Origin of the sequence: Streptomyces sp. NPDC017448 (genome assembly GCF_044330565.1) — a bacterium.
Taxonomy (GTDB): domain Bacteria; phylum Actinomycetota; class Actinomycetes; order Streptomycetales; family Streptomycetaceae; genus Streptomyces.
Genome location: NZ_JBIRLM010000001.1, coordinates 395,750 through 576,983 on the forward strand (window position 1 = coordinate 395,750; position 181,234 = coordinate 576,983).

The 181,234-nt window shown below is 72.3% G+C and carries 171 protein-coding genes, 4 tRNA genes, 1 pseudogene and 1 riboswitch (1 of these 177 only partly in view); of the genes and pseudogenes, 115 read left to right on the top strand and 61 right to left on the bottom strand.

Going from position 1 to position 181,234, the window contains the following annotated elements; all coding sequences use genetic code 11:
• The 3 genes from ACH4K1_RS01740 to ACH4K1_RS01750 all read right to left on the bottom strand — a co-directional run.
• Nucleotides 1-359 carry the 5' portion of a methylated-DNA--[protein]-cysteine S-methyltransferase gene (locus tag ACH4K1_RS01740; RefSeq protein WP_398085438.1) on the bottom strand. It extends 232 nt beyond the left edge of the window, so only the first 359 of its 591 coding nucleotides appear in the window; its start codon is at nt 357-359; its stop codon lies beyond the left edge, outside the window.
• A gap of 174 nt (nt 360-533) precedes the next feature.
• On the bottom strand, nt 534-1,286 hold the full coding sequence (locus tag ACH4K1_RS01745; protein ID WP_398085440.1) for an HNH endonuclease: 753 nt from the start codon (nt 1,284-1,286) through the stop codon (nt 534-536).
• 147 nt (nt 1,287-1,433) lie between these two features.
• Complete coding sequence (locus ACH4K1_RS01750; protein ID WP_030112856.1) at nt 1,434-1,922, bottom strand: YajQ family cyclic di-GMP-binding protein; 489 nt, start codon at nt 1,920-1,922, stop codon at nt 1,434-1,436.
• Nucleotides 1,923-2,085: 163 nt separating this feature from the next.
• On the opposite strand from ACH4K1_RS01750, the gene ACH4K1_RS01755 reads away from it, so the two are divergent.
• Nucleotides 2,086-2,167 (top strand) — tRNA-Tyr (locus ACH4K1_RS01755).
• A 137-nt stretch (nt 2,168-2,304) separates the two neighbouring features.
• Here ACH4K1_RS01755 and ACH4K1_RS01760 read toward each other — a convergent pair.
• Complete coding sequence (locus ACH4K1_RS01760; protein ID WP_398085442.1) at nt 2,305-2,961, bottom strand: SDR family oxidoreductase; 657 nt, start codon at nt 2,959-2,961, stop codon at nt 2,305-2,307.
• A gap of 34 nt (nt 2,962-2,995) precedes the next feature.
• Nucleotides 2,996-4,291 carry an amidohydrolase family protein gene (locus ACH4K1_RS01765; RefSeq protein WP_398085445.1) on the bottom strand — a complete coding sequence of 432 codons (1,296 nt, stop codon included), beginning with the start codon at nt 4,289-4,291 and terminating at the stop codon, nt 2,996-2,998.
• 253 nt (nt 4,292-4,544) lie between these two features.
• Between ACH4K1_RS01765 and ACH4K1_RS01770 the strand changes: the two genes are divergently transcribed.
• The 8 genes from ACH4K1_RS01770 to ACH4K1_RS01805 all read left to right on the top strand — a co-directional run bounded on the left by ACH4K1_RS01770 (nt 4,545) and on the right by ACH4K1_RS01805 (nt 9,359).
• Nucleotides 4,545-4,617, top strand: a tRNA-Thr gene (locus ACH4K1_RS01770).
• Nucleotides 4,618-4,663: 46 nt separating this feature from the next.
• Nucleotides 4,664-4,736 (top strand) — tRNA-Met (locus tag ACH4K1_RS01775).
• Nucleotides 4,737-4,824: 88 nt separating this feature from the next.
• On the top strand, nt 4,825-4,989 hold the full coding sequence (gene rpmG / locus ACH4K1_RS01780; RefSeq protein WP_003956487.1) for a 50S ribosomal protein L33: 165 nt from the start codon (nt 4,825-4,827) through the stop codon (nt 4,987-4,989).
• Nucleotides 4,990-5,111: 122 nt separating this feature from the next.
• On the top strand, nt 5,112-5,564 hold the full coding sequence (locus ACH4K1_RS01785; protein WP_228989828.1) for a MaoC family dehydratase N-terminal domain-containing protein: 453 nt from the start codon (nt 5,112-5,114) through the stop codon (nt 5,562-5,564).
• On the top strand, nt 5,564-5,992 hold the full coding sequence (locus tag ACH4K1_RS01790) for a MaoC family dehydratase (protein ID WP_398085448.1): 429 nt from the start codon (nt 5,564-5,566) through the stop codon (nt 5,990-5,992). The genes ACH4K1_RS01785 and ACH4K1_RS01790 overlap by 1 nt, the downstream gene beginning before the upstream one ends.
• A gap of 138 nt (nt 5,993-6,130) precedes the next feature.
• Nucleotides 6,131-6,679, top strand: a complete 549-nt coding sequence (locus tag ACH4K1_RS01795) for a TetR/AcrR family transcriptional regulator (RefSeq protein ID WP_398086556.1) — start codon at nt 6,131-6,133, stop codon at nt 6,677-6,679.
• Nucleotides 6,680-6,753: 74 nt separating this feature from the next.
• Entirely contained in the window at nt 6,754-8,232 is a 1,479-nt protein-coding gene (locus ACH4K1_RS01800) for a DHA2 family efflux MFS transporter permease subunit (RefSeq protein WP_398085451.1), read from the top strand.
• A 71-nt stretch (nt 8,233-8,303) separates the two neighbouring features.
• Nucleotides 8,304-9,359, top strand: a complete 1,056-nt coding sequence (locus ACH4K1_RS01805) for a UDP-N-acetylmuramate dehydrogenase (protein ID WP_398085454.1) — start codon at nt 8,304-8,306, stop codon at nt 9,357-9,359.
• Here ACH4K1_RS01805 and ACH4K1_RS01810 read toward each other — a convergent pair.
• A pseudogene (locus tag ACH4K1_RS01810) lies at nt 9,345-9,718 on the bottom strand (NAD(P)H-binding protein); the annotation flags it as partial. The gene ACH4K1_RS01805 and the pseudogene ACH4K1_RS01810 sit on opposite strands and share 15 nt — an antisense overlap.
• 98 nt (nt 9,719-9,816) lie before the next feature.
• Here ACH4K1_RS01810 and ACH4K1_RS01815 point away from each other — a divergent pair.
• Entirely contained in the window at nt 9,817-10,428 is a 612-nt protein-coding gene (locus ACH4K1_RS01815) for a TetR/AcrR family transcriptional regulator (protein ID WP_398085457.1), read from the top strand.
• Here ACH4K1_RS01815 and ACH4K1_RS01820 read toward each other — a convergent pair.
• Together ACH4K1_RS01820 and ACH4K1_RS01825 are read right to left on the bottom strand one after the other, a co-directional pair.
• A complete protein-coding gene (locus ACH4K1_RS01820; RefSeq protein WP_398085460.1) occupies nt 10,421-11,434 on the bottom strand; it encodes an adenosine deaminase in 1,014 nt (337 codons plus the stop codon). The genes ACH4K1_RS01815 and ACH4K1_RS01820 overlap by 8 nt on opposite strands.
• A 140-nt stretch (nt 11,435-11,574) precedes the next feature.
• Nucleotides 11,575-12,801 carry a pyridoxal phosphate-dependent aminotransferase gene (locus tag ACH4K1_RS01825; RefSeq protein WP_398085463.1) on the bottom strand — a complete coding sequence of 409 codons (1,227 nt, stop codon included), beginning with the start codon at nt 12,799-12,801 and terminating at the stop codon, nt 11,575-11,577.
• A 212-nt stretch (nt 12,802-13,013) separates the two neighbouring features.
• Between ACH4K1_RS01825 and ACH4K1_RS01830 the strand changes: the two genes are divergently transcribed.
• The 10 genes from ACH4K1_RS01830 (at nt 13,014) to ACH4K1_RS01875 (ending at nt 26,424) form a co-directional block, all read left to right on the top strand.
• Nucleotides 13,014-13,086 (top strand) — tRNA-Trp (locus ACH4K1_RS01830).
• A 106-nt stretch (nt 13,087-13,192) separates the two neighbouring features.
• Nucleotides 13,193-13,480, top strand: coding sequence for a preprotein translocase subunit SecE (gene secE / locus ACH4K1_RS01835; protein WP_398085465.1), 288 nt, complete (start codon nt 13,193-13,195; stop codon nt 13,478-13,480).
• Nucleotides 13,481-13,553: 73 nt separating this feature from the next.
• Nucleotides 13,554-14,459 carry a transcription termination/antitermination protein NusG gene (gene nusG, locus ACH4K1_RS01840; RefSeq protein ID WP_398085468.1) on the top strand — a complete coding sequence of 302 codons (906 nt, stop codon included), beginning with the start codon at nt 13,554-13,556 and terminating at the stop codon, nt 14,457-14,459.
• Nucleotides 14,460-14,635: 176 nt separating this feature from the next.
• Complete coding sequence (gene rplK / locus ACH4K1_RS01845) at nt 14,636-15,070, top strand: 50S ribosomal protein L11 (protein ID WP_014154605.1); 435 nt, start codon at nt 14,636-14,638, stop codon at nt 15,068-15,070.
• 80 nt (nt 15,071-15,150) lie between these two features.
• Nucleotides 15,151-15,873 carry a 50S ribosomal protein L1 gene (gene rplA, locus ACH4K1_RS01850; RefSeq protein ID WP_398085471.1) on the top strand — a complete coding sequence of 241 codons (723 nt, stop codon included), beginning with the start codon at nt 15,151-15,153 and terminating at the stop codon, nt 15,871-15,873.
• 206 nt (nt 15,874-16,079) lie between these two features.
• Nucleotides 16,080-16,997 (top strand): hypothetical protein, encoded by a 918-nt coding sequence (locus tag ACH4K1_RS01855; protein WP_398085473.1) that lies wholly within the window; start codon nt 16,080-16,082, stop codon nt 16,995-16,997.
• Nucleotides 16,998-17,269: 272 nt separating this feature from the next.
• A complete protein-coding gene (rplJ, locus tag ACH4K1_RS01860) occupies nt 17,270-17,827 on the top strand; it encodes a 50S ribosomal protein L10 (RefSeq protein WP_073764908.1) in 558 nt (185 codons plus the stop codon).
• Nucleotides 17,828-17,911: 84 nt separating this feature from the next.
• Complete coding sequence (gene rplL, locus ACH4K1_RS01865; RefSeq protein ID WP_003966996.1) at nt 17,912-18,295, top strand: 50S ribosomal protein L7/L12; 384 nt, start codon at nt 17,912-17,914, stop codon at nt 18,293-18,295.
• A gap of 645 nt (nt 18,296-18,940) precedes the next feature.
• On the top strand, nt 18,941-22,426 hold the full coding sequence (rpoB, locus tag ACH4K1_RS01870; protein ID WP_073764906.1) for a DNA-directed RNA polymerase subunit beta: 3,486 nt from the start codon (nt 18,941-18,943) through the stop codon (nt 22,424-22,426).
• 98 nt (nt 22,427-22,524) lie between these two features.
• Nucleotides 22,525-26,424: a DNA-directed RNA polymerase subunit beta' gene (locus ACH4K1_RS01875; protein WP_398085478.1), complete on the top strand. Its 3,900-nt coding sequence runs from the start codon at nt 22,525-22,527 to the stop codon at nt 26,422-26,424.
• A gap of 118 nt (nt 26,425-26,542) precedes the next feature.
• Here ACH4K1_RS01875 and ACH4K1_RS01880 read toward each other — a convergent pair whose 3' ends face one another.
• From ACH4K1_RS01880 to ACH4K1_RS01950, 15 genes are all read right to left on the bottom strand, one after another.
• Nucleotides 26,543-27,625, bottom strand: a complete 1,083-nt coding sequence (locus ACH4K1_RS01880; protein ID WP_398085479.1) for a tetrahydrofolate dehydrogenase/cyclohydrolase catalytic domain-containing protein — start codon at nt 27,623-27,625, stop codon at nt 26,543-26,545.
• A complete protein-coding gene (locus ACH4K1_RS01885; protein WP_398085482.1) occupies nt 27,622-28,062 on the bottom strand; it encodes a hypothetical protein in 441 nt (146 codons plus the stop codon). Before ACH4K1_RS01885 ends, ACH4K1_RS01880 begins: the two co-directional genes overlap by 4 nt.
• Before the next feature lie 22 nt (nt 28,063-28,084).
• Entirely contained in the window at nt 28,085-29,479 is a 1,395-nt protein-coding gene (locus tag ACH4K1_RS01890; protein WP_398085484.1) for a hypothetical protein, read from the bottom strand.
• A gap of 11 nt (nt 29,480-29,490) precedes the next feature.
• A complete protein-coding gene (locus ACH4K1_RS01895) occupies nt 29,491-29,898 on the bottom strand; it encodes a DUF4913 domain-containing protein (protein ID WP_398085487.1) in 408 nt (135 codons plus the stop codon).
• A complete protein-coding gene (locus tag ACH4K1_RS01900; RefSeq protein ID WP_398085490.1) occupies nt 29,895-31,658 on the bottom strand; it encodes a TraM recognition domain-containing protein in 1,764 nt (587 codons plus the stop codon). Before ACH4K1_RS01900 ends, ACH4K1_RS01895 begins: the two co-directional genes overlap by 4 nt.
• Before the next feature lie 37 nt (nt 31,659-31,695).
• A complete protein-coding gene (locus tag ACH4K1_RS01905; RefSeq protein ID WP_398086557.1) occupies nt 31,696-33,105 on the bottom strand; it encodes an ATP/GTP-binding protein in 1,410 nt (469 codons plus the stop codon).
• A 137-nt stretch (nt 33,106-33,242) separates the two neighbouring features.
• Nucleotides 33,243-34,721: an SCO6880 family protein gene (locus ACH4K1_RS01910; RefSeq protein ID WP_398086559.1), complete on the bottom strand. Its 1,479-nt coding sequence runs from the start codon at nt 34,719-34,721 to the stop codon at nt 33,243-33,245.
• Nucleotides 34,722-34,789: 68 nt separating this feature from the next.
• Nucleotides 34,790-35,863, bottom strand: a complete 1,074-nt coding sequence (locus ACH4K1_RS01915) for a zeta toxin family protein (protein ID WP_398085493.1) — start codon at nt 35,861-35,863, stop codon at nt 34,790-34,792.
• Nucleotides 35,864-35,901: 38 nt separating this feature from the next.
• On the bottom strand, nt 35,902-36,144 hold the full coding sequence (locus ACH4K1_RS01920; RefSeq protein WP_398085496.1) for a hypothetical protein: 243 nt from the start codon (nt 36,142-36,144) through the stop codon (nt 35,902-35,904).
• A 147-nt stretch (nt 36,145-36,291) separates the two neighbouring features.
• Nucleotides 36,292-36,534 carry a hypothetical protein gene (locus ACH4K1_RS01925; protein ID WP_398085498.1) on the bottom strand — a complete coding sequence of 81 codons (243 nt, stop codon included), beginning with the start codon at nt 36,532-36,534 and terminating at the stop codon, nt 36,292-36,294.
• Nucleotides 36,535-36,609: 75 nt separating this feature from the next.
• Complete coding sequence (locus tag ACH4K1_RS01930; RefSeq protein ID WP_398086561.1) at nt 36,610-37,845, bottom strand: hypothetical protein; 1,236 nt, start codon at nt 37,843-37,845, stop codon at nt 36,610-36,612.
• A complete protein-coding gene (locus ACH4K1_RS01935; RefSeq protein ID WP_398085501.1) occupies nt 37,835-38,623 on the bottom strand; it encodes a hypothetical protein in 789 nt (262 codons plus the stop codon). The genes ACH4K1_RS01930 and ACH4K1_RS01935 overlap by 11 nt, the downstream gene beginning before the upstream one ends.
• Nucleotides 38,624-38,641: 18 nt before the next feature.
• The gene (locus ACH4K1_RS01940) at nt 38,642-38,923 is read right to left on the bottom strand and encodes a hypothetical protein (RefSeq protein ID WP_398085504.1); all 282 of its coding nucleotides are present in this window, start codon (nt 38,921-38,923) and stop codon (nt 38,642-38,644) included.
• Between the two features lie 168 nt (nt 38,924-39,091).
• A complete protein-coding gene (locus ACH4K1_RS01945; protein ID WP_398085507.1) occupies nt 39,092-39,334 on the bottom strand; it encodes a hypothetical protein in 243 nt (80 codons plus the stop codon).
• A 23-nt stretch (nt 39,335-39,357) separates the two neighbouring features.
• Nucleotides 39,358-39,906 carry a DUF6668 family protein gene (locus tag ACH4K1_RS01950; RefSeq protein WP_398085510.1) on the bottom strand — a complete coding sequence of 183 codons (549 nt, stop codon included), beginning with the start codon at nt 39,904-39,906 and terminating at the stop codon, nt 39,358-39,360.
• 218 nt (nt 39,907-40,124) lie between these two features.
• Between ACH4K1_RS01950 and ACH4K1_RS01955 the strand changes: the two genes are divergently transcribed.
• The 7 genes from ACH4K1_RS01955 (at nt 40,125) to tuf (ending at nt 47,627) form a co-directional block, all read left to right on the top strand.
• Nucleotides 40,125-41,114, top strand: a complete 990-nt coding sequence (locus tag ACH4K1_RS01955; protein WP_398085512.1) for a peptidoglycan DD-metalloendopeptidase family protein — start codon at nt 40,125-40,127, stop codon at nt 41,112-41,114.
• 41 nt (nt 41,115-41,155) lie between these two features.
• On the top strand, nt 41,156-41,851 hold the full coding sequence (locus ACH4K1_RS01960; RefSeq protein WP_398085515.1) for a hypothetical protein: 696 nt from the start codon (nt 41,156-41,158) through the stop codon (nt 41,849-41,851).
• A gap of 11 nt (nt 41,852-41,862) precedes the next feature.
• Nucleotides 41,863-42,951 (top strand): tetratricopeptide repeat protein, encoded by a 1,089-nt coding sequence (locus ACH4K1_RS01965; RefSeq protein ID WP_398085518.1) that lies wholly within the window; start codon nt 41,863-41,865, stop codon nt 42,949-42,951.
• 312 nt (nt 42,952-43,263) lie between these two features.
• On the top strand, nt 43,264-43,635 hold the full coding sequence (gene rpsL / locus ACH4K1_RS01970) for a 30S ribosomal protein S12 (protein ID WP_003948652.1): 372 nt from the start codon (nt 43,264-43,266) through the stop codon (nt 43,633-43,635).
• Nucleotides 43,636-43,637: 2 nt separating this feature from the next.
• Entirely contained in the window at nt 43,638-44,108 is a 471-nt protein-coding gene (gene rpsG / locus ACH4K1_RS01975) for a 30S ribosomal protein S7 (protein WP_003966970.1), read from the top strand.
• Between the two features lie 38 nt (nt 44,109-44,146).
• Nucleotides 44,147-46,276, top strand: a complete 2,130-nt coding sequence (fusA, locus tag ACH4K1_RS01980) for an elongation factor G (RefSeq protein ID WP_398085521.1) — start codon at nt 44,147-44,149, stop codon at nt 46,274-46,276.
• Between the two features lie 157 nt (nt 46,277-46,433).
• On the top strand, nt 46,434-47,627 hold the full coding sequence (gene tuf / locus ACH4K1_RS01985; protein WP_030112819.1) for an elongation factor Tu: 1,194 nt from the start codon (nt 46,434-46,436) through the stop codon (nt 47,625-47,627).
• 119 nt (nt 47,628-47,746) lie between these two features.
• Here the strand turns inward: tuf and ACH4K1_RS01990 are convergent, their stop codons facing one another.
• Nucleotides 47,747-48,949, bottom strand: a complete 1,203-nt coding sequence (locus ACH4K1_RS01990; protein WP_398085525.1) for a sensor histidine kinase — start codon at nt 48,947-48,949, stop codon at nt 47,747-47,749.
• Nucleotides 48,950-49,193: 244 nt separating this feature from the next.
• On the opposite strand from ACH4K1_RS01990, the gene ACH4K1_RS01995 reads away from it, so the two are divergent.
• The 4 genes from ACH4K1_RS01995 (at nt 49,194) to ACH4K1_RS02010 (ending at nt 56,929) form a co-directional block, all read left to right on the top strand.
• Nucleotides 49,194-55,355 carry a DNRLRE domain-containing protein gene (locus ACH4K1_RS01995; protein ID WP_398086563.1) on the top strand — a complete coding sequence of 2,054 codons (6,162 nt, stop codon included), beginning with the start codon at nt 49,194-49,196 and terminating at the stop codon, nt 55,353-55,355.
• Between the two features lie 86 nt (nt 55,356-55,441).
• Nucleotides 55,442-55,954, top strand: a complete 513-nt coding sequence (locus ACH4K1_RS02000) for a hypothetical protein (RefSeq protein WP_398085528.1) — start codon at nt 55,442-55,444, stop codon at nt 55,952-55,954.
• Between the two features lie 152 nt (nt 55,955-56,106).
• Nucleotides 56,107-56,358 carry a hypothetical protein gene (locus tag ACH4K1_RS02005; RefSeq protein WP_398085530.1) on the top strand — a complete coding sequence of 84 codons (252 nt, stop codon included), beginning with the start codon at nt 56,107-56,109 and terminating at the stop codon, nt 56,356-56,358.
• On the top strand, nt 56,327-56,929 hold the full coding sequence (locus ACH4K1_RS02010; protein ID WP_398085533.1) for a DNA-binding response regulator: 603 nt from the start codon (nt 56,327-56,329) through the stop codon (nt 56,927-56,929). The genes ACH4K1_RS02005 and ACH4K1_RS02010 overlap by 32 nt, the downstream gene beginning before the upstream one ends.
• 96 nt (nt 56,930-57,025) lie before the next feature.
• Here the strand turns inward: ACH4K1_RS02010 and ACH4K1_RS02015 are convergent, their stop codons facing one another.
• Both ACH4K1_RS02015 and ACH4K1_RS02020 read right to left on the bottom strand, forming a co-directional pair.
• The gene (locus ACH4K1_RS02015) at nt 57,026-57,751 is read right to left on the bottom strand and encodes a trypsin-like serine protease (RefSeq protein ID WP_228993331.1); all 726 of its coding nucleotides are present in this window, start codon (nt 57,749-57,751) and stop codon (nt 57,026-57,028) included.
• 148 nt (nt 57,752-57,899) lie between these two features.
• Nucleotides 57,900-59,918 carry a PIG-L family deacetylase gene (locus ACH4K1_RS02020; protein WP_398086565.1) on the bottom strand — a complete coding sequence of 673 codons (2,019 nt, stop codon included), beginning with the start codon at nt 59,916-59,918 and terminating at the stop codon, nt 57,900-57,902.
• Nucleotides 59,919-60,738: 820 nt separating this feature from the next.
• Here ACH4K1_RS02020 and rpsJ point away from each other — a divergent pair.
• The 31 genes from rpsJ (at nt 60,739) to truA (ending at nt 78,203) form a co-directional block, all read left to right on the top strand.
• Nucleotides 60,739-61,047: a 30S ribosomal protein S10 gene (rpsJ, locus tag ACH4K1_RS02025; protein WP_003948644.1), complete on the top strand. Its 309-nt coding sequence runs from the start codon at nt 60,739-60,741 to the stop codon at nt 61,045-61,047.
• A 14-nt stretch (nt 61,048-61,061) separates the two neighbouring features.
• The gene (gene rplC / locus ACH4K1_RS02030; protein ID WP_030112814.1) at nt 61,062-61,706 is read left to right on the top strand and encodes a 50S ribosomal protein L3; all 645 of its coding nucleotides are present in this window, start codon (nt 61,062-61,064) and stop codon (nt 61,704-61,706) included.
• Nucleotides 61,707-61,710: 4 nt separating this feature from the next.
• Nucleotides 61,711-62,361 (top strand): 50S ribosomal protein L4, encoded by a 651-nt coding sequence (rplD, locus tag ACH4K1_RS02035; protein ID WP_073764884.1) that lies wholly within the window; start codon nt 61,711-61,713, stop codon nt 62,359-62,361.
• A complete protein-coding gene (rplW, locus tag ACH4K1_RS02040; RefSeq protein ID WP_007446738.1) occupies nt 62,361-62,684 on the top strand; it encodes a 50S ribosomal protein L23 in 324 nt (107 codons plus the stop codon). Before rplD ends, rplW begins: the two co-directional genes overlap by 1 nt.
• A 49-nt stretch (nt 62,685-62,733) precedes the next feature.
• Nucleotides 62,734-63,570 (top strand): 50S ribosomal protein L2, encoded by an 837-nt coding sequence (gene rplB, locus ACH4K1_RS02045; RefSeq protein ID WP_030112812.1) that lies wholly within the window; start codon nt 62,734-62,736, stop codon nt 63,568-63,570.
• A gap of 12 nt (nt 63,571-63,582) precedes the next feature.
• Nucleotides 63,583-63,864 carry a 30S ribosomal protein S19 gene (gene rpsS, locus ACH4K1_RS02050; protein ID WP_003966956.1) on the top strand — a complete coding sequence of 94 codons (282 nt, stop codon included), beginning with the start codon at nt 63,583-63,585 and terminating at the stop codon, nt 63,862-63,864.
• Between the two features lie 43 nt (nt 63,865-63,907).
• Nucleotides 63,908-64,255 (top strand): 50S ribosomal protein L22, encoded by a 348-nt coding sequence (gene rplV / locus ACH4K1_RS02055; protein ID WP_004571827.1) that lies wholly within the window; start codon nt 63,908-63,910, stop codon nt 64,253-64,255.
• Entirely contained in the window at nt 64,255-65,085 is an 831-nt protein-coding gene (gene rpsC / locus ACH4K1_RS02060) for a 30S ribosomal protein S3 (protein WP_228993330.1), read from the top strand. Before rplV ends, rpsC begins: the two co-directional genes overlap by 1 nt.
• 5 nt (nt 65,086-65,090) lie before the next feature.
• Nucleotides 65,091-65,510 (top strand): 50S ribosomal protein L16, encoded by a 420-nt coding sequence (gene rplP, locus ACH4K1_RS02065; protein WP_003966953.1) that lies wholly within the window; start codon nt 65,091-65,093, stop codon nt 65,508-65,510.
• Nucleotides 65,510-65,734, top strand: coding sequence for a 50S ribosomal protein L29 (gene rpmC / locus ACH4K1_RS02070; RefSeq protein WP_003966952.1), 225 nt, complete (start codon nt 65,510-65,512; stop codon nt 65,732-65,734). Before rplP ends, rpmC begins: the two co-directional genes overlap by 1 nt.
• Entirely contained in the window at nt 65,734-66,018 is a 285-nt protein-coding gene (gene rpsQ / locus ACH4K1_RS02075; RefSeq protein WP_018490820.1) for a 30S ribosomal protein S17, read from the top strand. The genes rpmC and rpsQ overlap by 1 nt, the downstream gene beginning before the upstream one ends.
• Nucleotides 66,019-66,126: 108 nt before the next feature.
• Nucleotides 66,127-66,495: a 50S ribosomal protein L14 gene (rplN, locus tag ACH4K1_RS02080; protein WP_003966950.1), complete on the top strand. Its 369-nt coding sequence runs from the start codon at nt 66,127-66,129 to the stop codon at nt 66,493-66,495.
• 2 nt (nt 66,496-66,497) lie between these two features.
• A complete protein-coding gene (rplX, locus tag ACH4K1_RS02085) occupies nt 66,498-66,821 on the top strand; it encodes a 50S ribosomal protein L24 (RefSeq protein WP_003966949.1) in 324 nt (107 codons plus the stop codon).
• Complete coding sequence (gene rplE / locus ACH4K1_RS02090; protein WP_006126888.1) at nt 66,821-67,378, top strand: 50S ribosomal protein L5; 558 nt, start codon at nt 66,821-66,823, stop codon at nt 67,376-67,378. The genes rplX and rplE overlap by 1 nt, the downstream gene beginning before the upstream one ends.
• Nucleotides 67,379-67,380: 2 nt before the next feature.
• Nucleotides 67,381-67,566: a type Z 30S ribosomal protein S14 gene (locus tag ACH4K1_RS02095; RefSeq protein ID WP_003948630.1), complete on the top strand. Its 186-nt coding sequence runs from the start codon at nt 67,381-67,383 to the stop codon at nt 67,564-67,566.
• A 224-nt stretch (nt 67,567-67,790) separates the two neighbouring features.
• Entirely contained in the window at nt 67,791-68,189 is a 399-nt protein-coding gene (gene rpsH / locus ACH4K1_RS02100; RefSeq protein WP_003966947.1) for a 30S ribosomal protein S8, read from the top strand.
• A 21-nt stretch (nt 68,190-68,210) separates the two neighbouring features.
• Complete coding sequence (rplF, locus tag ACH4K1_RS02105) at nt 68,211-68,750, top strand: 50S ribosomal protein L6 (RefSeq protein ID WP_003966946.1); 540 nt, start codon at nt 68,211-68,213, stop codon at nt 68,748-68,750.
• Nucleotides 68,751-68,752: 2 nt separating this feature from the next.
• The gene (gene rplR / locus ACH4K1_RS02110; protein ID WP_228993329.1) at nt 68,753-69,136 is read left to right on the top strand and encodes a 50S ribosomal protein L18; all 384 of its coding nucleotides are present in this window, start codon (nt 68,753-68,755) and stop codon (nt 69,134-69,136) included.
• Between the two features lie 47 nt (nt 69,137-69,183).
• Nucleotides 69,184-69,786, top strand: coding sequence for a 30S ribosomal protein S5 (rpsE, locus tag ACH4K1_RS02115; protein ID WP_006126891.1), 603 nt, complete (start codon nt 69,184-69,186; stop codon nt 69,784-69,786).
• Entirely contained in the window at nt 69,786-69,968 is a 183-nt protein-coding gene (rpmD, locus tag ACH4K1_RS02120) for a 50S ribosomal protein L30 (RefSeq protein WP_003966943.1), read from the top strand. The genes rpsE and rpmD overlap by 1 nt, the downstream gene beginning before the upstream one ends.
• A 1-nt stretch (nt 69,969) precedes the next feature.
• Complete coding sequence (rplO, locus tag ACH4K1_RS02125) at nt 69,970-70,425, top strand: 50S ribosomal protein L15 (RefSeq protein WP_003966942.1); 456 nt, start codon at nt 69,970-69,972, stop codon at nt 70,423-70,425.
• 381 nt (nt 70,426-70,806) lie between these two features.
• On the top strand, nt 70,807-72,120 hold the full coding sequence (gene secY, locus ACH4K1_RS02130; RefSeq protein WP_398085545.1) for a preprotein translocase subunit SecY: 1,314 nt from the start codon (nt 70,807-70,809) through the stop codon (nt 72,118-72,120).
• Nucleotides 72,120-72,779 (top strand): adenylate kinase, encoded by a 660-nt coding sequence (locus tag ACH4K1_RS02135; RefSeq protein ID WP_073764874.1) that lies wholly within the window; start codon nt 72,120-72,122, stop codon nt 72,777-72,779. Before secY ends, ACH4K1_RS02135 begins: the two co-directional genes overlap by 1 nt.
• Before the next feature lie 129 nt (nt 72,780-72,908).
• A complete protein-coding gene (gene map, locus ACH4K1_RS02140) occupies nt 72,909-73,745 on the top strand; it encodes a type I methionyl aminopeptidase (protein ID WP_030709160.1) in 837 nt (278 codons plus the stop codon).
• Nucleotides 73,746-73,996: 251 nt separating this feature from the next.
• Nucleotides 73,997-74,218 (top strand): translation initiation factor IF-1, encoded by a 222-nt coding sequence (infA, locus tag ACH4K1_RS02145; RefSeq protein ID WP_003956442.1) that lies wholly within the window; start codon nt 73,997-73,999, stop codon nt 74,216-74,218.
• 59 nt (nt 74,219-74,277) lie between these two features.
• Complete coding sequence (gene rpmJ, locus ACH4K1_RS02150) at nt 74,278-74,391, top strand: 50S ribosomal protein L36 (protein WP_003956441.1); 114 nt, start codon at nt 74,278-74,280, stop codon at nt 74,389-74,391.
• A 194-nt stretch (nt 74,392-74,585) separates the two neighbouring features.
• A complete protein-coding gene (rpsM, locus tag ACH4K1_RS02155) occupies nt 74,586-74,966 on the top strand; it encodes a 30S ribosomal protein S13 (protein WP_007446719.1) in 381 nt (126 codons plus the stop codon).
• A gap of 104 nt (nt 74,967-75,070) precedes the next feature.
• Entirely contained in the window at nt 75,071-75,475 is a 405-nt protein-coding gene (rpsK, locus tag ACH4K1_RS02160) for a 30S ribosomal protein S11 (protein WP_003956432.1), read from the top strand.
• 137 nt (nt 75,476-75,612) lie between these two features.
• Nucleotides 75,613-76,635, top strand: a complete 1,023-nt coding sequence (locus ACH4K1_RS02165) for a DNA-directed RNA polymerase subunit alpha (RefSeq protein ID WP_228993327.1) — start codon at nt 75,613-75,615, stop codon at nt 76,633-76,635.
• A 92-nt stretch (nt 76,636-76,727) separates the two neighbouring features.
• Entirely contained in the window at nt 76,728-77,255 is a 528-nt protein-coding gene (rplQ, locus tag ACH4K1_RS02170; RefSeq protein WP_073764872.1) for a 50S ribosomal protein L17, read from the top strand.
• Nucleotides 77,256-77,348: 93 nt separating this feature from the next.
• Nucleotides 77,349-78,203: a tRNA pseudouridine(38-40) synthase TruA gene (gene truA / locus ACH4K1_RS02175; protein WP_398085550.1), complete on the top strand. Its 855-nt coding sequence runs from the start codon at nt 77,349-77,351 to the stop codon at nt 78,201-78,203.
• 81 nt (nt 78,204-78,284) lie between these two features.
• On the opposite strand, the gene ACH4K1_RS02180 is transcribed toward truA, so the two are convergent.
• The gene (locus tag ACH4K1_RS02180; RefSeq protein WP_398085553.1) at nt 78,285-79,133 is read right to left on the bottom strand and encodes a hypothetical protein; all 849 of its coding nucleotides are present in this window, start codon (nt 79,131-79,133) and stop codon (nt 78,285-78,287) included.
• 67 nt (nt 79,134-79,200) lie between these two features.
• On the opposite strand from ACH4K1_RS02180, the gene ACH4K1_RS02185 reads away from it, so the two are divergent.
• The 4 genes from ACH4K1_RS02185 to glmM all read left to right on the top strand — a co-directional run bounded on the left by ACH4K1_RS02185 (nt 79,201) and on the right by glmM (nt 83,815).
• Entirely contained in the window at nt 79,201-80,820 is a 1,620-nt protein-coding gene (locus ACH4K1_RS02185) for an ABC-F family ATP-binding cassette domain-containing protein (RefSeq protein WP_398085555.1), read from the top strand.
• 302 nt (nt 80,821-81,122) lie between these two features.
• Nucleotides 81,123-81,566: a 50S ribosomal protein L13 gene (rplM, locus tag ACH4K1_RS02190; RefSeq protein ID WP_003966932.1), complete on the top strand. Its 444-nt coding sequence runs from the start codon at nt 81,123-81,125 to the stop codon at nt 81,564-81,566.
• A gap of 44 nt (nt 81,567-81,610) precedes the next feature.
• Nucleotides 81,611-82,147 carry a 30S ribosomal protein S9 gene (gene rpsI, locus ACH4K1_RS02195; protein ID WP_373465128.1) on the top strand — a complete coding sequence of 179 codons (537 nt, stop codon included), beginning with the start codon at nt 81,611-81,613 and terminating at the stop codon, nt 82,145-82,147.
• A gap of 309 nt (nt 82,148-82,456) precedes the next feature.
• Entirely contained in the window at nt 82,457-83,815 is a 1,359-nt protein-coding gene (gene glmM, locus ACH4K1_RS02200) for a phosphoglucosamine mutase (protein WP_398085558.1), read from the top strand.
• Between the two features lie 138 nt (nt 83,816-83,953).
• Here the strand turns inward: glmM and ACH4K1_RS02205 are convergent, their stop codons facing one another.
• The 9 genes from ACH4K1_RS02205 to ACH4K1_RS02245 all read right to left on the bottom strand — a co-directional run bounded on the left by ACH4K1_RS02205 (nt 83,954) and on the right by ACH4K1_RS02245 (nt 91,645).
• On the bottom strand, nt 83,954-84,919 hold the full coding sequence (locus ACH4K1_RS02205) for a DUF389 domain-containing protein (RefSeq protein ID WP_398085561.1): 966 nt from the start codon (nt 84,917-84,919) through the stop codon (nt 83,954-83,956).
• Nucleotides 84,920-84,947: 28 nt separating this feature from the next.
• Nucleotides 84,948-85,943 (bottom strand): type I pantothenate kinase, encoded by a 996-nt coding sequence (gene coaA, locus ACH4K1_RS02210; protein WP_398085564.1) that lies wholly within the window; start codon nt 85,941-85,943, stop codon nt 84,948-84,950.
• Nucleotides 85,944-86,050: 107 nt separating this feature from the next.
• The gene (locus ACH4K1_RS02215; protein WP_398085567.1) at nt 86,051-87,016 is read right to left on the bottom strand and encodes a CU044_5270 family protein; all 966 of its coding nucleotides are present in this window, start codon (nt 87,014-87,016) and stop codon (nt 86,051-86,053) included.
• Entirely contained in the window at nt 87,004-87,633 is a 630-nt protein-coding gene (locus ACH4K1_RS02220; RefSeq protein WP_398085569.1) for an RNA polymerase sigma factor, read from the bottom strand. Before ACH4K1_RS02220 ends, ACH4K1_RS02215 begins: the two co-directional genes overlap by 13 nt.
• Nucleotides 87,634-87,781: 148 nt before the next feature.
• The gene (locus tag ACH4K1_RS02225; protein WP_398085572.1) at nt 87,782-89,401 is read right to left on the bottom strand and encodes a M16 family metallopeptidase; all 1,620 of its coding nucleotides are present in this window, start codon (nt 89,399-89,401) and stop codon (nt 87,782-87,784) included.
• 6 nt (nt 89,402-89,407) lie between these two features.
• Nucleotides 89,408-90,358 (bottom strand): hypothetical protein, encoded by a 951-nt coding sequence (locus tag ACH4K1_RS02230; RefSeq protein WP_398085575.1) that lies wholly within the window; start codon nt 90,356-90,358, stop codon nt 89,408-89,410.
• Between the two features lie 314 nt (nt 90,359-90,672).
• Nucleotides 90,673-91,056 (bottom strand): VOC family protein, encoded by a 384-nt coding sequence (locus ACH4K1_RS02235; RefSeq protein WP_398086567.1) that lies wholly within the window; start codon nt 91,054-91,056, stop codon nt 90,673-90,675.
• Nucleotides 91,057-91,073: 17 nt separating this feature from the next.
• A complete protein-coding gene (locus ACH4K1_RS02240; RefSeq protein WP_398085578.1) occupies nt 91,074-91,265 on the bottom strand; it encodes a DUF397 domain-containing protein in 192 nt (63 codons plus the stop codon).
• Complete coding sequence (locus ACH4K1_RS02245) at nt 91,262-91,645, bottom strand: Scr1 family TA system antitoxin-like transcriptional regulator (RefSeq protein WP_398085580.1); 384 nt, start codon at nt 91,643-91,645, stop codon at nt 91,262-91,264. The genes ACH4K1_RS02240 and ACH4K1_RS02245 overlap by 4 nt, the downstream gene beginning before the upstream one ends.
• Nucleotides 91,646-91,852: 207 nt before the next feature.
• Between ACH4K1_RS02245 and ACH4K1_RS02250 the strand changes: the two genes are divergently transcribed.
• The gene (locus ACH4K1_RS02250) at nt 91,853-92,842 is read left to right on the top strand and encodes a hypothetical protein (protein WP_398085582.1); all 990 of its coding nucleotides are present in this window, start codon (nt 91,853-91,855) and stop codon (nt 92,840-92,842) included.
• A 136-nt stretch (nt 92,843-92,978) separates the two neighbouring features.
• On the opposite strand, the gene ACH4K1_RS02255 is transcribed toward ACH4K1_RS02250, so the two are convergent.
• Entirely contained in the window at nt 92,979-93,437 is a 459-nt protein-coding gene (locus ACH4K1_RS02255; protein ID WP_398085585.1) for a MarR family winged helix-turn-helix transcriptional regulator, read from the bottom strand.
• 98 nt (nt 93,438-93,535) lie between these two features.
• On the opposite strand from ACH4K1_RS02255, the gene ACH4K1_RS02260 reads away from it, so the two are divergent.
• Complete coding sequence (locus tag ACH4K1_RS02260; RefSeq protein ID WP_398085587.1) at nt 93,536-94,621, top strand: epoxide hydrolase family protein; 1,086 nt, start codon at nt 93,536-93,538, stop codon at nt 94,619-94,621.
• A 248-nt stretch (nt 94,622-94,869) separates the two neighbouring features.
• Here ACH4K1_RS02260 and ACH4K1_RS02265 read toward each other — a convergent pair whose 3' ends face one another.
• The 3 genes from ACH4K1_RS02265 to ACH4K1_RS02275 all read right to left on the bottom strand — a co-directional run bounded on the left by ACH4K1_RS02265 (nt 94,870) and on the right by ACH4K1_RS02275 (nt 97,002).
• Nucleotides 94,870-95,589 carry an SGNH/GDSL hydrolase family protein gene (locus ACH4K1_RS02265; protein ID WP_398085588.1) on the bottom strand — a complete coding sequence of 240 codons (720 nt, stop codon included), beginning with the start codon at nt 95,587-95,589 and terminating at the stop codon, nt 94,870-94,872.
• On the bottom strand, nt 95,586-96,074 hold the full coding sequence (locus ACH4K1_RS02270) for a cupin domain-containing protein (RefSeq protein ID WP_398085591.1): 489 nt from the start codon (nt 96,072-96,074) through the stop codon (nt 95,586-95,588). Before ACH4K1_RS02270 ends, ACH4K1_RS02265 begins: the two co-directional genes overlap by 4 nt.
• 91 nt (nt 96,075-96,165) lie before the next feature.
• Nucleotides 96,166-97,002: a helix-turn-helix domain-containing protein gene (locus ACH4K1_RS02275; protein WP_398085594.1), complete on the bottom strand. Its 837-nt coding sequence runs from the start codon at nt 97,000-97,002 to the stop codon at nt 96,166-96,168.
• A gap of 265 nt (nt 97,003-97,267) precedes the next feature.
• Between ACH4K1_RS02275 and ACH4K1_RS02280 the strand changes: the two genes are divergently transcribed.
• Nucleotides 97,268-98,635, top strand: coding sequence for a M14 family metallopeptidase (locus tag ACH4K1_RS02280; RefSeq protein WP_398085597.1), 1,368 nt, complete (start codon nt 97,268-97,270; stop codon nt 98,633-98,635).
• A gap of 118 nt (nt 98,636-98,753) precedes the next feature.
• Here the strand turns inward: ACH4K1_RS02280 and ACH4K1_RS02285 are convergent, their stop codons facing one another.
• Entirely contained in the window at nt 98,754-99,164 is a 411-nt protein-coding gene (locus ACH4K1_RS02285) for a PIN domain-containing protein (RefSeq protein WP_398085599.1), read from the bottom strand.
• The gene (locus tag ACH4K1_RS02290) at nt 99,161-99,382 is read right to left on the bottom strand and encodes a type II toxin-antitoxin system VapB family antitoxin (protein WP_398085602.1); all 222 of its coding nucleotides are present in this window, start codon (nt 99,380-99,382) and stop codon (nt 99,161-99,163) included. Before ACH4K1_RS02290 ends, ACH4K1_RS02285 begins: the two co-directional genes overlap by 4 nt.
• A gap of 105 nt (nt 99,383-99,487) precedes the next feature.
• Here ACH4K1_RS02290 and glmS point away from each other — a divergent pair, with 105 nt between their 5' ends.
• The 8 genes from glmS to ACH4K1_RS02330 all read left to right on the top strand — a co-directional run bounded on the left by glmS (nt 99,488) and on the right by ACH4K1_RS02330 (nt 107,371).
• Nucleotides 99,488-101,335: a glutamine--fructose-6-phosphate transaminase (isomerizing) gene (gene glmS, locus ACH4K1_RS02295; protein WP_398085605.1), complete on the top strand. Its 1,848-nt coding sequence runs from the start codon at nt 99,488-99,490 to the stop codon at nt 101,333-101,335.
• Nucleotides 101,336-101,378: 43 nt separating this feature from the next.
• The gene (locus ACH4K1_RS02300) at nt 101,379-101,747 is read left to right on the top strand and encodes a holo-ACP synthase (protein WP_398085608.1); all 369 of its coding nucleotides are present in this window, start codon (nt 101,379-101,381) and stop codon (nt 101,745-101,747) included.
• Nucleotides 101,748-101,981: 234 nt separating this feature from the next.
• Complete coding sequence (locus tag ACH4K1_RS02305) at nt 101,982-103,430, top strand: NAD(P)H-hydrate dehydratase (RefSeq protein ID WP_398085611.1); 1,449 nt, start codon at nt 101,982-101,984, stop codon at nt 103,428-103,430.
• 75 nt (nt 103,431-103,505) lie between these two features.
• Nucleotides 103,506-103,892: a DUF488 domain-containing protein gene (locus ACH4K1_RS02310; protein WP_398085613.1), complete on the top strand. Its 387-nt coding sequence runs from the start codon at nt 103,506-103,508 to the stop codon at nt 103,890-103,892.
• Between the two features lie 60 nt (nt 103,893-103,952).
• Entirely contained in the window at nt 103,953-105,176 is a 1,224-nt protein-coding gene (alr, locus tag ACH4K1_RS02315) for an alanine racemase (protein WP_398085616.1), read from the top strand.
• Nucleotides 105,173-106,435 (top strand): alpha/beta fold hydrolase, encoded by a 1,263-nt coding sequence (locus ACH4K1_RS02320; protein ID WP_398085619.1) that lies wholly within the window; start codon nt 105,173-105,175, stop codon nt 106,433-106,435. Before alr ends, ACH4K1_RS02320 begins: the two co-directional genes overlap by 4 nt.
• Complete coding sequence (gene tsaE, locus ACH4K1_RS02325) at nt 106,404-107,048, top strand: tRNA (adenosine(37)-N6)-threonylcarbamoyltransferase complex ATPase subunit type 1 TsaE (RefSeq protein WP_398085621.1); 645 nt, start codon at nt 106,404-106,406, stop codon at nt 107,046-107,048. The genes ACH4K1_RS02320 and tsaE overlap by 32 nt, the downstream gene beginning before the upstream one ends.
• 134 nt (nt 107,049-107,182) lie before the next feature.
• Nucleotides 107,183-107,371 (top strand): hypothetical protein, encoded by a 189-nt coding sequence (locus ACH4K1_RS02330; RefSeq protein WP_398085624.1) that lies wholly within the window; start codon nt 107,183-107,185, stop codon nt 107,369-107,371.
• Nucleotides 107,372-107,478: 107 nt separating this feature from the next.
• On the opposite strand, the gene ACH4K1_RS02335 is transcribed toward ACH4K1_RS02330, so the two are convergent.
• A complete protein-coding gene (locus tag ACH4K1_RS02335) occupies nt 107,479-108,075 on the bottom strand; it encodes a hypothetical protein (protein WP_398085625.1) in 597 nt (198 codons plus the stop codon).
• 135 nt (nt 108,076-108,210) lie between these two features.
• Between ACH4K1_RS02335 and tsaB the strand changes: the two genes are divergently transcribed.
• Genes tsaB through ACH4K1_RS02355 form a run of 4 tightly spaced genes read left to right on the top strand, consistent with a single transcriptional unit; the run spans nt 108,211 to nt 110,745 of the window.
• On the top strand, nt 108,211-108,858 hold the full coding sequence (gene tsaB / locus ACH4K1_RS02340; RefSeq protein ID WP_398086569.1) for a tRNA (adenosine(37)-N6)-threonylcarbamoyltransferase complex dimerization subunit type 1 TsaB: 648 nt from the start codon (nt 108,211-108,213) through the stop codon (nt 108,856-108,858).
• Nucleotides 108,855-109,361 carry a ribosomal protein S18-alanine N-acetyltransferase gene (gene rimI, locus ACH4K1_RS02345; RefSeq protein WP_228993297.1) on the top strand — a complete coding sequence of 169 codons (507 nt, stop codon included), beginning with the start codon at nt 108,855-108,857 and terminating at the stop codon, nt 109,359-109,361. The genes tsaB and rimI overlap by 4 nt, the downstream gene beginning before the upstream one ends.
• Nucleotides 109,361-110,479, top strand: coding sequence for a tRNA (adenosine(37)-N6)-threonylcarbamoyltransferase complex transferase subunit TsaD (tsaD, locus tag ACH4K1_RS02350; RefSeq protein WP_398085628.1), 1,119 nt, complete (start codon nt 109,361-109,363; stop codon nt 110,477-110,479). Before rimI ends, tsaD begins: the two co-directional genes overlap by 1 nt.
• Entirely contained in the window at nt 110,476-110,745 is a 270-nt protein-coding gene (locus ACH4K1_RS02355; RefSeq protein ID WP_398085629.1) for a hypothetical protein, read from the top strand. The genes tsaD and ACH4K1_RS02355 overlap by 4 nt, the downstream gene beginning before the upstream one ends.
• Nucleotides 110,746-110,857: 112 nt before the next feature.
• On the opposite strand, the gene ACH4K1_RS02360 is transcribed toward ACH4K1_RS02355, so the two are convergent.
• The gene (locus ACH4K1_RS02360; protein WP_398085632.1) at nt 110,858-111,634 is read right to left on the bottom strand and encodes a TetR/AcrR family transcriptional regulator; all 777 of its coding nucleotides are present in this window, start codon (nt 111,632-111,634) and stop codon (nt 110,858-110,860) included.
• Nucleotides 111,635-111,740: 106 nt separating this feature from the next.
• Between ACH4K1_RS02360 and ACH4K1_RS02365 the strand changes: the two genes are divergently transcribed.
• From ACH4K1_RS02365 to ACH4K1_RS02375, 3 genes are all read left to right on the top strand, one after another.
• The gene (locus ACH4K1_RS02365) at nt 111,741-113,228 is read left to right on the top strand and encodes an MFS transporter (protein WP_398085635.1); all 1,488 of its coding nucleotides are present in this window, start codon (nt 111,741-111,743) and stop codon (nt 113,226-113,228) included.
• A 198-nt stretch (nt 113,229-113,426) separates the two neighbouring features.
• On the top strand, nt 113,427-113,891 hold the full coding sequence (locus ACH4K1_RS02370) for a VOC family protein (protein WP_398085638.1): 465 nt from the start codon (nt 113,427-113,429) through the stop codon (nt 113,889-113,891).
• A 159-nt stretch (nt 113,892-114,050) separates the two neighbouring features.
• Nucleotides 114,051-114,791, top strand: a complete 741-nt coding sequence (locus ACH4K1_RS02375; protein ID WP_398085641.1) for a hypothetical protein — start codon at nt 114,051-114,053, stop codon at nt 114,789-114,791.
• A gap of 206 nt (nt 114,792-114,997) precedes the next feature.
• Here the strand turns inward: ACH4K1_RS02375 and ACH4K1_RS02380 are convergent, their stop codons facing one another.
• The gene (locus ACH4K1_RS02380) at nt 114,998-116,260 is read right to left on the bottom strand and encodes a methyltransferase domain-containing protein (protein ID WP_398085644.1); all 1,263 of its coding nucleotides are present in this window, start codon (nt 116,258-116,260) and stop codon (nt 114,998-115,000) included.
• A gap of 167 nt (nt 116,261-116,427) precedes the next feature.
• Here ACH4K1_RS02380 and ACH4K1_RS02385 point away from each other — a divergent pair, with 167 nt between their 5' ends.
• From ACH4K1_RS02385 to groL, 3 genes are all read left to right on the top strand, one after another.
• Entirely contained in the window at nt 116,428-117,354 is a 927-nt protein-coding gene (locus ACH4K1_RS02385; protein WP_398085646.1) for a polysaccharide deacetylase family protein, read from the top strand.
• Between the two features lie 344 nt (nt 117,355-117,698).
• Nucleotides 117,699-118,007 carry a co-chaperone GroES gene (gene groES, locus ACH4K1_RS02390; protein WP_028439209.1) on the top strand — a complete coding sequence of 103 codons (309 nt, stop codon included), beginning with the start codon at nt 117,699-117,701 and terminating at the stop codon, nt 118,005-118,007.
• A 97-nt stretch (nt 118,008-118,104) separates the two neighbouring features.
• On the top strand, nt 118,105-119,730 hold the full coding sequence (gene groL / locus ACH4K1_RS02395; protein ID WP_398085649.1) for a chaperonin GroEL: 1,626 nt from the start codon (nt 118,105-118,107) through the stop codon (nt 119,728-119,730).
• 123 nt (nt 119,731-119,853) lie between these two features.
• Here groL and ACH4K1_RS02400 read toward each other — a convergent pair whose 3' ends face one another.
• The 3 genes from ACH4K1_RS02400 to ACH4K1_RS02410 form a co-directional block, all read right to left on the bottom strand.
• Nucleotides 119,854-120,627, bottom strand: coding sequence for an SDR family NAD(P)-dependent oxidoreductase (locus tag ACH4K1_RS02400; protein ID WP_398085651.1), 774 nt, complete (start codon nt 120,625-120,627; stop codon nt 119,854-119,856).
• A gap of 88 nt (nt 120,628-120,715) precedes the next feature.
• Complete coding sequence (locus ACH4K1_RS02405; RefSeq protein WP_398085653.1) at nt 120,716-122,326, bottom strand: PQQ-binding-like beta-propeller repeat protein; 1,611 nt, start codon at nt 122,324-122,326, stop codon at nt 120,716-120,718.
• A gap of 182 nt (nt 122,327-122,508) precedes the next feature.
• Nucleotides 122,509-123,177, bottom strand: a complete 669-nt coding sequence (locus tag ACH4K1_RS02410) for an MOSC domain-containing protein (RefSeq protein WP_398085655.1) — start codon at nt 123,175-123,177, stop codon at nt 122,509-122,511.
• Between the two features lie 81 nt (nt 123,178-123,258).
• Between ACH4K1_RS02410 and ACH4K1_RS02415 the strand changes: the two genes are divergently transcribed.
• Complete coding sequence (locus tag ACH4K1_RS02415; protein ID WP_398085657.1) at nt 123,259-124,149, top strand: LysR family transcriptional regulator; 891 nt, start codon at nt 123,259-123,261, stop codon at nt 124,147-124,149.
• Nucleotides 124,150-124,320: 171 nt separating this feature from the next.
• On the opposite strand, the gene ACH4K1_RS02420 is transcribed toward ACH4K1_RS02415, so the two are convergent.
• Nucleotides 124,321-124,656, bottom strand: coding sequence for a WhiB family transcriptional regulator (locus ACH4K1_RS02420; protein ID WP_398085658.1), 336 nt, complete (start codon nt 124,654-124,656; stop codon nt 124,321-124,323).
• 451 nt (nt 124,657-125,107) lie between these two features.
• On the opposite strand from ACH4K1_RS02420, the gene ACH4K1_RS02425 reads away from it, so the two are divergent.
• From ACH4K1_RS02425 to ACH4K1_RS02440, 4 genes are all read left to right on the top strand, one after another.
• Nucleotides 125,108-125,719: a response regulator transcription factor gene (locus tag ACH4K1_RS02425; protein ID WP_003948568.1), complete on the top strand. Its 612-nt coding sequence runs from the start codon at nt 125,108-125,110 to the stop codon at nt 125,717-125,719.
• Nucleotides 125,720-125,996: 277 nt separating this feature from the next.
• Complete coding sequence (locus ACH4K1_RS02430) at nt 125,997-126,572, top strand: sigma-70 family RNA polymerase sigma factor (protein ID WP_006126954.1); 576 nt, start codon at nt 125,997-125,999, stop codon at nt 126,570-126,572.
• 184 nt (nt 126,573-126,756) lie between these two features.
• Nucleotides 126,757-128,259, top strand: a complete 1,503-nt coding sequence (guaB, locus tag ACH4K1_RS02435) for an IMP dehydrogenase (protein ID WP_398085660.1) — start codon at nt 126,757-126,759, stop codon at nt 128,257-128,259.
• Nucleotides 128,260-128,363: 104 nt separating this feature from the next.
• Nucleotides 128,364-129,488: a GuaB3 family IMP dehydrogenase-related protein gene (locus ACH4K1_RS02440; protein ID WP_398085663.1), complete on the top strand. Its 1,125-nt coding sequence runs from the start codon at nt 128,364-128,366 to the stop codon at nt 129,486-129,488.
• 91 nt (nt 129,489-129,579) lie between these two features.
• On the opposite strand, the gene ACH4K1_RS02445 is transcribed toward ACH4K1_RS02440, so the two are convergent.
• On the bottom strand, nt 129,580-130,242 hold the full coding sequence (locus ACH4K1_RS02445) for a hypothetical protein (protein ID WP_398085666.1): 663 nt from the start codon (nt 130,240-130,242) through the stop codon (nt 129,580-129,582).
• A 201-nt stretch (nt 130,243-130,443) separates the two neighbouring features.
• Nucleotides 130,444-131,706: a nucleotide sugar dehydrogenase gene (locus ACH4K1_RS02450; protein ID WP_398085668.1), complete on the bottom strand. Its 1,263-nt coding sequence runs from the start codon at nt 131,704-131,706 to the stop codon at nt 130,444-130,446.
• Nucleotides 131,707-131,948: 242 nt separating this feature from the next.
• On the opposite strand from ACH4K1_RS02450, the gene ACH4K1_RS02455 reads away from it, so the two are divergent.
• From ACH4K1_RS02455 to ACH4K1_RS02490, 8 genes are all read left to right on the top strand, one after another.
• Nucleotides 131,949-133,655, top strand: coding sequence for a glycerol-3-phosphate dehydrogenase/oxidase (locus tag ACH4K1_RS02455; RefSeq protein ID WP_228993279.1), 1,707 nt, complete (start codon nt 131,949-131,951; stop codon nt 133,653-133,655).
• 364 nt (nt 133,656-134,019) lie between these two features.
• Nucleotides 134,020-136,125, top strand: coding sequence for a serine/threonine-protein kinase (locus ACH4K1_RS02460; RefSeq protein ID WP_398085671.1), 2,106 nt, complete (start codon nt 134,020-134,022; stop codon nt 136,123-136,125).
• A 208-nt stretch (nt 136,126-136,333) separates the two neighbouring features.
• Nucleotides 136,334-139,663, top strand: a complete 3,330-nt coding sequence (locus tag ACH4K1_RS02465; protein ID WP_398085674.1) for a protein kinase — start codon at nt 136,334-136,336, stop codon at nt 139,661-139,663.
• Between the two features lie 145 nt (nt 139,664-139,808).
• Complete coding sequence (locus tag ACH4K1_RS02470; protein WP_398085676.1) at nt 139,809-141,536, top strand: protein kinase; 1,728 nt, start codon at nt 139,809-139,811, stop codon at nt 141,534-141,536.
• Between the two features lie 140 nt (nt 141,537-141,676).
• Nucleotides 141,677-143,317: a serine/threonine-protein kinase gene (locus ACH4K1_RS02475; protein WP_398085679.1), complete on the top strand. Its 1,641-nt coding sequence runs from the start codon at nt 141,677-141,679 to the stop codon at nt 143,315-143,317.
• Nucleotides 143,318-143,490: 173 nt separating this feature from the next.
• Complete coding sequence (locus tag ACH4K1_RS02480; RefSeq protein WP_398085681.1) at nt 143,491-145,107, top strand: succinic semialdehyde dehydrogenase; 1,617 nt, start codon at nt 143,491-143,493, stop codon at nt 145,105-145,107.
• A 162-nt stretch (nt 145,108-145,269) separates the two neighbouring features.
• Nucleotides 145,270-147,150 carry a GMC oxidoreductase gene (locus ACH4K1_RS02485; RefSeq protein WP_398085684.1) on the top strand — a complete coding sequence of 627 codons (1,881 nt, stop codon included), beginning with the start codon at nt 145,270-145,272 and terminating at the stop codon, nt 147,148-147,150.
• 192 nt (nt 147,151-147,342) lie between these two features.
• Nucleotides 147,343-149,073 (top strand): peptidase, encoded by a 1,731-nt coding sequence (locus ACH4K1_RS02490; protein WP_398085686.1) that lies wholly within the window; start codon nt 147,343-147,345, stop codon nt 149,071-149,073.
• Nucleotides 149,074-149,577: 504 nt separating this feature from the next.
• Here the strand turns inward: ACH4K1_RS02490 and ACH4K1_RS02495 are convergent.
• On the bottom strand, nt 149,578-149,913 hold the full coding sequence (locus ACH4K1_RS02495; protein ID WP_398085687.1) for a chorismate mutase: 336 nt from the start codon (nt 149,911-149,913) through the stop codon (nt 149,578-149,580).
• A gap of 352 nt (nt 149,914-150,265) precedes the next feature.
• On the opposite strand from ACH4K1_RS02495, the gene guaA reads away from it, so the two are divergent.
• From guaA to ACH4K1_RS02515, 4 genes are all read left to right on the top strand, one after another.
• Nucleotides 150,266-151,852 carry a glutamine-hydrolyzing GMP synthase gene (guaA, locus tag ACH4K1_RS02500; RefSeq protein ID WP_398085689.1) on the top strand — a complete coding sequence of 529 codons (1,587 nt, stop codon included), beginning with the start codon at nt 150,266-150,268 and terminating at the stop codon, nt 151,850-151,852.
• Between the two features lie 171 nt (nt 151,853-152,023).
• On the top strand, nt 152,024-152,794 hold the full coding sequence (locus tag ACH4K1_RS02505; RefSeq protein WP_398085692.1) for an SAM-dependent methyltransferase: 771 nt from the start codon (nt 152,024-152,026) through the stop codon (nt 152,792-152,794).
• A gap of 302 nt (nt 152,795-153,096) precedes the next feature.
• The gene (locus ACH4K1_RS02510) at nt 153,097-154,365 is read left to right on the top strand and encodes a hypothetical protein (RefSeq protein ID WP_398085695.1); all 1,269 of its coding nucleotides are present in this window, start codon (nt 153,097-153,099) and stop codon (nt 154,363-154,365) included.
• A gap of 117 nt (nt 154,366-154,482) precedes the next feature.
• A complete protein-coding gene (locus ACH4K1_RS02515; protein ID WP_398085698.1) occupies nt 154,483-154,992 on the top strand; it encodes a DoxX family protein in 510 nt (169 codons plus the stop codon).
• On the opposite strand, the gene ACH4K1_RS02520 is transcribed toward ACH4K1_RS02515, so the two are convergent.
• Both ACH4K1_RS02520 and ACH4K1_RS02525 read right to left on the bottom strand, forming a co-directional pair.
• Entirely contained in the window at nt 154,899-155,162 is a 264-nt protein-coding gene (locus ACH4K1_RS02520) for a hypothetical protein (RefSeq protein ID WP_398085700.1), read from the bottom strand. The genes ACH4K1_RS02515 and ACH4K1_RS02520 overlap by 94 nt on opposite strands.
• A complete protein-coding gene (locus tag ACH4K1_RS02525) occupies nt 155,149-156,498 on the bottom strand; it encodes a PspC domain-containing protein (RefSeq protein WP_398085703.1) in 1,350 nt (449 codons plus the stop codon). Before ACH4K1_RS02525 ends, ACH4K1_RS02520 begins: the two co-directional genes overlap by 14 nt.
• 355 nt (nt 156,499-156,853) lie before the next feature.
• Between ACH4K1_RS02525 and ACH4K1_RS02530 the strand changes: the two genes are divergently transcribed.
• Nucleotides 156,854-158,140, top strand: coding sequence for a PspC domain-containing protein (locus tag ACH4K1_RS02530; protein ID WP_398085705.1), 1,287 nt, complete (start codon nt 156,854-156,856; stop codon nt 158,138-158,140).
• Nucleotides 158,137-158,832, top strand: a complete 696-nt coding sequence (locus ACH4K1_RS02535) for a response regulator transcription factor (RefSeq protein ID WP_228993263.1) — start codon at nt 158,137-158,139, stop codon at nt 158,830-158,832. Before ACH4K1_RS02530 ends, ACH4K1_RS02535 begins: the two co-directional genes overlap by 4 nt.
• Nucleotides 158,833-158,904: 72 nt before the next feature.
• Here ACH4K1_RS02535 and ACH4K1_RS02540 read toward each other — a convergent pair whose 3' ends face one another.
• Entirely contained in the window at nt 158,905-159,678 is a 774-nt protein-coding gene (locus ACH4K1_RS02540; RefSeq protein WP_398085708.1) for a GNAT family N-acetyltransferase, read from the bottom strand.
• Nucleotides 159,679-159,720: 42 nt separating this feature from the next.
• Nucleotides 159,721-160,800, bottom strand: a complete 1,080-nt coding sequence (locus ACH4K1_RS02545) for an NlpC/P60 family protein (RefSeq protein WP_398085711.1) — start codon at nt 160,798-160,800, stop codon at nt 159,721-159,723.
• 240 nt (nt 160,801-161,040) lie between these two features.
• On the opposite strand from ACH4K1_RS02545, the gene ACH4K1_RS02550 reads away from it, so the two are divergent.
• Nucleotides 161,041-161,394 carry a hypothetical protein gene (locus ACH4K1_RS02550; protein WP_398085713.1) on the top strand — a complete coding sequence of 118 codons (354 nt, stop codon included), beginning with the start codon at nt 161,041-161,043 and terminating at the stop codon, nt 161,392-161,394.
• Nucleotides 161,395-161,485: 91 nt separating this feature from the next.
• On the opposite strand, the gene ACH4K1_RS02555 is transcribed toward ACH4K1_RS02550, so the two are convergent.
• Entirely contained in the window at nt 161,486-162,682 is a 1,197-nt protein-coding gene (locus ACH4K1_RS02555) for an NlpC/P60 family protein (protein WP_398085715.1), read from the bottom strand.
• Nucleotides 162,681-162,847: riboswitch (cyclic di-AMP (ydaO/yuaA leader) on the bottom strand. Its footprint overlaps the gene before it by 2 nt.
• A gap of 258 nt (nt 162,848-163,105) precedes the next feature.
• Between ACH4K1_RS02555 and pcrA the strand changes: the two genes are divergently transcribed.
• The gene (gene pcrA, locus ACH4K1_RS02560; protein WP_398085718.1) at nt 163,106-165,544 is read left to right on the top strand and encodes a DNA helicase PcrA; all 2,439 of its coding nucleotides are present in this window, start codon (nt 163,106-163,108) and stop codon (nt 165,542-165,544) included.
• A gap of 73 nt (nt 165,545-165,617) precedes the next feature.
• Here pcrA and ACH4K1_RS02565 read toward each other — a convergent pair whose 3' ends face one another.
• Both ACH4K1_RS02565 and ACH4K1_RS02570 read right to left on the bottom strand, forming a co-directional pair.
• Nucleotides 165,618-167,375: a peptidoglycan DD-metalloendopeptidase family protein gene (locus ACH4K1_RS02565; protein WP_398085720.1), complete on the bottom strand. Its 1,758-nt coding sequence runs from the start codon at nt 167,373-167,375 to the stop codon at nt 165,618-165,620.
• A 205-nt stretch (nt 167,376-167,580) separates the two neighbouring features.
• Nucleotides 167,581-168,621: an esterase/lipase family protein gene (locus tag ACH4K1_RS02570; protein ID WP_398085723.1), complete on the bottom strand. Its 1,041-nt coding sequence runs from the start codon at nt 168,619-168,621 to the stop codon at nt 167,581-167,583.
• Between the two features lie 373 nt (nt 168,622-168,994).
• Between ACH4K1_RS02570 and ACH4K1_RS02575 the strand changes: the two genes are divergently transcribed.
• Nucleotides 168,995-169,408 (top strand): cobalamin B12-binding domain-containing protein, encoded by a 414-nt coding sequence (locus tag ACH4K1_RS02575; RefSeq protein WP_073764752.1) that lies wholly within the window; start codon nt 168,995-168,997, stop codon nt 169,406-169,408.
• A 236-nt stretch (nt 169,409-169,644) separates the two neighbouring features.
• Here the strand turns inward: ACH4K1_RS02575 and ACH4K1_RS02580 are convergent, their stop codons facing one another.
• Nucleotides 169,645-171,339 carry a DUF5691 domain-containing protein gene (locus ACH4K1_RS02580; RefSeq protein WP_398085727.1) on the bottom strand — a complete coding sequence of 565 codons (1,695 nt, stop codon included), beginning with the start codon at nt 171,337-171,339 and terminating at the stop codon, nt 169,645-169,647.
• 241 nt (nt 171,340-171,580) lie between these two features.
• Entirely contained in the window at nt 171,581-172,993 is a 1,413-nt protein-coding gene (locus tag ACH4K1_RS02585) for an SWIM zinc finger family protein (protein ID WP_398085730.1), read from the bottom strand.
• Between the two features lie 151 nt (nt 172,994-173,144).
• Between ACH4K1_RS02585 and ACH4K1_RS02590 the strand changes: the two genes are divergently transcribed.
• From ACH4K1_RS02590 to sucD, 6 genes are all read left to right on the top strand, one after another.
• The gene (locus tag ACH4K1_RS02590; RefSeq protein WP_398085732.1) at nt 173,145-173,570 is read left to right on the top strand and encodes an MmpS family transport accessory protein; all 426 of its coding nucleotides are present in this window, start codon (nt 173,145-173,147) and stop codon (nt 173,568-173,570) included.
• A gap of 178 nt (nt 173,571-173,748) precedes the next feature.
• Nucleotides 173,749-174,918, top strand: coding sequence for an AAA family ATPase (locus tag ACH4K1_RS02595; protein WP_398085735.1), 1,170 nt, complete (start codon nt 173,749-173,751; stop codon nt 174,916-174,918).
• Nucleotides 174,915-177,401 (top strand): DUF5682 family protein, encoded by a 2,487-nt coding sequence (locus ACH4K1_RS02600; RefSeq protein WP_398085738.1) that lies wholly within the window; start codon nt 174,915-174,917, stop codon nt 177,399-177,401. Before ACH4K1_RS02595 ends, ACH4K1_RS02600 begins: the two co-directional genes overlap by 4 nt.
• Nucleotides 177,398-178,708: a VWA domain-containing protein gene (locus tag ACH4K1_RS02605; protein ID WP_398085740.1), complete on the top strand. Its 1,311-nt coding sequence runs from the start codon at nt 177,398-177,400 to the stop codon at nt 178,706-178,708. The genes ACH4K1_RS02600 and ACH4K1_RS02605 overlap by 4 nt, the downstream gene beginning before the upstream one ends.
• Nucleotides 178,709-178,981: 273 nt before the next feature.
• Complete coding sequence (sucC, locus tag ACH4K1_RS02610) at nt 178,982-180,163, top strand: ADP-forming succinate--CoA ligase subunit beta (protein ID WP_398085742.1); 1,182 nt, start codon at nt 178,982-178,984, stop codon at nt 180,161-180,163.
• Between the two features lie 21 nt (nt 180,164-180,184).
• Complete coding sequence (gene sucD, locus ACH4K1_RS02615; protein ID WP_073764740.1) at nt 180,185-181,069, top strand: succinate--CoA ligase subunit alpha; 885 nt, start codon at nt 180,185-180,187, stop codon at nt 181,067-181,069.
• Nucleotides 181,070-181,234: the final 165 nt, after the last annotated feature.

Below are 181,234 nucleotides of genomic sequence, written 5' to 3' on the forward strand. Positions count from 1 at the left end.
GCCCAGACCCGCCGCTGGAACTCCGTGCCGGCGCCCTCGGCCAACGGCACGTCGAACCGCGTCGAGCGCCCCGCGAAGTACGCCTCCAACTGCCGGACGACCTCCGCGAACGCATCGGGGGCGTGGTGCCAGCCGTCCTGGACGACCGCACCGCCCTTCTGATCGGGCACCGACAACGAGAGCAGCCGGAGCGATCCGGCCCCGGCGGTCCCGTCCGCCGCCCGCACACCCGCGGCGGACCCGCCGACGAGGGGTCCGCCCACCGCCGACGCGGCCTCCGCCGTTCCGCCCGGCACCTCGCCGACCAGCAGCAACTCACCCAGCGGGCTCTCCACCCGCGCGTACACCGTCGTCGTCATCGTCTGCTCACTTCCCCGGTCCGTACGGCCAGTGTGCGTCCGCCCCCCGCACCTCACCGGCGGTATTCGGACATCGCGCCCGGCCCGTGGAGACGGGGGGAACACGAAGAGGCACGTGGTCGAGGCCGGCCTCGGACACGGCTCCGGGGCCCGGGACCGAGGCGTGCCGCGCGGTCACCCGCCCGTCTTCCAGAGCCCGCGGGTGCCGAGGGGGACTGCGGGCAGCTCCCGGCCGTTCCTCCTGGCCTCGAAGAAATCCAGCTCCGCGGGGTCCAGGTCCAGCGCCGCGCAGACCTCCTCATGGAGGGCGACGAATTCCATGAACCTCTCCCGCTTCTCGTCCTCGTCCCCGCTGCTCCTGTTGAAGACGGAAGGCTTGAGGTCGAACACGTCGTCCGCCCAGCTCCGGTACCGGTCGAAGACGTGGTTCGCCGCCTCGGTGACGTCCTCGTCCCCCAGCTCTGCCAGCTTGTCGGCGGCCGCGCGGGCGACGGACGCGGCGCGGAGACACCTCTCCGCAGTGTGGATCGGAAAGCCGGCGGAGGAGAGGGCGACGGCCAGGACCAGCTGGGTGATGGACTTGTGCCACCTGACCATCTCGTTCTGGAACAGCCGGTAGGCCCGGATGAGACCGGCTCTCGGGGAAGAGTCCTCGGGCGCCACGTGGTTGGCGTCCGAGAGCCGTAGCAGCTCCTTGTAGCGGAACATCGCCTGGCGGTCGATGTCTCCGCGATCGAAGCGGGTGTGGCAGTTCGGGCACAGGACGATCATGTTGGGGAGGTCATGCCTCCGGACACGGTGCCAGGGCACGATGTGCGCGATCTCCAGAGGGGTCGCGCGGCACGTCGGTATCGCGCACCGGTGACCGGCCTCGACGAGGAGCTGTCGGGCCAACGGGCGAGGCACCTTGGGGCGGTTCGCGGCCATGCGGAAAGCGTAGGGGGCGCTACTGACAGTGCGCCCCGCCGGCGAGGGCGCAACGCGGGCAGCCCCGCTGAGGGGATCCTCGGCGTTGTGCCCCCGATGCGCCCTGTCCACCTCACCGGCCACGTTTCAGCAGGCCCAAGGCGTTTCTCAGCGGTAGTTCACGAACTGGATCGCGAACTCGAAGTCCTTGCCCTTCAGCAGCGCCTGAACGGCCTGGAGGTCGTCCCGGCTCTTCGAGCTGACCCGCAGCTCGTCACCCTGGACCTGCGCCTTGACGCCCTTGGGGCCCTCGTCGCGGATCGTCTTCGCCACCTTCTTGGCGTTCTCCTGGGAGATGCCCTCCTCAATGGAGGCGAAGATCTTGTACTCCTTGCCGGAGAGCTGCGGCTCGCCGGCGTCCAGCGACTTCAGCGAGATGCCGCGCTTGATCAGCTTGGACTGGAAGATGTCGAGGATGGCCTTGACGCGCTCCTCCCCGTTCGCCTCCATCAGGATCTTCTCGCCCGACCACGAGATCGAGGCGCCCGTGCCCTTGAAGTCGTAACGCTGGGAGATCTCCTTGGCGGCCTGGTTGAGGGCGTTGTCGACCTCCTGCCGCTCGACCTTCGAGACGATGTCGAAACTGGAGTCGGCCATGACGTGTGGCTCCTTGCGTCGTACGTGCGGGGATACAGCGCAAGCCTAGCCACCGCCACCCCCGGCGGCTGCGGATCAATGAGGTGGCGGAGCACCCCTGGCCATCAGGTATTGTTTACGTCGTCGCCAAGGAGATCACCACGAGATCCGACGCGTCGTTCGAGGCGGTGTGCCCGAGTGGCCAAAGGGAGCAGACTGTAAATCTGCCGGCTCAGCCTACCCAGGTTCGAACCCTGGCGCCGCCACGCGAACGAAGCCCCCGACCGGTTGAACCGGTCGGGGGCTTCCTCGTTGTCCGGAGGAGCCGAGGAGCCGAGGGCCGGGCGGCGGACGCCCGTGCGGGACGCCCGCCCATCAGGTTTCCGGCCCGGGGCCGCTGCGGTCAGTTGCCCGCGATGTCCTTCACGGCCACCGTCACCGGCTTGGTTCCGGAGATCGCCTCCAGGGTGAGGCCCGCCGTCGCCGGGGTGTCCAGCAGTTCCACCAGCGTGGCCGCCACGTCGTCGCGGGGGATCGGGCCGCGCCCCGTCGAGGCCGCCAGGAGGACCTGGCCGGTGCCCGCCTCGTTCGTCAGCATGCCGGGGCGCAGGATCGTCCAGTCCAAGGCGGTACGGGCGCGTACGGCGGCGTCGGCGGAGCCCTTGGCCCGCAGGTACACGTCGAAGACCTCGTCCCCGGCGTGGTCGGGGTCGGCGCCCATGGCGGAGACGACGAGGAAGCGGCGGACGCCCGCCGCCTCGGCCGCGTCGGCGAACAGCACGGCCGCGTCGCGGTCGACGGTGTCCTTCCGGGCGGTGCCGCTGTCCGGGCCCGCCCCTGCCGCGAAGACGGCGGCGTCCGCGCCCCGCAGCACCTCCGCGACCTGTTCCACGGTGGCCGATTCGAGGTCCAGCACGGCGGGTTGGGCGCCGACGTCGGTCAGGTCCTGGCTCTGTCGGGGGTTGCGGATGATCCCTACGGCTTCATCCCCGCGTGCGGCGAGCAGCCGCTCCAGCCGCAGTGCGATCTGTCCGTGTCCACCTGCGATGACAATGCGCATACCACCGACCGTACGCCCGGCGGCGGGGTCGTGCTCAGTTCCGCGGCCCCGGACCGGAGTCGGACCGGCCCTGGCGCGGCAGCCCGCCGGGCCCCGCGGCGGCCTCGGTGTCGGAGTCGCAGTACTCGCGCACGGCGCTGGTGCGGGCGACGATCCGGCCGCGGTGGACCACGACGCGGCTGTAGCCGAGGGAGAGCGCCGCGGCGAGCCGTTCGCCGCGTACGGCGAGGAGTTCGGCGGGGAAGCCGGCCTCGACGCGCACGTCGGGCAGGCCGAGGGCTTCGCGGGCGGTCGTGGAGACCAGCTCGTACGCCTGCTCGGCCCGCAGCCCCGCCTGCGAGGCGAGCAGGTACGCCGCCTCCAGCGGGTCGCCGCGGCCCACGGGGTTGGCGGTGTCCCGCAGGGCCCCGCCGCCCGCCGCGACCCGCACGCCGGCCGAGCGCAGCAGCCGTACGGGGGCGGTCGTGCGGCGCTCGGAGCCGGCGCAGCCGCCCTGGGGAAGGCAGACCACGGTGATCTCGGCGGCGGCGAGCCGGTCGGCGGCGCGGGTCGCGGCGTCCAGGGGGAGGTGGGCCAGGCCGGCGCAGGGGCCGAGGACGACGCCGGGCCGCAGGCCGGCGGCCATCGAGGCGAGCCGGGCCAGCCGGGCCGGATCGTCGCCGTCGGTGTGCAGGTCCACCGGGCAGCCGTGTTCGGCGGCGATCTCCAGGACGGCCTCGGTGTAGCCCGTGGGGTCCGGATCGAGGTCGGGGCAGCCGCCGACGACGGCCGCCCCCATCTTCACCGCGTCCCTGAGCATCGCGAGACTGTCCGCCCCGGCGATGCCGGTGAGGAGCCGGGGGACCGCCACCGGCAGGACGTCGGTGAGGCCGCGCAGGGCCCGCCTGGCCTGCAGGACGGCTTCGAGCGGGGCGAGCCCCCGGACGTCCCCCACACGGACGTGGGCGCGCAGGGCGGTGGCCCCGTGGCCCAGTTGGAGGAGGGCGGCCTCGGTGGCGCGGCGCTGGATGTCCTCGGTGCGGTGGGAGGCGGGCCCCGGGCTGTCCGGGCCCGCGCTGTCCGCGGTGAGGGCGACGTCGCTGTGGGCGTGGGCCTCCGCGGGGGCGGGGAGCAGGAGGTAGCCGCGGAGGTCGACGCGGGGGCCGCGGGCGGTGAGGCTGCCCGCGGTGCCGACGGCCTCGATCCGGCTGCCGCTGAGGCGTACGTCGACGGCCCGGCCGTCGACGAGCCGCGCGCCGCCGAGGACGAGGGCGGGGGACTCGGCGGGGGTGGCCGCGTCGGCGCTGTCGGGCGCGTTGTCGTCGGGCCGCCGTGGCTGGCTGTCAGGCATCGCGCTCCTGGGGAGGGGACAGATCACACGGAGTGACCACACCCTAGAGGTGTACGGGGACGGCTTCCGGGAGGAGCGGAATAGTCGTACCGGTGCGCCCGCCCGGGCCGTCGGCAGGGGTCGTTCCGCAGACGCGTTCGACGTGGATCACGCCCTGATCAGGGGGTGTGGGCGGCCCGGGAGGGAGGGCCGGAACGTACGCGAGAAACGGATTTGGGCAACCGCCCGGGACCGTGTAATGTCTTCATCGCTCGCCCCAATAGCTCAGTCGGTAGAGCGTCTCCATGGTAAGGAGAAGGTCTGCGGTTCGATTCCGCATTGGGGCTCTGGTGATCGGGAAACCCCGCTTCGGCGGGGGGACTCAGTCATCAAAGCGGTGTAGCTCAGTCGGTAGAGCAAGCGGCTCATAATCGCTGTGTCACCGGTTCAAGTCCGGTCACCGCTACTAACGGTAGCCGATGGTTGGGTCGGTCCTTCGATCGGCTACCCTTTTATGCGTTCATCCGTTCATCGTCCGTCCAAGGAGCACTCACGTGGCTGCCACCGACGTCCGCCCGAAGATCACGCTGGCCTGCGTGGAGTGCAAGGAGCGGAACTACATCACCAAGAAGAACCGGCGTAACAACCCGGACCGTCTTGAGATGAAGAAGCACTGCCCGCGCTGCAACTCGCACACCGCGCACCGCGAAACGCGCTGAATCAGGCTCGTACACGAGGCCGCCCCCTCTGGGGGCGGCCTCGTGTCGTTGTATGGGGCCGCCCCTGCCGGGGCGTGCCCGTATTCGTCCTTCACCAGGTTTGATCAGGAGGTAGCGAGCTCATGGCGCTCGACCAGTCCTTCGTGGGGCGGACCTATCCGCCCACCCCGGCGTACGAGGTCGGCCGGGAGAAGATCCGCGAGTTCGCCGAGGCGGTGGGCGACGCCAACCCGGCGTACGTCGACGCGGAGGCCGCCCGTGCTCTCGGTCACGCCGATGTGATCGCACCGCCCACGTTCGTCTTCTCGATCACCTACCGGGCCGCCGGGCAGGTGGTGCAGGACCCGCAGCTGGGCCTGGACTACAGCCGGGTGGTCCACGGGGACCAGAAGTTCTCCTACGTACGTCCGGTGCGGGCGGGGGACCGGCTGACGGTCACCTCGACGATCGAGGGCATCAAGTCCCTCGCGGGCAATGACGTTCTCGACATCCGCGGGGACGTGCACGACGAGGCCGGTGAGCTGGTGGTCACGGCGCTCACCAAGCTGGTGGCGCGCGCCGCCGAGGAGGCGTGATGACGGCGAAGGTCTCTTACGGCTCGGTCGAGGTCGGCACGGAGCTGCCGGCGCGGTCGTTCCCCGTGACGCGGGCCACGCTCGTGCAGTACGCGGGCGCCTCGGGGGACTTCAACCCCATCCACTGGAACGAGAGGTTCGCGCGCGAGGTCGGGCTGCCCGACGTGATCGCGCACGGCATGTTCACGATGGCCGAGGCGATCCGGGTGGTCACGGACTGGGCCGGCGACCCGGGCGCGGTCGTCGACTACGGGGTGCGCTTCACCAAGCCGGTGGTCGTGCCCGACGACGACAAGGGCACGTCGATCGAGGTCAGCGGCAAGGTCGCGGCGAAGCTGGACGACAACCTGGTCCGGGTGGACCTGGTCGCCCTGTGCGACGGCAAGAAGGTCCTGGGGATGTCCCGGGCCGTCGTCCGGCTCGCCTGAGCCGTACCGGCGCGCTGACGCGGTCAGAGGGGCGCCCCTCCGCAGGAGCCTGCGGAGGGGCGCCCCTCGCGGGTGTCCGTCCGCTCCGGACCCTTGCGCTCGTTGGTTATTGAGCAATAACTTACTTTCATGGCAAGGATGAGTGCGCAGGAGCGGCGCGAGAGCGTCGTGCGGGCGGCGGTCACCGAGTTCGCCCGGGGCGGGTACCACGGGACGTCCACCGAGGTGATCGCCCGGCGGGTCGGCGTCTCGCAGCCGTACCTCTTCCGGCTCTTCCCCAACAAGCAGGCCATCTTCCTCGCCGCGGCCGAACGCTGCCTGGAGGACACCCGCGGGGTCTTCGCGGAGGCGTCCGCGGGGCTGGAGGGGGAAGAGGCCCTGCACGCCATGGCGAGGGCGTACCAGCGGCTGATCGTCCACGACGGCGAGAAGCTGATGATGCAGATGCAGATGTACGCGGCGGTCGCCGCGGCGGAGGCCGCCGGGGACCACGCCTTCGGGGAGTCCCTGCGGGCGGCCTGGGCCCGGATGCGGGACGACGTGCACCTGGCGCTCGGCGCCGACGAGAACGGGACGACGACCTTCCTGGCGTACGGGATGCTCGTCAACACCCTCGCCTCGCTGGGCTTCCCGGCCGACCACCGCGTCTGGACCGGGTTCTACGACTCGGCCCGGCCCGTCGAGTGAACGGCGCGCCCCGGGTCCGCCCGGTCTTCTGTCCGTACAAGTTAGTAATCAATAACTAACCAGCAGGGGGAGCAATGCCGACAAGAGGAGCAGGGAAGGCGCCGCACGGCAGAGCGGGCCGCGGGGGAGCGGTCTGGGTCCTGGCCGTCACGAGCGCCGCCGGATTCATGGCCGCCCTCGACAACCTCGTCGTCACGACGGCGCTCCCCTCCATCCGCGACGACCTCGGCGGCGGCCTGGAGGAGTTGGAGTGGACGGTCAACGCCTACACCCTGACCTTCGCCGTGCTGCTGATGCTCGGGGCCGCGCTCGGGGACCGGTTCGGCAGGCGTCGGCTGTTCATGGCCGGACTCGCCGTCTTCACCGCCGCCTCCGCCGCGGCCGCCCTCTCCCCGGGCATCGGGGAGCTGATCGCCTTCCGGGCGGTCCAGGGCGTCGGGGCCGCGGTGATGATGCCGCTGACGCTCACCCTGATCGGCGAGGCCGTACCGGCCGAGCGGCGAGGGGCGGCGCTCGGCGCCTTCGGGGCGGTGACCGGCGTCGCGATCGCCGGAGGTCCGCTGATCGGGGGCTCGCTCACCGAGCACGTCTCCTGGCAGTGGATCTTCTGGCTGAACGTGCCCATCGGCCTGGCGCTGCTGCCGCTGGCCCGCCTCCGGCTCCCCGAGTCGTACGCCCCGAGGGCGCCCCTGGACATCCGCGGCACGGTCCTGGTCAGCGCGGGCCTCTTCGGCATCGTCTACGCCCTGGTCAACGCCGCGAACCACGGCTGGACCAGCCCCGTCGTCCTGACCGGGCTGACCGCCGGCGCGGCGGTGCTCGCGCTGTTCGTACGCCACGGGCTGCGGGCCGAGAACCCGATACTGCCGATGCGGCTCTTCCGCGGCCGGGCCTTCCTCGGGATCAACGCGGCGAGCCTGCTGATGTTCCTCGGGATGTTCGGGTCGATCTTCCTGCTCAGCCAGTTCCTGCAGAACGGCCTGGGCCACTCGCCCACCGAGGCCGGGCTGCGGATGCTGCCCTGGACCGGGATGCCGATCCTCGTGGCGCCCCTCGCCGGGCACCTCTCCGACCGGTTCGGCGGCCGCCCGGTGGTGGTCACCGGACTCGTGCTCCAGGCCGTCGGACTCTCCCTCTTCGCCCTGACCATCGACCCCGGGGTGAGCTACACCGCCCTGCTCCCCGCCCTGATCACCGGTGGAGTCGGCATGGCGATGTACTTCGCGCCCGCCGCCGGACTGGTGCTCTCCAGCGTCCGACCCGGGGAGCAGGGCATCGCCTCCGGGGCCAACAACGCCCTGCGGGAGGTCGGCGGGGCGCTCGGGGTCGCCGTCCTCGCCGCGGTCTTCGCCGCCCGGGGCGGGTACGGCTCGCCGCGGCTGTTCGCGGACGGCACCGCGCCCGCCCTCTGGATCGGGGCCGGGGCGGTCGCCCTGGGCGCTCTGGCCGCGCTGCTGATCCCGGGCCGCCGCGGCGCCGCACCGGGGGACCGGGGCGCGGCGGAGAAGGAGCGGGAGGGGCCGGGCCGCGAGCCGCGGGAGGTGGCCGTCTGAGCCCCCGGACCCCGGCGTACGGTCCGTGGCCCCGCACGAGCGGCGGGGGCGCGGACCGTACTCTTGTCCCCGTGCAGGAACTCCACGACGCCCCCCTCGCCCCCCTGACCACCTTCCGCCTCGGCGGCCCGGCCACCCGGCTGCTGACCGCCACGACCGACGCCGAGGTGGTCGCCGCCGTGCGCGAGGCCGACGCGAGCGGCACCCCGCTGCTGGTGATCGGCGGCGGCTCCAACCTGGTCATCGGGGACAAGGGCTTCGACGGCACCGCGCTGCGCATCGCCACCCAGGGCTTCGACCTCTCCGGCACGTCCCTGGAGCTGGCGGCCGGCGAGGTGTGGACCGACGCCGTCGCCCGGACCGTGGAGGCGGGCCTCGCGGGCATCGAGTGCCTGGCCGGCATCCCCGGGTCCGCGGGCGCGACCCCCATCCAGAACGTCGGCGCGTACGGACAGGAGGTGTCCTCCACCATCACGGAGGTCGTCGCCTACGACCGGCGCACCCAGGAGACGGTGACGATCCCGAACGCGGAGTGCGCGTTCTCGTACCGTCATAGCCGCTTCAAGGCCGAACCCGACCGTTTCGTGGTGCTGCGGGTCCGATTCGAGCTGGAAGAGGCGAACGGGCTCTCCGCGCCCCTCAAGTACCCCGAGACGGCCAGGGCGATGGGCGTCGAGCAGGGCGAGCGCGTTCCCGCCTCGGCCGCCAGGGAAACCGTGCTGAAGCTCCGCGCGGGCAAAGGCATGGTGCTGGACCCCGAGGACCACGACACCTGGTCGGCGGGCTCCTTCTTCACCAACCCGATCCTCGAACCGGCCGCCTTCCAGGACTTCCTCGTACGGGTCCGCGACCACCTCGGCCCGGACGTGACGCCCCCGGCGTTCCCCGCCGAGGACGGCCGCACCAAGACCTCGGCGGCCTGGCTGATCGACCGGGCCGGCTTCCCCAAGGGGTACGGCGACGGCCCCGCCCGGATCTCGACCAAGCACACCCTGGCGCTCACCAACCGGGGCGCGGCCACCACCGAGGACCTGCTCGCGCTGGCCCGCGAGGTGGTCGCCGGCGTGCACGCGGTCTTCGGCGTCACGCTGGTCAACGAGCCGGTGACGGTCGGCGTCCGCCTGTAGGGCGCAGGCCCCGCGGGGCCTCTTCGGCCCGACCGGCATCGCGCTGACCACCAGCAGCCGCAGGGAGCCCTCGGCCTCCACCGCCGCCACGATCCGCTCGGTCAGCCGCTCGGCGACGCCGTTCGCCTTCCGGCCGCGCGAACCCAGCCCCGAGAGCACCGCGTCCCGCCCCGCCACCGCCGCCCGCACGGCCGGCGTGTCGTCCCGCCGGACGACGCCGTGCAGCGCCCCGCGGGCCAGCGGTTCCGGGAGGCGGTCCGGGTCGCGCACCACGGCCGTCGCCCCGTGGCCCGCCGCCGGCGCCTGGCCCACGGTCCCCGGCCGACGCCGCCGGTGGAACCGACCACGGTGAGGTTCATGGTGTGCTCCCCAGTGGGTGAGTGTTTACCCACCTCTAGAGTGGGTGGCCTCTCACCCGGGCGACAAGATTTCCGGGTCACGGCCCGTTGGAGCAACCATGGACCCGAAGCCCGCCCGCGTCCGGATCGTCGACGCGGCGTACGAGCTGATGCTCTCCATCGGCCTCGCCCGGACCACCACCAAGGAGATCGCCCGGGCGGCCGGCTGCTCGGAGGCGGCGCTCTACAAGTACTTCTCCGGCAAGGAGGAGCTGTTCGTCACCGTCCTCGCGGAGCGGCTGCCCCGGCTCGGGGGCCTCCTCGACGAACTGGCGGCCGGGGAGGGCACCGTCGAGGGCAACCTCACCGCCATCGCCCGACAGGCCGCCCTGTTCTACGAGCAGACCATCCCCATGGCCGCGTCCCTGTACGCCGAACCCCAGCTCAAGCGCCGCCACGAGCAGGGCGTGGCAGGGCTGGAGGCAGGACCCCACCTCCCGATCCAGCGACTCGACGCCTATCTGCGCGCCGAACAGGACACGGGCCGCATCCGGGCCGGCGTGGACACCTACGCCGCCGCCTCCCTGCTGCTGGGCGCCTGCGCGCAGCGGGCCTTCGCCTATTCCACGCTCCCCGGGAACGAGCCTCCGCACTCCCTGGACGACTTCGCCGCCTCCCTCGCGGCCACCCTGCTGGGCGGGATCGGCCCGGGCCCGTCCGGGGTCAGCTAGCCAGCCAGTCGTCGATCCCGGAGAGCAGCTTCTCCCGTGCCTCCACCGGGGCCGCCGACCCGCGCACCGACTGGCGGGCCAGTTCGGCCAGCTCCTCGTCGGTGAAGCCGTGGTGGCGGCGGGCCAGGTCGTACTGGGCGGCCAGCCGCGAACCGAACAGCAGCGGGTCGTCCGCCCCCAGCGCCATCGGCACCCCCGCCTCGAACAGCGTGCGCAGCGGGACGTCCGCGGCCTTCTCGTAGACGCCGAGCGCCACGTTGGAGGACGGGCAGACCTCGCAGGTGACCCCGGACTCGGCGAGCCTGCGCAGCAGCCGGGGGTCCTCGGCGGCCCGGACGCCGTGGCCGATGCGCGAGGCGTCCAGATCGTCCAGGCAGTCGCGCACGCTGGAGGGGCCCGACAGCTCCCCGCCGTGCGGGGCCGCCAGCAGACCGCCCTCCCGGGCGATGGCGAAGGCCCGGTCGAAGTCGCGCGCCATACCGCGCCGCTCGTCGTTGGAGAGGCCGAAGCCGACGACGCCCCGGTCCGCGTACCGTACGGCGAGCCGGGCCAGCGTGCGGGCGTCCAGGGGGTGCTTCATCCGGTTCGCGGCGATCACCACGCGCATCTCCAGACCGGTGTCCCGGGCCGCGCGGTCCACCGCGTCGAGGATGATCTCGATGGCCGGGATCAGCCCGCCCAGCAGCGGCGCGTACGAGGTGGGGTCGACCTGGATCTCCAGCCAGCCGGAGCCGTCCGCCACGTCCTCCTGGGCGGCCTCGCGCACCAGGCGCTGGATGTCCTCGGGGGACCGGAGGCAGGACCGGGCGATGTCGTAGAGGCGCTGGAAGCGGAACCAGCCGCGCTCGTCGGTGGCCCGCAGTTTCGGGGGCTCGCCTCCGGTCAGGGCGTCGGGGAGGTGGACCCCGTACTTGTCGGCGAGTTCGAGCAGGGTGGTGGGCCGCATCGACCCGGTGAAATGCAGGTGCAGGTGGGCTTTGGGCAACAGACGTACATCACGCTCCATCGGAAGATCCTGCCGCACGGGCGGGCCGGAGCGGTAGCCGCTTTCCCCTCCAGGGGGTGGCTCGAACAAAAAAAGCGCCCCCGGCCGGTGGAGGTGTCCGGCGGCCGGGGGCGCTTCTCGTACGCGGTGTGCGGGGCGGGTCAGTCCTTGGCCTCGCCCAGCAGCTTCTGGATGCGCGAGACGCCCTCGATCAGGTCGTCGTCGCCCAGCGCGTAGGAAAGACGCAGGTAGCCCGGGGTGCCGAACGCCTCGCCGGGGACCACGGCCACCTCGGCCTCGTCCAGGATCAGGGCGGCCAGCTCGACCGTGGTGGCCGGGCGCTTGCCGCGGATCTCCTTGCCGAGCAGCTCCTTCACCGCCGGGTAGGCGTAGAAAGCGCCCTCGGGCTCCGGGCAGAACACGCCGTCGATCTCGTTGAGCATCCGCACGATGAGCCCCCGCCTGCGGTCGAAGGCGGAACGCATCTCGGCGACGGCGTCCAGCGAACCGGAGACGGCCGCGAGCGCGGCGGCCTGGGCGACGTTGGAGACGTTGGAGGTGGCGTGCGACTGGAGGTTGGTCGCGGCCTTGACGACGTCCTTGGGGCCGATGATCCAGCCCACCCGCCAGCCGGTCATCGCGTACGTCTTGGCGACGCCGTTGACGACGATGCACTTGTCGCGCAGCTCGGGGACGATCGCCGGGAGCGAGGTGAAGGTGGCGTCGCCGTAGACGAGGTGCTCGTAGATCTCGTCGGTCATCACCCACAGGCCGTGCTCGACGGCCCAGCGGCCGATGGCCTCGGCGTCGGCCTCGCTGTAGACCGCGCCGGTCGGGTTGGACGGCGAGACGAACAGGACGACCTTGGTCCGCTCGGTGCGCGCCGCCTCCAGCTGCTCGACCGAGACCCGGTAGCCGGTGGTCTCGTCGGCGACGACCTCCACCGGCACACCGCCGGCGAGCCGGATCGATTCGGGGTAGGTGGTCCAGTACGGCGCGGGGACGATGACCTCGTCCCCCGGGTCGAGGATCGCGGCGAACGCCTCGTAGATGGCCTGCTTGCCGCCGTTGGTCACCAGGATCTGGCCGGCGTCGACCTCGTAGCCGGAGTCGCGCAGCGTCTTCTCGGCGATGGCGGCCTTGAGCTCGGGGAGCCCGCCGGCCGGGGTGTAGCGGTGGTACTTCGGGTTGCGGCACGCCTCGACCGCGGCCTCGACGATGTAGTCGGGTGTCGGGAAATCGGGTTCGCCGGCCCCGAAGCCGATCACCGGACGCCCGGCGGCCTTGAGAGCCTTGGCCTTGGCGTCGACGGCGAGGGTCGCGGACTCGGAGATCGCACCGATGCGGGCCGAAACCCGGCGCTCGGACGGTGAAGTTGCAGCGCTCATGGGCCCATGCTCCCAGACCGCCGAAGCCGTCGGCACAGGGGTTTCAGGGACCGGACAGGACCCGGGCAGCATCCGGACAGGACCGGTCGGCAATGATCTGTTCGACGCGGCGGCTCCGAGCACGTACACTCACCTGTCGTTGGCCTTCACCAGCCGCACCGTCCCCCTCCCGATCGTCGGAGAGGATGCGGTAGGTTGGTGGAAACCACCAAAGGGTCGTAGCTCAATTGGTAGAGCACTGGTCTCCAAAACCAGCGGTTGGGGGTTCAAGTCCCTCCGGCCCTGCTACACACTCCTTCGCCAGGATGTGTGCGCATGTACGTACTTCATTGCACAGCCGTGCGGCTCCACCGGGCGCGGCACGGCCACGACCCGGAATCAGGTGAGTAGCGTGACGGACGCCGTGGGCTCCATCGACATGCCTGATGCCGATGATGAGGCTCCCGAGTCGAAGAAGAAGACTCGGAAGGGCGGCAAGCGCGGAAAGAAGGGCCCTCTGGGCCGACTCGCGCTGTTCTACCGCCAGATCGTCGCGGAACTCCGTAAGGTCGTCTGGCCGACGCGTAGCCAGCTCACGTCGTACACGTCCGTGGTGATCGTGTTCGTCGTCGTCATGATCGGTCTTGTTACCGTTCTCGACATGGGCTTCGCCCGGGTCATCAAGTACGTCTTCGGCTGATCACGCGGAAGGCGTCGGACCCGGCGTCCCTTTCGCATGTTCCACCCTTTGTATCCAGGAAGAAGCAGCCATCGTGTCTGACCCGAACCTGAACGACGCCGTCGAGCCCGAGGCTGGCGCCTTCGAGTCCGCCAAGGACGAGCTCGACATCGTTGAGGCTGCTGACTCCGTGGACCCGGACCAGGCCGAGGCCGCGGACGAGCCCGCCGAGGAGGCCGCGCTCACCGTGGAGGCCGCGCTCACCGAGGAGTCCGACGAGGACGCCGTCGCCGCCGAGGACGAGACCGCCGAGGCCGTCGAGGACGAAGACGTCGCCGCCGAAGCCGCCGAGGACGATGCCGCCGAGGACGTCGCCGAGCCGGTCGACCCCGTCGCCGCCCTGCGCGAGGAGCTGCGCACCCTCCCCGGCGAGTGGTACGTCATCCACACGTACGCCGGTTACGAGAAGCGCGTCAAGGCCAACCTGGAGCAGCGCGCCGTCTCGCTGAACGTGGAGGAGTTCATCTATCAGGCCGAGGTGCCTGAAGAGGAAATCGTCCAGATCAAGAACGGCGAGCGCAAGAACGTCCGGCAGAACAAGCTCCCCGGCTACGTGCTGGTGCGCATGGACCTGACGAACGAGTCCTGGGGCGTCGTGCGGAACACGCCGGGCGTCACCGGCTTCGTGGGCAACGCCTACGACCCGTACCCGCTGACCCTGGACGAGATCGTCAAGATGCTGGCCCCGGAGGCCGAGGAGAAGGCCGCCCGCGAGGCCGCCGAGGCCGAGGGCAAGCCGGCTCCCGCCCGCAAGGTCGAGGTCCAGGTGCTGGACTTCGAGGTCGGCGACTCGGTCACCGTCACGGACGGCCCGTTCGCCACGCTGCAGGCCACGATCAACGAGATCAACGCCGACTCGAAGAAGGTCAAGGGCCTCGTCGAGATCTTCGGCCGCGAGACCCCGGTCGAGCTCAGCTTCGACCAGATCCAGAAGAACTAGCGCTTCCCGCCAGTATCTGGACACATGCCTACCCAGCAGGTCAGAACGGCTTCGCAGCCGCTCTGACCTGCTGGGTTTTTGGTCGCACAGCTATACCCGTTATCGTTGTGCGGTATGCCTCCATCCGGATGACCGGAACGGCGGCGAAACACTCTCACTAGGACCCGGAGAGAGCAATGCCTCCCAAGAAGAAGAAGGTCACGGGGCTTATCAAGCTCCAGATCAACGCCGGTGCGGCGAACCCGGCCCCGCCGGTCGGCCCCGCGCTCGGTCAGCACGGCGTCAACATCATGGAGTTCTGCAAGGCCTACAACGCCGCGACCGAGTCGCAGCGTGGCATGGTCGTGCCGGTGGAGATCACGGTCTACGAGGACCGCTCCTTCACCTTCGTCACGAAGACTCCGCCGGCCGCCAAGCTGATCCTCAAGGCCGCGGGTGTGGACAAGGGCTCCGGCGAGCCGCACAAGACCAAGGTCGCCAAGCTGACGGCCGACCAGGTCCGCGAGATCGCCACGACGAAGCTCCCCGACCTGAACGCCAATGACCTCGACGCCGCGTCGAAGATCATTGCCGGTACCGCCCGCTCCATGGGCATCACGGTCGAAGGCTGATTCAGCCCCGTAACCCCCGGTGGTAGGACCAAGCGCTGGTCCGCACCACGACTCCACACTCTGACACCACAGGAGTAGAAGTGAAGCGCAGCAAGAACCTCCGCGCTGCGGACGCCAAGATCGACCGGGAGCGCCTGTACGCCCCGCTCGAGGCCGTCCGTATCGCCAAGGAGACCGCCACCACGAAGTTCGACGGCACCGTCGAGGTCGCCTTCCGCCTGGGCGTCGACCCGCGCAAGGCCGACCAGATGGTCCGCGGCACCGTGAACCTCCCGCACGGCACCGGCAAGACCGCCCGGGTCCTGGTCTTCGCGACCGGTGACCGTGCTGCGGCCGCGGAAGCCGCCGGAGCCGACATCGTCGGTTCCGACGAGCTCATCGACGAGGTGGCCAAGGGTCGTCTGGACTTCGACGCCGTCGTCGCCACCCCGGACCTCATGGGCAAGGTCGGCCGCCTCGGCCGTGTGCTCGGTCCGCGTGGTCTGATGCCGAACCCGAAGACCGGCACCGTCACCCCCGATGTCGCCAAGGCCGTCACCGACATCAAGGGCGGAAAGATCGAGTTCCGCGTCGACAAGCACTCCAACCTGCACTTCATCATCGGCAAGGTCTCGTTCGACGAGACCAAGCTGGTGGAGAACTACGCAGCGGCGCTGGAGGAAGTCCTCCGTCTGAAGCCGTCCGCCGCCAAGGGCCGCTACATCAAGAAGGCCGCTCTGGCGACCACGATGGGCCCCGGCATCCCGCTGGACGCCAACCGCACCCGCAACCTCCTCGTCGAGGAGGACCCGGCCGCCGTCTGAGCCACCGCGCTCACCCGGTAGCCGCGTCGTACGCGTGCTCTGTGTGGACGGGCCCCGCAACCTTTCGAGGTGCGGGGCCCGTCCTCGTATCCGGAGGGCTCGGAGGGACGGCCTCCGCCGACTCCGCGGGACGGCCCCTGCCTGTCACTGCCCTGTGACACTGTGGTGCGGGGGACGAAAGCCGATACGAGGGGTGGTCCGACAGCATGAGGACGAGCACGGCACGACGGATGGGCACGGCTCTGGCCGCCGCGGCGGCGTTGACGTCGATGGCTGCCTGCAGCGGCTCCGACGGCCCGGGGGGCTCGAAGGGGGCCGGCAAGGGCGAGGCGGGCTCCGCCGTCGGCAAGGCGAGCCCGGTGGCCGCGCTGAAGCAGGTGCGCCAGAAGACCGACGGCGCCCGGTCCGCGAAGGTCGAGGGCACCGTCGAGATGGGCAGCACCGTCTCCATGAAGCAGTCCGGGGTGATCGGCTGGGCGGACGGCCTCTCCGGTGAGATGGCCATCACGTACACCGGTGGCGTCATGGGCGAGGCCCTCAAGAAGGCCGGCGGCGACGGCTCGGTGCAGGCGCGCTACTTCAAGGACGAGTACTACGCCGACATGGGTGCCGGCATGGCGGCCAACACCGGCGGCAAGAGGTGGATCCAGTACTCCTACAAGGACCTCGCCGAGCTGGGCGGGGCCTCCGGGGACGTCATGCAGGACCAGCTCCGGACCAGCACACCCGACCAGGGCGTGAAGGCGCTCCTGGCCTCCGGCGACGTGAAGAAGGTCGGTCGGGAGGACGTCCGCGGGGTCTCCGCGACGCACTACTCCGGCACGGTCGACGTGGCCGAGCTGACCGCGAGGAACAGCGAGCTGGACGAGAAGCAGCTCGCCGAGTTCAAGGAGCAGCTCGCGCTGGCCGGGGTGACCACCCAGACCGTCGACATCTGGGTCGACGAGAACGACCTGCTGGTGAAGAAGACCGAGCGCGGCGAGATGAAGACCGGCGCGTTCAACTCGACGCTCTTCTACAGCGACTACGGCACCGAGGTCTCGGTCGAGAAGCCGGCGGCCTCGGACACCGTGGAGTTCACGGAGCTGCTGAAGCAGGGCGCTACCCCCGGCGCCGCCTCCTGACACCTTCCGCGGGGGACGAATGGGCACGGATTTGCCCCTCGCCCGTCCGGTCGCGTACTCTCACCAGGAAGCCAAAGACCGCTGGTCGTCACCGTGCCTCGACAGAGGAGGGTGACCGAAGGTTCCGCTAGATCGGACGACCTGCGCAGGTGACTGTGGAACGCTCCCGGACTCTGTTCGGTCGAGCCGCGCCCTGGCACTTGTGCTGGGGCGTTTCGTCTTTCCCGGCCCCTTCTGAGCGGTCCTCATCACCCGGAAGGAGGCCGACGCTCATGGCAAGGCCCGACAAGGCTGCCGCGGTAGCCGAGCTGACGGACCAGTTCCGCAGCTCGAACGCCGCCGTGCTGACCGAGTACCGGGGTCTCACCGTGGCACAGCTCAAGGAGCTGCGCCGTTCGCTCGGTGAGAACGCCCAGTACGCCGTGGTGAAGAACACGCTGACCAAGATTGCGGCCAACGAGGCCGGGATCGACGCGCTCGACGACCTGTTCACGGGTCCGACGGCGGTTGCCTTCGTCACCGGTGACCCGGTGGAGTCGGCGAAGGGTCTTCGTGACTTCGCCAAGGACAACCCCAACCTCATCATCAAGGGCGGTGTCCTCGATGGCAGGGCGCTGTCCGCCGATGAGATCAAGAAGCTCGCGGACCTCGAGTCCCGCGAGGTTCTGCTCTCCAAGCTGGCCGGTGCTTTCAAGGGCAAGCAGACGCAGGCGGCGCAGGTCTTCCAGGCCCTGCCGTCGAAGTTCGTCCGCACCGCGGAAGCCCTTCGCGCCAAGAAGGAAGAGCAGGGCGGTGCCGGTACTCCGGCTCCCGCCGAGGCCGCCGAGTAATCACGCTCAGCGGTCCAGCGGGCTCCACGTACGCCCGCCGACATATACATCCGGCACCTGCCGAATAGTGGAAGGACGCCTGTCATGGCGAAGCTGTCCCAGGACGACCTGCTCGCGCAGTTCGAAGAGATGACCCTCATCGAGCTCTCCGAGTTCGTGAAGGCCTTCGAGGAGAAGTTCGACGTCACCGCCGCCGCGGCCGTCGCCGTCGCCGGCCCCGCCGCGGGCGGCGCCCCGGCCGAGGCCGAGGCCGAGCAGGACGAGTTCGACGTCATCCTCACCGGCGCCGGCGAGAAGAAGATCCAGGTCATCAAGGTCGTGCGTGAGCTGACCTCGCTGGGTCTGAAGGAGGCCAAGGACCTCGTCGACGGCACCCCGAAGCCGGTCCTCGAGAAGGTCGCCAAGGAGGCCGCCGAGAAGGCTGCCGAGTCCCTCAAGGCCGCCGGCGCTTCCGTCGAGGTCAAGTAACACCTCGGGAGCCCTCCGGGCTCCCAGGGCACCCCAGGTGTCCACTCCGGGCGCCTGAGGCGCCCGCGCCGAGGGCGATCACCCATCCGGGTGGTCGCCCTTCGGCGTGCCCGGAGCGGTCGCCTTGCTCTTCCGCCGACGACGAGTAGGGTGATCTTCGCCGTGCGCCTCTCGCGAGCGCCTGGCGGGGGTCTCACGGGCCTCCTGGGGGTGGCTGGTGAAGACTCCCGGCGGACCCGATCGGACCGGTGGCCTTGACGAACCGGACGTGGCGCGCAATTCTCAGGACGCGTCCTCACTTCGATCCGCATCCGAGGCATGGATCGGGAGTGAAGAGGGAAGTAAAGAAGCGCGCACCCCGCGCGTGGGTCAGGGCTAGACATAGGTGTTGAGAACAGCTGTTGAGAGCAACGTGGGTCTCTGAGAACCCCGACTGGACATCAGTGTGCCGCTTGGCTACACTGACCCTTTGCGCTGCCTGTTAGCTGCCTCCTGCCCGTCACCAGGGGCATGCCCACGCTGAAGCACCGATGACCGACCCCCTCCGACCTGGTCGTTTGCGACCGATTCGGAATCGTCTGTCTATGTGTCCAGGGTGGGACCGGTACGCGCGTAGTGAGTCCGAGCCCTCGGAAGGACCCCCTCTTGGCCGCCTCGCGCAACGCCTCGACCGCGAATACGAACAACGGTGCCAGCACCGCCCCGCTGCGCATCTCTTTTGCAAAGATCAAGGAGCCCCTCGAGGTTCCGAACCTCCTCGCGCTGCAGACCGAGAGCTTTGACTGGCTCCTCGGCAACGCCGCCTGGAAGGCTCGCGTCGAGGCTGCTCTGGACAGTGGACAAGACGTCCCCACCAAGTCCGGCCTGGAGGAGATCTTCGAGGAGATCTCTCCGATCGAGGACTTCTCCGGGTCGATGTCGCTTACGTTCCGCGACCACCGCTTCGAGCCCCCGAAGAACTCGATCGACGAGTGCAAGGAGCGCGACTTCACGTACGCGGCCCCGCTCTTCGTCACGGCCGAGTTCACCAACAACGAGACCGGCGAGATCAAGTCCCAGACGGTCTTCATGGGCGACTTCCCGCTCATGACCAACAAGGGCACCTTCGTCATCAACGGCACCGAGCGTGTCGTCGTGTCGCAGCTGGTCCGCTCGCCGGGTGTCTACTTCGACTCCTCCATCGACAAGACGTCCGACAAGGACATCTTCTCCGCCAAGATCATCCCCTCCCGGGGCGCCTGGCTGGAGATGGAGATCGACAAGCGCGACATGGTCGGTGTCCGCATCGACCGCAAGCGCAAGCAGTCCGTCACCGTCCTCCTGAAGGCTCTCGGCTGGACCACCGAGCAGATCCTGGAGGAGTTCGGCGAGTACGAGTCCATGCGCGCCACCCTGGAGAAGGACCACACCCAGGGCCAGGACGACGCGCTGCTCGACATCTACCGCAAGCTGCGTCCGGGCGAGCCGCCGACGCGCGAGGCCGCTCAGACGCTGCTCGAGAACCTCTACTTCAACCCGAAGCGCTACGACCTCGCCAAGGTCGGCCGCTACAAGGTGAACAAGAAGCTCGGCGCCGACGAGCCGCTGGACGCCGGGGTGCTCACCACCGACGACGTCATCGCGACCATCAAGTACCTGGTCAAGCTGCACGCCGGCGAGACCGAGACGATCGGCGAGTCCGGCCGGGAGATCGTCGTCGAGACCGACGACATCGACCACTTCGGCAACCGTCGTCTGCGCAACGTCGGCGAGCTCATCCAGAACCAGGTCCGTACGGGCCTGGCGCGGATGGAGCGCGTGGTGCGCGAGCGCATGACCACCCAGGACGTCGAGGCGATCACGCCGCAGACCCTGATCAACATCCGGCCGGTCGTCGCCTCCATCAAGGAGTTCTTCGGCACCAGCCAGCTGTCGCAGTTCATGGACCAGAACAACCCGCTCTCGGGTCTCACCCACAAGCGCCGCCTGTCGGCGCTCGGCCCGGGTGGTCTCTCCCGTGAGCGGGCGGGCTTCGAGGTCCGAGACGTGCACCCGTCCCACTACGGACGCATGTGCCCGATCGAGACCCCCGAAGGCCCGAACATCGGTCTGATCGGTTCGCTCGCCTCGTACGGCCGCGTCAACGCGTTCGGCTTCATCGAGACGCCGTACCGCAAGGTCGTCGACGGCCAGGTCACCGACGACGTCGACTACATCACCGCCGACGAGGAGGACCGCTTCGTCATCGCCCAGGCGAACGCGACCCTCAACGACGAGCTGCGCTTCACCGAGCCGCGCGTCCTGGTCCGCCGCCGTGGCGGAGAGGTCGACTACGTGCCCGGCACGGACGTCGACTACATGGACGTCTCGCCGCGCCAGATGGTGTCCGTCGCCACCGCGATGATCCCCTTCCTGGAGCACGACGACGCCAACCGTGCCCTCATGGGCGCGAACATGATGCGTCAGGCGGTGCCGCTGATTAAGTCCGAGGCCCCGCTCGTCGGCACCGGCATGGAGTACCGCTGCGCCACCGACGCCGGCGACGTGCTCAAGGCGGAGAAGGACGGTGTGGTCCAGGAGGTCTCCGCGGACTACATCACCGTCACCAACGACGACGGCACGTACACCACGTACCGCATCGCCAAGTTCATGCGCTCCAACCAGGGCACCTCGGTCAACCAGAAGGTCGTCGTCTCCGAGGGCGACCGGATCGTGGCCGACCAGGTGCTCGCCGACGGACCGGCCACCGAGAACGGTGAGATGGCCCTCGGCAAGAACCTGCTCGTGGCGTTCATGCCGTGGGAGGGTCACAACTACGAGGACGCGATCATCCTGTCGCAGCGCCTCGTGCAGGACGACGTCCTCTCCTCGATCCACATCGAGGAGCACGAGGTCGACGCCCGTGACACCAAGCTCGGCCCCGAGGAGATCACCCGGGACATCCCGAACGTCTCCGAGGAGGTCCTCGCCGACCTCGACGAGCGCGGCATCATCCGCATCGGCGCCGAGGTCGTCGCCGGCGACATCCTCGTCGGCAAGGTCACGCCCAAGGGCGAGACCGAGCTGACCCCCGAGGAGCGCCTGCTCCGCGCGATCTTCGGTGAGAAGGCGCGCGAGGTGCGCGACACCTCGCTGAAGGTGCCGCACGGTGAGATCGGCAAGGTCATCGGCGTCCGCGTCTTCGACCGCGAAGAGGGCGACGAGCTGCCGCCGGGCGTGAACCAGCTGGTCCGCGTCTACGTCGCGCAGAAGCGCAAGATCACCGACGGTGACAAGCTCGCCGGCCGCCACGGCAACAAGGGCGTCATCTCCAAGATCCTGCCGATCGAGGACATGCCGTTCCTGGAGGACGGCACCCCGGTCGACATCATCCTCAACCCGCTGGGCGTCCCGTCCCGAATGAACCCGGGACAGGTCCTGGAGATCCACCTCGGCTGGCTCGCCAGCCGCGGCTGGGACGTCTCCGGCCTCGGTGACGAGTGGGCCCAGCGCCTGCAGGCCATCGGCGCCGACCAGGTCGCCCCCGGCACCAACGTCGCCACGCCCGTCTTCGACGGTGCGCGCGAGGACGAGATCACCGGCCTCTTCCAGGCCACGATCCCCAACCGCGACGGCGACCGCCTGGTCCAGCCCTCCGGCAAGGCCCAGCTCTACGACGGCCGCTCCGGTGAGCCGTTCCCGGACCCGGTCTCGGTCGGGTACATGTACATCCTCAAGCTGCACCACCTGGTCGACGACAAGCTCCACGCGCGTTCGACCGGCCCGTACTCGATGATCACCCAGCAGCCGCTGGGTGGTAAGGCGCAGTTCGGTGGTCAGCGCTTCGGTGAGATGGAGGTGTGGGCCCTTGAGGCTTACGGCGCCGCATACGCCCTCCAGGAGCTCCTGACGATCAAGTCCGACGACGTGACCGGCCGCGTGAAGGTCTACGAGGCCATCGTCAAGGGCGAAAACATCCCCGAGCCCGGCATTCCCGAGTCCTTCAAGGTGCTCATCAAGGAAATGCAGTCGCTCTGCCTCAACGTGGAGGTGCTGTCCTCGGACGGCATGTCCATCGAGATGCGCGACACGGACGAGGACGTCTTCCGTGCGGCGGAGGAGCTCGGTATCGACCTGTCCCGGCGCGAGCCGAGCAGCGTCGAAGAGGTCTGACGGGCCGGTCGGCCGCCTCGCTCCGAGGCGACCGGCCCTCCCCGGACCCGTTCAGACCATTGATTGAGACGAGACCCCGAAAGAGGGATTGACGACAAGTGCTCGACGTCAACTTCTTCGACGAGCTGCGGATCGGCCTTGCCACCGCGGACGACATCCGGACCTGGTCGCACGGCGAAGTCAAGAAGCCGGAGACCATCAACTACCGCACGCTCAAGCCCGAGAAGGACGGACTCTTCTGCGAGAAGATCTTCGGTCCGACCCGGGACTGGGAGTGCTACTGCGGCAAGTACAAGCGTGTTCGCTTCAAGGGCATCATCTGCGAGCGCTGCGGCGTCGAGGTCACTCGCGCCAAGGTGCGTCGTGAGCGGATGGGCCACATCGAGCTTGCCGCTCCCGTCACCCACATCTGGTACTTCAAGGGCGTTCCCTCGCGCCTCGGCTACCTGCTGGACCTCGCGCCGAAGGACCTCGAGAAGGTCATCTACTTCGCCGCGTACATGATCACGTACGTGGACGAGGAGCGTCGTACCCGCGACCTGCCCTCGCTGGAGGCCCACGTCTCCGTCGAGCGTCAGCAGACGGAGAACCGCCGCGACGCCGACCTGGAAGCCCGCGCCAAGAAGCTCGAGACCGACCTGGCCGAGCTGGAGGCCGAGGGCGCCAAGGCCGACGTGCGCCGCAAGGTGCGCGAGGGCGCCGAGCGTGAGATGAAGCAGCTGCGCGACCGTGCGCAGCGCGAGATCGACCGCCTCGACGAGGTGTGGAGCCGCTTCAAGAACCTCAAGGTCCAGGACCTGGAGGGCGACGAGCTGCTCTACCGCGAGCTGCGTGACCGCTTCGGCACGTACTTCGACGGCTGCATGGGCGCCGCGGCGCTGCAGAAGCGCCTGGAGTCCTTCGACCTCGACGAGGAGGCCGAGCGCCTCCGCGAGATCATCCGCACCGGCAAGGGCCAGAAGAAGACCCGTGCGCTCAAGCGCCTCAAGGTCGTCTCCGCCTTCCTGCAGACCAGCAACAAGCCCAAGGGCATGGTGCTCGACTGCGTGCCGGTCATCCCGCCGGACCTGCGTCCGATGGTGCAGCTGGACGGTGGCCGCTTCGCGACCTCCGACCTGAACGACCTGTACCGCCGTGTGATCAACCGCAACAACCGCCTGAAGCGCCTTCTCGACCTCGGTGCGCCCGAGATCATCGTGAACAACGAGAAGCGCATGCTCCAGGAGGCCGTCGACGCGCTGTTCGACAACGGCCGCCGCGGTCGCCCGGTCACCGGTCCCGGCAACCGTCCCCTGAAGTCCCTCAGCGACATGCTGAAGGGCAAGCAGGGCCGCTTCCGCCAGAACCTCCTCGGCAAGCGTGTGGACTACTCCGCGCGTTCCGTGATCGTCGTCGGTCCGCAGCTCAAGCTGCACCAGTGCGGTCTGCCGAAGGCGATGGCGCTGGAGCTGTTCAAGCCGTTCGTGATGAAGCGCCTGGTGGACCTGAACCACGCGCAGAACATCAAGTCGGCCAAGCGCATGGTCGAGCGTGGCCGCACCGTCGTGTACGACGTCCTCGAAGAGGTCATCGCCGAGCACCCGGTGCTGCTGAACCGTGCGCCCACCCTGCACCGCCTCGGCATCCAGGCCTTCGAGCCGCAGCTGGTCGAGGGCAAGGCCATCCAGATCCACCCGCTCGTCTGCACCGCGTTCAACGCGGACTTCGACGGTGACCAGATGGCCGTGCACCTGCCGCTCTCCGCGGAGGCGCAGGCCGAGGCCCGCATCCTGATGCTGTCCTCGAACAACATCCTGAAGCCGGCCGACGGCCGTCCCGTCACCATGCCGACCCAGGACATGGTGCTGGGCCTCTTCTTCCTCACCACGGACGACGAGGGCCGCAACGTCAAGGGCACGGACCGCGCCTTCGGCTCCACGGCCGAGGCCACCATGGCCTTCGACGCCCGCGAGCTGTCGCTCCAGGCGAAGGTCGACATCCGCTTCCCGGTCGGCACCATGCCGCCGCGGGGCTGGGTGCCGCCGGTCGCCGAGGAGGGTGAGCCGGAGTACCAGCCCGGCGACTCCTTCCGGCTGCGGACCACCCTGGGCCGCGCGCTCTTCAACGAGCTGCTGCCCGAGGACTACCCGTTCGTCGACTACTCGGTGGGCAAGAAGCAGCTCTCCGAGATCGTCAACGACCTGGCCGAGCGCTACCCCAAGGTCATCGTGGCGGCGACGCTCGACAACCTGAAGGCGGCGGGCTTCCACTGGGCGACCCGTTCGGGCGTCACCGTGGCCATCTCCGACGTCGTCGTGCCCGAGGCCAAGAAGGCCATCGTCAAGGGCTACGAGGAGCAGGACGAGAAGGTCCAGAAGCAGTACGAGCGCGGTCTGATCACCAAGGACGAGCGCACGCAGGAGCTCATCGCGATCTGGACCAAGGCGACCAACGAGGTCGCCGAGGCGATGAACGCGAACTTCCCCAAGACCAACCCCATCTTCATGATGGTTGACTCGGGCGCCCGAGGAAACATGATGCAGATGCGGCAGATCGCCGGTATGCGTGGTCTGGTGTCGAACGCGAAGAACGAGACGATCCCGCGTCCGATCAAGGCGTCCTTCCGTGAGGGCCTCACCGTTCTGGAGTACTTCATCTCCACGCACGGTGCCCGTAAGGGTCTGGCGGACACCGCCCTGCGTACCGCCGACTCGGGTTACCTGACCCGTCGTCTGGTGGACGTCTCGCAGGACGTGATCATCCGCGAGGAGGACTGCGGCACCGACCGCGGCCTCAAGCTGAAGATCGCGGTCAAGGGCGCCGACGGCGTGCTCCGCAAGACGGAGGACGTCGAGACCTCGGTCTACGCCCGCATGCTCGCCGAGGACGTCGTGGTGGACGGCAAGGTCATCGCGCCCGCCAACGTCGACCTCGGTGACGTCCTGATCGACGCCCTGGTGGGCGCCGGCGTCGAGGAGGTCAAGACCCGCTCGGTCCTGACCTGTGAGTCCGCGGTCGGCACCTGTGCCTTCTGCTACGGACGCTCGCTCGCCACCGGCAAGCTGGTCGACATCGGTGAGGCGGTCGGCATCATCGCCGCCCAGTCCATCGGTGAGCCCGGTACCCAGCTGACGATGCGTACCTTCCACACCGGTGGTGTGGCCGGTGACGACATCACCCAGGGTCTGCCCCGTGTCGTCGAGCTCTTCGAGGCCCGTACGCCGAAGGGTGTCGCCCCGATCTCCGAGGCCAAGGGCCGCGTGCGGATCGAGGAGACCGAGAAGACCAAGAAGATCGTCGTCACCCCGGACGACGGCAGCGACGAGACGGCGTTCCCGATCTCGAAGCGCGCCCGTCTGCTCGTGGGCGAGGGCGACCCGGTCGAGGTGGGCCAGAAGCTCACCGTGGGCGCCACCAACCCGCACGACGTGCTGCGCATCCTCGGCCAGCGTGCGGTCCAGGTCCACCTGGTCGGCGAAGTCCAGAAGGTCTACAACTCGCAGGGCGTGTCGATCCACGACAAGCACATCGAGATCATCATCCGGCAGATGCTGCGCCGCGTGACGATCATCGAGTCCGGCGACGCGGAGCTGCTTCCGGGCGAGCTGGTCGAGCGGTCGAAGTTCGAGACCGAGAACCGTCGTGTGGTCACCGAGGGCGGACACCCCGCCTCCGGCCGTCCGCAGCTGATGGGTATCACCAAGGCCTCGCTCGCCACCGAGTCGTGGCTGTCGGCGGCGTCCTTCCAGGAGACGACCAGGGTCCTCACCGACGCGGCGATCAACGCCAAGTCGGACTCCCTGATCGGCCTCAAGGAGAACGTCATCATCGGTAAGCTCATCCCGGCCGGTACGGGCCTCTCCCGCTACCGCAACATCCGGGTCGAGCCGACCGAGGAGGCCAAGGCCGCGATGTACTCGGCCGTCGGCTACGACGACATCGACTACTCGCCGTTCGGCACCGGCTCCGGCCAGGCCGTTCCGCTGGAGGACTACGACTACGGTCCGTACAACCAGTAAGCGAGTCGCTTGAACGCCTGAGGGCGGCCACCCCGGTACGTGACGGGGTGGCCGCCCTCAGCCGTGTGCGGCCCGGGAACCGACCGGTCGCCTTAGCCCTTCCACGGCGCCGGGCCGGTCACCGGGACGGGCCGCCGCCCCCCTGGGGCGGGAGCCGGGGGGACGCCTGCCGGCCCGGGAGCCGGGGAGCCGCGGCCGGCTGGGCGGAGGCCGGGGGAGCGCCGGCCGCGGGTCTGGCGGTACCGCGCAGGCGGGCCGCGGCGGCGACCGAGGGAGCGGTGGCCGTCGCCGTGGGGGCGGCCGTGGTCCGGTCCGCCGTGAACCGTGCCCGTTCGAGGTAGGGGCCGGGGGCGGCCTTCCAGGAGACGACGTTCGGGTCCACCTCCTGGCGGACCACCCGTTCCATGAGGGTGGCCATCTCGACCGGGCCGATGCCGCCGGGGACGGGGGTGATGTTCTGCGGGACGGTGTACGCCTCGGCCCGTACGTCGCCGCGCACGCTGCCGTCCGCCTGCGGTACGAAACCGGAGTCGATCACGACGCGGTGGTGCGGCCGGATGTGGTCGGGGGTGAGGATGCCGGGGCTGCCGGTGACGGAGATGACGATGTCGGCGTCGCGGACCCGCTCCAGCCTGTCGCCGTGGTCGAGGGTCATGGGGTCGTGCCCGTTGGCCCGGAGCATGTTCACCACCCCCTGCCCGACGAACCCCTTGCCGCCGACCACGGCGATGGCGGGCCGGTCGGTCGCGTAGGGCTCCGCGACCCGGTAGATGCCTTCGGCGGTCGCGCAGGCGGGGTAGGGGGAGCGGCCCTTGAGCAGGGCGTCGATGTCCTTGGCCGGGTCCATGCCGTCCACGACGGGGGCCAGGTCGCGCGGCGGGGGGAACTGCACGATGATCGCGCGGGTGGCGGGATCCGCGTTGTAACCCTCCAGGACCTCGCGGAACGCGCGGCGGTCGACGCCGGGCGGCAGGACGACGTGGTCCGCTTGGAAGCCCAGGTGCTCGAAGCTCTTGATCTTCTGTTCGGCGGAGATCCGGGAGGCTTCCAGGCGGACGCGCCAGTCGGGCGGGTCGGTGGAGGCGGGGGTGAAGCGGATGACCGCCACCTTCATGCCGGTCGGTTCCACGGCGGGCCGGTAGTGCGCGTACAACGCGCGTGCCTGGCGCAGTACGTCCCGGCCCGAGACCAGCTCCGTCACGTCAAGGGCCCCAGGCCGGCCAGCACCTCGGGCACCGGAGCCAGGGGGTGGCCGTGGAAGAGGCGGGTGACCTCGTCGGCCGTCAGCCTCCGGTCGCCCCGGTCGTCGTCCCGGTACCCGTTCTCCGCGACCTTCAGGTTGATCGCGGTGAAGGTCTCCGGGCCGCCGGGGTCGAAGGAGGAGAAGTCCCCGAAGTGCGCGATCCACAGCAGGGAGGCGAGGCGGGGGCTCAGGTGGGCGCGGAGCAGGGGGAGCGCGGCGTCGGCGACATCGGCGAAGTCGTAGGTGATGCCGTGGACCGGGCTGTCGGCCAGCTCCGAGACGACGGCCACGGCCTGCCCGGTGGCCGGGTCGTACACGGCGCGCAGCAGGGAGAAGGCCTCGCCGTTGAGCCGGTGCCGCCAGCGGAACAGCTGGGTGGTCTGAGGAAGGGACACGTACCTCTCCAGGGTCAGGTCGTCACGTGTGCTTGAGGACGGAGATGAGCAGGCCGTTCACCGGGTGGGGCGTCAGGAAGACCCCGGCGTCCCCCAGGGCCCACTCGGGGACGCGCGTGCCGTCGGGGAGGGCGCGAGGGGTGCCGTCACCGGCGGACAGATCGACCTCGGCCGCACCGGGTTCCCCTCCGGGGCCCGCGGCGAGCTCTCCGTACGCGATCCCGTCGTCGGTGATCGACCGGACCACCACGTCGGCCTTGCGGCTCTCGCCCGCCTCCAGGCAGGCGCCGTGGCGGCGCTGGAGGTCGAAGGCGACGGTTCCGGCGGCGACGAAACGGCCGTTGGGGGAGGAGACGGCGGAGCCTCCCCTCGGCTGCTCGCAGACGATGCTCGTTTCCAGCCTGCCCGTGGCGGCGTTGTGGACGGCGACGAGCGGGGTGGAGAAGTTCCCCCCGGTCTCGGTGTGCCAACGGGTGAGGAGGTGCCCGCCGACGGCCGAGACGTACTGGCCGTCCCGGGAGAACTCGTCCGTCGTCGGCCTGCCGCCGGGCGGGGCGTCGTCCTGGATGTGCCAGGAGCCGGGCATCTCCACCAGGTCGAGGCCGTGGCTGGTCACGACCCAGCCTTCGGCGGTCCTGACCTGCCCCCGGCCCTCGGCGCACGCATCCGCGCACGCGTCGATCGTGCCGCTCTCCACGTCCACGGCGACGGCGCCGTCCTTCGTTCCGTTCCAGTGGACCTGGAGCCCGCCGCCGTAGTCCTCGACGCGCAGGTCGTTGCGGCCCTTCCCCTTCTCGGAGTTCGGCTCGTACACCTCCACGGGGACGTCCACCCGGCGCTTCGGCGCCACGGCGGAGCCGGAGGCGTCCATCGGGTAGACCAGGAGGCGGACGACCTCCTTGCCCTTGGCGAGGGCGTCCCCGCCCAGGACGCCGTGGGCCCACAGCACGACGTACTCGCGGCCGTCCTGGAAGGCGGTCGACACGGAGGGCAGCTCCACCTCGTCGCCCTCGTAGGAGCCCTTCCCGGCCTCCGCCATGGAGGTGGGCGGCTCCCACGGCGCGCCGGTGAAGCGGATCCGGCCGGACGACGCGTCGCGGACCTGGACGACGTAGCCGTCCTCCGTGGTGTTCACGTAGGCGACGGTGCCGCTGCGGGGGCCCACGGCCACCGGCGGCTTCGAGGAGTACTTCGCCGGCATCCAGGAGAGCGACTGCTCCCAGCCCTGGTCGGCGGCGTAGGCGGGCGGGACGGTGAGGAGGACCGACGGGCCGGAGGGGGCGGAGGGCGCCGCGGACGTCTTCTTCCCGCCCGTCCCGTCCTCGCCGCCCTTCCCGGCCGGAGCCGGGCCGTCGCTCCCGCCGCATCCGGTCAGGAGCGCTCCGGCCAGGGCGGCTCCCGCCACGGCTTTTCGCATACGCATCGTTGTCACGGCCCTTCTCGGTTCTCGTACCAGAACGGTTCGACCACCGGCGCCGCCTTGGGCCGGTGGGAGCCCTCCTTGCATCCGGCGAACGGGCCCGAGGGGCCGCGGAGTTCGTGCATGACCGCCCCCAGGTGGTCGCGATGCCACAGGGCGGGGCCGCTCGGACCGGCCGCCGGGTCGGTGAGTTCCTGCCAGGCGAGCCACAGGCCGTGCAGCCGTGCGACCGCCTCCTGGTGCTCCCACCAGCGGGGGCACCAGGGTTGGGCGGAGGTGGTCTCCCGGCCGTACACGGGCAGCAGGAGGGCGTGCACCCAGGTCACCAGGAGCCGCAGCTCCTCCTCGTACGCCTCTCCGTCGAGGTAGAGGATGAACTGCGGCTCGGCCTGGCCGGGGTCGGCGGGGGTGCTCATCGGGACAGCTCCTTCGCGGCGCGGACGGTGATGGCCCGCTGCTCCGCCGCCGCGGCCGCCTGGATGCGCTCGGCGCCCGGCTCCGCGTACCAGGGGCGCAGCCGGATCAGGGCGGGGCGCACCCCGGTGGCGAGGAGGAGCGCCGTGCCCTTGGGCAGGGCACGGATCCGGTCGGCGGGGAGGATGCGTTCCAGCCGGTACGAGGTGGAGCGGGTCCGGCCGTCCCTGCCCCGGGAGTGGCTGACGGTGCGCACGTCGTGCTCGCCGACCAGCCGGGAGACCTTCTCCACGAAGTCGGCGTCGTCGAGGCCCGCGCCGAGGAGCTTGACGGTCGCCGCGCCCCACAGGGCGTCCATGCCGGCTTCGCCCCACACGCGGGCGCCCTGCCGGTAACTCTGGAGCAGGGTGACGATGTTGATGCCGCGCGAGCCGAGGTGCGAGTACAGGTCGGGCAGGTCGGAGATGCGGCAGACGTTGGCGGCCTCGTCGAGGATCGCGGTCATCGGGGGTTCGAGCCGGCCGCCCATCCGCTCGGCGGCGCGGACCCCCGCGCGCAGGACGGAGTCGGCGACGGCGGCGATGACGCCCGCGGCCGAGCCGCCGCCGTCCTTGGACAGCAGGTACAGGGTTCCGGAGCCGAGGACGTGGTGGTCCGGCCGGAACTCCGGCATCACCGGGTCGGGGGTCACCCACGCGGCGATCCGCGGGTCGAGCAGGCAGCTCACGCACTGGCGGGCCGTCTCGTAGATGCCGTCCCGCGTCTCGACCGCCCCCTGGACCGTCCCGCGGAGCTGCTCGGCGAGGGCGTGCATGCCGGCGTCGCGCAGCAGATCGACCGGGGTGCGGTCGGCCGGGTCGGCGAGCCAGCCGAGGACCTCGTCCACCCGTCGGCCGCCCGTGGCGGCGGCGTGGAAGAGGGCCGTCAGGGTGTTCTGGGCGGCGGAGATCCAGAAGTCCCGCTTGGAGGCGTCGTCGTTGACCGCGCCGACGAAGTGGCCGGCCAGCCGCCGGGCGCCCTCGATGTCGCGGGCGTCGGCGAGCATGTCCCACCACAGGGCCCGGGGGGTGTGCGCGATGCCCTGGGGGTCGAACGTCCAGACCTGGCCGACCCGTTCGCGTTCGGCCCGGGTCACGGCGAAGACGTCGGACTTGTTGGAGGTCAGCAGGACGCTGCCGCGGGCGCGCAGGACGCGGGGGACGGCGATGCCGGTGGACTTGCCGGCGCGCGGGGCCATCAGGTCCAGCTCCACGTCCTCGTAACTGGAGCGCAGTTCGGGTCCGTTGGGCTCCAGGTTGCCGAGGAGGTTGCCGGTGTCGTCGGGGGCGGGCCTGCCGCCGGTCGCCTTCCTCAGGCCGGGGCGGAGCTGGAGGGCGCGGGCCGCGGCGCCCTTGGGGAGCATCGCGGCGAGCTCCTTGCGGCCGGCGAGGCCGGGGGTGCGGCGGCCCCGCCCGCGGACCAGCAGGACGACGACCGTGATCAGGCCGATCAGCAGCCCCGCGGTCACGGCGATGCCGACGAGCACGGCGGTCGGCGAGGCCTCCGGCCAGAGGGCGGCCGGGCCGTCCTCGACCAGGGAGGAGAGGGTCGTGAGGCCGAACGGGGGCGGGTTCCAGCCCGCCCCGGAGACGGCGGCGCCGAGCGTCCCGCCCAGCCACACGCCGAGGAAGCCGAGGAAGACCACGGCGGCGGCGCCCACGATCAGCCAGGGCAGGTAGTCCTCGGCGGAGTCGGAGCCGCCCCGGGGCGGACGGGTGGTCATGGGCGTCCTCCGGAGCGCGGCTGGGACGGGCGGTCGGTCATCGGTGCTCCCCGGAGCGCGGCTGGGGCAGGTCCTTGCCGGCCCAGCGGGTGTTGGTGTTGTGCAGGTTGCGCTCGGTCTCGGTGATGGCGACCTTGATGGGGATGCCGGGCCGGCCGCCCACCTTGATCAGGAAGCGGCCCCGGCCGGGCGGCTCGGAGCTCGCCTCCGGGTTGGCCCAGCCGGGCGGCGACGACCAGGACGAGACCAGCTCGATCTCCCGCTGGGACATGCCGATGACCCGGCCGAGATCCTCCATCTCGGTACGGGGCAGACCGGCGCACACCACCATGCCGGCCCGCTCGACGAAGCCGCGGGCCTTGGCCCGGTCGGCCTCGTTGCCCAGCGCCTCGGCGTCCTTCAGGGTGTGGGTGATCTTGGCGTCGCCGAGGCCGAGGGAGCGGTTGAGGCGGGTGAGCGCGTCGATGCGTTCCACGATGCCGGAGGCGGCGCGCAGCGGTCGCCACAGCTCGTCGAGGACGGTGAAGAACCAGCGCTGGGGGGCGAGCCCGGCGTCCGCCAGGGCGTGCGCGGCGGCGACCGTGCCGAGCCCGTCGGACCAGGCGGCGAGCATGGCCGCCGCCGTCAGCTGGGTGTCCGCCTCGCCGATGCGGGAGATGTCCACGCAGACGGCGGGGGCGTTGGGGTTGATGCGGGTCGAGGTCTCCGAGGCGAAGGTGTCGCCCAGCGGGCCGTCGAGCACGCCGATCAGCGAGCGGTGCAGGGGGTCGACGGCCTTCCGGTAGCGTTGCTGGTCGCCCCGGTCGAGGGTGACCGCGCGGACCCGGTCGGGGCCCTCGTCCAGCACCCTCAGCAGATCGGGCAGGAGCGGCGGCCGGCCTGGCGTCGACCGCTCCCTGAGGTGGTGCAGGCAGGCCGAGAGGACCGACTGCTCGTGGTCGTCCATGGGACGCCCGCGCATGATGGTGATGAGCGCGGCCACCATGTTCAGGACGCGTCCGTGGGCCTCGGCCAGCAGGACGCGGCCGGCCTCCCCGCCGATCCGCTCCGCCGCCTCGCCCATGGCCCCGGGGTCGAGGACGTTGATGCCGCCGACGCCGCGGCCGATGGAGATCACCTGGCCGCCCAGGGCCCGTACGGTGTCCGCGTAGTCGGGCTTGAGGTCGCCCAGGACCAGGGGGACCACGCCGGTGGCCGTCATGCCGATCAGCATGCGGTTGACCAGCGTCGACTTGCCGAGTCCCGGCATGCCGAGCATGAACAGGGACGGGTTCGAGATGTACCGGGCACGGGTGAACCAGGAGATCGGGTCACCGCAGACCGTCGCACCGGTGTGCAGGTGCTGGCCGAGCGGGACACCGGTCATCGGCGCCCCCGAGCCGGCCGCGAACGGCCACAGACCGCACGCCTGGACCGTGGTGGCGCGCCACATCGAGGGCGGGTCCACATGGGCGACCTGGCCGCCGCCGGGGCCGGGCCAGCCGCGCGGGGGCGCGACGGGGGTCCGGCGGCGGGAGGGCTGCCTGGCGTCCCCGGCCTGCCCGAACTCCTCCGCGCCCCCGGCCCGCTTGTCGTTCTTCCTGCTCACAGCGTCTCCCTGAGCTGGTACGGGATGAGGGTGTACTCCCACGGAAGGAGGCCGACGGGCAGCGTGCAGGTGAAGGCGGACGCCTGCATGCGGTCGGCGGGGCGCATCAGGATGCGGGAGGACGCCTGGAGGTTGCGGATGGTGATCGAGGCGTCCTGGAGCTCCTCCTCGTCGTCCACCGTGACGGTGACCATGAGGGAGAACTCCACCAGGCCGGCGCCGGACGCCTCCTCGGCCGCGGTCTGCTCGGCGGCCTGCATCTCGGAGGCGGCACGGGCCTGCACCAGGCCCCGGCGGGAGCCCGCCATGAAGTGGGCCGCGCGCCGGTCGGCCTCCACGATGCGGGCGGAGGTCGCCGGGTCGATCGGCCGGTAGACGAGGGAGACGCGCTTGCGGCGGGTGCCCTGGGCGGGCTCCAGGAGACCGCGCAGCACGCTGGAGCGGACGGTGCCGCGCGGCGCCAGGGTGAGCATCCAGGTGCGGGAGACGCCGGAGTCGTGCCGGTAGCCGTCCACGGTCTCCACGGCCACGGCCGGGCCGGAGTCCTGCCAGCTCACCCCGGTGGACGCCTGGCCGGCGCGGACGGACAGCACGTCGGGCGCGATGGCCGGGTCGTAGGCGACCCGGACGATCTCCGCGATCCGCTCCTCGGACAGCGGCGAGGCGGAACCGCCGCCGGCCGCGACCAGGCCGGCCAGCAGGCCGGGCAGGCGCATCGCCAGGTCGGTGACCACGTCCTCGGGCTTGCGGCGGGGGCCGGGCAGGGTGCCGTAGGTGAGGGCGACGTACGTGTGCATCTCGGAGGAGGCGGACGGATAGCGCGCCACGACCTCCTCCATCACCGCGCGGGCCGCCTCGGGGGCGTCCGGGGTGATCCGGGGCAGCACCTCGGCGGCCAGGCGGGTGCCGGTGTCGGGGGCCGTTTCCACGACGACCTGGGCGCCGCGCAGTCCGGGCTCGTGCGACAGCCGGGCCAGCCAGTCGCCCCACGAGGCGACCCAGACGTCCACCTGCTCGGGGTCGACCAGGGAGCCGCCGTCGGGCTCGCAGGCGAGCACGACGGTGTAGAGGTTCCGGCCCGGGTGGTGCAGGACGCCGAAGGTGCGGCCGTACGCGTCGGTGCCGTGCAGCATCTTCACGCGGGCGAGCAGCCCGGGCGGGGAGAAGCTGCCGCCGGGACGGCGCGAGAGCGGTCCGGAGACGTAGGTGTGCGAGCCGTTGGCCTTGCGCTTCAGCCAGCCGATCCGGACGGCGACCATCTGGTAGACGTTCCTTCCGTCCGCGGTCCGCAGGGCGAGCGGACCGAGGAAGAGGGCGAGCGGGACGAGGACGGTGAGGGCGACGGAGAGCGAGACGAGCGAGGCGAGCAGGACGACCACGAGACCGCCGAACGCGACGACGGTCCCGAGCAGGCCGAGGGGCCCGAGCCCGGGCCGACGGGGTCGCCGCCAGTTCCCGTAGGTGGGCCGCGCCATGGATTCGGTGGCCACGGGGTTCCTTTCAGGGGAGGGGTGTACGAGTGGGGGAGAGGGCTCCGTGTCGGTCAGCGGGTGGGGCCGCCGGAGGGCGGTGTGTGGTGCGGGGCGGTGGTGCGGGCGCCCTGGTTCCGGGTCTGGTGGGGGGCGGCCTGCGGGGTGGTGCTCCGGGGGGAGCGCAGTTTTCCGGCGGCGGCGACGCCGACGGAGAACTCGCCCCGGGCGAAGGCGGGGGCCGTCCGCTGTGCGGGGACGGCCGCGCCGGCGCCGGTGGGTGTGAACACACCGCGCTCGGTGGTGATCAGCCCGGTGGCCAACCCCTGTGCGACCAGTTTTTCGGCGTTCTGGCGGCTGATGGAGTGGCCGAGGCCGGTGGTGTTCTTGGCGTAGAGGGCGCGGATCATCTCCTGGGGGGCCATGCGGCCGCCGTAGGGGTCGCTGCCCTGTTCGTGGGCGATGCGTCCGGTCTGCCAGCGGGAGGCGTTCTGGGTGAGCGCGGTTTCCAGGGGGACCTCGACGGAGAGGATGACGCGCTGGTCGTACCCGTCCCGGGCGAGAGAGCCGAGGAGCGTGGTGCTGTCGGCCTCGTTCGCAAGCGTCGCGTCGAGCAGGAGGTTGCAGCCCTCAGCACGTGCCCACTCCTGCACCTGGTCGCGCAGGTAGGACGCTTCGCGGTGGAGCAGGCCGGACATCTCGGCCGGGGTGAGTTCACGGCCGAAGGAGAGGGCCGTCCGTTCCGGGGAGAGCCGGGGTAGCCCCCCGGCCTCGAAGAGGGCGCGCTTGAACTCGTCCGGGTCGAGGACGACGTAGTCCTCCAGCCTCAGGCCGTGGGTGGAGGTGAGCAGCCGCCCCAGCTCGGAGTCCTCGCTCTGCCAGGAGCCGAGCCGGTGCTGCACGGTGCTCTTCCCCGCGCCGGGCGCGCCGGCCGTCAGCAGGACGGCGTTCCCCTGCCGCGGCCGGTCGGCCAACCCCGCCTTGAAACGCTCGATGACCGCACGCTGGATGACACGGCGGTCCTTGTCCCAGGCGAGTCCCTGCCGGAACCGGGCCGCGGTGTCCCCCGCGCCGGGTGAAAGGTCTCCGCCTCGCGCCATGCGCTGCTGCAACTCCGCGTAGAGCTGAGCGTATTCCCCCGTCAGCATCTCTTTCCGATCATCGTATGGGTGTGGTTCGTCGGCGGTCAGCCGCGTGCCTGCTTCCTCCGTACGATCTCGTCGAGGTCGTCGTCCGTGATCGTGCCCAGCAGGGCGGCGCCGTTGACGAGGGCGAAGACGTTGTCCTGCCCCGTGGGTTCGACGACCAGCTCGTCGTGGACCTCTTCTTCGAAGTCCCAGGCGGCGATGGTCGCGATCATCTCCTCGCGGGGGATGCCGCCCTGGGCGTAGTGGCTGAGGTACGCGCGGAGTGAGGGCTTCTCGGTCATGGGGCGGTCCTTCTCGGTTCTTCTGTGCGGTGTCGCCGCCGGTGGGCGGGGCCTGGGTGTGGTGTCGGGTCGGCGGGCGGGGCCGGCGGGGCGGCCGGGGGTGTGGTGGCGCGTGCGCTCCTCTCCCCTGCTTCGGACGTGTCCGGGTCAGCCGCGCGCGTTCTTGCGGCGCACGATCTCCTCCGCGTCCTCGTAGGCGATGTCGCCGAGCAGGGCGGCGCCGTTGACGAGGGCGAAGACGTTGTCCTGCCCCGTGGGTTCGACGACCAGCTCGTCGTGGAGCTCTTCTTCGAAGTCCCAGGCGGCGATGGTCGCGATCATCTCCTCGCGGGGGATGCCGCCCTGGGCGTAGTGGCTGAGGTACGCGCGGAGTGAGGGCTTCTCGGTCATGGGGCGGTCCTTCCGTGCGGCGCCGCCGACGGGCGGGGCGGCGCGGGCGCCGCACAGCCCCACCCGCCGCCGGAGCTACTGGTTGTGACCCTTCATACCGTCGTTGTCGTCCAGCGAACCCGCGACCTCGTTGGCCGCGTTCATGCCCGCCTGGGCGACCACGGCGGCGGCCTGGACCGCGACCATCGCGGGGCCCGCGGCCGCCGCGGCGCCACCGGCCGCCGCGCCTCCGGCACCCGCGCCTCCGGCACCGCCCGCACCGGCCGACGGGGACGCGCCGGCGCCGGAGGACGGAGAGCCCGCCGGGCCCTTCGCGCCGCCACCGCCGCCACCGCCACCTCCGCCCCCTCCCCCTCCTCCTCCGCCGCCACCGCCACTGGCGATGCTGACGGCACCGCTCGCGATGCTGTTGGCGAAGTTGAGGGCCACGGTGCCGCCCGAGGTGCCGCCGAGCGCCGCGGTCGCCGGGACGACCAGTTTGAGCAGGGCGGGCAGGGCGAAGACCGAGAGGACGAGCATGCCCATGCCTGCGATGGTGTTCTCCAGGCCCGGGTCCTTCCTGCTCTGGGTCATGGACGTGGCCGAGTAGATGATCAGTGCCGCGGCCGGCTTGTAGAGCAGCCAGGCGACCAGCCAGCCGATGTGCTTCTTCCACCAGCCGTCCCCCCACCCCGTCATGGAGGCGGCGGCGGCGATGGGGAGGGTGCCGATCAGCATGATGAGCACGCCGAGCCGGATGTACATCAGGATGATCTGGACGAAGCTGGCCAGCATGACCAGCAGGCCGAAGATCAGGATCAGGCCGGGGCTGGTCAGCGCGGTGACCCCGAGAAGGGTCTCCGCGTTCTCCCCCAGGTTCGCCTTTCGGTACACCTCTTGGGCGTAGGCGTCCGACGCCTGGTACAGCAGGGCGGCCAGCACGGGGGTGAGGGTGGAGACGAGGATGACCTTCCACATGCCCATGAACGCCTGCTGCATGGACTGGCCCTTGCGCTCGTAGGCCATCCTGATCGCGGCGACGAGGAGGGAGGCGACGGCCACGTAGGCGACGATCCACCTCGTCTCACCGATGATCATGTCGAGCCCCGTGCCGCCCTCGGGGTTGAGGCTGTTGCCGGTGCCGACCTTCATCCAGACGCCGTTGAGCGCCTTGAGGACTTCGGAGGCGGCCTCACCGATCGCGTTCGCGAACGATTCCACGGCGCTTCCGACCACGCTGTCGACGGCGCCCTTGGCACCATCCTTGATGCAGTCCTTCAGGTTCTTCCCGCACTCGACGAGGTCCCCGGGGCTGGGCAGGTTAGGCGCCATCTTCACCTCCCCAGAGGACGAACCCCTCCGGCCCCCCGACGAAGGTGATGTTCTCCGTGAGCGACCCCTTCAAGGTGGGGCGCAGCTTCCAGTCCCCGTCCTCCCAGACCACGGACGCGGTGGCGGCGCCGTACTTCCCGTCGGCGATGCGTATGAGGAGCATCGCCGTGGCCTGGTCCTTGGTGTACGTGAGCATGGAGAACCCGACATAGGTCCCGTCGCTGCCCGGAGCCCCCGCCGCGTTCTCGTCGGCTTCCTTGGACCGCGTCGCCACGAACGCGTCCTTGCCGGGACCGCGGGCGACCTGCTGGTCGGCGACCGTCCTCCACTCGCTCCCGCTCATCTTGGAGGTGATGGAGTGCAGGGCCAGTACCGCGCCCAGGGGGGTGCGTGCGAAGCAGGACCAGACGGCGCCCTTGTACAGGAGGGGGCCCGCCGTGGCGGACACCGGGACGAGGTCCGTCCGGTAGACCTTCCACTTCAGGTCCGCCGGGCTCTTCGGCGGAACCGCCTGGTCGCTGTCGTCCGTGCGGCAGCCGGCCGGCCGGGGGCCCTCCGTGCCGTTCGACGGCTTGCCCGAGGGGGCGCCCTGCGCGGGGTCGGCGGAGGGCGCCGCCGTCGCCCCCGGCGCCGGGCCGGCTTTCGTCCCCTCGTCGTCGGCGAAGACGACGAAGGCGCCGAGCAACGCCAACACCAGGAAGAACCCGGCGGACAGCAGCCACCCCGGCTGCTGCCAGAACGGCTTCTCCCACTCACCACTGCTGTTTCGCGGACTCATGGGTCGCCCCTCCCCGGATCAGTTGAAGACGAAGGAGACGAGCGGCCCCGCGGTCGCGACCAGGACGCAGCCGCCCAGCACCATGCCGAGTCGGCCCATGTGCTCCGAGCCTTCGCCCCGGCGCATCGAGATGGCCATCATGGCTCCGGTGATCAACACGCCCGCGACACCCGCCGCGGTGCCGGCCCAGGCGACGATGCCGAGCACGTCGTCGACCTTGTTGGTGAGCGCCGGCGGCGCGTCCATGCCCGGATTGGGCACATCGGCCGCGAGGATGACGTGGCGGATCTTGCTCAACATGGAGAATCTTCCCCCCGTGGAAGTGAGCGGTTCTGGCTCAAATGTCTGGTGTTTCGGGTTACTTCGGCGACACTGCCGCCGCCGCATCATGACAGCACTTCTTCGCGACGCGCCCGTTTTCGGTCGCCCCGGTGACCTGCTCGGAACAGAGAAACGGACGAAAGCCTTCTAGAACAAGAGGAATTCGACCAGCGGCCCCGCCGTCGCCCCGATGATGCAGGCCCCCATCACGACCGCGAGCTGGGTGAGGTGTTCGTCACCGTTCCCCGACCGCAGGGCGACCGCCATCCGCGCGCCGACGATCAGGACGCCCAGGACGCCCGCGGCGCTGACCAGCCAGGCGAGGATGCCGAGGATCTGGTTGAGGGGGCCGGTGACGTTGGTGCTGGGAGCGGCCAATATCAGTTCCATCGCGTACTTCCCTAGAAACCGGTTCAGTTGCCGGTGACGAGTCGGCGGAGTGCGGCGGCCTCGCGCGGCAGGGGCCCGGAGAGGTTACCGGTCCGCCAGGAGGGCACCCAGGGAACCCGGTGGACGTCCACCACCGAACCGATCACCTTGATCCGCCGGCCCAGCTCCCTCGGCAGACGGCCGGGCGCGTCCGCGACGAGGACGACCGCGGAGAGCGTCACGCCCGGCGGAATCCCGTTCTGGCGGCCCGCGTCGAGAACCCGGGACACGGCCTGGAGCCCCGAGGCGTGGGTGCGTGCCACCAGCAGGACATCGCCCGGCCGGCCGGCTGCCACGTCCGGCCAGGCGAGACCGGAGTCATGCCCTCCGAACAGCTGTGCCAGGGTTGAAGCACCAGCCCCGCCATGGGCGTTCATCCACGAGAACCGGCCCTCCGCGCCCGGCGGCGTGGAGCCGTCGGACGCGTCGAGTCCCGCCTGCGGTGGGGGACTTGGGGCCGGTGACCCCGGCGTGGACAGAGCCACCGGTCCGCGGAGCCAGATCTCCGGCCCGCCGATCGTTTCCCGTTGCATACGTCCTCGCCCCCCGTGTCGACGTCCGACAACTCGCTCGCGTAGCGTCCGACAGTAATAACGTACTGCGGATCTCGGGTCGTTGGACGCGACAGCCGGGTGAGGGGCCCGCCGGCCGCGCGGGGACGCGGCCCGGCGGAGGACATCGGGAATGTGCTGACGGGGGAGCGATGTCGGAAAAGGGGGGAAGTGCCCTCGCGTGGCTCGCGGGGGGCACCATGGCGCTGGTCGTCATGCCGGTCTTCCTGTTCGCGGGGGTGGGGGCGGGAGACGTCGGGCCCGACATGTCGGGCGTCAGCGGCGGCACGCTGAACCCGGAGCACGTACCGCCGGAGTACCTGCCGTGGGTGCTGAAGGCGGGCTCCATGTGCCCCCAGATCACCGCGCCGGTCATCGCCGCGCAGATCGAGGCCGAATCCGGCTGGGTGAACGGGCTGACCTCGCCGGTCGGGGCCCAGGGACTCTCCCAGTTCATGCCCGGCACCTGGGTCACCTGGGGCCGGGACGACGACGGCAACGGCCGGGTCGACCCCTTCGACCCGGGGGACGCGATCATGGCCCAGGGGCGTTACGACTGCGCCCTGGCCAAGCAGGTCGAGGGGTACAAGGCCCGGGGGGAGGCGAGCGGTCCGACGCTCGACCTCACCCTCGCCTCCTACAACGCGGGCCCGGGCGCGGTGCTCAAGTACGGCGGCATACCCCCGTACCAGGAGACCCAGGGGTACGTCGTCAAGATCAAGGCCGCCATGGCGAAGTACACGGCGATCAGCTCCGGCCCCGGCACGGGCACGATCCCCGCCGGGCAGCGGCTGGCCATGCCGCTCTCCGGCAACCCGCCCGTCACCTCGCCCTTCGGTATGCGCGTGCACCCCATCACCGGGGTCCGCAAGCTGCACTCCGGGATGGACTTCGGCGTGAAGCAGGGCGTGCCCATCCTCGCCGCCAAGGAGGGCGTCGTCACCTTCGCCGGGATGACGGCCGGCTACGGGAACCGCGTGATCGTCTCCCACGGGGCGATCGGCGGCAAACAGATCGCCACGACCTACAACCACATGTCCGCCATCAACGTCTCCAAGGGGCAGAGCGTCGGCGTGGGAACGGTGGTCGGCCTCGTCGGCAGCACGGGCTACTCGACCGGCGCCCACCTCCACTTCGAGGTGCAGGAGAACGGCCAGTACGTCAACCCCGCTCCCTGGATCGGAAAATGAGCGGGCGTCGGACGACGGGCGGGGACGGAAGGAGGACGATCGTGCGGAAGAGCATCGCCACCGTGCTCGTGACCGCCCTGGGGGCGGCCGTGCTGGTCGGCTGCGGCCTGAAGGACCTCCGGGAGGAGTCCGACGGCGCGGGCGGGGGAACGGACCCCGGCCCGGTGGCCTCCGGCGCCTTCACGCCCAAGGCCCCCGTCCCCCGGGGGAAGCCGCTGGACGGGGGGAGCAGGCTTCCCGCGCCGCCGAAGGCGGACGACCGGGACCCGACCTCCGTCGCCCGGGCCTGGGCGACCGTCGCCTACGGCTACGACACCGCCTACGACGCGGGACGCCAGGACGCGGTGCTCCGGAGCCTCCCCTACCTCACCGCCGCACGCGCCTCCGCCGAGCGCGAACACGTCTCGGCGGGCGGCACCGGGGGGGACTGGAACGTCTGGGCGGGGCACCGGGCGTGGACCACGGTGCGGCTCACGTTCGAGGACGGCGACGACGACCTCCCGCCCGACGCCCCGACCCTCGCCTACCGCGAGGTCTTCGTCGAGGGCACGGCGCACGGCCGGGACGGCTGGACCGGCCCCGGACCCCGGCTCATGGCCTCGGTGAAGTTGACCCGCGAGGTCGGCGGCCCGTGGCGCGTCGCCGACGTCCGGGTGGTCGAGGAGGTCCTGCCGCCCGCAGCCCGCCCCTCCGCCCCGGCCTCCCCCTCCGCCACCCCGCCCGCACGAAAGAACTGAGTGAGGCACCCATGTCCGTGTTCAGCCGCCGAAAGCGGACGGAAGAGACTCCGCCGTCGGCTTCCGCACCGACGGCGGTCGAGGTGCGGGTGCGCGCCGACGGATTCGCCGAGGTCGACGGCCGGCCCGTGGTGGCAGGAGTGGGGGAGACCCCCCAGGACGCCGTGCTCGACTACCTGTACCGCATCGCCCTGACCTCCGGGCGGGCCGTGGCGGCCACGGTGCGCGACGAGCGGATCGGGTCCGTCGTGCCGCTGTGGGTGCTGGAGGACGGGGCGAGCGTCTTCTCGGGGCAGCCGGCGCCGCTGGGGGACGCGGGCGGCGTGGGCACGCCCGCGCAGGCACCGGCCTCCGCGCAGGCACCGGCCTCCGCGCAGGCACCGGCCCTCGTGCCCGGGCAGGGCTTCGTGCCCCGGGCGGCTCCGGCGGCGCAGACCCCTCCGCCCGCCGCCCCGGAACCGGAACCCGCGCCCCGGCAGGAGCCCGCGTTCACGCCCACGCAGCCACCGGCCCCCGCGCCCGCCCCGTCCCCGGTACCCGCGGCCCCCGCACCGGCTCCGTACCCGGTACCCGCACCGGCTCCGGCCCCCACGCCCGCACCGGCTCCGTCCCCGGCGCCGGAACCCGCACGCGCAGCGGCACCGGCTCCGTCCCCCGCCCCGGCCCCCCGGCCCCCCGCCGACGACCCGTCCGCCGGGCCCGTCGCCCGGATCCACGAGGCGCTCCAGGCCGGGCGCATCGAGTGGGCCGCCACGCTCGCCCTGCAGAGCGTGGCCGAGGCCGCCGGGCGCCTCGGCCAGGAGGCGCCGGAGACGCTGCGGCTGCGCGAGCTCAACGCGTACGTGGCCTTCGTCGCGGGGGACGCCACCCGGGCCTTCGAGGGCTCCCTGGAGATCGCCCGGATACGTGCCGCGCACGGGGATCCGCAGGCGCTGCAGAGCGTGCTGAACGCGGCGGCCGCCTGGCTCAAGGTCGCCGACCCCCGTGAGGGGCTCCGGATGGGCCGCGACCTGATCGCCCTCTGGTCCACCCTGCCCGCCGCGGACCAGGACCGGCTCGGCTCGGCCCGGGCCCGGATGGCGCGGCTGGAGCAGCGCTAGGGAGCGTCCGGCGGGGCGGGTCCACCGGGCCGGGCGGACGGCGCCCGCCCGGCCCGGCCCCCGCCCCCGCCCGGCCCCGTCCCATTTGTTTTGACCCAGCTCCGTGAGGTAGGTACGCTCAAGCCTTGTGCCTGGGGTGTGTCTGGGCTCGGGTGCGTGTCATCAACCGCACCGCGGGCCCGTCATTAGCCACCGCAATCTGCGCCCTTTCGCCCCTTGGGCGGTAGTCAGCAGTATTCGACACACCCGACCGCGTGGGTCGGTGATGTTCCAGGTTAGTTTCACGAACGGCACACAGAAACCGGAGAAGTAGTGCCTACGATCCAGCAGCTGGTCCGGAAGGGCCGGCAGGACAAGGTCGAAAAGAACAAGACGCCCGCGCTCGAGGGTTCGCCCCAGCGTCGCGGTGTCTGCACGCGTGTGTTCACGACCACCCCGAAGAAGCCGAACTCGGCCCTCCGGAAGGTCGCGCGTGTGCGTCTGACCTCCGGGATCGAGGTCACGGCCTACATCCCGGGTGAGGGACACAACCTGCAGGAGCACTCCATCGTGCTCGTGCGTGGTGGCCGTGTGAAGGACCTGCCGGGTGTTCGTTACAAGATCATCCGCGGTTCGCTCGACACCCAGGGTGTCAAGAACCGCAAGCAGGCCCGCAGCCGCTACGGCGCCAAGAAGGAGAAGTAAGAATGCCTCGTAAGGGCCCCGCCCCGAAGCGCCCGGTCATCATCGACCCGGTCTACAGCTCTCCTCTTGTCACCTCGCTGATCAACAAGATCCTCCTCGACGGCAAGCGTTCCACCGCCGAGCGGATCGTGTACGGCGCCATGGAAGGCCTCCGCGAGAAGACCGGCAACGACCCGGTCATCACGCTGAAGCGCGCGCTTGAGAACGTCAAGCCCTCGCTCGAGGTCAAGTCCCGCCGTGTCGGTGGCGCCACCTACCAGGTGCCGATCGAGGTCAAGCCCGGTCGCGCCTCCACCCTCGCCCTGCGCTGGCTCGTCGGCTACTCCCGCGCCCGTCGCGAGAAGACGATGACCGAGCGCCTCATGAACGAGCTGCTCGACGCCTCCAACGGCCTCGGCGCTTCGGTCAAGAAGCGTGAGGACACCCACAAGATGGCCGAGTCCAACAAGGCCTTCGCGCACTACCGCTGGTAGTCGCTACCCCCATCGAGACCGAGAGAAGACTGAGCCATATGGCCACCACTTCGCTTGACCTGGCCAAGGTCCGCAACATCGGGATCATGGCCCACATCGACGCGGGCAAGACGACCACCACTGAGCGGATCCTCTTCTACACCGGTGTGAGCTACAAGATCGGTGAGGTCCACGACGGCGCTGCCACGATGGACTGGATGGAGCAGGAGCAGGAGCGCGGCATCACGATCACGTCCGCCGCGACCACCTGCCACTGGCCGCTCAACGACGTCGACCACACCATCAACATCATCGACACCCCGGGTCACGTCGACTTCACCGTCGAGGTGGAGCGTTCGCTCCGCGTCCTCGACGGCGCGGTCACCGTGTTCGACGGTGTCGCGGGTGTCGAGCCGCAGTCCGAGACCGTTTGGCGTCAGGCGGACCGCTACGGCGTGCCGCGCATCTGCTTCGTCAACAAGCTCGACCGCACCGGTGCGGACTTCTTCCGTTGCGTCAACATGATCGTGGACCGCCTCGGCGCCACCCCGATCGTCATGCAGCTCCCCATCGGCGCCGAAGCGGACTTCACCGGCGTCGTCGACCTCGTGTCGATGAAGGCCTTCGTGTACCCCGAAGAGGCCGCCAAGGGCGAGATGTACAACATCGTCGACATCCCGGACAACCTGAAGGAGTCCGCCGACGAATGGCGCGCGAAGCTCCTTGAGGCCGTGGCCGAGAACGACGACGCCATGATGGAGCTGTACCTGGAGGGCAACGAGCCCACCCAGGAGCAGCTGCACGAGGCGATCCGCCGTATCACCCTGGCGTCGAAGGGCAGTGCCGACTCCGTCACCGTCACGCCGGTGTTCTGCGGCACCGCGTTCAAGAACAAGGGCGTCCAGCCCCTGCTCGACGCGGTCGTGCGCTACCTGCCCTCCCCCCTGGACGTCGAGGCCATCGAGGGCCACGACGTCAAGGACCCGGAGAAGGTCATCGCGCGCAAGCCCTCGGACGACGAGCCGTTCTCCGGCCTGGCGTTCAAGATCGCGAGCGACCCGCACCTCGGCAAGCTCACCTTCGTCCGGATCTACTCCGGTCGCCTGGAGGCCGGCACCGCGGTGCTGAACTCCGTCAAGGGCAAGAAGGAGCGCATCGGCAAGATCTACCGCATGCACGCGAACAAGCGTGAGGAGATCGCGTCGGTGGGCGCCGGCGACATCATCGCCGTCATGGGCCTCAAGCAGACCACCACCGGTGAGACGCTGTGCGACGACAAGAACCCGGTCATCCTGGAGTCCATGGACTTCCCGGCGCCGGTCATCCAGGTCGCCATCGAGCCCAAGTCCAAGGGTGACCAGGAGAAGCTGGGTGTCGCCATCCAGCGTCTCTCGGAGGAGGACCCCTCCTTCCAGGTGCACTCCGACGAGGAGACCGGCCAGACCATCATCGGTGGTATGGGCGAGCTTCACCTCGAGGTGCTCGTCGACCGCATGAAGCGCGAGTTCCGCGTCGAGGCGAACGTCGGCAAGCCCCAGGTCGCGTACCGCGAGACGATCCGCAAGGCCGTCGAGCGCATCGACTACACGCACAAGAAGCAGACTGGTGGTACCGGCCAGTTCGCGAAGGTGCAGATCGCCCTCGAGCCCATCGAGGGTGGCGACGCCTCCTACGAGTTCGTCAACAAGGTCACCGGTGGCCGCATCCCCCGTGAGTACATCCCCTCGGTGGACGCGGGCGCCCAGGAAGCCATGCAGTTCGGCATCCTGGCCGGTTACGAGATGGTCGGCGTCCGCGTCACCCTTCTCGACGGTGGTTACCACGAGGTCGACTCCTCGGAGCTCGCCTTCAAGATCGCCGGTTCCCAGGCGTTCAAGGAGGGTGCCCGCAAGGCCTCTCCCGTGCTCCTGGAGCCGATGATGGCCGTCGAGGTCACCACGCCCGAGGACTACATGGGCGATGTGATCGGCGACCTCAACTCCCGCCGTGGCCAGATCCAGGCCATGGAGGAGCGCAGCGGCGCTCGCGTCGTGAAGGGGCTCGTGCCCCTCTCGGAGATGTTCGGCTACGTCGGAGACCTCCGCAGCAAGACCTCGGGTCGCGCAAGCTACTCGATGCAGTTCGACTCCTACGCCGAGGTTCCGCGGAACGTCGCCGAGGAGATCATCGCGAAGGCCAAGGGCGAGTAACTCTCCCGAGCTCACGCTTTAGGCTTGTCACCGGAGCCTGGTGGGCATGCGGCACAGCGCGCGAGCACTGTGCCGTATGCCCCCGGCGCCGGCACCCCAGCAAAGATCACCTGGCGCCGATGAAGCAAGGCGTACAGAACCACTCAGGAGGACCCCAGTGGCGAAGGCAAAGTTCGAGCGGACTAAGCCCCACGTCAACATCGGCACCATCGGTCACATCGACCACGGTAAGACGACCCTCACGGCCGCCATTACCAAGGTGCTGCACGACGCGTACCCGGACCTGAACGAGGCCTCGGCCTTCGACCAGATCGACAAGGCTCCCGAAGAGCGCCAGCGCGGTATCACCATCTCCATCGCGCACGTCGAGTACCAGACGGAGTCGCGTCACTACGCGCACGTCGACTGCCCGGGTCACGCGGACTACATCAAGAACATGATCACCGGTGCCGCGCAGATGGACGGCGCCATCCTCGTGGTCGCCGCCACCGACGGCCCGATGCCGCAGACCAAGGAGCACGTGCTCCTGGCCCGCCAGGTCGGCGTTCCGTACATCGTCGTCGCCCTGAACAAGGCCGACATGGTGGACGACGAGGAGATCCTGGAGCTCGTCGAGCTCGAGGTCCGCGAGCTGCTCTCCGAGTACGAGTTCCCGGGCGACGACGTTCCGGTCGTCAAGGTCTCGGCGCTCAAGGCGCTCGAGGGCGACAAGGAGTGGGGCGAGTCCGTCCTCAACCTGATGAAGGCCGTCGACGAGGCCATCCCGCAGCCCGAGCGTGACGTCGACAAGCCGTTCCTGATGCCGATCGAGGACGTCTTCACGATCACCGGTCGTGGCACCGTCGTCACCGGTCGTATCGAGCGTGGTGTCCTGAAGGTCAACGAGACCGTCGACATCGTCGGTATCAAGCAGGAGAAGACCACCACCACGGTCACCGGCATCGAGATGTTCCGCAAGCTGCTCGACGAGGGCCAGGCCGGTGAGAACGTCGGTCTGCTCCTCCGTGGCATCAAGCGCGAGGACGTCGAGCGCGGCCAGGTCATCATCAAGCCGGGTTCGGTCACGCCGCACACCGAGTTCGAGGCGCAGTCCTACATCCTGTCGAAGGACGAGGGTGGCCGTCACACCCCCTTCTTCAACAACTACCGCCCGCAGTTCTACTTCCGTACCACGGACGTGACCGGCGTCGTGACCCTCCCCGAGGGCACCGAGATGGTCATGCCGGGCGACAACACCGTCATGAGCGTCCAGCTGATCCAGCCGGTCGCCATGGAGGAGGGCCTGAAGTTCGCCATCCGTGAGGGTGGTCGGACCGTGGGCGCCGGCCAGGTCACCAAGATCGTCAAGTAGTTTCTGCTTGGCCTTCGGCCTGGTAGCTCGCTGAGCTGCAAGAAGGGCCCCGCACCTCGGAAGAGGCGCGGGGCCCTTCGCCGTGTCCTGGGCGGACCGCGGGGGAGGCCCGGCGTGCGCTACGGGCGGGGGGCGGCCGGTACGGAGGGCAGCGTCGCCGTCACGGTGAACGCGCCGTCCTCGGCGGTGGCGGCGAACGTCCCGCCCAGCGCGAGGACCCGGCCCGCCAGCCCGGCCAGCCCCGTACCGTGCCGCTTCGAGCCGTGCCGGCCGGCGGCGCGCTGCCCCGGGAGGGCGGGCCCGCCCTCCGGGGCGGCGCCGTCGTTGCGGACGGTGAGCCGGACCTTCCCGTCCTCCGCCCGCAGGGTGATCTCGCACGAGACGGCCCGGCTGTGCTGGAGCACGTTGCCGACCGCCTCGCGCAGCACGAAACGCAGGCAGCCCACGACCGCCGGGCCGGGCTCGACGTGCGGCGGCAGCACGGTCCGCACCTCCACACCGGAGGCGGCGAGCACGCGCTGGGCGTGCGCGAGCTCCTCCGAGAGGGAGAGCGCCCCGCCGTCCGGCCGGCTGATGGAGCGCACGTCGTCGTGGAGCCGCCGGGCCAGCGCGACCATCTCGGTCAGCGCCTCGCGCTCCCGCTCGCGGCCGGCCTCCCGGGCGTCCGACGGGTCGCCGCGCAGCGCCACCTCGCCCCGGAGCGCGATCGCCGTCAGCGACGAGCCGACCAGATCGTGCAGGTCCTGCCGCATCCGGTCCCGCTCCCGCTGTTCGGCCAGCCGTTCCGTGTACTCCCTCCCCGCGCCCAGCCGGGCCGCGAGGAGGGCCAGGTGGGCGACGGCGAAGACGGTGCTCGCGGTGATCGCCGTACTGAGCAGGATGCTGAACGGGCTGCGGTCGGTGGTGATCAGATCGGTGGTGGAGAGCACGGGGCCGCTCACGCCCACCGCCAGGGCGAGCGGCACGGAGGCGTTCGGCGGCAGGGTCAGCAGGACGGCCCCGGCGAGGAAGCCCAGCAGGCTCATCCACCCGTGGTGGAAGAGGAGCAGCGGGAGGTACGTCAGCACCGCCTGGACGAGCAGCAGCACCCACCGCAGGCGGTAGGGCAGCCGGTACGGCGGCGGGGCGTACTGGCCCAGCATCACCGCGGGCATCAGGACCAGCACGGTCAGACCGGCGACCACCGAGCGCCTGCCGAGCGGCGAGGACGTCAGCTCCAAGGCGACCAGGGCGAGCGACCCGATCACCAGGACGGCCAGCGCTCCGAAGGCCACTTTGGAGCCCTGGGGCGCGGCTTCCTCGAGGCGTACCGGACGCCGCATGCCCACCGTCTCCCTTCCGACGCGCGTCCCCCGACGGCGGGAAGGTCCGTGCGCCTCACGTCGTGAAATCTTCACTTCTTCACCACGAGCCCCCCTGCTTTGATCACCTCTGTTTCATGCCTACTACAACAGAGAGTTGTGTGACGTGTCGGAGCACATTCCTCCCACCTCAGGGTGGGAGGGCTCATCGTTGGCCCTGCAGCGGCGAAGACGACTTCTGCCGCGGATCGCCCTCGGCGCGGCCATGGTGCTCGCGGTGGAGATGGCGCTGCTGACCGAGAGCGGCCAGGCCGTGGCCCTCACCCAGCAGGCGCCGAAGGCGCCGGTCGAGGAGCAGGCCGCACCCCAAGGGCCCCGCGAAGCCGCGGACGTCCTCTCGGCGAAGGTGGCCGCCAAACTGTACGGCAAGCGGGTCGAGGCGCTGTCCGAGCGCACCGAGACCTCCACGACCTGGGTGAACAAGGACGGCTCGCTCACGACCGAGCTGACCGCCGGCCCGGTCCGCTTCGAGGAGGACGGCGCCTGGAGGGATGTCGACGTCGAACTCCGTGAGACGGCCGGCGGCGGCGTCGAGGCCAAGGCCCACCCGAACGGTCTGAGCCTGGCGGGGAAGGGCGGTGCGCTGCCGCGCTCGGTGCGCGAGGCGGACCGCGCCCCCGCCCGCGACCTGGTCACCCTCGGCGAGGGCGACGAGCGGATCACGCTCCAGTGGAAGGGCGGCCTGCCCGCACCCGAACTGGACGGGACGCGCGCCACCTACCCCGAGGCCCTGCCGGGCGCGGACGTCGTCGTCGAGTCGACCCGTACGGGCTTCGAGCAGTACGTCGAGATCAAGAAGCGTCCGGCCGAGGGCTACTCGTACACCCTGCCGCTCAAGGCCAAGGGCCTGACGGCGAAGGAACAGCCCGACGGCAGCGTGTTGTTCACCGACCGGAAGAACGGCAAACGGGCCGTGATGCCCGCGCCGGTGATGTGGGACGCCACCGTCGACAAGGTCTCCGGCGAGCACACCCGCCGGGTGCCGGTGGAGATGAAGGCGGTCAAGCGGAAGGGCGCCGTCGACCTGGTCGTCACCCCGGACGCGGCGTTCCTCGCAGACCCGGAGACGAAGTACCCCGTCACGGTCGACCCGTCGACCTCGTCGCTGTCCAACGTCTTCGACACCTACGTCCAGCAGGGCGAGACCCGCGACTGGTCCACCGATGTGGAGCTGGACTTCGGCAACCCCGGTACGACGAACGCGAACGGCACGCCCCGTACCGCCCAGTCCTTCATCACCTGGAACACCGCGCCGATCGCCGACGCGCTGGTCTCCAGCGCCAGGCTGAGCCTGTGGAACTTCCACTCGGCCAACACCACCTGCGCCGCCCAGCCGTGGCAGGTCTGGTCATCGCCCGCCGCCACGACGGCCAGCCGGTGGACCAACCGGCCGACGATGACCGCGCTGAAGGCGGAGTCCACCGAGACCCGCGGCAACCCCGGCTGCGCCACCCAGCCCGACGGCTGGATCAACGCGAACGTGACCACGCTCGCCCAGGAATGGGCCTCCGCCAAGGCCACCCGCGGTCACCTGGGCATCCGGGCCAAGAGCGAGACCACCGTCGCCCAGTGGAAGCGGGTGAACTCCGCCGACGCTGCGAAGAACCCGCCGAAGTTGTCGGTGACCTACAACTTCCGGCCGCGTACCGGCACCCAGCAGGAGGCGGGACCGCCGTTCTTCTCCTACGGCGGCGCCTACATGGTCAACACCCTGACGCCGACGCTGCGCGACACCTTCGTCGACGCCGACGGTGACAAGGTCAACGGCACCTTCCAGATCTTCGACAACGCCACGAACGCCCAGGTCGGCTCGCCGATCGTCTCGAAGTTCGTCGCGTCCGGGCAGGCCGCGTCGGTGACCGTCCCCGCGGGGCTGCTGGCCGAGGGCAAGACGTACAAGTTCCGTACGAGCCCCTACGACGGCACGCACTACAACACCGGATGGTCCGCGTGGAAGACCTTCACGGTCGACACCAGGGCCCCCTCCGCACCCGTGAAGATCGCCTCCACCGACTACCCCACCGGGCAGTGGGTCAAGGGCTCCGGGCAGCCGGGCACCTTCACGGTGACCCCGCCGGGCGGCTCCGACCACCACTGGCTGGAGTGGTCCCTCGACGGCGTGACCTGGACCAAGGTCGCCACCGGCGGCGCCGCCGCGAACAAGGCGATCACCGTCGCACCGCCGAAGAACGGCAGCCACACCCTCCAGGTGCGCTCCGTCGACAAGGCGGACAACAAGTCCGAGGCGCTGGAGTACGTCTTCCACGCCGGTTCGGGCGGCTTCGTCCAGCCCTCGGAGGGCGAGCGGACCGCACGCCGGCTGCCGCTGGTCGCCGAGGCCGAGGCCGGCAAGTACAACGCCGTCGCCTTCTCCTGGCGCCGCTCCGAGGCCGACCCCTGGGTACGGATCCCGGTCGGCGACGTCACCTCCGGCGGCAGCGCGCTGACGGCCTGGCCGGTCCCGCTGACGAACGGCCGCAACGCCCCGTTGGTGTGGAACACCACCAGCACCGTCGACCCCGACGGCACGATCCAGCTCAAGGCCGACTTCACCGGCCCGAACTCCGCGTCCGACAGCACGAGTCCGCTGACCGCGGTCGTGGACCGCAACGCGGACGGCGCGGCCACCGCGGAGGTCGGCCCCGGCTCGGTCAACCTGCTGACGGGCGACTACACGCTCTCCGAGACCGATGTGTCGCTCTTCGACCTGTCGGTCTCCCGCACGGCCGCGTCGCGCACCCCGAACCGGGGCGCCGGCCAGGAGGGCCAGGCGGCCATCTTCGGCAAGGAGTGGGTCTCCGGCACCGCCGCCGAGGCCGCCGAGTCCGACTACAGCCACGTCCGGCGCATCTCCGACACCGCGGTCGACGTGGTGCTGGAGGAGGGCGACGCGATCCACTTCACCGCCAACGCGGCGAAGAACGCGTGGATAGCGGAGCCCGGGTCCGAGGACCTGACCCTCAAGGGCAGTGTGAGCGGCACGTTCACCCTCTCCGACACCGAGGGCACGGTCACCACCTTCACCAAGGCGGACGCCGCGGCCACCACCTGGCAGCTCTCCAGCGTCCTGGACGACGGCCTGGCCAACTCCACGACCAAGGTGGTCTCCGAGACCGTCACGGTCGACGGCAGGAAGCTGGCCCGGCCGAAGCGGATCATCGCCCCGACCACGGCCGCCACCACGGCCGCGTGCGAGGCGACGCCCGCCACCAAGGGCTGCAAGGTCCTGGACTTCGTCTACGCGACCACCACCACGGCCACCGGCACGGAGACCAACGCCCAGTTCGGCGACTTCGCCGGCCAGCTGCGCGAGATCCGCGCCTGGGCCACCAGCCCCGGCGCCTCCGCCGCCACGTCCACTGCGGTCGCCGCCTACCGCTACGACTCGGGCGGCAGCCTGCGCCAGCAGTGGGATCCCCGGCTGAGCCAGGCATCCCAGACCCAGTACGCCTACCACGGCGGCCGGGTCACCTGGATGCAGCAGCAGGGGCGGCTCCCGTACACCTTCACCTACGGCAACGCCGGAGCCGGCACGGCGCCCGGCGACGGGATGCTGCTGAGCTCCTCCCGGCAGGCCCTCAAGCAGGGCACCGCCTCCACGGTCGAGGGCGACGCGGTCACCAGCATCGTGTACGGCGTCCCGCTCACCGGCGCCAAGGCCCCGTACGCCATGGGCGCGGCCGACGTCCGCGCCTGGGGCCAGAGCGACGCACCCAGCGACGCCACCGCGGTGTTCCCCGCCGACGCGGTCCCCGCCTCCCACGCGGGCGCCGACCTCGCGGCCACGGGCTACCGCCGTGCCACCGTCACCTACCTCAACGCGTCGGGCCGTACGGTCAACTCGGCCACGCCCGGCGGGCACATCACCACCACCGAGTACGACCGGTTCGGCAACAAGGTCCGCGAACTGACCGCGGGCAACCGCGAGCTGGCGCTCGGCGCGGGCGCGGAGCACCGGGACGTCCTCACCGACCTGGGGCTCAGCGCGATGCCCTCGGCCGAGCGTGCCCACCTGCTCTCCACGCTCTCCGTCCACGACGAGGCCGGCGTGCGCAAGACCGAGCAGCTCGGCCCGATCCACCGGGTGGACCTCTCCGAGGACCTCAAGGACGGCTCCACGGTCCTGGTCGGCGCGGGCACCTCCGTGCCGGCGCGCGCCTGGACGGTCAACGAGTACGACGAGGGCCGTCCCACCGACGGAACCGCCAAGGCGAAGGACCAGCTGACGCTGGCCATCACCGGCGTCCGGGTCCGCGACCACTACGGCGTCATGGGGGAGAAGCGCCTCACCGAGACCCAGTACGACTGGGGCAAGGGCCTGCCCACCCTGACGATCCAGGACCCCGGCGGCCTCGGGATCACCACCAGCACCGGGTACGACGCCCAGGGCCGGGTCACCTCCCAGGTGCTGCCGGGCGGCACGGGCGGCGACGCGGCCACCCGGATCACCGAGTACTGGTCGGCCACCGGCACCGGCTGGTGCAAGGGGCGGCCCGAGTGGGCGGACCAGCCGTGCTGGACCGGCCCGGCCGGTGACATCACCGGCGGCGGATCCCACCCGGCCAAGCTGCCCAACACGACGACGGAGTACGACCGCTGGGGCAACCCGGCCGTCGTGACGGACGAGGTCGGCGGAGTCACGCGGACCACCGCGACGACGTACGACGCCGCCGGGCGCAAGATCTACGAGACGGTGACGGGCGGCCTCGGCCAGGCCGTTCCGGCGACCACCACCGAGTACGACCCGGCCACCGGGGCGACCGTCAAGGTCTCCTCGCCCACCGGAGGAACGATCACCACCGCCTACGACCAGCTGGGCCGGCAGATCTCCTACACCGACGCCGACGGAGGGGTCACCAGGACCGAGTACGACCTGCTCGACCGGAAGGTCAAGGAGAGCGACTCCGCCCCCTCCACGGTGACCTACACCTACGACCACGCGGCCGAGCCGCGCGGTCTGCTCACCGCGAAGGCCGACTCCGTCGCCGGCGTCTTCCGCGCCGCCTACGACGCGGACGGCGCGGTGGCCACGGAGAAACTGCCCGGCGGCTACACCCTCCGGATCACCGGGGACACCACCGGGACGGCGGTCAACCGCACCTACACCCGGGACGCTGACGACACCACCGTCTTCACCGACTCGATCACGCGCAACGCCCACGGGCAGGTCGCCACCCACGCCGGCTGGTCCGAACAGCGCTACCACTACGACAGGGCCGCCAGGCTGACCGGCGTCGAGGACAACGTCGAGGGGGAGTGCACCCGACGTACGTACACGCTGGACCGGCGCTCCAACCGGACGGCGCTGGCCACCGCGGTCGCGGCCCCCGGCGCCGACTGCCCCGCGGGCGGGGGCGCCGCGGTGGGCCACAGCTACGACAGCGCCGACCGCCTGGTCGACGCGGGCTACGGCTACGACGCCTTCGGCCGGACCACGGCACTGTCCGGCGCCACGCTCGGCTACTACGCCAACGACCTCGTCCACCGCCAGACGGCCGACGGCCGGCGGCAGACCTGGGAGCTGGACGCGAGCCTGCGCCTGCGCTCCTGGAAGGTCGAGACCGGTTCCGGGTCCACCTGGACGCAGACCGGGTCCAAGGTCAACCACTACGACCGCGACGGCGACAGCCCCCGCTGGATCGTGGAGGACACCGCCACCGGCGAACTGACCCGCAACGTCGAGTCGGCCGCCGGAGAGCTGGGGGCGACCACGGAGAAGTCCGGCGGCGCCGTCCTCCAGCTCGCCACCCTCCACGGCGACATCGCGCTGCAGCTCCCGCTCAACCCCGAGGAGGCGCCGACGGCCCTGGACGCCGACGAGTACGGCAACGAGCGCCGGAGCCGGGAGCCGGTCCGCTACGGCTGGCTCGGCGCCAAGCAGCGCTCCGCCGAGACCCTCACCGGCCTCACCCTCATGGGCGTCCGCCTCTACAACCCGGCCACCGGCCGCTTCCTCTCCAGCGACCCGGTGTACGGCGGAAGCGCCAACGCCTACGAGTACGGCTACGCGGACCCCGTCAACAAGTTCGACCTCGACGGGAAGTGGGTGCCGCTGGTCGTCTTCGGTGTGCGGGCGGCGGTCGCCTGCTTCCGGTACTGCAAGAAGGCGTACAAAGCGGCCAAGTACGCCTACCGCGGCTACAAGTGGGGCAAGTCCATGCGCCGGGGCCGTCACCGCGCACCCCGGGTGAACGGCCGGGGCGCACGCCAGTGCGCCGCCTACGGCGGCGGTCTCTGGGCGGTCGGCGCCACCGCTGGCTACGCTCTGTGGAAGCGCAGGAGCATCAACGGCGACTTCGTCGGAGGCGCGACCCTGATCGGTGCCGGCAGGTATCTCGGGCGTTACGCGCGGCGCGGATGGTGCTGATACCCCGATGAAGGTGAGGGGCCCGGATCTCCGGGCCCCTCGTCCGGTGCGCCCCCGGGGGCGTTCCTGCGAGGAGGAGTCGAGGAATGGGCGAAACGACGAAGAAGGCGTGGAACATCCGGAACAGGGTGGCGCTGAGCGGCAGTTACGGGTGGGCGGTCTTCCTGATGAGCGCGGCCGGCGCCATCGCCGACGGCGTGGGAGTGGACCGGGCGGCGGGGGAACTCCTCATGGAGCGGGGCTTCGGCTGGGCGGTGGCGTTCCTGCTCGTGCTCACCTGGACGCTGCCCGCCATGGGGCCCCGGCTCGTCGGACCGGACGAGGTGCTGCGGCCGCTCTCCCGGGCCGCGCGGGCGTGGGCGTTTCTGAGCATCGTGCTGGTGAGCCTGGGCGCGGTCGGCGCGTTGGCCGTGCTGTGGAGGGCGGGCCCGTTCGGCGAGAGCCTGGCCGAGGTGGTGCGGGCGATGGTGTCCGACCCGGCGCTGGGCGTCTTCCTCCTGGTCGCCGCCGTCTACGCGTTCACCTCGCCCGTCGTCTGGCCGACCGGAGCCGGGCTGCGCGGGCTGCTGTTCAAGGGGGGCGGCGGCCGCCGCCGGTGAGCGGGGCCGGCCACGGAGCCTCCGCGCCCGGCGGGGAGTGAAGATCTCACTTCCCCCGCCTCTCCCCCCGTGGTCGGATCGACGCCGACCGATCCGCGCCCTCCGCCGGCCAGGCTTTCACGGCGCGCGACGCAGCGAGGAGCACAAGAACAGTGGCGGGGCGTACACGACGTGAGAAGGCCGAGATCGGCGCCGTGTGGGCGGTCGTTGGGGCGGTGTACGCCCTGGCCGTCCTGTGCGCGGTGGTCCGGGGCCCGAAGGTGCTCCTGTACTTCTCGCCCGCGCTGCTCGGCTCGCTGGTCGCGGTCCGGTGCGTCCGGCGAGGAGTCCTCGTCGCCGTGAACGCCCGGGCCCCGGGCGATAATCGCACCTGTGATCAAGGTGCTGGTGGTCGACGACCATGACGTGGTGAGGTCCGGACTGACGGCGCTGCTGTCGGCCGAACTCGGCATCGAGGTCGTCGGACAGGCGGCGGACGGCCCGGCGGCGCTCGCCGAGGCGCAACGGCTGCGCCCGGACGTGGTGCTGCTCGACATCGATCTGCCCGGGCCGGACGGGATCGCGGTCGCCGCCGCGATCACCGAGAGCCTGCCCGACTGCCGCGTGTTGATCCTCACCGCCCTCGACCGCCCCGGCCATCTGCGCCGGGCGACCGACGCCGGAGCCGCCGGATACCTGCTCAAGAGCGCCACTCCCGCGCAGACCGCCGACGCCATCCGGCGGATCGCCGCGGGCGGCCGGGTCGTCGACCCCCGGATGCGCGACGGTGAGCGGTCCGCCCCCAGCCCGCTCACCGACCGGGAGGCCGAGGTCCTGCGGCTGGCCGCCGCCGGGGCGCACTCCCGGGAGATCGCCGCCGACCTGTTCCTCAGCGTCGGCACCGTACGCAACAGGCTCTCGTCGGCGGTCGGCAAACTCCACGCCCGCACCCTCGTCGACGCGGTGCGGATCGCGCAGGGCCAAGGATGGGTGTAGGGCCCCGGTACCTCAGGGCGGTGAGGTACGGGGGCCCTACGTCTCACGGGGACGGCGGACCGGTCAGGTGCCCGCCGTCCCGGTCGGCGGCGTCGGTCAGACGCCCGCGATCGACTGGATCCAGGAGCGGTACGCGGTGACGTTCGTGTACGCGGTCGTGGTCTGCCGGTCGCTGGTGGAGGCGACGCCGACCTGGATGCCGTTGGCGGTCATCGGGCCGCCGGAGTCGCCGCCCGCGGTGATGCCGTTGCCGCGCCGGGCGCAGATCGCCGAGCCGCCGTACGCGTCGCCGCAACCGCCGGTGACCGTCACGTTGGCGACCTTCAGGTAGCGGGACTGGCAGTTGGCCTCGGAGCCGCACTGCGAGGTGGCGCCCCAGCCCCAGACCTGGACGCTCTGCCCGACGCTCACGGAGCCGGGCGAGCCGAGGCGGGAGTAGGTCGCCTGCACGGAGCGGTCCAGGCGCACCAGCGCCAGGTCCGAGCTGTGGGTGTAGGTCTGGGCACCGTTGGCGACCACGCCGCCGCTGTGCTGGTCGAGGCTGCCGATGCGGAACGACAGGCCGCCGCCGGTGACGCAGTGCTTGGCGGTGAGGATCCAGGTCGGGGCGATGATCGTCGCCGAACAGGTCTCTCTGCCGTTCGAGAAGAGGCGCGCGGCCCAGGGGGCGTTCTGGGCGTAGCCGCCGCCGATGATCTGGGTGGTGGGCGGCGGGGCGTCCTGGAGCGGGGGCGCCGGGGCGGCCGAAGCGGACGGTGCGAAGAGGGCGAGGACGCAGGCCGCCGCGGCGGCGGCAGCGGGCACGAACCTGGATATACGCATGGTTCCTCGTTTCGCGCGACACGCCGGGGTGTGCGTGTCCGTGGGGGATGGTGGGCAACAGGGTGCCGGAGCGCGACGAGGCCGAGGTACTAACGTTTGGGCATAACACCGTTTTATGGGGCGGCAGTTGGGGCGAGCGCGTCCTCCGCTAGGGCCGCCACGTCCAGGGCGCGGCGTCCGTCCCGAACCCCACGGCGACCGGCCGCCCGTCCGCCCCGACGTGGAGGGCGGCCCCGTCCAGGGCGACCGGCCCCCGCGACCGTACGGCGGAACCCCCGGCGGTACGCAGCCGGATCCGGCCCTCCGGGGTCCGGCCCAGCAGGACGGGGCCGCCCGGCGAACCGGCGGCGGCCACCGGACCGTACCCCCCGAAGCGGGGCGCGGGCGCCGCGGCGGACCGTACGACGGCGAGCCCCGGCCGCGCGGCCGGCCGGTAGTACAGCTCCACGGACCCGTCCGGCGCGGCGAGCGCGCCGGGCGCGTGCGCAGGTACGGGGGCGTCCGTGAGCTGGGCACGGGCGGTGACGTCGGTGTCCGGGGCGTCCTGGGTCCAGTGGTGCACCGCGTGGTGCCCGGCCGCGTACACGTGGACGCGCCCCGCCGTGTCCACCACCGCGGTCAGACCGTCCTGCACCTCGCCCCCGCCCAGGTCGCGCCACCCGCTCCAGCGGCCGGTCCCCGCGTCGCGCACCCGGGTGCTCACCCCCTTCTCCGCGTTCCGCACGAAGAGGTGGACGCGGCCGTCCGGGGCCGCCACGGCGACGGGCACGCCGATCCGCCGCCCGTGGTCGGCGCCGACGGCAGGGTTGCCGAGCCCCCGCCAGGCGCGGAAGGGGCCGTCCGGCGCGTCCTGCTCCAGCAGCACGATCTCGCGCTCGTCGGCCGAGCCGTGGCCGCCGAGCGCGGCGAACCGCAGCCCGAACAGCAGGTGCCGCCCGTCCGCCGTCGCCGCCGAGGCCAGGACCGGTGCGAGCGGACCGCCGCCGAGGTCGTCCGCCGCCTCGAAGGCTCCGCTGCCGGGCGCGCTCTCGCGCCACCGGACGGCGCGCAGCCCCAGCACCCCGTAGACGGTGAGCCGGCCGTCCGCGCCGGCGGCGACCCGTGCGCGGGGCCCCGGGTAGCGGTGGTGGGTGGAGCGCACCCAGCCCTTCCGGTTGGTCAGCGGCCGGTCGCCGCCCACGTTGTAGTCACCGCAGCCGGAGGGGTTGCCGCACTCCCAGTCGGGTGCGCCGCCGTACGGGACGAGGTGGGCGGCCTTGCGCTCCAGCACCTCGGGCGGCAGGTTCTTGGGCCAGTGCCGGTTGTAGTAGCCCCGGAAGGAGGCGACGGCGAAGGCGGGCACGGGCTTCCCGGCCGCCGTGGCCCGCGCCACCCAGCGGATCAGCGCCGCCCAGGCGAAGCCGCCGGCCGCGGTGTGGTCGGCGTGGTCGGAGTACCCGCGCTGCTCACTGTCCCGGCGGCGCTCGTACTCGCTGCTGAACTGGAGGTCCGGGTCCGGGTCGAGGGTGTGCACGACGGTCGGCCGGTACCGCTCCAGCAACCCCGCGAGCACGTCGATCAGGGAGTCGTACGTGTACGAACCGGTCTGCTCCAGCGGGGAGCCGGCCGCGACGACGGTAGGCAGCACCAGCCGCCGGTCGCGCCAGAGGCTGGGCAGCCCGAGCCGGCCGCGCCCGGTGTGCATCGCGGTGTTGAGGAAGACCAGCTCGACCCTCCCCGCCCCGCCGGCCAGGACGTTCAGCTCGGCCCGGTGGCCCCCGCCCAGGGCGATCACCGACTTCTGCCAGGGCGTGAAGCGGTCCAGCCCGAGCAGCTCGGCGTACGCCTGGCGCAGGCCCTGGTGGCGGGCGGAGGAGTACCCGGCCCGGTCGGCGGCCGGGCGAGGGGCCCCGGGGATCTTGTTGACCCCGTCGGCCTCGCCCGCGGTGAGGTAGACGCAGACCACCGGGGTGCCCGCGTCGAGGGCCTCGCGGGTGTCCGGGTTCATGAAGTACAGGTCGTCGTCCGGGTGGGCCAGCAGCTGCATGACCAGCGCCCGCCGGGTGCTCGCTATGGCCAGGCCGGGCGCCGGATCGGCCACCGGCCCGCGGCGCCGGGGGACCGGCACGGCGCATCCGGCGGTGGCGGCGGTCGCGGTGGCCGCCAGGAGCAGGGCGCGCCGGGGCACCCGTATCCGGGCCGGGACAGATCGATCCACCACGCCGCGCACTCCGTCCGCTCCCGCTTCCCCCGCAGCGGGCGAACGACCGCCCCGTCCTGCGTACTCCTGGCTCTTCGCGCAGGTCAGCGGCTGGTCGGCGGCGCCTGCGGGGGAGTAGACGGAGATCGGGGCGGTCGGGTTGCCCGGCCGGGACGTGGGATCGCGCACCGGGAACGCGTGGGCGGAGCCCCCTGCCCCGGCGGTGACCGCGCGCCGGGCGAGGAGGCGGCGGGCGGGCCGCCCCGGCGTGCGTCGACGGGCGCCCCGCGCAGCTCAGGGGGAGGGGCGCCCCGCTGGGCGCCCCGGCGTCCGGTGTGATCGCCGCCATGGCCGGATTCCGGCGCATCCCTCAGACTGTTCCGAGAGGGTTCGGAGGCCCCGGATGCGTGCCCGCGTTTGAGCGGCCGCTCGCTCGGGGTAGTATTCCCGGCTCGATTGGCCAGGCCCGCACCCCGTATGGCACACTGACCAGGTTGCTCGGTTGAGTGTCAATGCTGCGCGCCTCCCGCCGGGAGGACCGGAAGCGAGTCCCACAGTACTCGTCGGCCCCCAGGGCCGGACGTACGGGAATCTTCCGGGAAGCACAGCAGGGTGCTGACCAGGCGCCCGGCGGGTGTTCCACCCCCGGTTCCGCGGTCCTCGGCCCGCACCCCCTTGGTTGGGATCTCCCTGGCGGGAGATTTTCGTAGAGGGGATGCGACACGCCCGACCGCGTGGGTCGGAGGGGGAGTCCAGAGAACCCCCGGGTTCCAGAGCGTTAAACAGAGAGACAGGACTACTAGTAGCCATGGCGGGACAGAAGATCCGCATCCGGCTCAAGGCCTACGACCACGAGGTCATCGACTCCTCGGCGAAGAAGATCGTCGAGACGGTGACCCGCACTGGTGCGTCGGTCGCGGGCCCGGTGCCGCTGCCCACTGAGAAGAACGTGTACTGCGTCATCAAGTCGCCGCACAAGTACAAGGACTCTCGCGAGCACTTCGAGATGCGCACCCACAAGCGCCTCATCGACATCCTCGACCCCACGCCGAAGACGGTTGACTCGCTGATGCGCCTCGACCTCCCGGCCGGCGTCGACATCGAGATCAAGCTCTGAGGGGACGGGCCGAGATGAGCAAGAACATCAAGGGCGTCCTGGGCGAGAAGCTCGGCATGACGCAGGTCTGGGACGAGAACAACCGGGTCGTCCCGGTGACCGTCGTCAAGGCCGGTCCCTGCGTCGTGACGCAGGTGCGCACCAACGACAGCGACGGCTACGAAGCGGTCCAGATCGCCTTCGGCGAGATCGACCCGCGCAAGGTGAACAAGCCCCTCAAGGGTCACTTCGCCAAGGCCGACGTCACCCCGCGCCGCCACCTGGTCGAGCTCCGCACCCCTGACGCCAGCGAGTACACGCTGGGCCAGGAGGTCACCGCCGCTGTGTTCGAGTCCGGCGTCAAGGTCGACGTCACGGGCAAGAGCAAGGGCAAGGGCTTCGCCGGTGTCATGAAGCGTCACAACTTCAAGGGCGGCAAGGCGTCCCACGGTGCCCACCGTGTGCACCGCATGCCGGGCTCCATCGGTGGCTGTGCCACCCCCGGCCGTGTCTTCAAGGGCATGCGCATGGCGGGTCGCATGGGCAACGAGCGCGTCACCACCCAGAACCTGACCATCCACGCGGTTGACGCGGAGAAGGGTCTGCTCCTCATCAAGGGCGCGGTCCCCGGTCCGAACGGCGGCCTCGTCCTGGTCCGTACCGCGGCCAAGGGGGCTTGAGGTAATGAGCACCATTGACATCCTTTCGCCGGCAGGCGACAAGGCCGGTACCGTCGAGCTCCCCGCGGAGATCTTCGACGCGAAGACCAGCGTTCCGCTGATCCACCAGGTCGTCGTCGCTCAGCTGGCGGCTGCCCGTCAGGGCACGCACAAGACCAAGACCCGCGGCGAAGTCCGCGGCGGTGGCAAGAAGCCGTACCGCCAGAAGGGCACCGGCCGCGCCCGTCAGGGCTCGACCCGCGCCCCGCAGTTCGCCGGCGGTGGCGTCGTCCACGGCCCGCAGCCGCGTGACTACTCGCAGCGGACCCCGAAGAAGATGAAGGCCGCCGCCCTGCGCGGTGCCCTCTCCGACCGGGCCCGTCACTCCCGCATCCACGTCGTCACCGGCGTGGTCGAGAGCGAGATCTCCACCAAGGCCGCCAAGACGCTGCTCGGCAAGATCTCGGAGCGCCCCAACGTGCTCCTGGTCGTCGAGCGCTCCGACGAGGCCGCGTGGCTGTCCGCGCGCAACCTGCCCCAGGTGCACATCCTGGAGCCGGGCCAGCTCAACACGTACGACGTGATCGTCTCTGACGACGTGGTCTTCACCCAGGCCGCCCTCGAGTCCTTCGTGTCTGGCCCCCAGACCGCTGAGACCGAAGGGAGCGCCGCCTGATGAGTGAGGCGACCGTTACCAGCAAGACGTACTCGGACCCGCGTGACGTTCTCGTCAAGCCCGTGGTCTCCGAGAAGAGCTACGCGCTGCTCGACGAGAACAAGTACACGTTCATCGTCGCGCCGGGCTCCAACAAGACCCAGATCAAGCAGGCCGTGGAAGCGGTCTTCTCGGTCAAGGTCACCGGGGTCAACACGATCAACCGGCAGGGTAAGCGCAAGCGGACCAAGACCGGCTTCGGCAAGCGCTCCGACACGAAGCGCGCCATCGTGACCCTCGCCGAGGGCGACCGTATCGACATCTTCGGCGGCCCGACCTCCTAGTGAGGTCGAGTCGTCCAGGATCCGGAATTCTTCCGAGGACTGAGAGACAATGGGTATCCGCAAGTACAAGCCGACGACCCCGGGCCGTCGTGGCTCCAGCGTCGCCGACTTTGTCGAGATCACGCGGTCCACGCCGGAGAAGTCGCTGGTCCGCCCTCTGCACAACAAGGGCGGCCGTAACAACGCCGGTCGTGTGACCGTTCGCCACCAGGGTGGTGGCCACAAGCGCGCCTACCGCGTGATCGACTTCCGTCGTCACGACAAGGACGGCGTGCCGGCCAAGGTCGCGCACATCGAGTACGACCCGAACCGCACCGCGCGCATCGCGCTGCTGCACTACGCGGACGGCGAGAAGCGTTACATCGTCGCTCCCCGTGGCCTGTCGCAGGGTGACCGTGTCGAGAACGGTCCGACCGCCGACATCAAGCCCGGCAACAACCTGGCGCTGCGCAACATCCCGGTCGGTACGACCATCCACGCCATCGAGCTGCGGCCCGGCGGCGGCGCGAAGTTCGCCCGTTCCGCGGGTGCCTCCGTGCAGCTGCTGGCGAAGGAGGGCACCATGGCCCACCTTCGTATGCCGTCGGGTGAGATCCGCCTGGTCGACGCGCGCTGCCGCGCGACGATCGGCGAGGTCGGCAACGCCGAGCAGTCGAACATCAACTGGGGCAAGGCCGGCCGCATGCGCTGGAAGGGCGTGCGCCCGACCGTCCGCGGTGTCGCGATGAACCCGGTTGACCACCCGCACGGTGGTGGTGAAGGCAAGACCTCCGGTGGTCGCCACCCGGTCTCGCCGTGGGGTCAGAAGGAGGGTCGTACGCGTTCTCCCAAGAAGGCGAGCAACAAGTACATCGTCCGCCGCCGCAAGACGAACAAGAAGCGCTAGGAGCGGGTTTAGATGCCGCGCAGTCTCAAGAAGGGGCCCTTCGTCGACGGACACCTCATCAAGAAGGTGGACGTACAGAACGAGGCAGGCACCAAGAACGTCATCAAGACCTGGTCCCGTCGCTCGATGATCGTCCCGGCCATGCTGGGTCACACCATCGCGGTGCACAACGGCAAGATCCACGTCCCGGTGTTCGTCACCGAGTCGATGGTCGGCCACAAGCTCGGCGAGTTCTCGCCGACTCGCACCTTCCGCGGCCACGTCAAGGACGACCGGAAGTCGAAGCGCCGCTAAGCGCGGGGTGGAAACGACTATGACTTACACCGAAGGGACAACCATGGAAGCCAGGGCCCAGGCGCGGTACATCCGCGTCACGCCCATGAAGGCCCGCCGCGTGGTGGACCTCATCCGTGGCATGGACGCCACGGAGGCTCAGGCGGTCCTGCGTTTCGCCCCGCAGGCCGCGAGCGTGCCGGTTGGCAAGGTGCTGGACAGCGCCATCGCCAACGCCGCACACAACTACGACCACACCGACGCCTCTTCGCTGGTCATCAGCGAGGCGTACGTGGACGAGGGTCCGACCCTGAAGCGGTTCCGGCCGCGTGCCCAGGGCCGCGCCTACCGGATCCGTAAGCGGACCAGCCACATCACCGTGGTCGTCAGCAGCAAGGAAGGAACCCGGTAATGGGCCAGAAGGTAAACCCGCACGGGTTCCGGCTCGGCATCACCACGGACTTCAAGTCCCGCTGGTACGCCGACAAGCTGTACAAGGACTACGTCAAGGAAGACGTCGCCATTCGTCGCATGATGACGAAGGGCATGGAGCGGGCCGGCATCTCGAAGGTCGAGATCGAGCGCACCCGCGACCGCGTCCGCGTTGACATCCACACCGCGCGTCCGGGCATCGTCATCGGCCGCCGCGGCGCCGAGGCCGACCGCATCCGCGGCGAGCTGGAGAAGCTGACCGGCAAGCAGGTCCAGCTGAACATCCTCGAGGTCAAGAACCCCGAGGTGGACGCTCAGCTGGTGGCCCAGGCCGTCGCCGAGCAGCTCTCCTCCCGCGTCTCCTTCCGTCGGGCCATGCGTAAGAGCATGCAGTCCTCGATGAAGGCCGGCGCCAAGGGCATCAAGATCCAGTGCGGTGGCCGCCTCGGCGGCGCCGAGATGTCCCGCTCGGAGTTCTACCGCGAGGGCCGCGTGCCCCTGCACACGCTCCGGGCCAACGTCGACTACGGCTTCTTCGAGGCCAAGACGACCTTCGGCCGCATCGGCGTGAAGGTCTGGATCTACAAGGGCGACGTCAAGAACATCGCCGAGGTTCGCGCCGAGAACGCCGCGGCCCGCGCCGGCAACCGTCCGGCTCGTGGCGGCACCGACCGCCCGGCCGGCCGCGGTGGCCGTGGTGGCGAGCGTGGCGGTCGCGGCCGTAAGCCGCAGCAGTCGCCGGCAGCCGAGGCCCCCAAGGCCGACGCCGCCGCTGCTCCGGCTGCTGAGAGCACCGGAACGGAGGCCTGACCGAAATGCTGATCCCCCGTAGGGTCAAGCACCGCAAGCAGCACCACCCGAAGCGCAGCGGTATGTCCAAGGGTGGCACGCAGGTTGCGTTCGGCGAGTACGGCATCCAGGCGCTGACCCCGGCGTACGTGACGAACCGTCAGATCGAGTCCGCTCGTATCGCGATGACCCGTCACATCAAGCGTGGCGGCAAGGTCTGGATCAACATCTACCCGGACCGTCCCCTGACGAAGAAGCCGGCCGAGACCCGCATGGGTTCCGGTAAGGGTTCTCCCGAGTGGTGGATCGCGAACGTCAAGCCCGGTCGGGTGATGTTCGAGCTGTCCTACCCGAACGAGAAGATTGCTCGTGAGGCGCTCACCCGCGCTGCTCACAAGCTTCCGATGAAGTGCCGGATCGTGCGGCGCGAGGCAGGTGAGTCGTGATGTCGGCCGGTACCAAGGCGTCCGAGCTGCGCGAGCTGGGCGACGAGGAGCTCCTCAACAAGCTCCGCGAAGCCAAGGAAGAGCTGTTCAACCTCCGCTTCCAGGCGGCGACGGGCCAGCTCGAGAACCACGGTCGGCTCAAGTCCGTCCGTAAGGACATCGCCCGGATCTACACCCTGATGCGTGAGCGCGAGCTGGGCATCGAGACGGTGGAGAGTGCCTGATGAGCGAGAAGACTGTGACTGAGACGAACACCGAGCGCGGTTTCCGCAAGACCCGTGAGGGTCTGGTCGTCAGCGACAAGATGGACAAGACCGTCGTCGTCGCCGTCGAGGACCGCGTGAAGCACGCCCTGTACGGCAAGGTCATCCGCCGTACGAACAAGCTCAAGGCCCACGACGAGCAGAACTCCGCCGGCGTCGGCGACCGCGTCCTCATCATGGAGACGCGTCCGCTGTCCGCCTCGAAGCGCTGGCGCATCGTCGAGATCCTCGAGAAGGCCAAGTAATTCCTGAGGGGTTTCCCTCAGGTCAGTTCCGCCAGGCTCGGTGAGGGAGCCGCGTAAGTCACTTACGCGGCTCCCGGCCGGGAACCGGCAGACGATCAGGAGATAGACGTGATCCAGCAGGAGTCGCGACTGCGCGTCGCCGACAACACGGGTGCGAAGGAAATTCTCACCATTCGTGTTCTCGGTGGCTCGGGTCGCCGCTACGCGGGTATCGGTGACGTCATCGTCGCCACCGTCAAGGACGCGATCCCCGGTGGCAACGTGAAGAAGGGTGACGTCGTCAAGGCCGTCATCGTTCGCACCGTCAAGGAGCGTCGTCGTCAGGATGGCTCGTACATCCGCTTCGACGAGAACGCCGCCGTCATTCTGAAGAACGACGGCGACCCCCGCGGCACCCGCATCTTCGGCCCCGTGGGCCGGGAGCTGCGCGAGAAGAAGTTCATGAAGATCATCTCGCTCGCGCCGGAGGTGCTGTAAGCATGAAGATCAAGAAGGGCGACCTGGTCCAGGTCATCACCGGTAAGGACAAGGGCAAGCAGGGCAAGGTCATCGTGGCCTACCCCGCTCAGGACCGCGTCCTCGTCGAGGGTGTCAACCGGGTCAAGAAGCACACCAAGGCCGGTCAGACGGCTCGCGGTTCGCAGACGGGTGGCATTGTGACCACCGAGGCTCCGATCCACGTCAGCAACGTTCAGCTGGTCGTGGAGAAGGACGGCAACAAGGTTGTCACCCGCGTCGGCTACCGCTTTGACGACGAGGGCAACAAGATCCGCGTTGCCAAGCGGACCGGTGAGGACATCTGATGACTGCCACCACTGCGCCGCGTCTCAAGACGCGCTACCGCGAGGAAATCGCCGGCAAGCTGCGTGAGGAGTTCTCGTACGAGAACGTCATGCAGGTTCCCGGTCTGGTCAAGATCGTGGTCAACATGGGTGTGGGCGACGCCGCCCGCGACTCCAAGCTGATCGACGGGGCCGTCCGCGACCTCACCACGATCACCGGTCAGAAGCCGGCCGTCACGAAGGCCCGCAAGTCCATCGCGCAGTTCAAGCTGCGCGAGGGCCAGCCGATCGGCTGCCACGTCACCCTCCGCGGTGACCGGATGTGGGAGTTCCTGGACCGTACGCTGTCGCTCGCGCTGCCGCGTATCCGTGACTTCCGTGGCCTGTCGCCGAAGCAGTTCGACGGCCGTGGCAACTACACCTTCGGTCTCACGGAGCAGGTCATGTTCCACGAGATCGACCAGGACAAGATCGACCGGGTCCGGGGCATGGACATCACCGTGGTCACCACGGCGACCAACGACGACGAGGGTCGTGCCCTGCTTCGTCACCTCGGCTTCCCGTTCAAGGAGAACTGACCGTGGCGAAGAAGGCTCTGATCGCTAAGGCCGCCCGTAAGCCGAAGTTCGGCGTCCGCGGGTACACCCGCTGCCAGCGCTGCGGCCGGCCCCACTCCGTCTACCGCAAGTTCGGCCTGTGCCGCGTGTGCCTTCGTGAGATGGCTCACCGTGGCGAGCTGCCGGGCGTGACCAAGAGCTCCTGGTAACTCTCCTTCGCCCCCTGGGCGTTGGAAGTTCCCGGAGACTCTCGGTAAGCATCTGGTCGGCAGGGGCCCCGCCTTTCATGCCGTAGGCTTGAAGGGTTGGGCGCCTGCCGCCCTAGACCGACTTACTACGCCGTAGGTCCCCGCACCGCACCCGTCCCGCCAGTGAGTGGGGAGAGGGATGGCGCATACAGGAAACCCCGGCGAGAGAGGCCGAAGGCCAATTCATGACCATGACTGATCCCATCGCAGACATGCTCACGCGTCTGCGTAACGCGAACTCGGCATACCACGACTCCGTCGTGATGCCGCACAGCAAGATCAAGTCGCACATCGCGGAGATCCTCCAGCAGGAGGGCTTCATCACCGGCTGGAAGGTCGAGGACGCCGAGGTCGGCAAGAACCTCGTCCTGGAGCTGAAGTTCGGTCCGAACCGCGAGCGTTCGATCGCCGGCATCAAGCGCATCTCGAAGCCGGGTCTGCGTGTGTACGCAAAGTCCACCAACCTGCCGAAGGTCCTCGGTGGCCTGGGAGTGGCGATCATCTCCACCTCCCACGGTCTCCTGACCGGCCAGCAGGCAGGCAAGAAGGGCGTAGGTGGGGAAGTCCTCGCCTACGTCTGGTAGTCGGGAAAGGAAGGAAAGCTCATGTCGCGAATCGGCAAGCTCCCCATCCAGGTTCCCGCCGGTGTGGACGTCACCATCGATGGCCGTACGGTCGCGGTGAAGGGCCCCAAGGGTTCCCTCACGCACACCGTCGCCGCGCCGATCGAGGTCTCCAAGGGTGAGGACGGCGTTCTCAACGTCACCCGCCCGAACGACGAGCGTCAGAACAAGGCCCTCCACGGCCTGTCCCGCACGCTGGTGGCGAACATGATCACCGGCGTGACCGCGGGTTACTCCAAGGCGCTCGAGATCAGCGGTGTCGGTTACCGCGTCCAGGCGAAGGGCTCCAACCTGGAGTTCGCCCTGGGCTACAGCCACCCGATCCTCATCGAGGCTCCGGAGGGCATCACCTTCAAGGTCGAGTCGCCCACGAAGCTCAGCGTCGAGGGCATCGACAAGCAGAAGGTCGGCGAGGTGGCCGCCAACATCCGCAAGCTGCGGAAGCCCGACCCGTACAAGGCCAAGGGCGTCAAGTACGCGGGCGAAGTCATCCGCCGCAAGGTCGGAAAGGCTGGTAAGTAGCCATGGCATACGGTGTGAAGATCGCCAAGGGCGACGCGTACAAGCGCGCTGCCCGCAAGCGCCGCCACATCCGCGTCCGCAAGCACCTGTCGGGTTCGCCGGAGCGTCCCCGTCTGGTCGTGACGCGTTCCAACCGCCACATCGTGGCCCAGGTCATCGACGACATCGCGGGCCACACGCTCGCGTCGGCGTCGACCCTGGACACCTCGATCCGTGGTGGCGAGGGTGACAAGAGCGCCCAGGCCAAGCAGGTCGGCGCCCTGGTCGCCGAGCGTGCCAAGGCTGCAGGCGTCGAGACCGTCGTGTTTGACCGCGGTGGTAACCAGTACGCCGGGCGGATTGCCGCTCTGGCTGACGCCGCCCGTGAAGCCGGGCTGAAGTTCTAAGCCCCGGTTCCTACGCACAGCGGACGTAACAGAGAGAGGTAATTCCCATGGCTGGACCCCAGCGCCGCGGAAGCGGTGCCGGTGGCGGCGAGCGGCGGGACCGGAAGGGCCGCGACGGTGGCGCAGCCGCCGAGAAGACCGCGTACGTCGAGCGCGTCGTCGCGATCAACCGCGTCGCCAAGGTTGTGAAGGGTGGTCGTCGCTTCAGCTTCACCGCGCTCGTCGTGGTGGGCGATGGTGACGGCACCGTCGGTGTCGGATACGGCAAGGCCAAGGAAGTTCCCGCGGCCATCGCCAAGGGTGTCGAAGAGGCCAAGAAGAACTTCTTCAAGGTCCCCCGCATCCAGGGCACCATCCCTCACCCGATCACGGGCGAGAAGGCTGCGGGCGTCGTCCTGCTCAAGCCGGCTTCCCCCGGTACCGGTGTTATCGCCGGTGGCCCGGTGCGCGCCGTGCTCGAGTGCGCCGGCGTTCACGACATCCTGTCGAAGTCGCTTGGCTCGTCCAACGCGATCAACATCGTGCACGCGACCGTGGAGGCCCTCAAGGGCCTGCAGCGTCCCGAGGAGATCGCGGCCCGCCGCGGTCTGCCGCTCGAGGACGTCGCCCCCGCGGCTCTGCTCCGTGCGCGTGCGGGAGCGGGTGCGTAATGGCCCGTCTCAAGATCACGCAGACCAAGTCGTACATCGGCAGCAAGCAGAACCACCGCGACACCCTGCGTTCGCTCGGGCTCAAGCGCCTGAACGACTCGGTTGTCAAGGAGGACCGCCCCGAGTTCCGCGGAATGGTGCACACCGTCCGCCACCTCGTGACGGTTGAGGAGGTTGACTGACATGGCGGAGAACAGCCCGCTGAAGGCCCACAACCTCCGGCCTGCCCCGGGCGCCAAGACCGCCAAGACCCGTGTGGGTCGTGGTGAGGCGTCCAAGGGTAAGACCGCAGGCCGTGGTACCAAGGGTACGAAGGCTCGTTACCAGGTTCCGGAGCGCTTCGAGGGTGGCCAGATGCCCCTCCACATGCGTCTCCCGAAGCTCAAGGGCTTCAAGAACCCGTTCCGCACGGAGTACCAGGTCGTGAACCTGGACAAGCTCGCGACGCTCTACCCCGAGGGTGGAGAGGTCACGGTGGCCGACCTGGTCGCCAAGGGCGCCGTGCGCAACAACCACCTCGTCAAGGTCCTCGGACAGGGCGAGATCTCCGTGGCGCTGCAGGTTTCGGTTGACGCCGTCTCCGGCTCCGCCAAGGAGAAGATCACCGCCGCCGGCGGTACGGTCACCGAGCTCGTCTGAGCCGCGGGACAGGACTGAGCCCGGCCGGCCGCCTCTTCGGAGGTGGCCGGCCGGGTTTTTTCGTGTTCGGGGCGCTGTACGGGAACCGTAAAGGCTCGGGAAAGGTTGAAGGGGTGTCCACCGCGACGGCGGTGGGGGAGCGGAGGGGACATACCCGTCCCAAATCGTGTTGCTCGACCGGTCTTCCACGGCGTGGTCCGGCAGGTGGGCGGTGCACCGGCGTGCGGTGCGTGTTTCCCGCCCAGTGCCGGGCCGGGTAGGGTAGCGCCGTTCATCTTTTGTGGCCTCCTTACGATGTAGGGCTGCCCTGTATCCGAACCCATCCAGACCCATCCAGACCCGTCGCCTCTGACGCATAGCGCGGGGGTCGCAGGAGGCACCGTGTTCACCGCGTTCGCCCGAGCGTTCAAGACGCCCGACCTGCGCAAGAAGCTGCTCTTCACGCTCGGCATCATCGTGATCTACCGGCTCGGGGCGCACATTCCGGCCCCGGGTGTGGACTACTCGAAGGTGCAGCAGTGCATCGACCCGGCCGAATCGGGTGGCCTGCTCGGTCTGATGCAGATGTTCAGCGGTGGCGCCCTGCTGCAGATCACCATCTTCGCGCTCGGCATCATGCCGTACATCACGGCCAGCATCATTCTCCAGCTGCTGACCGTCGTGATCCCGCGCCTGGAAGCCCTGAAGAAGGAGGGGCAGTCCGGCACGGCGAAGATCACGCAGTACACGCGTTATCTGACGGTCGCACTGGCCGTCCTCCAGGGCACCGGCCTCGTCGCCACCGCCCGCAGCGGTGCGCTCTTCCAGAACTGTTCGGTGGCCAACCAGGTCGTCCCGGACAAGTCGATCTTCACCACGGTCATCATGGTCATCTCGATGACCGCCGGCACGGCCGCCGTCATGTGGCTCGGTGAGCTGATCACCGACCGCGGCATCGGCAACGGCATGTCGATCCTGATGTTCATCTCGATCGCCGCCACGTTCCCGGGCGCCCTGTGGGCCATCAAGGAGAGCGGCAAGCTGGCCGACGGCTGGATCGAGTTCGGCACGGTCATCCTGGTCGGCTTCGTGATGGTGGGCCTCGTCGTCTTCGTCGAGCAGGCCCAGCGCCGCATCCCGGTGCAGTACGCGAAGCGCATGATCGGGCGCCGTTCCTACGGCGGTACGTCCACGTACATCCCGCTCAAGGTGAACCAGGCGGGCGTGATCCCCGTCATCTTCGCCTCGTCGCTGCTCTACATCCCGGCGCTGATCGTGCAGTTCTCCCAGTCCACCGCGGGCTGGGCGACCTGGATCACGGACAACTTCGTGACGGGAACGCACCCGTACTACATCGCGACGTACTTCGTACTGATCGTCTTCTTCGCCTTCTTCTACGTGGCCATTTCGTTCAACCCCGACGAAGTCGCCGACAACATGAAGAAGTATGGTGGCTTCATCCCGGGTATCCGGGCAGGCCGACCTACTGCCGAGTACCTGAGCTACGTGCTCAACAGGATCACTTGGCCGGGCTCGCTGTATCTGGGCCTGATCGCTCTGGTGCCGACGATGGCGTTGGCAGGCTTCGGCGGAGCTAACCAGAACTTCCCGTTCGGCGGGACGAGCATCCTCATCATCGTGGGTGTGGGTCTGGAAACCGTGAAGCAGATCGAGAGTCAGCTCCAGCAGCGCAATTACGAAGGGTTCCTCCGCTGATGCGAATCGTCCTCGTCGGGCCTCCGGGTGCCGGCAAGGGAACGCAGGCTGCGTACCTTGCCAAGAACCTGTCGATTCCGCACATCTCCACGGGTGACCTGTTCCGCGCCAACATGAGCCAGGGCACGGACCTTGGCAAGCAGGCCCGCGCCTACATCGACGCGGGGCAGCTGGTGCCGGACGAGGTCACCATCGGGATGGCCAAGGACCGCATGTCCCAGTCGGACGCCGTGAACGGCTTCCTGCTGGACGGCTTCCCGCGGAATGTGGGCCAGGCCGAAGCCCTTGACGCGATGCTCAAGGACGAGGGCGTGAAGCTGGACGCGGTCCTCGATCTGGAGGTCCCCGAGGAAGAGGTCGTGAAGCGGATCGCGGGTCGCCGCGTCTGCCGCAAGGACAGCTCGCACGTCTTCCACCTGTCGTACAGCCCGCCGAAGACCGAGGGCGTCTGCGACGCCTGCGGCGGCGAGCTGTACCAGCGCCACGACGACAGCGAGGAGACGGTCCGCACCCGGCTGGAGGTCTACCACACGCAGACCGAGCCGATCATCGACTACTACCGGGCCCAGGGCCTGGTGGTGACCATCTCCGCGCTGGGCGAGGTCGCGGACGTGACCGCCCGCGCCATGGAGGCGCTGAAGTCCTCGAACGAGGGCTGAGCCTCCCGCACCACCCCGCTGTGCAAGCCGGCCGCGGCGCCTCTGGGCGCCGCGGCCGACTGCTTGCGCCCGTATCGTTGAACACGCCGAGCCGTACCCGCCACCGTCGATGCAGAGAGGCGCCGAGCAATGGTGCAGATCAAGACCCCCGAGCAGATCGCGAAGATGCGCGAGGCGGGCCTGGTGGTCGCCGCCATTCACGCCGCCACCCGTGAGGCGGCCGTGCCCGGGGCCACCACGCACGACCTGGACCAGGTCGCCCGGAAGGTGATCGCCGACCACGGCGCGAAGTCGAACTTCCTCGGGTACGGCGGGTTCCCCGCGACCATCTGCACGTCGGTCAACGAGGTCGTCGTCCACGGCATCCCGGACGAGAAGACGGTCCTCAAGGACGGCGACATCATCTCCATCGACGCCGGCGCGATCGTCGACGGCTGGCACGGCGACGCCGCGTACACGGCCTTCGTGGGCACCGGTCACGCGCCGGAGCTGGTCGAGCTCTCGCGGGTGACCGAGGAGTCGATGTGGGCCGGGATCGCCGCGATGAAGGTGAACAACCGCCTCGTGGACGTCTCCCGGGCGATCGAGACCTACATCCGCCGCCAGCCCCGCCCGGCGACGGGGAAGTACGGGATCATCGAGGACTTCGGCGGCCACGGCATCGGCACCGAGATGCACATGGACCCCCACCTGCTGAACTACGTCTCCCGCAAGCGCGGCAAGGGCATCAAGCTGGTTCCCGGCGTCTGCCTGGCGATCGAGCCGATGGTCTCGCTCGGAACGGCCCGCACGGAGACCCTGGCCGACGACTGGACGGTCATCACGACGGACGGGACCTGGTCCTCGCACTGGGAGCACTCCATCGCGCTGACCGAGCAGGGCCCGCTGGTCCTGACCGCCCCGGACTGCGGGAAGGCGAAGCTCGCGGAGTACGGCATCGAGGCGGCGCCGGACCCGCTCGGCTGACCGGCGGACCGGCCCGGCCGGCCCTGGGACGGCGGGCGGAGCCCGGCGCAGCGGCCCGCCGCACGGGAGGCGCCCCGATACCACCCCCCGGGCAGGTCTAAGGATCACCGGCAGTGGGCAAACTTGACGGATTCGTCTTTTGGAGTCCGCTGACGTAGACTGACTCGTCGGCTCTGGTGCATCCGTGTGCCCGCATGTTGCACACGCGATACGTGAGAGCCGATCAAGGTAGCCGATTCGAAAGGCGAAGCGTGGCCAAGAAGCAAGGTGCCATCGAGATTGAGGGCACCGTGATCGAGTCCCTCCCGAACGCAATGTTCAAGGTGGAGCTCCAGAACGGTCACAAGGTCCTGGCGCACATCAGCGGCAAGATGCGGATGCACTACATCCGTATCCTCCCCGATGACCGTGTTGTGGTGGAGCTCTCTCCGTACGACCTCACGCGCGGCCGGATCGTCTACCGCTACAAGTAGATCTTGCCCCCATCCCGTTTCGGCGGATGATGGCACTGACCCGGAGAACCTGACATCCCATGAAGGTCAAGCCGAGCGTCAAGAAGATCTGCGACAAGTGCAAGGTGATCCGCCGCCACGGTCGGGTCATGGTCATCTGCGACAACCTGCGCCACAAGCAGCGCCAGGGCTGACGCACGACCGCCTGCATCTCGCAGTTCTTCGCGCGACGCACGTAATACGTACATACGCAGTACCCGTCCAAGCCACGGCTGACGACACCTCCGGCGGGGGCCGGGGACCCGGGCGTACCACCGCTTCTCGTGAGCGGTCGGCGGTCGGGAGCGGTACTGCGGAAGACCCCCGATATGACAACTGGAGCCATTGAATGGCACGCGTTTCAGGTGTTGACATCCCGCGCGAAAAGCGCGTGGAGGTTGCCCTCACCTACGTCTTCGGCATCGGGCGCACCCGGTCCAAGGAGATCCTCGCCAGCACCGGCGTGAACCCGGACGCCCGCGTCCGCGACCTTGCCGAGGAAGACCTCGTCAAGATCCGCGAGTACGTGGACGCCAACCTCCGCACCGAGGGTGACCTCCGCCGCGAGGTCCAGGGCGACATCCGCCGCAAGATCGAGATCGGCTGCTACCAGGGCATTCGTCACCGCCGTGGTCTGCCGGTCCACGGTCAGCGCACCAGCACGAACGCGCGTACCCGCAAGGGCCCGCGTCGCGCCATCGCCGGTAAGAAGAAGCCGGGCAAGAAGTAGTCCTCAGCGGACGCACTGCGGACCTCCGGTTCTCCGGGCCCCGCAGCAACCAGCGGTCTTCGCTGTAGGACCGATCACCTCCCCTCTCCATCTGGAGTCAAGACATGCCCCCCAAGGGTCGTCAGGGCGCAGCCAAGAAGGTGCGTCGCAAGGAAAAGAAGAACGTCGCTCACGGCCACGCGCACATCAAGAGCACGTTCAACAACACCATCGTCTCGATCACGGACCCCTCGGGCAACGTGATCTCCTGGGCCTCCGCCGGCCACGTCGGCTTCAAGGGCTCGCGCAAGTCCACCCCCTTCGCCGCGCAGATGGCCGCCGAGTCGGCCGCCCGCCGCGCGCAGGAGCACGGCATGCGCAAGGTCGACGTCTTCGTCAAGGGTCCCGGCTCCGGCCGTGAGACCGCGATCCGCTCCCTCCAGGCCACCGGCCTCGAGGTCGGCTCGATCCAGGACGTCACCCCGACGCCGCACAACGGCTGCCGTCCGCCGAAGCGTCGCCGCGTCTGACCCGCGACGGCCGGTGACGGCCGCGCGTCAGTAGCGCCGGGTCCGGGCGGTACACCCCAGAAGGGGCGTACCGCCCGTATCCTTGTTACATCTGTCGGGCATCAAATAGTGGGTGCCCACGATCGAAGGATCACCGCATGCTTATCGCTCAGCGTCCGTCGCTGACCGAAGAGGTCGTCGACGAGTTCCGCTCCCGGTTCGTGATCGAGCCGCTGGAGCCGGGCTTCGGCTACACCCTCGGCAACTCCCTCCGCCGCACCCTCCTCTCCTCGATCCCGGGCGCCGCTGTCACCAGCATCCGGATCGACGGCGTTCTGCACGAGTTCACCACCGTGCCGGGCGTCAAGGAGGACGTCACCGACCTCATCCTCAACATCAAGCAGCTGGTCGTCTCCTCGGAGCACGACGAGCCGGTCGTGATGTACCTGCGCAAGCAGGGCCCGGGCCTGGTCACCGCCGCCGACATCGCGCCCCCGGCCGGTGTCGAGGTGCACAACCCCGACCTCGTTCTCGCCACGCTCAACGGCAAGGGCAAGCTGGAGATGGAGCTGACCGTCGAGCGCGGTCGCGGCTACGTCTCCGCCGTCCAGAACAAGCAGGTCGGCCAGGAGATCGGCCGCATCCCGGTCGACTCCATCTACTCGCCGGTGCTCAAGGTCACGTACAAGGTCGAGGCGACCCGTGTCGAGCAGCGCACCGACTTCGACAAGCTGATCGTCGACGTCGAGACCAAGCAGGCCATGCGTCCCCGCGACGCCATGGCGTCGGCCGGCAAGACCCTGGTCGAGCTGTTCGGCCTGGCGCGCGAGCTCAACATCGACGCCGAGGGCATCGACATGGGCCCGTCCCCGACGGACGCCGCTCTCGCCGCCGATCTGGCGCTGCCGATCGAGGAGCTGGAGCTCACGGTCCGCTCGTACAACTGCCTCAAGCGCGAGGGCATCCACTCCGTGGGTGAGCTCGTGGCCCGCTCCGAGGCGGACCTGCTCGACATCCGCAACTTCGGCGCCAAGTCGATCGACGAGGTCAAGGCGAAGCTGGCCGGTATGAGCCTCGCGCTCAAGGACTCGCCTCCCGGCTTCGACCCGACCGCCGCCGCCGACGCCTTCGGCGCGGACGACGACGCGGACGCCGGTTTCGTGGAGACCGAGCAGTACTGAGCACCACCCGTACGACTTCCGTGAGGCGTCCGCCGCACGGGAACTGACACCGGTACCTGATACGGCCGGTGCAGCACACAAGGAGAATCACCATGCCGCGTCCCGCCAAGGGTGCCCGTCTGGGCGGCAGCGCCGCGCACGAGAAGCTGCTCCTCGCCAACCTGGCGAAGTCGCTCTTCGAGCACGGCCGCATCACGACGACCGAGGCCAAGGCCCGCCGCCTGCGCCCCGTCGCCGAGCGCCTCGTCACCAAGGCGAAGAAGGGCGACATCCACAACCGTCGCCTGGTGCTCCAGACGATCACGGACAAGAGCGTCGTCCACACGCTCTTCACCGAGATCGCTCCCCGGTACGAGAACCGCCCCGGTGGTTACACCCGTATCACCAAGATCGGCAACCGTCGCGGCGACAACGCCCCGATGGCCGTGATCGAGCTGGTCGAGGCGCTGACCGTGGCCCAGCAGGCCACCGGTGAGGCCGAGGCCGCCACGAAGCGCGCGGTCAAGGAAGACGCCCTCAAGAAGGACGAGGCCCCCGCGGCCGAGTCCGCCGAGGACGCCAAGCCGGCCGACGACGCGCCCGCCGCGGAAGCGGCTGACGAAAAGGGCAAGGACGCCTGAGCGTTCTGAGCCGGACCACGGGACGGGCCCGCATCTCCCTTCGGGGCGGTGCGGGCCCGTTTCGCTTGATCAGGGTGAGGAGAGGGAGACGCGGTGAGTGACGAGGCTGAGCCCGGTTTCGTACGGGTACGGCTGGACCTGTCGTACGACGGCAAGGACTTCTCGGGCTGGGCGAAGCAGACCGGCCGGCGCACGGTGCAGGGGGAGATCGAGGACGCGCTGCGGACCGTGACCCGCTCGGCGGTGACGTACGGCCTGACGGTGGCGGGCCGCACGGACGCCGGGGTGCACGCGCGCGGCCAGGTCGCCCATGTGGACCTGCCGGAAGCGCTCTGGGCGGAGCACGAGGAGAAGCTGCTGCGGCGGCTGGCGGGACGGCTGCCGCAGGACGTACGGGTCTGGCGCGCGGCCCCCGCCCCGGCCGGGTTCAACGCCCGTTTCTCCGCGCTGTGGCGGCGCTACGCCTACCGGGTGGGCGACCGGCCCGGCGGGGTCGATCCGCTGACGCGCGGCCATGTCCTGTGGCACGACCGGCCGTTGGACGTGGACGCGATGAACGAGGCGGCGGCGCTGATGGTGGGGGAGCACGACTTCGCCGCGTACTGCAAGAAGCGCGAGGGCGCGACGACCATCCGGACGCTCCAGAAGCTGGACTGGGTGCGGAACCCGGACTCCGGGGTGCTCACCGCGACCGTGCAGGCGGACGCGTTCTGCCACAACATGGTGCGGGCGCTGATCGGGGCGGCGCTGTTCGTCGGCGACGGGCGGCGGCCGGCCTCCTGGCCCGCCGAGGTGCTGGCGGCGAAGGTGCGCGACCCCGGGGTGCACGTGGTGCGTCCGCACGGGCTGACGCTGGAGGAAGTGGCCTACCCGGCGGACGAGTTGCTGGCGGCGCGGGCCGAAGAGGCCCGGAACGTGCGGACGCTGCCGGGGGCCGGCTGCTGCTGAGCGGGCTGCCCGCTCACCGGTGCTCCGGACTCCCGGGCGCCCGCTCGGGAGTCCGGCGGGGGCGTGGAGCCCGCGGGGTCGTCAGCCGGGGTCGGCCGCGGCCTGGGACGCCTGGAGCCGGCCCCGTTGGTGGATCTGACGGAACGTGAAGTTGGTCAAGTCCTTGTTGACGGCGTAGACGTCCTTGTCGGCGGTGGTGACCCGTTTGCCGCTGGTGAAGCCGCCGATGGTGAAGTAGGCGTAGCGGCCGTAGGAGTTGGACGTGCGCAGGCAGACCGTACCGCCGCGGCAGAAGGTGCCGACGCCCCCGCCGCTGAGGGAGGCCAGTCCGCCCGAAGCCTGGTCGACGGCCTTCTTCGCACGGGCCTCCGTGGCGAAGACGGCGACGCCGACCGTCATGGCCACCCCGCCCTTGCGGTAGGTGGCGCGGAGGAGCTGGGTGCAGCCGTTGTCGGTGAGGACGGCGCCGAGGGCGCCCTGGGTGCCCGTCGAGCAGGTCGCGGAGCTGCTCGACGCGCCCTTGAGGTGGACGCGGTCGCCCATGGTGAGCCTCTTGCCGGGGAAGAACCCGTCGACGGTGACCGGCGCCCTGTCCTTCTCGGCGCTGGATATGTACTCCTTGGGGTCCGGCGGGGGCGGCGGTGCGACCGAGGAGAAGGACGGCGCGGGCACGGCGGACTCCGCCGGGAGTTCGGCCGGGGAGGGCAGCCGGCTCGCGCTGCCGTCGGCCTTGCCCGTGCCGCCGCCGTTCGACGTGACCACGGCGGCGGTCACGATCGCGCCGACCGCCACCGTGGCCAGCGCGCCGCCGCCGATCATCAGGAGTTTCCTCCGCCGGGCCCGCGCCGCGGACTGCTCCGCCAGCGCCGCCCAGTCCGGAGTCCCGCCGCCTCCGGGCCCCCAGGAGGCCCCCCCTTGCCCAAAGCTCATGCGCGCAGTTTAGAGGGAGGCGTAAACCGGTTGGGCCAAGCGTTCGCGGACCGTGACAATGCTCGGTATGGGACATCTCGAAGCAGGCCACCTGGAGTACTACCTTCCGGACGGGCGGGTGCTGCTCGGCGACGCCTCCTTCCGGGTGGCCGACGGCGCCGTCGTCGCGCTCGTCGGGGCGAACGGGGCGGGCAAGACGACTCTGCTGCGGCTGCTCGCCGGTGAGCTCCAGCCGCACGGCGGGACGGTGTCGGTGAGCGGCGGGCTCGGGGTGATGCCGCAGTTCGTGGGCTCGGTGCGCGACGAGCGGACCGTGCGGGACCTGCTGGTGTCGGTGGCGCAGCCGCGCATCCGGGAGGCGGCGAAGGCGGTCGACGCGGCGGAGGAGAGGATCCTCACCGTCGACGACGAGGCCGCGCAGATGGCGTACGCGCAGGCGCTGAGCGACTGGGCGGAGGCGCGCGGGTACGAGGCCGAGACGGTGTGGGACATGTGCACCACGGCCGCGCTGGGCGTCCCGTACGAGAAGGCGCAGTGGCGCGAGGTGCGCACGCTCAGCGGCGGCGAGCAGAAGCGGCTGGTGCTGGAGGCGCTGCTGCGCGGGCCCGACGAGGTCCTGCTGCTGGACGAGCCGGACAACTACCTGGACGTGCCGGGCAAGCGGTGGCTGGAGGAGAAGCTGAAGGAGACCCGTAAGACGGTCCTCTTCGTCTCCCACGACCGGGAGCTGCTGTCGCGCGCCGCGGAGAAGATCGTCAGCGTCGAGCCGAGCCCGGCGGGCAGCGACGTCTGGGTGCACGGGGGCGGCTTCGCCACGTACCACGAGGCGCGCAAGGAGCGGTTCGCGCGGTTCGAGGAGCTGCTGCGGCGCTGGCAGGAGGAGCACGCCCGGCTGAAGGCGCTCGTCCTGCGGATGCGGCAGCAGGCGGCGAACAGCCCCGACATGGCCAACCGCTACCACGCGATGCAGACCCGCTTCAAGAAGTTCGAGGAGGCGGGCCCGCCGCCGGAGCCGCCGCGCGAGCAGGACATCAGGATGCGGCTGCGCGGCGGGCGGACCGGGGTGCGGGCGGTGACCTGCAAGGGGCTGGAGCTGACCGGGCTGATGAAGCCGTTCGACCTGGAGGTCTACTACGGGGAGCGGGTCGCGGTCCTCGGCTCCAACGGGTCGGGCAAGTCGCACTTCCTGCGGCTGCTGGCGGGGGAGCCGGTGGCGCACACGGGGGAGTGGAAGCTCGGGGCGCGGGTGGTGCCGGGGCACTTCGCGCAGACCCACGCCCACCCGGAGCTGCTGGGCAGGACGCTGGTGGACATCCTCTGGACCGAGCACGCCAAGGACCGGGGCGGGGCGATGTCGGTGCTGCGGCGGTACGAGCTGGAGCGGCAGGGCGACCAGCCGTTCGAGAAGCTGTCCGGCGGGCAGCAGGCCCGGTTCCAGATCCTGCTGCTGGAGCTGGCCGGTACGACGGCGCTGCTGCTGGACGAGCCGACGGACAACCTGGATCTGGAGTCGGCGGAGGCGCTGCAGGACGGTCTGGAGGTGTACGACGGCACGGTGATGGCGGTCACGCACGACCGGTGGTTCGCGAAGTCCTTCGACCGGTACCTGGTCTTCGGCTCGGACGGGGTGGTCCGGGAGACGGCGGAGCCGGTGTGGGACGAGCGGCGGGTGGACCGGGCGCGGTGACCTCGGGCGGCCGGCGGCGGGGCCCGGGGCCGGCGGCGGGGCCGGAAAGGCCGCCTCGCGCGTCGGCGGTGCGGGCGGGGGGCGTTTTGACCGCCGCGGGGGGCGGCCGGTAGTCTTCTGGTTTGTTATGCGTATCGGCTGCGCTGTCATGGCGCGAAGGGCCCATACGTAGGTTCTCTGGAGCAGTTACCAGTGGCTCGCATACGGGCGTCGTTTCCCGGCATTGTGAGCCCCAGCTGCATGATCGCTTCAGGGGTGCCATGTGTCTGGACCTCATCCACTGAAGAAGCGAAGGCTACGAAGTGCGTACGTACAGCCCCAAGCCCGGCGATGTCACTCGCCAGTGGCACATCATCGACGCTCAGGACATCGTCCTGGGCCGTCTGGCCACCACGGCGGCCAACCTCCTCCGCGGCAAGCACAAGGCGATCTACGCCCCCCACATGGACATGGGCGACTTCGTCATCATCATCAACGCCGACAAGGTGCACCTGTCCGGCAACAAGAAGACCCAGAAGATGGCGTACCGCCACTCGGGCTTCCCGGGCGGTCTCCGTTCGGTGCGCTACGACGAGCTGCTCGCGAAGAACCCCGAGAAGGCCGTCGAGAAGGCCATCAAGGGCATGATCCCCAAGAACACCCTGGGCCGTCAGATGCTCTCGAAGCTCAAGGTCTACGCGGGCGACCAGCACCCGCACGCTGCCCAGCAGCCGGTCCCGTTCGAGATCACCCAGGTCGCGCAGTAGTTCCGGCCACCCCCTAAGACATACAGAAAGATCTGAGGAGCATCGTGGCCGAGACCACTGTTGAGACGACCACCGACGACACGGTGGGCACCGACGGCGAGGAGACCTTCGCCGAGGTGACCACCTTCGAGTCGGAGGTCCCCGTCGAGGGTGAGTACACCTCCGAGTCGCTCGCCGGCCGCTTCGGCGACCCGCAGCCCGCCGCCGGCCTGGGCCGTCGCAAGAACGCCATCGCCCGCGTCCGGATCGTTCCGGGCACCGGCAAGTGGAAGATCAACGGTCGCACCCTTGAGGACTACTTCCCCAACAAGGTGCACCAGCAGGAAGTCAACGAGCCCTTCAAGGTGCTCGAGCTCGACGGCCGCTACGACGTCATCGCCCGCATCTCGGGTGGCGGCGTCTCCGGCCAGGCCGGCGCCCTGCGCCTCGGCGTGGCCCGCGCGCTGAACGAGGCGGACGTGGACAACAACCGCGCCACGCTGAAGAAGGCCGGCTTCCTCTCCCGCGACGACCGTGCGGTCGAGCGCAAGAAGGCCGGTCTCAAGAAGGCCCGTAAGGCCCCGCAGTACAGCAAGCGCTAAATATCGCCTGCTCGACTGCCACGTTCGCCCCGGCGGCACACACCGTGCTGCCGGGGCGTTCGTCTATCGAGGCTCGCGGGCGTATAACGGCATAAGGCGTTCATCGGACCGGACGGGTTCGTGCGGGCCCGGGCAGGGCCGGACGGGCCGCGGCCCGGCGGGCGCCGCCGTCGTGCACCTCGGGGTCGGTCATGCCCTGCCGCCTGATGTGCCTTTTTGCGGGTTTTCATCGGATTTCGTTGTTTGGTTGCTCAGCGCGCGTGCTGTGCAGTAGTGGTTTGTGGTTTCGGAGCACTTCGGAGGACACCAGTGGGACGACTCTTCGGTACGGACGGGGTACGCGGTGTCGCCAACGCCGATCTGACGGCCGAGCTCGCGCTCGGCCTCTCGGTCGCGGCGGCGCACGTACTCGCCGAGGCGGGCACCTTCGCCGGCCATCGCCCGACGGCCGTGGTCGGACGTGATCCGCGTGCATCCGGAGAGTTCCTGGAGGCCGCCGTCGTGGCGGGTCTGGCCAGCGCCGGTGTGGACGTGCTGCGCGTGGGCGTGCTGCCGACGCCCGCCGTCGCGTACCTCACCGGAGCGCTCGGCGCGGACATCGGCGTGATGCTCTCCGCCAGCCACAACGCGATGCCCGACAACGGCGTCAAGTTCTTCGCGCGGGGCGGCCACAAGCTCGCCGACGAGCTGGAGGACCGCATCGAGACGGTCTACGAGCAGCACCGCACCGGTGAGCCGTGGGACCGTCCGACCGGCGCCGGTGTCGGCCGGGTCACCGACTACACGGAGGGCTTCGACCGGTACGTCGCCCACCTCATCGGCGTCCTGCCCAACCGGCTCGACGGCCTCAAGGTCGTCCTGGACGAGGCGCACGGCGCCGCCGCCCGGGTCTCGCCCGAGGCGTTCGCGCGCGCCGGGGCCGAGGTCGTCACCATCGGGGCGGACCCGGACGGCCTGAACATCAACGACGGCTGCGGCTCCACCCACCTGGACCTGCTCCGCGCCGCCGTCGTCGAGCACGGGGCCGACCTCGGCATCGCCCACGACGGGGACGCCGACCGCTGCCTCGCGGTGGACGCGGCGGGCGAGGAGGTCGACGGCGACCAGATCCTCGCCGTCCTGGCCCTCGCGATGCGCGACGCCGGGCAGCTGCGCAAGCAGACCGTCGTCGGCACGGTGATGTCGAACCTCGGCTTCAAGCTGGCCATGGAGCGCGAGGGCATCCAGCTGGTCCAGACGGCGGTCGGCGACCGGTACGTCCTGGAGTCGATGAAGGCCGAGGGCTACGCGCTCGGCGGCGAGCAGTCCGGGCACGTCATCGTCCTGGACCACGCCACGACCGGCGACGGCACGCTGACCGGCCTGATGCTGGCGGCCCGCGTCGCCGCCACCGGCCGCAGCCTCGCCGAGCTGGCCGGGGTCATGCAGCGCCTGCCGCAGGTCCTCATCAACGTGCCCGACGTCGACAAGACCCGGGTGAACACCTCCGCCGAGCTGGCCACGGCCGTCGTGGAGGCGGAGCGGGAGCTGGGCGAGACCGGGCGCGTCCTGCTGCGCCAGTCGGGTACGGAGCCGCTGGTGCGGGTCATGGTGGAGGCCGCCGACATCGAGCAGGCGCGGGCCGTCGCGGGCCGGCTGGCCGATGTCGTGAAGTCCGCACTGGGCTGAGCCCCCCGGACGCGCGGCGGGCCCGCCGCGCGTCCCGCTCCGGCCCCCACGCGGCGCGTAGGGACTGCCCCGTGTCGCGTAGGGCCGTCCCGTGTCGCGCAGGGACCGCCCCCGTGTCGCGCAGGGCCGTCCGTCGCCTCAGCCGCCCACCGAAGCCCCCGGCGTGCTCGCCGGGGGCTTCTGTGTGCGCCGGACCCGCTCCAGGGCCTTCTGGAGCAGGAGGGTCAGCGTGCCCGCCAGGATGATGCCGCCGAGGTTGGCGAGGAGCTGCTGGGCGGAGCCGACGGTCTGCTGGTAGTCCGCGTAGCTGAACGCGACGGACGCGTTGGCGGCGGCCGGGACCGTCGTCACCGAGATCGCCACCCCGATCAGCGCCCCGGACTTGGCCGAGGTGAGCGAGAGCGTCCCGGCGATGCCCGCCAGGAACGCCACCACGAACGACATCCAGTCCGGGTGCCAGATGAATCCGGTGTTCGGCCGGGCCTTGGCGATCATCGAACGGTCGAACAGGCCGAAGGCGTCCATCAGCCAGGCGAAACCGGCCGTCACGAGCATCGCCGCCGCGAACCCGCCGACCAGCGCCCACAGCGAGCGCCCCACCAGCCGGGGGGCGCGCTGCACCACAGCGGTGGAGATCCCGGCCAGCGGACCGAACTCGGGCCCCACCGCCATCGCGCCCACGATCAGGACCGCGTTGTCGAGCATCACCCCGCAGGCGGCGAGCATGGTGGCGAGGGCGAGGAAGGAGACGTAGGTGATGGAGAACGTCGACTCCTCGTGCGTCGCCTCCGTCAGCTCCTCCCACAGCACCGCGTCGGCACCGTCGCCGGGGGCCTCGTGCTCGGCCCTGTCGGCGTGGTCGGAGAGCGTCAGCTCCATGTTCTCCATGGTGATCGACCCGGACCGATCGATGCCGAGCCGCCGCAGCGCACCGATCAACTCGTCGCCCGCCTCGCGCGCCACGTCGCACATCACCACGTCGCCGACGGGGGAGCGGGCGGCGCCGGGCAGGACCACGAGGTGGGCGGTGCCGACGGTGGAGGAGAGCAGTTCGACGACCTCGTCGGTGGCGTCGGCCGGCACGATCAGACGCAGATGCAGCACGCGGTCGGCCCTCCCGGGGACGGCTCGGTCAGAGCTTGCGCAGGGACAGCTTCTGGACCTTGTGGTCCGCCCCCTTGCGGAGCACCAGAGTGGCACGGCCGCGCGTCGGCGCCACGTTCTCCAGCAGATTCGGCTTGTTGATGGTCCGCCACATGGTGCGCGCGTAGTCCAGCGCCTCCTCCTCGGAGACCTGGGTGTACCTGCGGAAGTACGAGGACGGGTCCTGGAACGCCGTGGCGCGCAGCTTGCGGAAGCGGTTCAGGTACCAGGTCTCGATGTCCTCGGCCCGCGCGTCCACGTACACGCTGAAGTCGAAGTAGTCGGCGAGTCCGACGCGGGTGCGGCCGTCACTGCCGGGGAGGGCGGGCTGCAGGACGTTGAGGCCCTCGACGATGAGGATGTCGGGGCGGCGCACGGAGAGCCGCTCCCCGGGGACGATGTCGTAGATCAGGTGCGAGTAGACGGGCGCGGTCACCTCGTCCTTGCCCGCCTTGATGTCCGCGACGAATCGGGTCAGGGCGCGCCGGTCGTAGGACTCCGGGAACCCTTTGCGCGAGGTCAGCCCGCGTGCCTGGAGCTCCTTCATCGGCAGCAGGAACCCGTCCGTGGTCACCAGCTCCACCCGCGGGTGCTCCGGCCAGCGGGCCAGCAGCGCCTGGAGGATGCGGGCGCTGGTGGACTTGCCCACGGCGACGCTGCCCGCGACCCCTATGACGAACGGGGTGCCGCGCTGCGCCCCGTGCCCGTTCCCGGCGTCCCCGAGGAAGGTGTTCAGCGCGCCGCGCAGCCCGGAGGTGGCCTGGACGTAGAGGTTGAGCAGCCGGGAGAGCGGCAGGTAGACGTCCCGCACCTCGTCCAGGTCGATGACGTCCCCGAGCCCCCGCAGCCGCTCCACCTCCTCGGCGGTCAGCGGCAGCGGCGTCTTGTCCCGCAGCGCGCTCCACTCGTCGCGCGACAGGTCGACATACGGGGTCGGCGCGTGCTCGGTGCGACGGTGGGGGCTCCGTGCGGGCGATGTGATCACCCTCCATTGTTACGGGAGTTTCAACGGAGCGGGGGGTGGGGTCGGTCACGTGGGTGGCGGGCGCGGGCCGGGACCCGCCACCCCCGGCCCGCCCCCGGCCCTCCGCCCTACGGCTGAGGCGTCTCGCCCCGGGCGCCGACCACGGCCGCGGTGAGGCGTGCGCGGTCCAGGGTGATGTCCCCGGCCGTCATCCGGCTGACGAAGCCCAGCTCCTTCACGTCGTGGTCCTCGGTCACCACGTGGCGGGTGCCCGCGTAGGAGTAGTCGGACGGGGACAGCAGGAGTTCCTGGCGCTCGTGGCTGCCCGGTTCCTCGTAGGTGACGGCGATCGCCCTGCGGCCCGCCGCGTCACGCACGAGGTGGTCGGTGACCCGCACCCCCGGTACGGTGCCGAGGGCCCGGTAGATGCGGGCGCGGGCGGCGGGCGGCAGCGGGTAGGACTCGATGAGCGTGCTCAGTCCGCGGAACGTGCGGGCGGTGCCGCTCTCCCCGCGTCCCCGCTCGGTGTCGAACGCCGGGTAGAGGGCGCGGACCTCCGCCAGCAGGGACGCGGGGTCGTCCGGCAGGCTTTCGGCCGCCCGGTAGGTCTCGCGGGCCGACCAGGAGTCGTCCGCCGGGTCCTTCTCCATCTCCGGGTCCGCGTATGGGGCCCAGGACGTCTCGGGGCCGGTGTCGGGGTCGGCGATGTTCTCCGTGGCCGCCAGTTCCGGCTTCGCGGACAGAGCCACGGTGTAGACCCACTGGTCGGCCCGGGGCTCCGGAGGGGCCTCCTCCCCTTCCACGAAATCGGCCGCCCGGTTCAGGGTCACCGCCGGGCCGGACAGGTCGAGATTGTCCGCGAGGGCGTCCGGGTCCGAGGAGGTGTCCACGACCTGGGTGACGATCAGGGCCGCCGCCGTGATCGCGGCCGCCGCACCGAGTGAGGCGACCCGCCAGTCGGCCCGCAGCCTGCGGGTTCGGCGGCTCCTGTCCGCGATGGCGTCGGTCAGGAGTGCGCGCCCGGGGGCGAGGGCGGCGCGGTCGGGTACGGGGGCGTCGGCGCGCAACTCCCTCAGCAGGGTCAGTTCGTCCATGACGGGCTCAGCTCCTCTTCGGCCGAGGCGAACGCGGGGTCGGTGCTCAGGGACGCGCGGACCTTGCGGCGGGCCCGGTTCAGGCGGGATCTGACGGTGCCCAGCGGTATCCGCAGCGCGTCGGCGACCTCCTGGTAGCCGAGGTCCGCCCAGGCGACGAGCAGCAGCACGTGCCGGTCGCCGGGGGACAGCGCGGCCAGGGCCCCGGCCAGCGGGGCCTGGACGGCGAGCCGGCCGTCCGAGCGGTCGCTCCAGGACGCGGTGACCGGGTCGTGGCCGGTCCGGGCCAGCGCCTTGAGCGCGCGGACCTCGGTACGTCGCTGCTTGCCGATCAGGTTGGCGGCGATGCCGTACAGCCAGGGCCGGGCCAGCCGGCGGCCCGTGTCGTAGCGGTCGCGGGTGCGGAACGCGATGAGGAACGTCTCCGCCGTGATGTCGTCCGCCGCGCCCTCCCCGAGGCGGCGGGCGGCGTAGCGGTGGATGTCCGGGGCGTGCCGGTCGTACAGCCCGGCGAAGAGTTCGGGCTCGTCGAGGGACTGGGCGATGACGTCGGCGTCGTCCCGGCCGTCGCCCGCGTCACCCGCTGCCTCGGGGAGGGCCGGTGGTGGTCCGGTCACTGCGCCTCCAGGGTGCGTCGGTCGGTGTGGCTGTCACCCCTGTTGTCCGTAGCGGCCGGAAAGGTTCACGGGCGGGCGCCGACGCGGTGTCCGTACGCGCACGGGCGGGCGCCGACGCGATGCCCGTACGCCCTCCGTCCCCGTTCCGTCAGCCGCGTCCCGGTCGCAGGGAGCGCAGCATGCCCAGCGTCCGGTCCTTCAGGCCGCCGCGCCGCACGGGCGGCCGCGGGATCTCCTCCGGGTCGCGCTCCGGCATGGGGACGGCGGCGGACGCCGGGACGCCCGCGTCGAGGACCGCCATCCGGTCCGGGGTGAGCTTGGCGTACAGCGTCGGCTCCACCTCCACCACGAAGGCGTCGAAGCCGATGAGGTGCCGGGCCCCGTCCGGGAAGACCCGCATCGCGGCGCACGCGTCGTACCGGACGGTGACCTGCCCGCCGGGGGTGACCAGGGTGACCGCCTCCGGTCCGACGGCCAGGCTCACGCCGTCGCGCTCCCGGGACCGGTGCACGGTGCCCGCCGGTTCGGGCACCGGGGCGGACCACTGGGGCGCCTGCGTGAAGCCCGCCCAGTCCACGGCCCGCCCCGGCACCTGGATCAGCGCGCTGTCGTACAGCTCCCCGGCCACGTCGCGCAGGTCCTCGACGGTGACGGCGTCCACCTCCGCCCGGTGCTCGTCCGGGCTCAGGTTGGGGTGCCCGGTGAGCACGTTCAGGGCGTACGAGGGCAGGGCCGTCGCGCAGATGTCCGGGCGTTCGTACTGCTTGAGGGCCTTCGCCCTGGCCGAGTCGAGTTCGGCCGGGTCGATGGTCCCGGCCCGCAGCCGCGCCAGCACGTCGATGAACCCGCCCACCACCGCGTCCTGCTTCTGCGGGAGCGCGTCCGCGAAGGCGGTGAGGGTCGCGTGGTCGTTGTCGCGCGGCTGGTAGTCGCAGTCGGCGGCGTAGGAGTAGCCGCCCTTCTGCCGCAGGTCCGTGAAGAGGGCCCGGCCCAGCACCTCCGCGAAGAGCGAGGCCGCCACGCTGCGCCGCACGATGCCGTCCAGGACCACTCCGCCGCTGCCGCCCGTGAGGTGGGCGGGGGTGACGGGCAGGGCCGAGGTCGGCACGGGCAGCGGCTGCCGCCGCCCGGCCGGCAGGGTCAGGTCCAGGCCCTCGGGCACGGTGTCGCCGATGATCCACAGGACCGCGTTGTCCCGGGTGAACCAGGTCGCGGCCCAGTCGCGCACCGCGTCGGCCGTCAGATGCAGGGTGCCGTACTCCGGGTAGCTGACCAGGCCGTAGCCCCGCGCTCCGTAACGCCACAGGGGCAGCTGGTGGTTGATGCCCCGGCTGCGGCCCGCCTGTTCGGTGCGCAGGATCTCGCGCTCGGTGGCGAGGCGTTCGACCGGCAGGTCGCGCAGGGAGGCGCAGACCCCGTTGAGGTAGGCGACGACCTCCTCGGCGGTGCCGGAGACCACGAAGTGGGTGTGGGTGGCGGCGGTGGACCCGTTGTAGTGCAGGTCGGAGACGCCGTGCCGGTGGAGCGCCAGGTGTTCCACGAGGTGGGTGAGGCCGGCCGTGGCCAGTGTCTCGTCCGCGGCCCCGACCCGGAAGTACAGGCCCGCGGTGACCGGGCCGCCGCCGGACCTGGCCGTGAGCAGGGTCGGGATGCGGTCGACCTCGGTCTCGGTGATGAACCCGGGCGCGGGGGGCGCGGCGGAAACGGAGCCGGCGGCGGGCCCGTCCGGTGTCGTGGCGGCGGCGGGGCCGTCGGTCTGCTGGGTCATCGTCGTTCAGCCCTTCGCCAGTGCGCGTCTGCGGTGCTTGAGGAACTGCACTTCCCGGTCGCCCCAGTAGCCCCAGGGCAGCTCGGTCGCCTTGTCCCCGAGGGTGCGGAAGTACGGGGCGGCCTCCCGGTGGTGACCGCCGAGGCTCAGGGCGCCCGCGAAGTCGTTGTGGTCGCCCACCCAGTGGAAGCCCGGCCGGTAGTCCGGGTGCCGTACGGAACGGTCGGCCGCGGCCAGGACGTCGTCCCGTACCTCCGTGGCGCGCAGGTAGTCGCCGGGTCCGTCGTCGCTGCCGTCCAGCCAGCGTTCCAGGTGAGCCTGGGCCACCAGCCGCCCCGCATGGCTCCCGGCGGGCGCCGCCTCCAGGCACTGCCGGGCGAAGCCGAACGCCTCCTCCCAGCGCCCTCCCCACTTGGGGCACAGCTGCTGGAGCAGCAGGATCTGCCCCTGGATGTGGTGCGGGTGGTGTTCGGCCAGCCGGTCGTACCGCCGCCGCGCCTCGCTCGCCCCGAGCTCCAGCCCCCGCGCGGTCGTCAGCCGGTACGACCAGGCGAGGGCGTACGACGGTTCGTCGGCGCACACACCGATCAGCAGTTGCTCGGCCCGCCGCAGCCAGCGGTGGAACTGCTGGAACTGCTCCCGCGACACGTGCTCCGCCGTGGACCCGCTGCGGATGTCCCAGCCGACGTCGATGTAGCGGGCGGCGAGCAGGGTGCGGGCCAGCGGCGACCCGTGGTCGGCGACCGCGCGTTCCAGGAAGCGTTCGGCGGAGCTGAGGCCGGCGACGAGGCTCGCGGCCACCGCCCGCTCGTCCTCGTCGTCGCCCAGGAAGGCGAAGTACGCCTCCACGGTGTCCCAGTCGTTCCCGCGTACGGCGGTGCGGAGGTCCACGAGGGAGGGGATCTGGCGGCAGAGGTCGAACTCGGCGCGGATCAGGTCGGGTTCGGTCGGAGACACGTCGGTCCTCGGATGCTGGCTGCGGACGCGACCGGTGGGGTCCCGGGCGCGGGAGGCGCGCGCGGCGTGTCGACGAACGGGCAGGTGGCGGCAGTTGGGCGGCAGGAGGGGGGAAGAGGGGGAAAGGAGGGGAGGGCGGTGTGATGATCGGAACGGGAGGCTAGCACCCGGCGCGGGCTGAGCGCGGGGGAGTTTCCCCGGGCCGGGCACCCGGGCGCCCGGTCTCTGTGCGCCGGGCCTCTGCGGACCGGGCCTCTGCGCGCCGGACGAAACCGAGGGGCGAACGCCGGGCCCGTGCGGGCCCGGCCTCGCACTCAGGCGTCCTGCGGGTACCAGCGCAGTTCGACGGTGTTGCCGTCCGGGTCGGTGACGTAGACCGACGTGGCCGACCCCCGTGCCCCGAAGCGGGGGACGGGCCCCTCCTTCACCGTGAACACTCCGGAGTCGATGACCTCCTGCCAGTCGAGCGGCTCGACGACGAGACAGATGTGGTCCACGTTCGACTCGCCGCGCGGGCGGTCGAGCAGGTCGATGATCGTCGTCGGGCTGACCCGGACCGAGGGGAACGGCACCTTGCCCGCCCGCCACTCCTCCACCCGGACCGGCTCCAGGCCCAGCGGCCCGCAGTAGAACTCCAGGGCCCTCTCGACGTCACCGACGTTGAGGACGAGGTGGTCGAAGTCCTTGACCTGGACCATCGGCTGTATGGGCACGGTCAGACCTCCGAGGTGTACGTGGTGAAGCCGGCCCAGCCGGTGGGGGTGAAGCCCAGGTGCGGTCCGCCGGCGGGGAGCTGCTTGGAGTCGCGTACGCGGATGGCGGTGAGGTCGGTGGCGGCCTCGACGCAGGACGGACCGTCGTTGGTGCTGCAACTGCTCTTGAACCAGGTCGGCTCGGGGGTGCTCATGTCTCTCCCGACAGTTTCTCGATGAATTCCCGCGACAGCCGGGGCGCGAGGGCCTGCGGCCGGAGCAGGGTGGAGCGCATCTCCAGGATCTGCACCTGCCTCGGATCGCTGATCGGTCCGCTGGTCAGCCCGCTGACCAGCTGGGCCTCGTTGAGCCCGACGGCCTTTCCGCCATGGAGTTTAAGGAGGCGGTGCGAGCCGCCCGGTCCAGCGTGTTCCTCCGCCTCCATGGGCATGACCGGGAGCTCGACATACCGCAACCGGCTCAGCTCCAGCAGGTGTTCGAGCCGGCGTCGCAGGGCCGTTCCGCCTCCGGTGACGCACGACGCAAAAGCTTTTGAGTACCTGTCTGTGATCCCTGGAGAAAACACCCCACCCACCCTCCCGGGTGTACCTCTGCGGGCCCCGCGTCAGCGGGCGCGAGGCGCCATCACCCGCGCGGGTGGAGCGTGCTGATCGGGCTGGCTTTTGGCCCTGTTGGCGGGCATATGCTCACGCTGACCACCACCCCAGACATGAGACGGCCCCCGGCCGGGACTGGCATCCCGACCGAAGGCCTGGCCACCAAGGAAGTACGGAGCTTCCCGATGGATACCCAGCAGGTTAGCGCGCCCCCGCCCGTTCCGTCCGCCGGTGTCGTACACGTCAACATCCGGCTCACCGACGGCTACACGATCATCTCCAACCGGCTCTCCCAGCACCGGGGCCTCTCCCTGCTGGCGATCGGCCTCTGCACCCACATCCAGTCGGTTCCCGATGGGTGGCGGGTCGGTATCAAGGCGCTCGCCGCGATCTTCCCGGAGAGCGAGGCCCGCATCGCCGCCGCGTTGCGGGAGCTGGAGCGGCACGGCTTTCTGCGCCGCGTCCGGGTGCGGGCGTCGGGCGGGCGGGTGACCGTGCGCACGGAGTCGTACAACCATCCGGAGGCGTCGGTCCGGCGGGCGACGGCGAGCGGGACCGTACGGCTGGTGGTGACCGGAGCCGCGCCCGAGCCCGCGCCCGTCCCCCGACCCGTTCCCGTACCTGTGCCGCAGCCGGCACCCGCACCCGCACCGGCCCACGTGCTGGTGTCGGTACCGGAGACCGTGCCCGACCCGGCTGACCCCGCCCCCGCCCCCGCCCCCGTACCGGAGTCCGTCCGGCGGCTCGTGCCGTTGCCCACCGCGCCGAAACCGCCGCCCCCGCCGCTGTCCCGCCCGTGCGAGCCCGGCGCCGCGTTGTCCGGCGAGGCCGTCCGGCTGCTCGCCGGGCTCCAGCTCTCCGCACCCGGATTCGTCCTCTCCGAGGCGGACGTCGAGCGGCTCGCCCCCGGCGTCGCGGCCTGGCTGGAGCGCGGGGTGCGACCGGAGGCCGTACGGGCGGCGCTCACCGACGATCCGCCCGTGCCCCTCCGGCATCCGGCCAAGCTGCTGCGGCACCGGCTCATCGCGCTCCTCCCGCCACCGCTGCCCGCCGTCGCCCCGCTCCAGAACTGCGACGGCTGCGACCGGGCCTTCCGGTCGGCGGCGCCGGGGTGGTGCCGGGAGTGCCGCGAGGTACGCGCGTACGCCGACGAGCGCTGCCCGACCGGAGCGTGATCGGCCTTCCCGGTCAGACGGTCTGGACGGTCCGCGGACCGCCCGCCCGCGCGCTCCCGCCTCCCGCCCGCGCACGCCTTGTCCGCACACCCCCCACCCGCGCGCCCCGCGCGCACGCCTCGTCCGTGCGGCACGGTCAGCCGTGCCGGCCCCCGTGGTGGTCGACGAGGCGGGTGAGCAGGTCGGTCAGGACCTGCCGGTCGGACGGGGGCAGCGGCGCGAGGAACGCGTCCTGGGCGGCGGCGAGCAGCCGGTCGAGGCGGCCGAGCTCCCTCCGGCCCGCCGTGGTGATGCTGACGATGTTGCGCCGACGGTCCTGCGGGTCGGGCGTCCGGTCGAGGAGCCGCCGCTCGGCCAGGTCGTTGACGGTCGCCACCATGTCGCTGCGGTCGATGCCCGTGCGGCGGCCCAGGTCGGCCTGGCTGGACGGGCCGTACTCCTCCGAGGCGGCGAGAAGGGCGTAGTGGTAGCGCCGGACGCCGGCCTCGGCGAGCGCCCGGTCCACGATCCGGTTGGCGGCCAGAGCCGCCTGGTTGGTCAACCTGCTCGGCAGCGCGCGCAGCCGCTGCGGCGGCGTCCCCTCTTGGGTGTCCATGAACGCAACCTATACAACTCGTTGGCCGGACCCACGAACCGGCCGTATGGTGGGTCGCCCCAACGTTGGTTGCACCAATGATATGGAGGACCGCGACCGTGATCACACCGTTCCGCATCGATATCCCGCAGGCCGACCTCGACGACCTGAACGACCGCCTCGCCCGCACCCGTTGGCCCAACGAGGTCGCCGACGCCGGGTGGGACTACGGCTTCCCGCTGGCACGGCTCAAGGAGCTGGCCGACCGCTGGCACACCGGCTACGACTGGCGGAAGCACGAGGCCGCGCTCAACGAGTTCACCCATTTCACCACCGAGATCGACGGCCAGAACGTGCACTTCGTCCACGTCCGCTCTCCGAAGCCGGGCGCACTCGCGCTGATCCTCACCCACGGCTGGCCCGGATCCTTCCTGGAGTTCCTCGATGTGGTCGAGCCGCTGGCGCGCGACTTCCACCTGGTGATCCCGTCCCTTCCGGGCTACGGCTTCTCCGGGCCCACCCGCGAACGGGGCTGGGACGCGGACCGGATCGCACGGGCCTGGGCCGAACTCATGCGCCGCCTCGGCTACGAGCGTTACGGCGCACAGGGGGGCGACTTCGGTTCGGGCATCTCGACGGCGCTCGGCGCGGCGGCCCCCGGCCACGTGGTCGGGGTGCACGTCAACTACCTGCCGACCCGGCCCGACCCGGACGCCGGGATCGACCTCTCGCCGGAGGACGAAGCCCGCCTGGACGGGGTCAGGCGGCTGATGGCGAACCGCCCGCCGTACCAGGCCCTCCAGTCCGCCACCCCGCAGACCATCGGCTATGCGCTGACCGACTCGCCGGTCGGCCAGCTCGCCTGGATCGCCGAGCGCTTCGCCCAGTGGACCGATCCCCGCTCGCCGGTGGACGACGAGCGGATGCTCACCGACGTCTCGCTGTACTGGCTGACCGCCACCGCCGCGTCCTCGGCACGGCTGCACCGGGAGATGGTGCGGGCGACCGTGCCGTGCCCGGTGCCGGTGGGGGTGGCGGTGTTCGCCCACGACATCACGCGCTCGGTGCGGCCGCTGGCCGAGCGGCTGTACGACATCCGGCACTGGTCGGAATTCGACCGGGGCGGTCACTTCGCCGCGATGGAGGTGCCGGAGCTGTTCGCCGAGGACGTCCGGGCCTTCTTCCTCGGGCTCCCCGCCCGGTGAGCGCGGAAGAAACCGCGGACGGCCTCCCGATCCGTCCCGGCCCCGTTCGTCGTCCTCCTGTGGGGCAGTCCTGAAAGGCTGGAACACCCGGGCGGAACAGAGCCGGCCGAGCCGTACCGGCCGTCGCCGCGCACCGGGCGTCGCGTACGCCCCTCACGCCCACCGGGTGCGGCGTACGCGGTGGCCGGCCGGACCGGATGCCGCCTCGGCCCGGTGGGCGGCATCCGACGGCCGGACGCCGGAACCGGCTACCCGCTGTGGTCCAGCAGACCGGTGTCGATGGCCTCGGCGATCAGGGTCGCGCCGCGGCTGTTCTGGTGGATGTGGTCGGTCGTGAGCACGAGACCCCGCCGCCGGGAGATCGTGTCGAGGCTGCGGCGCAGTACCGCGTGCTGCACGAGGACGCCGATGACCGCCGCGGGCGTCGCTTCCCGGTACGGGACCGGCGGCGGGTCCGCTCGGCGCAACTCCTCGACCTGGCGTTCGTGGAGCGGGAGGTAGGCCACCTCGTGGGCGGCGGCGACCTCGGAGATCATCCGGCTGTACGCCTGCGATGCGCGGGCCGCCGCTCCTTCGGACCGCTGGCCGAGCACCGGCAGCGACAGCAGGCCGATCGTCGCGTCGGTCTCCGTACGCAGCCGTGTGACGACGGCTTCCAGGCACTGCTGGAACCAGCCCGCCGACGGGCGTTCGGGAAGCTGCTTGCGCTTCATGGCCCGCTCGACGGGGTAGCCGGCGAGGCTCGCTCGGGCGTCGTTGGTCCCGATCAGCACGGTGATCACATCGGGCGGGTTCGTGACGACGGCATCGAGGCGCTGCATGAGGTTGTAGGCGAAGTCGCCGTTGGCGCCGAAACGGGCAAGGCGCACGTCGCCGGGCGGGTGGCGTCGGGCGAGGAGATCCAGGTAGTCGACGCTGAACTGGGCGCGGGTGAGGCTGTCGCCGAGGCACGCGACGCGTGTCGTCACGGCGCTTCCTCCGGGCTGGGCGTGCCGGCGCGTCCGGTCGCACGGGCGTCGGCCCGAGGGCGGGTGTCGGTCCGAGGGCGGTGGTCGGTGCCGAGGGCCGCGGTGACGGACAGGAGGGACGACGGGCCCTCCATGTCGACCACGTGCCACACCCCGGCCGGGTTGACGGTGGCCTCCCCCGGCCCGAGCGGAACGCGCTCGGGAACCCCGTCCACCTCGCGGGTGACCGTCACGGACCCGCTGAGGCAGACGACCAGTTCGTCGCCCGCGGGGTGGCTCTCTTCGTGGTCGCCGGGCCCCTCGCCGTCGAAGATCATCACCATTCGGCCTTCGGCGCCGTCCGCCGCGACCGCGTCGCTGTAGGCCCGGAGCACCTCCGGGCTCCAGGCGAAGCCCTCGACGGGTTTCGCTCGCGATCCCAGCCCGAGGTGGACGGGGGTGGTCCGCAGGTCTATGGCATCGCGTGGGTGGTCGACGAGTCTCATGCCGAGGATCGTCCACGACGGCGCTCGGCCGGTCTTGAAGAAAAGGGAAGGAGAGGAGAAGGAGCCGGGGTGGCGGGGGGAGGGCCGGGGGTCACCCGGCTCCTAGCAGGACTTCTCCGCGACGCCAGGCCGTCGGTGACCGGCCCGTGAACTCGCGCCAGTCCCGCACGAGATGGGCCTGGTCGGCGTAGCCGGAGACGGTTGCCACCGTGCCCCAGGGGAGCGGATTCCGCGCCGCCGCCAGTTCGTGCGCGTGCTCGAAGCGCAGGACGCGGGCGAAGGTCTTCGGCGACAGGCCCACCTCACCGCGGAACCGCTCGGTGAGGTGCCGGCGGCTCCAGCCGAGTTCGGCGGCGACCGCACCGACCTGGGCGCGGCCCCGCGCCGCGACGAGGCGGCGCAACGCCTCGGCCACCTCGGGGCGCACCCGCCGCACGGGGTCGCCGCAGCCGCCACGGCCGACAGCGCGCAGGAGCAGTTCGTCCACCACGGTGAACCGTGCCGCCCATGTCGGCGCGGACCGGAGCCGGTCGACCAGCTCGGCGCCGAGTGCTCCGAGAAGTTCGTCCAGGGGGACCAGCCGGTGGGCGAGCTCGGCGGCGGGCATGCCGTAGACGGCCCGTGCCCCGAGCGGTGTCAGCGCCACCTGAACACCCTGCTGGCGTCCGTCGTGGTGAAGCGCGACGGACCGGCACATCAGACCGCCGGCCACGCTGCCGAACCGGGTGACCGGCGACCCGTCGTCGACGCCCGCCGCCAGCTCCAAAGGGTCTGACAGGCTGATCACCGCGGTGAGCGCGCGGCCCGGCGGGCCGCAGTGCACCCCCGCCGGGAGCCCGCGGAGGTCGAAGCCCACGTAGGAGTCGACGTACTGCCGCAGGGCGGGCGCCGGACGGGCACTGATCCCGGGGGCCGTGTGGTCCTCCATTTCCGTGAGTGTACGAGCCGCTCGGCCCGGAGGCACCGCCACCCGTTCTCGTACCGCTGCCGCCTGGTCTCGTACGGCCGCCGCCTGTTCTCGTACCGCCCGTGCCGGCGCGTGTGCGGCGCTGGACGGCAACGGCAACGGCAACGGCGGTGCGCGGGAGAGGCCGTGGCCGGAATGGTTACCTTGACCTGACCATGACATAGCAGGACTCTGAACCCGTCGCACAGCTCCACCCCCCACCCCGACGGACCCAGGAGAAGCCAGCATGCGACTTGCCACTCCGCGGACGCCCCGGCCGAGAACCCGGCCGGCGAAGCCCCGCCGCACCGCCGCCCTCGCCGTCCTGCTCGCCCTCGGCCTCGCCGCCCCCGCCGCCACGGTGGCGACCGCCGGACCCTCGGCCCCGGACGCGGCCGTCGCCGCGGACGAGCGGACGCTCCAGTACGAGATCCCCGGGCGCACCACCCCCGCCGCCCGTACCGACATCGCCCGCGCGGGCGTCTCGATCGACGAGGTCCACGACCACGGCGTCGTGGTCACCGCGGACGCCGCCCAGGCCCGCAAGCTCCGGGCGCGCGGCCACACCCTGGAGGCCCTGCCCGCCCCCGCCGCCGCCCCGCACGCGGCGGACGGCGTGAACGCCCTCGACTTCCCGCCCGCCGACTCCCGCTACCACAACTACGCCGAGATGAACGCGGAGATCACCGCCCGCATCGCGGCGAACCCGGCCATCATGAGCAAGCGCGTCATCGGCAAGACGTACCAGGGCCGGGACGTCATCGCGGTCAAGGTCAGCGACAACGTCGCCACCGACGAGGCAGAGCCGGAAGTCCTCTTCACCGCCCACCAGCACGCCCGCGAGCACCTGACCGTCGAGATGGCGCTCTACCTGCTGCGCGAGCTGGGCCAGGGGTACGGCTCCGACTCCCGGATCACGCAGGCGGTCAACGGCCGCGAGCTGTGGATCGTGCCGGACATGAACCCGGACGGCGGTGAGTACGACATCGCCTCAGGCTCGTACCGCAGCTGGCGCAAGAACCGGCAGCCCAACTCCGGCTCCAGCGCGGTCGGCACCGACCTCAACCGCAACTGGGCCTACAAGTGGGGCTGCTGCGGCGGCTCCTCCTCCAGCCCCTCCTCCGAGACCTACCGGGGGACGGCCGCCGAGTCCGCGCCCGAGACGAAGGTCGTGGCGGACTTCGTGCGCAGCCGGGTGGTCGGCGGGAAGCAGCAGATCACGGCGGCCATCGACTTCCACACGTACAGCGAGCTGGTGCTGTGGCCCTTCGGCTACACGTACAACGACACCGCCCCCGGCATGACCGCCGACGACCGCAACGCCTTCGCGGCGGTGGGCAAGAAGATGGCGGCCAGCAACGGGTACACCGCCGAGCAGTCCAGCGACCTCTACATCACCGACGGGTCGATCGACGACTGGCTGTGGGGCTCGCAGAAGATCTTCGGCTACACCTTCGAGATGTACCCGCGCTCGGCCTCCGGCGGCGGCTTCTACCCGCCCGACGAGGTCATCGAGCGCGAGACGTCCCGCAACCGGGACGCGGTCCTGCAACTGATCGAGAACGCGGACTGCATGTACCGGTCCATCGGCAAGGAGGCGCAGTACTGCTCCTGACCGTTCCGGACTGCTCCTGACCGCTCCTGACGGGGCGAGCCCGACGCCGCTCCGGTGCGCGACCCGACAGGGCCCGCACCGGAGCGGGGCCGTGTGGCCGCTGGGGTCCGTACCGGCGTCAGGCCACGTCGTGGACGCTGTGCTCGCCGAGGTCCGGGGCGTGACGGGCGACCGTCCGGTAGGCGAGGTCGTCATGGAGGCCCGTCAGCCCGTGGTGGGCCACCGTGGCGGCGAGGACCAGGTCCACCGCGGAGGCGCTGCGATGCCGCCCGGCGCGTGCCATGCGGTGCTGGACCGAGGTGATCCGGCGTCCCGCGCCCTTCGGTACGGAAACGTCCGGGTAGAGGTCGGCGAACATCTCCACGATCTCGTCGTACTCGCGCGCGTCACGGGCGCCGTACAGGAACTCCACCCGCTGCGGATGGCAGGAGGCGATCGTTCCGGCCTCGATCGCCTCGGACCAAGCCGATGAGAGGGCTGCGCTGGAGAGCAGTCGTACGAGGCCCGAGGTGTCGAGCAGGTAGATCACTGAGCGTCCTTCTCCGCCCGGTGCCGCCGCTCGGCGTCCTCGACCGCACCCCAGGTGCGCGCGCGGTCGAAATGGCGGCTGAGGCGTGCCGCCCGCTCCTGCTGCTCGGCGTAGAAGCGCAGAGCGATGTTGACGGTCTCCTTCTTCGTCCGGGCCTTGGACAGGGCCATCGCCCGCTCCAGAGCTTCATCGTCTATGTCGATCTGGGTCACCGACATGTCCGGCCCTCCCGTCGTGCGTCCTGCGCCATGTGGGGCATGTACGAAGAATCGTGTGTGACCAACATTCCTCCCGCGAACCGCTTTCGGCCTTATGGTGCCGCTATGTGCGGAATCGTGGGTTATGTCGGTGGACAGTCGGCGCAGGACGTCGTCGTCGCGGGACTCAAGCGCCTCGAATACCGGGGCTACGACTCGGCGGGCGTCGCCGTGCTCGCGGACGGCGGGCTCGCCGCCGCGAAGAAGGCGGGCAAGCTCGTCAATCTGGAGAAGGAGCTGGGCGACCGGCCGCTGCCGGCCGGACGGACCGGCATCGGACACACCCGGTGGGCGACGCACGGCGCGCCCACCGACGCCAACGCCCACCCGCACCTGGACAACGCGGGCCGGGTCGCCGTCGTGCACAACGGGATCATCGAGAACTTCGCCGCCCTGCGGCGCGAGCTGACCGGGCGCGGCCACGCCCTGGAGTCCGAGACGGACACCGAGGTCGTCGCACATCTGCTGGCCGAGGCGTTCTCGGCGGGCGGGGAGCTGGCGGAAGCGATGCGGCAGGTGTGCCGGCGGCTGGAGGGGGCGTTCACCCTGGTCGCCGTGCACGCGGACCAGCCGGACGTGGTGGTCGGCGCCCGGCGCAACTCGCCGCTCGTCGTCGGCGTCGGGCAGGACGAGTGGTTCCTCGCCTCCGACGTCGCCGCCTTCATCGCGCACACCCGCTCCGCGATCGAGCTGGGCCAGGACCAGGTGGTCGAGCTGAGCCGGGAGGGCGTCGTCGTCACCGGCTTCGACGGGGAGCCGGCGGAGGTGCGCGAGTACCACGTGGACTGGGACGCCTCCGCCGCCGAGAAGGGCGGCCACGCCTCCTTCATGCTCAAGGAGATCGCCGACCAGCCCGGGGCCGTGGCCGACACCCTCCTCGGCCGGGTCGACGGGGAGGGGCTGCTCCACCTCGACGAGGTGCGCATCCCCGCCGCCGAGCTGCGGGAGGTCGACAAGGTCGTCATCGTCGCCTGCGGCACCGCGTTCCACGCCGGGATGATCGCCAAGTACGCCATCGAGCACTGGACCCGGTTGCCCTGCGAGACCGAGCTGGCCAGCGAGTTCCGCTACCGCGACCCGATCCTCGACCAGCGCACCCTGGTCGTCGCCATCTCCCAGTCCGGCGAGACCATGGACACCCTGATGGCCGTGCGGCACGCCCGCGAACAGGGCGCGAAGGTCCTCGCCGTCTGCAACACCAACGGCTCGACCATCCCGCGCGAATCCGACGCCGTCCTCTACACCCACGCCGGGCCCGAGGTCGCCGTCGCCTCCACCAAGGCCTTCCTCACCCAGCTGGTCGCCTGCTACCTCGTGGCGCTCTACCTCGGCCAGGTGCGCGGCACCAAGTGGGGCGACGAGATCCGCACCGTGGTGCGCCAGCTCGCGGACGTGCCCCGCGCGGTGGACCGCGTCCTCACGACGATGGAGCCGGTGCGCGAGCTGGCCCGGTCCCTCGCCCACCACGACACCGTCCTCTTCGTCGGCCGGCACGTCGGCTACCCGGTCGCCCTCGAAGGCGCGCTCAAACTCAAGGAGCTCGCCTACATGCACGCCGAGGGCTTCGCGGCCGGCGAGCTGAAGCACGGTCCGATCGCGCTCATCGAGGAGGGGCTGCCCGTCGTCGTCATCGTCCCCTCGCCGCGCGGCCGTTCGATCCTCCACGACAAGATCGTCTCCAACATCCAGGAGATCAGGGCCCGGGGCGCGCGCACGATCGTCGTCGCCGAGGAGGGCGACGAGGCCGTCGCCCCGTACGCCGACCACCTCATCACCGTCCCCGCAACGCCTACGCTGCTTCAGCCGCTGGTCGCCACCGTGCCGCTCCAGGTCTTCGCCTGCGAGCTGGCGACGGCCCGCGGCAACGAGGTGGACCAGCCGCGCAACCTGGCGAAGTCCGTGACCGTAGAGTGAGCCGGGGCGCGCCCCGGGTGATGGGGATGGCGAGGGTGGGTTCGTGATCATCGGAGTCGGGATCGACGTGGCCGAGATCGAGCGGTTCGGTGCGGCGCTGGAGCGTACGCCCCAGTTGGCCGACCGGCTCTTCGTCGCCGGGGAGCTGACGCTGCCGAGCGGCGAGCGGCGCGGGACCGCCTCGCTCGCCGCCCGGTTCGCGGCGAAGGAGGCCCTGGCCAAGGCGCTCGGCGCGCCGGGCGGACTGCTCTGGAGCGACGCCGAGGTCTGGGTCGAGGAGAGCGGGCGGCCCCGGCTGCGGGTGACCGGCACGGTCGCCGCCCGCGCCGCCGAACTGGGCGTGCGCGGCTGGCACGTCTCCCTCAGCCACGACGCGGGCGTGGCGTCGGCGGTGGTGATCGCGGAGGGGTGAGCCCGGAGGGCGCCGCCGGGGAGAGGGGGGCGTGCGCAGGGCGAACCCCGCGTGTGCGCCGGAGGAGGCCGGGGCCTGCGCGTGCGCCGGGGAGGCCGGGACGAGCGGGGAGCCCGCCGACCGCGGCCCGCCCGCTCCCCGACGGGCGGAGCCGGCGCCCGCCCCGGGGACCACGGCGCGCGCCACGCCCCCCGGGGTTGGCGTCCGGCCCCGTGATCGCGGAGGGTGGGGACCATGCGACGTGCCTACAGCGTGGAGACCGTACGGGCCGCCGAGGCCGCCCTCATGCAGCGTCTGCCGGAGGGCGCGCTGATGCAGCGCGCCGCCGCCGGGCTCGCCGTGGCCTGCGGCGATCTGCTGCGGCGCAACGGCCGGGTGTACGGGGCCCGGGTCCTGCTCCTCGTCGGCAGCGGCGACAACGGCGGCGACGCCCTCTACGCGGGCGCCCGCCTCGCCCGCCGGGGCGCGGGCGTCCGGGCCCTGCTGCTCGCTCCCGACCGGGCCCACCCCGGCGGCCTCGCCGCGCTGCTGGCCGCCGGGGGGCGGGTGGTGGACGGGCCGGACGGGCTCGGCGTGCTCGACCTCGTCGTGGACGGCATCACCGGCATCGGCGGACGCGGCGGGCTGCGGCCGGACGCCGCCGAGCTGCTGCACACCGTGGCCCGGGACCGCACCCCGGTGCTCTCCGTCGACCTGCCGAGCGGGGTGGAGGCCGACACCGGGGAGGTGCACGGCGACGCGGTCCGGGCGGACGCGACCGTCACCTTCGGCACCTACAAGCCCGGCCTCCTCATCGACCCGGCCGCCGAGCACGCCGGCGCCCTGCGGCTGGTGGACATCGGGCTCGGCCCGGAGCTGCCCGAACCGCCGGACCTGGAGGCGCTCCAGTACGCGGACGTGGCGGCCCTGCTGCCGGTGCCCGGGGCCGAGAGCGACAAGTACCGGCGCGGAGTGGTCGGCGTCGTCGCCGGGTCCGAGCGCTACCCGGGCGCGGCCGTCCTCGCGGTCGCGGGCGCGCTGCACGGCGGGGCCGGGGCCGTGCGGTACGTGGGGCCGGGCGCGGAGGCCGTGATCGCCCGGTTCCCCGAGACGCTGGTGCACGAAGGACCGCCGTCGCAGGCCGGACGCGTACAGGCGTGGGTCGTCGGGCCCGGGCTCGGGGACGGCGAGGACGCGGCGGCGGCCGTCGCCGACGTGCTGGCCGCCGACGTCCCCGTCCTGGTCGACGCGGACGGGCTGCACCTGTTGGACGCGGAGACCGTACGGACCCGGACCGCCCCCACCGTCCTCACCCCGCACGCGGGCGAGGCCGCCGCCCTCCTCGGCAGGGCCCGGGACGAGGTCGAGAGCGGGCGGCTCGCCGCCGTCCGCGAACTGGCCGCCCGCTACCGCGCCACCGTCCTCCTCAAGGGCTCCACGACCCTGGTCGCGGAGGCCCGGGACACCCCCGTGCGGGTCAACCCGACCGGTACGTCCTGGCTCGCCACGGCGGGCAGCGGCGACGTGCTCTCCGGGCTGACCGGCTCCCTGCTCGCGGCCGGGCTCGCCCCGCGCGACGCCGCCTCCGTGGGCGCGTACCTGCACGGGCTCGCCGCCCGGCGCCGCTCGGACGGGGCCCCGGTCTCCGCGCAGGACGTGGCGGCCGGCATCCCGGCCGCCTGGCGCGACGTGCGGGCCGGCTGAGCCGGGGACAGAGTGGAAGGCCCGCCCCGCGCGACGGCCCGCGGGGGCGAGGCGGCCGAGGAAGGGCGGTCGGACATGGCGCACGGCAGCGGTCCCGTACGGGTACGCAGGGCGTACGACCCCGTCGAGGACGGTGACGGCGCCCGGGTGCTGGTCGACCGGCTCTGGCCCCGGGGCGTCTCCAAGGAGCGGGCCGGCATCGACCTGTGGCTGAAGGACGTCACGCCCTCGGACGAGCTGCGTTCCTGGTACCACCACGACCGCGAGGACCGGCACGACGCGTTCGTCGAGCGCTACCGCGCCGAACTCGGCGACGCGACGCACACGGAGGCGGTCGGCCGGCTCGTGGACCTGGTGCGCGAGGGCGGTCCGGTCACCCTCGTCACGGCGGCCGAGGACGTGCAGGACAGCCATGTCCCGGTCCTGGTCGACCACCTGAAGCATGTGATGAAACGTACATAAGTCCGGTCGACGGCGTGCGATGCCGGGGAGGCCGCCGACGCCTCTGAGAGACTGGGCGCGATGAACGAGACAGCGTCCCTGAGAGCCCGTGCCGAGATCGACCTCGCCGCGCTGCGCGCCAACGTGCGCGTCCTGCGCGAGCGGGCGGCCGGTGCGCAGCTCATGGCCGTGGTGAAGTCCGACGGCTACGGGCACGGGGCGGTGCCCTGCGCCAGGGCCGCGCGGGAGGCCGGGGCGACCTGGCTCGGCACCGCCACCCCGCAGGAGGCGTTCGCCCTGCGAGCGGCCGGGATCGACGGCCGGATCATGTGCTGGCTGTGGACGCCCGGCGGGCCCTGGGGCGAGGCGATCGAGGCCGGCATCGACGTGTCGGTCAGCGGCATGTGGGCGCTGCGCGAGGTCGTCGCGGCCGCCGAGGCCGCCGGCCGCCCCGCCCGGGTCCAGCTCAAGGCCGACACCGGGCTCGGCCGGAACGGCTGCCGGCCCGCCGACTGGCCGGAGCTGGTCTCCGAGGCGCTGGCCGCCGAACGGGCCGGACGCGTCGAGGTCACCGGGCTCTGGTCCCACTTCGCCTGCGCCGACGAGCCCGGCCACCCCTCGATCGCCGCCCAGCTCGACCTCTACCGCGCGATGGTGGCGTACGCCGAGAAGGAGGGCGTGGAGCCCGAGGTGCGGCACATCGCCAACTCCCCGGCCACGCTCACCGTCCCCGAGTCCCACTTCGACCTCGTCCGGACCGGCATCGCGATGTACGGCATCTCGCCCGCCCCCGAGCTGGGCACGCCCGCCGACTTCGGACTGCGCCCGGTGATGACGCTGGCCGCCTCCGTCGCCCTGGTCAAGGACGCCCCCGCCGGCCACGGCGTCAGCTACGGCCACCACTACACGACGTCCGCGGAGACGACCCTCGGCCTGGTCCCGGTCGGGTACGCGGACGGCGTCCCGCGCCACGCGTCGGGCCGGGGCCCGGTGCTGATCAGCGGGAAGGTGCGCACGGTCGCGGGCCGCGTCGCCATGGACCAGTTCGTGGTCGACCTGCACGGCGACCGGCCCGAGGAGGGCGCGGAGGCGGTGCTGTTCGGGCCGGGCGACCGGGGCGAGCCGACCGCGCAGGACTGGGCGGAGGCCGCCGACACCATCGCGTACGAGATCGTCACCCGCATCGGGGCCCGGGTGCCGAGGGTGTACGTGCACGAGACGGCCGATCCGGCGGGCGGGGCCCGTACCGCCGGTCTGTTCGAGGCGACCGGGGCCTTCGGGGCGGGCGGGGGCGTGGAGCGGTGAGCGAGAGCAGCGCGGAGGCCGTGGTGGCCGCGACCGCCAACGCGGCGGGCGCCGCCGGGGCGGCCGGCTGGCGGCGGGCCGGGCTCGCCGGGGCCGCGATAGGGGTGCTGGCGGCGGGCGCGGCGGCCGGGGTCGCCGTGGAGCGGCTGACCGTCGGGCGCGGCATGCGCAAGAAGGCCCGCCTGGCGCTGGACGCCACCGGGCCCTACGGCTCCCTGCGCGGCACGCCCGGCCGGGCCGTCGCCGACGACGGCACCGAGCTGTACTACGAGGTCGACGAGGTGGAGGCCGAAACGCCCGCGGGCGGGGCCGCTCCCGAGGAGAACGCCTCCGGACCCCGTCGCCGCAGGCTCTTCGGGCACAAGACCCCCGCCCCGGTCACCGTCGTCTTCAGCCACGGCTACTGCCTCGGCCAGGACTCCTGGCACTTCCAGCGCGCCGCCCTGCGCGGCCTCGTCCGCGCCGTCTACTGGGACCAGCGCAGCCACGGCCGCTCCGGGCGGGGCCGGTCGCAGGCGGAGGGGGTGCCGCTCGGCATCGACCAGCTCGGCCGCGATCTGAAGGCGGTCATCGACGCGGCGGCCCCCGAGGGCCCGCTGGTGCTGGTCGGGCACTCCATGGGCGGCATGACGATCATGGCGCTGGCCGACCAGTACCCGGCGATCGTCCGCGACCGGGTCGCCGCCGTCGCCCTGGTCGGCACCTCCAGCGGCCGGCTCGCCGAGGTGGACTTCGGGCTGCCGGTGGCGGGCGTCAACGCGGTGCGCCGGGTGCTGCCCGGGGTGCTGCGGGCGCTCGGCTCGCAGGCGGAGCTGGTGGAGAAGGGGCGGCGGGCCACCGCGGACCTCTTCGCCGGTCTGATCAAGCGGTACTCGTTCAGCTCGCGGGAGGTGGACCCGGCGGTCGCCCGGTTCGCGGAGCGGCTGATCGAGTCCACCCCGATCGACGTGGTCGCGGAGTTCTACCCGGCCTTCACCGAACACGACAAGAGCGGCGCGCTTCCCGCCTTCCGGGACGTGCCCGTGCTGATCCTGGCCGGGGACAAGGACCTGGTCACCCCCGGCTCGCACAGCGAGGCCATCGCGGACGTGCTGCCCGACGCCGAGCTGGTGATCGTGCCGGACGCCGGACACCTGGTGATGCTGGAGCACCCGGAGACCGTCACCGACCGGCTGGCCGACCTGCTCGTCCGCAGCGGCACGGTGCCGCCCGCTAACGTTGGCGGGCATGGAAGCACCGCACGACAGCCCGGCCGCTGAGACCGCCCCGGACCCCGCAGGACCCCCCGCTCCCGGGCCCGCCGCCCCGGACCCCGCCGGGACCACCGCTCCCGGACCCGCCGCTCCGGCCGCTCCCGGCGGGACCGGCGAGCCCGCCGGAGCCGTGCCGGAGGCCGTCAGCGTGACGCTCACCGTCACCTCCCCCGAACAGATGCAGGAGCTGGGCCGCCGCCTGGCCCGGGTGCTGGCCCCCGGCGACCTGGTGATGCTCACGGGCGAGCTGGGCGCCGGGAAGACGACGCTCACCCGGGGCCTCGGCGAGGGCCTCGGCGTACGCGGCGCGGTCACCTCCCCGACCTTCGTCATCGCCCGCGTCCACCCCTCCCTGACCGGCGGACCCGCCCTCGTCCACGTCGACGCCTACCGGCTGGGCGGCGGGCTCGACGAGATGGAGGACCTGGATCTGGACGTGTCGCTGCCGGAGTCGGTGGTGGTCGTGGAGTGGGGCGACGGCAAGGTCGAGGAGCTGTCCGAGGACCGGCTGCGGGTCCTCATCGACCGCGCCACCGGCGACACCGACGACGAGCGGCGCGAGGTCACCCTGGTCGGGATCGGGGCGCGCTGGGCGGGGTTGCGGGCGGAGCTGGCGTAACGCTCGGGGAGTGGCCTTCCCGACAGGGCGTCGGTAAATTGTTGCGTACGGGCCCGTGGGCGTGGTCACATGGGTACGAGGCATGGTTAGGGTTGCCTAACCGTGCCCTCCACCGGAGCACCGAGGAGGCATCCATGCCGACGCCCGAGCGCGCAGCGCGACCGAAGGCCCGACCGACTCCGTCCGCCCTGTCGATGAAGGAGCTGCTCGCCTCGTGTGCGGCGGCCACCGCCGTCTCCACCCCGCCCGACGAAGCGGCCCGCGCGACGCCCCGCGACGAGGCGGGCGTCCAGCCCGAGGCCGTCCGGCCGCAGGCCGCGTAACGTGCGAAGCCCCCGTGGACCCGGTCCACGGGGGCTTCGCGGGGCGCTGAGCAGCGCCACGGAACCATGCCGTCCCTGCCAGCTGCGGCTGCGGGGACCGATACGCCCTACGGGACCACGACGACCTTCGCGCCGACCGTCGCGAAGCTCCACATCGCGTCGCCGTCCTCGCGCGTCATCCGGACGCCGCCGGTCTTCGAGGTCGGATCCGGGCTGGCCATCGAGCCGTCCTGGGCAGCACTGAAGCCGATCGCCACCTCGTCCACGTTGGCGAAGCGGACCACGTGCTCGATCGGGACGCCGTCCGAGCCCCGGACCGTGCCCGAGCGGGAGGTGACCTGGTGGACGCCGGGCGGCGGGCTGACGGGGCTGGGCATCACGGTGAAGGTGCGGAGCGCCTTGCCGTTCTCGTCCACCAGCCACACCCGGCGGTCCTTCAGCGCGTACACGACGCGCTCGCCCTTCCCGGACGCCGCCGGGACCGCCAGCGGGTCGACCGAGGGCTTCGGCTTCGCGGTGGGCTCGGCCGAAGCCGAGACGGACGCCTTCGGACCGGCCGTGGAGGCCACCGACGCGGGGGCGTTGGCCGATGCCTGGTAGGCGAGGAAGGCGACCGCGGCGACCGCCGCCGCGGTGAGCCCGGCCACGATTCCCGAGCTGCTCCTTGCCACCGTGCGTCCCCTTTCGGCGGCCCTCTGCCGCATGTCCTACAAGCGTTTACGTCGTACCCGTCGGATACCCGGTGACGGTAGCAGCAGCACGGGTGGGGGCCGGGACGCCGTACGGACGCCGTAACGCCGTCGGCGGAGCCGTAGGCTGTTTGCGTGCTCTTGCTCGCCATGGATACCGCCACGCCCGCCGTCACCGTCGCCCTCCACGACGGTACGTCCGTCATCGCCTCCTCGGGGCAGGTGGACGCCCGCAGGCACGGGGAGCTGCTGCTGCCCGCCGTCGACCGGGTCCTCGCGGAGGCCGGGACGACGCTCGACGCCGTGACGGACGTCGTCGTGGGCGTCGGCCCCGGCCCCTACACCGGGCTGCGGGTCGGCCTGGTCACCGCCGCCACCTTCGGCTCCGCCCTCTCCGTGCCGGTCCACGGCCTGTGCACCCTGGACGGCCTCGCGTACGCCGCGGGGGCGGAAGGGCTGGAGAGGCCGTTCGCCGTGGCGACGGACGCCCGCCGCAAGGAGGTCTACTGGGCGCGGTACGAGGACGGCCGCACCCGCACCGGAGAGCCCGCCGTGGACCGGCCCGCCGACATCGCCGCGGCGCTGGCCGGGCTCCCGGTGGTCGGCGCGGGCGCGGTGCTCTACCCGGACGCCTTCCCGGACGCGCGCGGCCCCGAGCACGTGGCCGCCGGGGCGCTCGCCGCCCTCGCCGCCGAACGCCTCGCCGCCGGACGGGAGCTGCTCCCGCCGCAGCCGCTCTACCTGCGCAGGCCCGACGCCCAGGTCCCGAAGAACTACAAGGTGGTCACCCCCCAGTGAGCGCAGCCACCCCCGCCGTACTGCGCGAGATGCGCTGGTGGGACATTGCGCCGGTGCTCGACCTGGAACACGCGCTGTTCCCGGACGACGCCTGGTCGCCCGGCATGTTCTGGTCCGAGCTGGCCCACGCGCGCGGCCCCGGCGCCACCCGCCACTACACCGTCGCCGAGGACCCCGCCACCGGCCGGATCGTCGGGTACGCCGGCCTCGCCGCCCTCGGCGACCTGGCCGACGTCCAGACGATCGCGGTCAGCCGGGACGCCTGGGGCTCCGGCCTCGGCTCCGAACTCCTCACCGACCTGCTCAAGGCCGCCACCGCCTTCGAGTGCGCCACGGTCCTCCTGGAGGTCCGGGTCGACAACGCCCGGGCGCAGAAGCTGTACGAGCGCTTCGGCTTCGAACCGATCGGCTTCCGGCGCGGCTACTACCAGCCGGGGAACATCGACGCCCTGGTCATGCGCCTCACCATGCACGAACACGCAGCGGAGAACGGGACTGAATGATGGCTGCCGACCAACCCCTCGTACTCGGCATCGAGACCTCCTGCGACGAGACCGGCGTGGGCATCGTGCGCGGCACGACGCTGCTCGCGGACGCCGTCGCCTCCAGCGTCGACACCCACGCCCGCTTCGGGGGCGTCGTCCCGGAGATCGCCTCCCGGGCCCACCTGGAGGCGATGGTCCCCACCATCGAGCGCGCCCTGAAGGAGGCGGGCGTCGCCGCCCGCGACCTCGACGGCATCGCCGTCACCTCCGGGCCCGGCCTCGCCGGGGCGCTGCTCGTCGGCGTCTCGGCCGCGAAGGCGTACGCGTACGCGCTCGGCAAGCCGCTCTACGGGGTCAACCACCTGGCCTCGCACATCTGCGTCGACCAGCTGGAGCACGGGCCGCTGCCCGAGCCGACGATGGCGCTGCTGGTCAGCGGCGGCCACTCCTCGCTCCTGCTGGCCCCCGACATCACCAGCGACGTCCGCCCGCTCGGCGCGACGATCGACGACGCGGCGGGCGAGGCGTTCGACAAGATCGCCCGCGTGCTGGACCTCGGCTTCCCCGGCGGCCCGGTCATCGACCGCCTCGCCAAGGAGGGCGACCCGGCGGCGATCGCCTTCCCGCGCGGGCTGACCGGCCCGCGCGACGCCCCGTACGACTTCTCCTTCTCCGGGCTCAAGACCTCCGTCGCCCGCTGGATCGAGGCGAAGCGCGCGGCGGGCGAGGAGGTGCCGGTACGGGATGTGGCGGCGTCCTTCCAGGAGGCCGTGGTGGACGTGCTGACCCGCAAGGCGGTCCGCGCCTGCAAGGACGAGGGCGTCGACCACCTCATGATCGGCGGCGGCGTCGCGGCCAACTCCCGGCTGCGGGCCCTGGCCGAGGAGCGCTGCGAACGCGCTGGCATCCGGCTGCGCGTGCCGCGCCCCAAGCTCTGCACCGACAACGGCGCGATGGTCGCGGCGCTCGGCGCGGAGATGGTCGCCCGCAACCGGCTCCCCTCCGACCTGGAGCTGTCCGCCGACTCCTCGCTGCCGGTCACGGAGCCGCACGTGCCGGGGACCGCGCACGGCCACGGGCACCCCCACGACCACGACCACGTGCACGAGATCAGCAAGGACAACCTGTACTCATGAGCGCCGCGACCATCGTCCTGATGTGGGAGGCCCGCGCCGCGGAGGGCCGCGGCGCCGAACTCCTGGAATGGGCGCGGGCCCGCTCCGCCGAGCTGGCCCGCGTACCGCACCGCCGCGAACTGCTGCGCGCCCCGCAGGACCGGGTGCTGGTGATGACGTGGTGGCAGGACGCCTCGTACGGCGACGACCTCCCCGAACTCCCCGAGCCCGACGCCGACCTGATCACCCGCCCGGTGCACCGCTGGCGCTTCGAGGCGGTGGAGTGAGGGCCCCGGGCGTCCGCGGGCGGGGACCGCGGCGCAGAGCATCCTGGGCCCGCCGGCCCCGGGGCCCCGCGCGTCCGCGGGCGGGTCAGGCGCTCGTGCCCCTGCGGGCGGGTCAGGCGCTCGTGCTCCTGCCGTCGGCCCCGCCCCCGCTCTCCCCGTCGCCATCGCTGTCGCCATCGCCGTCGTCGTCCCCGGCCGGCCTCCCACGGCGGAGCAGCCCCTCCACGATGGCGTCCAGCTCCTCGACGGCCTCGTAGTCGGCGGCGTACTCCCGCCAGCGGTCCTTGACGGCGGTGAGCCGGGGCAGCTCCGCCGCGTCCGCCTCCGTGATCAGCTCCGGGAAGAGCTCCCGGCGCGGAGGGTTCTCGGCCAGGCGGTCCGCCGCCCTGCGGAAGACCAGGTCTCCGTACACGTAATTCCAGATGGTCCGGTAGGCCCGGACCGAGCGGGCCGGGGAGAGGCCGCAGGCCAGCGCGCAGTCGATGATCTCCTCCACCATCCACAGGGCGCCGCGGTCGGTCAGGCCGCCCAGCGCCAGGATGTCCAGCACCCAGGGGACGCGGCCGACGACGGCGTGCATGTGCGCGGCCACCGCCACCATCCGCTCGCGCGGGTCCTCGGGCAGCTCCGGGCGCGGGAACGCCGCCGTCGTGCCGGACAGGGCGAGCATCAGCAGCTCGTCCTTGTCCTGCACGTAGTGGTACAGCGCCATGGGCGTGCTGCCCAGCTCCTTCGCCATCCGTCGCATGGAGAGGGCGCCGACCCCCTCCTCCTCGACGATGCGGCGCGCGGTGGCGACCATCACGTCCGGATCGAGCCGGCGGGGTCGTCCCACGGGACGCCCCGGCGCCCTCTTCTTCTGCTGATCGGACTTCTCGCTGGCCGGCACCCGGGCATTCTCCCCTTCCGGCGTCCTCCGCGGACCGGGGCGTTTGTTTTCTATACGCGTACGGTAATTATCCGGCCGAGGGAACCGCGATGGGGGAGGGGACGCCATGGACGGCGTGAGGAGCGGAGGGGCGGAGCCCACGGGGGAGGGCAGGGCAGGGGGCGCGGCGGAGGACGGGCCGGGGGCGGGGGAGAAGCACGCGCGGTGGCTGCTGTCGGTGGCGCTCACCGTGCAGTTCCTGGTGTCGCTGGACCTGTCCGTGGTGAACATCGCGCTGCCGGACATCCGCGGCGACCTCGGCTTCCGGGGGGAAGGGCTGCTGTGGGTCGTGAACGCCTACGCCCTCGCCTTCGGCGGGCTCCTCCTGCTCGGCGGCCGGCTCGCCGACCTGGCGGGGCCCCGCCGCGTCCTGACGGCGGGGCTGGCCCTGTTCGGGCTCGCCAGTCTGGCGGGCGGGCTCGCCTGGTCGCCCGGTTCGCTGGTGGCGGCGCGGGCGGTGCAGGGGGCCGGCGCGGCGGCCCTCGCTCCGGTGGCCTTCGCCCTGATCACCCTCGCCTTCCCGGCCGGGCCGGCCCGCTCCCGGGCGCTCGGGCTGTGGGGCATGGCGGGCGCGGCGGGCGGCGCGGTCGGGGTGCTGGCGGGCGGGGTGCTCACCGACGCGACGGGCTGGCGGTCCGTGATGCTGGTCAACGTGCCGATCGTCGCCTTCGCGCTGGCCGCCGCCGCGCGCACCGGACCGGTCGGGACCCGGCGGCGGGCCGGGGCGCGGCTCGACGTGGCCGGGGCGCTGCTGGCCACGGCCGGGACGACGCTGCTGGTCCTCGGCCTGGTGCGGACCCCGGACCACGGCTGGACCTCGCCGACCACGCTCACCTCGCTGGGCGGGGCGGTGCTCCTCCTGGCCGCCTTCGTCGCCGTCGAGCTGCGGACCGCCTCCCCGCTGCTCCGCCCCGGCCTGCTGAGGGGGCGGCCGGTGCTGGCGGCGAACCTGTTCTGCCTGCTGCTGGCCTCGGCCCAGTTCGGCGCGTTCTACTTCCTCTCCCTCCACCTGCAACTGGTGCTCGGCTTCGGGCCGACCGCCGCCGGGTTCGCGTTCCTGCCGTTCTGCGCGGGCGTCGTCGCGGGCTCGGTCCTCGCCCCCCGCGCGATCGCGGTCCTCGGCATGCGGCGGCTGATGGCGGCGGGCGCGGTGCCGGCGGCGCTCGGCATGGCCTGGTTCGCGGCGACCGCCACGGCCGACGGCTCCTTCCCCGTCTCCGTCCTCGGCCCGTCGCTGCTCTGCTCCTTCGGCATCGGGCTCTGCTTCGTCCCGCTCGGCACGGCCGCGACGACCGGTGTGGCCCCCGGTGAGACCGGAATGGCCTCGGGGCTGCTGAACAGCTCGCGCCAGGTGGGCGGTTCGCTCGGCCTCGCGGTCCTGGTCACCGTCGCCGTCCACGTCACCGGCGACGCCGCCGGGCCCGCCGCGCTGTCCTCGGGGTACGCGGCCGCGCTGTGGGCCGCGGCGGGCCTCCTGGCGGTGGCGGCGCCGACGGCGTACGTGCTGCTGCCACCGGAAGGGAGGGCGGTGGCGGCGGCTGCCGCGCCCCGGTGAGGCCGCTCCCGGGGTGGCGGCCGCCCGGCGGGCCGTCCTCGTCGTCCCGGCTTCCGGTGGGGGCCGTACCGGTGGTGCAGCGGTACGGGCGCGTGATCCGGGGCGCGTCCGATGAGTCCCGGCGGCGGGACCGGTCTACCTTCCGGACGTCACGGCCGCTCGGGCCGGGCGTACGGAGGGTGCGACGAGGAGAAGACCATGCAGAAGATCACCCCCTGTCTCTGGTTCGACGGACAGGCCCAGGAGGCCGCCGAGCACTACGTCGCGATCTTCGGCGGCGACTCCCGGATCCTGGACACCACCTACTCCGGCGAGTCCGGCCCCGGCGGGGCGGGCTCCGTCCTCACCGTCGACTTCCGGCTCGCGGGGCAGGAGTACACGGGGCTCAACGGCGGCCCGCAGTTCCCGTTCACCGAGGCGATCTCGTTCTCCGTGGACTGTGCCGACCAGGCCGAGGTGGACCGGTTCTGGGACGCGCTCTCCGAAGGCGGCGAGACGGGGCGGTGCGGCTGGCTCAAGGACAGGTTCGGGGTCTCCTGGCAGATCGTGCCGAACGAACTGCCGCGCCTGCTGGCCGACCCGGACAGGGAGAAGGCGGACCGGACCATGAAGGCGATGCTCCGCATGACCAAGCTGGACGTTCAGACCCTGCGCGACGCCTGACCGGGGCCGGGCCCTGCGCGACGCCTGACGGGGACCAGGTCCTGCGGGACGCCTGTCCGGGACCAGCCCTGCGCGACGCCTGTCCGGGGCCAGTCCTGCGCGACGTCTGAGCGTACGGTCCTCGGCGGTGGGCCGGCCCGGCTCGGTAATGTTCCGCTCATGTCACGCCGTGCCCCGCTCCCGCCCCCTCCGCCGCCCGTCGAGCTCCGGGCCTGGCCCGACCGCGAGGCGATGCTCGCCGACCGGGCCGTGGTCCTGGGCGCGTTGGTGAGGATGCACGTGGGGCCGGGACGGTTCGGCCTGCTGGGGATGTGGGCGGCGCTCGCCGCGATCGGCTGGAGCCTGGTGGGCGCCGGGATCGTCATGCTCGAACAGGCCATCGACCTGGTCGACTTCACCAGCGTCATCGGCGGAGGCGTCAGCCTGGTCCTCGGCGCCGCCGTCTTCGTCCCTGCCGCCGTCTTCTTCTGGGTCGGCATCCTCCGGGACCGGAAGGTCCGTGTGCTGCTGGCCTCCTGGGGCGCGCTGGACCGCGACCCGGAGCGCGACCGGCGGCTGCGGATGCCCGGCATGAGCCTCACCTGGCTGCTGCTGTCGTTCCTCCTCGGCGCGGTGGGGCTCGCCCTCTGCGTCATCGGGCCGGCGAGCGCCGAACCGGGCCGGGACACGTACGGCCTGGTCGTCCTGGTGGTGGGCGTCGGCATGGTCGCCTGGCTGACCGCGTTGACGGGGGCGGTGACCGCCCTGGCGCACCGCCGCTGGGTGCTGGGCGTGCTGATGGGCGGCGGTACGGGGCCGGGCGCGGCGGCGGCCGCTCCCGCGCCGGCCACGGGTGGCGGGGCCGGGCCGGTCGCCGGGGCCGGCGTCGCGACGGGCGGCGGCCCCGGCGCGGAGCGGTAAGCCCGTACGCCCGCCCGCCTGGGGGCCCGGCCGCCCAGGAGCCCCACCGTCCTCTGCCCACCGCCGAACCGGGCCCGGGAGAGGACGGACCGCTCGGCGCGCACTCCGCCGCCCCCCGGTGCCGGGTCACGCCTTGCCGCGCCGGGTCGCCGGGTCACGCCTCGCCGCGCCGGGTCGCCGGGCCGCGCCTCGCCGCGCCGGGCGGCTCAGCCCAGCGGACGGCCGATCAGCATGGTCGGGGCCCCGGCCACCCGGGTCAGGAACACCGTCGCCGCGTTGGGCCCCGCCAGCTTCATCCGGCGGCGCACCTCCTCCGGCTCGACCGCCGAGCCGCGCTTCTTGACGGTCAGCACGCCGACCTCCCGCACCCGCAGCAACGCCTTCAACTTCTTCATGTTGAACGGAAGTTGATCGGTGATCTCGTACCCGGAGACGTACGGGGAGGAGTACGGTTCGTCGCTCGTGACGTACGCGATCGTCTCGTCCACCAGCCGCCCCCCGCACCGCTCCACGATGTCGGCGACCAGGTGCGCCCGGATCACCGCGCCGTCCGGCTCGTACAGATAGCGCCCGACCGGGCCCACCGGCGGGGCGGGCAGCGGGGCCGGGGCGGACAGGGTCGCACCGGACGGCAGCAGGGTGGCCCGGAACGCGCCGGGCGCGAAGCCCTCCCCGTACCAGAGCACCGCCTCCTTCACGTCCCCGCCGACCGAGACCCACTCGGCCTCCGCCTCCGGGCCGATCGCCTCGTGCGGGACGCCCGGAGCGATCTTCAGGGCCGCCCGGGGGGCCCGCAGCGCGGCGGCCGTCGCCCAGGACAGCGGCGGCGAGTACGCCTCCGGATCGAAGATCCGCCCGCCCGTCGCCCGGCCTGACGCGCCCCGCGCGCCCCCTCCCCGTGCGCCGCGCCGGGCCGGGTCCACGAAGACCGCGTCGTACGGGGAGGTGTCGATCTCCGTGACATCGGCGCACCGCACCTCGATCAGCCCGTCCAGGCCGAGCGCCCCGGCGTTGGCGCGGGCCACTTCGGCGGTCAGCGGATCGCGGTCCACGGCGAGCACCGAGATCCCGGCGCGGGCCAGTGCGATCGCGTCGCCCCCGATCCCGCAGCACAGGTCCGCTACGCTCCGCACGCCCAGCCCGGCGAACCGGGCCGCGCGGTGGGCGGCGACCGAGGTGCGGGTGGCCTGCTCGACCCCGTCGGGCGTGAAGAACATCCGGTGGGCGTCATCGGCTCCGAACTTCACCGCCGCCCGCTGCCGCAGCCGCGCCTGGCCCAGCGCCGCCGACACCAGCTCCGCCGGATGGGTGCGGCGCAGCCGGGTCGCGGTGGCCAGTTCGTCGGCGGGGTCGTGGTCGCGCAGCCCGGCCAGCAGCTGCTCGCCCTCGGGGGTGCGCAGCGCGGCGAAGGCGGCGCGGGCGGGGTCGTCGGAGGCGGCGGAGGAGGTCGAAGCGTTCACCCGGTCCATTGTGAGCGGTGCGCCGGGGCGACGGCGCCGGAGGTGAGGGCCCCGGGCGCCCTGTGGGCCGCCCGGGGGACCGGGCCCGGCCGCTCGCGGTGTCGGGAGGGGGCGCGGGTCGGCGGCTGGCAGGATGCGGCGCCATGCAGCTAGTACGACAAAAAGAAAAATCACCCATGAAATGGCGCGTAAAGGGCGTTGTCGTGCCGGTGGCCCTCCTGGTCGCCGCCGTCGCCTCCGGATGCGCGGCGCCGGAGAAGGGCGGGGGCGAGACGGCGGCCGGCGGTGGACCCGTGAAGCCCGCCGCCGGCCGGCAGGGCGAGGCGCCCCCGCAGGCCGGGCCTGCCCGTGCCCCGGAGACGTACGCGGAGAAGACCGCGAAGAAGCAGGCCGCCCGGGCCCTCGCCGCGAAGCGGTGGGGGCTCGCCAAGACCCCGCTCGCAGCCCCCGAGCCGCCGCGGGTGAAGCCGCGCATCACCACCCGCCAGGGGTTCGAGGTCCAGGACGACGCGGGGCTCCCACCCGTCTTCACCACGGTCCCGACCAAGGAGAAGATCGTCTTCCTGACGATGGACGACGGGGCCGAGAAGGACCCCGAGCTGCTGCGGATGATGACCGAACTGTCCATTCCCTACAGCGCGTTCCTCAGCGACTACGTCACCAACGACGACTACGGCTACTTCCGGAAGATGCAGCGGCTCGGGGTGGCCCTCAGCAACCACACCCTCAACCACCGCTACCTGCCCGGCCTCTCCGCCGCCGAGCAGAAGCGGGAGATCTGCGGCCAGCAGGAGAAGATGCTGGAGCAGTACGGGAAGCGGCCCACCCTCTTCCGGCCGCCCTACGGCAACTACAACCGCGACACCCTCGTCGCCGCCGAGTCCTGCGGGATCACCGCCGTGCCCCTGTGGGCCTCCGAGGCGTTCCCGGACCGCATGGAGTGGCGCGAGTGGGACCGGGACCTGCACCCCGGCGACATCGTCCTCACCCACTTCCGGGGCGAGGACGACTGGAAGGGCTCGATGCCCGACATGATCCGCCAGGTCATGAAGACCATCACGGACAAGGGCTACGCGGTGGCGAAGCTGGAGGACTACGTCTGACCCCGCCGCGCCCGGGCGGCCCGCCCGGGCCCGGCGTACGGCGTCGTACGGAACCCCGCGCGCCCTCCCCGCGTTGTCCCACCGGCGGCTCCGCGGAGCCCGGGTGGGGTGGCGGGGGCGGTTGCGCCGGGCCCGGGCCGGGGCGGCGCGAGGGTGGTGAATTGGCACTCCGCTTGACCGAGTGCTAATCGCGGTCATAGTCTCAGGTCTGGCACTCCCCCCTGGAGAGTGCCAGCACCACTCTGCGCGACAGGGCAGGTCCGGCACCCGCGACGACGGATCGGTCCGATCGCCTCCCACTGACTGTTAAACCCCGTGAGATCTCCGAAGGGGGAGACCGGATCGTGTCGACCACCAGCTCCAAGGTTGCGATCAAGCCGCTCGAGGACCGCATTGTGGTCCAGCCGCTCGACGCCGAGCAGACCACGGCTTCCGGCCTGGTCATTCCGGACACCGCGAAGGAGAAGCCCCAGGAGGGCGTCGTCCTCGCCGTTGGCCCGGGCCGCTTCGAGAACGGCGAGCGGCTCCCGCTCGACGTCAAGACCGGCGACGTCGTCCTGTACAGCAAGTACGGCGGCACCGAGGTGAAGTACAACGGCGAGGAGTACCTCGTCCTCTCGGCCCGCGACGTCCTCGCGATCATCGAGAAGTAATTCACCCACGTTTGCTTGTGTTCTGCGCCCCTGGCCCCCAGCGACTGACTAGCCGGGCGGCGAGGGGCGCAGTTCGTTCGAGAGGGAAGTACAGCCCATGGCGAAGATTCTGAAGTTCGACGAGGACGCCCGTCGCGCCCTTGAGCGCGGCGTCAACAAGCTTGCCGACACGGTCAAGGTGACGATCGGCCCCAAGGGCCGCAACGTCGTCATCGACAAGAAGTTCGGCGCTCCCACCATCACCAACGACGGTGTCACCATCGCGCGCGAGGTCGAGCTCGACGACCCGTACGAGAACCTGGGCGCCCAGCTCGTCAAGGAGGTGGCGACCAAGACCAACGACGTAGCGGGTGACGGCACCACCACCGCGACCGTCCTGGCCCAGGCGCTCGTCCGCGAGGGTCTGCGCAACGTCGCCGCGGGCGCCTCTCCGGCCGCCCTGAAGAAGGGCATCGACGCCGCCGTCAAGGCCGTCTCCGAGGAGCTCCTCGCGACCGCCCGTCCGATCGACGACAAGGCCGACATCGCCGCCGTGGCCGCGCTCTCCGCGCAGGACCCGCAGGTCGGCGAGCTCATCGCGGACGCGATGGACAAGGTCGGCAAGGACGGTGTCATCACCGTCGAGGAGTCCAACACCTTCGGCCTGGACCTGGAGTTCACCGAGGGCATGGCCTTCGACAAGGGCTACCTGTCCCCGTACATGGTGACCGACCAGGAGCGTATGGAGGCCGTCCTCGACGACCCGTACATCCTGATCCACCAGGGCAAGATCGGCTCCATCCAGGAGCTGCTCCCGCTCCTGGAGAAGGTCATCCAGGCCGGCGCCTCCAAGCCGCTCCTGATCATCGCCGAGGACGTCGAGGGCGAGGCGCTCTCCACCCTCGTCGTCAACAAGATCCGCGGCACGTTCAACGCCGTCGCGGTGAAGGCCCCGGGCTTCGGCGACCGCCGCAAGGCCATGCTCGGCGACATCGCCACCCTCACCGGTGCGACCGTCATCGCCGAGGAGGTCGGCCTCAAGCTCGACCAGGCCGGTCTGGACGTGCTCGGCACCGCCCGCCGCGTCACCGTCTCCAAGGACGACACGACCATCGTCGACGGCGGCGGCAACGCCGAGGACGTCAAGGGCCGCGTCAACCAGATCAAGGCCGAGATCGAGTCCACGGACTCCGACTGGGACCGCGAGAAGCTCCAGGAGCGCCTCGCGAAGCTGGCCGGCGGCGTGTGCGTCATCCGCGTCGGCGCCGCCACCGAGGTGGAGCTCAAGGAGAAGAAGCACCGCCTCGAGGACGCCATCTCCGCCACCCGCGCCGCGGTCGAGGAGGGCATCGTCTCCGGCGGTGGCTCCTCCCTCGTCCACGCCGTGAAGGTCCTGGAGGGCAACCTCGGCAAGACCGGCGACGAGGCCACCGGTGTCGCGGTCGTCCGCCGCGCCGCCGTCGAGCCGCTGCGCTGGATCGCCGAGAACGCCGGCCTGGAGGGTTACGTCATCACCTCCAAGGTCTCCGAGCTCGACAAGGGCCAGGGCTTCAACGCCGCCACCGGCGAGTACGGCGACCTGGTCAAGGCCGGCGTCATCGACCCGGTCAAGGTCACCCGCTCCGCCCTGGAGAACGCCGCGTCCATCGCGTCGCTGCTGCTCACGACCGAGACCCTGGTCGTCGAGAAGCCGGCCGAGGAAGAGGCCGACGCCGGTCACGGCGGCCACGGCCACTCCCACTAGTACGGCCCCTACCTCCCGGTACGCCCGAGGCCCGGTGCCCCCGTCGCGGGGGCGCCGGGCCTCGGTGCGTCAGGGACGCGGCGGCGGACGGCGGCGCGCCAGGGCGCCGGTACGGTACGGGGGCTACCGCGGGCCGTACTTCCGCCCCGTCCGCGAGGTGACCCCGCCGAGCAGGCCCCGCGGGGCGATCTTCACCAGCCCCATCAGCGCCTTGTAGCGCGGGTCCGGGACCGACACGGTCTTCCCCCGGGCCAGGTCCTCCAGCGCCGAGGCCACCAGCTTGTCCGCGTCGAGCCACATCCAGCCCGGGATGTTGTCCGTGCCCATCCCGGCCCGCTCGTGGAACTCCGTACGGACGAATCCGGGGCACAGCGCCATCAGCCGCACCCCCGACCCGGCCAGGTCCCGCGCCGCGCCCTGGGTGAACTGCACCACCCACGACTTGGACGCCCCGTACGTACCGCGCGGCACGAACGCCGCGACGGACGCCACGTTGACGACCCCGCCCCGGCCCCGCTCCTTCATCCCGGCGACCGCCGCCGCCGTCAGCCGCAGCACCGCCTCGCAGTGCACCTTGAGCATCGTCAGCTCATCGGCCATGGACACCTCCAGGAAGCGCCCCTTGTTGCCGAACCCGGCGTTGTTGACCAGCAGGTCGACCGGGTGTCTGCGGTCCGCGAGCCGCTTCTCGACCGCCTCGATGCCGCCGTCCGTGGACAGGTCGGCGCTCAGCACCTCGGCCTCGATGCCGTGCCGGTCGTGCAGTTCGGTGGCCTGGTCGCGCAGCCGCTCGGTGTCCCGCGCCACCAGCACCAGGTTGTGCCCCTGGGCCGCGAGCCGCCGCGCGAACGCGGCCCCGATGCCCGCCGTCGCGCCCGTGATCAGTGCAGTCGTCATACGCGGCACGTTAGTGCCCCGCGTGCTCCGACGGCGCACCCGCCTGCCGCCCCTGCTCCACCACCACGAACCGGCCCGACACCACGGGTCAGGGAGACCCCGGCGCGAAGGACAGCATGCGGGCCTCGCGCACAGGCTTGTGGTTCTCGTCCCCGCTCATGTGCGTCGGCGTCAGCACGAGCCGTCCGTCCACGTACGCGGTATGCGCGGAGAACATCTCGTACTCCCACCGGGCGGTCGCCGCCGGGTGCTTCACGACCTCCGTCTCCGTGCCGACGCCGCGCGGGCCCATCAGGAAGGTCCGGCCCGGGCTGCTGGGGCCGGCCGCCTCGTAGATGCGCATCGCGTTGCCGTCCTCCGCGCGCAGGGGGTAGAGCGTCCGCATCCGGTTGTCCTTGATCCCCCACAGGAACTTCCCGGTCCTCACGTCGTACGCGCCGACCTGGTTCTGGCCGCCCAGCATGATCAGGCCCTTGCCGACCGAGGCGCCCCGGCAGGGCTGGATGTCCCCGCCGGAGCCGGTGCCGGCGCACTCCTCGAACCCCTTGCCCCGGGCGTCGAAGGTGACGCGGTGCTTGCCTCCGGGGTCCAGGACCGTGATCCGCCAGTCGGATGCGGTGTCCTTGTCGTTGAAGATGGTGAAGACGACCGGATCCATGGAGATCAGGCTGCCGAACCTCCAGCCCGCTTCGGTCCGGTAGCGCCACAGGACCTTGCCGGTGTGCGGGTCGAGCTCGCGTACCTGGCCGTAGTTCGTGCCCCGTTCGACGGCGACCATGCACTCGGAGCTCACCAGGAGCCGGGAAGCGCCGCCCGCCACGTCGTCCGGGACGCACTTCCCCTTGTTCTCCCGGGGGATCTCGTAGAGCTTGCTCCCGTCGCTCATCCGGTAGGTGACGGCCACCATGCCCCGGGCGACGGAGAGCACGTCGCCGCTGATGGCGCTGTAGACGATGAAGGTGCTGTTCCTGTCACCGGGCTCGTCCAGCTCCTTGCTCCACCCCTGCTTCCCGGTCTTCAGATCGATCATCTGCATCTGGTTGCAGAGGTTGCTCCGCTCGTTGTCCGGCCGCTCGTGACGGAACACCACGACCTTGCCGTCCGGCGTGGGGTCGGCCGGGGTCTCGCACACGGCGGAGGGCAGCGTCACGCTCCAGAGCTCGGCGCCGTCCGAGAGCCGGTAGGCCGTGACCTTCCGGTACAGCGCCTGGACGGCGGTGTCGCCGACGATCCACAGGTCGTGGACCTTGTTGATCTGCTTGGGTATGTCGGTCTTGTCGTCGGCGATCCACGCCGCCGCCTCGCCCGGCTTCCGGGCGGCGGCGACCTCCTTCGTCGTCGGGATGTGGCTCAGCTTCGGGGCGCCCGCTGCGGGAGCGGACGGGGACGCCGAGGCGGAGGGGCCCGGCGACTTCTTCGCCGCGGGCTTCGCGGGCTCGCCCCGCCCCCAGTCGGTGAGGCCGTACACCCCGCCCGCCACGACCGCGAGCACCAGCGCCACGACGGCGGCGACGACCGGGCCCCGGCCGAACCGGCGGCGGCCCGGCGGCGGGGGAGGCGTCGGCGGCCCGTAGCCCGCCCCCGCCGGCTGCGGCGCCCCGTGCCCCTGCGGCGTACCGGGCTCCGAGACGTACGGATTACCGGGGACGGGCTGCTGCGGCGGGCCCGGCGTGTACCAGGGCTGCTGCGGGTCGGGCATGGTCTTCTCCCTGAGACGTGCCGCTCGGCTCGGCATCTGATGAACGGGCGCGGGTCACTGGTGGGGGACGCGCCGTGCTCCGCTCCAGTTCCCGGCCGACACGCCGCGCTTCCAGCGGGGGTGACCCCGCGTCACCGGTCGGCGGCGCCGACGGCCTCGTACGGGCCCGTACCGCCGCCGCCTCAGCCCTGCCGCCCGGCGTACTCCCGCGCCTTGCGCAGCGCCTCGGGGTGCAGCGCCTCCCCGGCGGCCAGCAGGGCGGGCAGCAGGGTGCGTTCGGTCGTCACGGCCCGGAACTGCAGGGCGGCGGTGACCTCGTGGTCCGGCCGGTGCACGATCTCGACGGGGTCCCCGGCGCGGACGGTCCCCGGCTCGACCACCCGCAGATAGGCGCCGGTGACGCCCTGCCGGGTGAACCGCCGGACCCACCCCTGCTCGCCGAGGTGGCCGGCGAAGGTCCGGCACGGAATGCGCCCGGAGGTCACCTCCAGCACGAGGTCCGTCCCCACCCGCCAGCGCTCCCCGATCAGCGCGCCGCTGACGTCGAGGCCCAGGGTCGTGAAGTTCTCGCCGAACACCCCGTTGGCGAGCGTCCGGCCGCCCAGTTCCCGCTCCCAGGCGTCCAGGTCCTCACGGGCGTAGGCGTACACCGCCTGGTCGCTGCCGCCGTGGTGGCGCAGGTCGCACACGGTGTCCCCGGCGAGACCGCTCCCGCCGGACCCCTTGGGCCCCGGGTCGCGCACCTCGACGGGGCCGTCCACCGGTCGTTTGTCGATTCCGGTCAGCCCCTGCGGGCCATCGGTGTGGGCGGAGCGGCGGGGGCGGCCGGTGTTCACGGTCAGCAGCTTCATGCGGTCACGCTAGCCGTCCCCCGCCCCCAAGTCATCCGAGATCAACGGGCTCCCTCCCCAAGCGTTCCTTATAGTGGAGGGGTGATCGAAGCCCGCCACCTCCGTGTCCTGCGCGCCGTGTCCACCACCGGCTCGTTCTCCGCCGCCGCCCGCGAACTCGGCTGCACCCAGCCCGCCGTCAGCCAGCAGATGAAGGCCCTGGAGGCGTCGGCCGGGACCACGCTGCTGATCCGCACCGGGCGCGAGATGCGCCTCACGCAGGCCGGCGAGGCGCTGGTACGGCACGCGACGGGCATCCTGGCGGGGCTCACCGCCGCCGAGGAGGAGATCGCCGCCATCGCCGGGCTGCGGGCCGGCCGGGTCCGCCTGGTCTCCTTCCCCAGCGGCAGCTCCACCCTGGTCCCGGGGGCGCTGGCCGCGCTGCGGGCCGAACACCCCGGCACCCGCGTCTCGCTCGTCGAGGCGGAGCCGCCGCGCTCGGTGGACCTGCTGCGCGAGGGCGACTGCGACATCGCCCTGGCGTTCCGCTACGGGGCGGGCGGCGGCGAGTGGGACGACCTGGTGGTCCGGCCGCTGCTCACCGACCGGCTGATCGGCCTGCTCCCGGAGGGGCACCGGCTGGCGGAGGCGGAGAGCGTGTCCATCGGGGAGCTGGCCGGGGAGTCGTGGATCGCGGGCTGCCCGCGCTGCCGCCGTCAGCTGGTCGAGGTCTGCGAGGAGGCCGGGTTCGCCCCGCGCATCGACTTCGCCACCGACGACTACCCGGCGGTGATGGGCCTCGTCGGGGCCGGGCTCGGGGTGGCGGTGCTGCCGGAGCTGGCCGTCGAGACGGTACGCCCCCAGGGGGCCAGAGCCGTGCCGGTCGAGCCCGCCATCGAGCGGGAGATCGTCGCGCTGACCCTGCCGGACCTGGCCCGGGTTCCGGCGGTGGCGGCCACGCTGGACCAGCTCGCGCGCACGGCCGCCCGCTGAGACCGTGCCGGGCCGTGCCGAGCCGTACCGCCCGGCGCCGGCCGCGAGGGGGCGCGGGCCGGAGGACGGAAGGTCCGGAAGGCCGCAGGCGCCGGGGGCGGAGAGCCCGGAGGCCGGAGGGTCCGGAGGCGTCGAAGAAACGTTTCTGCGTTCACATGGCGCGCTCGGGGGTCAGGTGGCGCCGGGGCCCGGGGACGCGGGGTTTCCCGCGGCGGCGGTGATCAGCCGGGTCCGGGCCCGGCCCATCAGCTCCTCGCGCTCGTCCTCGGTCAGGCCGCCCCACACGCCGTAGGGCTCCCGTACGGCCAGGGCGTGCGCGGCGCACTCGGCCCGTACCGGGCAGCGCATGCACACCTCCTTGGCGGAGGTCTCGCGAGCGCTGCGGGCGGCGCCGCGCTCGCCCTCCGGGTGGAAGAACAGGGAGCTGTCCACGCCGCGGCAGGCGGCGAGCAGCTGCCAGTCCCACAGGTCTGCGTTGGGTCCGGGAAGGCGGGAGAAATCTGCCATTGCTTGTCCCCTCGGAGCTGTGCTGCGTCGGAAGCGGCATCTCGACCGTCTGGGATCGACGGCTGCGGTGTGCGGACCGTCGGTGCTCGGTGTGACCGAAGTCTCGACCGTACATCTACGGTGTTAGTAGATGTAAATATGACTGATTGCGAATCTAGCCATAGACACCCTCGAAAGGGAAGAAAAGCTGCCAAATAGGGCACGCCGGAGGGTGAAGATCAAGTTGAGGAGTGAAACATCCGCGCCGCTCTCCTCCGTGTTCGGACCTTCACGTAGAGTGCCGAACTCGGCCGCCCGACCCGTAACTCTTTCGAGTGACCGTCGTTAAGGGAACGGATGCGGTTGACGAATATCCGGCTCGGGCACATGTCCGAGGGGGTCGACCGCACAGGTGACGACTTGATTCAGCCTGGAGGCTCAAGGTGACGCGCATCAGCTGCGGAGGACGGTCATGACATCCGTTCTCGTCTGCGACGACTCCCCGCTCGCCCGAGAAGCGCTCCGTCGCGCGGTGGCCACCGTGCCCGGCGTCGAGCGCGTGACGACGGCTGCCAACGGCGAGGAAGTCCTCCGCCGCTGGGGCGCCGATCGTTCGGATCTGATTCTGATGGACGTACGCATGCCCGGGCTGGGGGGTGTGGAGACGGTCCGCCGCCTGCTCTCCGCCGACCCCGGCGCCCGGATCATCATGCTGACCGTCGCCGAGGACCTGGACGGTGTCGCGCTCGCGGTCGCCGCCGGGGCCCGCGGCTACCTGCACAAGGACGCCTCGCGCGCCGAGCTGCGGGCCACGGTCACCCAGGCGCTGGCCGACCCGACGTGGCGGCTGGCCCCGCGCCGGCTGAGGTCCGCCGAGATGGGGGCGGCCCCCACGCTGACCGCGCGGGAGATCCAGGTGCTCGAAGGCATGAGCCACGGTCGTTCCAACGCGGAGATCGGCCGGGAGCTGTTCCTGTCCGAGGACACCGTCAAGACCCACGCCCGGCGCCTGTTCAAGAAGCTCGGGGCCTCGGACCGCGCTCACGCGGTGGCCCTCGGGTTCCGCTGGGGCCTGGTCCGCTGAGGGCCGGCCCGGACCGCGCCCCGTCCGCCGCTCCGCGGGCGGGGTCACGGAGCGGGCCCGCCGCCCCGCACCCCGCATGAGGGCGCCGGCTCCGGCGCCATGTGACGCTTCCCGGCCGATGACGCATCCTTGAGTCGTGGAGTTCCTCAGGAACGATTCGGTCGAGCGGAAGGGGAGGGCGCAGGACATGACATCCGGCGCACCCGCTCATAACGCTTCGGTGCACAACTCGGGACGTGGTGGAGCGGACCCGACGGCATCAGGGCACCATGGTCCGATGCGCGACGACGAAACCACGGTGATCGGTGCCCTCGTGCACCGGGCCGTCGACGGCGACGCGCAGGCCACCCACGACCTGCTGGCCCACGTCCACCCCCTCGCCCTGCGCTACTGCCGCTCGCGGCTCAACCGCCTCCCCGGTGACGCCCGTCACTTCGTGGAGGACCTGGCGCAGGAGGTCTGCGTCGCGGTGCTGATGGCGCTGCCGCGCTACAAGGACACCGGCAGGCCCTTCGAGGCCTTCGTCTTCGCCATCGCCGGCCACAAGGTCGCCGACCTCCAGCGCGCCGCGATGCGCCATCCCGGCTCGACCGCCGTCCCCTCCGACGAGATGCCGGAGCGGCCCGACGACTCCCTCGGCCCGGAGGAGCGGGCCCTGCTCAGCAGCGACGCCGCCTGGGCCAAGAAGCTGCTGGCCAACCTCCCGGAGAGCCAGCGCGAGCTGCTGGTCCTGCGGGTCGCGGTCGGACTCACCGCCGAGGAGACCGGGCGGATGCTGGGGATGTCGCCGGGCGCGGTCCGGGTCGCGCAGCACCGTGCGCTCAGCAGACTCCGGGCGCTCGCCGAGCAGTAGCCCGGCGCCCGCCGGGCGGACGACGGCCGCCGCGGGGCGCGGAGCAGGTGGGCGCCGGAGGCCGCCGGAGCCGCTTGGTGCGAAGCTACGGAACCGTCAAGTGATCTTGCTCGTGGAATGAGACACCTCCTCGGGCCGTTAGCATGGACATCCGCACCGATCAAGGCCATTTGGGGAAGGTGTCATGACTGCAAACGTCGACGGAGTGCCCGAGAAGTTCGCGACGCTCGGGCTGACCTACGACGACGTGCTGCTGTTGCCCGGCGCGTCCGAGGTCCTGCCCAACGCTGTGGACACCTCCTCGCTCATCTCACGCAACGTACGGGTGAACATCCCCCTGCTGTCCGCCGCCATGGACAAGGTGACCGAGGCCCGCATGGCGATCGCCATGGCCCGGCAGGGCGGCGTCGGCGTGCTGCACCGCAACCTCTCCATCGAGGACCAGGTCAACCAGGTCGACCTGGTCAAGCGGTCCGAGTCCGGCATGGTCACCGACCCGATCACCGTGCACCCCGACGCCACGCTCGGCGAGGCGGACGCGCTCTGCGCGAAGTTCCGCATCAGCGGCGTGCCGGTCACCGACGCCGCGGGCAAGCTCCTCGGCATCGTCACCAACCGGGACATGGCCTTCGAGTCGGACCGCACGCGCCAGGTGCGCGAGGTCATGACGCCGATGCCGCTCGTCACCGGCAAGGTCGGCATCTCCGGCGTCGAGGCCATGGAGCTCCTGCGCCGCCACAAGATCGAGAAGCTGCCGCTGGTCGACGAGGCGGGCCTCCTCAAGGGCCTCATCACGGTCAAGGACTTCAAGAAGGCCGAGCAGTACCCGAACGCGGCCAAGGACGCCGAGGGCCGGCTGCTGGTCGGCGCGGCCGTCGGCGCCAGCCCCGAGGCGCTGGACCGGGCGCAGGCGCTCGCCTCCGCCGGGGTCGACTTCCTGATCGTCGATACCTCGCACGGCCACAACCGCAACGCCCTCGACTGGATGGCGAAGATCAAGTCGAGCGTCGGCGTCGACGTCATCGGCGGCAACGTCGCCACCCGCGACGGCGCGCAGGCGCTGGTCGACGCCGGTGTCGACGGCGTCAAGGTCGGCGTGGGCCCCGGCTCGATCTGCACCACCCGCGTGGTCGCCGGCATCGGCGTCCCGCAGGTCACCGCGATCTACGAGGCCGCGCTCGCCGCACGCGCCGCGGGCGTCCCGGTGATCGGCGACGGCGGCCTCCAGTACAGCGGCGACATCGGCAAGGCGCTGGCCGCCGGCGCCGACAGCGTGATGCTGGGCAGCCTGCTCGCGGGCTGCGAGGAGTCCCCGGGCGAGCTGATGTTCATCAACGGCAAGCAGTTCAAGTCGTACCGGGGCATGGGTTCGCTGGGCGCGATGCAGTCCCGCGGCCAGGGCCGGTCCTACTCCAAGGACCGCTACTTCCAGGCCGAGGTGGCCTCGGACGACAAGCTCGTCCCCGAGGGCATCGAGGGCCAGGTGCCCTACCGCGGTCCGCTGGCCAACGTCCTCCACCAGCTCGTCGGCGGGCTGCGCCAGACCATGGGCTACGTCGGCGCCGCGACGGTCGACGAGATGGAGAGCAAGGGCCGCTTCGTCCGGATCACCTCGGCGGGCCTCAAGGAGAGCCACCCGCACGACATCCAGATGACGGTCGAGGCGCCGAACTACAGCAAGAAGTAACGCGTCGCCGCAGGTGAGGGGCGGTACCGGAGTTCCCGGTACCGCCCCTCGGGGCGTGTCGGGGATACTGGTCAGCGCAGACGCAGAGGGAAAGGCCACACATCGTGACTGAGATCGAGATCGGGCGCGGCAAGCGCGGCCGCCGGGCTTACGCATTCGACGACATCGCCGTCGTTCCGAGCCGCCGCACCCGGGATCCGAAGGAGGTCTCGATCGCCTGGCAGATCGACGCCTACCGCTTCGAGCTGCCGTTCCTGGCCGCTCCGATGGACTCCGTGGTCTCCCCGCAGACCGCGATCCGCATCGGTGAGCTCGGCGGCCTGGGCGTGCTGAACCTGGAAGGGCTGTGGACCCGGCACGCCGACCCGCAGCCGCTGCTGGACGAGATCGCGGAGATGCCGGCCGAGGCCGCCACCCGCCGCCTCCAGGAGATCTACGCCGCTCCCATCCAGGAGGAGCTGATCGGGCAGCGCATCAAGGAGGTGCGCGACTCCGGCGTCGTCACCGCCGCCGCGCTCTCCCCGCAGCGCACCGCCCAGTTCTCCAAGGCGGTCGTGGACGCCGGGGTGGACATCTTCGTCATCCGCGGCACGACGGTCTCCGCCGAGCACGTCTCCGGCGCGGCCGAGCCGCTCAACCTGAAGCAGTTCATCTACGAGCTGGACGTCCCGGTCATCGTCGGCGGCTGCGCCACGTACACCGCCGCCCTGCACCTGATGCGGACCGGCGCGGCCGGCGTCCTCGTCGGCTTCGGCGGTGGCGCGGCGCACACCACGCGCAACGTCTTCGGCATCCAGGTCCCGATGGCCACCGCCGTCGCGGACGTCGCCGGCGCCCGCCGCGACTACATGGACGAGTCCGGCGGCCGGTACGTGCACGTCATCGCGGACGGCGGCGTCGGCTGGTCCGGCGACCTGCCGAAGGCCATCGCCTGCGGTGCGGACGCCGTGATGATGGGCTCCCCGCTGGCCCGCGCCACCGACGCGCCGGGCCGCGGCCGCCACTGGGGCATGGAGGCCGTCCACGAGGACGTGCCGCGCGGCAAGCTGGTCGACCTCGGCTCGGTCGGGACGACGGAGGAGGTCCTCACCGGCCCCTCGCACTCCCCGGACGGCTCGATGAACATCTTCGGGGCCCTGCGCCGCGCGATGGCCACCACCGGCTACAGCGACCTCAAGGAGTTCCAGCGCGTCGAGGTGACGGTGGCGGACTCGCAGCACAGCCGCTGACCCGCCCCGTACGTCCCGTACGTGCGCGAAGGGCCCGGGCCGTCCCGCGAGGGGTTCGGTCCGGGCCCTTCGGCATACCTGCCGTGCGGTGTCAGCGGGCCTTCTTCGCACCGCCGACGGCGGCGATCGCGCCGAGGGCGAGGAAAAGGTACGTCATGAAGTCGGCCTCTTCCGACCACGCCTTCGTCACGGTGTCGAAGTGGTCGCCGACAACCTCGGAGAACGGGATCTGCGCCAGGTCGGCGAGGACCATCGAGATGCCCACGAGCTGGCCGAGGTAGACCGCGCCGACCGAGAAGACGGCCGAGGCGGCGACGATCGCCGGATTGGAGCCGCCGACCTTGCTCGCCGCGAAGCCGACCAGGAAACCGACGCCGACCGCCGCGTAGCCGACCTCACGTTCGATGGAGCCCGCGATCACGCCGTACAGGAGGCCCGCGACGATCGCCACGCCGAGCGCGACACCGATGCCGAGCAGGAGGTTGCCGCGGGCCGGGGGCGCCGGAGTGTAGGGCGCGCCGCCGCCGAACGGGGCTCCTTCGCCGGGCTGCTGACCCGCGAACGGGTTGCCGGAGGGGGCGGGGGGCTGCTGGCCGTAGGGGGTGCCGGACGAGGCGGGGGCCTGCTGGCCGTAGGGGTTGCCGGACGGCGCGGAGGGGGCGCCCTGGTCCGGGCCGCCCGCGTACGGGTTTCCGGCGGCCGGCCGGCCGTAGGGCTGCTGGGGCTGGTTCGGCGGCTGCACGGGCTGACTCACAGTGGGGCTCCCCCTGGGACGACGGCGCACGCATGTGCGGGATCGCACGTGTGTGCGCTCTGTGACGCCGCAGAGTAGCAGCACCCCCCCGATCCGGTCACTGGCAATCTTTCGACGGCCCGTCACGTCTCAATGGGTGGACCGTCACCATCGGGAGAAGGGCCGTCAGCCGCCGGGAGGGCCGTGCGCCGAGGGGTCGCACTACAGCCGGTGGGCGGCCCCCGCCGGGGTGGCTCCCCGGGTGTCCAGGAGGAGTTGGGCCTTCACCGCGAGGCCCTGGAGGTCGTAGGTGCGGTGGTGCTGGAGCAGGACGGTCAGGTCGGCCGCGGCCGCCGCCTCGTACAGCGAGTCGGCGCGCGGGACGGGGCGTTCGCGCACCCGCCAGTCCAGGACGTGCGGATCGTGGTAGCCGATCTGCGCGCCCATCTCCATCAGCCGGGCGGCGATCTCCTGGGCGGGCGCGGCCTCCTGGTCGGCGGAGTCCGGCTTGTAGGTGACGCCGAGCAGCAGGACGCGCGCGCCCCGGACGGACTTGCCGTGCTCGTTCAGGAGGGTGGCGCAGCGCTGGATGACGTAACGGGGCATCCGGTCGTTGATCTCCTGCGCCAGCGAGACCATCCGCAGCGGGTGCCCGGGGGTGTGGGCGCCGTGGGGCAGGCGGCCCGGGTCCACCGGGACGCCGTGTCCGCCGACGCCGGGCCCCGGGCGGAAGGGCTGGAAGCCGAACGGTTTGGTCTCGGCGCACCGGATGACGTCCCAGAGGTCGACGCCCAGCTCGTGGCAGAGCACCGCCATCTCGTTGACCAGAGCGATGTTGACGTGCCGGAAGTTGGTCTCCAGCACCTTCGTCATCTCCGCCTCGCGCGGCCCCCGGGCCCGTACGACCTTGTCGGTGAGCCGTCCGTAGAAGGCGGCGGCCGACTCGGTGCAGGCGGAGGTGAGGCCGCCGATGACCTTGGGCGTGTTGGCCAGGGTGTGGGTGCGGTTGCCGGGGTCGAGCCGGCTGGGGGAGCAGGCGAGGTGGAAGTCGCGCCCGGCGACGAGCCCGGAGCCCTCTTCGAGCAGGGGGCGCAGGAAGTCCTCGGTGGTGCCGGGCGGAACGGCGGATTCCAGCAGCACGGTGGTGTGCGGGCGCAGCCGGGCGGCGAGCGCGCGGGCGGCGTCGCCGAGGGCGGTGAGGTCGAGGGTGCGGTCGGGGCCGAGCGGGGTGGGGGAGCAGATCACGGCGGTGCGGACCCGGCCCAGCTCGGCGGCGTCGGTGGTGGGCCGGAAGCCGCCGGAGAGCATGCGGCGGACCTCGGACGCGGTGAGGGTGCCCTCGACGGGTGTGCGGCCCGCCCGCAGCTCCGTGTACGGGCGGGTGTCGGGGTCGTAGCCGACGGTGTCGATGCCTGCGGTCACGGCGGCCTGGGCGAGGGGCAGGCCGAGGTGACCGAGTCCGATGACGGCGAGGTCTGCTGGCATAGGAGGAGCCCCCGTAACGGCGGAGAACGAAGATCGCAACTGCTGTGGACAGCGCAATGTCAGACTAGGCGTAAATATGACCTATATGTCGCATTGCGGGGCTCCGGTCGCCGGGGTGTTGTCCACAGGCGGTGGCTGAAGTCGCGGACCGCGGACAGAATCGAGGAGTGGACACGGGCGGCCGGCCCCTCGGCCGGGTGGCACTCCCGTGTCCGACCACCCCGATCCACCGGGAGGCAGCAGTGAGGACAGCGACACTGGGACCTGTCGAGCGCGTCGAAGCGCTCGCCGCCATGGCCGCGCGCGAACTGGACGTGCTGGTCGTGGGGGCGGGCGTGGTCGGCGCGGGCACGGCGCTGGACGCCACCACCAGAGGGCTGAGGACCGGGCTGGTCGAGGCGCGCGACTGGGCTTCCGGCACCTCCAGCAGGTCGAGCAAGCTGATCCACGGCGGGCTGCGCTATCTGGAGATGCTCGACTTCGCCCTGGTCCGCGAGGCCCTCAAGGAGCGCGGCCTGCTCCTGGAGCGGCTCGCCCCGCACCTGGTGAAGCCCGTGCCCTTCCTCTACCCCTTGCAGCACAAGGGGTGGGAACGGCTCTACGCGGGCTCCGGCGTCGCGCTGTACGACGCGATGTCGGTCTCCTCCGGCCACGGTCGCGGTCTGCCCGTCCACCGCCACCTCTCCCGCAAGCGCGCCCTGCGGGTGGCCCCCGCCCTGCGGAAGGACGCCCTGGTCGGCGCCCTCCAGTACTACGACGCCCAGATGGACGACGCCCGCTTCGTCACCGAGCTGGTGCGCACCGCCGCCTCCTACGGGGCCCGCGTGGCGAACCGGGCGCGGGTCACCGGCTTCCTCCGGGAGGGCGAGCGGGTCGTGGGGGCGCTCGTGCGGGACACCGAGGGCGGCCGGGAGTACGAGATCCGGGCCAAACAGGTGGTCAACGCCACCGGCGTGTGGACCGACGACACCCAGGGGCTCATCGGCGAGCGCGGCCAGTTCCACGTCCGCGCCTCCAAGGGCATCCACCTGGTCGTCCCCAAGGACCGCATCCACTCCTCGACCGGCCTCATCCTGCGGACCGAGAAGTCCGTCCTCTTCGTCATCCCCTGGGGCCGGCACTGGATCATCGGCACCACGGACACCGACTGGGACCTGGACAAGGCCCACCCGGCCGCCTCCAGCGCCGATATCGACTACCTCCTGGAGCACGTCAACGCCGTCCTCAACACCCCCCTGACCAGGGACGACGTCGAGGGCGTCTACGCCGGGCTGCGACCGCTGCTGGCCGGCGAGTCGGATGCCACCAGCAAGCTGTCCCGCGAGCACACGGTGGCCCACCCGGCCCCCGGCCTGGTCGTCGTGGCGGGCGGCAAGTACACGACGTACCGGGTCATGGCCGAGGACGCGGTGGACGAGGCGGTGCACGGCCTCGACCAGCGGGTCGCCGCCTGCGTCACCGAGGACACCCCGCTGGTCGGCGCCGAGGGGTACCGGGCCCTGTGGAACGCGCGCGCCCGGATCGCGGACCGGACCGGGCTCCACGTCGTCCGGGTGGAGCATCTGCTCAACCGGTACGGCTCAATGACCGAGCAGATTCTGGAACTGATCCTCGCGGACCCCGTCCTGGGCGAACCGCTGCCCGCCGCCGATGACTACCTGCGGGCCGAGATCGTCTACGCGGCCTCCCACGAGGGCGCCCGCCACCTCGACGACGTGCTGACCCGGCGGACCCGGATCTCCATCGAGACCTTCGACCGGGGCACCCGCAGCGCCCGCCTCTGCGCGGAGCTGATGGCCCCGGTGCTGGGCTGGGACCAGGAGCGGATCGACCAGGAGGTCGAGCACTACGAGAAGCGGGTGGAGGCCGAACGCGAATCGCAGCGGCAGCCCGACGACCTCACGGCGGACGCGGCCCGGCTCGGGGCGCCGGACATCGTGCCGGGCTGATCCGGACGGCGGTCTGCTTCGGCGTTCGTGCCGGGCTGGTCCGGACGGCGGTCTGCTTCGGTGAGTGTGCGGGGCTGATCCGGACGGCGGTCTGCTTCGGCGGAGGGGTGATCACCACCCTTCGGTCCCGGGCCAGTTGGGCTTCACCGGCCCTTCGGGCCCGGGCCGCCCCCGTTTCCCCGGCCGGGTGGAGCGGGGGCGCGCGTCCGGTCCGGCCTGGACGGGAGGGCCCGGTAGGGAGGAGGCTGTGGGGGATTCCCTCCCGGGCCGTGTCGCGGCGGACCCCGGACCCGGCACCAGGACCGGTCCCGGGGTGAGGGACAATGAACGCTCTGCCAGGGCGGGTTGATCGCAGAGGGGACGCATGTCGGAGGCGGAGCAGGCACGGGAGCCCCAACGGGACAAGGACGGTCGTCTCCTCGCGGGGCGCTACCGGCTCGGTGAGGTGCTCGGCCGGGGCGGCATGGGCACGGTCTGGCGCGCCGACGACGAGACGCTCGGCCGCACGGTCGCCGTGAAGGAACTGCGGTTCCCCTCGGCGATCGACGAGGAGGAGAAGCGCCGCCTGATCACGCGCACCCTGCGCGAGGCCAAGGCGATCGCGCGCATCCGCAACAACAGCGCGGTGACCGTCTACGACGTGGTCGACGAGGACGACCGCCCGTGGATCGTCATGGAGCTGATCGAGGGCAAGTCGCTCGCCGAGGCGATCCGCGAGGACGGCACGCTGACGCCGAGACGCGCCGCCGAGGTCGGACTCGCCATCCTCGACGTGCTGCGCTCCGCGCACCGCGAGGGCATCCTGCACCGCGACGTGAAGCCGTCCAACGTGCTGATCGCCGAGGACGGGCGCGTCGTGCTCACCGACTTCGGCATCGCCCAGGTCGAGGGCGACCCCTCGGTCACCTCCACGGGCATGCTCGTCGGCGCCCCTTCGTACATCTCGCCGGAGCGGGCGCGCGGCCACAAGCCCGGCCCGCCCGCCGACCTGTGGTCCCTCGGCGGACTGCTGTACGCGAGCGTCGAGGGCTGCCCGCCGTACGACAAGGGTTCGGCCATCGCCACCCTGACCGCGGTGATGACCGAGCCGCTCGACCCGCCGAAGAACGCCGGGCCGCTCACCGACGTCATCTACGGGCTGCTCGAACGGGACCCCGAGCAGCGGCTCGACGACGCCGGGGCGCGGGCGTTGCTCAACGCCGTCGTCAACGCGCCCGACGCCCCGGCCCCCGCTCCGGTGGACTCGACCCAGATCATGGCCGTTCCGCCGGCCCCCGCCCTCGACCCCCTCGTGAAGCGGGCGCCGAAGCCCAAGGCCGTGAAGCCGCCGAAGCAGTCCACCGGACCGGGCGAGACCGGCGAGGGCGCCCGCGACCGGCTGCGCGGAGCCCTGCGTTCCGTACGGAACGCGAAGACCCCGGCCGTCGCCGCGGGAGCCGCCGCGGGCGCGGCCGCCGCCGGGGCCCCGGCCGCGGCCGCCGGAACGCCCGTCGCGCCGCCCAAGCCCCCCGCCCCGCCCGGGACTTCCGCCACCGGTGCGAAGCCCGCGGTGGCCACGGCGTCCGCGGCGGGGGCCGCGAAGGGGGCCGCCGCCTCCGGCGCCGCCGCGTCCACGACGACGGCGAGCCCTTCCGTACCGGGCCGGCGTCCGCCGTACGGTCCCGCCTCCACCCGTGCCTCGATCACCGACGTGGTGCCCCGCCGCACCCTCGCGATCATCGCGGCCGTCGTCGCCCTCGCCATCCTCGGCACGGTCCTCGCCCTCACCCTGGGCGGTGAGGACCCGGGCAAGGGCGGCAAGGGCGGCACCGCCGCGTCGGCCGGCGCCGACGGCAAGGGCGAGGACACGGGCGGCGGTTCGGCCGGGGAGAAGGGCGGCGGCCAGAAGGAGGGCCAGGGCACGGACGACGGCCGCGCCTCCGCCGACCCCTCGGGCGACGCCTCCGACGCCCCGAAGACAGGCGGTCCCGAGGACGAGGAGGGGGACGGGTCCGGTCGGGGCGACGCCCTGCCCGCGGGCTACCGGGAGATCACCGACAGCCGGTTCCACTTCACCATGGCGATGCCCGGAGACTTCAAGCGCACCGGGATCGCGGGCAGCAACTCCGGCGGTATCTACAACGTCCGCCGGGGCAGCTTCCCCCGCGTCCAGGTCGACTTCAACAGCTCGCCCCGGGACGACGCGGCGGCCGCCTGGCGCGGAGCGGTCGGCAGCGCCAAGCTCCTCAGCGACGGCTACAAGCACGGCAGCATAAAGAAGGTCGAGTACAACGGTTATCCGACCGTCGCGGACTGGACGTTCGAGCGCAGCCACAACGGCGTCCGGGTCCGGGTGCTCAACCGGGGCTTCAAGGTGGACGCCGGGCGCGGCTACTCGATCATGATCAGCTGCAGGATCGACGCGTGGGACGGCGAGGAGTGCAGGACGCTCCGCGACACGGCGTTCGGCACGTTCACGCCCACGAAGTGACCGCCGCGCCCCGGGAGGGGTGACGGGTAAACGTTTGTTCGGGCCGGGTTGGCGCGACCCGGCCCGTCCGCCCGCCTTGCCACGTATCGTAAGAGGACGAGGACCGTACGCAGCCGGTACGGCGGGCCGACAGCCCGCCGCCCGGCCGTGACCGGCGGATACGTTCGGCTTGTGCCGGCCGGGGAACAGCGCGCTCTGGGGAGGCGACGTGGACGACTACGCGGGTCGGGTGCTCGCCGACCGCTACCGCCTTCCGCTGCCCCCTTCGGACGGGTACGAACTGGCGGAGACGCGGGCGTTCGACACCTACAGCGGGCAGGAGGTCCTGGTCCGCCAGGTGCCGCTGCCGGAGATCGTGGACGCGGAGGTGCTCGACGCGGACGGGCGGGCACCGGCGGCCGGGCGGTCCGCCGAGCGGGCGGTCCGCCGCAGCGCGGACCCCGTGGTCCGGCGGGCGATCGAGGCCGCGCAGGCCGCCGCCCAGGTACCCGACCACCCCCGGCTCGACCAGGTCTACGACGTGTTCGCCGAGGCGGGTTCGCTGTGGATAGTGAGCGAGCTGGTGGCTGCCCGCCCGCTCGCCGCGCTCCTCGCCGAACGCCCCCTCAACCCCTATCGGGCCGCCGAGATCGGCTCCGACGTGCTCACCGCCCTGCGCGTGCTGCACGCCCACGGCTGGACCCACCGCAACATCACCGTGCGCACGGTCCTGGTCTGCGACGACGGCCGCGTCGTGCTCACCGGCCTCGCGACGGGCGCCGCCGAGGAGGCGCTCTGCGGGTACGCCCCGGCGCCGCTGCCGGACGCCGAGCCGGCGGACGGCCCGACGACGTACGGCATCCCCGCCCCCGAGCCCGCCCCGCGGGGGGAGTTCGGCGACGTCCGGCCGCTCCCGCCGGGCGGGAGCGGCGCGCACGGGGGCCACGCGCCCTACGAGGGCGTCGAGGACGTCGAGGAGTACGGGGCGGCGGGAGAGTACGCGGACGTCCAGGAGTACGGGAGCGCCGGGGAGTTCGCGGAGGGCCGGGCGGACGGGAGCGCTCAGGGGTACGCGGACGTCCAGGACGGTCGGGGGTACGCGGACCTCCAGGACGGTGAGGACGGGCAGGAGTACGCCGGGTACGACGGCGGGGGCCGGGAGGGCCGTGCCACCGGCGGGTTCCCGGTTCCGCCGCTGCCCCGGGGGTACGTGCCGCGCGGGGACGGCCGGGAGGGCCGGTACGGTCTGCCGCCGGGGGGAGAGCCGTCCGGCCGGGACGCCGGGCCCTCGCGTGGGCCGGGGCGGACGCCGGACCCGGAGCCCTTCGACGCCTCCGCACCGGGGGAGCCCCGCCGGTCCTCCGCGCCGGAGGCCGCGCAGGAGATCGTCCCGCGTCCCGTCGCGCCCGCCGTCCCGTACACCGCCGTACCGCCCGCCGAGCCGGGCGCGTCGAGCGCCGCCCAGCTGCGGGCCGCCCGCGCCGGAGCCATCGCCGCCTACCGCGCGGGCGCGCGCGCCGCCGCTCGCGTCACCGAGGACCGGGAGGGGTCCGGCCACGCCCCGGCCGGCCTCACGAAGCCCCCGCGGCCGGAGGAGCGCGGAGCGCACCCCGCCGCGCCGGGAGCGCCGGGCGACGCACGCACCGGCCCCGGCTCCGGCAGGGACGCGGACCGCGGCGGACCCGCCACGGACACAGGCCAGGAGACGGGCGCAGGCCCCACCGCCGACGCCGCCGACTCCACCACCGCCGACCCCACCACCGACGCCGCCGACCCCACCACCGACGCCGCCCCCGGCGTCCTCCCCCTCCAGCGCCGCCCCGCCCCCGGCGTTCCCCGCCCGGCGGCCGCCCCCTGGGGCGACCCCGCCGAGGACCCCTACGACGACGAGGACGACGAGGACGACGAGGAGGGCCCCCGGCCGCCGGGCCGGCGCGTCCACCTCGCCGGGACCTGGGACGACGGTCCCGGCGCGGGGCGGCCCGTCCCGGCCGGGGGCTCGGGCGAGGACGCCCTGCGCGCCGACTCCCGGCGGCCGGGCCTGCCGGACCGCCTCCCGAAGCCGCCGGTCCGTACCGCCCCGGACCCGGGCGGGCGCAACGCCCCCCGCGGCTGGGAGGAAGCCGTCGCGGGCGGTCGCGAACCCGCCGTCCACCGGGGCCCCGCCACCCCGCTCGCCGCCGAACGCGCCCGTCAGGCGCGGATAGCCGTCGTCGGAGCCGTCACCGAGCGCTGGGCCCCCGAGCAGGCGGGGCCGGTCCACGAGAACTGGCAGCTCGCCCCGCCGATCGGCCCCTCCACCGACCTGTGGGCGCTCGGCGCGCTGCTGTACCGGGCCGTCCAGGGCCACGCCCCCTACCCCGAGGAGAACGCGGCCGAACTGGTCCAGATGGTGTGCGGCGAGCCGCCCGCCTTCGCGGAGGAGTGCGGTCCGCTGCGGCCCGTCGTCGAGTCGCTGCTGCGCCAGGACCCCACCGAGCGTCCGGACGTCGAGGAGTTGAGCGGCTGGCTCCGCTCGCTGGTGCGCTCCGCGCCGGAACCGGAGGCGGGCGCCGACGTCGTACCGCTGCCCGCGCCCGACGCCGCCCGGCTCCCCATCGTGCGCCGCCGGGGCGAGCTGGTCCGCCGGCGCCGGGGCCGGTTCGGCGGCGGCGCGGCCCAGGGGCGGCACCGCCAGGGCCGGGGCCGCCAGACCGCGAAGCGGTTCGACCGGTCCGATCCTCAGGAGTCGCTGCTGCCGCCCGACCGGTCCGCGCCCATGACCGTGGGGACCTGGGAGGAGGAGCGCCCGGCCCGCGCCCCGCGTGCGCCCAAGGGCCCCCGGGTGCTGCGGGAACCGCCGCGCCGGGGCGGGGAGTCCTCCTCCCCGCGCAACCTGGGCCGGCTGCTGCTCATCCTGATCCTGCTCCTGATGGCCGCGGCCGTCGCGTACGCCGTGCTGTTCCTGCCGAAGCAGGAGCCGGTCGAGGGCGGCGGCGCCCCCGCGTCCACCGGTTCCGCCGCACCGCCCCCGGCGTCGGGCGGGCCCAGCCCGTCCGCCTCCCGGAGCGCCTCCGCCGACACCGGCTCCCAGCAGCCGCAGACCAGCCGGTCGGCCGTCGCGCTGCCCGCCGGCTACGCGCTCCGCAAGGACGCGGAGGGCTTCGAGGTCGGAGTGCCGAAGGACTGGCAGCGCAGCCCCGCCAACGCCGACCGTCAGATCCGTTACGGCAGCGACGGGTTCACCCTGCTCGTCGTGCCCGGTCGGGACACGGTGGCGTCGGGCGGCGGCGATCCGCTGGCCTACCAGCGGGACAAGGAGCCCGAACTCCAGCCGTTCCGGGACTCCAGCTGGTCCTCCTCGTCCGGAGTGCGCCGGGTCGACGTCGGGCGGCAGGCCATGGCCGAGGGCCAGTTCACCTGGCAGGAGAGCGGGGGGCGCGAGGTGTTCGTCCGCAACCTCGCGATGATCGTCGACGGCCGGTACCACGTCATCCAGGTCATCGGCCCCGTCAACGACCGGGACAGGGTCACCGAGGTCTACGAGCAGGCGGTCGCCTCCTACCGGGTGGCCCGCTGACCCCGCGTCACCGCGGCAGCTCCGCCGCGGGGGTTGTGCGAGGGCGACAACCATCACAGTGCGGTCTCGTGGGCGATCCCCCGTTCCGCCCGCTCGCCCCGCCTCCGTAATGTGGCGAATCCGAGGAACGGGGCGGGGACATCACGTGGATCGATCACAGGGCACGGACGCGGGACTGGTGCTGGCGGGGCGTTACCGGCTGGGCGACGTGCTCGGCCGGGGCGGCATGGGCAAGGTCTGGCAGGCCCATGACGAACTGCTGCACCGCACGGTGGCCGTCAAGGAGTTGACCGCCGGGCTGTACGTCGCCGAGGCCGACCGGCTCGTCCTGCACGCCCGGACGCAGAAGGAGGCGCGGGCGGCGGCCCGTATCACGCACCCCGGGGTCGTCACCGTCCACGACGTGATCGAGTACGACCAACGGCCCTGGATCGTCATGCAGTACGTCGACGGGCCCTCGCTCGCCGACGCCGTCAAGGAGAGCGGCGAGCTCGCCCCGCGCGAGGCGGCCCGGATCGGGCTGCACGTGCTCAGCGCCCTGCGCGCCGCCCACAGCGCCGGGGTGCTGCACCGCGACGTCAAGCCGGGCAACGTCCTGCTGGCCCGTGACGGGCAGGTGCTCCTCACCGACTTCGGGATCGCCGCCATCGAGGGCGACTCCACCATCACGCGTACCGGCGAACTGGTCGGCTCCATCGACTACCTGGCCCCGGAGCGGGTACGCGGCGGCGACCCGGGCCCGGCCTCCGACCTCTGGTCGTTGGGCGCCACGCTGTACACGGCGGTCGAGGGGGCCTCCCCGTTCCGCCGTACGTCCCCGATCTCCACCATGCAGGCGGTCGTCACCGACGAGCCGCCCGCGCCGGTCAACGCCGGTCCGCTCGGATCCGTGATCACCGCGCTGCTCCGCAAGGAGCCGGAGGACCGGCCCACGGCCGCGCAGACCGAGCAGATGCTGCTGGACGCCATGGAGGGGCGCGAACCCCGGGCCGCCCAGGCCCATGTGCCCACCCAGCGCTACCCGGAGGAGTCCCGGTACGGCTACCGGGGCCCGCACGGCTCCGACGCCCCCGCCGGCCCGCCCGGCTCCGAAGGGGCCACCGCCCGACTGCCCGGAGCGGCCTCCGCGGCCCCGCACGCCGCCCCGGCCCCCGTCCCGGACCGGGCGCCCCCGGCCACCGCCCCGGCGACCCGGCGCGCCGGCTCCCGGTGGCGCACGGTGCTCGCCGTGGTCGTCGCCGCGGCCGTCCTCGGCGGCGCGGCCGGGCTGATCGCGATGAAGTACGGGGAAGGGTCGGAGACCCCCGGCGCCACCCCCGGCGCCCCCCGTGGCGGCACGGCCGCCGGGAGCACGCCGTCCGCGCCCGCCGCCCCACCGGAGACGGACGCCCCCGCATCGGGGACGTCCGGGACGCCCGAGGGCTGGACCCGGGTCGACGACCCGGCGGGCTTCAGTCTGGTGGTGCCCGACGGCTGGACGCGGCAGGTACAGGACGGCCAGATCGACTACACCCCGGACGGCGGGGCCCACCGCATCCGCATCAGCGTCGACCCGGATCCGGACTTCGACCACCCGTACCTGCACATGCAGAGCATGGAGGAGCAACTCTCCGAACGGCTGCCCGGCTACCGGCGGATCGGGATGGAGGAGAACACCTTCCGCGACCGTCCCGGCGCCCTCTGGGAGTTCACCTGGAACGAGACCAAGGACCACGCGGGACCCCGGCACGGCATCGACCAGATGTACTACGGCGGCCCCGGCGGGCCCGAGTACGCCCTGTACCTGACCGCCCCTCAGGACAGCTGGGCGGAGAGCCGCGAGAAGTTCGACATCATGCTCCGGAGCTGGCGCGCCCCCCGGGCCCGGCAGTGACCCCGGCGGCGGCCCCGCGCCGCGTCGGCCCGGGCACGCGGCCTTCGGCGCCGCGTCGGGACCGCCGTACGGTCACGGCTTCGTACCTGCCGCCCGTTCCAGGTGGTGCCGGACCCGGCGGGTGATCCAGGATGATGGGCATGACAGATCACGGGGGACGGGCCCACGAGCCCACCAGCTACGGACTCCAACCGCCGCACGCGCCGGGCGGCTTCGGCGCACCGCATCCCGCGCCCCCGGCGCCCATCCCCTCCCCGACGGTCCCGGCGAGCGCCCCGGCCCCTGCGGCGAACCGGATGGTCGGCGGGCGCTACCGGCTGCTCGCCCGGCTCGGGCACGGCGGGATGGGCACGGTGTGGCGGGCCCACGACGAGGTCGTCGACCGCGAGGTGGCCGTCAAGGAGCCCCGCGTACCGGAGCACCTGGGCGAGCGCGAGCACTCCACCGTGTACGAGCGCATGCGGCGCGAGGCGCGGACCGCCGCCCGGATCGACCACCCCTCCGTCGTCACCGTCCACGACGTGGTGATCGAGGACGGCAAGCCGTGGATCGTCATGGAGCTGGTGCGCGGCCACTCGCTCGGCGACCGCCTCCAGGAAGGCACCCTGGACCCCCGTGAGGCGGCCAGGATCGGCCTCGCGGTCCTCGACGCGCTGACGGCCGCCCACGCGATGGGCATCCTGCACCGGGACGTCAAGCCGGACAACGTCATGCTCGGCGCCGGCGACCGGGTCGTCCTCACCGACTTCGGGATCGCCCAGGTCGAGGGCGAGCAGCGGCTCACCGAGACCGGCGCGTTCATCGGCTCGCCCGAGTACATCTCCCCGGAGCGGGTCCTCGGGCAGCGCCCCGGACCGGAGTCGGACCTGTGGTCGCTGGGCGTCCTGCTGTACGCGGCGGTCGAGGGCATGTCCCCGTACCGCCGCTCGCACACCCCCGCCACCCTCCAGGCCGTGCTGTCCGCCGAGCCGCAGACGCCCGCCCGGGGCACGGGCGCGTTCGGCACGCTCGTGATGCAGCTGCTCCGCAAGGACCCGGCCGCGCGCCCGCCGGCCTCCGAGGTCCGCCAGGTGCTCCAGCAGCTCGCGGCCCCCGCTCCGGCCGCCTCCCCGTACGCGGCTCTCACCGCGGGCGCGGGCGACGGCAGCAAGTGGGTGCCGCCGGTGCTGCACCGCAACTGGGCCGCGCAGTTCGCCCTCGGCGGTGGGGCGCTGGCCGTGGTGGTCGCACTCGTGCTGGTCCTGCTGAACCCGTTCGCGGGCGACGGGCCGCCGGAGGGCTGGCAGGTCCGGCCGGAGAACGAGGTCCTGTCGGCGGACGTGGCGGTGCCGGAGGAGTACAAGAGGTCCCAGAACGACAGCGGCGAAGTGGTCTGGTACACGGACCCCAGCGGCGTCTTCGAGATCGACTTCTGGCACCTCGCCCTGAAGGGAGACGGCCCCACCGACGAAGACCCGGGGGCCGACAAGGCGGCGCTCAAGCGGCACTACGAGAAGGGCGGGTCCGGCACCACGGAGATGAAGGAGGTCTCCGTCACGTCCGAGGACACCACGCACCAGGGGCGGAAGGCGTTCGAGATGGACATCGTGTACGTCCCCTACGGCTCGTCCGACGACGACCCGCTGCGCCACCGCTTCCGGGAGCTGCTGATCCCCGGCGAGAAGAAGAGCGACCCCTACTGGAAGGTGCGGGTGCGGATGCCCGCGAAGGGGCAGGCGGCGAAGGACGGCGAGGCGATCTTCGACGAGGTCGTCGAGGGGTTGAAAATTCACTCCCCCTGAGCGCCGCGCGCCGACCGCCGCCCGGCGGTCGGCCGCAACGCCACTGATCAGCGGTTATGTCGCCAGCGATCACTGGCTGGGTTGAGGGGTGCGGCGCGCGGCGGTGGCGGGTCCTGTGAAAAACTGTTACCCACGGGTACCCAAAGGCTCCGGCGGGACATACTCTCGGCCCCATGACGGACTCGCAGGCCCCTGACGCCCCTCTCGGTACCAACCCCGTGGCGGTCGCCCCCGCCGGCGTGCGCACGGCCGCCGACGTGGTCACCCCCGAGGTGATCGCCCAGCTGACCCGCGGTGTCGTCGGGTCGGGCCGTACGGCCAACCACACCCCCTTCACCGGGGAGAAGCTGGCCGACCTGCCCGAGTCCACCCCCGAGGACGTCGCCACCGCCTTCGACCGGGCCCGCGCCGCCCAGCCCCTCTGGGCCGCCGTCCCCGTACGGCAGCGGGCCGCGATCCTCCTGCGCTTCCACGACCTCGTCCTCAGCCGCCAGTCCGAGGTCCTCGACCTCATCCAGCTGGAGACCGGCAAGGCGCGCCTGCACGCCCACGAGGAGGTGCAGGCCGTCGCCGTCGCCGCCCGCCACTACGGGCGCAAGGCCGCCGCCTACCTCAAGCCCCGCCGCCACACCGGCGTCGTCCCCACCCTCACCAAGGTCACCGAACTGCGCCAGCCGCGCGGGGTCGTCGGACAGATCGCCCCCTGGAACTACCCGCTGGAGCTGTCCGTGGGCGACGCGCTGCCCGCGTTCGTCTCCGGGAACGCCGTCGTGATGAAGCCCGACACGGAGACCGCGCTCACCGCCCTGTGGGCCCGCGACCTGCTGATCGAGGCCGGACTGCCCGCCGAGGTCTTCCAGGTCGTCCTCGGCGAGGGCCCGGTCGTCGGCCCCGAGGTCGTCGCCCGCGCCGACTACGTCTCCTTCACCGGCTCCACCCGTACCGGCCGCGAGGTCGCCGTCGGCGCCGCCTCCCGGCTGGTCGGCGTCTCCCTGGAGCTCGGCGGCAAGAACGCCATGCTCGTCCTGGAGGACGCCGACGTGGAGAAGGCCGCGGCAGGAGCCGTCCGCGCCTGCTTCTCCTCCGCCGGACAGCTCTGCATCTCCATCGAGCGGCTGTACGTCCACGAGTCGGTCGCCGACGACTTCGTGCGGCGGTTCGCCGCCCGGACGCGCGCCATGCGGCTCGGCAGCTCCCTCGCCTACGGGGCCGACATGGGCTCGCTCGTCGGCGAGCGCCAGCTGGAGACGGTCGTCCGCCATGTCGAGGAGGCCGTCGAGAAGGGCGCGACCCTCGTCGCCGGCGGGGTCGCCCGCCCCGACATCGGCCCCCTGTTCTACGAGCCGACCATCCTGGACGGGGTGGAGGCCCCGATGGCCGTCTGCACCGAGGAGACCTTCGGGCCGGTCGTCTCGATCTACCGCTTCAGCGACGAGGACGAGGTGGTCGCGCTGGCCAACGCCACCCCGTACGGCCTCAACTCCAGCGTCTGGACCACCGACTCCCGGCGCGGCCACGAGGTCGCCGCCCGGCTGCGCACCGGCACCGTCAACATCAACGAGGGGTACGCCCCCGCCTACGGCAGCGTCCAGTCCCCGATGGGCGGCATGAAGGACTCCGGCCTCGGCAGGCGGCACGGCTCCGAGGGCATCCTCAAGTACACCGAGGCCCAGACCGTCGCCCAGCAGCGGCTGATCCCGCTCGCGCCCGCCTTCGGGATGGACGACGAGAAGTACGCCGCGTTCATGACCCGCAGCCTCAAGGCGATGAAGGCGTTCCGACTGCGCTGAACCCGCAGGCCGCCGCGTGCCGGGGCCGCCCCGGGGCGCGGCCCCTCCGGCCGCTCCCGGGGCCGGGGTCGGCCCGTCCGGCCGTGTCCGGGCCGCCGCCGGGCCCGCCCCGGCCGCCGCACCGTCCGCCCTTTTCGTACCGATTCCGTTCCGAGGAGTGCCATGTCCCAGGTCAGCCCTGCCCAGAAACAGGCCGTGCGCCATGTCCCGGCCGAGGACGACGCCGCGTACGACTACGACGTGCTGGTCGTCGGCTCGGGCTTCGGCGGCGCGGTGACGGCCCTCCGGCTGACCGAGAAGGGCTACCGCGTCGGCGTCCTGGAGGCGGGCCGCCGCTTCACCCGCGACACGCTCCCCAAGAACTCCTGGGACATCAAGAACTACCTCTGGGCCCCCGCCCTCGGCCTCTTCGGCCTCCAGCGCATCCACCTGCTCGGCAACGTCATGGTGCTCGCCGGGGCCGGCGTCGGCGGCGGATCGCTCAACTACGCCAACACCCTGTACGTGCCGCCCGCCCCGTTCTTCCAGGACCGCCAGTGGGCCTCGATCACCGACTGGCAGGACGAGCTGAAGCCGTACTACGACCAGGCCCGCCGGATGCTCGGGGTCCGCCTCAACCCGACCATGACCCCCTCCGACGTCCACCTCAAGGCCGTAGCGGAGACCATGGGCGTCGGGGACACCTTCCACCTGACCCCGGTCGGCGTCTTCTTCGGCGACGGCAAGGACGCCGACGGCACCGCGAAGGCCACGGCAGGCGACACCGTCCCCGACCCGTACTTCGGCGGCGCGGGCCCCGACCGCACGGCCTGCACCGAGTGCGGCGAGTGCATGACGGGCTGCCGCCACGGCGCGAAGAACACGCTGAACGAGAACTACCTCCACCTCGCGGAGCAGGCCGGAGCGGTCATCCACCCCATGACCTCCGTCGTCGCGGTCACCGACGACGCCCGGGGCGGCTACCGCGTCCTGACCGTCCCCACCGACCGCCGCCGCCGGGCCAAGCCCGCCAAGCTGCGCGCTCGCAAGGTCGTCATCGCCGCCGGAACGTACGGCACCCAGACCCTGCTGCACACCATGAAGGACCGGGGGCTGCTGCCCCGGATCTCCCCGAAGCTCGGCGAGCTGACCCGGACCAACTCCGAGGGGCTGGTGGGCGCGCAGACCAGCGACCGCCGCTACCGCAAGAAGCACGGCGTCCCCAAGGCGGACTTCACCCGGGGCGTCGCGATCACCTCCTCGATCCACCCCGACGAGAACACCCACATCGAACCCGCCCGCTACGGCAAGGGCTCCAACGCCATGGGCTCGCTGACGATCCTCCAGGTGCCCTACGGCGGCCACCGGGTCCTCGGCTGGCTCGGCAACGTGGCCAAGCACCCCGTCCTCGCGCTCCGTTCGCTCTCCAACCACCGCTGGTCCGAGCACACCATCATCGGGCTCGTCATGCAGTCGCTGGACAACTCCCTGACCACGTACCGCAAACCGGGCGGCATCGGGAAGGGCCTGCTCACCGCCCGCCAGGGCCACGGCGCCCCCAACCCGGTCCAGATACCCGACGCCACCCGGGGCGCCACCCTGCTCGCCGAGGAGATCAACGGCTTCCCCGGGTCCAACATCGGCGAGCTGATGGGCACCCCGCTCACCGCCCACTTCCTCGGCGGCTGTCCGATCGGCGCGAGCGCGGAGGAAGGCGTCATCGACCCGTACCACCGCCTCTACGGCCACCCCGGCATCAGCGTGGTCGACGGCTCCGCGGTCTCCGCCAACCTCGGCGTCAACCCGTCCCTGACGATCACCGCCCAGGCCGAGCGCGCGATGTCCTTCTGGCCCAACAAGGGCGAGGCGGACCCGCGCCCGGCACAGGGCGAGGCGTACGAACGGCTCACCGCCGTCGCCCCGCGCACGCCCGCCGTGCCGAAGGAGGCGTTCGGCGCGCTGAAACTGCCGTTCCTGGGCATCCCCGTGGTGCCGCCGAAGGGGACGGCGGAGGCCGGGAAGGAGGTGGAGGGCGTGGGGGACACCCCGGTATCCCACCCGTGACCGTGCCTGGTCCGGGGCGCGCGCACCCGCCCGTGCCCCGCCCGGGAGCCGTGCCCAATCCGTGATCTTCCTCCGGGCAACCGTTCGGGGAGCCGCGCGGTCGAACCCGTACCGCGTTCACCGCCGCAACCACCGCAGCAGCCGCAGGGCCGCTGCCGGGCGGCACGGCCCCGCCGAGTACCAGAGGTTTCGATGACACGCTTGTCCCCGGGAACCGCGCTGCGCCGCGCAGCGGGTCCGCTCGCCGCCGCGGGCCTGCTGGCCGTGGCCCCGCTCGCCGGGGCGGCGGCCCCCGCACAGGCCGCCGGTCCCCCGGCGGCCACGCTCGGCGGCCCTCCGGAGACCGATCTGCACCCGTACCCGGCCGACGGCGGGCCGAAGGCGTCCACGATCGGGATCACCCTCGACGCCCCGGCCGCCGGGGAGGGGAGCGGCTTCGGGGGAGACCTCACGCTCACCTTCGACCTCCAGGGGGTCGCGGGCGTCGCCGACGTGGCGTTCGACGGCGGGGCGGGGCCGGACTGCGAGGTCACGGGCGCGAAGGCGGTCTGCGAGGACCGGCGCGTCCGGCCGGGCACGCGGTCCGTCGCCGACCTCGTCGTCACCGCCGCCGCCGGGAGCGCGACCGGCGACAGCGGCACGATCACGGTGAGCGGCGAGGCGGAGGGCGCCGCGCTCGCGCCGTTCACCACGCGGGTCACGGTCGGCGGCCCCGACCTCGTGATGGAGGAGCTGCCGTTCCGGACGGAGCTGACCCCGGGCGACCGGCAGCAGGCCCCGATCACCTTCGCCAACCGCGGCGCCGGGGACGCCGACGGCGTCCTGCTCACCCTGCGGTACACCCGCGGGCTGGACATCCCCCAGCGCTACTCCAACTGCCGGTACTCCGAGGGCGGCCCGGAGCTGCCGGACTTCGGCTGGACCACGGCGCTCTGCTCCGTGGAGGGCGTGTTCGAGGCGGGCGGGACGTACACGCTGGCGACCCCGCTGACCATCGAGGCCACCGACCGCGCCTACCACGACACCTTCCTCTACCGCGTCGAGGACGCCGACGGGGCCCGGCCCGCCCGCGCGCTCCTGGAGCCCGGCGACGTGCTGACAGCGGTCCCGGTGAAGGCCCCGACGCGGCGGACGACGGCGCGCAACGCCGACCCCACCCCGCACGACAACCAGCGCGAGGCCGACTTCCGCACGGAGAACACGGCCGACTTCGCGGCCTACGGCGACCGGGTCTCCGGGGCCCGGGGCGCCACCGTCACGGCCCGCATCGGCTTCCGCAACGAGGGCCCGGCCTGGATCGGCCACATCCGCTCAGGCGAGGAGGTCGCCGTCGTCGACTTCACCGTCCCCCGGGGCGCTTCGGTCGTCGGGAAGCCGGACCGCTGCCGGGGGGTGACCGCCGCCGGCGCGTACCGGGAGGACCGGACGGGCCCCGCGCCGCGCTACCTCTGCCCGACCTCGGCGGCCGTACGCGACGGTGAAGGGCTCGACCTGCCGTTCGAGCTGCGGATCGACGAGGTCCTGATCGGGGCGGAGGGCGAGGTCGCCGTCCGGGGCCCCCACGCAGGCGACCCGGCGCTCCCCTTCGACCCGGCCCCCGCCAACAACACCGCCCGGCTGGTCCTCAACGCCGGGGACGGCGGCTCCGCGCCCGGCGGTACGGGCGGTGGCGCGGGCGAGCCGTCCACCCCGCCGATCTCGGCCCCGGCCCCGGAGGAGAACCCGTCCGGCGCCCCGGGCCCCTCGGCCTCCACCGCCTCGGGCGCAGGCGCGACGGGCACACCCGGCGGTTCCGGCTCCGGGGACGGCCTCGCCGCGACGGGATCGGCCGCCGGGACGGTCGCGGTCGCGGCGGCGGTGGCGCTGGCGACGGGTCTGGCGCTGGTCGCGGCGGCACGGCGGCGGGCAGGCCGGCACACCTGACCCCTCCGAGCCGGAGGGGGTGCGGCGGAGGAGGGAGCGGGCCTCCGCCCGGAGACGTTCCGATGCGGCCGGCCCCGGGCGTCCCCGGGACCGGCCGCATATGGGGTGACCGGCCTGCTGTCCCCTGCGGACCGGTCACATACGCCGGAATGCGGTCCCACGACGCACCTGCGGTGCGTCACACGTCCCGGCGGAGCCACGCGTGGTTTTCCTCTCGACGCCGCCCCTGGGTGGCACGGACACCGGGAACAACGAAGGCACCGCGCTCCCGGTCACGCACCGTACGGGTGAGAGGGCTCCCGAACGCAGATACGCCCCCGCCCCGCCAAGCGGAGAACCGTTCCCTCGACGGGGCCCGCGAGGACCCGCCCGCGCCCCGTCGGCCGCCCCCCGGGGGGCCGGAGAGCCCGGGCCGGGGCGCCGGTTCTCCACCGCCGGTCTCCGCACGAGGGGCCGGAGGGCCCCGCCCCCGGCCCCCGCGCGGGCCGTCCGCGCCCGGGGCCCTCACACCCGGCCGCGGCACAGCTCCAGGAGCGTCATCGCCAGCGCGGTGCCCGGCCGGCCCAGCGCGTCCCTGTAGTGGCCGAGCACGGCGGTCTCGCGCGACAGGTTGACCCGGCGGCCGCCGGAGGCGATCCGCGCCTCCTGGATCACCGCCGAGACGGCCATCCGTTCCTGGACGAGGCCGATGATCCGGTCGTCGAGGGCGTCGATGCGCTCCCGGGCCCCGCCGATCAGGGCGGCGGCCTCGTCGGTGCGGGCGCCGGTCCGCTCGGCGGGGGCGGTTTCGGCGGTGGCAGCGGTGGCGGCAGTGGTGGCAGTGGTGGCAGTGGTGCTCATGGTGGTGACTCCCGGTGGGCCGGTGGTGGACGACGGCCCCCGGGGCGAACGGACCCGGACACGCGAGACGCCCCGGGCCTGATGGCCCGGGGCGCCTGGAACGTTGCTTGTCAGTGGCTCAAGCAGCACGACCATGGCAGCCGGCGGGCCGGATGCCATAGGTAAAGACGAAGGTCGTGTGCTGACGCATGGACCCAGTATGGCCCGCGCCGGCGGCCCCGCCGCCACCGGGCCCGCATCGTGAGACGCCGGCGGCCGCGCAGGCGCGGACGGCGGCCCGGGCGGGTATGCGCGCACGGCCGGTAGAATCGGAAGAACCGACCCCCATCACCACCGCCGGAAGGCCGCTCCCGTGCCAGCAGCACCCCCCGCCGCCCCCGACGCCACGGCCGACGTGGTCCTCGTCGTCGACTTCGGCGCGCAGTACGCCCAGCTCATCGCCCGCCGCGTCCGTGAGGCCCGGGTCTACAGCGAGATCGTCCCGTCCACCATGCCGGTGGCGGAGATGCTGGCCAAGAACCCCCGCGCGATCATCCTCTCCGGCGGCCCCTCCTCGGTGTACGCGGAGGGCGCGCCCTCCCTGGACCGCTCGCTGTTCGAGGCCGGGGTGCCGGTCTTCGGCATGTGCTACGGCTTCCAGCTGATGGCCACCACGCTCGGCGGCACGGTCGACGACAACGGGGCCCGTGAGTACGGCCGTACCCCGCTGCACGTCGCCAAGGCGGGCTCGACGCTCTTCGAGGGCACGCCCACCGAGCAGCCGGTGTGGATGTCGCACGGCGACGCCTGCTCGGCGGCGCCCGAGGGCTTCACGGTCACCGCCTCCACCGACGTGGTCCCGGTCGCCGCCTTCGAGAACGACGAGAAGAAGCTGTACGGCGTCCAGTACCACCCGGAGGTCATGCACTCGACCCACGGCCAGCAGGTCCTGGAGCACTTCCTCTACCGCGGTGCGGGCATCGAGCCGAACTGGACCACCACCAACGTGGTCGAGGAGCAGGTCGCCCTCATCCGTGAGCAGGTCGGCGACAAGCGCGCCATCTGCGGCCTCTCCGGCGGCGTGGACTCCGCCGTCGCGGCCGCCCTCGTCCAGAAGGCCATCGGCTCCCAGCTGACCTGTGTGTACGTCGACCACGGGCTGATGCGCAAGGGCGAGACCGAGCAGGTCGAGAAGGACTTCGTCGCCGCGACCGGGGCGAAGCTGAAGGTGGTCGACGCGGAGAAGCGCTTCCTCGACGCCCTGGCCGGGGTCTCCGACCCGGAGCAGAAGCGGAAGATCATCGGCCGCGAGTTCATCCGCGTCTTCGAGCAGGCCCAGCTGGAGATCCTCCAGGAGGAGGGCCCCGAGGTCGCCTTCCTCGTCCAGGGCACGCTCTACCCGGACGTCGTCGAGTCCGGCGGCGGCACCGGCACCGCCAACATCAAGTCGCACCACAACGTCGGCGGCCTCCCCGACGACATCGAGTTCCAGCTCGTCGAGCCGCTGCGCCAGCTGTTCAAGGACGAGGTCCGCATGGTCGGCCAGGAGCTGGGCCTCCCCGAGGAGATCGTCCAGCGCCAGCCGTTCCCCGGCCCCGGCCTCGGCATCCGCATCGTCGGCGAGGTCACCAAGGAGCGCCTGGACCTGCTGCGCGAGGCCGACGCCATCGCCCGCGAGGAGCTGACGGCGGCCGGTCTGGACCGCGACATCTGGCAGTGCCCGGTGGTCCTCCTCGCGGACGTCCGCTCGGTCGGCGTCCAGGGCGACGGCCGCACCTACGGCCACCCGATCGTGCTGCGCCCGGTCTCCTCCGAGGACGCCATGACGGCCGACTGGTCGCGCCTGCCGTACGAGACGCTGGCGAAGATCTCCACCCGCATCACCAACGAGGTCGCCGACGTCAACCGCGTCGTGCTCGACGTGACGAGCAAGCCGCCGGGGACGATCGAGTGGGAGTGACCCCTCCCGCCCCCTGAGGAGCAGGGGCTCTACGGCCCCGCTCCCGGGGGTCCGGGCCCACGCCGATGCCGTCGCCCGTTCGTCCGGGCGGCGGCATCGTCGTACCCGTACCGCCGGGGCCGCCCCTAATTCCCTGGCGTCGCCCCCGCCCGCGTGCCAGGCTCCTCCCTCATGTCCGCCGAAGAAGTCCGCGCCCTCCTCTCCGCCGCCGGCAACGACCGGCTCACCTGGAACACCCCGCTCTCCGAGGAGCACGCCGCCCGGCTGATCGCCGCCTGCGATCCCGCCCCCGGTTCCCGGATCGTCGACCTGGGCTCCGGGTGGGGCGAGCTGCTGATGCGGCTCGTGGAGGCCGCGCCCGGGTCCGCCGGGGACGGGGTCGAGACCGACCCGGCCGCGGTGGCGCGCGGGCGGAGGCTCGCGCGGGAGCGGGGGCTCGCGGAGCGGGTGCGGTTCCACGAGGCGCCCGCCGCCGAGTGGGCCGAGGACGGCTACGACCTCGCCGTCTCCATCGGCTCCTCGCACGCCTGGCCCGGCGGCACGGCCCGGGAGTCGACCGGGAACGCCCTCGCCGCCCTCGCCGCCACCGTGCGGCCCGGCGGACGGGTGCTGTTCGGGGAGGGGGTCTGGCAGCGCGAACCGGCCCCCGAGGCGCTGGCGGGGCTCGGGGCCCGGCCCGGGGACTACGGCTCGCTGCTGGAGCTGATCCGGCTGGCGGAGTCCTTCGGGCTGCGCGCGCTCCAGGCCACCGTCGCGGACGAACGCGAATGGGACCTCTTCGAGTCCGAGGGCCCCATCGGGCGCGGGCAGCGCTGGGCCCTGGAGCACCCGGACCATCCGCTGCACGCCGAGGTGACGGCCGAGGTCGACGCCCGCCGCACCGGCTACTACGGCGGCTACCGCTCCTCCTTCACCCTCGCCTACCTGGTGCTCTCCACCTGATCCCGCGCGACGGCGCCCCCCTTCCACCGTCCCCCGCCCGGAGAACGAGGCCGTCGCGCGCACCCGCTCCGCGCACGGCCGGCCGCCGGGCGCGCCGGGGAGCCGACCGGGCCGAGACCGGCTCGGCGGCGGCCCGGCGGCCCGGATCGACCCCCAGCCCCTGCGGCAGCGGATCGGTCGAACGTTTTGACGACACCCGCCCCCGGCCCGCCCCGATGCGCGGCCGGCCTGCCCGGTACGGCACAATTCGCTGATATCGCGGGTGAGTTGGCTGGACGGGCCGGGAAAGGGCGTAATCCTCCGTGGCGTTGGACGAAGCAAAGGCGAACGGCACGCACGGTGGCGGCTGCACGTGCGGCGACTGCCCGCACGGGGCGCGTCGCGGGCATCGGCGCGCGGTCGCCGCGTTCCTGGCCAAGCGCGACGAGCTGGCGGCGGGCCGGGGGCTGCCCGCCGGGGTCGCCCAGTCGCCCTCCGCCTCCCGGCAGTGGGTCTCCGACGAGCTGACCGGCTCCGCCCGCACCGTCGCCGAGCGGGCCCGGGAGGCGGGGGACGCCTGGCTCCACCAGGTCTGGCGGACCACCCTGTTCGCCGTGGGGGGCGCGGTCGGCGCGCTGCTCGTGGGGACCTGCGCCACCGCGGTCGGGGCGGGCTGGTCCACCGCGCGCACCGCCGCCCTGCTCGCCGCCCTCGTCACGGCCGCGCTGCTCACCGCCGCCGCCCGCTACCACCGCGCCCGGGGCGGTCTGCTCGCCCCGCTGATCGGGGAGGACAACCGGCTCTCCACCTCGCGGACGGTCGCCGCCGCCTGGGTGCTGCTCGTCGTCTTCGCGGTCCTCGTCCTCGCCCTCCAACTGGCCGGGGCCTCCGATCCGGACGAGCGGGACGCGTTGATCGAGGGGCTCGACCTCGTACGCTCCGCCGGGCTCGTCGCCGTACTGGCGCTGGTGTGCGCGGTCGCCGTCGTGGTGCGCCGCGTGGTGACCGTACGGGTGCTGGGCCGGCGGCTCCAGAAGCTGCGCGCGGACCGGCCGCGCGCCGCCGACCTGCTCACCGACGACTCCGGACGCGGGTCGTTCACCGATGTGCAGTACGTGCTGGTCAGCGCCGTCGCCGTGCTGTTCGCCGCGGTCCGCCTGGCCCGCCGTCCGGAGCAGGTGCCCGACCTGCCGTGGGGGCTCGCGCTGCTGGTGGCGGTCTCGGCGGCGACCTACTTCGCCGGGAAGTACGCGGAGGGCGGCCGGCCGGTCGTGCTCTCCGTCGTACGGGCCCGGGAGGCGGGGGACCTGGACGCCCCGATCCGGACCGGCGACGACATCGAGATCCGGGGCGCGGGGTTCGTACCGCCCGGCGCGGGCACCCCCGACCGGCTGGCCCGGCTCGTCGTCCGGATCGGGACCGTCCACGTCCACGTCCCGCTGGTCCCGGTCGCCGGGGGCTTCGCCAACCCGACCGACACCGTCCTCACCGTGCCCGTCCCGGTCGAGGTCGAGCCGGGCACCGTGGACGTCCAGGTCATCACCGCCGCCGGGGTGGAGACCGACCGCGTCCCGATCGACGTCACCGACTGACCGCCGCCGCGCCCCGGACGCGTTCCGCCGCCGACCGCGTCCGGCCCCTGGTGAGCGACGCCTGGAAGGCGTACGTAGGGTCGGAACGACGGGAATCCGGGAAGTGGGGCAGAGACGATGAACGGTTACGGCGGCGGATCGTACGGTCTGGGCGGGCGCAGGACGCTGAAGGAGCGGGCGGCCACGTACGCCCTGCTGCCGCTGCGGGTCTTCCTCGGCGTCACCTTCGTCTACGCGGGGCTCGACAAGCTCACCGACAGCGCCTTCCTCTCCGCGGACGGGGCCGGATCGATCGGCGAGCTGATGCGCGGGGTGCGCGACTCCTCCGCGGTCCCCGCCCTCGTCGACCTGGCGCTCAAGAGCCCCGAGGGCTTCGGCCACGCCATCGCGATCGGTGAACTCCTCGTCGGCCTCGGCACCCTCGTCGGCCTCTGGACCCGGCTCGCCGCGCTCGGCGGAGCGCTGATCTCGCTGAGCCTCTGGCTGACGGTGAGCTGGCAGTCCACCCCGTACTACTACGGCAACGACCTGCCCTACCTGATGGCGTGGCTGCCGCTGGTGCTGGCGGGCGCCACCGTGTTCTCCGCCGACGCCTTCCTCGCCTCGCGCCGGCGCCGCACCCTGTAGGAGGCCCAGGTCACCGCCGCGGCCAGCCCCAGGCCGCCGAGGAACAGCGGCAGGAAGAACGTCCACGGGGCGTCCCAGGCCCCGGCGGCGTCGGCGGCGTACCCGCCGGCCAGGGCCAGCATCACCAGGCCCGCCACCGCGCGGCCGGGCCGGAACTCATGACGCAGCACGGGTGACCTCCACCTGTCCGATGCCCACTTCCACGAGCAGCTCGATCGTTCCGGCCGGTGGCGCACCGGACGGCGGCGGCAGCGTGCGCTCGGTCGCCCGGCCGTCGTCGATCCGGACCTGGACCCGCTGCCCGTCCTCCAGCCGGACCTCCCCGAGACGCGCCTGGGCCCGCACCTTCACCGTCGCGCCCTGCGGAACGACGACGGCCGCCCGGCCCGCCGCCACATCGAGACCGGTGCGTACGGTCCCGCCCTCGGGGACCTTCACTCCGGACAGGTCCAGCCGCGCGTCGCCCGTGCTCAGCTCGTAGTGCTGGAGCACCGCGCTCACCGAGGCGGGACGCCACTCCCGCCGGCCCCACGAGGTGTCGATCTCCTTCGGCAGCGCCGACGCACCCGCCAGGAGACCCGCCGTGACCAGCGCCGCGAAGACCGTGCCGAAGCCGGTCCGCCCCAGCGCCGAGGCGACCAGCAGACCGAGTCCGAAGACGGCGAGCGCGGCGGCCAGACCGATCTGCAGAGCGGTGCCCAGCGGCTGCTGGTCCCAGCTCAGCCCGGCGCCCAGGCCGCCCGCCACCAGCGCCGCCAGGAAGACCGGGCCGCCGATGGAGCGCGGCCCGCGCGGCGCGGACGACGGAGACGGCGTCCGGAACGGCGCGTCCGGGCTGGGCCGCCCCGCCTTCATCCCGGCGCGCGCCGCCCCGGCGTCCGTGTCCGGCGGCCCCCACAGGTAGTCCGGGCCCATCGCCCCGGTCGTGCCGTCCTTGACGATCGGATCCCGCCACCACGACGGACTGCCCGGCTGCGGCGGGGCCTTCACCTCCGGCGGCGGTGCGCCGAGCCCCCCGGTGTGCGCGGGGCCGGCCGGGGCGGCAGGAGCGCCGGGCGGGGCCGCCGGGTCCTCGGGCGCCGACGACCGGGGGGACTGCGTCCACACGGAGAAGCCGACCACGGCCACCGCCAGCAGCGCGGCGAACGACAGCATCCCCCGGTTGTGCAGCATCGAGAGGAACAGCCCGCAGCCGATCAGCGCCAGCAGCAGCGCCACCAGGGCGGCTCCGTCGACCCGGCCCGACAGCAGCTTGCGCGCCTCGTTCTCGTCCTCGCCGTCGGCGGGGAGCAGCAGCCAGGCGAAGCCGTAGAAGATCAGGCCGACGCCCCCGGTCACCGACAGGACGCCGAGCACGATCCGGAAGACCACCGGGTCCACGTCGCAGTACCGGCCCAGCCCGCCGCACACCCCGGCGACGACCTTCTGGCGCGGGGTGCGCCGCAGCGTCGGCTTCGGCGCTTCGGGGGGCGCGACGCCGGGGGCGGCGTTGGAGGGAGCGGTCATGTGTCCATGGTGACGGGCCGGACCGCCCGCCGGGGCCCGCCCCGACCCTGGACGGTCCCTGATATTGCCCGCGTACGCCCCGGAAGGGCCGGGGCCGTGACCGTGGCTGCGGGCGGCGGGCTGTGACCGGCGGGCGGTAGGTGGCGGGTGGCGGGCTGCTGGGCGGTGTCCGGACGGGGCGGGGCGCGGACGGCGGGCGCACTCCGCGACGCGGGGTCGCCGATCACGCCGGGGCGTACGCGCCGGACGCGGGGACCGGGGGCCGGCACCGGGGCGGGCGCGGGGGAGAGCCTCAGGGTCACTTCGGGGGCCGACCCTGATGCCGCCCCGCGCCCGTGCGTGTGACGATCGGGGTATGCCAGCCGCCACCGCCCGAGCCGCCAGCTCCCTCGCCGCCGAGCCGGAGGAGCCCGCGCCGCGCAAGCTCTACCGCAGCGCCGACGGACGGCTGCTCGGCGGCGTCGCGCGCGGGCTCGCCGGGCACCTCGGGCTGCCCGTCGCCTGGGTGCGGCTCGTCTTCCTCGGCCTGTTCGTCACCGACGGCCTCGGCGCCCTGCTCTACGCGGTGTTCTGGATCGTCGTCCCGCTCGGCGTCGGCGGCGTCGAACCCACCCGTTCCGTGTTCGAGACCTCTCCGGAAGGCCGCCGCAAGCTCCGCAAACCGGACAAGGGGCAGGTCTTCGCGCTGGTCGCCCTGGCGGTCGGGGCCGTCGCGTACTTCGTCAACGTCGACATGGGCGGCGAGACCGGCCGCTACATCTGGCCCACCCTCCTGATCGGCGCGGGCTCCGTGCTGGTCTGGCGGCAGGCGGACAACGCCCGCCGCGCCCGCTGGATGGAGGTCGGCCGCAACCGCAAGCTGCTCCACCTGGCCCGGGGCCTGGCCGGGGTCGCCCTGGTCGGCCTCGGCCTCGCGGTCTTCCTCGTCGTCCGCGGCTCGGCCGCCCAGCTCGGCAACCTGCTCACCGCCGCCATCGCGGTGCTGACCGGCATCTTCCTGCTCGCCGGCCCCTACCTGGTGCGGATGACCCAGGACCTCTCCGAGGAGCGGCTGATGCGCATCCGCGCCCAGGAGCGGGCCGAGGTCGCCGCCCACGTCCACGACTCCGTGCTGCACACCCTCACCCTGATCCAGCGCAACGCCGACGACGGCGGCGAGGTCCGACGCCTCGCGCGCGCCCAGGAGCGCGAACTGCGCAACTGGCTCTACAACCCCGAGGGCACCGGCAAGGACGAGGACGAGGAGCCGGCGACCCTGGCCGAGGCGGTCAAGCGGGCCGCCGCCGAGGTCGAGGACAAGCACGGCGTGCCCCTGGAGGTCGTCGTGGTCGGCGACTGCCCCCTGGACGAGAAGCTGGCCGCTCAGCTGCAGGCCGCGCGCGAGGCGATGGTCAACGCCGCCAAGTACGGTGGCGAGGGCGGGGCGGTGCAGGTCTTCGCGGAGGTCGAGGGAGGCACGGTCTTCGTCTCCGTCCGGGACCGGGGCCCGGGCTTCGACCTGGACGAGGTTCCCGCCGACCGCATGGGCGTACGAGAATCAATCATCGGCCGGATGCAGCGCAACGGCGGGACCGCCCGGCTGCGTTCGGTGCCCGGCGGAGGCACCGAGGTCGAGCTGGAGATGGAGAGGGCGAGCGAATGACCGAGAACACCGAAGCCACCGGGGGCCCGGAGCGACGGGTACGGGTCGTGCTCGTCGACGACCACCGGATGTTCCGCACCGGGGTGCAGGCGGAGATCGGCCGCACCGAGGAGACCGGCGTCGAGGTGGTCGGCGAGGCCGCCGACGTCGACCAGGCGGTCACCGTGATCACGGCGACCCGCCCCGAGGTCGTCCTCCTCGACGTCCATCTCCCGGGCGGCGGCGGCGTCGAGGTGCTGCGCCGCTGCGCCCCGTTGATGGGCACGGCCGAGGACCCGGTCCGCTTCCTCGCGCTCTCCGTGTCGGACGCGGCGGAGGACGTCATCGGCGTCATCCGGGGCGGGGCGCGCGGCTACGTCACCAAGACGATCACCGGCGCCGATCTGGTGGACTCGATCTTCCGGGTCCAGGAGGGCGACGCGGTCTTCTCGCCCCGGCTGGCCGGCTTCGTGCTGGACGCCTTCGCCTCCACGGACGCCCCGCCGGTCGACGAGGACCTGGACCGCCTCACCCAGCGCGAACGCGAGGTGCTGCGGCTGATCGCGCGCGGCTACGCGTACAAGGAGATCGCCAAGCAGCTGTTCATCTCGGTGAAGACGGTCGAGTCGCACGTCTCGGCGGTGCTGAGGAAACTCCAGCTCTCCAACCGGCACGAGCTGACCCGCTGGGCGACGGCGCGCCGACTGGTGTGACGGGCCTGCCCGGGCGGCCCGGGCCCGGGAGCCGTCCCGGTCCCGGCGGCCGTCCCGGGCCGGTCTCGGCCCTCACCCCGGGTGCGGCCCGGGGGCGAGCGAGATGTTGAGCTTCTCGCCGATCCGGCGGTAGCCGATGCCCGCGTAGACGCGTTCGACGTCCGGGCCGCCCGGTTCCAGCCAGACCGTCCGGCAGCCCTGGTCGAAGGCCCGCCGCGTCAGCCAGGCGGAGAGCGCCGCCCCGACGCCCCGGCGGCGGAAGGGGGCGGCGACGGCGAGCCCGGCCAGTTCGCTCAGCCCGTCGATCGCGGGCGAGCAGCCCCCGGCTGCGGCGGGCGCCCCGTCGAGGACGGCCAGTGCGGCCACCCCGTCCCCGGCGGCCGCGTCGCGCAGCCACTGGGCCATGCCGGCGTCGGGGTCGCCCTCGCCGCCGAAACCGTGGTGCTGGACGCGGGCGGCCTCGGTGAACTCCGCGTCGGTGGCCGGGACGGCGATGCGGAGGCCGTCGACCGGGCGCGGCGTTCCGAGGCCCTCGGGGACGCAGGCGAGCAGCGGGGCGCGGTTCTCCACGGTGAAACCGGCGGCCAGCAGGGCCGGTTCGACGGCCGGGGCCCAGGCCGGCAGGAACTCCAGCCGGGGGAGCCGCTCGTGCTCCCCGAACGCGTCGACCAGCGCCGCCACCTCGTCCGCCGTGGGCTCCGTTTCCCGGTCGGGGATGGCGTAGTTGGCGTACTTCAGTTCCCAGCCGGGGTTGTGCCGGACGGTGAACGGGCCCACTCGGTAGTGGGACGGGGAGCGCAGCGCGAGCGCCCGGGCGTACTCCTGGACGGCGGTCGCCAACGTCATACGGGAGTTCCTTCGGCGGGAGATCGGGACAGGTGGGGCGGACTATGCCACCCGGGTCGCCCCCGCGAAAGGCATCTGGTCGATGGGTGCGATGCGGACCGGTGCTCCCGGGCGCGGGGCGTGGATCATCCGGCCGCCGCCGATGTAGAGGCCGACATGGCTGATCCCGGAGTAGAAGAACACCAGGTCGCCGGGGGCCAGTCGGGAGCGCGGGATGCGCTGTCCCGCGTTGATCTGGGTGTAGGTGGTGCGCGGCAGGTCGACTCCCGCCGCCTTCCAGGCCGCCTGGGTCAGACCGGAGCAGTCGAAGGCGTTCGGGCCGGTCGCCCCCCAGACGTACGGTTTGCCGATCGCGCCGTGCGCGAAGGCGATGGCCCGGCCCGCCCGGGAGTCCGGGGCGGCGACCGGGCCGCCGCGAGCGGTGGAGCGTTCGGCGCGGGCGGGGCCGCCGCCGTGCCGGGCGTCGGCGGAGCGCTCATGGGCGGCGCGCTGCTCGGCGGTCAGGGTGGCCAGCAGCTTCCGGGCGTCCGCCAGCTTGGTGCGGATCGCGGTGCGGTGTTCGCGCAGTTCGGCGCGGCGGGCGGCGAGGCGTTCGTTCTCCCGGTCGGCCCGGGCCTTGACCCGGGTGATCTGGGAGACCTGCCGTTTGATGGTGCGCAGCAACCCCGTCTGCCGGTCGCCCGCCCGGTCAAGGTAGGAGGCGCGTTCCAGGTAGGCGTCCGGGTCGGAGGAGAGCGCCAGTTGCAGGGCCGGGGCGAGGGTGCCGGAGCGGTACTGCGCGGTGGCCAGCGAACCCAGGGCGTGCCGGGAGGCGTTGAGACGCGCGGTGCGGCGGGCGGCCTCGTCGGCCAGGGCGTCCACGGCACGGGTGGCGGCGTCCGCCTCCTCCTTCGCCCCGTTGTACTTCTCGGTGGCGACCTCGGCGTCGTGGTAGAGCCGGTCGACCTTCGCCCGGACCTGGGCGGCGGCGGGGGCCGGCTCGGCGGGGGCCGCGCCCGCCGGGGCGACCGAGCCGGCGGTGGCGGCCCCGGCGAGCGCCAGGGTGGCGGCGGTGCGGGCAGCAGAGCCGGTGAGCGGGCGCTGCTTGGGTTTTCGATGGGCTGACCTGCGGTGTGCTGCCACGGGGGCGGCATCCTTCCTCTCGGCTGCCCGCCGTGAAGGGCGGCGGGTCCGGGAAGGACGCTAATCCCGGCGCGAGGAAAAGAAGCGTCATGACAGCTATTGCCCTGATGTGACGTTTCGCCGCGCACAGGTGATCACCGATGTGCCCCTGTGCCGGGCCGGTCGATACCGGAGAGCGTCCCCGGGGAAGGCTTACCTCAATGGAAGGTAAAACCTTGGCCATGGCTAGGCTCCGGAGCTATGGACGTACTCATCAATGTTGTCGTCGCCCTGCACGTCATCGGCATCGCCTCCCTGCTGGGCGGCTTTCTGACCCAGATGAAGGCCGTGGGGGAGGGGGCCGTTCGGTTCGGCCCCGCGATGCTCCACGGTGCGCTGACCATGCTGATCACCGGCATCGCCCTGGTCGGCCTCAACCAGGCCGACGACCAGGCCGTCAACAACGTCAAGATCGGCGTCAAGCTGGCGCTGCTGGTCGTGATCCTGGCCCTGGTCTACGTCAAGCGCGACGAGGAGAAGGTCGACAAGGGCGTGTTCATGGCGGTCGGCGGGCTGACCGTCGCCAACATCTTCATCGCCACGGTCTGGACCTGAGAAGGCCGGGGCGGGCCGGCCGTGTCCGGGCCGCCCCGCCCCGCGTAGGCCGTGCCCGGGCCGCCCCGCCCCGCACCCCGGGGCGGGGCGGCTACGCCGGTCGCACGCTCCCGTAGATCGGCATGGAGTAGATCGACTCCTCGCGCACGTTCGCGCCCGGCTTCGGGGCGTGGATCATCATCCCCTCGCCCCGGTAGATCCCGACGTGGCTGATGTCGTCGTAGAAGAAGACCAGGTCGCCCGGTCGGAGGTCGGCCGTGGCGACCCGCGTGCCGAACTCGACCTGGTCCCAGGTCGTCCGGGGCAGCGCCACCCCCGCCTCCCGCCAGGCCGCCTGCGTCAGCCCCGAGCAGTCGTACGAGGACGGGCCCGTCGCCCCCCACACGTACGGCTTCCCGATCTGGGCGCGGGCGAAGGCCAGCACCTTCTCCGCCTTGGCGGCGTAACCGCTGTCCGTGCCGGAGCCGGAACCCGTGCCCGTCCCGGAACCCGTGCCCGTCCCGCCGCCCGAGCCGTCGCCGGACCCTTTCGCCGCCTCCTCGCGGGCCTTCTCCTCGGCCGCGGCCCGCTCCTTCGCCTCGGCGGCCTGCCGGGCGGCCAGCCGCGCCGCCTTCTCCCTGGCCTCGGCCTCCTTCTCGCGCTCCAGCTCCGCCAGCCGCGCCTTCTCCTCGGCGGTCAGCCGGGACAGCAGGCCGCGCGCCTCGGTGAGCTTGCTCTGCACGTCCTTCTTGCTGGAGGCGAGGGTGGCCTGCGTCTCGGTGAGGGCCTCCAGGCTCTTCACCGCCTCCGCGCGCTTCTTCGCCGCCGACGCCTGCTGCGTACGGAACTCGCTCACGGCCCTCTGCTGCCGCTCCGTCGCCCGGTCCATCAGCCGGCTCTGGTCGAAGTACCCCTGCGGGTCGTCCGCCAGGAAGAACGTCGCCGTGGGCGCGATGCCGCCGCTGCGGTACTGGGCCGCCGCGTAGGAGCCCAGCGCCCGGCGGGCCTCGTTGATCTCCTCGGTCCGCTTCGCCACGTCGGAGAGGAGCGCGTCGACCTTCTTCTGCTGCGTCCCGGAGGCGGCCTTCGCCCGGTTGTACTCCTGGGTCGCGGCCCCCGCCTGCCGGTAGAGGGCGTCGACCTTCTTGCGGACCTCCTCGATCGCGGGCTTCGGCTCCGCGGGCGCGGCCGCGGCGCTCTGCGTGGAGAGCAGCGTCACGGAGGCCAGCGCGGCCGTCGTCAGCCCGACGGCGGGGGTGGTGGAGCGCACCTTCGTACGCGGTTTGCGATGCGATGCCACGACCGGCATCTCCTTCCGTGGACCGCCTACCGGGTTAGCTGTCGGGTTCGGACGGAACGGAAGGCTGTCCTACGGTCCGCGCGCCGGGGCGCGGACCGATTCACCCCGGTTCTGCGTGTGGGTCCCCGGTTCCGAACGGCCGGGGGGCCGGGACGGATTCGGCGGAGGCGACCGTCGGGCGCGGTTCGCCCCAGGGAGGTACGGATCACCTGAGCGAGCACGCTAGCCAAAGCCCCCCGCCGCTGGGAAGGACGGTGAGCGATATGCCCGATACATTTTCGTGACCTTCCCGGAACAGAGGCCCGGCGCCCCCTCCGACCGGGCACTCCCTCACGGAACGTGGGCGTCCGCTCTCCGTGCGTCCGGGCCCGGAGGGCCGCTCGACGGCTTCGGGGGAAGGTTGTCGGTCCGGCGGCCTAGACTCGGGAGGCGATGAGCAGCCTCTTTGACGACAGTTTCCTGACCGGCCTCCAGCCCGCGGAGGACGGCCCCCCGCCGCCCCCCGAGGACCACGCGCCCGAAGAGGTGCCGGAGGGACTTTTCGAGGACGTCCACGACGCGTCCCCGCCGCCCCGGGACGGGTACTACCGGGGCGGCCAGCCCCGCCCGGCGGTCGAGCCCGCCGCGCTGCTCGACGGGCTGAACACCGAGCAGCGCGCCGCCGTCGTGCACGCCGGGTCGCCGCTGCTCATCGTCGCCGGGGCCGGCTCCGGCAAGACCCGGGTGCTCACCCACCGCATCGCCCACCTGCTGGCCGAGCGCGGCACCCACCCCGGGCAGATCCTCGCGATCACCTTCACCAACAAGGCCGCCGGCGAGATGAAGGAGCGCGTCGAGCAGCTCGTCGGCCCGCGCGCCAACGCCATGTGGGTCATGACCTTCCACAGCGCGTGCGTCCGCATCCTGCGCCGCGAGTCGAAGAAGCTCGGCTTCACCTCGTCGTTCTCGATCTACGACGCCGCCGACTCCAAGCGGCTGATGGCCCTGGTCTGCCGCGATCTGGACCTGGACCCCAAGCGCTACCCGCCGAAGTCCTTCACCGCCAAGGTCTCCAACCTCAAGAACGAGCTCATCGACGAGGAGACCTTCGCCGGGCAGGCGGCGGACGGGTTCGAGAAGACCCTCGCCCAGGCGTACGCGCTCTACCAGGCCCGCCTGCGCGAGGCCAACGCCCTGGACTTCGACGACATCATCATGACGACGGTCCACCTGCTCCAGGCGTTCCCGGACGTCGCCGAGCACTACCGCCGCCGCTTCCGCCACGTCCTCGTCGACGAGTACCAGGACACCAACCACGCCCAGTACACGCTGGTACGGGAGCTGGTCGGCCCGGCCGGGGAGAACGACGCCCCCGCCGAGCTGTGCGTGGTCGGCGACGCGGACCAGTCGATCTACGCCTTCCGGGGCGCGACCATCCGCAACATCCTCCAGTTCGAGGAGGACTACCCCGACGCCACGACGATCCTGCTGGAGCAGAACTACCGCTCCACGCAGACGATCCTCTCCGCCGCCAACGCCGTCATCGAGCGCAACGAGAGCCGCCGCCCCAAGAACCTCTGGACCAACGCCGGCTCCGGCGCCCGCATCACCGGCTATGTCGCGGACACCGAGCACGACGAGGCGCAGTTCGTCGCGGACGAGATCGACCGGCTCACCGACGCCGGGGACGCCAAGGCCGGCGATGTCGCGATCTTCTACCGCACCAACGCCCAGTCGCGTGTCTTCGAGGAGATCCTCATCCGCGTCGGCCTGCCCTACAAGGTCGTCGGCGGCGTGCGCTTCTACGAGCGCAAGGAGGTCCGGGACGTCCTGGCCTACCTCCGCGTCCTCGCCAACCCCGAGGACGCCGTCCCGCTCCGCCGCATCCTCAACGTCCCCAAGCGGGGCATCGGCGACCGCGCCGAGGCCATGATCGACGCCTTGTCGATGCGCGAGAAGATCTCCTTCCCGCAGGCCCTGCGCCGGGTGGACGAGGCGTACGGGATGGCCGCCCGCTCGTCCAACGCCGTCAAGCGCTTCAACACGCTGATGGAGGAGCTGCGCACGATCGTCGAGTCCGGCGCCGGACCCGCCGTCGTCCTGGAAGCCGTCCTGGAGCGCACGGGCTACCTGGCCGAGCTCCAGTCCTCCACCGACCCCCAGGACGAGACCCGCATCGAGAACCTTCAGGAACTGGCCGCCGTCGCCCTGGAGTTCGAGCAGGAGCGCGGCGCCGAGGAGGGCACGGGCACCCTCGCGGAGTTCCTGGAGAAGGTCGCCCTCGTGGCGGACTCCGACCAGATCCCCGACGAGGACGAGGACGGCTCCGGCGTCATCACGCTGATGACCCTGCACACGGCGAAGGGCCTGGAGTTCCCGGTCGTCTTCCTCACCGGCCTGGAGGACGGCGTCTTCCCGCACATGCGGGCCCTCGGCCAGACCAAGGAGCTGGAGGAGGAGCGCCGCCTCGCCTACGTCGGCATCACCCGCGCCCGCGAACGGCTCTACCTGACCCGCGCCGCGATGCGCAGCGCCTGGGGCCAGCCCTCGTACAACCCGCCCTCGCGGTTCCTGGAGGAGATCCCGGAACAGCACCTGGACTGGCGGCGCAAGGGCCCGATGGCCGCCCCCGCCGGACCCACCTCCGGCATCACGTCCTCGCTGTCCTCCTCCCGCTCCCGTTCCGGCCCCTCGGGCTTCGCGACCCGGCGCGGCGCGGAGAAGCCCACGGTCACCCTGGCGGTCGGGGACCGGGTCACGCACGACCAGTTCGGCCTGGGCACGGTGACGGCCGTCGAGGGCTACGGCGACCAGGCCAAGGTGACGGTCGACTTCGGCGACGAGCGCCCGAAGAAGCTGCTCCTGCGGTACGCGCCGGTCGAGAAGCTGTAGGACGGGTACGGACGGAGGGGGAGGGCCTCGGCCCTCCCCCTCCTTTCCGCAGAGTGTTCCGTCGCGCCGCCCGTCAGGTCGGGTTGAGGCCCTTGCTGCGCAGCCACGCCAGCGGGTCGATCGACGCGCCGCCGGCGGGCCGGACCTCGAAGTGCAGGTGCGCGCCGGTGGAGTTGCCCGAGTTGCCCGCGTAGCCGATGACGTCGCCGGCCTTCACCGGGCCCGAACGGATCCGGGTGCTGCTGAGGTGGCAGTACCAGGTCTCCGTGCCGTCGGCCGCGGTCACGATCACCATGTTCCCGTAGGCGCTGTTCCACCGGGTCTGTACGGTGCCGTCGGTGGCGGCCATGACCGGAGTGCCGTAGTCCACGGGGAAGTCGATGCCGGTGTGCACGGACATCCAGTTGAGGCCCGCCTGGCCGTAGTAGGCGCTCAGCCCGTGCTGCTTGACCGGCAGGACGAACTTGGGGCGCAGCGCCTCGCGGCGGGCGGCCTCCTGCGCGCGCTTCTTCTTCTCCGCGGCCTGCCGCTCGCGCAGGTCGATGCGCTCCTGGGTGCGGCTCGCGCGCTCGCGGAAGTCGTCGCTGCCCTCGGAGAGCTGCTCCAGCTGGCTGTCGAGCCGGCTGTTCGCGGCGGCCACCGCTGCGGAGGTGGGGTCCGCGACCGCCAGCGATGTGGACTTCTCCTCCGGCTTGTCGCCGCCGGGGAGCCCGCCGACCGAGGCGGCCGCGATGCCCGCGACGCTCATCACGCAGGCGGAGGGCACCGCGACGGTCAGCAGCGCGGAGCGCTTGGCGGGGGAGCGGCGGCGGGCCCGGCCACGGGGGGCGGGGGCGCGGACGGCGGTGCGGCCCACGGAGGGCGGGGCGGGGAAACCGTCCTCGGCGTCCGGGGCCGGCGTGGCGTCCGGCCCGCTCTCCGGTGCGATCTCCTGGTCGAGGACGGCGAACGCGGCGGTGGAGGACGGGTCGGCCCCGGGCTCCTCGGCCGGACGGTCCGGCTCGGCGGGGCCCTCGGGCGCCGCGGCGTCGGCCGACCGCTGTTCGTACGGCGAGTCCGACATCTGTTCAGCCCCGTACGCGGTGTCCCCGGGCGTGGCGCCGGAGTTCCAGGCGGTCGCGTCGTAGGCGCCGGTGTCGTACGCGGCCGTGCCGTAGACGGTGTACGCGCCCGTGTCGTAGGCGCCGTTGTCCTGGGCGGCGCCCGGGTCGAGCGTGCCGGTGGTGAAGGCGGTGGTGGCGTACGTGCCGGTGTCGGCGGCGACGGCCGCGGCGCCGTACGCGCCGACCGGGTACGCGCCGGTCTCGTAGGCGTCGCTCCCGTACGCGCCGCCGGTCCCGTAGGCCGTGCCGGCGGGGTACGTGCCGGTGTCGTAGCCGTCCGTCGCGTACGCCCCGGCGCCGTACGCCTCCGCCTGGTACGCGGAGCCCGTGCCGTACGGGGCCTCGGAGAAGCCGGCGGTGGGGAACGCGCCGGTCTGATCCTGGTCGGCGACCTGCTGCCAGGTGTCGGAGGCGTCCCACTGCCCCGGGACCTGAGAAACCTGGTCCCGCTCGGTGTAGCCGTCGTCGTAGGTGAGCGTCTGCTGGGCGCCGGTGTTCCACGCGGAGGCGTCGTACTGGCCGCTGTGGTGGTCGGGCTGTCCGGTCGCGTAGGTGGTGGCGTAACCGGCGCCGTGGGCGCCGTCGCCGTATCCGGCGGCGGGATGCCCCGTGTCGTAGCCGGCGGAGTGGTCGCCCGAAAGGGAACCGAAGAGCGGGTCGGTGTCGAAGCTGCCGGTCGATCGGCCGTCGTAGCCGACATGCCCGGCGGGGGGGTGCTGGTCGTTCACCAACTTCTCTCTCGCCTCGGCAGTAGGACTGTTCTGGGGGGCCGCCAGGGGCGCCCCAGGGGGAAGCAGTGGCCGCGACTGTACCCGGCGGTATGTGAGGACGACAATCTTCGACAGGTTTTACGCCCGCAGGAAACGGGCAATCGACCGTCTTTCGGTGGAGGGCAGACGCAGCCTTGGTTCTACGTTCGACACGTGTTCTATTTCAGGCCGCGGGTGTCGCGCCGGTAACCGGAACGTCATCCTCACCGGCCCCCCGAGCCTCCAGAGCCTCACGGACCGCCGCGGCCACCGCCGGGTGCACGGGGAGGGCGAGGTGGCCGATGCCGGTGACCCGTACGTTCACCGCGTCGAGGTCGGGATGGTCGATGCACGCCGTCCGCACGGGGACCATCACCCGGTCCCACTCGGCCCAGAAGCTGACGAACCGGGTCCGGCAGCCGGGGGCGGGGCGGCGCAGCTCCTCGATCACGGAGGAAGCGCCGCGCATCTGCCGCACGATGGGGTGAAGGCCCGCCCCCGGGACGACGGCGGTGCCGCCGTGCGGTGTGCCGAGCGTGACCAGGGTGCGCACCCGGCGGTCACCGCCCAGCCGTTGTACGTAGTACCGGGCGATCAGGCCGCCGAGGCTGTGCCCGACGATGTCGACCCGGTCGTGCCCGGTGCGCGCGCAGACGGCCTCCACCCGACGGCCGAGCAGGGCGGCGGCGGCACGGATGTCGCGGGTCAGCGGCGAGTAGTTGAGCGATACCGTCCGACGGGGGCCGTGCCGGGTCAGCGCGCGCCGCAGGACGAGGAAAACGGAGCGGTTGTCGATGAAGCCGTGCAGCAGGACGACGGGCGGCGCGGCGGGGGGAGTGGCGGCCGTGAGGGGTGGGGCGGGGGTCGTGACCGGCGGGGCGGCGGTTGCGGAGGGCGTGTCCGGCAAGACGGCGGCCGTGAGCGGCGATGCGGCGGTCGCGGAGGGCGTGGCACCGGAGGAATGGCGTCGTCCGGCCTGCCTGCCCTGCCCGCCCCGCCCGCCTTGCCCGGGTCGCTCGGGTCGCTGCTCGGGTTGCTCGGGTCGCTCGGGGGCGAGGCCGAAGGGGTAGGCGATCAGGTGCCCGGTGAGGACGGCCAGCTCCAGGGCGGTGGCGCCGACCCGGGCGGACGGGAGCCGGGGGCCGGGCAGCCGGGGAAGACGGCGCAGCGGTGAGAGCAGGGCGGGGACCAGGGAGCCGGGGGAGAGGGGCGGGGGGAGCTTCACGGCCGGCCTCCTGCACAGGCGGACGGTACGGGGAAGGGGCGGCCCCTCCCGTACGCCCCGGCGGGGGCCGGTATGAGGTCCGCCGTCCGGTGGGGGGCGGGGGGACCGGGCGGCGACGGGGCCGTACCGCCGTGCCGTGCGGCTGGCGGCGCGGTGGTACGGCGACCTCGTAGCGGCTCCCTGGGGAATGCGCCTCGCCTGCCCCCGCGCGGCCGGACGGCCGGGTGTGCGGAGGACGACGCCTGACGGAACATGTCCCACGTGTGATTTCCCCCTCCCCGCCTGCCGCGAAACTGCGCCGTACGAGATGCTGTGGATAACGTTCGTTCACATCCCCCGCCCTTCAGGCGCGGGAGACCAGGTGGAGGCAGTGATGGGTGTGACCGGTCCGATCCGTGTGGTGGTGGCGAAGCCGGGACTCGACGGCCACGATCGCGGCGCCAAAGTCATCGCGCGGGCGTTGCGGGACGCGGGCATGGAGGTGATCTACACGGGGCTCCACCAGACGCCCGAGCAGATCGTCGACACGGCGATCCAGGAGGACGCCGACGCCATCGGCCTCTCGATCCTCTCCGGCGCGCACAACACGCTGTTCGCGAAGGTGATCGAGCTGCTGAAGGCCCGGGAGGCGGAGGACATCCAGGTCTTCGGCGGCGGGATCATCCCGGAGGACGACATCGCCCCGCTGAAGGAACTGGGCGTCGCCGAACTCTTCACCCCGGGGGCGACGACGACCGAGATCGTCACCTGGGTCAACGCCAACGTCCGGCAGGCCGCCCAGACCTGACCGGCCCCCCGGCGCCTGAGCGGAACCGGGCCGGACGGACGGGGCTGCGCGGAGCTCGGGCCGAACGGGCGGCGCAGTGCGGACGGGGCCGGGCCCGAGCGGGTCGGGCGCGGGCGGACGCCGGGCGCGGGCCGGGCGGACGGGGCCGAGCCACCCGATGCTGAGTGGCGGTGGACGGTGGTCGGCCCGCCCTCCACCTGCCACCCCCCTTCCTGCGGCGTCCTCCTCCGGCGCCGTCAGACCGCCAGCAGCTCCGCCTCCATCGTGGCGCGCAGGCGCAAGGTGGAGACCAGCCGCTGGAAGGCTTCCGACCAGTAGCCGCCCGCCCCCGGCGACGCCCCCTCCTGCTCGTCCTGGGCGGCCGTCAGGACCTCCAGCCGATCGGCCTCGGCCGGGTCCAGGCACCGTTCCGCGAGGCCCATCACCCCGCTGAAGCTCCACGGGTAGCTTCCGCCGTCCCGGGCGATGTCGAGCGCGTCCACCACGGAACGCCCCAGGGGGCCGGCCCAGGGGACCGTGCACACCCCGAGCAGTTGGAACGCCTCCGAGAGGCCGTGCGCGGCGATGAACTCGGCCACCCAGCAAGCGCGTTCGGCCTCGTCCAGGGCGGCGAGGAGCTTCGAACGCTCGGCGATCGAGGCCGTCCCGGGACCGCTCTCCGGGGGTGCCGACGGGCGCCCGAGCAGGGCCCGGGACCACTGCGGATTCCGCTGCCGCACCGCCGCCCGGCACCACGCCGCGTGCAGCTCACCGGCCCAGCCGTCGGCGACGGGCAGGGCCACGATCTCCTCGGCGGGGCGCCCGCCGAACCGCTCCTCCCACACGGCGAGCGGAGCAGCCTCCACCAACTGCCCGAGCCACCAGGACCGTTCGCCGCGTCCGGTCGGCGGGACCGCCGCGACCCCGTCGCGCTGCATGCCCGCGTCGCACTCGTGCGGGGCCTCCACGGCGATGGACGCGGTGTCCCCCGTACGGTCCGGATGGACGCAGGACAGCGCGCGGGCGGCCATCCGCCCGGCGAGCGCCGAATCGGGCAGGGCGGACAGCAACTCGGCTGCGGTGGCACGGACGTTACGGCTGCGGTCGGACAGGGCCTGCTCCAGGAACGGCTCGTCGGCGCTTCCCAGTCCGGACCGCAGGGAGTCCAGGAACATCAGCCGGTCCTCGGCCCGCTCGGTCGCCCACGTGGCGGCGAGCAGGGCGAGCCCGGCCGCCGGGTCCTGCGCCCGTACGGCGTCGAGCAGCGCGACCCGCTCCGCGAACAGCCCCTCCTCCCACACCCGCGCCACCGCGTCCGGGTCCGTGAGGTCGGGGCGGTGTGCGCCGCCCGCCGAGCCGCGCAGGGCGAACTTCCAGTCGGGGTTGAGCCCGGCCAGCCACAGCCCGCGCGGCCCGGCGAAGGCGAGTGCCTGCGGGCGCAGGTCCGTACGGGCGCGGGCGGCGTCCAGCAGGGGCGGCAGCAGCGCCGCCGGGGCGCGGAAGCCCATCCGGTTGGCGGTGGCCAGCCACTGCGGTATCAGTTCCGTGAGGTCGGGCGCGGCGCCGCGCCGCCCTCCGCCCGGGGGCGCGGCGCGGTCGGCCAGCAGGTGGGCGAGCCGGTCCCGGGCGGCGCCGGGGAGCGCGGGGCGCGGGTCCGGCGCGGCGGGCTCGGGCCGGGTCCCCGGCACGGCGGGCCGCAGCCCGGCCCGCCGCCGCACGGTGTGCAGCGCGGCGGCGTCCAGGAGGGCCGCCGGAGCGTCGGCCGGCGCGGGGCCGCCGCCGCGTGGCGCGGGAGGGCGGCGGTCGGTGCCCAGGAGCGCCGAGGTGACCAACTCCTCCCAGGGGAGCGGGTCGGCGGCGTCGGCACCGGCCCCGGAGCGTGGGCCGGGGGCGGCGACGGTGGCGGGGGCGGCGGTGGTGCTGGTTGCTGCGGGGCCGGTCGTGCGAGGCATCTTTCCCCTCCCGTGGCGGAGATGCGCGGATGTCGGATGGTCAGCGGACGGAAACCGGCCGGCGGGCCGGGACCGAGGCGGGCGTCGCGGGCCGGGGCACGCGGACGGTGGGGCGGGGCACGCGGACGGGGGGGCGGGGCACGCGGACGGTGGGGCGGCGCGGGCACGCCGGGGGCGCCGGTCCCGAACGCGATTGCCGGGGCCGGGGGCCGGGGGGCATCGGCCTCCGGCCCCTCCCGGGTCAGACCAGTCGGACGACCGGGCCGACCGGGGCGGGCGTGCTCCTCCCCTCCTCCGGCTCACCCGGATCCCAGGCCGCGAACGGGTCGAAGCCCCGGTGGCCGATCTCGCCGAACACCGTGACCGGCCCGCCCCCGGACAGGGCGACGAGCTTCCACAGCCCCGGCCGGGACAACGCCGCCGGGGCGATCGGCAGCGCGGAGCCGGCCCGGGCGTCCGCCACCTGCCAGCCGTCCTGGGACGGCACGGGTATGACGTCGCGCAGGGTGACCGGGCAGGCGTCCAGCCAGGGGTCCTCCCGCAGGGCGTTCCCGTAGACCGCGGGCGCGTCCGCCGCGGCGATCCCCGGCGGGGGACCGGCCGGGGCCACCGCACCGAACTGCTCGCCCAGCTCCGCGCGGGGCTGCGCGCCGCCCGGATACGGCCTCAGTTCGGCGTCGATCGCCGTGCCCACCGGGAGCGCCTGCGCCGGGGGCCGCCCCGCCGCGCCGAACGAGAGCAGCAGCGCGGTACGGCCCGACCCCTGCCCGTACAGCCAGATCCGCCGCGCGACGATCTTGCCGTCCGGGACGTCGTACTGCGCGAGGACCGTCCAGTGGTCCCGGACCGGGGGGCCTTCGGCGGAGACGGGCAGCCCCACGCGCGTCCGCACGGTCGCGGCCAGCGGCTTTGGCAACCGCTCCCGGCCGAGCCAGGCCCTGCCCAGCAGGTGGAGCAGTCCGCACTCCTCCAGCAGCCGGACCGGCCAGCCGGGGCCGGACCCGGTGATCGCTCCCAACTCCCGCGCCCGGGCGGCGAGGCCGGGCGCCTGGGCGTCGACCATGCGGGCGGCGGTCTCCTCCCACAGGCCGTAACCCGAGCGTTCGGTCGCGGCGAGCCCGCCGCGCAGCAGATCGGCCAGGCGCTGCTCCAACTCCTCGGCCCCGCCCGTGACGCGCTCGGCCCGGCGCTCCGCCCGCTTCCCGGCGGCGGCCGCGTCGGCCGGCCCCCGCGCGGTGCCGCCCCCCTCCGGGGGCCCGCCCTTCTCCGCCGCGCGTCCGCGCCGGCCCTCGACCCACGCCGCCGCCCAGTCGACCGGATCCCCCTGCGGGAACGCGGCCCCGTCCGCCGCCCGCAGCAGCAACAGCCCCAGCGCGTGCTTGCACGGGAACTTCCGGCTGGGACACGTGCAGTGGTACGCCGGCCCCGTGAGGTCGACCACCGTCCGGTACGGCGTGCTCCCGCCGCCCTTGCACAGACCCCACACCGCCCCCGCTCCGTCGTCTCCCGTGCCGGACCACGGACCGGCCGCACCGAGCCGCGTACCCGCCGTGCGCGATGCCGCGTCGGGAGCCAGGGCCAGCACCTGCTCCACCGTCCAGCGCGCCACCGGTCCGCCGGTGGGCGAGGACTCTCCCCCGTGAGATAGCTGCATGTCCCCGACGGTAGGGGGCGGCACTGACAATCCCCTCCGACCTGCGAAGGCGTTCCTCCGAGGGCGATTTGACTTTGCCCGCCCTTTGCGTTTCTCTGCGGTCGCCGCCTACGGAACGGATCCGGGCGGACCGATCCAGGGGGGATCCCACATGAACCGCACCACCCGTGTCACCCGCGCCCTCGCGGTCTGCGTCCTCGTGCTCGGACTCGGCGCCTGTTCGGCCGAGTCGGTGGACAAGGCGGTCAACAAGGCGGTCGACGAGACCGTGGACGAGACCTACGAGGTCACCTACGAGGTCACCGGCACGAGCGTCGACGAGATCACGTACCACGGGGGCGGCGGCAAGGCCATGGAGCCCGAGCTGGAGACCGTCAAGTCGCCGGCCCTGCCGTGGAAGAAGACCGTCAAGCTGCGCGGCGTCATGCCGCCCGCCGTCATGCCGCTCGCCGTGGACGTGAACGGCACGGACGTCGCGTGCACCATCACCTACAAGGGCAAGGTGATCAAGGAGGCGAAGGGGGACGGCATGCTGTCGACGGGCGGCTGCGTCGCCGTGTCGCCGATCGTGGGCTGACCCCGGCGGACCGGCCCCGGCCGGTCGGCCGGATCCCGCACGGCGACCGGCCCGACCGGATCGCGCGGGGCGGCGCCCGGCAGGCGCGAACGGGCTCCGACCTGCGGTCGGGGCCCGTTGTCAGTGCCGTGGTGCACGGTGGGAACCACATCGGGTCGACCGATCTGGAGGGGGATCCATGACCGTGCCCGCAACCACCCCGACCACCCCGGCCACGCCGAGCGCCTCGACCACGGCGGCCGCCGGAGCCGCCGCATCCGCCGCCGGGGCGGAGGCGCTGCGCCCGCACGCCGAGGACGCGTTCGCCGACGAGCTCGCGGCGCTCGCGGCGACCGACGACCGCCCCAGGCCCGCCCGCTGGCGGATGTCGCCCTGGGCCGTCGCCACCTACCTGCAGGGCGGGGTCCTGCCGGACGGGACGGTGATCACCCCCAAGTACGTGGGCCCGCGCCGTCTGATCGAGGTGGCCGTGACCACCCTCGCCACCGACCGCGCGCTGCTCCTGCTCGGCGTCCCCGGCACGGCCAAGACCTGGGTCTCCGAGCACCTGGCCGCCGCCGTCAGCGGCGACTCGACGCTGCTCGTGCAGGGCACCGCCGGGACGCCGGAGGAAGCCGTCCGCTACGGGTGGAACTACGCACAGCTCCTCGCCCACGGCCCCAGCCGCGACGCCCTGGTGCCCAGCCCCCTGATGCGGGCCATGTCCGAGGGCATGACGGCCCGGGTCGAGGAGCTGACCCGGATCCCCGCCGACGTGCAGGACGCGCTCATCACGATCCTGTCCGAGAAGACGCTCCCCGTTCCCGAGCTGGGCCAGGAGGTGCAGGCCGTCCGGGGGTTCAACCTCATCGCCACCGCCAACGACCGGGACCGGGGCGTCAACGAGCTGTCCAGCGCGCTGCGCCGCCGGTTCAACACCGTCGTGCTGCCGCTCCCCGCGACCCCGGACGAGGAGGTCGACATCGTCTCCCGGCGCGTCGACCAGATCGGCCGGTCGCTCGACCTCCCGGCCGCGCCGGAGGGCCTGGCCGAGATCCGCCGGGTGGTGACGGTCTTCCGCGAGCTGCGCGACGGGGTGAGCACCGACGGGCGCACCAAGCTCAAGTCCCCCTCCGGCACGCTCTCCACCGCCGAGGCGATCTCCGTCGTCACCAACGGCCTCGCGCTCGCCGCCCACTTCGGCGACGGAGTGCTGCGCCCCGGCGACGTCGCGGCCGGCATCCTCGGCGCGGTCGTCCGGGATCCCGCGGCGGACCGGGTGGTCTGGCAGGAGTACCTGGAGACCGTGGTCCGCGAGCGGGACGGCTGGAAGGACTTCTACCGCGCCTGCCGCGAGGTGTCCGCATGACCCTCCCCGCCGGAACGGCCGCGTCCGCCACGCCCGCGGCGGACGGGCCGGGCCCCCCGGCGCCCGCCGTCCCCGCCGGTACGGCCACGGCCCCCGCGGCGGCCGGTGCGCCCGCACCGGAACCCCGCGAGCCCACCGGACCGTGGCTCCTGGGGGTGCGGCACCACGGCCCCGGCTCGGCCCGGGCGGTCCTCGCCGCCCTCGCGGCGGCCCGGCCGGCCGCCGTCCTCGTCGAGGGGCCGCCCGAGGGCGACGCACTGCTGCCCCTGGCCGCCGACCCGGCGATGCGCCCGCCGGTCGCCCTCCTCGCGCACGCCGTGGACGACCCGGGGCTGGCCTCCTTCTGGCCGATGGCCGCGTTCTCACCCGAGTGGGTGGCCATCGGCTGGGCCCTCGACCACGGCGTCCCCGTCCGGTTCATCGACCTGCCCGCCGCGAACTCCCTCGCGCTCAAGGCCCCCGCGCCCGGAGCGGAGGAGGCCCGGGCCCCGGGGGAGCGGCCCGAGGACGACGAGGCCACGCCGGTCGTGGACCCGATCCGGGTGCTCGCCGAGACCGCCGGGTACGACGACCCCGAGCGCTGGTGGGAGGACGTCGTCGAACACCGGTCCCCGGCCGACGGCCCCGGCGGGAACGCGGGAGGCGGGGACGGCGCGGACGGCGCGCTCGCACCGTTCGCCGCGCTGGCGGAGGCCATGAGCGCCCTCCGTGAGGCCTACGGCGACGGCGGGCAGCCCCGGGACGCGGTGCGCGAGGCGTACATGCGGATCCAACTGCGTACCGCCCGCAAGGAGTTCGGGGACGCCGTCGCCGTCGTCTGCGGCGCCTGGCACGTGCCCGCCCTCGCCGCGCGGACCACCCTCACCGCCGACCGCGCCCTGCTGAAGGGGCTTCCGAAGGTCAGGACGGAGCTGACCTGGGTGCCGTGGACCCACCGCCGCCTCGCCCGGCAGAGCGGTTACGGGGCCGGGATCGACGCGCCCGGCTGGTACGGGCACCTCTTCGCCGCCGCCGACCGGCCCGTCGAGCGCTGGATGACCCGGGTCGCCGGGCTGCTGCGCGAGGAGGACCGGTCCGTCTCCACCGCCCACGTCATCGAGGCGGTCCGGCTCGCGGAGACCCTCGCCGCCCTCCGCGGGCGGCCGCTGGCCGGGCTGGGCGAGGCGACCGACGCCGTGCGGGCCGTCATGTGCGAGGGGTCCGACGTCCCCCTCGCCCTCGTCCAGGACCGGCTGATCGTCGGCGACGCCCTCGGCGAGGTGCCGGACTCCGCCCCGGCCGTCCCGCTGCAACGGGACCTGACCCGCGTCCGGCGCACCCTGAGACTCAAGCCGGAGGCGTCGGAGCGCGAGCTCGACCTCGACCTGCGCAAGGAGACCGACGCCGCCCGCAGCCGCCTCCTGCACCGGCTGCGCCTCCTCGGCGTCGACTGGGGCGACCCGGTCGCGGGACGGGGCGGCACCGGCACCTTCCGGGAGAGCTGGCGGCTGAGCTGGGAGCCGGAACTGTCCGTCCGGGTCGCTGAGGCGGGGGTGTGGGGCACCACCGTCCTCACCGCCGCCACCGCGAAGGCCGAGTCCCGGGCGGCGGCGGCGACCACGCTGGCCGAGGTCACCGCCCTCGCCGAGCACTGCCTCCTGGCCGATCTGCCGGACGCGCTGCCCGTGGTGATGAGGGCCCTCTCCGACCGGGCCGCACTCGACGCCGACGTCGGCCACCTCGCGGACGCGCTGCCCGCCCTCGCCCGCTCCCTGCGGTACGGGGACGTGCGCTCCACGGACACGGCGGCGCTCGCGGAGGTCGCCGCCGGGCTCGCCGAGCGGATCTGCGTCGGCCTGCCGCCCGCCTGCACCGGCCTCGACGCGGACGGGGCCGAGGCGCTGCGCCGCCGGGTGGAGGCGGTGCACGGGGCGATCGGGCTGCTCACGGCCGGTGCGGCCCCCGCCGCGGGACTGCGGGAGCGCTGGGACGCCGTCCTGCACAAGCTGGCGGTCCGGGACACGGTCGCCGGGGTCGTCCGGGGCCGGGCGGCCCGGCTGCTCCTGGACGAGGGGCGGCTGGCGGAGGACGAGGCGGCCCGGCTGATGGGCCTGGCCCTCTCGCCCGGCACCCCGCCCGCCGACGCCGCCGCCTGGATCGAGGGGTTCGTCGGCGGGGCGTCCGGCGGCGGCATGCTGCTGGTCCACGACGAGCGGCTGCTCGCCCTCGTCGACGGCTGGCTGGCCGCGATCCCCGCCGACCGGTTCACCGACGTGCTGCCGCTGCTGCGCCGCACGTTCTCCGCGTACGAACCGGGCGTACGGCGCACCCTGGGCGAGCTGGTCCGGCGCGGGCCCGCCCCCGAGGGCGCCCGGCGGGGCGACGCCGGCCGCCCGACCGATGGCTACGGCCCCGGCCTCGACCGGGGCCGGGCCGACGCGGTGGAGCCGGTGGTGCGCCTGCTGCTCGGCCGCCCGCCCGAGCCCGTGGAGGCGGCCGGATGACGACGACCACCCGGGCGCACCCGGGCCCGACCGACCCGACGGGGGAGACCATGGAACGGCCGACGACCGCGACCCGGGCGACGACCACCGCACAGACCGCGCCCGCATCCGCGTCCGCACCTGACGCGGAGCGGCTGCGGCGCTGGCGGATGGTGCTCGGCGCGGACGGCGCGGAGAGCACGGGGCCCACCCTCACCGGCCGGGACGCGGCGATGGACGGTGCGTTGAACGCGCTGTACGGCGGGGGCGCGGGCGGGAAGCCCGGCGACCGGGGCCCCGGCGGCCGTTCGGCGGGTCTCGGCGCGTCGGCTCCCTCCGTCGCCCGCTGGCTCGGCGACATCCGGACGTACTTCCCCAGCTCCGTCGTCCAGGTGATGCAGCGCGACGCGATCGACCGGCTCGGCCTGGCGTCCCTGCTCCTGGAGCCGGAGATGCTGGAGGCGGTCGAGCCGGACGTCCACCTCGTCGGCACCCTCCTCTCCCTCCACCAGGCGATGCCCGACACGACCAGGGAGACCGCACGCACCGTCGTCCGCAAGGTCGTCGAGGAGCTGGAGAGGCGGTGGGAGAGCCGCACCCGGGCCACCCTGTCCGGGGCCCTCGACCGCTCGGCGCGGATCAGCCGGCCGAGCCACCGCGACATCGACTGGGACCGCACCGTGCGGGCCAACCTCAAGAACTACCTGACGCTCCCGGGGCGGGACGGTGCGCCGTCGAGGGGCACGGTCGTACCGGAACGCCTCGTCGGCCACGGCCGCGCCGCCCGGTCCGTCAGGAAGGACGTCGTCCTGTGCGTCGACCAGTCCGGTTCGATGGCCGCGTCGGTCGTGTACGCCTCGGTCTTCGGCGCGGTGCTCGCCTCCCTGCGCACCCTCTCCACCCGGCTCGTCGTCTTCGACACGGCGGTCGTCGACCTCACGGACCAGCTCGACGACCCGGTCGACCTCCTGTTCGGCGCCCGGCTCGGCGGCGGCACCGACATCAACCGGGCGCTCGCCTACTGCCAGTCCAGGATCGTCCGGCCGGCCGACACCGTCGTCGTCCTCATCAGCGATCTCCACGAAGGGGGCATCCGCGGCGAGATGCTGAAACGGGTCGCCGCGATGAAGGCGTCCGGCGTGCAGTTCGTGACGCTGCTGGCCCTCTCCGACGAGGGCGCGCCCGCCTACGACCACGAGCACGCGGCGGCGCTCGGCGCACTCGGCGCGCCCGCGTTCGCCTGTACGCCGGACCTCTTCCCGGACGTCATGGCCGCCGCGATCGAGAAGCGGCCCCTGCCCGTGCCGGACAAGGAGCCCCCGCCCTGAGAGGCGTCCGACGGGTCCGCGCGGCGGGTGGGGAGCCGATCGCGTTCCGCCCGCCCCGGGGCGTCCGTCCGGCACCCTCTGTGACCGTTATCACCGCTCAGGTGTGATCTGCGATTTAGGGTCACACGGGGCGCGGGGATAACCTGCCGGATGGACATGCCGCGTATTCGGACACCGTGTGCGCCTTCCTGGTGACAGAGCAGTCACGATGCCCTTCGCGGCACGCCCACGCAGAAGAACGAACCGCGATACCACTAAAAGGGACGGACGCGCGTGGACCTGTTCGAGTACCAGGCGAGGGACCTCTTCGCCAAGCACGGTGTACCGGTGCTGGCCGGTGAAGTCATCGACACGCCTGAGGCAGCCCGCGAGGCGACCGAGAAGCTGGGCGGCAAGTCTGTCGTCAAGGCGCAGGTGAAGGTCGGGGGCCGCGGCAAGGCCGGCGGCGTCAAGCTGGCCGCCGACCCCGACGAGGCGGTCGCCCGGGCGACCGACATCCTCGGCATGGACATCAAGGGCCACACGGTCCACAAGGTGATGATCGCCGAGCTGTCCCCGGAGATCGAGGCGGAGTACTACGTCTCGTACCTCCTCGACCGCACCAACCGCACCTTCCTGGCCATGGCCTCGGTGCAGGGCGGCATGGACATCGAGGAGGTCGCGGAGAAGACCCCCGAGGCCCTCGCGAAGGTCCCGGTCGACTCCAACTCCGGCGTGGACATCGCCAAGGCCCGCGAGATCGTGGCCCAGGCGAAGTTCCCGGCCGACGTGGCCGAAGGCGTCGCCGAGGCCCTGGTGACCCTGTGGGAGACCTTCGTCGCCGAGGACGCCCTCCTCGTCGAGGTCAACCCGCTGGTGAAGACCAAGGACGGCCGCATCCTGGCCCTGGACGGCAAGGTCTCGCTCGACGAGAACGCCGACTTCCGCCAGCCGGACCACGAGGCCCTCGAGGACAAGGACGCAGCCGACCCGCTCGAGGCTGCCGCCAAGGCCAAGAACCTCAACTACGTCAAGCTCGACGGCGAGGTCGGCATCATCGGCAACGGCGCCGGCCTGGTCATGTCGACCCTGGACGTCGTCGCGTACGCCGGTGAGAACCACGGCAACGTGAAGCCCGCCAACTTCCTCGACATCGGCGGCGGCGCCTCCGCCGAGGTCATGGCGAACGGCCTGGAGATCATCCTCGGCGACCCGGACGTCAAGTCCGTCTTCGTCAACGTCTTCGGTGGCATCACCGCCTGTGACGAGGTCGCCAACGGCATCGTGCAGGCGCTCGCGCTCCTGGAGTCCAAGGGCGAGAAGGTCGAGAAGCCGCTGGTCGTGCGTCTCGACGGCAACAACGCGGAGCTGGGTCGCAAGATCCTCTCCGACGCCAACCACCCGCTCGTGCAGCGCGTGGACACCATGGACGGCGCGGCCGACAAGGCCGCCGAGCTCGCCGCGGCTGCGAAGTAAGGGACGAGGGACTCCAACACCATGGCTATCTTCCTCACCAAGGACAGCAAGGTCATCGTCCAGGGGATGACCGGCGCCACGGGCATGAAGCACACCAAGCTCATGCTGGGCGACGGCACCAACATCGTCGGTGGCGTGAACCCGCGCAAGGCCGGTACGTCCGTCGACTTCGACGGCACCGAGGTACCGGTCTTCGGCTCCGTCAAGGAGGCGATGGAGAAGACCGGCGCCAACGTGTCCGTGCTCTTCGTCCCGCCGGCCTTCTCCAAGGCCGCCGTCGTCGAGGCGATCGACGCCGAGATCCCGCTCGCGGTCGTCATCACCGAGGGCATCGCCGTCCACGACTCCGCCGCCTTCTGGGCGTACGCGAAGGAGAAGGGCAACAAGACCCGGATCATCGGCCCGAACTGCCCCGGTCTCATCACCCCGGGCCAGTCCAACGCCGGCATCATCCCGGGCGACATCACCAAGCCCGGCCGCATCGGTCTCGTGTCCAAGTCCGGCACGCTGACCTACCAGATGATGTACGAGCTCCGTGACATCGGCTTCTCCTCCGCCGTCGGCATCGGTGGCGACCCGGTCATCGGCACCACGCACATCGACGCCCTCGCGGCGTTCGAGGCGGACCCGGAGACCGACCTCATCGTGATGATCGGCGAGATCGGCGGCGACGCCGAGGAGCGTGCCGCCGACTTCATCAAGGCGAACGTCACCAAGCCGGTCGTCGGCTACGTCGCGGGCTTCACCGCCCCGGAGGGCAAGACCATGGGCCACGCCGGCGCCATCGTCTCCGGCTCCTCGGGCACCGCCCAGGCGAAGAAGGAGGCCCTGGAGGCCGCCGGCGTCAAGGTCGGCAAGACGCCGACCGAGACCGCCAAGCTGGCGCGCGAGATCCTCGGCGCCTGAATCTGAGCCTGAGCCCGGTTCCCGGGCACGCTCGAACGGCGCGGGCCCCCCCCCCAGCGCGGCCCCGGGGGCCGGCCCGCCCCCCCCGGCGCCCCCCCCGCGCGCCGCGACAGCGGGGGCCCCCGGGCCGGCGCGGGGTGCGGGTGGCGGCCCCCGCGCGCCGCG

Bases quoted from the DNA above. Each gene is read 5' to 3' on its own strand.
- ACH4K1_RS02525 (WP_398085703.1), bottom strand. From the start codon at position 156,498: ATGACCGCTCCCTCCAACGCCGCCCCCGGCGTCGCGCCCCCCGAAGCG.
- rplW (WP_007446738.1), top strand. From the start codon at position 62,361: ATGAGTGAGGCGACCGTTACCAGCAAGACGTACTCGGACCCGCGTGAC.
- ACH4K1_RS02235 (WP_398086567.1), bottom strand. From the start codon at position 91,056: ATGGTCCAGGTCAAGGACTTCGACCACCTCGTCCTCAACGTCGGTGAC.
- ACH4K1_RS01765 (WP_398085445.1), bottom strand. From the start codon at position 4,291: ATGCCTGACAGCCAGCCACGGCGGCCCGACGACAACGCGCCCGACAGC.
- ACH4K1_RS01940 (WP_398085504.1), bottom strand. From the start codon at position 38,923: ATGTTGAGCAAGATCCGCCACGTCATCCTCGCGGCCGATGTGCCCAAT.
- ACH4K1_RS02460 (WP_398085671.1), top strand. From the start codon at position 134,020: ATGTCGGAGGCGGAGCAGGCACGGGAGCCCCAACGGGACAAGGACGGT.
- tsaB (WP_398086569.1), top strand. From the start codon at position 108,211: ATGGATACCGCCACGCCCGCCGTCACCGTCGCCCTCCACGACGGTACG.
- ACH4K1_RS01785 (WP_228989828.1), top strand. From the start codon at position 5,112: ATGGCGCTCGACCAGTCCTTCGTGGGGCGGACCTATCCGCCCACCCCG.
- ACH4K1_RS02600 (WP_398085738.1), top strand. From the start codon at position 174,915: ATGACCCTCCCCGCCGGAACGGCCGCGTCCGCCACGCCCGCGGCGGAC.
- ACH4K1_RS02475 (WP_398085679.1), top strand. From the start codon at position 141,677: ATGACAGATCACGGGGGACGGGCCCACGAGCCCACCAGCTACGGACTC.
- rpmJ (WP_003956441.1), top strand. From the start codon at position 74,278: ATGAAGGTCAAGCCGAGCGTCAAGAAGATCTGCGACAAGTGCAAGGTG.
- tsaE (WP_398085621.1), top strand. From the start codon at position 106,404: ATGGAAGCACCGCACGACAGCCCGGCCGCTGAGACCGCCCCGGACCCC.
- rpsM (WP_007446719.1), top strand. From the start codon at position 74,586: ATGGCACGCGTTTCAGGTGTTGACATCCCGCGCGAAAAGCGCGTGGAG.
- ACH4K1_RS02355 (WP_398085629.1), top strand. From the start codon at position 110,476: ATGAGCGCCGCGACCATCGTCCTGATGTGGGAGGCCCGCGCCGCGGAG.
- ACH4K1_RS02275 (WP_398085594.1), bottom strand. From the start codon at position 97,002: ATGGAGGACCACACGGCCCCCGGGATCAGTGCCCGTCCGGCGCCCGCC.
- ACH4K1_RS02255 (WP_398085585.1), bottom strand. From the start codon at position 93,437: ATGGACACCCAAGAGGGGACGCCGCCGCAGCGGCTGCGCGCGCTGCCG.
- rpmC (WP_003966952.1), top strand. From the start codon at position 65,510: ATGTCGGCCGGTACCAAGGCGTCCGAGCTGCGCGAGCTGGGCGACGAG.
- ACH4K1_RS01935 (WP_398085501.1), bottom strand. From the start codon at position 38,623: ATGAGTCCGCGAAACAGCAGTGGTGAGTGGGAGAAGCCGTTCTGGCAG.
- ACH4K1_RS02015 (WP_228993331.1), bottom strand. From the start codon at position 57,751: ATGCGTATATCCAGGTTCGTGCCCGCTGCCGCCGCCGCGGCGGCCTGC.
- ACH4K1_RS02530 (WP_398085705.1), top strand. From the start codon at position 156,854: ATGCCAGCCGCCACCGCCCGAGCCGCCAGCTCCCTCGCCGCCGAGCCG.
- ACH4K1_RS01925 (WP_398085498.1), bottom strand. From the start codon at position 36,534: ATGACCGAGAAGCCCTCACTCCGCGCGTACCTCAGCCACTACGCCCAG.
- ACH4K1_RS02595 (WP_398085735.1), top strand. From the start codon at position 173,749: ATGACCGTGCCCGCAACCACCCCGACCACCCCGGCCACGCCGAGCGCC.
- ACH4K1_RS02420 (WP_398085658.1), bottom strand. From the start codon at position 124,656: ATGGCAGATTTCTCCCGCCTTCCCGGACCCAACGCAGACCTGTGGGAC.
- ACH4K1_RS02505 (WP_398085692.1), top strand. From the start codon at position 152,024: ATGTCCGCCGAAGAAGTCCGCGCCCTCCTCTCCGCCGCCGGCAACGAC.
- rpsQ (WP_018490820.1), top strand. From the start codon at position 65,734: ATGAGCGAGAAGACTGTGACTGAGACGAACACCGAGCGCGGTTTCCGC.
- ACH4K1_RS02430 (WP_006126954.1), top strand. From the start codon at position 125,997: ATGCGCGACGACGAAACCACGGTGATCGGTGCCCTCGTGCACCGGGCC.
- ACH4K1_RS02185 (WP_398085555.1), top strand. From the start codon at position 79,201: ATGGGACATCTCGAAGCAGGCCACCTGGAGTACTACCTTCCGGACGGG.
- groL (WP_398085649.1), top strand. From the start codon at position 118,105: ATGGCGAAGATTCTGAAGTTCGACGAGGACGCCCGTCGCGCCCTTGAG.
- ACH4K1_RS01990 (WP_398085525.1), bottom strand. From the start codon at position 48,949: ATGCGGCGTCCGGTACGCCTCGAGGAAGCCGCGCCCCAGGGCTCCAAA.
- rplJ (WP_073764908.1), top strand. From the start codon at position 17,270: ATGGCAAGGCCCGACAAGGCTGCCGCGGTAGCCGAGCTGACGGACCAG.
- ACH4K1_RS01760 (WP_398085442.1), bottom strand. From the start codon at position 2,961: ATGCGCATTGTCATCGCAGGTGGACACGGACAGATCGCACTGCGGCTG.
- rplC (WP_030112814.1), top strand. From the start codon at position 61,062: ATGAGCAAGAACATCAAGGGCGTCCTGGGCGAGAAGCTCGGCATGACG.
- ACH4K1_RS01890 (WP_398085484.1), bottom strand. From the start codon at position 29,479: ATGCGAAAAGCCGTGGCGGGAGCCGCCCTGGCCGGAGCGCTCCTGACC.
- ACH4K1_RS02335 (WP_398085625.1), bottom strand. From the start codon at position 108,075: ATGCGGCAGAGGGCCGCCGAAAGGGGACGCACGGTGGCAAGGAGCAGC.
- ACH4K1_RS02485 (WP_398085684.1), top strand. From the start codon at position 145,270: ATGTCCCAGGTCAGCCCTGCCCAGAAACAGGCCGTGCGCCATGTCCCG.
- ACH4K1_RS02370 (WP_398085638.1), top strand. From the start codon at position 113,427: ATGCAGAAGATCACCCCCTGTCTCTGGTTCGACGGACAGGCCCAGGAG.
- ACH4K1_RS02385 (WP_398085646.1), top strand. From the start codon at position 116,428: ATGAAATGGCGCGTAAAGGGCGTTGTCGTGCCGGTGGCCCTCCTGGTC.
- ACH4K1_RS02405 (WP_398085653.1), bottom strand. From the start codon at position 122,326: ATGCCCGACCCGCAGCAGCCCTGGTACACGCCGGGCCCGCCGCAGCAG.
- rpsC (WP_228993330.1), top strand. From the start codon at position 64,255: ATGGGCCAGAAGGTAAACCCGCACGGGTTCCGGCTCGGCATCACCACG.
- ACH4K1_RS02330 (WP_398085624.1), top strand. From the start codon at position 107,183: ATGCCGACGCCCGAGCGCGCAGCGCGACCGAAGGCCCGACCGACTCCG.
- ACH4K1_RS02580 (WP_398085727.1), bottom strand. From the start codon at position 171,339: ATGCCTCGCACGACCGGCCCCGCAGCAACCAGCACCACCGCCGCCCCC.
- ACH4K1_RS02310 (WP_398085613.1), top strand. From the start codon at position 103,506: ATGGCGCACGGCAGCGGTCCCGTACGGGTACGCAGGGCGTACGACCCC.
- ACH4K1_RS02375 (WP_398085641.1), top strand. From the start codon at position 114,051: ATGTCACGCCGTGCCCCGCTCCCGCCCCCTCCGCCGCCCGTCGAGCTC.
- rplD (WP_073764884.1), top strand. From the start codon at position 61,711: ATGAGCACCATTGACATCCTTTCGCCGGCAGGCGACAAGGCCGGTACC.
- rplE (WP_006126888.1), top strand. From the start codon at position 66,821: ATGACTGCCACCACTGCGCCGCGTCTCAAGACGCGCTACCGCGAGGAA.
- tsaD (WP_398085628.1), top strand. From the start codon at position 109,361: ATGGCTGCCGACCAACCCCTCGTACTCGGCATCGAGACCTCCTGCGAC.
- rplF (WP_003966946.1), top strand. From the start codon at position 68,211: ATGTCGCGAATCGGCAAGCTCCCCATCCAGGTTCCCGCCGGTGTGGAC.
- ACH4K1_RS02540 (WP_398085708.1), bottom strand. From the start codon at position 159,678: ATGACGTTGGCGACCGCCGTCCAGGAGTACGCCCGGGCGCTCGCGCTG.
- rplV (WP_004571827.1), top strand. From the start codon at position 63,908: ATGGAAGCCAGGGCCCAGGCGCGGTACATCCGCGTCACGCCCATGAAG.
- ACH4K1_RS02280 (WP_398085597.1), top strand. From the start codon at position 97,268: ATGCGACTTGCCACTCCGCGGACGCCCCGGCCGAGAACCCGGCCGGCG.
- ACH4K1_RS02165 (WP_228993327.1), top strand. From the start codon at position 75,613: ATGCTTATCGCTCAGCGTCCGTCGCTGACCGAAGAGGTCGTCGACGAG.
- rpsE (WP_006126891.1), top strand. From the start codon at position 69,184: ATGGCTGGACCCCAGCGCCGCGGAAGCGGTGCCGGTGGCGGCGAGCGG.
- map (WP_030709160.1), top strand. From the start codon at position 72,909: ATGGTGCAGATCAAGACCCCCGAGCAGATCGCGAAGATGCGCGAGGCG.
- rpsH (WP_003966947.1), top strand. From the start codon at position 67,791: ATGACCATGACTGATCCCATCGCAGACATGCTCACGCGTCTGCGTAAC.
- ACH4K1_RS01855 (WP_398085473.1), top strand. From the start codon at position 16,080: ATGAGGACGAGCACGGCACGACGGATGGGCACGGCTCTGGCCGCCGCG.
- ACH4K1_RS02250 (WP_398085582.1), top strand. From the start codon at position 91,853: ATGGATACCCAGCAGGTTAGCGCGCCCCCGCCCGTTCCGTCCGCCGGT.
- ACH4K1_RS02490 (WP_398085686.1), top strand. From the start codon at position 147,343: ATGACACGCTTGTCCCCGGGAACCGCGCTGCGCCGCGCAGCGGGTCCG.
- ACH4K1_RS01795 (WP_398086556.1), top strand. From the start codon at position 6,131: ATGAGTGCGCAGGAGCGGCGCGAGAGCGTCGTGCGGGCGGCGGTCACC.
- ACH4K1_RS02590 (WP_398085732.1), top strand. From the start codon at position 173,145: ATGAACCGCACCACCCGTGTCACCCGCGCCCTCGCGGTCTGCGTCCTC.
- alr (WP_398085616.1), top strand. From the start codon at position 103,953: ATGAACGAGACAGCGTCCCTGAGAGCCCGTGCCGAGATCGACCTCGCC.
- rplP (WP_003966953.1), top strand. From the start codon at position 65,091: ATGCTGATCCCCCGTAGGGTCAAGCACCGCAAGCAGCACCACCCGAAG.
- ACH4K1_RS01955 (WP_398085512.1), top strand. From the start codon at position 40,125: ATGGCGCTGGTCGTCATGCCGGTCTTCCTGTTCGCGGGGGTGGGGGCG.
- ACH4K1_RS01920 (WP_398085496.1), bottom strand. From the start codon at position 36,144: ATGACCGAGAAGCCCTCACTCCGCGCGTACCTCAGCCACTACGCCCAG.
- rplQ (WP_073764872.1), top strand. From the start codon at position 76,728: ATGCCGCGTCCCGCCAAGGGTGCCCGTCTGGGCGGCAGCGCCGCGCAC.
- guaB (WP_398085660.1), top strand. From the start codon at position 126,757: ATGACTGCAAACGTCGACGGAGTGCCCGAGAAGTTCGCGACGCTCGGG.
- rplK (WP_014154605.1), top strand. From the start codon at position 14,636: ATGCCTCCCAAGAAGAAGAAGGTCACGGGGCTTATCAAGCTCCAGATC.
- rpsK (WP_003956432.1), top strand. From the start codon at position 75,071: ATGCCCCCCAAGGGTCGTCAGGGCGCAGCCAAGAAGGTGCGTCGCAAG.
- ACH4K1_RS02515 (WP_398085698.1), top strand. From the start codon at position 154,483: ATGAACGGTTACGGCGGCGGATCGTACGGTCTGGGCGGGCGCAGGACG.
- ACH4K1_RS02585 (WP_398085730.1), bottom strand. From the start codon at position 172,993: ATGCAGCTATCTCACGGGGGAGAGTCCTCGCCCACCGGCGGACCGGTG.
- ACH4K1_RS02480 (WP_398085681.1), top strand. From the start codon at position 143,491: ATGACGGACTCGCAGGCCCCTGACGCCCCTCTCGGTACCAACCCCGTG.
- ACH4K1_RS01965 (WP_398085518.1), top strand. From the start codon at position 41,863: ATGTCCGTGTTCAGCCGCCGAAAGCGGACGGAAGAGACTCCGCCGTCG.
- ACH4K1_RS02240 (WP_398085578.1), bottom strand. From the start codon at position 91,265: ATGAGCACCCCCGAGCCGACCTGGTTCAAGAGCAGTTGCAGCACCAAC.
- ACH4K1_RS01950 (WP_398085510.1), bottom strand. From the start codon at position 39,906: ATGCAACGGGAAACGATCGGCGGGCCGGAGATCTGGCTCCGCGGACCG.
- ACH4K1_RS02400 (WP_398085651.1), bottom strand. From the start codon at position 120,627: ATGACGACTGCACTGATCACGGGCGCGACGGCGGGCATCGGGGCCGCG.
- rplR (WP_228993329.1), top strand. From the start codon at position 68,753: ATGGCATACGGTGTGAAGATCGCCAAGGGCGACGCGTACAAGCGCGCT.
- ACH4K1_RS01910 (WP_398086559.1), bottom strand. From the start codon at position 34,721: ATGGCGCGGCCCACCTACGGGAACTGGCGGCGACCCCGTCGGCCCGGG.
- ACH4K1_RS02495 (WP_398085687.1), bottom strand. From the start codon at position 149,913: ATGAGCACCACTGCCACCACTGCCACCACTGCCGCCACCGCTGCCACC.
- ACH4K1_RS01915 (WP_398085493.1), bottom strand. From the start codon at position 35,863: ATGCTGACGGGGGAATACGCTCAGCTCTACGCGGAGTTGCAGCAGCGC.
- pcrA (WP_398085718.1), top strand. From the start codon at position 163,106: ATGAGCAGCCTCTTTGACGACAGTTTCCTGACCGGCCTCCAGCCCGCG.
- ACH4K1_RS01790 (WP_398085448.1), top strand. From the start codon at position 5,564: ATGACGGCGAAGGTCTCTTACGGCTCGGTCGAGGTCGGCACGGAGCTG.
- ACH4K1_RS01930 (WP_398086561.1), bottom strand. From the start codon at position 37,845: ATGGCGCCTAACCTGCCCAGCCCCGGGGACCTCGTCGAGTGCGGGAAG.
- ACH4K1_RS02365 (WP_398085635.1), top strand. From the start codon at position 111,741: ATGGACGGCGTGAGGAGCGGAGGGGCGGAGCCCACGGGGGAGGGCAGG.
- ACH4K1_RS02605 (WP_398085740.1), top strand. From the start codon at position 177,398: ATGACGACGACCACCCGGGCGCACCCGGGCCCGACCGACCCGACGGGG.
- ACH4K1_RS01945 (WP_398085507.1), bottom strand. From the start codon at position 39,334: ATGGAACTGATATTGGCCGCTCCCAGCACCAACGTCACCGGCCCCCTC.
- ACH4K1_RS02180 (WP_398085553.1), bottom strand. From the start codon at position 79,133: ATGAGCTTTGGGCAAGGGGGGGCCTCCTGGGGGCCCGGAGGCGGCGGG.
- ACH4K1_RS01995 (WP_398086563.1), top strand. From the start codon at position 49,194: ATGGTGCTCGCGGTGGAGATGGCGCTGCTGACCGAGAGCGGCCAGGCC.
- ACH4K1_RS01820 (WP_398085460.1), bottom strand. From the start codon at position 11,434: ATGGAGCGTGATGTACGTCTGTTGCCCAAAGCCCACCTGCACCTGCAT.
- sucD (WP_073764740.1), top strand. From the start codon at position 180,185: ATGGCTATCTTCCTCACCAAGGACAGCAAGGTCATCGTCCAGGGGATG.
- ACH4K1_RS01745 (WP_398085440.1), bottom strand. From the start codon at position 1,286: ATGGCCGCGAACCGCCCCAAGGTGCCTCGCCCGTTGGCCCGACAGCTC.
- rplO (WP_003966942.1), top strand. From the start codon at position 69,970: ATGGCGGAGAACAGCCCGCTGAAGGCCCACAACCTCCGGCCTGCCCCG.
- ACH4K1_RS02555 (WP_398085715.1), bottom strand. From the start codon at position 162,682: ATGCCGGTCGTGGCATCGCATCGCAAACCGCGTACGAAGGTGCGCTCC.
- ACH4K1_RS01895 (WP_398085487.1), bottom strand. From the start codon at position 29,898: ATGAGCACCCCCGCCGACCCCGGCCAGGCCGAGCCGCAGTTCATCCTC.
- rpsS (WP_003966956.1), top strand. From the start codon at position 63,583: ATGCCGCGCAGTCTCAAGAAGGGGCCCTTCGTCGACGGACACCTCATC.
- ACH4K1_RS02410 (WP_398085655.1), bottom strand. From the start codon at position 123,177: ATGAAGCTGCTGACCGTGAACACCGGCCGCCCCCGCCGCTCCGCCCAC.
- ACH4K1_RS01800 (WP_398085451.1), top strand. From the start codon at position 6,754: ATGCCGACAAGAGGAGCAGGGAAGGCGCCGCACGGCAGAGCGGGCCGC.
- ACH4K1_RS01825 (WP_398085463.1), bottom strand. From the start codon at position 12,801: ATGAGCGCTGCAACTTCACCGTCCGAGCGCCGGGTTTCGGCCCGCATC.
- ACH4K1_RS02270 (WP_398085591.1), bottom strand. From the start codon at position 96,074: ATGAGACTCGTCGACCACCCACGCGATGCCATAGACCTGCGGACCACC.
- rpsJ (WP_003948644.1), top strand. From the start codon at position 60,739: ATGGCGGGACAGAAGATCCGCATCCGGCTCAAGGCCTACGACCACGAG.
- ACH4K1_RS02290 (WP_398085602.1), bottom strand. From the start codon at position 99,382: ATGTCGGTGACCCAGATCGACATAGACGATGAAGCTCTGGAGCGGGCG.
- ACH4K1_RS01750 (WP_030112856.1), bottom strand. From the start codon at position 1,922: ATGGCCGACTCCAGTTTCGACATCGTCTCGAAGGTCGAGCGGCAGGAG.
- ACH4K1_RS02380 (WP_398085644.1), bottom strand. From the start codon at position 116,260: ATGGACCGGGTGAACGCTTCGACCTCCTCCGCCGCCTCCGACGACCCC.
- ACH4K1_RS02135 (WP_073764874.1), top strand. From the start codon at position 72,120: ATGCGAATCGTCCTCGTCGGGCCTCCGGGTGCCGGCAAGGGAACGCAG.
- ACH4K1_RS02425 (WP_003948568.1), top strand. From the start codon at position 125,108: ATGACATCCGTTCTCGTCTGCGACGACTCCCCGCTCGCCCGAGAAGCG.
- rplB (WP_030112812.1), top strand. From the start codon at position 62,734: ATGGGTATCCGCAAGTACAAGCCGACGACCCCGGGCCGTCGTGGCTCC.
- ACH4K1_RS02575 (WP_073764752.1), top strand. From the start codon at position 168,995: ATGGGTGTGACCGGTCCGATCCGTGTGGTGGTGGCGAAGCCGGGACTC.
- ACH4K1_RS02305 (WP_398085611.1), top strand. From the start codon at position 101,982: ATGCGACGTGCCTACAGCGTGGAGACCGTACGGGCCGCCGAGGCCGCC.
- rpmD (WP_003966943.1), top strand. From the start codon at position 69,786: ATGGCCCGTCTCAAGATCACGCAGACCAAGTCGTACATCGGCAGCAAG.
- ACH4K1_RS02000 (WP_398085528.1), top strand. From the start codon at position 55,442: ATGGGCGAAACGACGAAGAAGGCGTGGAACATCCGGAACAGGGTGGCG.
- rplX (WP_003966949.1), top strand. From the start codon at position 66,498: ATGAAGATCAAGAAGGGCGACCTGGTCCAGGTCATCACCGGTAAGGAC.
- glmS (WP_398085605.1), top strand. From the start codon at position 99,488: ATGTGCGGAATCGTGGGTTATGTCGGTGGACAGTCGGCGCAGGACGTC.
- ACH4K1_RS01815 (WP_398085457.1), top strand. From the start codon at position 9,817: ATGGACCCGAAGCCCGCCCGCGTCCGGATCGTCGACGCGGCGTACGAG.
- ACH4K1_RS02215 (WP_398085567.1), bottom strand. From the start codon at position 87,016: ATGGACGAACTGACCCTGCTGAGGGAGTTGCGCGCCGACGCCCCCGTA.
- ACH4K1_RS02535 (WP_228993263.1), top strand. From the start codon at position 158,137: ATGACCGAGAACACCGAAGCCACCGGGGGCCCGGAGCGACGGGTACGG.
- ACH4K1_RS02450 (WP_398085668.1), bottom strand. From the start codon at position 131,706: ATGCCAGCAGACCTCGCCGTCATCGGACTCGGTCACCTCGGCCTGCCC.
- rpsG (WP_003966970.1), top strand. From the start codon at position 43,638: ATGCCTCGTAAGGGCCCCGCCCCGAAGCGCCCGGTCATCATCGACCCG.
- ACH4K1_RS01900 (WP_398085490.1), bottom strand. From the start codon at position 31,658: ATGACCACCCGTCCGCCCCGGGGCGGCTCCGACTCCGCCGAGGACTAC.
- ACH4K1_RS02550 (WP_398085713.1), top strand. From the start codon at position 161,041: ATGGACGTACTCATCAATGTTGTCGTCGCCCTGCACGTCATCGGCATC.
- fusA (WP_398085521.1), top strand. From the start codon at position 44,147: ATGGCCACCACTTCGCTTGACCTGGCCAAGGTCCGCAACATCGGGATC.
- rplL (WP_003966996.1), top strand. From the start codon at position 17,912: ATGGCGAAGCTGTCCCAGGACGACCTGCTCGCGCAGTTCGAAGAGATG.
- ACH4K1_RS02225 (WP_398085572.1), bottom strand. From the start codon at position 89,401: ATGACCCAGCAGACCGACGGCCCCGCCGCCGCCACGACACCGGACGGG.